Annotated in this window: 191 protein-coding genes (2 of these 191 cut by a window edge); 94 read left to right on the top strand and 97 right to left on the bottom strand. The window is 29.9% G+C overall.

Annotated elements, in window-relative coordinates; genetic code table 11:
• Both Q0731_RS03805 and Q0731_RS13195 read left to right on the top strand, forming a co-directional pair.
• Positions 1-19: the 3' end of a DNA-processing protein DprA gene (locus Q0731_RS03805; protein WP_299060094.1), read on the top strand. Its footprint begins 920 nt before the window's first position; 19 of the gene's 939 nt are visible here — the last part of the coding sequence; the start codon falls outside the window, past its left edge; its stop codon occupies positions 17-19.
• 10 nt (positions 20-29) lie between these two features.
• Entirely contained in the window at positions 30-305 is a 276-nt protein-coding gene (locus tag Q0731_RS13195; protein WP_366915396.1) for an AAA family ATPase, read from the top strand.
• Positions 306-325: 20 nt separating this feature from the next.
• Here Q0731_RS13195 and Q0731_RS03800 read toward each other — a convergent pair whose 3' ends face one another.
• From Q0731_RS03800 to Q0731_RS03765, 8 genes are all read right to left on the bottom strand, one after another.
• Positions 326-1,543 (bottom strand): site-specific integrase, encoded by a 1,218-nt coding sequence (locus tag Q0731_RS03800; RefSeq protein ID WP_299060092.1) that lies wholly within the window; start codon positions 1,541-1,543, stop codon positions 326-328.
• Positions 1,544-1,803: 260 nt separating this feature from the next.
• Complete coding sequence (rodA, locus tag Q0731_RS03795) at positions 1,804-3,084, bottom strand: rod shape-determining protein RodA (RefSeq protein WP_299060089.1); 1,281 nt, start codon at positions 3,082-3,084, stop codon at positions 1,804-1,806.
• Positions 3,065-4,951, bottom strand: a complete 1,887-nt coding sequence (gene mrdA / locus Q0731_RS03790) for a penicillin-binding protein 2 (protein WP_299060087.1) — start codon at positions 4,949-4,951, stop codon at positions 3,065-3,067. The genes rodA and mrdA overlap by 20 nt, the downstream gene beginning before the upstream one ends.
• On the bottom strand, positions 4,951-5,454 hold the full coding sequence (gene mreD / locus Q0731_RS03785; RefSeq protein WP_299060085.1) for a rod shape-determining protein MreD: 504 nt from the start codon (positions 5,452-5,454) through the stop codon (positions 4,951-4,953). The genes mrdA and mreD overlap by 1 nt, the downstream gene beginning before the upstream one ends.
• The gene (mreC, locus tag Q0731_RS03780) at positions 5,447-6,274 is read right to left on the bottom strand and encodes a rod shape-determining protein MreC (protein ID WP_299060083.1); all 828 of its coding nucleotides are present in this window, start codon (positions 6,272-6,274) and stop codon (positions 5,447-5,449) included. Before mreC ends, mreD begins: the two co-directional genes overlap by 8 nt.
• A 19-nt stretch (positions 6,275-6,293) precedes the next feature.
• Entirely contained in the window at positions 6,294-7,322 is a 1,029-nt protein-coding gene (locus tag Q0731_RS03775; RefSeq protein WP_299060081.1) for a rod shape-determining protein, read from the bottom strand.
• Between the two features lie 78 nt (positions 7,323-7,400).
• A complete protein-coding gene (purH, locus tag Q0731_RS03770) occupies positions 7,401-8,933 on the bottom strand; it encodes a bifunctional phosphoribosylaminoimidazolecarboxamide formyltransferase/IMP cyclohydrolase (RefSeq protein ID WP_299060079.1) in 1,533 nt (510 codons plus the stop codon).
• A gap of 98 nt (positions 8,934-9,031) precedes the next feature.
• Positions 9,032-9,484 carry a GAF domain-containing protein gene (locus Q0731_RS03765; protein WP_299060076.1) on the bottom strand — a complete coding sequence of 151 codons (453 nt, stop codon included), beginning with the start codon at positions 9,482-9,484 and terminating at the stop codon, positions 9,032-9,034.
• A gap of 61 nt (positions 9,485-9,545) precedes the next feature.
• Between Q0731_RS03765 and xrtF the strand changes: the two genes are divergently transcribed.
• From xrtF to Q0731_RS03700, 13 genes are all read left to right on the top strand, one after another.
• Positions 9,546-10,082 (top strand): exosortase family protein XrtF, encoded by a 537-nt coding sequence (gene xrtF, locus Q0731_RS03760; protein WP_299060071.1) that lies wholly within the window; start codon positions 9,546-9,548, stop codon positions 10,080-10,082.
• Positions 10,079-10,510: an exosortase F system-associated protein gene (locus Q0731_RS03755; protein ID WP_299060068.1), complete on the top strand. Its 432-nt coding sequence runs from the start codon at positions 10,079-10,081 to the stop codon at positions 10,508-10,510. The genes xrtF and Q0731_RS03755 overlap by 4 nt, the downstream gene beginning before the upstream one ends.
• A gap of 44 nt (positions 10,511-10,554) precedes the next feature.
• Positions 10,555-10,956: a hypothetical protein gene (locus tag Q0731_RS03750; RefSeq protein ID WP_299060067.1), complete on the top strand. Its 402-nt coding sequence runs from the start codon at positions 10,555-10,557 to the stop codon at positions 10,954-10,956.
• A 117-nt stretch (positions 10,957-11,073) separates the two neighbouring features.
• Positions 11,074-13,338: a TonB-dependent receptor gene (locus Q0731_RS03745; RefSeq protein WP_299060064.1), complete on the top strand. Its 2,265-nt coding sequence runs from the start codon at positions 11,074-11,076 to the stop codon at positions 13,336-13,338.
• Between the two features lie 54 nt (positions 13,339-13,392).
• On the top strand, positions 13,393-13,800 hold the full coding sequence (locus Q0731_RS03740) for a heavy-metal-associated domain-containing protein (RefSeq protein ID WP_299060061.1): 408 nt from the start codon (positions 13,393-13,395) through the stop codon (positions 13,798-13,800).
• 13 nt (positions 13,801-13,813) lie between these two features.
• Positions 13,814-14,155, top strand: coding sequence for a ribose-5-phosphate isomerase (locus tag Q0731_RS03735; RefSeq protein WP_299060058.1), 342 nt, complete (start codon positions 13,814-13,816; stop codon positions 14,153-14,155).
• Between the two features lie 529 nt (positions 14,156-14,684).
• Positions 14,685-17,831: a TonB-dependent receptor gene (locus Q0731_RS03730; protein WP_299060054.1), complete on the top strand. Its 3,147-nt coding sequence runs from the start codon at positions 14,685-14,687 to the stop codon at positions 17,829-17,831.
• Between the two features lie 4 nt (positions 17,832-17,835).
• The gene (locus Q0731_RS03725) at positions 17,836-19,794 is read left to right on the top strand and encodes a RagB/SusD family nutrient uptake outer membrane protein (protein ID WP_299060051.1); all 1,959 of its coding nucleotides are present in this window, start codon (positions 17,836-17,838) and stop codon (positions 19,792-19,794) included.
• 22 nt (positions 19,795-19,816) lie between these two features.
• Entirely contained in the window at positions 19,817-21,025 is a 1,209-nt protein-coding gene (locus Q0731_RS03720; protein WP_299060048.1) for a DUF5000 domain-containing lipoprotein, read from the top strand.
• A 28-nt stretch (positions 21,026-21,053) separates the two neighbouring features.
• Positions 21,054-22,298, top strand: coding sequence for a DUF4998 domain-containing protein (locus Q0731_RS03715; protein WP_299060045.1), 1,245 nt, complete (start codon positions 21,054-21,056; stop codon positions 22,296-22,298).
• A 352-nt stretch (positions 22,299-22,650) separates the two neighbouring features.
• Entirely contained in the window at positions 22,651-24,789 is a 2,139-nt protein-coding gene (locus Q0731_RS03710; protein WP_299060041.1) for a T9SS type A sorting domain-containing protein, read from the top strand.
• A 28-nt stretch (positions 24,790-24,817) separates the two neighbouring features.
• Positions 24,818-24,985, top strand: a complete 168-nt coding sequence (locus Q0731_RS03705) for a hypothetical protein (protein WP_299060039.1) — start codon at positions 24,818-24,820, stop codon at positions 24,983-24,985.
• Positions 24,986-25,189: 204 nt separating this feature from the next.
• On the top strand, positions 25,190-26,059 hold the full coding sequence (locus Q0731_RS03700; RefSeq protein ID WP_299060037.1) for a T9SS type A sorting domain-containing protein: 870 nt from the start codon (positions 25,190-25,192) through the stop codon (positions 26,057-26,059).
• A gap of 153 nt (positions 26,060-26,212) precedes the next feature.
• Here Q0731_RS03700 and Q0731_RS03695 read toward each other — a convergent pair whose 3' ends face one another.
• Positions 26,213-27,064, bottom strand: a complete 852-nt coding sequence (locus tag Q0731_RS03695; RefSeq protein ID WP_299060034.1) for an AraC family transcriptional regulator — start codon at positions 27,062-27,064, stop codon at positions 26,213-26,215.
• A gap of 150 nt (positions 27,065-27,214) precedes the next feature.
• Between Q0731_RS03695 and Q0731_RS03690 the strand changes: the two genes are divergently transcribed.
• The 5 genes from Q0731_RS03690 (at position 27,215) to Q0731_RS03670 (ending at position 33,668) form a co-directional block, all read left to right on the top strand.
• On the top strand, positions 27,215-28,171 hold the full coding sequence (locus Q0731_RS03690; protein WP_299060031.1) for a dihydrodipicolinate synthase family protein: 957 nt from the start codon (positions 27,215-27,217) through the stop codon (positions 28,169-28,171).
• A gap of 51 nt (positions 28,172-28,222) precedes the next feature.
• On the top strand, positions 28,223-29,806 hold the full coding sequence (locus tag Q0731_RS03685) for an aldehyde dehydrogenase (NADP(+)) (protein WP_299060029.1): 1,584 nt from the start codon (positions 28,223-28,225) through the stop codon (positions 29,804-29,806).
• Positions 29,807-30,817, top strand: a complete 1,011-nt coding sequence (locus tag Q0731_RS03680; RefSeq protein ID WP_299060026.1) for a 4-hydroxyproline epimerase — start codon at positions 29,807-29,809, stop codon at positions 30,815-30,817.
• Between the two features lie 383 nt (positions 30,818-31,200).
• Positions 31,201-32,448, top strand: coding sequence for an FAD-dependent oxidoreductase (locus Q0731_RS03675; protein ID WP_299060023.1), 1,248 nt, complete (start codon positions 31,201-31,203; stop codon positions 32,446-32,448).
• 2 nt (positions 32,449-32,450) lie between these two features.
• Positions 32,451-33,668 (top strand): Xaa-Pro peptidase family protein, encoded by a 1,218-nt coding sequence (locus tag Q0731_RS03670; RefSeq protein WP_299060020.1) that lies wholly within the window; start codon positions 32,451-32,453, stop codon positions 33,666-33,668.
• Between the two features lie 16 nt (positions 33,669-33,684).
• On the opposite strand, the gene Q0731_RS03665 is transcribed toward Q0731_RS03670, so the two are convergent.
• The gene (locus Q0731_RS03665; RefSeq protein WP_299060017.1) at positions 33,685-34,431 is read right to left on the bottom strand and encodes a T9SS type A sorting domain-containing protein; all 747 of its coding nucleotides are present in this window, start codon (positions 34,429-34,431) and stop codon (positions 33,685-33,687) included.
• 55 nt (positions 34,432-34,486) lie between these two features.
• Complete coding sequence (locus Q0731_RS03660) at positions 34,487-35,797, bottom strand: GDSL-type esterase/lipase family protein (protein WP_299060014.1); 1,311 nt, start codon at positions 35,795-35,797, stop codon at positions 34,487-34,489.
• Positions 35,798-36,069: 272 nt separating this feature from the next.
• On the opposite strand from Q0731_RS03660, the gene Q0731_RS03655 reads away from it, so the two are divergent.
• The 10 genes from Q0731_RS03655 to Q0731_RS03610 all read left to right on the top strand — a co-directional run bounded on the left by Q0731_RS03655 (position 36,070) and on the right by Q0731_RS03610 (position 47,618).
• Positions 36,070-38,445 carry a heavy metal translocating P-type ATPase metal-binding domain-containing protein gene (locus tag Q0731_RS03655; protein WP_299060012.1) on the top strand — a complete coding sequence of 792 codons (2,376 nt, stop codon included), beginning with the start codon at positions 36,070-36,072 and terminating at the stop codon, positions 38,443-38,445.
• A 32-nt stretch (positions 38,446-38,477) separates the two neighbouring features.
• The gene (gene hemN, locus Q0731_RS03650; protein WP_299060009.1) at positions 38,478-39,848 is read left to right on the top strand and encodes an oxygen-independent coproporphyrinogen III oxidase; all 1,371 of its coding nucleotides are present in this window, start codon (positions 38,478-38,480) and stop codon (positions 39,846-39,848) included.
• 358 nt (positions 39,849-40,206) lie between these two features.
• Positions 40,207-40,383, top strand: coding sequence for a cbb3-type cytochrome oxidase assembly protein CcoS (gene ccoS, locus Q0731_RS03645; protein WP_299060006.1), 177 nt, complete (start codon positions 40,207-40,209; stop codon positions 40,381-40,383).
• Positions 40,384-40,396: 13 nt separating this feature from the next.
• On the top strand, positions 40,397-42,592 hold the full coding sequence (gene ccoN, locus Q0731_RS03640; RefSeq protein ID WP_299060003.1) for a cytochrome-c oxidase, cbb3-type subunit I: 2,196 nt from the start codon (positions 40,397-40,399) through the stop codon (positions 42,590-42,592).
• Positions 42,593-42,596: 4 nt separating this feature from the next.
• Complete coding sequence (locus Q0731_RS03635; RefSeq protein WP_299060000.1) at positions 42,597-42,764, top strand: CcoQ/FixQ family Cbb3-type cytochrome c oxidase assembly chaperone; 168 nt, start codon at positions 42,597-42,599, stop codon at positions 42,762-42,764.
• 11 nt (positions 42,765-42,775) lie between these two features.
• Entirely contained in the window at positions 42,776-43,684 is a 909-nt protein-coding gene (locus Q0731_RS03630; RefSeq protein WP_299059998.1) for a cbb3-type cytochrome c oxidase N-terminal domain-containing protein, read from the top strand.
• Between the two features lie 16 nt (positions 43,685-43,700).
• Positions 43,701-45,122, top strand: coding sequence for a cytochrome c oxidase accessory protein CcoG (ccoG, locus tag Q0731_RS03625; protein WP_299059996.1), 1,422 nt, complete (start codon positions 43,701-43,703; stop codon positions 45,120-45,122).
• A gap of 207 nt (positions 45,123-45,329) precedes the next feature.
• Entirely contained in the window at positions 45,330-45,776 is a 447-nt protein-coding gene (locus Q0731_RS03620) for a FixH family protein (protein ID WP_299059995.1), read from the top strand.
• Entirely contained in the window at positions 45,776-46,474 is a 699-nt protein-coding gene (locus Q0731_RS03615; RefSeq protein WP_299059993.1) for a sulfite exporter TauE/SafE family protein, read from the top strand. Before Q0731_RS03620 ends, Q0731_RS03615 begins: the two co-directional genes overlap by 1 nt.
• Before the next feature lie 160 nt (positions 46,475-46,634).
• A complete protein-coding gene (locus Q0731_RS03610) occupies positions 46,635-47,618 on the top strand; it encodes a type IX secretion system membrane protein PorP/SprF (RefSeq protein WP_299059991.1) in 984 nt (327 codons plus the stop codon).
• Here the strand turns inward: Q0731_RS03610 and murI are convergent.
• The 8 genes from murI to Q0731_RS03570 all read right to left on the bottom strand — a co-directional run bounded on the left by murI (position 47,615) and on the right by Q0731_RS03570 (position 56,011).
• Positions 47,615-48,412: a glutamate racemase gene (gene murI / locus Q0731_RS03605; protein ID WP_299059989.1), complete on the bottom strand. Its 798-nt coding sequence runs from the start codon at positions 48,410-48,412 to the stop codon at positions 47,615-47,617. The two genes, Q0731_RS03610 and murI, sit on opposite strands and share 4 nt — an antisense overlap.
• Before the next feature lie 64 nt (positions 48,413-48,476).
• The gene (locus Q0731_RS03600) at positions 48,477-48,983 is read right to left on the bottom strand and encodes an OmpH family outer membrane protein (protein WP_299059987.1); all 507 of its coding nucleotides are present in this window, start codon (positions 48,981-48,983) and stop codon (positions 48,477-48,479) included.
• Between the two features lie 53 nt (positions 48,984-49,036).
• Positions 49,037-50,263, bottom strand: coding sequence for an OmpH family outer membrane protein (locus tag Q0731_RS03595; RefSeq protein ID WP_299059984.1), 1,227 nt, complete (start codon positions 50,261-50,263; stop codon positions 49,037-49,039).
• Positions 50,264-50,321: 58 nt separating this feature from the next.
• Complete coding sequence (bamA, locus tag Q0731_RS03590; protein WP_299059982.1) at positions 50,322-52,880, bottom strand: outer membrane protein assembly factor BamA; 2,559 nt, start codon at positions 52,878-52,880, stop codon at positions 50,322-50,324.
• A 7-nt stretch (positions 52,881-52,887) separates the two neighbouring features.
• Entirely contained in the window at positions 52,888-53,631 is a 744-nt protein-coding gene (locus Q0731_RS03585; RefSeq protein WP_299059980.1) for an isoprenyl transferase, read from the bottom strand.
• A 5-nt stretch (positions 53,632-53,636) separates the two neighbouring features.
• The gene (locus Q0731_RS03580) at positions 53,637-54,320 is read right to left on the bottom strand and encodes a DUF6089 family protein (protein ID WP_299059978.1); all 684 of its coding nucleotides are present in this window, start codon (positions 54,318-54,320) and stop codon (positions 53,637-53,639) included.
• A gap of 104 nt (positions 54,321-54,424) precedes the next feature.
• Positions 54,425-55,324, bottom strand: coding sequence for an NAD kinase (locus Q0731_RS03575; RefSeq protein ID WP_299059976.1), 900 nt, complete (start codon positions 55,322-55,324; stop codon positions 54,425-54,427).
• Between the two features lie 33 nt (positions 55,325-55,357).
• A complete protein-coding gene (locus tag Q0731_RS03570) occupies positions 55,358-56,011 on the bottom strand; it encodes a CBS domain-containing protein (RefSeq protein WP_299059974.1) in 654 nt (217 codons plus the stop codon).
• A 247-nt stretch (positions 56,012-56,258) separates the two neighbouring features.
• Here Q0731_RS03570 and Q0731_RS03565 point away from each other — a divergent pair, with 247 nt between their 5' ends.
• From Q0731_RS03565 to Q0731_RS03550, 4 genes are all read left to right on the top strand, one after another.
• On the top strand, positions 56,259-56,972 hold the full coding sequence (locus tag Q0731_RS03565) for a pyridoxine 5'-phosphate synthase (RefSeq protein WP_299059972.1): 714 nt from the start codon (positions 56,259-56,261) through the stop codon (positions 56,970-56,972).
• Between the two features lie 141 nt (positions 56,973-57,113).
• A complete protein-coding gene (locus Q0731_RS03560) occupies positions 57,114-57,887 on the top strand; it encodes an alpha/beta fold hydrolase (protein WP_299059970.1) in 774 nt (257 codons plus the stop codon).
• Positions 57,888-57,993: 106 nt separating this feature from the next.
• Positions 57,994-58,320 carry a nucleotide pyrophosphohydrolase gene (locus tag Q0731_RS03555; protein ID WP_299059967.1) on the top strand — a complete coding sequence of 109 codons (327 nt, stop codon included), beginning with the start codon at positions 57,994-57,996 and terminating at the stop codon, positions 58,318-58,320.
• Positions 58,321-58,569, top strand: a complete 249-nt coding sequence (locus Q0731_RS03550) for a hypothetical protein (protein WP_299059965.1) — start codon at positions 58,321-58,323, stop codon at positions 58,567-58,569. It abuts the gene before it with no gap.
• A gap of 240 nt (positions 58,570-58,809) precedes the next feature.
• Here Q0731_RS03550 and Q0731_RS03545 read toward each other — a convergent pair whose 3' ends face one another.
• The 5 genes from Q0731_RS03545 to Q0731_RS03525 form a co-directional block, all read right to left on the bottom strand.
• Positions 58,810-59,427, bottom strand: coding sequence for a DUF1684 domain-containing protein (locus Q0731_RS03545; protein ID WP_299059963.1), 618 nt, complete (start codon positions 59,425-59,427; stop codon positions 58,810-58,812).
• A 63-nt stretch (positions 59,428-59,490) separates the two neighbouring features.
• On the bottom strand, positions 59,491-59,952 hold the full coding sequence (locus Q0731_RS03540) for a DUF4375 domain-containing protein (protein WP_299059961.1): 462 nt from the start codon (positions 59,950-59,952) through the stop codon (positions 59,491-59,493).
• Positions 59,949-60,371: a DUF4174 domain-containing protein gene (locus tag Q0731_RS03535; RefSeq protein ID WP_299059959.1), complete on the bottom strand. Its 423-nt coding sequence runs from the start codon at positions 60,369-60,371 to the stop codon at positions 59,949-59,951. Before Q0731_RS03535 ends, Q0731_RS03540 begins: the two co-directional genes overlap by 4 nt.
• A gap of 39 nt (positions 60,372-60,410) precedes the next feature.
• Positions 60,411-62,315, bottom strand: a complete 1,905-nt coding sequence (locus tag Q0731_RS03530) for a CocE/NonD family hydrolase (RefSeq protein ID WP_299059957.1) — start codon at positions 62,313-62,315, stop codon at positions 60,411-60,413.
• Between the two features lie 344 nt (positions 62,316-62,659).
• Positions 62,660-64,237, bottom strand: coding sequence for a hypothetical protein (locus tag Q0731_RS03525; RefSeq protein ID WP_299059954.1), 1,578 nt, complete (start codon positions 64,235-64,237; stop codon positions 62,660-62,662).
• 118 nt (positions 64,238-64,355) lie between these two features.
• On the opposite strand from Q0731_RS03525, the gene Q0731_RS03520 reads away from it, so the two are divergent.
• Positions 64,356-66,326, top strand: coding sequence for a YgiQ family radical SAM protein (locus Q0731_RS03520; protein WP_299059952.1), 1,971 nt, complete (start codon positions 64,356-64,358; stop codon positions 66,324-66,326).
• Between the two features lie 14 nt (positions 66,327-66,340).
• On the opposite strand, the gene Q0731_RS03515 is transcribed toward Q0731_RS03520, so the two are convergent.
• The 6 genes from Q0731_RS03515 to Q0731_RS03490 all read right to left on the bottom strand — a co-directional run bounded on the left by Q0731_RS03515 (position 66,341) and on the right by Q0731_RS03490 (position 71,719).
• Complete coding sequence (locus tag Q0731_RS03515; RefSeq protein WP_299059950.1) at positions 66,341-67,765, bottom strand: NAD(P)/FAD-dependent oxidoreductase; 1,425 nt, start codon at positions 67,763-67,765, stop codon at positions 66,341-66,343.
• A 42-nt stretch (positions 67,766-67,807) separates the two neighbouring features.
• Positions 67,808-68,629, bottom strand: a complete 822-nt coding sequence (locus Q0731_RS03510) for a class I SAM-dependent methyltransferase (RefSeq protein WP_299059948.1) — start codon at positions 68,627-68,629, stop codon at positions 67,808-67,810.
• Positions 68,626-69,771 carry a lycopene cyclase family protein gene (locus Q0731_RS03505; RefSeq protein ID WP_299059945.1) on the bottom strand — a complete coding sequence of 382 codons (1,146 nt, stop codon included), beginning with the start codon at positions 69,769-69,771 and terminating at the stop codon, positions 68,626-68,628. The genes Q0731_RS03510 and Q0731_RS03505 overlap by 4 nt, the downstream gene beginning before the upstream one ends.
• A 191-nt stretch (positions 69,772-69,962) precedes the next feature.
• On the bottom strand, positions 69,963-70,490 hold the full coding sequence (locus tag Q0731_RS03500) for a hypothetical protein (protein WP_299059941.1): 528 nt from the start codon (positions 70,488-70,490) through the stop codon (positions 69,963-69,965).
• Positions 70,491-70,637: 147 nt separating this feature from the next.
• The gene (locus tag Q0731_RS03495; RefSeq protein ID WP_299059938.1) at positions 70,638-71,420 is read right to left on the bottom strand and encodes a M15 family metallopeptidase; all 783 of its coding nucleotides are present in this window, start codon (positions 71,418-71,420) and stop codon (positions 70,638-70,640) included.
• Entirely contained in the window at positions 71,396-71,719 is a 324-nt protein-coding gene (locus Q0731_RS03490) for a hypothetical protein (RefSeq protein WP_299059936.1), read from the bottom strand. The genes Q0731_RS03495 and Q0731_RS03490 overlap by 25 nt, the downstream gene beginning before the upstream one ends.
• 117 nt (positions 71,720-71,836) lie before the next feature.
• Between Q0731_RS03490 and Q0731_RS03485 the strand changes: the two genes are divergently transcribed.
• From Q0731_RS03485 to Q0731_RS03475, 3 genes are all read left to right on the top strand, one after another.
• Positions 71,837-72,370, top strand: a complete 534-nt coding sequence (locus Q0731_RS03485; RefSeq protein WP_299059933.1) for a DUF4136 domain-containing protein — start codon at positions 71,837-71,839, stop codon at positions 72,368-72,370.
• A 61-nt stretch (positions 72,371-72,431) separates the two neighbouring features.
• Entirely contained in the window at positions 72,432-72,596 is a 165-nt protein-coding gene (locus tag Q0731_RS03480) for a DUF5522 domain-containing protein (RefSeq protein ID WP_299059930.1), read from the top strand.
• A gap of 53 nt (positions 72,597-72,649) precedes the next feature.
• Positions 72,650-73,363 carry a DUF4197 domain-containing protein gene (locus Q0731_RS03475; protein WP_299059927.1) on the top strand — a complete coding sequence of 238 codons (714 nt, stop codon included), beginning with the start codon at positions 72,650-72,652 and terminating at the stop codon, positions 73,361-73,363.
• A 554-nt stretch (positions 73,364-73,917) separates the two neighbouring features.
• Here Q0731_RS03475 and groL read toward each other — a convergent pair.
• The 7 genes from groL to miaB form a co-directional block, all read right to left on the bottom strand.
• Positions 73,918-75,546 (bottom strand): chaperonin GroEL, encoded by a 1,629-nt coding sequence (groL, locus tag Q0731_RS03470; RefSeq protein WP_299059924.1) that lies wholly within the window; start codon positions 75,544-75,546, stop codon positions 73,918-73,920.
• Between the two features lie 110 nt (positions 75,547-75,656).
• A complete protein-coding gene (locus Q0731_RS03465) occupies positions 75,657-75,932 on the bottom strand; it encodes a co-chaperone GroES (RefSeq protein ID WP_299059921.1) in 276 nt (91 codons plus the stop codon).
• A 175-nt stretch (positions 75,933-76,107) separates the two neighbouring features.
• Complete coding sequence (gene secG, locus Q0731_RS03460) at positions 76,108-76,440, bottom strand: preprotein translocase subunit SecG (protein ID WP_299059918.1); 333 nt, start codon at positions 76,438-76,440, stop codon at positions 76,108-76,110.
• Positions 76,437-77,201 carry a hypothetical protein gene (locus Q0731_RS03455; protein ID WP_299059915.1) on the bottom strand — a complete coding sequence of 255 codons (765 nt, stop codon included), beginning with the start codon at positions 77,199-77,201 and terminating at the stop codon, positions 76,437-76,439. Before Q0731_RS03455 ends, secG begins: the two co-directional genes overlap by 4 nt.
• Positions 77,195-77,701: an LptE family protein gene (locus Q0731_RS03450; RefSeq protein WP_299059911.1), complete on the bottom strand. Its 507-nt coding sequence runs from the start codon at positions 77,699-77,701 to the stop codon at positions 77,195-77,197. The genes Q0731_RS03455 and Q0731_RS03450 overlap by 7 nt, the downstream gene beginning before the upstream one ends.
• A 148-nt stretch (positions 77,702-77,849) precedes the next feature.
• Entirely contained in the window at positions 77,850-79,073 is a 1,224-nt protein-coding gene (locus Q0731_RS03445; protein WP_299059909.1) for a sigma-54 dependent transcriptional regulator, read from the bottom strand.
• A gap of 92 nt (positions 79,074-79,165) precedes the next feature.
• Positions 79,166-80,623 (bottom strand): tRNA (N6-isopentenyl adenosine(37)-C2)-methylthiotransferase MiaB, encoded by a 1,458-nt coding sequence (miaB, locus tag Q0731_RS03440; protein WP_299059907.1) that lies wholly within the window; start codon positions 80,621-80,623, stop codon positions 79,166-79,168.
• A gap of 200 nt (positions 80,624-80,823) precedes the next feature.
• Here miaB and topA point away from each other — a divergent pair, with 200 nt between their 5' ends.
• The 7 genes from topA to Q0731_RS03405 all read left to right on the top strand — a co-directional run bounded on the left by topA (position 80,824) and on the right by Q0731_RS03405 (position 90,386).
• Positions 80,824-83,322: a type I DNA topoisomerase gene (gene topA / locus Q0731_RS03435; protein ID WP_299059904.1), complete on the top strand. Its 2,499-nt coding sequence runs from the start codon at positions 80,824-80,826 to the stop codon at positions 83,320-83,322.
• A 38-nt stretch (positions 83,323-83,360) separates the two neighbouring features.
• Positions 83,361-84,524 (top strand): formimidoylglutamase, encoded by a 1,164-nt coding sequence (locus Q0731_RS03430; RefSeq protein WP_299059901.1) that lies wholly within the window; start codon positions 83,361-83,363, stop codon positions 84,522-84,524.
• A 100-nt stretch (positions 84,525-84,624) separates the two neighbouring features.
• Entirely contained in the window at positions 84,625-85,986 is a 1,362-nt protein-coding gene (gene gldK / locus Q0731_RS03425) for a gliding motility lipoprotein GldK (protein WP_299059898.1), read from the top strand.
• A gap of 36 nt (positions 85,987-86,022) precedes the next feature.
• Positions 86,023-86,670, top strand: coding sequence for a gliding motility protein GldL (gene gldL / locus Q0731_RS03420; RefSeq protein ID WP_299059895.1), 648 nt, complete (start codon positions 86,023-86,025; stop codon positions 86,668-86,670).
• Between the two features lie 47 nt (positions 86,671-86,717).
• A complete protein-coding gene (gene gldM / locus Q0731_RS03415; protein WP_299059892.1) occupies positions 86,718-88,247 on the top strand; it encodes a gliding motility protein GldM in 1,530 nt (509 codons plus the stop codon).
• Positions 88,248-88,264: 17 nt separating this feature from the next.
• A complete protein-coding gene (gldN, locus tag Q0731_RS03410; protein ID WP_299059889.1) occupies positions 88,265-89,119 on the top strand; it encodes a gliding motility protein GldN in 855 nt (284 codons plus the stop codon).
• A gap of 196 nt (positions 89,120-89,315) precedes the next feature.
• A complete protein-coding gene (locus Q0731_RS03405; protein WP_299059886.1) occupies positions 89,316-90,386 on the top strand; it encodes an FAD-binding oxidoreductase in 1,071 nt (356 codons plus the stop codon).
• A gap of 157 nt (positions 90,387-90,543) precedes the next feature.
• Here the strand turns inward: Q0731_RS03405 and Q0731_RS03400 are convergent, their stop codons facing one another.
• A complete protein-coding gene (locus tag Q0731_RS03400; protein WP_299059883.1) occupies positions 90,544-90,933 on the bottom strand; it encodes a DUF983 domain-containing protein in 390 nt (129 codons plus the stop codon).
• A 76-nt stretch (positions 90,934-91,009) separates the two neighbouring features.
• Between Q0731_RS03400 and Q0731_RS03395 the strand changes: the two genes are divergently transcribed.
• From Q0731_RS03395 to Q0731_RS03385, 3 genes are all read left to right on the top strand, one after another.
• Entirely contained in the window at positions 91,010-92,926 is a 1,917-nt protein-coding gene (locus Q0731_RS03395; protein WP_299059880.1) for an ABC-F family ATP-binding cassette domain-containing protein, read from the top strand.
• A gap of 260 nt (positions 92,927-93,186) precedes the next feature.
• The gene (locus tag Q0731_RS03390; RefSeq protein ID WP_299059878.1) at positions 93,187-94,146 is read left to right on the top strand and encodes a pyridoxal-phosphate dependent enzyme; all 960 of its coding nucleotides are present in this window, start codon (positions 93,187-93,189) and stop codon (positions 94,144-94,146) included.
• Complete coding sequence (locus tag Q0731_RS03385) at positions 94,143-95,012, top strand: glucosaminidase domain-containing protein (RefSeq protein WP_299059875.1); 870 nt, start codon at positions 94,143-94,145, stop codon at positions 95,010-95,012. Before Q0731_RS03390 ends, Q0731_RS03385 begins: the two co-directional genes overlap by 4 nt.
• Before the next feature lie 5 nt (positions 95,013-95,017).
• On the opposite strand, the gene Q0731_RS03380 is transcribed toward Q0731_RS03385, so the two are convergent.
• From Q0731_RS03380 to Q0731_RS03345, 8 genes are all read right to left on the bottom strand, one after another.
• Positions 95,018-95,833, bottom strand: a complete 816-nt coding sequence (locus tag Q0731_RS03380) for an HAD family hydrolase (RefSeq protein ID WP_299059872.1) — start codon at positions 95,831-95,833, stop codon at positions 95,018-95,020.
• A 21-nt stretch (positions 95,834-95,854) separates the two neighbouring features.
• Complete coding sequence (locus Q0731_RS03375; protein WP_299060365.1) at positions 95,855-96,883, bottom strand: LacI family DNA-binding transcriptional regulator; 1,029 nt, start codon at positions 96,881-96,883, stop codon at positions 95,855-95,857.
• A 57-nt stretch (positions 96,884-96,940) separates the two neighbouring features.
• On the bottom strand, positions 96,941-98,317 hold the full coding sequence (locus tag Q0731_RS03370) for a mannosyltransferase (protein ID WP_299059869.1): 1,377 nt from the start codon (positions 98,315-98,317) through the stop codon (positions 96,941-96,943).
• Positions 98,317-99,807, bottom strand: a complete 1,491-nt coding sequence (locus tag Q0731_RS03365) for a cellulose synthase family protein (protein ID WP_299059866.1) — start codon at positions 99,805-99,807, stop codon at positions 98,317-98,319. Before Q0731_RS03365 ends, Q0731_RS03370 begins: the two co-directional genes overlap by 1 nt.
• Entirely contained in the window at positions 99,807-100,502 is a 696-nt protein-coding gene (locus tag Q0731_RS03360; protein WP_299059863.1) for a glycosyltransferase family 2 protein, read from the bottom strand. The genes Q0731_RS03365 and Q0731_RS03360 overlap by 1 nt, the downstream gene beginning before the upstream one ends.
• Entirely contained in the window at positions 100,499-101,341 is an 843-nt protein-coding gene (locus Q0731_RS03355; protein ID WP_299059860.1) for a hypothetical protein, read from the bottom strand. Before Q0731_RS03355 ends, Q0731_RS03360 begins: the two co-directional genes overlap by 4 nt.
• A gap of 236 nt (positions 101,342-101,577) precedes the next feature.
• Positions 101,578-103,197 (bottom strand): 4Fe-4S dicluster domain-containing protein, encoded by a 1,620-nt coding sequence (locus Q0731_RS03350; protein WP_299059857.1) that lies wholly within the window; start codon positions 103,195-103,197, stop codon positions 101,578-101,580.
• Positions 103,198-103,252: 55 nt separating this feature from the next.
• Positions 103,253-104,599, bottom strand: coding sequence for an FAD/NAD(P)-binding oxidoreductase (locus tag Q0731_RS03345; RefSeq protein ID WP_299059854.1), 1,347 nt, complete (start codon positions 104,597-104,599; stop codon positions 103,253-103,255).
• 175 nt (positions 104,600-104,774) lie between these two features.
• Here Q0731_RS03345 and Q0731_RS03340 point away from each other — a divergent pair, with 175 nt between their 5' ends.
• The 6 genes from Q0731_RS03340 to Q0731_RS03315 all read left to right on the top strand — a co-directional run bounded on the left by Q0731_RS03340 (position 104,775) and on the right by Q0731_RS03315 (position 111,139).
• Entirely contained in the window at positions 104,775-105,716 is a 942-nt protein-coding gene (locus Q0731_RS03340; RefSeq protein ID WP_299059851.1) for a hypothetical protein, read from the top strand.
• Between the two features lie 25 nt (positions 105,717-105,741).
• The gene (locus Q0731_RS03335; RefSeq protein WP_299059848.1) at positions 105,742-106,749 is read left to right on the top strand and encodes a glycoside hydrolase; all 1,008 of its coding nucleotides are present in this window, start codon (positions 105,742-105,744) and stop codon (positions 106,747-106,749) included.
• 72 nt (positions 106,750-106,821) lie between these two features.
• Positions 106,822-107,655 (top strand): universal stress protein, encoded by an 834-nt coding sequence (locus Q0731_RS03330; protein ID WP_299059845.1) that lies wholly within the window; start codon positions 106,822-106,824, stop codon positions 107,653-107,655.
• A gap of 3 nt (positions 107,656-107,658) precedes the next feature.
• Entirely contained in the window at positions 107,659-109,074 is a 1,416-nt protein-coding gene (locus Q0731_RS03325; protein ID WP_299059842.1) for a hypothetical protein, read from the top strand.
• Entirely contained in the window at positions 109,074-110,351 is a 1,278-nt protein-coding gene (locus Q0731_RS03320) for an outer membrane protein assembly factor (protein ID WP_299059839.1), read from the top strand. Before Q0731_RS03325 ends, Q0731_RS03320 begins: the two co-directional genes overlap by 1 nt.
• Before the next feature lie 56 nt (positions 110,352-110,407).
• Positions 110,408-111,139 carry a metallophosphoesterase family protein gene (locus tag Q0731_RS03315; RefSeq protein WP_299059836.1) on the top strand — a complete coding sequence of 244 codons (732 nt, stop codon included), beginning with the start codon at positions 110,408-110,410 and terminating at the stop codon, positions 111,137-111,139.
• A gap of 206 nt (positions 111,140-111,345) precedes the next feature.
• Here the strand turns inward: Q0731_RS03315 and Q0731_RS03310 are convergent, their stop codons facing one another.
• The 13 genes from Q0731_RS03310 to Q0731_RS03250 all read right to left on the bottom strand — a co-directional run bounded on the left by Q0731_RS03310 (position 111,346) and on the right by Q0731_RS03250 (position 125,041).
• Positions 111,346-112,230, bottom strand: coding sequence for a sterol desaturase family protein (locus tag Q0731_RS03310; protein WP_299059833.1), 885 nt, complete (start codon positions 112,228-112,230; stop codon positions 111,346-111,348).
• A 56-nt stretch (positions 112,231-112,286) separates the two neighbouring features.
• Positions 112,287-113,102 carry a purine-nucleoside phosphorylase gene (locus Q0731_RS03305; protein WP_299059830.1) on the bottom strand — a complete coding sequence of 272 codons (816 nt, stop codon included), beginning with the start codon at positions 113,100-113,102 and terminating at the stop codon, positions 112,287-112,289.
• Entirely contained in the window at positions 113,103-113,804 is a 702-nt protein-coding gene (locus tag Q0731_RS03300; protein ID WP_299059828.1) for a DM13 domain-containing protein, read from the bottom strand.
• Positions 113,805-113,810: 6 nt separating this feature from the next.
• Positions 113,811-114,437, bottom strand: a complete 627-nt coding sequence (locus tag Q0731_RS03295; protein ID WP_299059827.1) for a TIGR04282 family arsenosugar biosynthesis glycosyltransferase — start codon at positions 114,435-114,437, stop codon at positions 113,811-113,813.
• A 122-nt stretch (positions 114,438-114,559) separates the two neighbouring features.
• Positions 114,560-115,051: a rhodanese-like domain-containing protein gene (locus tag Q0731_RS03290; protein WP_299059824.1), complete on the bottom strand. Its 492-nt coding sequence runs from the start codon at positions 115,049-115,051 to the stop codon at positions 114,560-114,562.
• Positions 115,052-115,061: 10 nt separating this feature from the next.
• Entirely contained in the window at positions 115,062-115,889 is an 828-nt protein-coding gene (locus Q0731_RS03285) for a metallophosphoesterase family protein (RefSeq protein WP_299059821.1), read from the bottom strand.
• The gene (locus tag Q0731_RS03280) at positions 115,874-117,208 is read right to left on the bottom strand and encodes a sodium:solute symporter (RefSeq protein ID WP_299059818.1); all 1,335 of its coding nucleotides are present in this window, start codon (positions 117,206-117,208) and stop codon (positions 115,874-115,876) included. Before Q0731_RS03280 ends, Q0731_RS03285 begins: the two co-directional genes overlap by 16 nt.
• A 49-nt stretch (positions 117,209-117,257) precedes the next feature.
• Positions 117,258-118,697: a SusD/RagB family nutrient-binding outer membrane lipoprotein gene (locus tag Q0731_RS03275; protein WP_299059815.1), complete on the bottom strand. Its 1,440-nt coding sequence runs from the start codon at positions 118,695-118,697 to the stop codon at positions 117,258-117,260.
• Positions 118,698-118,707: 10 nt separating this feature from the next.
• On the bottom strand, positions 118,708-121,902 hold the full coding sequence (locus Q0731_RS03270; protein ID WP_299059812.1) for a SusC/RagA family TonB-linked outer membrane protein: 3,195 nt from the start codon (positions 121,900-121,902) through the stop codon (positions 118,708-118,710).
• 79 nt (positions 121,903-121,981) lie between these two features.
• Positions 121,982-122,659: a DUF2064 domain-containing protein gene (locus Q0731_RS03265; RefSeq protein ID WP_299059809.1), complete on the bottom strand. Its 678-nt coding sequence runs from the start codon at positions 122,657-122,659 to the stop codon at positions 121,982-121,984.
• Positions 122,660-122,716: 57 nt separating this feature from the next.
• On the bottom strand, positions 122,717-123,772 hold the full coding sequence (gene arsS, locus Q0731_RS03260) for an arsenosugar biosynthesis radical SAM (seleno)protein ArsS (RefSeq protein ID WP_299059806.1): 1,056 nt from the start codon (positions 123,770-123,772) through the stop codon (positions 122,717-122,719).
• Between the two features lie 183 nt (positions 123,773-123,955).
• Entirely contained in the window at positions 123,956-124,291 is a 336-nt protein-coding gene (locus Q0731_RS03255) for an arsenosugar biosynthesis-associated peroxidase-like protein (protein WP_299059803.1), read from the bottom strand.
• A gap of 39 nt (positions 124,292-124,330) precedes the next feature.
• Positions 124,331-125,041 (bottom strand): DUF547 domain-containing protein, encoded by a 711-nt coding sequence (locus Q0731_RS03250; protein WP_299059800.1) that lies wholly within the window; start codon positions 125,039-125,041, stop codon positions 124,331-124,333.
• 327 nt (positions 125,042-125,368) lie between these two features.
• Between Q0731_RS03250 and fabD the strand changes: the two genes are divergently transcribed.
• A complete protein-coding gene (gene fabD / locus Q0731_RS03245; protein WP_299059797.1) occupies positions 125,369-126,256 on the top strand; it encodes an ACP S-malonyltransferase in 888 nt (295 codons plus the stop codon).
• 218 nt (positions 126,257-126,474) lie between these two features.
• Here the strand turns inward: fabD and Q0731_RS03240 are convergent, their stop codons facing one another.
• From Q0731_RS03240 to Q0731_RS03220, 5 genes are all read right to left on the bottom strand, one after another.
• Positions 126,475-126,759, bottom strand: a complete 285-nt coding sequence (locus tag Q0731_RS03240; RefSeq protein WP_299059794.1) for a hypothetical protein — start codon at positions 126,757-126,759, stop codon at positions 126,475-126,477.
• On the bottom strand, positions 126,756-127,133 hold the full coding sequence (locus Q0731_RS03235) for a hypothetical protein (RefSeq protein WP_299059791.1): 378 nt from the start codon (positions 127,131-127,133) through the stop codon (positions 126,756-126,758). Before Q0731_RS03235 ends, Q0731_RS03240 begins: the two co-directional genes overlap by 4 nt.
• Before the next feature lie 171 nt (positions 127,134-127,304).
• A complete protein-coding gene (locus tag Q0731_RS03230) occupies positions 127,305-127,706 on the bottom strand; it encodes an MFS transporter (protein WP_299059789.1) in 402 nt (133 codons plus the stop codon).
• 7 nt (positions 127,707-127,713) lie between these two features.
• A complete protein-coding gene (galE, locus tag Q0731_RS03225) occupies positions 127,714-128,721 on the bottom strand; it encodes a UDP-glucose 4-epimerase GalE (RefSeq protein ID WP_299059786.1) in 1,008 nt (335 codons plus the stop codon).
• A 92-nt stretch (positions 128,722-128,813) separates the two neighbouring features.
• On the bottom strand, positions 128,814-129,977 hold the full coding sequence (locus Q0731_RS03220; RefSeq protein ID WP_299059783.1) for a DegT/DnrJ/EryC1/StrS family aminotransferase: 1,164 nt from the start codon (positions 129,975-129,977) through the stop codon (positions 128,814-128,816).
• A 98-nt stretch (positions 129,978-130,075) separates the two neighbouring features.
• Here Q0731_RS03220 and Q0731_RS03215 point away from each other — a divergent pair, with 98 nt between their 5' ends.
• Positions 130,076-132,460, top strand: coding sequence for a penicillin acylase family protein (locus Q0731_RS03215; RefSeq protein WP_299059779.1), 2,385 nt, complete (start codon positions 130,076-130,078; stop codon positions 132,458-132,460).
• A gap of 5 nt (positions 132,461-132,465) precedes the next feature.
• Here the strand turns inward: Q0731_RS03215 and Q0731_RS03210 are convergent, their stop codons facing one another.
• Genes Q0731_RS03210 through Q0731_RS03200 form a run of 3 tightly spaced genes read right to left on the bottom strand, consistent with a single transcriptional unit; the run spans position 132,466 to position 134,596 of the window.
• Complete coding sequence (locus tag Q0731_RS03210) at positions 132,466-133,152, bottom strand: RluA family pseudouridine synthase (RefSeq protein ID WP_299059776.1); 687 nt, start codon at positions 133,150-133,152, stop codon at positions 132,466-132,468.
• 29 nt (positions 133,153-133,181) lie between these two features.
• Positions 133,182-133,793 (bottom strand): ribosome biogenesis GTP-binding protein YihA/YsxC, encoded by a 612-nt coding sequence (yihA, locus tag Q0731_RS03205; RefSeq protein ID WP_299059773.1) that lies wholly within the window; start codon positions 133,791-133,793, stop codon positions 133,182-133,184.
• A 38-nt stretch (positions 133,794-133,831) separates the two neighbouring features.
• Entirely contained in the window at positions 133,832-134,596 is a 765-nt protein-coding gene (locus tag Q0731_RS03200) for an alpha/beta hydrolase (RefSeq protein WP_299059770.1), read from the bottom strand.
• Positions 134,597-134,798: 202 nt separating this feature from the next.
• On the opposite strand from Q0731_RS03200, the gene mraZ reads away from it, so the two are divergent.
• From mraZ to Q0731_RS03130, 14 genes are all read left to right on the top strand, one after another.
• On the top strand, positions 134,799-135,266 hold the full coding sequence (mraZ, locus tag Q0731_RS03195) for a division/cell wall cluster transcriptional repressor MraZ (RefSeq protein ID WP_299059767.1): 468 nt from the start codon (positions 134,799-134,801) through the stop codon (positions 135,264-135,266).
• Positions 135,253-136,158, top strand: coding sequence for a 16S rRNA (cytosine(1402)-N(4))-methyltransferase RsmH (rsmH, locus tag Q0731_RS03190; RefSeq protein WP_299059764.1), 906 nt, complete (start codon positions 135,253-135,255; stop codon positions 136,156-136,158). Before mraZ ends, rsmH begins: the two co-directional genes overlap by 14 nt.
• Before the next feature lie 43 nt (positions 136,159-136,201).
• Positions 136,202-136,528, top strand: coding sequence for an FtsL-like putative cell division protein (locus Q0731_RS03185; RefSeq protein ID WP_299059761.1), 327 nt, complete (start codon positions 136,202-136,204; stop codon positions 136,526-136,528).
• Positions 136,529-136,587: 59 nt separating this feature from the next.
• On the top strand, positions 136,588-138,555 hold the full coding sequence (locus tag Q0731_RS03180) for a penicillin-binding protein (protein WP_299060362.1): 1,968 nt from the start codon (positions 136,588-136,590) through the stop codon (positions 138,553-138,555).
• A 1-nt stretch (position 138,556) separates the two neighbouring features.
• Complete coding sequence (locus Q0731_RS03175) at positions 138,557-140,026, top strand: UDP-N-acetylmuramoyl-L-alanyl-D-glutamate--2,6-diaminopimelate ligase (RefSeq protein WP_299060359.1); 1,470 nt, start codon at positions 138,557-138,559, stop codon at positions 140,024-140,026.
• Positions 140,026-141,252, top strand: coding sequence for a phospho-N-acetylmuramoyl-pentapeptide-transferase (mraY, locus tag Q0731_RS03170; RefSeq protein WP_299059758.1), 1,227 nt, complete (start codon positions 140,026-140,028; stop codon positions 141,250-141,252). Before Q0731_RS03175 ends, mraY begins: the two co-directional genes overlap by 1 nt.
• A gap of 65 nt (positions 141,253-141,317) precedes the next feature.
• On the top strand, positions 141,318-142,703 hold the full coding sequence (gene murD / locus Q0731_RS03165) for a UDP-N-acetylmuramoyl-L-alanine--D-glutamate ligase (protein WP_299059754.1): 1,386 nt from the start codon (positions 141,318-141,320) through the stop codon (positions 142,701-142,703).
• 88 nt (positions 142,704-142,791) lie between these two features.
• Complete coding sequence (locus tag Q0731_RS03160) at positions 142,792-143,976, top strand: FtsW/RodA/SpoVE family cell cycle protein (protein WP_299059750.1); 1,185 nt, start codon at positions 142,792-142,794, stop codon at positions 143,974-143,976.
• Positions 143,960-145,057 (top strand): undecaprenyldiphospho-muramoylpentapeptide beta-N-acetylglucosaminyltransferase, encoded by a 1,098-nt coding sequence (gene murG, locus Q0731_RS03155; protein WP_299059747.1) that lies wholly within the window; start codon positions 143,960-143,962, stop codon positions 145,055-145,057. Before Q0731_RS03160 ends, murG begins: the two co-directional genes overlap by 17 nt.
• Before the next feature lie 93 nt (positions 145,058-145,150).
• Positions 145,151-146,536, top strand: a complete 1,386-nt coding sequence (gene murC, locus Q0731_RS03150) for a UDP-N-acetylmuramate--L-alanine ligase (protein WP_299060357.1) — start codon at positions 145,151-145,153, stop codon at positions 146,534-146,536.
• Entirely contained in the window at positions 146,526-147,251 is a 726-nt protein-coding gene (locus Q0731_RS03145; RefSeq protein WP_299059744.1) for a cell division protein FtsQ/DivIB, read from the top strand. Before murC ends, Q0731_RS03145 begins: the two co-directional genes overlap by 11 nt.
• A 6-nt stretch (positions 147,252-147,257) precedes the next feature.
• Positions 147,258-148,586: a cell division protein FtsA gene (ftsA, locus tag Q0731_RS03140; protein WP_299059741.1), complete on the top strand. Its 1,329-nt coding sequence runs from the start codon at positions 147,258-147,260 to the stop codon at positions 148,584-148,586.
• 51 nt (positions 148,587-148,637) lie between these two features.
• Positions 148,638-150,524, top strand: a complete 1,887-nt coding sequence (gene ftsZ, locus Q0731_RS03135; protein WP_299059738.1) for a cell division protein FtsZ — start codon at positions 148,638-148,640, stop codon at positions 150,522-150,524.
• 181 nt (positions 150,525-150,705) lie between these two features.
• Positions 150,706-153,348: a T9SS type A sorting domain-containing protein gene (locus Q0731_RS03130; RefSeq protein WP_299059736.1), complete on the top strand. Its 2,643-nt coding sequence runs from the start codon at positions 150,706-150,708 to the stop codon at positions 153,346-153,348.
• A gap of 306 nt (positions 153,349-153,654) precedes the next feature.
• On the opposite strand, the gene Q0731_RS03125 is transcribed toward Q0731_RS03130, so the two are convergent.
• Together Q0731_RS03125 and Q0731_RS03120 are read right to left on the bottom strand one after the other, a co-directional pair.
• The gene (locus Q0731_RS03125) at positions 153,655-154,842 is read right to left on the bottom strand and encodes a pyridoxal phosphate-dependent aminotransferase (protein ID WP_299059735.1); all 1,188 of its coding nucleotides are present in this window, start codon (positions 154,840-154,842) and stop codon (positions 153,655-153,657) included.
• A 29-nt stretch (positions 154,843-154,871) separates the two neighbouring features.
• Positions 154,872-155,963, bottom strand: coding sequence for an acyl-CoA desaturase (locus Q0731_RS03120; protein WP_299059732.1), 1,092 nt, complete (start codon positions 155,961-155,963; stop codon positions 154,872-154,874).
• A gap of 122 nt (positions 155,964-156,085) precedes the next feature.
• On the opposite strand from Q0731_RS03120, the gene rsmG reads away from it, so the two are divergent.
• On the top strand, positions 156,086-156,715 hold the full coding sequence (rsmG, locus tag Q0731_RS03115) for a 16S rRNA (guanine(527)-N(7))-methyltransferase RsmG (protein WP_299059729.1): 630 nt from the start codon (positions 156,086-156,088) through the stop codon (positions 156,713-156,715).
• An 8-nt stretch (positions 156,716-156,723) separates the two neighbouring features.
• On the opposite strand, the gene Q0731_RS03110 is transcribed toward rsmG, so the two are convergent.
• On the bottom strand, positions 156,724-157,419 hold the full coding sequence (locus Q0731_RS03110; protein ID WP_299059726.1) for a hypothetical protein: 696 nt from the start codon (positions 157,417-157,419) through the stop codon (positions 156,724-156,726).
• 231 nt (positions 157,420-157,650) lie between these two features.
• On the opposite strand from Q0731_RS03110, the gene katG reads away from it, so the two are divergent.
• Positions 157,651-159,831: a catalase/peroxidase HPI gene (katG, locus tag Q0731_RS03105; RefSeq protein ID WP_299059724.1), complete on the top strand. Its 2,181-nt coding sequence runs from the start codon at positions 157,651-157,653 to the stop codon at positions 159,829-159,831.
• A 137-nt stretch (positions 159,832-159,968) separates the two neighbouring features.
• On the opposite strand, the gene pulA is transcribed toward katG, so the two are convergent.
• From pulA to Q0731_RS03075, 6 genes are all read right to left on the bottom strand, one after another.
• Entirely contained in the window at positions 159,969-161,903 is a 1,935-nt protein-coding gene (pulA, locus tag Q0731_RS03100; RefSeq protein WP_299059722.1) for a type I pullulanase, read from the bottom strand.
• Positions 161,904-161,952: 49 nt separating this feature from the next.
• On the bottom strand, positions 161,953-162,870 hold the full coding sequence (locus Q0731_RS03095; protein ID WP_299059720.1) for a glutaminase: 918 nt from the start codon (positions 162,868-162,870) through the stop codon (positions 161,953-161,955).
• Positions 162,871-162,883: 13 nt separating this feature from the next.
• Entirely contained in the window at positions 162,884-163,345 is a 462-nt protein-coding gene (locus Q0731_RS03090) for an RES family NAD+ phosphorylase (protein ID WP_299059718.1), read from the bottom strand.
• Entirely contained in the window at positions 163,345-163,836 is a 492-nt protein-coding gene (locus Q0731_RS03085; protein ID WP_299059715.1) for an antitoxin Xre/MbcA/ParS toxin-binding domain-containing protein, read from the bottom strand. The genes Q0731_RS03090 and Q0731_RS03085 overlap by 1 nt, the downstream gene beginning before the upstream one ends.
• A 166-nt stretch (positions 163,837-164,002) precedes the next feature.
• A complete protein-coding gene (gene lysS, locus Q0731_RS03080; RefSeq protein WP_299059711.1) occupies positions 164,003-165,697 on the bottom strand; it encodes a lysine--tRNA ligase in 1,695 nt (564 codons plus the stop codon).
• 454 nt (positions 165,698-166,151) lie between these two features.
• Positions 166,152-166,655: a DUF456 domain-containing protein gene (locus tag Q0731_RS03075; RefSeq protein WP_299059708.1), complete on the bottom strand. Its 504-nt coding sequence runs from the start codon at positions 166,653-166,655 to the stop codon at positions 166,152-166,154.
• Positions 166,656-166,792: 137 nt separating this feature from the next.
• Here Q0731_RS03075 and Q0731_RS03070 point away from each other — a divergent pair, with 137 nt between their 5' ends.
• Both Q0731_RS03070 and Q0731_RS03065 read left to right on the top strand, forming a co-directional pair.
• Positions 166,793-167,269, top strand: coding sequence for a hypothetical protein (locus Q0731_RS03070; protein WP_299059706.1), 477 nt, complete (start codon positions 166,793-166,795; stop codon positions 167,267-167,269).
• A 37-nt stretch (positions 167,270-167,306) separates the two neighbouring features.
• The gene (locus tag Q0731_RS03065) at positions 167,307-167,780 is read left to right on the top strand and encodes a hypothetical protein (RefSeq protein ID WP_299059704.1); all 474 of its coding nucleotides are present in this window, start codon (positions 167,307-167,309) and stop codon (positions 167,778-167,780) included.
• A gap of 225 nt (positions 167,781-168,005) precedes the next feature.
• On the opposite strand, the gene obgE is transcribed toward Q0731_RS03065, so the two are convergent.
• The 11 genes from obgE to Q0731_RS03015 form a co-directional block, all read right to left on the bottom strand.
• Positions 168,006-168,995: a GTPase ObgE gene (gene obgE / locus Q0731_RS03060; protein WP_299059700.1), complete on the bottom strand. Its 990-nt coding sequence runs from the start codon at positions 168,993-168,995 to the stop codon at positions 168,006-168,008.
• 149 nt (positions 168,996-169,144) lie between these two features.
• Positions 169,145-170,263: an adenylate kinase gene (locus Q0731_RS03055; RefSeq protein WP_299059697.1), complete on the bottom strand. Its 1,119-nt coding sequence runs from the start codon at positions 170,261-170,263 to the stop codon at positions 169,145-169,147.
• Positions 170,264-170,372: 109 nt separating this feature from the next.
• Positions 170,373-173,348, bottom strand: a complete 2,976-nt coding sequence (secDF, locus tag Q0731_RS03050; RefSeq protein WP_299059695.1) for a protein translocase subunit SecDF — start codon at positions 173,346-173,348, stop codon at positions 170,373-170,375.
• Positions 173,349-173,501: 153 nt separating this feature from the next.
• Positions 173,502-174,104, bottom strand: coding sequence for a hypothetical protein (locus Q0731_RS03045; RefSeq protein WP_299059693.1), 603 nt, complete (start codon positions 174,102-174,104; stop codon positions 173,502-173,504).
• A gap of 93 nt (positions 174,105-174,197) precedes the next feature.
• On the bottom strand, positions 174,198-176,309 hold the full coding sequence (gene recQ, locus Q0731_RS03040) for a DNA helicase RecQ (RefSeq protein ID WP_299059690.1): 2,112 nt from the start codon (positions 176,307-176,309) through the stop codon (positions 174,198-174,200).
• A 148-nt stretch (positions 176,310-176,457) separates the two neighbouring features.
• Positions 176,458-177,384 carry a malate dehydrogenase gene (gene mdh / locus Q0731_RS03035; RefSeq protein ID WP_299059687.1) on the bottom strand — a complete coding sequence of 309 codons (927 nt, stop codon included), beginning with the start codon at positions 177,382-177,384 and terminating at the stop codon, positions 176,458-176,460.
• A 391-nt stretch (positions 177,385-177,775) separates the two neighbouring features.
• Positions 177,776-177,967, bottom strand: a complete 192-nt coding sequence (locus tag Q0731_RS13190) for a hypothetical protein (RefSeq protein ID WP_366915395.1) — start codon at positions 177,965-177,967, stop codon at positions 177,776-177,778.
• A 186-nt stretch (positions 177,968-178,153) separates the two neighbouring features.
• Positions 178,154-178,972, bottom strand: coding sequence for a 2OG-Fe(II) oxygenase (locus Q0731_RS03030; RefSeq protein WP_299059684.1), 819 nt, complete (start codon positions 178,970-178,972; stop codon positions 178,154-178,156).
• Entirely contained in the window at positions 178,965-179,687 is a 723-nt protein-coding gene (locus Q0731_RS03025; protein ID WP_299060355.1) for a glycosyltransferase, read from the bottom strand. Before Q0731_RS03025 ends, Q0731_RS03030 begins: the two co-directional genes overlap by 8 nt.
• A gap of 30 nt (positions 179,688-179,717) precedes the next feature.
• Entirely contained in the window at positions 179,718-180,818 is a 1,101-nt protein-coding gene (locus tag Q0731_RS03020; protein ID WP_299059681.1) for a glycosyltransferase, read from the bottom strand.
• Positions 180,819-180,838: 20 nt separating this feature from the next.
• Positions 180,839-181,525 (bottom strand): ATP-binding cassette domain-containing protein, encoded by a 687-nt coding sequence (locus Q0731_RS03015; protein ID WP_299059677.1) that lies wholly within the window; start codon positions 181,523-181,525, stop codon positions 180,839-180,841.
• A 161-nt stretch (positions 181,526-181,686) separates the two neighbouring features.
• Between Q0731_RS03015 and Q0731_RS03010 the strand changes: the two genes are divergently transcribed.
• Together Q0731_RS03010 and Q0731_RS03005 are read left to right on the top strand one after the other, a co-directional pair.
• The gene (locus tag Q0731_RS03010; RefSeq protein ID WP_299059675.1) at positions 181,687-184,731 is read left to right on the top strand and encodes a tetratricopeptide repeat protein; all 3,045 of its coding nucleotides are present in this window, start codon (positions 181,687-181,689) and stop codon (positions 184,729-184,731) included.
• A gap of 38 nt (positions 184,732-184,769) precedes the next feature.
• Complete coding sequence (locus Q0731_RS03005) at positions 184,770-186,533, top strand: hypothetical protein (protein WP_299059672.1); 1,764 nt, start codon at positions 184,770-184,772, stop codon at positions 186,531-186,533.
• Between the two features lie 43 nt (positions 186,534-186,576).
• Here Q0731_RS03005 and Q0731_RS03000 read toward each other — a convergent pair whose 3' ends face one another.
• Positions 186,577-186,810: a CDGSH iron-sulfur domain-containing protein gene (locus Q0731_RS03000; protein WP_299059669.1), complete on the bottom strand. Its 234-nt coding sequence runs from the start codon at positions 186,808-186,810 to the stop codon at positions 186,577-186,579.
• Positions 186,811-186,924: 114 nt separating this feature from the next.
• On the opposite strand from Q0731_RS03000, the gene Q0731_RS13185 reads away from it, so the two are divergent.
• On the top strand, positions 186,925-187,767 hold the full coding sequence (locus Q0731_RS13185; protein ID WP_366915394.1) for an FKBP-type peptidyl-prolyl cis-trans isomerase: 843 nt from the start codon (positions 186,925-186,927) through the stop codon (positions 187,765-187,767).
• 57 nt (positions 187,768-187,824) lie between these two features.
• On the opposite strand, the gene trpA is transcribed toward Q0731_RS13185, so the two are convergent.
• The 8 genes from trpA to Q0731_RS02950 all read right to left on the bottom strand — a co-directional run bounded on the left by trpA (position 187,825) and on the right by Q0731_RS02950 (position 195,017).
• Entirely contained in the window at positions 187,825-188,592 is a 768-nt protein-coding gene (trpA, locus tag Q0731_RS02985; protein WP_299059666.1) for a tryptophan synthase subunit alpha, read from the bottom strand.
• 53 nt (positions 188,593-188,645) lie between these two features.
• On the bottom strand, positions 188,646-189,830 hold the full coding sequence (gene trpB / locus Q0731_RS02980; RefSeq protein ID WP_299059663.1) for a tryptophan synthase subunit beta: 1,185 nt from the start codon (positions 189,828-189,830) through the stop codon (positions 188,646-188,648).
• 83 nt (positions 189,831-189,913) lie between these two features.
• Complete coding sequence (locus Q0731_RS02975) at positions 189,914-190,588, bottom strand: phosphoribosylanthranilate isomerase (protein WP_299059660.1); 675 nt, start codon at positions 190,586-190,588, stop codon at positions 189,914-189,916.
• A gap of 120 nt (positions 190,589-190,708) precedes the next feature.
• Positions 190,709-191,497 (bottom strand): indole-3-glycerol phosphate synthase TrpC, encoded by a 789-nt coding sequence (trpC, locus tag Q0731_RS02970; protein WP_299059658.1) that lies wholly within the window; start codon positions 191,495-191,497, stop codon positions 190,709-190,711.
• A 29-nt stretch (positions 191,498-191,526) separates the two neighbouring features.
• A complete protein-coding gene (locus tag Q0731_RS02965; RefSeq protein ID WP_299059655.1) occupies positions 191,527-191,886 on the bottom strand; it encodes a four helix bundle protein in 360 nt (119 codons plus the stop codon).
• 19 nt (positions 191,887-191,905) lie between these two features.
• The gene (gene trpD / locus Q0731_RS02960) at positions 191,906-192,895 is read right to left on the bottom strand and encodes an anthranilate phosphoribosyltransferase (RefSeq protein ID WP_299059652.1); all 990 of its coding nucleotides are present in this window, start codon (positions 192,893-192,895) and stop codon (positions 191,906-191,908) included.
• An 80-nt stretch (positions 192,896-192,975) separates the two neighbouring features.
• Positions 192,976-193,554, bottom strand: coding sequence for an aminodeoxychorismate/anthranilate synthase component II (locus Q0731_RS02955; protein ID WP_299059649.1), 579 nt, complete (start codon positions 193,552-193,554; stop codon positions 192,976-192,978).
• Positions 193,555-193,625: 71 nt separating this feature from the next.
• Positions 193,626-195,017 carry a chorismate-binding protein gene (locus Q0731_RS02950; RefSeq protein WP_299059646.1) on the bottom strand — a complete coding sequence of 464 codons (1,392 nt, stop codon included), beginning with the start codon at positions 195,015-195,017 and terminating at the stop codon, positions 193,626-193,628.
• 483 nt (positions 195,018-195,500) lie between these two features.
• Between Q0731_RS02950 and Q0731_RS02945 the strand changes: the two genes are divergently transcribed.
• Both Q0731_RS02945 and Q0731_RS02940 read left to right on the top strand, forming a co-directional pair.
• Positions 195,501-196,004, top strand: a complete 504-nt coding sequence (locus Q0731_RS02945) for a hypothetical protein (protein WP_299059643.1) — start codon at positions 195,501-195,503, stop codon at positions 196,002-196,004.
• Between the two features lie 36 nt (positions 196,005-196,040).
• The gene (locus tag Q0731_RS02940) at positions 196,041-197,045 is read left to right on the top strand and encodes a DUF6588 family protein (protein WP_299059640.1); all 1,005 of its coding nucleotides are present in this window, start codon (positions 196,041-196,043) and stop codon (positions 197,043-197,045) included.
• 87 nt (positions 197,046-197,132) lie between these two features.
• On the opposite strand, the gene gyrB is transcribed toward Q0731_RS02940, so the two are convergent.
• Positions 197,133-199,070 carry a DNA topoisomerase (ATP-hydrolyzing) subunit B gene (gene gyrB / locus Q0731_RS02935; RefSeq protein ID WP_299059637.1) on the bottom strand — a complete coding sequence of 646 codons (1,938 nt, stop codon included), beginning with the start codon at positions 199,068-199,070 and terminating at the stop codon, positions 197,133-197,135.
• Between the two features lie 407 nt (positions 199,071-199,477).
• Here gyrB and Q0731_RS02930 point away from each other — a divergent pair, with 407 nt between their 5' ends.
• From Q0731_RS02930 to Q0731_RS02860, 15 genes are all read left to right on the top strand, one after another.
• Positions 199,478-200,710, top strand: a complete 1,233-nt coding sequence (locus Q0731_RS02930; protein ID WP_299059635.1) for a porin — start codon at positions 199,478-199,480, stop codon at positions 200,708-200,710.
• A gap of 284 nt (positions 200,711-200,994) precedes the next feature.
• Positions 200,995-201,252 carry a hypothetical protein gene (locus tag Q0731_RS02925; protein WP_299059632.1) on the top strand — a complete coding sequence of 86 codons (258 nt, stop codon included), beginning with the start codon at positions 200,995-200,997 and terminating at the stop codon, positions 201,250-201,252.
• A gap of 70 nt (positions 201,253-201,322) precedes the next feature.
• On the top strand, positions 201,323-202,720 hold the full coding sequence (locus Q0731_RS02920; RefSeq protein ID WP_299059629.1) for an amidase family protein: 1,398 nt from the start codon (positions 201,323-201,325) through the stop codon (positions 202,718-202,720).
• Positions 202,720-206,055: a bifunctional amidotransferase subunit GatB/aspartate--tRNA ligase AspS gene (gatB/aspS, locus tag Q0731_RS02915; protein WP_299059626.1), complete on the top strand. Its 3,336-nt coding sequence runs from the start codon at positions 202,720-202,722 to the stop codon at positions 206,053-206,055. The genes Q0731_RS02920 and gatB/aspS overlap by 1 nt, the downstream gene beginning before the upstream one ends.
• 41 nt (positions 206,056-206,096) lie before the next feature.
• Entirely contained in the window at positions 206,097-208,583 is a 2,487-nt protein-coding gene (locus Q0731_RS02910; RefSeq protein WP_299059625.1) for a glycoside hydrolase family 9 protein, read from the top strand.
• A 766-nt stretch (positions 208,584-209,349) separates the two neighbouring features.
• Positions 209,350-212,511 (top strand): TonB-dependent receptor, encoded by a 3,162-nt coding sequence (locus Q0731_RS02905; protein ID WP_299059622.1) that lies wholly within the window; start codon positions 209,350-209,352, stop codon positions 212,509-212,511.
• Positions 212,512-212,521: 10 nt separating this feature from the next.
• On the top strand, positions 212,522-214,426 hold the full coding sequence (locus Q0731_RS02900) for a RagB/SusD family nutrient uptake outer membrane protein (protein ID WP_299059619.1): 1,905 nt from the start codon (positions 212,522-212,524) through the stop codon (positions 214,424-214,426).
• A 90-nt stretch (positions 214,427-214,516) separates the two neighbouring features.
• A complete protein-coding gene (locus tag Q0731_RS02895; RefSeq protein WP_299059616.1) occupies positions 214,517-217,579 on the top strand; it encodes a SusC/RagA family TonB-linked outer membrane protein in 3,063 nt (1,020 codons plus the stop codon).
• A 28-nt stretch (positions 217,580-217,607) separates the two neighbouring features.
• Complete coding sequence (locus Q0731_RS02890; RefSeq protein ID WP_299059613.1) at positions 217,608-219,314, top strand: RagB/SusD family nutrient uptake outer membrane protein; 1,707 nt, start codon at positions 217,608-217,610, stop codon at positions 219,312-219,314.
• A gap of 35 nt (positions 219,315-219,349) precedes the next feature.
• Entirely contained in the window at positions 219,350-220,498 is a 1,149-nt protein-coding gene (locus Q0731_RS02885) for a DUF5627 domain-containing protein (protein ID WP_299059610.1), read from the top strand.
• A gap of 426 nt (positions 220,499-220,924) precedes the next feature.
• Positions 220,925-224,458, top strand: a complete 3,534-nt coding sequence (locus Q0731_RS02880; RefSeq protein ID WP_299059606.1) for a sulfatase-like hydrolase/transferase — start codon at positions 220,925-220,927, stop codon at positions 224,456-224,458.
• 92 nt (positions 224,459-224,550) lie between these two features.
• Positions 224,551-226,659 (top strand): BNR-4 repeat-containing protein, encoded by a 2,109-nt coding sequence (locus Q0731_RS02875; RefSeq protein ID WP_299059603.1) that lies wholly within the window; start codon positions 224,551-224,553, stop codon positions 226,657-226,659.
• A 454-nt stretch (positions 226,660-227,113) separates the two neighbouring features.
• Positions 227,114-229,546 (top strand): immunoglobulin-like domain-containing protein, encoded by a 2,433-nt coding sequence (locus tag Q0731_RS02870; RefSeq protein ID WP_299059600.1) that lies wholly within the window; start codon positions 227,114-227,116, stop codon positions 229,544-229,546.
• A 25-nt stretch (positions 229,547-229,571) separates the two neighbouring features.
• On the top strand, positions 229,572-229,739 hold the full coding sequence (locus tag Q0731_RS02865) for a hypothetical protein (RefSeq protein WP_299059597.1): 168 nt from the start codon (positions 229,572-229,574) through the stop codon (positions 229,737-229,739).
• 168 nt (positions 229,740-229,907) lie between these two features.
• Positions 229,908-230,686, top strand: the 5' end (the start) of a protein-coding gene (locus tag Q0731_RS02860; RefSeq protein WP_299059594.1) for a T9SS type A sorting domain-containing protein. Its footprint extends 1,825 nt past the window's final position; only the first 779 of its 2,604 coding nucleotides appear in the window; its start codon is at positions 229,908-229,910; the stop codon falls past the right edge of the window.

Here is a 230,686-nt window from a genome sequence, read left to right as displayed (position 1 = left end):
AAAAGCATTACTAAAATAAGACTTAATGAATATTAAAAAACTTCCGAGTTTTTAAGGATAAAACAACTTTTCAGTTAAGACCTTTTACCATTTTAACAAGACCTAATAATTCAGGTAAGAGTTCTTTTATTAAGTATCTATTGTTGCTTAAGGAAGGTGTTTCTTTATTAAATTTCACAAAAGGAGAGCATAATTTAGAAAATTATGATAATGTTTTGAATTGGGAAAGTGATTCAAAAGAAATAGAATTTGAAACTGAAATCGAAAATGAGTCAAATGTAAATTATACATATCGCCTTATTTAAAACCTTGCGAAAAACGATGTTTAATTAAGTAATAAATCACAAGCATCATCTAATTCACTAGTACCTAATTCTTTTAAATACGCCTTAGTGGTACTTAATTCTTGATGCCCTAAACTCTCACTAATCACTTCGGTAGAACTCCCATTAGTTCTCATACAATTAGCGAAACTATGTCTAGCCACATAGCTGGTAACGTTTTCTTTTATGCCACAAAGTCTAGCTATTTCTTTTAAGTCTTTATTAAAAGTAGTCAATACTTTATCCTTTCTATTTTCAATTTGTTTAGATGTAAGATTGTCTTTAAGCAGTATTGGAAAAATATATTTTGTATTAGTAAGCTTATTTGTTTTGTAATAATCTAAAATTTGTTGAATAGGCTCTAGTTTCTTTATAGAAAAATTAACACCTGTTTTAGATCTTTTATACTTCACTCTATCTTTTGAAATATTAGTATCCGAAAGTAGGAGCATGTCTATAAAATTCATTCCTCTTGTAAAGAAGCTAAATATAAAATAATTCCTTGAGTTTATTAATTCTGGGTATTCAGACAAATCTAGGTCTTTAATTTTATTTATATCCTCAAGATCTAATGCGCTTTTTATACCCGTACCTTTAAGTTTAGAAACTTTGTACACTTTAAAAGGGTAATTACTCTCCTTAGTAAGGTTTCTTTTAATAGCTTGATTATAAACCGCTCTAATAGCTCTCATTTTAACACCAATGCCACCACCTGTGCCACCTCTTTTTCTTAAGAAAACTTCATATCTATAAAGAAAATCTACATTTAAATCTTCAAAATTTAATTCAACCGAATTTTTATTAAATAACTTCAATGATCTATAAGTATCATTATTAACCCTTGCGCTGCCAGTTCTGTCGCTATCCAGCATTTCACTAGTTATAATACTAAAAAAGCTAAAAAAATTATTATGTAAAGGGTTCGTGATAATTAGAAGCTCTTTTTCAAAGGCACTAAAACTAAAATCCTTCTCTTCTAATTCAAAATTGTTTATAATTTTTAAAACCCGAGATTTATATTTAGTCAGTACTCTGTTGTTTTGAATTGTATTGTCGTTTTTTGAATTAAACTCTCCAGTTTTTCCATTCCATTCTTTTAAGGATGAATTAAAATGTGTTCTAAAAAATTTAGATTTCCTGAAGTGTGTAACCCTTAAATAAATAGGGTATTCTTTATTGGTTAACTTTGTTTTTCGTAATACAATTTTTATAGTAGGCATAATTCTTAAAGTAACAGTACAACATTAGTACAACAATTGATGGGGTAAAAGTAAATTAAATATAACTAAAAGAAAAGTTATATTATTTAAAACATTGAAAATCAATTGAAAAGAAAATTAATGAAGCTATATGAATACTAAAAATAGCTGACTCATAATCAGAGGGTCCTTGGTTCGAGCCCAAGTGGGACCACAAGTAATTGCAAGCCTTTACAGAAATGTAAAGGCTTTTTTTATGTGTTTTTTAGAAGAATTTAATTTTACCAATCGTAATTTTTATGGGCATCTAATCTTATAAAAATAAATAGTAAAATGGTAAAACCCCATAAAGAAGAGCCTCCATAACTAAAAAAGGGGAGTGGTATACCAACAGTAGGTAGTAAGCCTATAACCATCCCTATATTTACAATAACATGAAAAAAGAGTATCGAAGCTACACCATAGCCATAAATTCGCCCAAACTTGTTTGAGTGTGATTCAGCGAGGTAAATAATGCGATATAACATCAACATAAATGTTATAATTACTAAACTGCTTCCTAAAAACCCCCATTCTTCACCTACAGTACTAAAAATATAATCTGTATGTTGTTCAGGCACAAAATCTCCTTTGGTAATATTCCCTTTTAAATATCCTTTTCCCTTAAATCCGCCAGAACTTATTGTTAGTTCTGATTGATAAGAATTATAGCCAATATTTTTTTTATCTGTTTTTAAGCCTAAAAGAATTTCAAAACGATCTCTATGATGCTGTTTAAAAACGTTGTTATAAGTATAGTTAGAGCCAAATATAAATAAAGTACTTACAATGTATATTGCTAAAATTTTATGCCAATTAAAACGAAGCAGTCTTTTTCCATCTTTATAAACAGTATAAAAGATAACGATACTGATTAAGATGAGTAAGACAAGTAATACAGATATATAATTAAATAATATGGTTAAAATAAATAAGATAATAAATATTGATCCAAAAATAATATAGTTTAACGTAAGTCCTTCTCTATTTAAAACAAAAAAGAAAGCAACGTAAATTAGAGCAGAACCAGCATCTGGCTGAAGTGTAATTAAAAAAGCAGGTGTAAAAACAATGATAAATGCTTTAATTTGGTTTTTAACTAACCCTAAATTATATTGCCTATCACTTAATAATTTTGCAACTGCTAATGCCGTAAAAGCTTTTACAAATTCAGAAGGTTGTAAGCTCATTGGGCCAAAACTAAACCAAGATTTAGCACCGTTTATTTCTTTACCAAGAGGAAAGAGTAGAATTAGTGCAAATATTGATATCATATAAAAAACACTCGAAAATTGTTCGTAAAATTTAGAGTTAAAAAATAGAATAATAATAATGATAGGAATGCTTAAAATAATCCAAAGAATTTGTTTTCCGTATTTTGTAGAAAAGTCTAATATTTGATGATTTTCTTCAGTTTTAGAGGCTGCATAGATATTCATCCATCCAAAGCCTACTAAGGCAAAGAATAAAAAAACTAAAATCCAATCGATATTTTCAAAAATATTATTTCGTTCTTGACGCAATTTCTTTGGGTTTTTGATATAACTTGTCGTAAATACTTTCTAAACTTAAGTCTAACATTTTCTGTTCTCTATATTTATTTGCTTTCGATATTTTTCCTGTCAAATATTTTTCAATGATTAAACTTGTAATTGGTGCAGCAATTGTTGATCCATAGCCACCATTTTCTACAAAAATAGCTAATGCAATTTTAGGGTTTTCTTTAGGTGCAAATGCAACTAAAATAGAGTGATCTGGCAGTTGTATTTTTTTACCATCAATTCTTACAAAGTTTTCTGAAGTACCTGTTTTTCCACAGATTTCAATCCCTTTTACTTGACTCCATCTTCCTGTTCCTGTTTTAAAAACTTCATGCATTGCTTCAATAACAGGCAGAAAATGTTTTTCATCAATCGTTGTTTTTTTTGCAATGGTGTATTTAGGGTTCTCAATTGGTTTTTTATCAACTTCTTTTAAAACATGTGGTGTAAAAAAATAACCTTTGTTTGCTATTGCAGCAGTAAAGTTTGCTAATTGAATAGGTGTTGTTAAAACTTCTCCTTGTCCAATTGCATTTGATATATTGGTAGAGCCATTCCAAGAATATCTATATCTACTATCATAATATTTTCCATTAGGGATTAAGCCTTTTTGCCCTGCTGGTAAATCATACCCTAAATAATTACCTAATCCAAAACTAAAAACATGTTTTTGCCAATTATCTAACCCTTCTGATGGATTGTTGTTTTTTTCTACAATTCTCTTATAAGTATTAGAAAAATAACTATTGCAAGATCTTGCAATTGCTGTTTTTAATTTAATAGGTCTTCCTACAATTCCACAGTGACATCCCATAAATTCGTTTTTTCTTTTACCATATTTAAAGCCATGGTAACATTTAAAGGACGTTTGTTCGTTAATAACATTCTCTTGAAGTCCAATTAGGGCATTCATCATTTTAAAAGGAGATCCTGGAGGATATACAGCTAACAAACCTCTATCATAAGATGGTTTGCTTATTTTATCATTAAAAAGTAGGGTAGAGTTTTTAGATCGTTTTCTACCAACTAACATATTTGGATCATAAGTTGGTGCAGTTACCAATGCAAGTATTTCACCTGTTAAGGGTTCAATAGCTACAATACCACCTCTTTTTCCAGACATTAGTTTCTGTGCATAGCGTTGTAGTTCTATATCTAAAGTTAATGTTAAGTCCATACCATTTTTTGGTAAAGTATCTAGCTTACCATTTAAATAAGACCCTGTAACTTTATTAAGATTGTTTCTTTGTAGATATTTTTTACCCTTTTTACCTCTAAGATATTCTTCATACTGTCTTTCAATACCATCTTTACCAATTAATTCTCCAGGTTGGTAGTAGTTGTTTTTTTTGGCTAAAGCATCATTAACCTCACCAATATAGCCCAAAACATTGGCAGCTGCATTAATTGGATATTCTCTAATAATTCTTTTTTGAATAAAAAAACCATTGTATTTGTGCAGTTTTTCTTGAAGAAAAGCATAATCTCCTTTTGCTAATTGCTTTAAAAAAACAGAGGGTAGGTAAGAAGCATAATTTTCAGCCTTTTTATATCTTCTTAAAAAGTCTTTCTTGTTAATTTTTAAAAGACTGCAAAACTCTAAAGTATCTAAAGGTTTTACTTGGTTTGGTTGCACCATAACATCATAAGAAAGCTGGTTGGCAACCAAAAGTTTTCCATTTCTGTCATAAACATAACCTCTTTCTGGGTAATCATATTTAATTTTTACAGCAGAGTTGTGTATAGGATCGTAACTATCACTTCTTAATATCTGAAGTTGAAAAAGTCTTCCTATAAATACAAGACCAACTAATGTAATTAATAAATAAAGTAAAAAACCTTTTTGCATTATTCGCTTTTAGTGAAAACAGAGGTTGCTAAAAAATATAAGATTAATGTAAAAACACTTGTATTTAATGTGTTAATCAAAACCATTGATATATTATGAAAACTAAAATTAGCAAAAGAAAAGTAAATAAGATGATGAATTACTGTTAAAGTTGATACATATATAAATACTTTACCAAAAGATTCTTGGTGTAAGTTAAAAAAAGGATAATCTGCAGGGTTTTTTCTAAAATAAATTCTTACAAACGAAAGCCTAAAATAAGCTATAAATAAGGTTGAAAAAGCATGGATGCCTCCAGAATCTGAGAAAAAATCAATAAAAAGACCAAGAAGGAAACTTATAAATAGAAATGTAAATCTATTTTCATTCAATGGAAATAAGAAGATAAAAGCAATGTATAAATAGGGGTTTATATTTCCTAGAAAATTAATATTGTTTAGTAATAGTACTTGTAATAAAAACAAGAAAAAAAATAATAAAATTTGATTTATTCTTTTATTCATTAGTACCGTTTTCTAAAGATTTTATTTCTATTTTATCTAAATTTTTAACAACATAAACATACCTTAAATTACTCATGTCGTTAAAAAGTTGAATGTCTACTTTGTTTTCAGCAGTGTTACCTTGGTTAATCTTTAAAATTGAACCTATAGGAATTCCTTCAGGAAAAATGGTAGATTTTCCTCCTGTTTCAATAGTGTCTCCAATTTTTAAAGGAGCTTGTCTAGGAATGTCATGTAATTGAACAATGTTATAATCTTTGCTATCCCATTTTAGAGTTCCGTAATAAGAAGTTTTTCCTTTCAGTCTTGCGTTAATTTCACTGTTTAAATTTAAGATAGATTGTACTCTTGTGTAATTATTTGAGGTGCTTTCTGTAATACCAATAATTCCTTTATGATTAACAATGGCCATTTCCTTGTCAACTCCTTGGTTTTTACCTTTATTAATTGTTAAAAAATTAAAAGGTTTAGAATAATTGTTATTGATAATTTTAGCTTGACTATAAACACTTTTTTGAAAAAAAAGGGTAGAATCTATTGCAATAGAATCTTTAGAACTAACAATTTTGTGTTGTTCTAATAAATTTTTCAGGTGTTTATTTTCTTCGGATAAATGTTGGTTGTCTTCTTTTAGATGAAGATATTCTGAAGTGTTTGCAAGTTTTGTATAAAACCCACCTGTAATTGCATTTGCAGAATTAATAAATTTACTTTTATGAAAATTAAGGTTGTTAAAGATTAGTGTTAGTGCAATAAACTCTAAAAATAAAAAAAACAGAAAATATTTAAACTTCTGAAAAAAATAGATAATCTGCTGCATTGTTAGAGTTTAAAGGCTGCTAATTCATTAATACATTTTTGTATTTTTTTAATTCTTTTAAAGCAATACCAGTTCCACGAACTACAGCTCTTAAAGGGTCTTCTGCAACATAAACTGGCAAATCTGTTTTTCTAGATAAACGTTTGTCTAATCCTCTTAACATAGAGCCTCCTCCTGCCAAGTAAATACCTGTATTGTAAATGTCTGCTGCTAGTTCTGGTGGTGTTTTAGAAAGAGTTTCCATTACTGCATCTTCAATTCTTAAAATAGATTTGTCTAATGCTTTTGCAATTTCTCTGTAAGAAACTTGCACTTGTTTTGGTTTTCCACTTAACAAATCTCTACCTTGAACTAACATATCTTCTGGTGGAGTTTCTAGATCTTCTGTTGCTGCACCAATTTTGATTTTAATTTTTTCTGCAGTTGTTTCACCAACATGTAAATTATGTTGAGTACGCATATAATACATAATATCATTTGTAAACAAATCTCCTGCAACTTTTACAGATTGATCACAAACAATACCACTTAAAGCAATTACAGCAATTTCTGTGGTACCACCTCCAATATCAATAATCATGTTTCCTTTTGGTTCCATAATGTCGATACCAACACCAATTGCAGCTGCCATTGGCTCATAAATTAAGTAAATTTCTTTGGCATTCATGTGTTTTGCAGAATCACGAACAGCTCGTTTTTCTACTTCTGTAATTCCTGAAGGAATACAAATAACCATTCTTAATGCTGGTGGAAATACTCTTTTTTTGATGGATGGGATTTGCTTTACAAACTCTTTAATCATCTGCTCTGATGCTTCAAAATCTGCAATAACTCCGTCTTTTAAAGGACGTATTGTTTTGATGTTTTCATGGGTTTTTCCTTGCATAAGGTTGGCTTCTTTACCAATTGCAATGATTTTTCCAGAAATTCTATTTCTAGCAACGATAGAAGGACTATCAATAACCACTTTTCCGTTGTGAATTATCAATGTATTTGCGGTTCCTAAATCAATCGCAATATCTTCAGTCATAAAATCGAAAAAACCCATAAAATATCTTTATTGTATTATTTTTGATGTATTGTTACAAACTTACTAAAATTCTGATTGTAAATTACATATTAATTATTAATGTTTAAAATGTCTTGTACCTGTCATTACCATAGAAATATTGTTTGCATTACAATAATCAATACTTAGTTGATCTTTGATAGAGCCTCCAGGTTGAATGACACTTTTAACTCCTGCTTTATCTGCAATTTCTACACAATCAGGAAAAGGGAAAAAAGCATCACTTGCCATAACACATCCATTTAAATCAAATTTAAAAGAAGTTGCTTTTTCTATAGCTTGGTTTAAAGCATCAACTCTACTTGTTTGCCCTGTTCCACCAGCTAATAATTGTTTGTTTTTTACCAGAATAATTGTGTTAGATTTTGTGTTTTTACACAATTTAGAAGCAAACAATAAATCATCTATTTCAGCTTGTGTAGGTTTTGTATCTGTAACGTACTTTAAATCTGCTAATTGATCTGTAATACTATCTTTATCTTGTACTAAAGTGCCATTTAAACATGTTCTTACAGAAGTTTTTGGCAATGCAACTTCATTTTGAATTAAGATAATTCTGTTTTTCTTTCCTTTTAAGATTGCTAAAGCATCTTCTGCAAAAGAAGGAGCAATCACTACTTCACAAAACAAGGTGTGTATTTTTTCTGCAGTTTCTTTGTCAATTTCTGTATTGGCAATTAAAACACCCCCAAAAGCAGAAACAGGGTCTCCTGCTAATGCATCAGTATAAGCCTCACTTATGGTGTTTCTTTGTGCAAAACCACAAGCATTATTATGTTTTAAAATTGCAAAAGTTGGTGCTTCTCCTTTAAATTCTTCAATTAAATTAACTGCTGCATCAACATCTAATAGGTTGTTGTAACTTAATTCTTTACCATGTAACTTATCAAACATAGCTTCTAAATCACCAAAAAAGTATCCTTTTTGATGTGGGTTTTCTCCATATCTTAAAACGGTACCATTGGTTTCACTAATTTTTAAAGCAGCTTCAGAATTATCAGCATTAAAATAATTAAAAATTGCTGTATCATAATGAGAGGAAACATTAAAAGATTTTGCAGCAAACTTTTTTCTTTGCTCTATAGAGGTAGTTCCTTTATTTTCTGATAAAATTGATAAAAATTCGTCATACTGTTCCATTGAAGAAACCGTAAAAGTGTCTTTAAAGTTTTTTGCGGATGCTCTAATTAAAGAAATACCACCAATGTCAATTTTTTCTACAATGTCTTGTTCTGGAGCACCAGAAGCAACTGTTTTTTCAAACGGATATAAATCGACAATTACCAAATCTATTTGTGGAATATCATATTCCGCCAATTCAGCAACATCACTCTCGTTGTCTTGTCTGTTTAAAATACCTCCAAAAACTTTTGGGTGTAAAGTTTTAACTCTTCCTCCTAAAATAGAAGGGTAAGAAGTAACTTCATCAACAGGAACCACATCGATTCCTAGTTCTTTAATAAATTTTTCTGTGCCTCCTGTAGAGTAAATTGTTACATTTAATTCGTTTAATTTTTTTACAATTGGTGCTAAACCATCTTTATGAAAAACGGAAATTAAAGCAGATTTAATAGTTTTTGAAGTGCTCATTTTTTATTGTGTTGTTAAAAACGCAAAACTACACAAACAATGAATGATTACCAATAAAAAGATAGTAACAAAAAATAGAAGTAGTTAACAAAAATAAATTACAAAATGGTGGCTACTTTTTTACAAACATATTCTAAAAGTTGTTCGTCTTTTTGGGTAAATACATTTGCTGTATGTGAATCAATATCAATTTGGCCAATATTTTTACCATCCACAAAAATAGGTATTACAATTTCCGATTTTACTTTCCATCCACAAGAAATATAGTTGCGCTCTTTTGTAACATCTTGCACAATAAAATTTTGTTTGCTAATTGCTACTTGCCCACAAATACCTTTACCAAAAGGAATAATAGTGTGCTCTGTTGCCTCGCCTTTATATTGTGCTAGCTTTAATTCGTTTTTATTACCGTTGTTAAAATAAAATCCAACCCAATCATAATAGCTTATTTGTTGTTCTAAATAATTACAAATTGCCTGTAGTTTTTTTTCTTTTGTATTGCTAGAAATAATAATAGTATTTATTTTTTGTTTTAAAATATCTATATTCATTTTGTATATTCATTTTGTATATTCGTTTATTAATAAGTGGCTAAATTAATCAATATTATCAGTGAATAAACATCGAAACATTATCCTTTTTTTAGTTAAATTTTTTGTAAGTTATTTTGTGTTGGTGGCTTTGTATAATGGGTATTTACAAAAATCTCAACAAAAAACAATTACTTATAAAACATCTACTATTACAACTGCTGTAGCTGAGCAAACAGTTAAAGTTCTTTCAATGTTTGGGTATGATGTTTCTGCTGTTCAGCATGATAAAGAAATGTCTGTGAAATTAATTATTGAAGGTAATTATACTGCTAGAGTTATAGAAGGTTGTAACTCTGTAAGTTTAATAATTTTATTTGTTTCTTTTATTATTGCTTTTTCAGCATCCTTTAAAACAACTTTTATGTTTGCTTTTTTGGGGAGTATTTTTATTTATGTTGTAAATGTGTTAAGAATAGCCTTTTTAACAGTAATGATTTATAAATTTCCAGATCAATTAGGTTTTTTGCATGATTTTATATTTCCTGCAATTATTTATGGTGCTATTTTTTTATTGTGGGTTATTTGGGTGCATCAATTTTCTAAATTCAAAAAATGAATACATATTTGAAAATTACAGTTGCTTCTTTACTTTTTCTAATGTTTTTTGCAGTCAGAGCATTTGCATCTGAGTTATTTTATGATCCATTAGTAGTTTATTTTAAAAATGACTATTTGTATAAAAACATAGAAAATATTGATATTTGGCGTTTATTAGTACATATGTTTTATAGATATTTTTTAAACTCAATACTATCTTTAGCTATTATTTGGGTTTTGTTCCAAAGAAAAGAATACCTAAAATTTGCCACTTTTTTCTTTTTAATTGCATTTGTATTTTTGATAATTGTTTTTGTCTTTTTGATTAAAAATAATTTTGAAACTGGCTATTTATTGCCTTTTTACATTCGTAGATTTATCATACACCCACTACTTTTATTGTTGCTTTTACCTGCTTTTTATTATCAAAAATTAAGTAAAGAATAATTTAACAATTTTTTAGCGATGGTTATTGTAAATTTGTAATCGAAATGAAAAATTTATTATTTAAAATAACCTCATTTATACTAGCCCTTTTAGTGCTGTTTTCTACGTTTTCTTTTACAGTAGAAAAACATTATTGTGGTGATTTTTTAGTGGATGTTTCTTTTACAGGCAATTCTAAAGGATGTGGTATGGAATTGAAAAACATACCTGTTAAGAAAAAAAAATGCTGTAAAGATGAAGTACATCATATCAAGGGACAAAATGAATTGCAGCAAGTTTCTATTGCTAATTTTAATATTGAAGAACAACAAGTTTTAGTCGCTTTTTATATTTCTTACAATGATTTATTTGTTGAAAATCAATCAAATAAATCCACTTATAAAGATTTTTCTCCACCAGATATTCCATTAGATTATCAGGTTTTATACCAAACTTTTTTAATTTGATTTTTATTAAAATGAACTTATAGTGTTTCTTTTACCACTATAATTCTCTTGAAATTGTTATTCCGTGAAAACAGGAATCTAAAACGCAATATTCAATATTTAATAAAATCAAAAACAATGAAAAAATTTATAATAAGCAGTTTTTTATTGCTAATTCCGTACATAATTTTCTCTCAAACAACATTTAAAGGGATGATTATGGATAAAAATAATCCAAAAGACAACCTTGGTGTTGTTGATGTTACTGTACATTGGCTCAACACAAACGTAAGTGCAATAACAAATAAAAAAGGCTGGTTTACAATTGATTATAAACCTGAATATAAAAAATTAGTCGTTAATTCTTTAGGCTATAAAACCGATACAATTACAATAACAAGTTTAAAACCACTACATCATTTTTTAACTCAAGAAAATGACTTAGCAGAAATAATTGTGAAAACAGAAAAGAAATCTACCTATAAATCATTCTTTTCTACAGAAAACGAATTTACAGTAAATTCAGAAGAATTATTAAAAGCAGCTTGTTGTAATTTGGCAGAAAGTTTTGAAACAAACCCATCAATAGATGTTAGTTTTTCTGATGCTTTAACAGGTACTAGGCAAATACAAATGCTGGGTTTAACAAGTCCGTATTTGTTAATTACGCAAGAAAATATCCCTTCTGTAAGAGGAGCAAGTCAAGTTTTTGGACTCACATTTACTCCAGGTACTTGGGTAGAAAGTATTCAGATTACAAAAGGTGCAGGTTCTGTTGTAAATGGTTTTGAGAGTGTTTCTGGACAAATAAATACAGAGTTGGTAAAGCCTTTTACAGACAACACTTTCTTTTTAAATGCCTACTCTTCCTTAAATGGTAGGTTAGAATTAAATACGCATTTTAACGAAAGAGTTTCAGAAAAATGGCAAACAGGTTTTTATATTCATGGAAATTATAGGGGAGAAAAATTTGATAATAATAACGATAATTTTTTAGATGCTCCTTTAGCAAATCAAATCAATGTAATGAGTCGCTGGCAGTTTACAGATGCAGAAAAAGGTTGGGTGAGTTTTATAAATTTACGTTTTTTAAATGATGAAAAACAAACAGGAGAAATCGATTATAACCCTTCAACGGATAGAGTTTATCAAAACACAAAATTAAGCTCTGACCAAGTGTGGGGAAGTGAAATTGATACCAAACGTTTTGACGCCTCTGCCAAATTAGGGTATGTTTTTCCAGAAACTCCTTATCAAAGTTTTGGTTTTCAGGCTGCATTTAGCCAGCATCAACAAGATTCTTATTTTGGTTTAAATGTATATGATATTAAGCATCAAAGTGTGTATTCTAATCTAATGTTTAACTCTATTATTGGTGATACAAGAAGTAAATTTAAAACAGGACTTAGTTTTACTTATGATGATTATAAAGAATTGGTAAACCTTAATAATTTTAAAAGAAATGAAAATTCTTTAGGTGCTTTTTTTGAATATGCTTTTAATAATTTAGATAATTTTAGCTTAACAGCAGGATTAAGAGTAGATACACATAATTTATTAGGTACTTTTATTACACCTCGTTTACATTTAAGATACGTTCCTTGGGAAGATAGTGTTTTAAGAGCATCTATAGGAAGAGGAAAAAGAAGTGCAAATATTTTTGCAGAAAATCAACAATTATTTGCCAGTTCTAGACAAATAAATATTGATAATGTTGGGGGTAGTATTTATGGGCTCAATCCTGAAATTGCATGGAATTACGGAGTTTCCTATATGCAAAAATTCAATATGTTCAATAAAAAGGGAGAAATTACCTTCGATTTCTATCAAACAGATTTTGCAAATCAAGTGGTGGTTGATTGGGAAAATCCACAAGAAATTTCTTTTTATGATTTAAATGGTAAAAGCATAGCAAATAGTTTTCAAGTTGAAGTGAATTACAATGTAGCAGCTCATTTTAATTTAAGAACAGCATACAAATACTTTGATGTTGCAACAGATTATAAGAGTGGTAATCTTCAAAAACCAATTCAACCTAAAAATAGGTTTTTTGCAAACCTTTCCTATGAAACAAATTTAGAAGAAAATGGTTCTCAATGGAAATTTGATGCTACTTTTAATGCAATTGGTAAGCAACGATTGCCAAATACAAGTTCTAACCCTATACAGTACCAATTATCTAAATTTTCTAACCCTTTTCAAACATTAAATTCTCAAATAACAAAAGTATTTTCAAACAAGTTTGAAGTTTATGTTGGAGCAGAAAATTTAACAAATGTTCAACAAAAAAATCCTATTTTAGCTAGTGATAATCCTTTTGGGTCAAATTTTGATAGCACTATTGTGTATGCACCAATTTTTGGACGTGCATTTTATACAGGTTTACGATTTAAAATAATTTAGCAATAATCAGCCCTTATGGTCTTTAAAACCTTAAAGGTCTTAACTCTTTTAAGTATGAAAAAAATAGTATTTATATTAAGTCTTTTTATGATTAGCTTTACTATGCAATCACAAGAAATACAAAAGCAAAAAAGTGCAAAAGTATCTTTTAAGGTAGATGGAATTTGTGGCATGTGTAAAAAACGAATTGAAACAGCTGCTTTAAAATCAAAAGGTGTAAAGTTTGCAATGTGGAATGTAAAAACGCATCAATTAAATGTAATTATGGATGAACGTAAAACAGATGTTGAAACAATACAACAAAGTATTTTAGCAGTTGGTCATGATGTTTTTGATGTAAATGATAAAAAACTTTTAGCAACTAAAAATGCCTACAGTTCTGTTCATCCATGTTGTAAATACAGAGACCAAGAAATTATATTAAATCATCAAGGTAATTTACAGAAGCAAAAGAAGCATTAATAAGAGTTTTTAAATGTTGTACAGAATTTATGTTGTAGAATTATCTAAACGAGTTTTTAATGAAAACGTAAAGTTTAGAAATGCAAACCCTCAGTTTAATGGGGTATTGCAGTGTTTGTATGTAGGCATGACAAGTAAAACGCCTAAAGAGCGTTTTGTGCAACACAAAACTGGATATCGAAATAAGAAAGGGTGTAAATTATCTTCTAATATTGTAGAAAAATATGGACTGTATTTAAGACCAAGTCTTTATAATGGTATTGACCCAATAACCACCAAAGCAGAAGCTCTAAAAGTAGAAAAGGGTTTAGCTTTAGAATTGCGTAGACAAAAGTATGCAGTTTGGTTTAATTGATTTTATAAAAAAAAACTATAATGTCTATTTTAAAAAAAAAAAGACATTGCTACCTTAAGTTTGCAAGTTTCAAAAACTCAGGATTGATTAAATTCTGAGTTTTTTATTTTATATACTTTTACGTTATTAGAAGTTGTAAAATAATTAGGATGTGTTTATGTTTTTTTTAAGATAATGTATTGTTTTATAAAGTAGTATAGCTAGAATAAATTGTTTTAGAAGATTCATGTAATTTTCTTTAACTTAGAATTTATTTGTTTTATAGCTGTTTTTTTAAATTCCTAATTCTGTTTTTTTATCATTTATATTTATTAAATAAAACTAAAAATAATCTTGATTTAGTGTAAAAGTGTTTTTGTTGATGTTTTTAGTTGTTTTATCCATTTTTTGAAATTAACAAAATCCTAAATTGCAATTTATAAATGTTAATATATTGTTAATCCAAAATTAATATTAAAATAAAGGTAAAAGTAAAATTGTAATTTACATTTTTTTAAACCTAAAATCAATCTAAAACAAATATTTAAGTATGAAGAATACAAAACATCTAATAGTCTTATTTGTCTTACTTACTCAAACTGTGTTTTCACAAATCACAATTAAAGGTACTGTAAAAGATCCAGAAGGAAACCTTCTTCCTGGGACAAGTGTATTAGAAAAAGGAACAGCAAATGGTTTTTCAACAAATTTTGATGGTCAATTCGTTATAACAGTTAAAAACTCAGATGCAGTTTTAGTTTTTGCTTATTTAGGCTACAAAAAGAAAGAAATAGCGGTTAAAAGTCAAAAAGAAATAAATGTAATACTAGAAGAAGATGATAATCAACTAGAAGAAATTGTTTTGGTTGGTTTTGGTACTCAGAAAAAAGAGAGTTTAGTAAGTTCTATTACTACTATTAATCCTGGTGAATTACAAGCACCAACAAGTAACCTTACTTCTATGTTAGCAGGTAGAGTTGCAGGTATGATTGCTTTTCAAAGAAGTGGAGAGCCTGGTTCAGACAATTCAGATTTTTTTATTAGAGGTTTAGGGTCTTTTGGTCCTGGAGGTAGGCAAGGTCCATTAATACTTATTGATGGTATTGAATCTACAAATAGAGATATGGCAAGATTATTACCAGATGATATTGAGTCTTTTTCTGTGCTAAAAGATGCTGCTGCCTCTTCTATATATGGAGCTCGTGGTGCAAATGGAGTTGTTTTAATTGCGACAAAAGCTGGTAAAGTAGGTAATGCCAAATTTGATGTTAGAATAGAAAATAGATTTTCTTCTAACACAGATAATTTTAAATTAGCAGATAATATTACGTATATGAGATTGGCTAATGAAGCAAACTTAACAAGAGATCCTTTGTCAATACTTCCTTATTCTCAGAATAAAATAGAAAGAACTGCTGCTGGTGACAATCCTTTGTTATATCCAAATAACAACTGGATTGATCGTTTAATTAAAGATTTTACATGGAATCAAGCAGTGAATCTAAGTGCAAGTGGAGGTAGTGAAAAAGCTCGTTATTTTGTGTCTGGGTCATTAAATGTAGATAATGGATTAATAGAACAAACAAGCTTAAATGGTATAGACACAAATGTAAAGCTTATTAATTATTCTTTTAGATCAAATGTAAATTTACAATTAACAAAACGTACAGAAGCAATTATTAGAATGTATGCTCAAATTGACGATTACAGTGGGCCTATTGGAAGAGGTGCAGGCGTTTTTAGTTCTGCTCTATATTCTAACCCTGTTTTGTTTCCTGCAATTTATCCTGCAGAGCTTTCGCCCTTTACAAACCATCCCTTGTTTGGTGGTGCAGAAACAAGGCCAGGTAGTGGTGTGTTAGCTCAGAATCCTTTTGCAAACGCAGTAAGTGGTTTTCAAGAAGATAAAAGTTCTACTTTTCAAGTTCAAGTAGAGTTAAAGCAAGACCTAGACTTTATAACAGAAGGGTTAAGTGCAAGAGCAATGGGGTATATTAGAAGATTTCAGTTTTTTAGTACAAACAGACGTTTTAATCCATTTTATTACTCAGGACGAAGAAATCCGCAGAATGGTGAGGTAATTTTAAATGTAATTAATGATGGTAGCCAAGGTGCTATTGGTGGTATTCCAGGTGCAGGTACAGAATTTTTAGACTTCAATGCAGGGGGTACATCTTTAGATTCTAGAATACATTTAGAAACAGCATTAAATTATAATAGAACCTTTAATAAGGTACACAATGTTTCTGGTATGTTGATTAATCTTTTACAAAGTTTTCAAAGACCAGGTAATACACTAGATACAAGTTTGCCAAGTAGAAATAATAGTTTTTCTGGAAGATTAACTTATGATTATGATAAAAGATATTTATTTGAGTTTAATTTTGGTTACAATGGTTCTGAACGTTTTGATGATGGAAATAGATTTGGTTTTTTCCCTTCTATGGGATTAGCCTATAGAATTAATAATGAAAAATATTTTGAGCCTTTAAAAGATGTGGTTACAGATTTAAAATTAAGAGCCACTTATGGTTCAGTTGGTAATGATAATATTGGTACAGGTGCAGGTGTAAGTCGTTTTGTATATGTTGCAGGTGTAAATTTAAATAACAACACATTTGGTTCTACTTTTGGTGAGGATTTTGGTTTTAGAAGACCTGGTGTATCAATTGGTAGTTATGCAAATTCAAATATTAGTTGGGAAAACTCTGAACAGCTAAACTTAGGATTGGATATTCAATTATATAATTCTCTAACTTTAAATTTAGATTATTTTGAACAGACAAGAACTAATATTCTTCAAGGAAGACAAGATATTGGAGCGACACAAGGTTTGCAAGTAACTCCAAGTACCAACTTTGGTAAAGCGAAAAGCGAAGGTTTTGAAATAGCTATGAATTATGACAAGCAATTTGGTAGAGATTGGTGGACAAGTTTTCGTGGAAACTTTACCTATTCTAAAAGTGAGATAATTCAATTTGCAGAATTAGATTATCCAGATGAATTGTCTTATTTAAGACAAAAAGGAAACTCTGTAGCACAAACGTATGGATTAATTGCAGAGCGTTTGTTTGTAGATGATGAGGAGGTTGCAAATTCTCCAACACAATTTGGTGATGTTCGTGGTGGAGATATTAAATATAGAGATGTAAATGGAGATGGGGCAATTACAAATACGGATCGTGTACCAATTGGTTTACCTACAGTACCAGAAGTTATATTTGGTTTTGGGGGTACAGTAGGGTATAAAAATTTCGATTTTAGTTTTTTCTTCCAAGGTTCTGGTAGATCTAGTTTCTTTATCAATCCAGCATTAATACAACCATTTTTTATCAACGGAAGTTCAGAAAGTGGCTTGTTAAAAGCAATAGCAGATAGCCACTGGTCTGAAGATAATAGAGATGTGTATGCATTTTGGCCTAGATTAAGTGTCAACCAAGAAGTTAATAATAATCAAGTGTCAACTTGGTGGATGCGTAACGGAGCTTTTTTAAGACTAAAAAATATTGAATTTGGGTATAACGCACCAGAAAATTTATACCAAAAATTAGGGCTTAAAAATTTAAGAGTATATGCAAGTGCTATCAATGTAGCTGTTTGGAGCGCATTTGATTTATGGGATCCTGAGCAAGGATCTAATGGACTTGGCTACCCAATACAGGGGGTTTTTAATTTAGGACTAACTGCTAGATTTTAAAAATATGATTAAAATTAAAAAAAATAAAATGGGTTTAAATTTTAAAAAAAATAAAGTATTTGTTTCTCTAATAGCATTAGTTATTGGTTTACAATCGTGTAATAACTTCTTAGATATTGTGCCTGAGAATGTTGCAACTATAGACAATGCTTTTACATTAAGAAACGAAGCAGAAAAATATTTATTTACATGTTATTCTTACATACCACAAAATGGTAACGTTTCTTTTAATATTGGTATGCTGGCAGGTGATGAAATCTGGAAAAATAATATTATTTTACCAAATACTCCAAGTTATCAAATTGCAATAGGTACACAAACATCTGGTACTGTTTATCAAAATGTTTGGGAAGGAAATAGAAATGGAGCGGGTCCAGGAAATAATTATCCTATTTATGAAGGTATCAGACATTGTAATGTTTTTATTGAAAGAGTAAGCAATACTAACAATGTAATAGATTTAGATAGTTCAGAAAGAGAAAGATGGATTGCTGAAGCACAGTTTTTAAAAGCATACTATCATTATTATTTACTAAGAATGTATGGACCAATTCCAATTATTGATGTAAATATTCCAATTGAGGCATCTACTCAAGAAATTAATATTTTTAGAGAGCCTTTTGATGATTGTGTTACTTATATATCTAATTTATTAGACACAGCAGCAGAAAAATTACCAGAAGATATTCAAGACGCTACAAATGAATTAGGTAGAATCACAAAGCCAATTGCTTTAAGTATAAAAGCTAAATTGTTAACCATGGCTGCAAGTCCATTATTTAATGGAAACCCAGATTATGCAGGATTTATTGATAGTAAAGGAAGACAATTAATAAGTACAACAATTGACCCAACTAAATGGGAGAAAGCTGCAGCAGCTACTTTGGCAGCAATTCAATCTGCAGAATCAGTGGGTAGTACGTTGTTTTATTTTCCTCAAAATCAATTCAATCTATCAGATACTACATTAACTAAAATGAGTGTGAGGCAAGCACTTTCTGAAAGATGGAATCCAGAAATAATATGGTCTAACCCTAACAGTCAGACTACAAATTTGCAACAATTAAGTATGGTTCCTTTAGATCCAGATTATACACATACTTTAGCTCAAAAAATATTGTCGCCTCCTTTAAAAATTGCCAAAATGTTTTACACTAGAAACGGTGTGCCAATGAATGAGGATAAAACGATAAATTTTGGAAGTGATACAGATTTAAGGGTTGGAGATGAAGCACATCGATACAATATTTTAGAAGGCTATAGAGCTGCAAGATTACATTTTGATAGAGAACCACGTTTTTATGCCAATCTAGGATTTGATGGTAGTACGTTTTATAAGGATGATAGTCCATCTAGATCAGATGAAGATACTTGGGTAATCCGTTCTAAATTTAATGATTATGCAGGGAGTAATGCAGGGGTTCTTTTTAATGTTACTGGATATTACATTAAAAAATTAATAGATAGAAGAATGTCTAACTCTTCTCAAAACGCATATAGACCTTACGCTTGGCCAGAAATTAGATTGGCAGACTTATACTTAATGTATGCAGAAGCTTTAAACGAAGTAGAAGGTCCTACAGCAGAAGTTTTAAGATATACAGACTTAGTAAGAGAAAGAGCAGGATTAAACGGAGTTGCTGAATCTTGGACAAATTTTTCTTTAAACTCTGCAAAATTTACTTCTAAAGAAGGAATGAGAGATATTATACATCATGAAAGATTGATAGAATTATCTTTTGAAGGGCATCGTTTTTGGGACTTAAGAAGATGGAAAAAAGCAGCAGATGAATTAAATAAACCTATTCGTGGTTGGAACTTTTTTGGAATCACAGAATTAGAATACTATCAAATTAGAAATATAGAACAACAAACGTTTGTAGCTCCAAGAGATTATCTTTGGCCAATATCTGAAAATTCATTATTGCGTAACCCTAACCTAGTTCAAAATCCAGGTTGGTAAACCTTAATAAAACAGAATAATTATGAAAAAATTTATATTAAAATATAGCTTAATTATGCTTTGTATAGCTTCAGTGTTAGTAGCCTGTGATCAAAGTGATAATGTAAATGCTCCATTGAGCAATGATACAAGTAAGCCAGGACAAGTAAGTGAAGTTTCGGTAACTAATTTTTCTGGTAAATCTGAAATCACTTATACTTTACCTGAAAATGATAATTTGTTGTATGTGAAAGCAGTATATACTATTGATACTGGAGCAGAAAGAGAAATAAAATCTTCTTTTTATAAAAACGGATTAACAGTTGATGGTTTTTCATTAGCTGGGGCTCGTGATATTAAGTTGATATCGGTAAGTAGAAATGAAGTAGAATCAGATCCTGTAACAGTAACTGTAAACCCTACAAATTCGCCAATATTTGAAATTTTTGATTCTTTAAATGTTGGGCCTGATTTTGGTGGTTTATTTGTGGAAGCTAAAAATCCAGAAAGAACAGATGTTGCTATATTAGTAATGGAAAAAGATGATAACAATGACTGGGTAAATACAGGAAATAGTATTTATACATCTACCGATGATATTTTTAGAACAGTTAGAGGTTTAGATACACTTGATTTTGATTTCGCAATTACTGTAAGAGACAGGTATTTAAATACATCAGATACATTGTTTAAAACAATAAAACCTATTTTTGAAGTAGAAATGCCTAGAACTCAATATGCTGGTTTTCCTTTACCTAATGATGCACCAACAGAAGACTTTGGTTTTGGTTTAGATAGATTGTTTGACAATAATTTTAGAAGTTGGCCAAGAATTTTTATTACAGATGCATCTGCACCAGCACCGCATTCTTTTACAATAGATATAGGTCAAGAATTAAAAATAAGCCGTGTTCGTATTTGGGATTACCCACAGCAAACAGGAGCAGGCTTCTTTTATTATTGGCAATTTAATATGCGTAAATTTGAAATTTGGGGTTCTAATAACCCAAGTTCAGATGGTAGTTGGGATAGTTGGGATTTGTTAGGAACTTATGAAGTAATTAAACCTTCTGGTTTACCATTAACACAACAAAGTGCAGAAGATTTAGAGTTTGCACAAGATGGTTTTAACTGGCCTATTCCAATCACATCACCTAAGTATAGATACTTAAGAATCAATAACCTTGAAAATTTTGCAGGTGGTGGTCGTTTAGCTATTGCAGAATTAAGAGTATATGGTGACCCTAGATAATTATAACAAATAAATTAATTAACAAATTATGATTAATAAAATAAAAAAAATAATTAGCCACATATTTCTTTTCAGTATACTACTAATTGGTATTAATGCTTGTGACGCTTTAGATGAAGATGCTTATAAAGTTTATACAGATGGAGGTGAAATTCAGTATAGAGGTAAATTTGATTCTGTGCAAATATTTCCAGGTAGAAATAGAGTACAATTAAGTGCAATTGTTAACTCAGACCCACGTGTAACCTCTTATAGAGTGTATTGGGGCAATAGAAGTGATAGTGCAGTTTTTCCTATACAAAAATCTCAAATTGCAACTAAAATCTCTCAAATAATTGAGAATTTAGATGAAAACACATATAATTTCGAAGTTCTTACTTTTGATGATCAGGGTAATAGTTCTATTCCTGTATTTTCAATCGGTAAAGTTTTTGGTAGTAATTATGAAGCTATTTTATTAAATAGATCCTTAGTAAAACAAGCTTATCAACCAGCAGACAACTCTGCAGTTGTTCAGTTTGCACCTATAGACACAACTTCTGGTATCATTGATTCTGAACTAGAATATACCGATAATCAAAATGTTACAAAAACGTTTAAAATATCTGCGGATAGTTTAGATGATTTAATTTTAGAAAATTTTGATTTAGGTAATACTTTTAAGTATAGATCTTCTTATGTGCCAGATCCAACAAGTATAGATACATTTTATACAGCATACAATGTAATAAAACCAGATGAACCAATTACTATAGCACCTTATTTTGTTAACGCTTCTGCACCTTTTACAATTTTAGAAAGAGAAAACAGCAATCGTTATGCTACACCTTCTGATTGGATTCTCAATGATGGTGCTTTAAATCATAATGGATTTGGAGTTGTAGATACTCAACGAAGTGATGAATTTAATTTGGTAAGTGGTTTTGGCGGAGAACCAGATATTGTGAATGGTAAAATACATCAAAGAATGCGTTTAGAACCAGGTACATATACATATACTGTTTCAGCTAGAGCTAACAATTTTGTTAGTGAAAATGATAAAGTGTATTTTTTAGCTGCACTAGGTAGTGAATTGCCAGATGTAGATAATGTAGAAGCTTCTACAAACACACTAGCCTTTAAACGTGTAACAACTTCTGCTGCGCAAACTTATGAGACGGAGTTTACATTAACAGAAGATTTTACGAATATTTCAATTGGTATAGCAGTTGCTAATGATCCAGGTCAAAATAGATTTATGCAAATAACTTCTTTTGCATTAAAAAAGAAATAGATTACTAATATCTATTTAGCTTCTAAATGGTTTTTATTACACTTATCTCTACAATTAGTAGGGTTGTAGATGTAATAAAAACCTTTTTTTTATGAAAACGATAAAGTAAAGTAAGTGTATAAGTAATTGAATTCTAAATATTACAAAAAAGATAACATGTTTTATTAGGTTTTTACAGATTTATATTTTTAGGCTGATTAATATCTATTTTAGTAAAATATTGAGGAAATATTTGTTGTAATAATAAAAAAATTACGGAATTCTATATAATAGTCCATATAATATCTATTTATGTCTATTAATTGAATACAACTTTAAACTAATTTTAACAAAATATTTAAACTTTAATATTATGATAAAAAAAATTACATTAATGTTGCTGTTTTGTGCATCAACATTTATTTATGGACAAACCATATCTAACTTTGAGCCAGGAGATCCAGGAGTAGATGCTACTGGAGGAGGGATTGTAGCTTCTGTAGAAACAAACCCAGTAATGTCTGGATTAAACACATCTGCCAATAGCTTAAGAGTTAGTAGGTCATCAGCAGCAAATTGGTGGGCTTTAGTAAATGTAGATGTTACGCCAGATATTGCAATAGCTGCAGCACCAACAGACACAAAATACATTAGTATGTTGTTAAACTATCCTGCACAACCTGATATAGCTATTCGTGTTTCTGCTGCAGCGGGTAATAATGGGAGTAATGCTATGATTACTAGGGCTTTAAATTCCTATGATGCTTCGGCGGCAAATACATGGCAACAAATAGTTTTTGAAGTAAAAACAGATGGTGATGGTGTGCATAGTTTTACAACTGGTACATTATTTAAAGTTGTAATTCATCCAGATATGGGATTCAATAATATTCCTGCCGGGCAAGTATTAGATGCTACAACATTTGGTTACATAGATAATATTCAAGTTTTAGATACCAATCCTTTAGCTAATGATTGGTTAGGAGTTACTTCAGTAGATTGGAATACTGCAAGCAATTGGTCTAAAAATGCTGTGCCTAGTGTTACAGATTTAGTGACAATACCAACAGGTACAACATTTGCACCTTCAATAAATGCAACTACAGGAGTCAAAGTTCAAAATTTAACCATTAATGCAGGAGCTACAGTTACTGTAGAAGATGGTGGTTCTTTAATTATTACGGGTGTTTCTAGTGGTGCTACAGGTTCTATTAAATATACGAGAACACTAACAGCTGATGCAGACCCTGCAAAGGCTTGGCATTTGGCAACTTCTCCAGTAGCTGGTGTAACTATTGTAGATTTTATTGCAAATAACACACTAGCTAATGGTACTACAAACCCTACCTTTAGAGGTATTGCAAATTATACGAACGATGGAAACGGTTTTAATTACTATGATGTTAGTTATGCTGGCACAGATGCATTTAATGTAGCTAAAGGTTTTGCAATAAAAAATGCAGCAGCTGGTACTGTAGAGTTTTCAGGATTTTTTAGAAAAGCTGATAGAGAGATTACTATTTCTCAAGGTACAGACAATTTTAATTTAGTAGGTAATGCATTTTTAGCCTACATGAATTTGGGTACTTTTTTTACAGATAACAATGCCGTTGATAGATTGTCTGAGGCTACAATTTGGTTATGGGATCCAAGTGCAAATGCTGGAAATGGTGGTTATATTACAAAGATGTCTGGTACAGATGCAGCTTTTGAAATTGCTCCTGGTCAATCCTTTTTTGTAAGTGCTGGTCCTGCTGCTTCAAATGTTGTATCCTTTTCAGAAGCCAATCAAAGTCATCAAACAGATACTTTCTTAAAAAGCACTTCTAATAGAACAGAAATACAATTAAATGTACAACAAGGTGACTTAATTAATAATACAAGTTTATATTACATTGAGGGTACCACTACAGGTTTCGATAATGGTTTTGATGGTTCTTTATTTACAGGTATTGAAAGTGATCTTTCTATTTATACAGAATTAGTTGCAGATGTTAATGGCAGTAAAATAGCTGTACAATCGTTACCAAATTCAGATTACGATAATATGATTGTTCCTATTGGTTTAAAAGCTGAAGCTGGAAAAGAAATTATCATTTCTGCTGAGTTATTAAATTTACCTGAAGGAATCAATGTTTTTTTAGAAGATAGACTAAATAACACAATGACAAACTTAAACGATGGAGACTTTACTATTAATTTAAATGAAAATGTAAACGGATCAGGAAGATTCTTTTTAAGAACATCTGCAAATGTACTTTCTACTAAAAACATCGAATTAACTGATGTAAGTATTTTTAAATTGGGTAATGGTACTTTAAGAGTTACAGGTTTAGAAAATGCAAATGGTGTTATTTCTGTTTTTAATATAACAGGAAAACAAATGATGGCTCAAAAATTTGAAGCTAATAGCACTTTAAATATTAAATTACCAAATTTAGCTACTGGAGTGTACATTGTAAGATTAAACACAAATAACGGAACAGTAAACAAAAAAATAATTTTAGAATAATTTACGAGAAACTTTAAAGAAGAATATTATGAAAAAAACCACAGAAACAAACATAGAAATTACTCGTAAAGAAGCTATTAATAAAATAGGTAATTATGGTAAATATGCAGCTTTAACGGCATTAGGTACTTATCTAATTCTAAGTCCACAAAAAGCACAAGCTGCGAGCCCTGAAGCCCCAGGTACTGGTTTTTAATTTTTTTTATTTATTTTTATGAAGTAAATAAAATACTAATAACAAAAGCTCTAACTAATAAGTTGGAGCTTTTATTATTAAAAAATGACAACCTTTGTTTTTAGTATTTAAAACAATATAAGCCATTTAATCAATATTATTATCTATCTTAATAAAACTTAAACTATGTATTTTTATCTTCTAAACTTTTTAAATACATATATGATGAAAAAAATTACTTTATTTACCCTACTTACATTTATAACGACTGTTAGTTTTGGTCAACTTGAATTACAGAGTTTTGAAGTTGCTGCTGATGCTGAAAGCTTTGCTCAAGCATCTTCTATTGGTTTTGAGTATGTAGAAAATCCTTTTAAAGACGATAATAATGATTCAGATAACTGTTTGAAAATATCTAGTACTGATGGTGCTCATGCTTGGTGGGGGCTTATTCGTATTCCTGTAGATCCTGTTGTTACAATATCTGCAGCAGAGTCTAAATTTTTAAGTATTATGGTTAATTACCCTGCACAACCAGATTTAGCTGTTCGTCTTTTGGGGTCAGGTGTAGCACAAATAAATGGTACTAATCCACAAGTTTTAAGGGCTTTAAATCAATACGACTCATCAGAAGGAAAAGTAAATACTTGGCAAGAAATCGTATTTGAAATTAAGGATGGTCCAGACGCTTTTGCATATACTCATGGAGATTTAGATAGAATTGTATTTCACCCTGATGTTGCTGATAGAAACGAACCAAGTGGAAGAGTGATAAGTGATGTTGTATTTGGTTATATTGATAATATTCGTATTTTAGATGAAAATCCTTTAACAGCACTTAGTGTTGAAAATATTTCTTTAGAAGATGCTATATCTATCTACCCAACTTCAGTAGCTTCTACTTTTAAAGTAAAAACTACGCAAACAATTAACAATGTATCTCTTTTTAATATTTTAGGTAAAGAAGTTTCTAAAAACATGGTAAATCTAAATAATGAAGCTTATGATATTAGTTCTTTAGTCACAGGAGTTTATATTGTAAAAGTTACTGTTGATAATGGTAGTTTTATGACAAAAAAAATAATAAAAAAATAAATATTTTGTTATAAATTATTTAATTTTTAAACTAAAAAAAATCTCGACTTTTAAAGTTGGGATTTTTTTATGGGTTTACATTATACAATAAAAGTTTTTTTTTAGAATAGCGACCTTTAACAAAAGTTAAAATAATTTTGTAATAAAATTACTTTAATTTTTATGAAATGATTTCTTAAACTCAGTTGGAGATTGCTGTTTGTAAAATAGAAATTGTCTATTAAAGTTAGAAATGTTATGATATCCAGATTGTTCTGCAATATCTATAATAGTTGCTTCTTTTTCTTTTATTAAGAGTTTACATGCATTTTCTATTCTTAGCTCCATTAAAAACTGAAAATAGGTTTTATTGGTTCTTTTTTTAAAATATTTGCAGAAAGCATTTTTAGTCATATTTGCAATTTTACTAATCTCTTCTAGCGTTATTTTTTTTGCAAAATTATTCATGGTATATTCAAAAATAGTACGCATTCTGTTTCCTTCATTCACAGAATATTTTTTATCGTAAATAAAAGAAGACAAACTTTTAAATTTTGTGTTAGAAGTATTGTTAATCAATTGTAGTAAAATTATAAAACGCTCTAATTTAGAACTCAATTTTAACTTTAAAAACTGTTTTTTTATCTTTTTAGTGTTCGTTTTAACTTTAAAACCATGTTTAGATTTAACAAAGAAACGCTCTAAATCTCTCATTTCTTCCAAATCAAAAAAGGAGTCCCCAAAAGATTTTCTGGTAAAAAATAAGCTTATCATGTGCACTTTTTCGTCTTTTTTAATATCGCTTTTAAAAACATGAGGTACACAGCTACCAATTACAAAAATATCATTTCTTTTAAATTCGTTAATAGTATCGCCTACAATTAAAGTGCCTTCTCCTTTTTTTATAAAGCAAATTTGAATTTCTTCATGTTGATGTAATTTGTCATAAAAAGCCTTACCAATATCTTGCTGAAAGATAAGTGCATCATTTTTTTGTTTCGGTATTTGAAATGGTAAAACTTTCATTTTTGTAAAAATAAGTATAAAATATGCTTAAATTGTTAATTTAATTATAAATATGGATAATAAAGTATCTATAATGGATAACTAAAGATTAATTTAAAACAGCTTTTTCTATTTATTTTTGATAAAAAATAAAACAAAAACACTACAATTATGAGTTTACAATGGAATGGCGTAATGCCTGCAGTGTTTACATGGCTGAAAGAGTCAAAATCTGGTACTCTTGAAATTGACTATGATGTAACACAAAAACAGGCCGCTGGTATTTTACAAGCTCAAGGAAGGGCAGGAAGTAAAATGAGCGGACTTGTTGGTTCTGGTACTTTAGGTGAGAATAGTTACTTGAGCAACAAACAACGACTCTCTTTACTTAAATCCCTTTCTGAGGTTGCTAAAGATTACAATGTTCCTTTGATTAGCGGAGCTGCCGCTGAAACTAAAGAAGAACTTGCCAAAATTGTTGAAGGACTTGCAAAAGTTGGAGTTGATACAGTTATGGTTATGCCACCTAAAACTAAGGCAGTACCTTCTGAAAAAGAAATGTATGAGTATTATGCACTTTCTGAAGCAACTGCAAAAGATGTAGGTGTAACAATTATGCCTTATAATAATCCTGATGCAGCTGGTTATCATGCAATTTCAACGAACCTTCTCACAAGACTTTCTGTTCTTTCTAAAGTAACTGCTCTTAAAATATCTACTATAGATGTTTCAATTATTGAAACTTTGATGTTAGAAAATAAAGATTTAAAAATTTTGGCAGGTGTAGACACAGTTACTGTGTATGCAGGTCTCGCAGGTGCAAGTGGTGGAATTACAGGAGTAGGCACTATCTTCCCAAAAGCAAGTGTTACTATGCAGGAGTATGTTTTAAAAGGAGAATGGAATGAGGCAAACAAAATTTCTCGGGCTTTAAATTCTTTATCTTATTTAGATGCTCAGCCATTACTTATGGAATATCTTAAACTAGCCATGGGAATTCATCATAATGATGTTGCTGGAGGACTGCGAACCTTTGGTAAGAAATTAACTCAACAACAAATTAATGATGTTAGTGCAAGATATATTCTTGCGAAAGAAAGACTTGAAGTTCTAGACTTATTAAGTTGATCCTTTCATATATTCAAAAAATTTGAAAAAAACATTTAAAAATAAGTAAAGATGATTACAGGGAAAAATTATATTGGTAATATATTATCAGCAGAAGGAACAACAAAATTCACTACTTTTAATCCGCTAGAAAATAAAGAGAACGAGTGGACTTTTACAGAAGCTTCTACAGAAGAAATAAACGAAGCATGTGAATTGGCAGCCAAAGCGTTTAAAAAGTACTCAAGAGCTTCAGGAACAAAAAAAGCAGAGTTTCTTAGAGCAATTGCAGATGAAATAGAATCTTTAGGAGACCATTTATTAGAAGTTTATTCTTTAGAAAGTGGTTTGCCAAATGGAAGAGCTGCAGGAGAAAGAGGAAGAACTTTAGGTCAATTGAGATCCTTTGCAAATCATTTAGAAGAGGGTACTTGGGTAGAAGCATCAATAGATACTGCAAAACCAGATAGACAACCAATGCCAAAAGTAGATTTAAGAAAAATGAATGTAGCTTTAGGACCAGTAGTGGTTTTTGGAGCATCTAATTTTCCATTAGCATTTTCTACAGCTGGAGGTGATGCTGCTGCAGCTTTAGCAGCAGGTTGCCCAATTATTGTAAAGTCACACCCAATGCATGCAGGCACTGGTGAGTTAGTTGCATCAGCAATTTTAGAAGCAGCGACAAAAACAGGCATGCCAAATGGGGTATTCTCTAACTTAAATTCTAACGGAATAGAAGTTGGGCAACAATTGGTGAAAAACTCATTTATTAAAGCAGTAGCTTTTACCGGAAGTTTAAAAGGAGGAAGGGCATTATATGATTTGGCTGCAACAAGAGAAGAGCCAATCCCTGTTTTTGCAGAAATGGGCAGTATAAATCCAGTAATAATTTTACCAAAAGCACTAGAAAATAGAGCAAAAGTAATTGGTGAAACGTATGCAGGTTCTATTACTTTAGGAACTGGACAATTTTGTACCAATCCAGGTTTAATTTTAGCTATAAAATCTGATGGATTAACCGAATTTGTAACCAGTTTATCCTCGCAAATTTTAAAAATAGACGCTTCTTGTATGTTACACCCAAATATTGCAGATGCGTATGAAAAAAATAAAAAGAAAGCATTATATCAAAATAGAGTGCAAGTTTTAGCTGAGAATTCTAATAATGTAAAACCAAATTTTGCTAAACAAGTTGTAGCAACAGTAAGAGGGGATACTTTTTTAGAAAACCCAACATTGCATCATGAGATTTTTGGACCTTATTCTTTAGTTGTTCAATGTAAAAGTATAAATCAGTTAGAAAAAATTGTCTCAAAATTAGAAGGGCAACTAACAGGAACTGTAATTTCTGATGAAAATGAAGTGGATAATTATATAACTTTAATTCATGAATTAGAAAATAGAGTAGGGCGTATTATTTTTAACGGAGTGCCAACAGGTGTAGAAGTTTGTGCATCTATGTTGCATGGTGGTCCTTATCCTGCATCTACAGATAGTAGGTTTACAGCAGTAGGTGTAGATTCTATAAAACGTTTTGTAAGGCCTTTTAGTTATCAAGACTGGCCAAATAATTTGTTGCCAGCAGAGCTTCAAAATAAAAATCCGTTAGGAATTTTAAGAAATGTAGATGGAGAAAAAACTACTAAAGCTATATAAATGAGCAAAAGTACATTTCATTGTATAGATGCACATACGTGTGGCAACCCAGTAAGGGTTGTAAAAAGTGGTGGTCCAAAACTTGTAGGTAATAATATGAGCGAGAAACGACAACACTTTTTAAAAGAATACGATTGGATTAGAAAAGGTTTAATGTTTGAACCAAGAGGTCATGATATGATGAGTGGAAGTATATTATATCCACCTCATAATCCAGAAAACGATTTTGCTATTTTATTTATAGAAACTTCTGGTTGTTTGCCAATGTGTGGTCATGGTACTATTGGTAGCATTACCATTGCTATTGAAGAGGGGTTGGTTGTACCAAAAATACAAGGAAAAATTAGAATGGAAGCTCCTGCAGGTTTGGTAGAAATAGCATATCAACAAAGAGACAAAAAAGTAGATTGGGTAAAGTTAATCAACGTAAAAAGTTATTTAGCGGCAGAAAATTTAACTATAGATTGCCCAGAATTAGGAACACTTACTTTTGATGTTTCTTACGGAGGAAATTATTACGCAATTATAGATCCGCAAAAAAACTTTACAGGAGTGCACGATTTTACTGCGAGTAAAATTGTACAATATTCACAAGTTGTTAGAGAAAGAATCAACTTAAAATACCCAAATTTATTTGTGCATCCAGAAAATGAAACAATTAAAGATGTTACACATTTATTATGGACAGGGAAACCTTTAGACCCAACTTCTTCTGGTAGAAATGCTGTTTTTTATGGAGATAAAGCCATTGATAGAAGTCCTTGTGGAACAGGTACTTCTGCAAGATTGGCACAATTATACGCCAAAGGAAAATTAAAAGTTGGCGAAGAATTTATTCATGAAAGTTTTATAGGATCTAAATTTACAGGAAAAGTGGAGCAAGTAACAACTTTAAACGGCAAATTAGCAATTATACCAAGTATAAAAGGTTGGGCAAAAGTATTTGGTTACAATACTATTAGCATAGATGCTAAAGATGACCCTTATGCACATGGTTTTCAAGTGATTTAATTTGAGGTTTATAATATAATTGAAGTATTTTTTAAGAGTTTTTAGAACCAGAATTATTACTTAAAATTTAATCAAAATAGAATTTAATTACACAGCAATGTTTAAAAAATACATCAATTTAATTTTTGGAATTTTAACATTTATCTATTTTATAAGTCTGTTTTTTGATGAAACACCAAAGAAAATAGGAAGTCTTTCTTTAAATATTTGGTTGGTAAGATTTGTTTGGTTGTCAATATTAATATCTAATTTCTCTAGATTTATAATATTAAGAAAGTAAAGTACCAATTTAAGTATAAAGAAAAATTGCATAAAAAGCGAACACTTAAACTATTGATTTATTTACAATCTTTAGTTAATTAGTTTTTAATTTAAAAGTATAGATGAGTAAAAATATTGTAATTATTGGTGGTGGAATTATTGGCTTGTCAACTGCTTATTATCTTCAAAAACAAGGGTATAAAGTTACCATTATTGATAAAACAAATATGGATACTGGAGCATCGCATGTAAATGCGGGTTATATAACACCAAGTCATTTTATTTCTTTGGCAGCACCAGGAATCATTACAAAAGGCATTAAATGGATGTTTGATTCTTCGAGTCCTTTTTACGTAAAACCAAGAATAGATCTCGATTTTATAAAATGGAGTTTGGCTTTTAAAAAATCGGCTACTAAAGAAAAAGTTGCTAAATCAATGAAACCAATTTTAGATATTAATTTATTTGGAAGAGATTTATATGAAGATTTAAAAAAGACAAACGACTTTAATTTTCATTATGAAAAAAAAGGATTGTTGATGTTGTATAAATCTGATAAAATTGGCGAAGAAGAATGGGAAGTTGGAAAAAAGGGTATTGGGCAAGGTTTACAAGTTGAAAATTTATCTGCAAAAGAAGTTCAGAAATTAGAGCCTAATGCTAATTTAAACATTAAAGGAGGTGTTTACTACCATTCTGATGCACATATGACTCCTAATGTATTTATGAAAGAAATGATTTCTTATCTAGAAAAAAATGGTGTTACTTTTTACAAAAATGAAGAAGTTAAAGATTTAGAGGTTTCAGTAGGAAAAATTTCATCAATCAAAACTAATAAAAGAGAATTAAAAGCGGATGAAGTTGTTGTAGCTGCAGGGAGTTGGAGTCCATTACTCACAAAAAAGTTGGATTTAAAAATCCCGATTCAAGCAGGGAAAGGGTATAGTATAAACGTAAAAAGCGATACTAAAATTACCATTCCAGCAATTTTATGTGAAGCAAAAGTAGCAGTAACACCAATGAATGGGTTTACACGATTTGCAGGCACTATGGAAATTGCTGGGATTAATCATGATATTAATCTAAAAAGAGTAGAGGCAATTGCAAATGCAGGGAAAAGTTATTATCCAGATTTAGCAATTACATCCGAAGAAAAAGAAACTACAAATTGTGGTTTAAGACCATGTTCTCCTGATGGATTGCCCTATATTGGCAAGTCTAGAAAATGTAAAAATTTAACTGTTGCAACAGGTCATGCAATGATGGGTTGGAGTTTAGGACCTGCAACAGGAAAATTAGTTTCAGAAATTATTTCAGGAGTAAAAACCTCTGTAGATATTGCTTCATTTCATCCAGATAGAAAATTTTAAATATGAATAAATTCGGAATTGGAGGTTCTACTTCAGCAATAGAATTAGCAAAAATAAAACCTTTACAAAATAGTGTAAAACCAATACAAAAAGCGGAGTATAAACAGCGAATTTACAAGATTTGTGGTTTAATGAAAGCTAATAACGTAAAAGCAATTTATGTAAATGCAGGTGCAAATTTACTCTATTTTACAGGCACACACTGGAATGCAAGTGAAAGAATGGTAGGTGCAATTTTACTCCCAAATGAACAGGTACATTATATTGCTCCGAATTTTGAAAAAGGAACGATTCAAGATTTTTTAGAAGTAGAGGGAGAAATTCATTGCTGGGAAGAAGACGAAAATCCGCAACAATTATTTTTTGATATTTTAAAAGATAATCATATTTGTGATGGAGAAATTCAGATTGATGAAACTACGCCTTTTTCTATCATTAATGGGTTTTCAGAACAAAAAGAAACCTTTAAAATAACCATAGCAACTGCTTTAATTTCGGAATGTAGAATGATAAAATCGGCAGCAGAAATTGCTATTATGCAGCATGTAATGGATATTACTATGGAAGTGCAAAAAGCTGCCGCAAGAATTTTGAGAGTTGGTATTTCTGCAAAAGAAGTAGAAAATTTTATTCATGAAGCCCATAAAAAACATGGTGTTTCTTCGGGTTCTTATTTTTGTATTGTTTTATTTGGTGTAGATTCATCTTTTCCTCATGGAGTTAAAAATCCGAAGAATTTAGAACTTAACGATATCGTTTTGGTAGATACAGGATGCCAACTCTATGATTATATTTCAGATATTACAAGAACGTATGTTTTTGGCGAGGCTAATGAATTACAACGTAAAATTTGGAACATCGAAAAAGAAACACAACAAGCTGCTTTTGAAGCTGCTATTTTGGGTGATTCTTGCAGTTCTATTGATGAGGCATCAAGAAAAACTTTAGAAAAACATACTTTAGGACCAGATTATAAATTGCCAGGTTTACCTCATAGAACTGGTCATGGAATTGGGTTGCAAATTCATGAATATCCTTACATAGTAAGAGGAAATAATACCAATTTAAAAGTAGGCATGACGTTTAGTAACGAACCAATGATTTGTGTATCTAATGAATTTGGAATTCGTTTAGAAGATCATATTTATATGACCCAAAATGGTGCAAAATGGTTTACAGAACCAGCATATTCTATAGAGAATCCTTTTGGAGTTTTATAGTTTTCTGTAAATAAAATTATTGTTTTATTATTTTTAGTGTTTCAATAATGTTATTTTCATCAATACATTTTATCAAATATAAACCAGTAGATAAACTACTTAAATCATATTCTTTTATAGTAATTCTATTTATGTTTTTAGTTATTTGGTTTCCTAAAAAGTTATAAAAGTAAACTTCTTTTAATGTTTTTTCTGTAGAAATTTTTAACATATTTTCTACTGGATTTGGTTGTATAGAAATTACATTGTTCTTAAAATTTTCGGCAGATGAAGAGAGGGTTACGCCTTCTAAAAGAACTATTTCATCAATATAGCCAACCTCTCCAAAGTCATTTAAAATGAAACCTGTAGGTTCGTTTTCAAAACCTAAATCAGGAAAAATAAGAATATTATTTACTTCAATTTCATTTTCTTGAGCAATAATAGGAAATACAATTGTTTGCCAAGTATTAAAATTTGTATATTTTTCTAACGGTCTAATAAGTGTTGAAATAATAGTTTCTGAATTCTCTTTTTCGTTAGCAACTTGTAAAGCAATATCTGGTTGTGCTTTGTAATTTACCATCATTTGAATATATCTTGTGGTATTTGGAGCAATGGTAAATTTATCAACTGAAAAACTAATTAATGCATCAGCATTGTTGGATGTTCTCCATACTTTAACGGAATTTTCTGAATTGTTTATAACGCTGTTATTTTGTCCGTAAATAAATACAGAACAACAAAAAAGTGAAATAATTATAAATAATATTTTTTTGGTCATTATAAATATTTAGGTGTTTTTAGTTTTGTACTTTAAAATAAGATTCATCAATTGGTTAAAAAAACTTCATAATTTCATCAGAAATTAAGTGATGGCCAGCAGTATTTGGGTGGTTAAATGAAGATAAATAACTGTTTACATTATTACCTGCAATCACAGCCTCTTTAAATTGCTCATAACTATCAACTATTGCAACACCGTTTTCTTGTGCTAATCTTTTAACCTGTTCTGTATGCAGGTACAAATCTGTAGTTGTAGACAACATATCTACATCTCTAAAAGGTGATGGTGTTAATAAAATAACTTTAATTCCTTTAGCAATTGCTTTTTTAATCATTTCATCCCAAGCAGCATAAGGTGCTTCTAAACCTTTAGAACGATCATTTAAACTATAATCTATAAACAAAACATCTGGTTTATGCACCAAAACATCAGCGTCGAATCTTGTAGCCCCTTGTATAGAATTTTCTCCACCAATAGATGTTTTTATAGTGTTAATTACTGCTGTAGGGTACTTGGTAGATAATTTTTCTAATATTTGATGAGGATAAGAATTTAATGTTTCTACAGTTGGTGTTTGATAATAACCAGAAGGAACTGAATGTCCGTGAAAAACTAAATTTATTGTTCGGTTAGAAGGCCAGTTTTTGGTTAATTCTGTTTTTATATTGGTTAAATATTTTTCATTACTAGTATCAAAACCATCTGTTTTATTAACAGTAATTTTATCTATATAACCAAAAGAATCTGTGTTATTTAACACAAAACCCTTAGGTGTATTACTAAAACCAGCATCTGGAAAAATAATAATAGCTTTTATAGTAATACCATTTATACCACCTTCTATAGGGAATACTAAATTTTGCCAATTTCCATAATCTGTATATTTATTTGTAGCTCTAATAGCAGTTTCTGGGTTTCCATTAGAATTCTCATCTTCTCCATCTATTCTAATAACTACATCTGTTTCTGCAGGGAAGTTTACAGCGATATTTAAAAATTTAATTGTATTTGCAGGTATTTCTACAGCAGTTACAGGGAAAGCAATCAACTCAAACCAGTTTGTACCAGTTCTGCTAAACTTAAGACTATTTGCAGAATTATTAATGGTATTAGAATTAGGGTTAGGAACAATTGAAAAAGAGCCTCCATGTCTTGATACTACATTTTGATGACCAGGCTCAAAATCTTGAAGCAGTTCGCTTTGATTGATACTTGAGTTATTTACTATAGAAAATTGTGCACCGTTTCTAGAAACAACATTGGGCGAATTTGCTTCAAAATTATTTAAAGTGGTATTTTGACAAAAAGTGATTTCTAAACAACAAATTGATAACAGAACTAAAAAAATTATTTTATTTTTCATTTTAGATAAAATTAATTAGAAAGTAAAGATAGTTTGATTTACTATTTACATAATAGACCATTATACCTAAAGTATAGATGATATTTTAAATTAAGAAAAACTTTTAAAGGCCTCTATATTTAAAGAATTAAGATGATGAATAAGGTTTAGACTCTATTAATTAGATTGTAAAACCACCTTAAAATTAGGGAAACCTAATTTCTAACAGATGATAAATATCATATTCTAAAATTATTTTTTTTCTGAATTTTGCAACAGGCAAAAGAGTAAATATGAATTCTACACAATGTTTTCACTGTGGCGATTCTTGTGATGATGATGTAATTAAATTCGAAGAAAAAAGTTTCTGTTGCAACGGTTGTAAAACGGTGTATGAAATTTTTTCTGAGAACGACTTAACTTGTTATTACGATTTTCAAGACAATCCAGGGGCGATTCCAACAGAAATTCAAGGAAAATACGATTTCTTGGATAACAACGATATTACCGAAAAATTATTAGATTTTTCTGATAGTAACACACAGATAGTAACCTTGTATATACCTCATATTCATTGTAGTTCTTGTATTTGGGTGTTAGAAAACTTACATAAATTAAACCCAAAAGTAGCTGCTTCTCAAGTAGATTTTCCTAAGAAAAAAGTAAGAATAACCTATCATTCAGATACAATTACTTTAAAAGAAATTGTGCTGTTATTAAGCTCCATTGGTTATGAGCCTTACATTAGTTTAGAAGATTATGAAGCAGGTAAAAAAAATATTGATAGAAGCTTAATTTATAAATTAGGTATTGCAGGTTTTGCGTTCGGAAACGTCATGTTTTTATCATTTCCAGAATATTTTGAAGTATCAGAATTTTGGTTAGAGGAATATAAAAATGTTTTTAGAGGGTTAATGCTCTTCTTTTCTTTACCCGTTGTTTTTTATGCGGCCAATGATTATTTTATTTCAGCCTATAAAGGATTGCGTTCTAAAATATTAAATATTGATATACCTATTGCATTAGGAGTTTTAGTATTATTTATAAGAAGTGCAGTAGAAGTACTTTTTAATTTAGGAACTGGTTTTTTTGATAGTTTAACAGGTTTGGTTTTCTTTTTACTATTAGGAAAATTTTTTCAACAGAAAACCTACAATTTTTTGTCTTTTGAAAGAGATTATAAATCCTATTTTCCAATTGCAGTTACACGTATTTCATCAAATCAAAAAGAAGAAAATGTGCCTATTTATGATGTTGAAAAAGGAGATCGTTTGTTGATTAGAAATCAAGAATTAATTCCTGTTGATGGTATTTTAATCAACGGAAACGCACAAATAGATTATAGTTTTGTTACAGGAGAAGCAGATGCTGTTGTAAAAAAATCTGGAGATAAATTATTTGCAGGAGGAAAACAACTTTCTGGAGTATTAGAAATGGAAGTTTTGGCTTCTGTTTCTCAAAGTTATTTAACACAATTATGGAGCAATGATGTTTTTAACAAAGACCATAAAACGTATTTTAAAACCATTACAGATACCATTAGCAAAAACTTTACAATTGCTGTTTTATTAATTGCGTTTTTAGCAACTTTATTTTGGTTGTTTTTTGATGCCAGTAAAGCATTAAACGTTTTTACAGCTGTTTTAATAATTGCTTGTCCTTGTGCAATTGCATTGGCTGCACCTTTTACTTTAGGTAATATGTTACGCATTTTTGGAAAACAAAAATTCTATCTAAAAAATGCAACAGTTATAGAGCAATTAGCCCAAATAGATACTTTAATTTTTGATAAAACAGGTACTTTAACTACTAATAAAGAAAGTACTATTACTTATGATGGAGTTGTGTTAAACGAACAAGAAAAGTCCATTTTAAAAAGTGCGTTAAGAGCTTCAAATCATCCTTTAAGTAGAACTTTATATGATACTTTTAAGGAAGTTGAAGTAGTTAAAATTACTAATTTTGACGAAATTGTAGGAAAAGGAATTCAGGTTTCTTACAAGGATAATCATTTAAAATTAGGAGCATCAACCTTTGTTAAAAATGAGATTGATAACAATACTTTAGATACTGCTGTTCATATCAGCTTTAATAATATTTATAAAGGAAAATTCACTTTTAAAAATTCGTATAGAAAAGGTGTAAAACCCTTATTTAATTCTTTACAAAACAACTATAATTTAGCTGTTGTTTCTGGAGATAATGAAGGGGAAAGAAACTATTTAGAAGAAAATTTACCTAAAGAAACACATTTATTATTCAACCAAAAACCAGAAGATAAATTAAATGTAGTTGCTAATCTTCAAAAAGAAAATAAAAAAGTAGCTATGATTGGTGATGGTTTAAATGATGCTGGAGCTTTGGCTCAGAGTAATGTTGGTATTTCTTTATCAGAAAACATCAATGTATTTTCTCCTGCTTGTGATGCTATTTTAGATGCCTCAAAATTTAATAAAATTGGTCAGTTTGTAAAAGCATCAAAAAAAGCAATTAAAATTATTAAGTATTGCTTTATACTCTCTTTATGTTACAACGTAGTAGGTTTGTATTTTGCAGTTACAGGACAATTAATGCCAGTTATTGCAGCAATTTTAATGCCTTTAAGCTCTATAAGTATCGTTGTTTTTACAACAATTTCCACTAATTTATTAGGAAGAAAAATAAACTAACGCTTTTGTGGCTTTGTTAAAAAATTATAAAAATGAAACAATCATTAGTACAAAAATATAACATTCCAGGACCAAGATACACCAGTTATCCAACAGTGCCTTATTGGAACAAAGCAGGAATTGAAAAACAAGATTGGTTCACATCTTTTAAAACATCATTTAAAGAAAGTAACGCTTCAGAAGGCATTAGTTTGTACATTCATTTGCCATTTTGTGAGAGTTTGTGTACGTTTTGTGCATGTCATAAACATATCACAAAACGTCATGAAGTAGAGGAGGAGTATATAGAAACTGTTTTAAAAGAATGGAAATTATATGTTGCTTTGGTTGATGAAATTCCGGTAGTGAAAGAACTACATTTAGGTGGTGGAACACCTACTTTTTTCTCAAAAGAAAACCTAAAATTTTTAATGGATGGAATTTTTGAGATTGCAAAAAAACACTTAGATGCAGAGTTTAGTTTTGAGGGCCATCCAAATAATACTACCAAAGAGCAATTACAAACTTTATACAATTGTGGCTTTACAAGAGTAAGTTATGGTGTGCAAGATTATAATGAAAAAGTACAAGAAGCTATTCACAGAATTCAACCTTTTGAAGCTGTAAAGCAAGTTACCAAATGGGCAAGAGAAATTGGCTATACCTCTGTAAGTCACGATTTAATTTTTGGCTTACCACATCAAACCAAAGAAAACGTTATTTATACTATCAACAAAACAAAAGAATTACAACCAGATAGAATTTCGTTTTACAGTTATGCACACGTGCCTTGGGTAAAAGGCGTTGGGCAAAGAGGCTTTAATGAAGATGATTTGCCAAAAAATGATGAAAAAAGAGAGTTGTATGAAATTGGTAAAGAATTATTTGCAGAACTTGGGTATGAAGAAATAGGCATGGATCATTTTGCACTAAAAACCGATACTTTGTACAAGGCAATTACCAACAAAACTTTGCATAGAAATTTTATGGGCTACACAGCTAATAAAACCCAATTAATGATTGGTTTGGGCATGTCTGCAATATCAGATTCTTGGTATGCATTTGCACAAAATGTAAAAACGGTAAAAGAATATCAGCAATTGGTCAATGCAGGAGAAATTCCAATTTTTAGAGGACATTTATTATCAAAAGAAGATAGAATTATTAGAAAACATATTTTAAATATGATGTGTCATTTTTCCACTTCGTGGGATGAAAAATCGTTGCAAATTAAAGATATTGAAAAACATTTCTACTTATTATTAGAAATGCAAAAAGATGGTTTGGTTTTTATTGATGAAAAAGAAAAAACACTAACCATACCAGAAAAAGCAAGACCCTTTGTAAGAAATATTTGTATGGCTTTTGATGTGCATTTACTAGAAAATAAGCCAAAAACACAGTTGTTTTCGATGACGATTTAGTTCTAAAGTTTTTATTTACCTCTCATTTCAACGATAGGAGAAATCTCACTCGATTCCATAATTATATGCTCTTTTCTTATAAGATTTCTCCTAAAAGTCTGAAATAACAAGATTCAAATTATTGTTTTAACCACTTTAATTAACGCTGTTTTTGCAAAGTTTTGTTAAGCTGTAAGAAATGCATAAGCCAATAAAGGTAACAAAAGAACAACAAACTGTCTAAGAGTTGAGAGAAACCAAACCAAAACACAACTATTTACTATGACTATTTTAAGATAGTTTTAAGAAACATGACAATCGTCATATTTTAATAAAACCATCAATAGTATTTTTGATATATCAAACTATCAGGCAAGATATGAGCGTAATATATTTACTACTTATCATAAGTATAATAGTAGCAATCTTATTTTTTATCGCATTTATTTACTCAGTAAAAACTGGGCAATTCGATGATTCTTACACACCATCTGTTCGTATGTTGTTTGATGATGAATTAGTAAAAGAAACAACAAAAAAATCAACTTTAGACTAAATTAAATATTATTATGGAGATGCAACAGTTTTATTACGATAATAAAATCGTTAAAAAGTTTATCTACGCAACCTTACTATGGGGAATAGTTGGGTTTTCTGTAGGATTGCTTTTAGCTTTTATGTTTTTATTCCCAAATGTTACAGAGGGAATTTCTTGGTTAAGTTTTGGTCGTTTAAGACCCTTACATACCAATGCAGTTATTTTTGCCTTTGTAGGAAATGCAATTTTTGCAGGAGTGTATTACTCGCTACAAAGATTGTTAAAAGCAAGAATGGCAAGTAACTTTTTAAGCAACTTTAATTTTTGGGGTTGGCAATTAATTATTGTTGCAGCTGCAATAACTTTACCTTTAGGATATACAAGTTCTAAAGAATATGCCGAGTTAGAATGGCCAATAGATATTGCCATTGCTTTGGTTTGGGTTGCATTTGGTGTAAACATGATTTGGACAATTTTACAGAGAAGACAACGTCATTTATACGTGGCAATTTGGTTTTATTTAGCAACCTTTGTAACAGTAGCTGTTTTACATATATTTAATAGTTTAGCATTACCAGTAGGTTTCTTAAAATCTTATTCTGTGTATGCAGGTGTACAAGATGCATTAGTGCAATGGTGGTATGGACATAATGCTGTAGCGTTTTTCTTAACAACTCCGTTTTTAGGTTTAATGTATTATTTTGTGCCTAAAGCAGCAAACAGACCTGTGTATTCTTATAGACTATCTATTGTGCATTTTTGGTCTTTAATTTTCTTATACATTTGGGCAGGACCTCACCATTTACTATACACAGCTTTACCAGATTGGGCTCAGAATTTAGGTGTTGCTTTTTCTGTGATGTTAATTGCTCCTTCTTGGGGTGGTATGATTAATGGTTTATTAACATTAAGAGGTGCTTGGGATAAAGTACGTACAGATCCTGTTTTAAAATTTATGGTAGTAGCCCTTACAGGTTATGGTATGGCAACTTTTGAAGGGCCAATGTTATCCCTAAAAAATGTAAATGCAATTGCTCATTTTAGTGATTGGATTATTGCTCACGTACACGTTGGTGCATTGGCATGGAATGGGTTCTTTACATTTGGTATGTTGTATTGGTTAATACCAAGAATGTTTAAAACAAAATTATATTCTACGGCATTAGCAAACGTACATTTCTGGATTGGTACTTTAGGTATTATCTTATATACATTACCAATGTATGTTGCAGGTTTTGTACAAGCTTCTATGTGGAAACAATTTAACCCAGATGGTTCTTTAACCTATGGTAACTTTTTAGAAACCGTAAATGAAATTATACCAATGTATTGGATGCGTGCCATTGGAGGTACAATGTTTATTATTGGTGCAATTGTAATGCTTTATAACGTAGTTAGAACTGTAAAATCTGGAAGTGGTGTTACAGATGAACTAGCAAAAGCAGCAGCTTTAACTAAAGTGTCTAAACACAGAACTAAAGGAGAAACATGGCACACTTGGATTGAGAGAAAGCCAATTAAATTAACACTTTATGCAACTGTAGCAATTTTAATTGGTGGTGCTGTGCAGATTATTCCAACCTTATTAGTAAAATCTAACATACCTACAATTAGTAGCGTAAAACCTTATACACCTTTAGAGCTAGAAGGACGTGATATTTATATTAGAGAAGGTTGTGTAGGTTGTCACTCTCAAATGGTAAGACCTTTTAGAAGTGAGGTAGAACGTTATGGAGAATACTCTAAAGCAGGTGAGTTTGTATATGATCATCCATTTTTATGGGGATCTAAACGTACAGGACCAGATTTACATAGAGTTGGCCAGAAGTATAATGATAGCTGGCACTTAAACCATATGTATGATCCTCAAAGTACTTCTCCTGGTTCTATAATGCCATCTTATAAATGGTTAATTACAGATGAATTAGACAAGTCTAATACAGAAGCAAAAATGGAAGTAATGGTTACTTTGGGTGTTCCTTATTCTGATGAAGAAATAGCAAATGCTCAACAACACATGTTAGCACAAGGAGCTAAAATTGAAGAAAACTTATACACTGATCCAGATTTTGCAAAAAATTACGAAGCAGATAAAAAGTATGCTAAAGAAAATGGTGAAGCTTTTGTAGAAATGAGAAACAGAGAGATTGTTGCAGTGATTGCATATATCCAACGTTTAGGAACAGATATTAAGGTAAAAGACGAACAACAAATCTCAAAAAAATAAGACAATGTTTAAATTTATAAAAGGTCATATGGAAACAATCACTGGTATAGAAATATATCCATTGATATCATTAGTCATCTTCTTTACTTTTTTTGTCGCCTTATTTTTGTGGGTTGTTACAGCTAAAAAAGAATATATAAATAAGGTAAGTAGCTTACCATTAGATAATTAAAAAGAAATAAAATGAAAAAATATTTTAAATCTACGGTATATGTAATTTTTGTAATTGTTACGTTTTTAGCACTTGCAAAGTCGTTTATGGTGTATCAAAATCCGTTTGATGTTTATGAAAATCCATTAGTTTGGTTAGCTTTAATCGGTTTTATTTTGGTAGTTGTATTAAAAGAAACAGTCAATGTAATGGCTATTAACAAAGCAACAGAACTACAAAATGAAAAGTTAGGTATTGTACCAGAAGAAGAGAATGCTTGGCTTAAAAAGTTATTGCAATCTTGGACGAGTTCTAAAGACATAGACAGTGAAGAAGAAATTATTTTAGACCATAATTATGATGGTATTAAAGAATTAGATAATAATTTACCACCTTGGTGGGTGTATATGTTTTATGCAACGATTGTTTTTGCTGTGGTGTATTTGGTTAGGTTTCATGTTTTAGATGGCGATAATCAAATAGTAGAGTATGATAAAGCAGTTGCACAAGCAAAAGCAGCCTTAAAAGAATACAAATCTAGTGCACCAGCTACAGATTTTATTACAGCAGAAAATGTAACATTACTTACAGATGCTAGTGATTTAAGTAGAGGTAAAGCAGTTTACAATTTAAATTGTGCTTCTTGTCATTTAGCTGATGGAGGAGGACAAATAGGCCCTAATTTAACAGATGAATATTGGATTTTAGGAGGAGGAATTAAAAACGTATTTACTACTTTATTAAATGGAGGTAGAGATGGAAAAGGAATGATTTCTTGGAAAAAAACCTTAAAACCAGCTGATATGCAAAAAGTAGCTAGCTATGTAATTTCAATGCAAGGTACAACGCCTGCTAAAGCAAAAGCTCCACAAGGAGAAATATGGGTAAATCCTGAGGCTAAAGTTGAATCAGAAAGTATTGCAACAGAAGTTGTAGAATAAGCAAATTAGTGTTATTATGGAAACTCCACAAAACGAACAATTTAGAGATAGTATTGGTACTATTGATGCATCTGGGAAGCGTTCTTGGGTGTTTCCTAAAAAGCCTAGTGGACTATTTTACAAATACAGAACGTATGTAAGTTATTTTTTACTTGCTTTTTTATTAACAGCTCCCTTTGTAAAAATTAACGGGAATCAATTTTTACTCTTTAATGTTTTAGAACGTAAGTTTAATATTTTTGGTTTTCCATTTTGGCCACAAGATTTTTACCTTTTGGTGGTTTCAATGATTATTGGTGTTGTTTTTGTTATTTTATTTACCGTAATTTTTGGTCGTATTTTCTGTGGATGGATTTGTCCACAAACCATTTTTTTAGAAATGGTTTTTAGAAAAATAGAATACTTAATTGATGGAGATAGAGGAAAACAAATTCGTTTAGATAAACAACCTTGGAATGCAGAAAAGATTAGAAAAAGACTTTTAAAATGGTTTATTTTCTTTGTCATTTCTTTTATCATTGCCAATGTGTTTTTAGCCTATTTAATTGGTGGCGATGTACTGATAAGCTACATTACAGGTAATCCTTTAGACAATATTAATACGCTTATTTCATTAATAATTTTCACCTGTATTTTCTATTTTATTTTTGCATGGTTTAGAGAGCAAGTCTGCATTATAGCTTGTCCTTATGGTAGGTTGCAAGGAGTTTTGCTAGATAATAAAACCATAAATGTTGCGTACGATCACAAACGAGGAGAAAGAGAAGAAGGACGCTCTAAATTCAAGAAAAATGAAGACAGAGCTGCTTTAGGAAAAGGAGATTGCATCGATTGTAAACAATGTGTTGTAGTTTGCCCTACAGGAATCGATATTAGAAATGGTACACAATTAGAGTGTATCAATTGTACAGCTTGTATTGATGAATGTGATCATATCATGGAAAGTGTTGGTTTGCCAAAAGGATTAATTAGATATGCAAGTGAAGATAACATCACTAAGAAAAAACCGTTTAAATTAACTGCAAGAATAAAAGGATACTCTGCTGTTTTATTAATTTTAATAGGTTTTTTAATAGGAATGCTATTTTTAAGAAATGATGTTGAGGCAAGTATTTTAAGGCTACCAGGGCAATTATATCAGCATAAAGAAAACAATATTATTAGTAATGTGTACACATTTAAAGTGATAAATAAAACAACGAAAGATATTGGTGATGTTAGTTATAAGTTACTTTCTCATAAAGGAACTATAAAGTTGGTGTCTAATCAAGATTTTATAATACCAAAACAAGGTTTAGCAGAAGGAACTCTATTTATAGAACTTAATGCATCAGCTTTAAAAAGTGAAAAAGATAAAGTAGAAATTGGTGTTTTTAGTGGAGATAAACAAATAGAAACAACAATTACTAATTTTCTAGGACCAAGAAGTTATAAGTAAATTTAGTTTTAGTAGTTAGTGAAATTAAAATTAAAACATAAAGTTGTCATTTCAACGTTAGGAGAAATCTTACATAAAGAGTTTTTATACTTTTATGAATTGTTACATTTAGTCTGTGTTGAATAAATCAGAAATAAAGGCTTTGTTATCATTTTAAAAGTTAAAAAAAGTAGTACTAGTTTTTTTATCAGCAAAAAATAAGAAATTATGAAAATTAATTGGGGAACAGGAATCGTTATTGCAATCGTCTTTTTTATAAGTTTTATTCTATATTTTGTGATTACAATGAGTACAGATACTTCTTATAAACATGATCTTGTTACAGAAAAATACTATCAAAAAGAGCTACAATTTCAAGATGAAATTAATGCAGAAAAAAATGCATTCGCACTAAAAGAAAAAGTAACAATTCAAAGAGTAGAAGAGGGGTTGAAAATCACATTTCCTACTGAGTTTTCTCCTAAAGAAATTAAAGGAAAAGTGTTCCTGTACAGACCATCTAATAAGCAATTAGATTTCGAAATACCTATTTCGATAACTAATACATATTTGCTCGTGCCTGAGAAACGTTTGTTAGATGGTCGTTGGAACATTAATGTTGCCTTCAAATATAATGATAAAGAATACTTAGTTAAAACAGAAATTCAATATTAATGTTTTTATCAGCAATATTATTTGGTTTAATAGGGAGTTTTCACTGCGTTGGTATGTGTGGACCTATTGCTTTTATGTTGCCTATTGATAGACAAAATAGAACTAAAGGTTTTTTTGAAATTTTAAGTTATCATTTAGGTAGGTTACTCACTTATAGCTTAATAGGTTTGCTGTTTGGTTTTTTAGGCAAAGGTTTTTATTTCTTCGGATTTCAACAGCAATTGTCTATCATTGTTGGTATTAGTATGATAATAGCGATTGTTTTTCCAAAGTTTTTCTCAAAAGTAAATTTTTCTAAAAGTATTAGTAATGTTATTTATAAAGTAAAAAATGCTTTAGGTAAAGAGTTAAAAAAGAAAGGAAATGATACTTTTTTTACCATTGGTTTTTTAAACGGATTTTTACCTTGTGGGTTAGTTTATATGGCTATATTTGGTGCTATAGCTACTACAAACCCTTTTTCTGGAAGCTTTTATATGTTTTTATTTGGTTTAGGCACAATTCCTTTAATGACAACAGTTGTGTATTTGGGTAATTTTACAAAAGGAACTTTTAGAAAAAGAATACAAAAAGCAATACCAATTGTGGTTGTTTTTATTGGTGCTTTATTTGTTTTAAGAGGTTTAGGTCTTGGTATTCCTTATATTTCTCCTGCTCCCGTTTTAGACATTGTTTCTTCTAATAACGCTTGTCATTAGTTTTTTTCTTATTTTATTTAATTTTTTAGCGATTTATAATCCATAATCTAACACCATTAATATAAAAATAGTTAAATTACATTATCAAATATTTAATTTGAGAAACTATTTGTTCTCAGAAAAACTATATATTTGGTAACTATAAAAATAATACCATTAAATGAAATTTATTTACGTAAAATACTGTTTTCTATCCGTTTTGTTTTTTACGTTTAAAAGTTACTCGCAAGAAACATTACCTATATACCAAGATTATTTGTCAGACAATGTGTTTTTGGTACATCCTTCTGCAGCAGGTATTGGTAACTCAAGTAAATTACGTTTAACAGCAAGACAACAATGGGCTGGTATAACCGATGCTCCTGCTTTACAAACATTAAGTTTTCATACCAGATTTGGCGAGTATTCTAAAGCTGGTTATGGTGTAGTACTTTTTAATGATAAAAATGGTTTTCATTCTCAAAAAGGAATACAAGGTACTTATACGTATCATTTACCATTAAGTAGTGGTAATATATTTGAGCAACTCTCTTTTGGTTTAGGTTTTTCTTTTGTTCAAAATCAAGCAGATCAAAGAAGTTTTTTAGGAGATCCCAATGTGGCTTCTATAGTACAAAGTACAAGTTATTATAATGCAGATTTTAGTGTTGCCTATCATAAAGGAGGTTTTTCTTCTTATTTTACAGTTAAAAATTTGTTGCTAACTGCAGAAAATAATTTAAATATTCAAGAACCTTTAGATTTAAGAAACTATATTTTTACTGCTGGTTACTTTTTTGGTAAAGAGAATTCAATTCAATTAGAACCCTCTGTAATGGTTCAATTCAGACAAAGTACTGGGCAAAGAATAGCAGATTTTAATTTAAAAGCTTATAAAAACTTATCTAAAAGTCAGCTTTGGGCAGCAGTGTCATACAGAAGTAGTTTTGATGTAAATGCTATTGATAACTCTCAATTTGTAACACCTATTATTGGTTTAAATTTTGATAAATTAATGTTTTCTTACACGTATACAAAGCAAGTAAATGATATCGTTTTAATTAATTCTGGTTTTCATCAAGTTACTGTTGGGTTTAATTTATGGACTAGGAAACAAAGGGGTGCAGCATGTCCTAATATAAACTCTTCTGCAGGTAGGTTTTAAAAGTCCATTTCATAAATAGTTAGTTTTTTATGGTTATTAGAAATTAACATCTCTAATACTTTTTTGTCTTTATTGATGTAAAACTGATGTTCACTATTTTTATTTTTATCATTGATTAATTGATACTTTTCTAAAACTGCTTTTGTTTGTTTAGCAACGGCTTCTCCAGAATCTATAATCTGCATTTTATCGCCAACAATTTTTCTAATTTGAGAAATTAGATAGGGGTAATGTGTACAACCTAAAACTAAACTATCAACATTTTGTTTTACCAAAGGAATGATATATGAAGATAATAAAGCTGTCATTTCTTTAGAATCTAGTTTTCCGTTCTCAATTAGCTCAACCAATCCTTTTCCTACAATTTCTTTGATTGTAATTTTTTGGTTGATGGTTTTTGATGTTTTTTCAAACAAGCTACTATTTAAAGTTCCTTTCGTTGCAAGAATACCTATTGTATTGCTTTTAGTGTTTAATGCAGCAGGTTTTATTGCAGGTTCTATACCAATAAAAGGAATATTATATTTTTCTCTTAAAACATCTATTGCGTTTGTTGTTGCAGTATTACAAGCAACTACAATAATTTTGCAATTTAACTTCAATAAAAATTCAGTATTTTTAATAGATAAATTTATGATGTCTTGCTTGCTCTTTTCGCCATAAGGAGCATTTTTACTGTCTGCTAAGTAAATAGTATTCTCATTTGGTAAAAGAGCGTTAATTTCTCTCCAAATAGAAGTTCCTCCAACACCAGAATCGAAAATGCCAATTGAAAATTTATTTTGTTTTACCATCTCTTGTAAAAATAAAAAAACCTACTGAATTTCAGTAGGTTTATATTTTATAATTAAGGTTTTATTAAAATCCTAATTTAGCTTTTACAGCAGCATATAAATCTTCACCTTTTTTTACTAATAAACCTTTACCAATTGATGCATCTAATACATAAAGTACACCTTTAGCAGCAGCAACCTCTTCAATAGCTTTTTGAGCTTTCTCAATAATAGGTTTTAAACCTTCATTTTGTTGTTTTTGCATATCTTGATAAGCAAACTTTCTTGCTTGTTCAATTTTAGCAGCCTCACCTTGAAGTTCTTGAGCTCTTTTATCATTTGTCTCATTTGTTTGGCTTTCAGATTCAGCTACATATTTTTTTTGTGTAGCTTCAATTTTCTTTCCCATTGCTGTAATTTCATCTTGGTAGCTTTTACCAAGTTTTTCCATATCTAACTTTAATGTTTTAGTCTGTGGCATTTCTGCTACTAATTTTTCAAAGTCTATATGACCTACTTTTTGTGCATTTGCAAATCCAACTACTCCTAAAGTAAATACAGCAATTAATAGTAACGATTTTAAATTTTTCATTCTTGTTTTGATTTAATTATTATTCTTAGTATTTATTCTTAATTTGTTTTTTCTTATTCAGGTTCCTGATTTCTTTTCTTTAGCTCTTCTTCTTTCTTTTTTCTTAAAGCTTCTTTTTTAGCAAGTAATAATTTTCTTTTTTCAGCTCTTTGTTTTAAAAGTATTTCTCTTTTTTCTGCAATTTCTTTCTTCTTAGCTTCAGCTTCAGCAATTTTCTTTGCCCTAGCATCTTCTTTTATACTATTAACATCCTCTTGTATTGTTGTTGGCTCAGCACTTGGAAGCGGTACTTTCTCTTTTTTTCTTAATGCATTTTTTTCTTCAAGAAGTGCTTGTTTTTTTTGTTCACGTTGTTTTAATAGTTCTTCTTTCTTTTCTTCTATTTCTTTCTTTTTGATTTGAATTTCATTAATTTCAGCTTCCTTTTCATTTTTATCTTCAGAAGTAACAGACTTTACTTTGGTTGCTGTTTCTTCTTGAGTAATTGTTGTTTCTTCTTTAGCAAGAGGTGTTTTTGTTTTGTTTCTTAACGCAGCTTTTTTATTAAGCATCTCTTGTCTTTTTTCTTCTCTTTGCTTTAAAATTAATGCTCTTTTTTCAGCTATTTGTTTCTTCCTTGCTTCAACATCTCTAATCTTTTTCGCCTTAGCTTCTTCTTTTTTTCTGTTAATTTCTTTTTGATTAGCAGTTAAGTCTTTTTTTGGACTACTTTTCTTACTATTATTTCTTTCCTCTCTTTGTTTTTCTTTTAAAGCTATTGAACGTGATCTGTCTATATCTGCTAAAACAAGTTCGCTAATATCGTATTTTTTATTTGAATACAACATCACCAAATCACTAGATTTATCAAAAACAAAATCATACTTTTTTCTTTTACTAATTGTCTGAATAGCAGTATAAACTTTATCTTGAATCGGTTTTACCAATCGCTTTCTTATAGAAAACATATCGCCATTAGGACCAAAATATAAAGATTCTAATCTTCTTAATTCTTCTTGTTTTAATGTAATTTCTTCTTCCTTTTCTTCAATTAAATCTTTTGTAAGAATTGCTTTTTCGTTTGCTAGGTCTGTTTTAAGCACTTCTATATGTCTAGCTTGTACGTCTAACTTTTTTCTCCATTTTAAAATTTTAGCTTCCAAAGTGTTTTGTGCTTCAAGATATTCAGGTACGTTTTCTAGAATATACTCCATATCTATGTAAGCAATTGTTTGACTTCTTTGTGACCAAGAAAAACTAATAGTAAATAAAAGAGCGACTAATAAAAATATTTTTTTCATTTGTATAATGTATTTAGAAAAAACCGTGCCAAAAAAAATAATAACAAAATTAAGTTTTTTAGAATTGTCTTCCAATAATAAAATGTGTTTGCCAGCCAGATTTCTCTATCTGTCCTGGTAAAGGATCAAAACCATGTGCAAAGTCTATACCTAATAATCCAAAGGCAGGCATAAATATTCTAACACCAACACCAGCTGAACGTTTTAATTCAAACGGATTAAATACTTCAAAATTGTCATAAGAGTTACCCGCTTCTAAAAAAGCTAACGTATAAATAGATGCAGATGGGGCGTCTGTAATTGAATAACGCATTTCTAATTGAAATTTGGTGTAAATAGAGCCTCCTTCAATAGAAGATAATCGATTGTTTTCATAACCCCTTAAACCTACTACTTCTCTTCCGTCTAATTGAAATTGTGCAATTCCATCACCACCAACAAAGAATCTTTCAAAAGGAGATAAGCCTACTTGAGCGTTGTAAAACCCTAAATAACCCACTTGTGAGTTTGTCATTAACACTAATTTATCAGTAAAAGAAGTGTACCATTTTCCTTTAATAGAAAATTTGTAATACTCTAACCATTTATATTTGTCTGCAAAAAAGTCATTTGCTTCAGCGGTTGTTTGTGGCTCAGTTGGATCACTATAATCTTTTCCGTTTACTAAAGAATATGGGAAAGTTGCTTTAATACCTATTGAAAATTCTGACCCATAAGTAGGGAAAATTAAACTTGGTCCTGCAGAATTTCTAGATAGTACTGCGTTGTAAGATAAATTGTTTAGATTTCCGTTACTTAAAATAGCATCTCCAACTCTAAATTGATAGTTGTTTAAGTTGAAACTTTGATAGGCAATTGTTTGTGATAATTGAAAATAATCATCAGGCCATTTTAAACGTTGCCCTAAACCAATAGAAGCTCCAATAATTCCTAAACTTTGGCTTCTATCTACATCAAAAGTTTGTCTGTCTAATTGGTATTGATTTGACGAATATATAGAAAAAGATAATGATTTTGGTTTTTTACCCCCTAACCATGGCTCTGTAAAAGAAAAACTGTAGGTACTAAAAGTTCTACTAGTTTGTAGTCTTAGGGCTAATGTTTGGCCATCACCCATTGGTAAAGGTTTGTATGCTTCTTTGTTAAAAATGTCTTTAATTGAAAAATTGTTAAAAGATAACCCCAAAGTACCTATAAAAGAACCTCCTCCATAACCACCTTGTAATTCTATTTGACTACCTCCTTTTTCAACAACTGTAAAATCAATGTCTGCTGTTTTATTATTATAATCTGGCACAACATCTGGCGATACATTAGCGTCAAAGAAACCTAATTGACCAATTTCTCTAATGGATCTTATAATGGCACTTCTACTAAATAAATCTCCTGGTTTTACTCTTAGTTCTCTAAATAAAACATGATCGTTTGTTTTTTCATTACCAGAAACAGTAACTTTTCTAATACGTGCTTTTTCATCTTCTCTAATTCTAATTTCTACTGTGATAGAATCATTTTTTACTCTGGTTTCTATGGCATCTACAGATGAAAATAAAAATCCATTATCTTGGTATAGTGTTGATATGTCTTGAGAAGTAGGGGTTCCATCTCCTTTAATACGTTCTTCTAAAACTGCTGCATTATATACATCTCCCTTTTCAATTTTTAAATATAGCTGTAGTTGTTCGTCTGTATATTCTTTGTTACCTACAAAAACTATGTCAGAAAATCGATATTGTTTTCCTTCTTCTAATTCTAAATTAATATTGATTGTATTATCATCATTCCAAGAAATGTTATCACTAAGAATACGAGCATCTCTATACCCTAATCTACTATATTTATCTAGAATACTTTCTAAATCTTCTTGAAAATCTTCTTCAATATATTTAGATCCTTTCCAAAAACGACCAAGAAGTTTTTCTTTGGTGTTTTTCATCGCTTTTTTTAAGCCTTTCGCAGAAATAGCTTTATTACCTTTAAAAACGATGTCTTTAATTTTTATTTTTTCACCTTTATCAATAAAAATTGACATGTTAACAATATTTATATCTGTGGTGTCTTTTTTAACGTCTAAATTAACTTTGGTTTTTAAGAATCCTTTATCGGTATATTTTTTTGTAAAATAATTTTTACTGGTAACAACAAGATTGTCTGTAACCATTGCACCCGTTTTTAATTCGGCATCTTTTAAAAGTTCTTTTGCTTTTCCTTTTTTTATACCTGTAATTCTAACTTTGTTTAGTTGGGGTAATTCTAAGACATCAAATTGCAGATACACAGTATTTCCATCTAACTTAGAAAGATATACATCTACATTACTAAATTGTTTACTTTCATATAGTTTTTTGATAGCACTGGTAAGTTTATCTCCAGGAAGTTTAATTACTTGTCCGTTTCTTAAACCGGTAAAAACTCTAACCGTTTCTTCGCTAAATTTTTTAAGACCTGTAACACTAATACTTCCTAAAATATATTCTTTTCCTTTTTCAAAGGATGTGTTTTTAACTGAAGTAGTATCTTTTTTTGCAATAGATAAACTGTCGTTCTTTGTTTGTGCGTTTACACTAAAAGTAAAAAATAATGCGATTAGCATTATTGTAGCAGAAAATAATTTCATAGAAAATTTATTCTGTAATTTGTTCGCTTGTCTTTCCAAATCTTCGTTCTCTATTCTGATATTCTATAACTGCATCGTAAAAATGCTCTTTTCTAAAATCTGGCCAAAGTACATCTGTAAAATATAATTCAGCATACGCCATTTGCCAAAGTAAGAAATTACTAATGCGTTGTTCACCACTAGTTCTTATCATTAAATCAACATCGGGCAAATTAAACGTATATAAATGGTTATTTATAGTATTTTCATCAATTTCTTCAATATTTAGCTCTTTATTAACAACTTTTTTAGATATGTTTTTAATTGTATTAACAATTTCTTCTCTAGAACCATAGCTTAATGCGAAAGTTAGAACAATATCTGTATTGTTTTTGGTTTCAGAAATTACATCATTTAAAACTTTTTGAGCTTTTTTTGGTAAAGTATCAATAGCACCAATTGAGTTTACTTTTACTCCGTTTTCTATAAATCCTGCAAGTTCTTTTTTTAATGAATTGATTAATAAACTCATTAAAGCATCTACTTCTAGTTTTGGTCGGTTCCAGTTTTCTGTAGAAAAAGCATATAAAGTGATTGCTGCTACATTAATTTCAGAAGCTGCTTTTACAGATTCTCTAACGGCATTTAATGCATTTCTGTGGCCAAAAATTCTATTCATTCCTTTACCTTTTGCCCAACGACCATTGCCATCCATTATAATGGCAACATGTTTTGGGGTTCTTTGTAAATCGATTTGTAGTTTTTTATCCATATCTATTATAAACCTTTTGTGTAACAGGCTGGTCTTCCAAACGTATAAATTAAAGAAATACCAGTATACATATACCAATCATTTCCTGTGCCTTCTAAAAATAAATTAGGTGTTTTGTTAGAAACAAAATCTAAGTCATCTTCAAAAGTATATCTAAACTTCCCTTCAATAGCAAATGCTAAATTACTACTTAATTTAGACTTATACCCCATCCCAAATGGAATAGCGAAAGATGTTTTTTTACCATAATTAATTTCTGTAGTTGTATAAGACTCTACGTTGGTATAATTAAAAGCAACCAGCTCTAATAATAGGTAAGGAGTCCAACTTTTATGAAAACGAGATAAATCATATTCGTAAAAATTAAATTCCATTCCAACAGCAAATTCATTTACAACATTTGTAAAATTAAGAGGTCCTGTTAATCTATTTTTTCTATAGTCTGTACTAGCATTTGCATCATCTCCAGAAATAGGTAAGTAGCTAAAGGTTGCTCTTAAAGCAATTCTAGGGTTCCAATTGTATTTGTAAAAGATAGCTCCTGCAGGTTTATTTGGGTATAGATAGTATTCTCTACCAATATCGCCAACATAATTTGTTGCTCCTACAGAGAATCCAATTTCATGAAGTTGCCCTAATATTATAGAGGTGAAACTTACAAACGCAAAAAACAATATTTTTTTTTTCATCCTAAAATAGCGAGCAAATATAGAAATTTCAAATTGCTTAGTAAAGTTAATATTCAGTCTTTTTTGAATAACAACTTTTTTAGAGAAATATTGCAGAGAATGCGTTAAAGGTTGTTTTTGTTTCTAATGTCTTCTCCCCATAAAAGTTTACTTCTTAAAGTCTTTAAAAAAGACTGATTTTTTGGTAAAATACTTTTGATGGTAAAATCGTTTTTTTTGATAAAAATCTTAGTGTTTTTTGGAACTGTATTTACTCTAGAATCTAAAGATATCAAGTAACTTTTTTCTCTAGAATCTACTTCTAACTCTATTTTTGTTTCATCAGAAATAACCATTGGTCTTGCGTTTAAGTTGTGAGGCGCAATTGGTGTAATTACTAGGTTTTTAGAATCTGGTAAAATAACAGGGCCATTACAACTTAAAGAATATCCGGTAGAACCTGTTGGAGTAGAAATAATTAATCCATCTGCCCAATAATTGGTAAGATATTCTCCATTTAAATAGGTTTTTACACCAATCATAGAAGTGGTGTTCTTTTTGGCTACAGTAACTTCATTTAAAGCAAAATTTAATTCAGACAAGTCTGATGTTTTTGGTTCAGTTCTTATGGACAATAACGTTCTTTCTTGAATTGTATATTTTCCATTAATCACTAACTCGATACTTTCTTCTATTACATCTTTTGCAACAATTGCTAAAAAACCTAATCGACCAGTATTAATACCTAAAATAGGAATGTTTAAATCTCTAATATGTGTTGCAGAGCGCAAAAATGTACCATCTCCACCAATCGTAATCATAATATCAAAAGAACTGTCTAAATCATTAAAACTAACAAATGATTTGTAAGTGTCTGTTAAAACGTTACCATCTACTAGTAAGTTGTAAAATTGACTTTCTAGATAAAAATCAATGTTATTTTTTTTTAAAACTTGTAATAAGGTTTTAATTTCTTTTTCTGATGAAATTGCGTAAGATTGACCGTAAATTGCTGCTTTTTTCAATATATAATGTTTTACTTTATTCCTTACAAAGGACTACATTTCTAGGTATTTTTGTAAATAATCAGATCTGCTTTTTAAATCTTCTAAATACAGATCATTTTCATGCATGGATATAATTTTATAATCATACCTTCTAAAAGTTTGCATTATCTCATTAATTTCATCAGTAACTACTTTTATAGTTACTTGAATAGTATCTGCTTTTTTTTCTGAAATATATAAACCCAATAATTCTCCACCATTTGCTTCAATAATTTGAGTAACCTGACTCATAGAATAATCATTCTTTAATTTTTCGATAATTAAAGTTTCACTTTCTTCAATCATAAAGGGGCTTGTAGAAAAAACATCTAAAACATCACGTAAATCAAAATAACCAATATATTCTTTATGGTCATTTAAAATTGGGATAATGTTGGTGTCATTGTCCGCAAAAATTTTCAATAATTCTAATACTGTTGCTTTTTTATCAGCAAAAAAAGAATTTAATAAATGTGCATACTCAACTAATTTAACTTTCTTGTTATCAATAGTCTGTAGGTCTTCATCTGCAAAAGAGCCAATTAATTTATTGTTTTCTATTACAGGAAAATGGGTTATAGGGTAGTTTTTAAACACTTTAAGAGCACTTTTTACAGTGTCTTTTAAGCGAAGTGGTTTAATTTCTTCTAAGATGTAATCGTTCATATTCATGCAGTACGAATATAGGATAAAATGATTTAATAAATTATATTTGCAGTCTAATTTTAGATGAAATGCTTAAAAAAATAAAAGGACATTAATTTTACAAATTCCATAATTTTTTTGTTCGTGAAATTATCATTTATCTACACGAATTTCAATTGAATAAAACTCAATTATTAGTGATTTTTTTGGAATTTGTGTCTATATAAAATGTAATTTTTAAAGTGTTCGTCTAATTTAATTTTTAAAAATGACAAAGTTAAGTGTAAATATTAATAAAATAGCAACTTTAAGAAATTCTCGTGGTGGAAATGTGCCAAATTTATTAAAAGTAGCAACAGATATAGAGGATTTTGGTGCACAAGGAATTACCATTCATCCAAGACCAGATGAAAGACACATTCGTTACCAAGATGCTAGAGATTTAAAAAATACGGTAAGAACAGAATATAATATTGAAGGAAACCCCATAAAATCTTTTATGGATTTGGTTTTAGAAGTAAAACCAACTCAAGTAACTTTAGTACCAGATGCGTTAGATGCTATAACCTCTAATGCTGGTTGGGATACCATAAAACATCAATCTTTTTTACAAGAAGTAATAAAAGAATTTCAGCAAAACGGAATTAGAACTTCTATTTTTATTGATACGGATGCTAAATTAATTGAAGCTGCTGCAAAAACAGGTGCAGATAGAATTGAATTATATACAGAAGATTTTGCAACACAATTTGGTTTGAGTAATAAAAATGCTGTTAAACCCTATACAAAAGCTGCAATTTTAGCTCATCAATTAGGTTTAGGTATTAATGCAGGGCATGATTTAAGTATAGATAATATTGAGTTTTTTAAACAAAACATTCCTAATTTGGCTGAAGTTTCAATTGGTCATGCACTTATTGCAGAAAGTTTGTATTTAGGTTTAGAAAATGTTGTGAAAATGTATTTGCATCGCCTTAAATAAGTTTGCAGTCTCAGTTTTAAGTCTCAGTCTAATTCTCAGTCTCATTATTTCATATGCAGTTTTCAGTTATACTGGATGAAAAACTTTGTGAATCTCTGAGATTTCTCTGCGAATCTCTGTGTAACAACAAAAAAACATAGTATGTCAAAAAATCCAATATTACATTCAACTATAAAAGGAATAGGAAAACCATTATTAATTTTACATGGTTATTTTGGCATGTCTGACAATTGGAAAACGTTAGGGAATCAGTTTTCTGAAGAATTTCAGGTTCATTTAATAGATCAAAGAAATCATGGACGTAGTTTTCATGAAGATGAGTTTAATTATGATGTTTTAGTGGAAGATTTGTATAACTATTTGCAACATTATCAATTAGAAAAAGTACATATTATAGGGCATTCAATGGGAGGTAAAACTGCCATGTTGTTTGCTGTAACGCATCCAGAATTGGTAGATAAATTGATTGTTGTAGATATTTCTCCAAGAAAATATGCACCACATCATAATGCTATTTTAGCGGGTTTAAATGCTGTTGATTTTTCTGTTCAAAATACTAGGACTTTGGTTGATAAAAAACTGGCTGAATTAATACCAGAATTTGGCGTTCGTCAGTTTTTGCTAAAGAATGTGTATTGGAAAGAAAAAGGACAATTGGCTTACAGATTCAATTTAGCATCGTTGACAGAAAATAACCCAGAAATTGGAGAAGGATTGCCTTCTTTTACCATTTTTGAAAAAGAAACTTTGTTTTTAAAAGGTGCTAAATCTGATTATATTACCCAAAACGAAACACCTATCATTGAAGCTCATTTTCCGAATTCTAAAATTGTAGAAATTAAAAATGCAGGGCATTGGTTGCATGCAGAAAATCCCAAAGATTTTTATAGTGAGGTTTTGGAGTTTTTAGGGTAGTTTTTTTTGAGGTTTGTTAGCGTTTTTTAACTTTAGAAACAAACCAAATAATTTATAAAATGTACCTTTGATACTTTAATTTTTTCAATCTTTTTAATAATCAAAAATGAACATAGAAAACGCCCAAAAACAAGTAGACGATTGGATTAAAACACACGGAGTTCGTTATTTTAACGAGCTAACAAACATGGCACAATTAACAGAAGAAGTAGGGGAGGTTGCACGTATTATTGCAAGACGTTATGGTGAGCAAAGTGAAAAAGAGTCCGATAAAAATAAGGATTTAGGAGAAGAGTTGGCAGATGTTTTATTTGTAGTTTTGTGTTTGGCAAATCAAACAGGTATTGATTTACAAGATGCTTTTGAGAAAAAATTAGATATTAAAACAAAACGCGATCACGATCGCCATCACAAAAATAAAAAATTAAAATAAATGACTTTTTTAGAAAAAATAAAACAGCCTATATTTTGGTCTAACTTTGCAAAAGTTGCCATCCCTTTTTTTATAATTGTTACTTTGGTATCTTTATTAATGAATAGTTCTAGTGCTATTTTTAGTGGAGATTTTAATAAGGTTTCTGAAGCCAATTTTACGAATGGTAAATGGAAGAATTTCTTTGGATTTAAAATTGTTTTTAGCACATTTTATGGTTTGTATATTACCAATAAAAAAATGAAGTAAGTGAGTTGTTGTGTTTATAAGATGTCTCTTAACGCTAAAATCCCAGAATAATTGTCACTTCGATTTTAAGAGAAGTCGCATAACAAAGAAAACACAAAGTTGAGTATCGTTATATGATTTCTCCCAAAATGTCGAAAAGACAAAACTGGGTGGTATGTATTTTCATGTATTCAACAATTGTTTCTTAAAGTGATTTTGCTTTTTTTTTGCAAAATTGTATCGAGAAGTTTTACAGGTGTTTTAATGCTTTCCAAAAGCCTTAACTCCAGCTCTAATTTCTATATCTAAATGATTTTTTCTAGGTGTCAAAGGGCAAGAATACCTGTCATTATAAGCACAATAAGGATTGTAGGTGTTATTAAAATTTAAGATTAAGGTGTTTTGTTCAGTTATATCTGTTGTTAAAACATCCATATAACGACCTCCTCCATAAGATTCATTTCCAGAAGTATCATCTGTAAAAGGTAAAAACAGGTTGTTTTTATATTTTTCGTCATCTAAATTATCCTGACTTTGGTAAACTGTTAATTGGCAGTTTTTTTCTTTTAAATTAAAGCTTAAAATACCATATTCTTTATATAAGGGTTTTCTATCTGTGGTAGTTGCCATTTTAAAAGTAGGTGCGTTTGTAGTTTTTATAAATGTAGCTTCTACAATAAAGCTAGAATCTACTTTAAAAAAGTTTAAACCTTTAAAATTTTTTAAATCTTTCTTTTTTAAAGGCGATTTTGAAGCGTCTTTATAAGTAGCATTTAATTTTTTTTGATAGTCAGTGTTACCCATTAAAGGGCGTTTTCCTTGAGAATTACAAGATAAAAATATAAGGAAAGTTAGCGTTACAAATACTGTTTTTTTCATTTTTAATTAGAATAAATGCTTAATTTAATTGTGGCTTTTTATGTTCTATTATTACATGTAAAATTAATCAAAATGAATGATATTTTCGGCTACATAATTTAACGTTAATTGTATAATATCATCTTCATATTTTTCAAACTCTGTATCTAAAGTGTCCCATAAATCAATATTAGCCTCTTTTTGCATAAGAATTTTTCTACGAATATTTAGGTTTTTAGGTACAGGTATTTCTGGAAATAAAAAGATAGCTTTTGTTAAAATGTCTATTGTTTTTTCTGCTTTAATTGCTAAATAGGCTTGAAAAATCTCGTGTGTAAACTGCCCAGAAGTATTAAAAAAGAACTGAATAAAACCACCTTCTGTAACATTTTGTTCTAAAATATCTATGTAAATAAAGTTTTTTTCAAAAGTATTTAAGTTTGTAAAGTTATCTTTTTCTGGTATTTTTTTACCGATAATTTCTCCGATTCTTGTAATTTTTTCAGCGTCGTTATTTAATAACAAAGCAATTTCTGTAGAGGTCATTTTTTGTTTTTTCTAAGTTCTCTTTTTCTCATTGGCATTCCATCAATAATTGCAAATAGTTTTTCTGTTGATAAAAGTGAGTCTTGTTCTAGTTTAATACCTCCATCTAAACCAATTAAGATTGCTAAAAAAGGAGTGTTTTCTTTGTTAAATTGATGAAATAGTTTGGAGGATTGTATCGATTTTTCTTCAAAATTAAGATTGTATTCATTCTTAGAGACTTCATAAATTACTAGTTTTCTATCTAATAATTCTGTTTTATCTTTCTTTAAAACTTTTAATTGATTTCTATATTTTAGATCATTTTTATCATCAGAAATAATTAATAGCACCCTGTTTTTCCATTGATGTTTTTTAATATTTTGCCCAAAAGCAATCATACTAAAGAGCATAAAAAAGGAAAGGATTTTTAATTTCATTTTTATAAGTTAACAGATTATTAATTGTTTACAAAAGTTCTATTTTAATACAGAAAATTCAATACTAGAATCTGTAAAAATGGTATGTGTTTGAGTTTTAAAGTCTTTTTTATCAGCTTTATAAATGTTTTCTACAAAGGTTTGTGGATTCAAATCGATTAAAGGAAACCAAGTACTTTGTACTTGAATTTGTAATTTATGACCTTTTTTAAATGTATGAAAAACATCTTGTAACTTTATGTTTACGTCTGTTTTTTTATTAGGGATGAAAGGTTCTGGAAATTCAAAACTATTTCTAAATCTGCCTCTCATTACTTCACTTCTAACCATTAAATGATAATTACTCATTTTTAAATGATTTTGTAATTTTTCATTGTTTTCTTCTATATCAGCAGGATGAACATCAATTATTTTCACAATCCAATCTGCTGCAGAACCTGTGGTTGCTACTTTTAATTTTGCTAAAATATCTCCTGCTAACGTATAATCGTATTTTAAAATATCGGTTTCAAAAACTAAAACATCTGGCCTTCTTGCAGCAAAACGCTGATCGTCTGTCATATATTTTCTAGGTGTGAAAACGGTTTTTATATCCTCTGAGTAAGGTACAGGTTTTTTAATATCACTAATAAAACTAATTTTTTCTGTCGATTTTGTATCTAAAGTTAACTTTTGATTATTAGATAGAAACCAATTTTCTTTTGCAACATCTTTTGGTGGCCAAGAATCGTAACTTTTCCATTCTTTTTTGCCAGTATCAAAAACATAGGCTTCTGGCAAACTAGAATTTTTATCACCTTTTCCTTTTAAAAAGTGGTTAAAAAATTTGGTTTCTATTTCTGATTGAAACTTTAACGAAATGGAATCTCCAAAATAATAATTGCCAACATAATTTCTACTGCTAGCACTTGCCCATTTTCCATGATCCCAAGGGCCAAAAACCAATGTGTTATAATTTTCTTTTCCGTGTTTTTCTATTCTTTTATAGGTTTCTAAAGGGCCATATAAATCTTCTGCATCAAACCAACCTCCAACAATCATAGTAGCAACAGAGCTTGGTACTTTATTTAAATACTGAATAATGCCTTTCTTTTTCCAGTTTTTATCATAATTGGGGTGATCTATAATTTCACTCCAAAAAAAATCATCCGTTAAACCTTTACTTTTTGTGGAATCAATTTCTGTTGTATTGTATTGAAAATATGTATTTAAGTTTTTTAAAGGACCTATGTCCAAGAAAAATTGATATTGATCTTGTGTGTTCATTTCAGGAAAAGTATACCAAGCAGTATCTGTGGGTTTGTCTTTGTATCTTCCAAATAAAGAAATCGCTTTAAAATAACTTAATAAAAATGCTCCATTATGATGAAAATCATCAAAGAAAAAATCGCCAATACACGCTTGTGGAGATACTGCTTTTAAAGCAGGATGAGCATCGATTGCAGAAACTGTAGCATAATATCCAGGATATGAAATTCCCCAAGTACCTACTTTTTCATTGTTATTTTTTACATTTTTAACGAGCCAATCAATGGTGTCATAAGTATCAGAGACTTCATCAGATTGGTTTGCTTTTTTAGTAGGAATATATGCACGCATATTATCATAAACACCTTCACTCATCCAACGACCTCTAACATCTTGATATACAAAAATGTTTCCTTGTTTCATTAAATGGATATTAGGACCAATTTTAGTTTTCATTTTGCTTTTTCCATAAGGCTTACAACTGTATGGTGTTCTTTGTAGTAAAATAGGATATTTTTTACTTGTATCTTTGGGAGAATAAATAGTTGTATGGAGTTTTATGCCATCTCTCATTATAATATTTACTTCTTTTTTTGTGTAATTATTCATCACAAAAGTGTCTTCTTTTTCTGTGGATGTTTTACAAGCTATAAACAGAAAGATGCTAAAAGATAGTAATGGTAAAAAATGTTTCATAGTTAATTTAACTAGTTTTTTATAAATTTACGAAACAAAAAAGAGTTGTTAAAATTAAGTTGATTGTTTAAGTTAGCTTTTACTGAGTTTTGTCCTTTCGACTTTAGGAGAAATCACATAAAGTAGATGGTTTTTATAGTGTATTTTTTATGTGATTTGTGCTAATAAGTTGTGGTTAAATGGAGTATTTATAAATTAATAAAGAATTTAGCCTCTATATTTCAATTAACTGGCAAACAATTTTAGCCCAGATTGAACGGTTTGTTTGAGCTCTTTTTTATGCTTTTTCTGCATAAAAAAAAGCGAGTAGTGAAAGCTGGAAATAGCTTCAAATAAAAAGAATACTAGATTTTTATCTTTATAATTCTAGAAGATTTTTTCTTTTTACCAAGTAAAATAACTTCATTTCCTGAGGGTGTAATAACGCCTTCATTTACTTTGTAAAAAACTTTAGATTCTTTATCGTCAATCAGTTTTTTGTACTCAAAATCACCATTTGTATCTAGTGTAATAGCATATAAATTAGATTTTTTTGAAGATGATTGTCTAAAATGAATTCTGTTATTACTTAATTGTTTAATATTATCAGAACAGTTGATAAAATAATGCATTTTATTGTTTACAGAAATGGGTGTAAATGAACTATTATTATAACCAGTTTGTGCTTTGTTAATGTTTCTAGACCACAATAAATCTCCTTGGCTACTTAGTTTTAAAGAGATAATATCATCATAATGTTGAATGGTATAGGTAGTCATTATACCATTTTGCCCTATTGTTGTATGAACAGTTATGTAATCTTCTTCTGCACTTATAACGATGCCTCCATCATCTTGTACTTCTACACTTCTAAATTCCATACCAGTAAAACCTTTTTTTGCCTTTCTTTTCTTTTTTCCTGCTCTATCTCCATATTTATCAGTTAAAAAAGTAGCTGAAAAAGGGTTGAATTTTTTAGCTTCAATTGCTAATGTTTCTGCATTTATATTGATTAAGCAAGCACCATTAAGTCTGCCTTCATCTTTATTTCCGTAAAAACCAACACAAGATAAATTTCCTTTATTCTGTACTAAACTTAAAGAGCTAATAAACTTATCTGGGTTTTTAAAACTCACTGTTTTTTCTCCGTTTTTATCTATTTTACTCAGTTCAAAATGATAGTTTGTTTTACCTTTTTTCTTTTTTCTTGTCGAGTTATTTTCATAAGATTTTCCTAGAAAATATAGAGTTCCATCTTTATCATCAACTTCTATAGTATTGTATTTAAACAAACGATCTTCTATGTCTTTAATAATTAATTTTTCATAGACTAATTCAAAATTATCGTTGTAAACAAATACTTTGTGCGTTTCTTTATCAGCGTTTTTAATATCAAAATTAATAGCAAAAAATTGGTTGTTTTTAGACATGGTAATTTTTCCTAAATGATCTGAATCTCTTTGACTAAAACCATTGTTTATAAAAAATGGAAATACCATCATTCCAAAATATTTTTTAGAATTTGCCTCTGAGATAGAAAGGAGTTCTTTTGTAATAAAATTAAAATTATTTAAATTAGAGGTTAACACATTGTAAATAAGTGTTTTTTTGATTCTAGAGGAGTCAAATTCTAGTAAGTGAAGTTGACCATCTTTTACAAAAGCATTTTCTATTCTATTATTTTTAACTTCTAAAGTGTGTTCTTTTTTTAGATTTAGTTGAGCATCAAAATGCTGAATGTAATATCCTTTTAGCGTTTTTATAATTAATCCGCCATAAAATTCTCTTATGGTTACCAAACCTCCATTGCCATCATTTAAAGAAAAAGATAACGCACTATTTTTTTTCTTGTCTTTAAAAATTTCTCCTTTTGTAATTTTAAAATTTTGAGAAAATGTAATGCTACTTACTAATAATAGGATAAATAATATTTTATTTTTCATTTTTTTAAATGCGAATATAAAATTAAAATCAAGGAAAAGAATGCTGATTTAAATTAGATTTTTTTAAATATTATTTGAAGAAGCCTTTTTTAAAAGATTTCTCCTTAATTTTGCAAATATGGAAGGTACAAAAAAATTACAATTAACAGATTGGTTACCAACTACAAACAAAGAAGTTAAAATACGTGGTTGGGATTATTTAGATGTTATTTTATTTAGCGGTGACGCTTATGTAGATCATCCGTCTTTTGGGCCAGCAGTTATTGGCCGAATTTTAGAAAGTTATGGTTTGCGTGTTGCTATTGTGCCTCAGCCAAGTGTAAATGATAACTTACAAGATTTTGAAAAATTAGGGAAACCAAGGTTATTTTTTGGTTGTACTGGTGGTTGTATGGATCCTATGGTATCTAACTACACAGCAAGTAAAAAAAGACGAGATAAAGATGCTTATACGCCAAATGGAGATAAAGGTTTTAGACCCGATTATGCAACTTCTGTGTATAGTAAAATATTAAAAGAAAAATTTCCTGATGTGCCAGTTTTAATTGGTGGTATTGAAGCTTCTTTAAGACGTGTAACGCATTATGATTACTGGTCTGATAAGTTGTTGCCTACTATTTTAGAAACTTCTAAAGCAGATATGTTAGTGTATGGAATGGGAGAGCAGCCATTACGTGAAATTGTATCATTACTTCAAAAAGGAGTGCCTTTTTCTAGCTTAAAAAACATCAAACAAACGGCTGTTTTAATTGATGAAAAAAATGATAAAATACCTGTTGTAAAAGATTGGGAAGATGTTACTATAAATTCTCATACAGCATGTTTAAAAGATAAAAAAACCTTTGCTTCTAACTTTAAAACAATAGAACAAGAATCTAATAAGTTACAAGCTCGTAGAATTTTACAGGATGTTGAAGGGAAAACGTTGGTAATAAATCCACCTTTTCCTACCATGACAGAAAAGGAAATTGATGGTTCTTTTGATTTGCCTTTTACACGTTTGCCTCACCCAAAATATGACAAACGTGGGCCAATACCTGCATTTGAAATGATAAAATTCTCTATAAATATTCATAGAGGTTGTTTTGGTGGATGCAGTTTTTGTACTATTTCTGCACATCAAGGAAAATTTATTGCGAGTAGAAGTCAAGAATCGGTTTTAAAAGAAATTGATAAAGTAGCAAATATGCCAGATTTTAAGGGCTATTTGTCTGATATTGGTGGGCCTTCTGCCAATATGTATCAAATGAAAGGGAAAGTACAATCTATTTGCGATAAATGTGTAGCACCTAGTTGTATATCGCCAGTAATTTGTTCTAATTTAGATACTTCTCATAAACCTTTAACAGAGTTGTATCAAGCAGTTGATAAACATCCAAAGATTAAAAAATCTTTTATTGGAAGTGGAATTCGACATGATATGTTGGTGCCAGAGTTTAATAAAAATGCAGATCCAAAAGAATTGGATGCTTATACAGAAGAGGTGATGACAAAACACGTTTCTGGTCGATTAAAAGTAGCACCAGAACACACTTCTGATCCTGTTTTAAAGTTGATGCGTAAACCTTCTTTTACGTATTTTCATAAGTTTAAAGAGCGTTTTGATAAAATCAACATTAAGAATAAATTGAACTTGCAATTAATACCTTATTTTATATCAAGTCATCCTGCAAGTGAAGTAGAAGACATGGCAAATTTGGCTGCTGAAACAAAAGATATGGGGTTTCAGTTAGAGCAAGTACAAGGTTTTACACCAACACCAATGACAGTTGCTACCGTTATTTATTATTCTGGTTATCATCCATATACTTTAAAACCTACTAAAACTCCCAAGACAAAAAAGGAGCGAGAAGACCAACATAAATTTTTCTTTTGGTATAAGAAAGAGAATAAAGATTGGATTAAAAACACCTTGAATAAAGTTGGAAGACCTGATTTATTAAAGAAATTGTTACCAGAAAATAATTCTTGGAAAAAAAATAAAACTTCTCATAAAAAAGCACAACATACCTTTGATGATGCCATCCCTTTTAATAGAAGAAAAAAGAAAGTTAGAGGAGCTACTTCTTCTAAGAAAAGAAGGAGGTAGGTTCGTTTATAGTATTAGTTTTGATGTTTTCCTCTTGGAGCATTGCCTTCTTTGAGGATTATTTTAGAATGTAACAACTTAGCAGCTTCAGCTGAACCTTTTACTTTAGAGCTACTTCTATTAATCATTTCAGATTCAAAATCTGTGAGTATGTTTTTCTTAACTCCAATATCTTTAAATTGAGAAGCTGCGTTGTAGTTTTTTGACACTGTTTTAACCAAACTTAAAGCATCTAACAAAGCTTGGTTTGCACCTTGTCCTTTAAACGGACTCATTGGATGAGCAGCATCACCAATTAAAGTGATATTAGCTACTTTATTTAAGAATTCTGGTTTTAATAATTCTCTGTCATAAACAGGATATCCAGAAATTTGATTTTTTAGAGTAGCTGCAATAATTTCTGGAATAGGAGTGTGCCAATGTGTTCTTTTAATCGCGACTTCTTTAAGTGCTTTTGATCCTAACTTATTCAATTCAATAGCGATTTTTTCTGATGTAGGAAAACTCAATTGCCACATTATTGAACTTGAATTATAAGGCATCATATAAATACGTTCGTTTCCATTAGCTGTTTGAAAAACAGTTTCTGAATCTAATAAATCAGATTTTAAATCTTTTACATTCTCTAGAGGACAAATCCCTAAAATAACCATACAATCTAAATATTGTAAGGGTGTTTTTTTACCTCCAATGATAATTTTTCTAACGGTACTTCTAATTCCATCAGCTCCAACTACTAAATTTGCTTTTGTTGTTTTTACTTGATTATTTACTTTAAATTTTAACTCAATATTTTCGTTGCTAGATCCTTTTATTTCTAATAATTGATGTCCCCATTTTACAGAATCATGTCCATTAAGTTGATCTAATAATGCCAAACGTAAAGATTGTCTTGCAATGTGAATGTTTTTACGTTTTGGAGCTTTTTTAGCGTTAGCTCTTCCCCATTTTCTAATTCCCCATTCACCAATAATTTTTCCTTTTGATGTAAAAACAATGTGTTTTGTAGAGGTAATGCCTTCTTCTAATTTTGTAATTCCTAAAGCTGTCATTGCTTTACTAGCTTGTTGAAGCGTAAGTCCATAACCTTGAGAACGCTGGCTAAAACTAGTGTCTTTTTCAAAAAGTGTAAACGGAATTCCACGATGTAAACAAGCAACTGCTAAAGCAACACCACCAATTCCTGCACCAATAATAGCAATATGAGGATATTTTTGGTGGTCTTCTGTTGTTTGTTTACCAGAAAGAATTAAACCAGAGCCTTTGCATTTTAAGCAACTTTGTAATTGATTTTTTTGACGAGTTTGAGACTTTTCATCGCAATTAATTTTCTTGTTTTTTTGACGTGCTTTTTTTGTAGGGCGCTGTTTTTTTTTACCTAAACCTTTACAGTTTTTGCAAGCAACCCAATACAATTTTTTATCAATTTTTTTTAGCACTATTTATTTTTAAATCGTTTTTGAGTTGAAAGAAAAGCTTTATTATTTTTGTACAGCAATCATCATATGAGGACTAAAAGGCAACAAATACTCATCATTTTGAGTTAGATTTTGCAATGCTTTTAAAGTTTTTGATTTCTTTTTATCTAGCATATTTGCAAAATATTCTTGGTCTAACCAAATCATTCCTTCTACTGCAAAAAGGTTTATAAAGTTGAGGTTTTGTTCTAAAAACTCTACTTTTAAATCTTGTGGTTTGTGATAAAAAGCATCTGCTAATAAAAAAGGAAAATCTTTAGGAGCATTGTGTATGCCAGTTGTTAATTCTTCTTTACACATTTCAAAAAAGGAGTTGGCATGTAGCATGCCATTCATTAACCCCACAACTGTAGAGGCAGTTGCATTAATTGCAAAACCTAAAATGATTCCATCTTTTTTAACCACTCTTTTGGCTTCTAAAATAGCAGCAATTCTATCTTCTCTTTTTTGCAAATGATATAAAGGGCCATGTAAAATAACCAAATCTGCAGTATTGTCTTTAAAAGGCAATTTTTTAGCTTCTCCAACAGCAACAGAAAAAGGGTTTTTTAGTTTTTTAGCCCTTTTTTCTGCTAATTTAATATGTTTTAAAACAGGTTCTATTAAATGGACTTGATGGTTGTTTTTTGACAGCCATTCAGCATATTTACCTGTTCCTCCTCCAACATCAATAATCCTAGAATTCTGTTTGGTAATATGTATTTGTATCAGCTCTTTAATACGTTCAAACTCAAAAATTCCCATCCCTTTTTCTAGTCTGGTTTCTTCTGAAGCTTTGTTGTAAAAATCGTTTAACTCTTTGCTAATTAGCGTTTTGTTTTTCACTTTAATTGTTTTAAGCCCGATGTTAAAAATGCTTTTATGGGTACAGCATTCATAATTCTTAATTCTTCTAAAAAGGTGCTTTCATTGCCTAGAAATGCTAAAATAACTTCTGGGGGTAGCTTTTTAAACATGATTGAAAAAACTTCTTTTCCTTGTAGTTTATGAGAGAGCAAAACATCTAACAAGGTTTTATCATACCAATGATACATTTTTTCTCTAAAACTTATTTTTTTTAAGGGTATTTTATCTTCTCTTAAATTTTTAATGATTGCTTTGGTGTTTTTCTGAATAAACTGAAAAGTATAACCACTGCTTGCTTTTGTAAAACCTCCTGCAGTGCCAATATTTACAATATTTTTTGATGCTTTTGGTTGTCTTGTAAATTTAGATAAAGACATTGGTATCACTCCAAACTCTTGATGAAGAATCTCATATTCATCTATTTTTAGAGTATTTTTAATGTAATTTTTAAGTTCAGTAACATAAGCAGCTTCTTTTAAAACTGCTTTGCTAAATAAAGTATACTCAATTAATGCTTCTGTTGATGAAGTAGGCAAAACATACATAAAGGTAGCACCTTGATTTTGATGCACTCTAAAATCCATCAATGTACCAACTTCTTTATTAAAAACGGGTGTTTTAGTTTTAATAACCCAACCTTTAAAATGTTGTAATAATGAGTTTTTTGTAGTTATTTTTGGATTGAATAATGCTGTAGAGTTAAAAACATATTTTGAAGTATATACTTTTTTTGAAGTTTTAACTTTTGCAGATTTTTCATCAGCATTTATTGCCGAGATATCTTCATTTAAAAAAGTAACATTCGTAAATTTAGAAGCCAATTTTAAAACATGATTATAGAAATCTAATCCTCTAATCATTTTGTACTTGTATTGTTTTAAATCGAATTTTGTTTCAAAATCAGTTGTTAAAAACTCTAATTTTTTCCATTGATAATGTACAATAGATTCAAAAATACCTGCTTCTTTTTCCCAAAAACACCAAGTTCTATCGTTCGATTTTTTAGTGTCTTTATCAATCAGTAATATTTTTTTATGTTGTAATTGCTCATCAGAAAGTAACCCATATAATAGACTTAAACCTGCACATCCTGCACCAGCAATTATATAATCGTACTTCATAAATCAACAATTATTTTACTTTTTTTATAGATAGCGAAGTTAATTGAAATTAAGTTGATACTAAAATGTGAAATAGGCCTTAAGAATTGTCACTTCGACGAAAGGAGAAGTAAAATAAAAGTAAATGCACAAAGATGTGCAAACTTTATATGATTTCTTCTTTTGTCGAAATGACAGAGTTATTATTTAATTTACTTCGATTTAACTCCAGTAAAATGATCAGATTTAACTTTAAATAATACATTAAATGTAGTTAAACTGCCATAAATCCTAGTAATATATTGTTGCAAATCTATTTTGTCTTGGTCTTCTAGTGTTTTACTAGAATTTATTTTTTGCTCCATTACTCTAATTCGATCTCTTACCATTACAATTTTATGGAAAAAGGTATCAATAGGAATTTCTTTGTTAGCAACATTTGTGTCTTTAGGTTGTAAAACAAGCGTTCCATTTCTCCATTTATCTGCAATGGGAGCAATTTCTGTTGTATCAGACCATTTTCTTAAAATCTTTTTTAAGCTACTCTCTACCTCGCTAAAACTTACAGTATCTACTTCATCTTCTACAGCTTCAATAACCTCAAAAGTGTCATTTATATTGATGGTTTCTAATCCGTTTTCAATAAAAGTTACCCAATATTGTTTATTATCTACGTTTGTAACCACGCCTAATCCAAAACCAGCATGTTTAATTCTTGAGCCTATACCTAATATATTCATGTATTTTTTAATTTTTAGTGAAGATAATAAATCTATTGAAAAATATACATTATTTAAAATACCAAAGTTTTTAGATTTTAGTAACAAACTATTTAATCACTTTAATATCTAAATAGAAAATCATGTATTTAAAAGTTATAAATAGCTCTATTTTAGTAATTCTGGTGTAATGCCATTCACATAAACATCAATAATATTTAACTCCTTAGCAAATTCAGAACCATTAAAATCAGTAATATCATCGACTGTAATTTGTTCATTATAAAAATTTAAATAAATAGAAGAAAGTGGAAGATATGTCCAATGCCATTTTTCTTCTTCATAACCCTTTCTGCCATTTTCTTTGGATGTATATACTTGATAAAAGCCAAATTTAGCGGCATTTTTTAATAGCCAATTGTATTCTTTTAACCCTTTACCTTTTGTAAAATAAGCGTTATTTAAATTATTAAGATCAATATCTGTACCCCAATGATGTCTGGAAGTTGATGGCATTGAGCTAAATTCTAAAATTTTTTTAACTCTTTTAATTGTAGGAATGTTTTTATATTTATCATTCCATTTGTAATTCCAGATACGTTTTTGATGGTCAAAATTTCGGGTTCCAGAAATAATTTTAAATGAAATATGTTCTTTATTTGCAGCTTTTTCCATTTTTAAAAATGCAGATAAAACCTCTTTTCTTACATATATTTTTTTGGATGATTTTTCTTTTGGAACAATCCTAAAATCGGCATTTTTTGTATAGTCAAACTTTCCTAAAACATAATCATTGTTTAAATACTTTGAATATGCTATTGCTGAAATTTTCTCTTTAGAATTTTTAACAACATTAGTGCTATTCTTTTTTTGATTGGGTTTACAATTGATAAAAGACAAAAACAGAAAATGATACAAATTCAGTTTTATATATAATTTAAAAATGCCCAAAGCTTTCTATTTTTAATATAATTTTTATTGTTTTCATTTTGATAGGCTTCCCGTTCAAAGCTAATGTTTAAGTATGCTGAATTAAAGTTTTTGTAAACGATAAGCTTAAAAAGCCACTCTAAAATATACATCAGATAGAAAAATATAATTAATAATTCTAGCTGTTGTTTTAAATGAATTTTTTCATGATTGATTAAAATGGAATCTTCTTTTAATTTTTTCGTTCTTAGAAAAATAAATGGAAATAGTGTAATACCATCATAACCAGTAGGAACAATATGTTTAAAAATAAAAATCATAATTTGTTATAGACAAATATAATACCAATTTATGAAAGGATTTGGCATGTTTTTTGGTGTTTTAATATATATAAAGCATCAGTTTTAATGCTTTTATCACATTTAAAAATAAATATTATGAAAAAATATATTCTTTTAATTTTAAGCATAATTGTATTGTATTCTTGTAATACAGTTAAAGTTTTAACAGATTACGATTCTAAAACAGATTTTAATAAATACAAAACCTTTGCTTTTTACAAACCAGAAATAGACAAAGCAAAAATTTCTGATTTAGATAAAAAAAGAATTTTAAGAGCCATAGAAACAGAATTATTAGCAAAAGGGTTTATGAAATCAGAAAATCCTGATATTTTGGTTGGTATTTTTACTAAATCTAGAGAAAAAGTAAATGTCAATCAAAATAATAATTTTGGTTGGGGTTGGGGCTGGAATCCTTGGATGTGGAATGGTATGAACAATAATATTAACGTAAATCAATACACAGAAGGTACTTTGTTTATAGATTTTATTGATGCTCAAAAGAAAGAGTTGGTTTGGCAAGGAATTGGTACTGGAGCTTTAAAACTTAACAATAGAGAAAAAAAAGAAGCAAGAATAAAAGAGTTTGTAAAGGAAATTATTTCAAGATTTCCTCCAGGACAAGAATAGTAACTTTAAAAAGCGTTCATTAGAACGCTTTTTTTATGAATAAAAATGATATTTTTGTACTGTGGATAATAATAAGATAGCATTAGAAGAAGGAGATTTTTATGTAAATGAGCAAGGGTACAGAGTTTTTACAGAACAGTATCATTTAAAAAGAGGATATTGCTGTAAAAACGGTTGTAAACATTGTGCTTATGGTTATGATAAAAAAACAGATACTTTTAAGTAAAAGTAACTTTTAAAGGAAAATAGTTTCCAAATAGTAAATAAACGATAATAAAAATGATGAAAAGAGTTTTAATATTAGTAGTAGCATTGCAATTTGTTGGTTGTGCAGAGTTGCAAAAAGTAGCAACCCAAGTAATACAACAAAGTGCAGGTTTAAGTCAAGATCAAATTGGTAATGGTTTACGTCAGGCATTAGATCATGGTATAGAAAACCAAGTATCTAAATTAACAGCAACAAATGGGTTTTATAATAATGATCTAGTAAAAATATTATTACCACAAGAATTACAAGCTGTAGATAAAGGTTTACGTCAATTAGGTTTGGGTAATTTGGCAGATCAAGGTATTAAAGCCTTAAACAATGCTGCTAGTGATGCTGTAAAAACGGCAACACCTATTTTTATAGATGCAGTTAAAGACATGACCTTTGCAGATGCTAAAAATATTCTTTTAGGAAATAAAAATGCAGCGACTTCTTATTTACAACAAAAAACAACCAATAGTTTAACAGCAAGTTTTAGTCCGGTTATTAAAAATTCTTTTTCTAAAGTTGGTGCAGATAAAATTTGGAGTAATTTAATTAATAAGTACAATTCTATTCCTTTTGTTACTAAGGTAAACCCAGATTTAACTCAATATGTAACAACACAAGCTTTAAAAGGTGTTTTTACTATGATTGAAGTAGAAGAAAAAGGAATTAGAGAAAAAGTAGGTTTAAGAGATACAGCTTTGTTACAGCAAGTTTTTGCTTTGCAAGACAATAAATAATTAAGATAAATAAATGTTAATTAGAGGCTATATTGTTAAATATAGCCTCTTTTTTTATGTGTATTCTATAAGTAGATATTTTGCCTATTACTTTTGATGTTGTAATCTTTGAGTAAGGTATGTTATTTTAAAGTGCTTTATTTATTACGATTTTTATCAATTGCTAGATTCATTTTTGTCTCAAACTTTAAAAGATGATTTTGATAGAAAGGGTACAATCATAATTTTCCTGCGTATATATATATATATATATATATGAGATTAATTTGAGGAAGTTTTCACTTTTAGCAATAAATATTTTTTAAAACTGTAAGTCATTAAAAAATAATTTAGATTGTTCTAGGGGTTAGAACTTATATCATAGAAGTGTTTTTCATCAATTTTTAACGTTGTTTTAAATCAAAGTTAAAAGATACTATTTAGATCTTTAATTTTGTACACAACTAGTTTTTAGGATAATTTTAAAAGTCCCTTAGAAAAAAAATCTAAGGGACTTTGTTTATGTTAAAATTTCACATTGTTGTGAGATATAACTTATGTAAGAAAATTTGTTATTACATCATTCCTGGCATACCTCCACCCATTGGAGGCATTGCAGGAGTATCTTCTTTAATATCAATCAAAGCACATTCAGTAGTTAAAATCATACCAGCAACTGAAGCAGCATTTTCTAAAGCAACACGTGTTACTTTTTTAGGATCAATAATACCAGCATCTAGCATGTTTACATATTGATCAGATTTAGCATCATAACCAAAATCTTTTTTACCTTCTAATACTTTATTGATAACAACAGAACCTTCACCACCAGCATTTTCTACAATCGTTCTTAAGGGAGCTTCAATTGCTTTGTTTACAATTTGCACACCAGTAGTTTCGTCTAAGTTTTCTGTAGTAATTTTTTCTAATACTTTTTTAGCACGCACTAAAGCAACACCACCTCCAGCAACAATACCTTCTTCTACAGCAGCTCTTGTAGCATGTAAAGCATCATCAACTCTATCTTTCTTTTCTTTCATTTCTACTTCAGAAGCAGCACCAACATATAAAACAGCAACACCACCAGCTAATTTAGCCAAACGTTCTTGTAGTTTTTCTTTATCGTAATCAGAAGTTGTTGTTTCAATTTGAGATTTAATCTGACCAACTCTTGCTTTAATAGCAGCTGCATTTCCAGCTCCATTTACAATCGTTGTATTGTCTTTATCAATTGTAATGCTTTCTGCTGTTCCTAATAAATCTAAAGTAGCGTTTTCTAAAGAGAATCCTCTTTCTTCAGAAATTACAGTTCCACCAGTTAAAATGGCAATGTCTTCTAACATTGCTTTTCTTCTGTCTCCAAAACCTGGTGCTTTTACAGCAGCAATTTTTAATCCACCTCTTAATTTATTTACTACTAAAGTAGCTAGGGCTTGGCCATCTACATCTTCAGCAATAATTAATAAAGGACGTCCAGATTGAGAAACAGGCTCTAATATTGGTAAAATTTCTTGTAAGTTAGAAATCTTTTTGTCGAATAATAAAACATACGGATTTTCTAAATCTGCAATCATTTTATCTGCATCTGTTACAAAATAAGGAGATAAATAACCTCTATCAAATTGCATACCTTCTACAACATCCACATACGTTTCCATTCCTTTTGCTTCTTCAACAGTAATTACACCTTCTTTACCAACTTTGGTAAAAGCAGTAGCAATTAAATCTCCAATAACATCATCGTTATTTGCAGAAATTGCAGCAACTTGTTTTATTTTATCAGAAGAATTACCCACTTTTTGAGTTTGCTTTTCTAAATCTGCAATAATTGCAGTAACTGCTTTGTCAATTCCACGTTTTAAATCCATTGGGTTTGCACCTGCAGCAACGTTTTTTAAACCTTCTTTTACAATTGCTTGTGCAAGTACAGTTGCAGTAGTTGTGCCATCACCAGCTAAATCGTTGGTTTTAGACGCAACTTCTTTTACCATTTGAGCTCCCATATTTTCAAGCTCATTTTCTAACTCAATTTCTTTTGCTACAGAAACCCCATCTTTAGTAACTGTTGGTGCACCAAAAGATTTAGAAATAATTACGTTTCTTCCTTTTGGTCCTAAGGTTACTTTTACTGCGTTTGCCAATGCATCAACTCCACGTTTTAGTCCGTCTCTTGCTTCAATATCAAATTTTATATCTTTTGCCATTGTTTTATTTTTGCTTTTAGCTACTTAGCTCTTGGCTTTTAGCTAAAAAAGTTATTATAATTTTTAGTGTTCATATTGCTAAAGGCAAGTAGCCAAAAGCAAATAGCTGTTTAAATAATTGCTAAAATATCAGCTTCACGCATCATTAAGTAATCTTTACCTTCTAACTTTAAATCTGTTCCACCATATTTGCTGTATAAAACAGTATCTCCAATTTTTACAGTTAAAGGTTCGTCAACTTTACCATTTCCAATGGCAACAACAGTTCCTTGTTGTGGTTTTTCTTTTGCATTGTCTGGTATAATTAATCCAGATGCTGTTTTAGTTTCTGCTGGAGCAGGTTCTACAAGAACTCTGTCTGCTAAAGGTTTAATGTTTAATCCCATTTTTATGTTTTTTGATAATTAAATTATTATTTACAAACTCATTTTAGTCAGAAATTATGCCACTACAATAAAACTGACATTTTTTCAACGATTGATTTTGTTGATGAGTTTAATCCATAAAAAAAATGCCAACGTGTCATTTACATTGGCATTTTTTAAACTATTTAATAGCTACTTATTGTAAACTATCGTTTGTGTTAGTTTTAGGCTGTTCAATTGGTGTAGTTGTTTCAACACCATCCAAAGTATTATCTAATTGAAAGTTTGTATCTGTACCTCTATCAATAATAAAGTTTGATAATAAGATCAATGCAAACATTGCAATTGCCAATGTCCAGGTTGTTCTGTCTAAAAAATTATTTGTGTTTTGTACGCCACCTAAAGACTGTGCACCACTACCTCCAAAAGAAGAAGATAACCCTCCACCTTTAGGATTTTGAACCATCACTATTAATATTAATGCAATGGCTACTATCAAAATTAAGATTAAAAATGCCGTGTAACTCATATTTTATTTTTTTGTAAAATTTGTATTCTTTTAATTTGGTCTGCAAAGAAACCACTTTTTTCTGGATATTTCAAACTTAAAATTCGATAAGCTTGTATAGCGTTTTCATACTTTTTTTGTTCTAAATATACTTTTGCTAATGTTTCTGTCATTAATGACGAATCTTGCTTATTTTTTTTAACAGGAACATTTATTTTTTTTTCTTTAACTACCTTTTTTATTTTTGGATTGTTTTTTATAAACTTATTAATTAAATCTTCTTTTTTTATTGGTTCTTCAGCTTTTTTTACATCACTTCTTGCAATTGGTTTTTTGGTAGAAAGTTGCAGCCACTGATTAAAAGAGTGGTTTTCTGTTGCAGGAAAAGAAATTGGTTTACCGATGGTTAATTCTTCTTTAACTTCAACAACTTTTTTTGCTTTCTTTTCTGTAGATTTTTTAAAGATATTAAAAGTGGTATCTGTTGTTTTTTCTGTTGATTTTTTTTCAGAAACTTGCTCTTCAATATTTTTTTTCTGATTGATAAAACTTTTTGAAGTAATATAATTGAATAAGATAGTTCTATCTAACGTGTTAGAAGCTGTTACTTTTAGTTCGTTATTATATTTAAAGCTGTCTTGGTTTTTTAAACCTTTTAAATACAAAGCTCTAGCTGCTTGAAAATAGGGGTGTTTTTCAACAATAACTTTTAGTTCTGCAGTTTCTAATTGCAGAATATCTTGCTTTTTTTCTAGTATGTTTATAAATTTAGAAACTACCATTTTGCAACTGAAGCGTTAAAAACATCTTGTGTTATTCTTTCTAATATTTCGTCTAATGCAGCCTCTAAGATACTGCCAGTAAGTTGAGCACTTCCATCAAAATCTGAATAAAAAGAAAACTGTTTTTCGAAATTATCTTTTTCTATTAATTTATTTTCAAAACGTACATTTACTGTAATTGTAAGTCTATTTTGTGCTGCAGTTTGTTGTGCTGTAGCACTCATTGGGTTAATTCTATATCCTGTAATTTCTCCACTAAAATACAAATCTCCATTAGAACTTACTGTAGTTAGGTTGGTTTGTCTTGTAAATAAGTCTAGCATGTCTTGTGTAAAACGCTGACTTAAGGTTGGTTCAATTAAAGCTGCTTCATTTGGAAAAAAATCTACTTGTAACGTTTTAGCATTACCAGTACTACCTCCTGTAAAAGAATAGGCACCACAAGCAATAAATAATAAAGCGGTTATTGAGATTAGTGTTGTGAATATTATTTTTTTCATTTTTTTATGTTGTCACTTTGAGTGATTTTTAATTGGAAACGAAAGCGAAATATTTGTATCGAGAATAAAAAGTTCTAGATACAATTTCTAACAAAAAATCGAAATAACTTGAACTGATATTAGTTTACTTTTAAACAGTTACACAGTTTTAAAGATCGTATTGTTTAATTTTTCTATATAAAGTTCTTTCAGAAATACCTAGTTCTTTGGCTGCTAATTTACGTTTATTGCTGTTTTTTTCTAAAGATTTTTTTATCATTTCAATTTCTTTGTCTTGTAAAGATAAAGATTCATCTTCTTCTATGGTCTCAATAAAATCATAATCTTTTTCTGTGGATGACTTTTGAGGAATATTTAAGACTTCAACATTGTTATCTAAAGCTTCTTTATTTTGGTACATTTTTTCAATTAATTGATGATGTTCTTCTTGTACTTCTTCCACATTTCCACTTTTCATCAAGTCTAAAGTCAGCTTTTTTAAGTCGTTGATGTCATTACGCATATCAAATAAAATTTTATACATAATATCACGTTCTGTAGAAAAATCATTTTCTTTTTTACTGCCAATTACTGCAGGTAAATTTCCTTTGTTGTTTGGTAGATATTGTTGTAATTTGGTTGCAGTAACCACTCTTTCTTCTTCAATAACAGAGATTTGTTCTGCTAAATTTTTAAGTTGACGAATGTTTCCTGGAAAACGATAGTTTAATAAAACAGAGACTGCATTTTCATCTAAACGAATAGATGGCATTCTGTATTTCTGAGCAAAATCTGCAGCAAACTTTCTAAAGAGTAAATGAATATCTTCATTACGTTCTCTTAAAGCAGGTAAATTAATTTCTACGGTACTTAATCTGTAATATAAATCTTCTCTAAATTTTTCATTCTGAATAGCAGAATGCATATTAACATTGGTTGCAGCTACAATTCTAACATTTGTTTTTATTACTTTAGATGATCCTACTTTTATAAACTCCCCATTTTCTAAAACACGTAATAAACGTACTTGAGTTGTTAAGGGTAATTCGCCAACTTCGTCTAAAAAAATAGTTCCTCCATCTGCAACTTCAAAATAGCCTTTTCTGTCTTGTGTTGCTCCTGTAAATGAACCTTTTTCATGACCAAATAATTCACTATCAATCGTTCCTTCAGGAATTGCACCACAGTTTACAGCAATATATTTTGCGTGTTTTCTATGTGATAATTGATGCACAATTTTAGGAATACTTTCTTTACCAACTCCACTTTCACCAGTTACCAGAACAGAAATATCTGTAGGTGCAACTCTCACTGCTTTTTCTAAGGCTCGGTTTAAGTGAATATCGTTACCAATAATGCTAAAACGCTGTTTTAATGCTTGTAAGTTTTCCATTTCAATAGTTTTTAAAGTTGAAAGTTTATAAAGTTTTAAAGTAAGATTGGTAACTTTTAAAACTTTTTACTTTGTAACTTTTTTACTAAATATTAATTATTATCAGAATAACCAATAACAGTTCCTTTTAAGGTTGCAGAAGTACAATCTTCTACTTTTACCATTACAAAATCCCCTAATTTATAGTCTCCTTTGGCAAAAACAGCTACTGTATTTTGTGTATTTCTACCTTTCCATTCATTTGGGTTTTTCTTAGAAGTGCCTTCAATTAAAAATTCTTCTGTTTTGCCTAAATGTTGCTGTGTTCTGTATAAAGCGTGTTCTTGTTGTAAATCTATAATTTCTTGTAATCTGCGTTTTTTTACTTCAAAAGGCACATCATCTTCCATTTTATTACCTGCTAAAGTTCCGGGTCTTTCAGAATACGAAAACATAAAACCAAAGTCGTATTTTACATATTCCATTAATTCTAAAGTATCTTTATGGTCTTGTTCTGTTTCGCCACAAAAACCAACAATCATATCTTGAGATAAAGACATTTCTGGTACTATTTTAAAAATATTATCTACCAATTCCATATATTCTTCACGAGTATGCTGTCTGTTCATGGCTTTTAACATTGCGTTACTTCCACTTTGTACAGGTAGGTGTAAATACTTGCATATATTTTTATGTTTTGCCATAACGTGAATGACGTCTAAATGCATGTCTTGTGGGTTAGACGTAGAAAAACGAAAACGGGTTTTAGGAAAATTTTCAGCACACATATTTAGCAATTCTGCAAAACCAATTGCTGTTGCTTTTTGCATTTCAGTAGCTTTTTTAAAATCTTTTTTTAAACCACCACCAAACCATAAATAGCTATCAACATTTTGCCCTAAAAGCGTAATTTCTTTATAGTTTTTATCGACCATAGATTGTATTTCTTCTAAAATACTTTTAGGATCTCTACTTCTTTCTCTACCTCTTGTAAAGGGGACCACACAAAAAGTACACATATTGTCACAACCTCTTGTAATAGAAACAAATGCTGTAACTCCATTGGTATTTAAACGTACAGGAGAAATATCTCCATACGTTTCATCTTTCGATAAAATTACATTTACGGCATCTCTACCTTCATGCACTTCTTCTAATAAATTGGGTAAATCTTTGTATGCATCTGGCCCTACAACTAAATCCACTATTTTTTCTTCTTCTAAAAATTTCTCTTTTAAACGTTCTGCCATACAGCCCAATACACCAACTTTCATGTTTTTGTTAGACTCCTGTTTTACGCGGTTGTATTTCTGTAAACGTTTACGAACTGTTGTTTCTGCTTTTTCTCTAATAGAACAAGTGTTTACCAATACCAAATCTGCTTCTTCTAAAATTTGGGTGGTGTTGTAACCTTCTTTGTCTAAGATTGCAGCAACAATTTCGCTATCATTCATATTCATTTGGCAGCCATAGCTTTCTATGAATAATTTTTTAGTATTGTCTTTTTTATTCTCTGTAACAAGGGCTTTTCCTTGTATTTTATCGTCTATGATTTTTTCTAAGTGTTCCATCTCTCAATTTATCAACTAAAGCAGCACAAAGATACAACCAAATTTGAATTTCTGTGACAAATTGGCAGAAAAATACAATTCAATTTTGTTAATTATTTACTGAAATTTGATTAAATAATTTTTTTTCACAAAAAACTGACTACTTTTGCATTTCTAAACACGAACCTTGTTTTGTGTTAATTACGACAAAAGAAAGAAATATGGCAAAGAACTTAGTAATTGTAGAGTCACCAGCAAAAGCAAAAACCATAGAGAAATTTCTTGGAAAAGATTTTCAAGTAGAGTCTAGTTATGGTCACATTGCAGATTTGCCATCCAAAGAGTTAGGAATAGATGTTGATGGAGATTTCTCTCCAAAATATATTATTTCAGATGATAAAAAACCAGTTGTAAAAAAGTTAAAAGCATTAGCAAAAAAAGCAGATACTGTTTGGTTAGCAAGTGATGAGGATCGAGAAGGAGAGGCAATTGCTTGGCACTTAAAAGAGCAATTAGGTTTAATAGATGATAATACAAAACGTATTGTTTTTCATGAAATTACAAAAAATGCCATTTTAAAAGCAGTCGAAAATCCTAGAGACATAGACTATAATATGGTAAATGCACAACAAGCACGTAGAGTTTTAGATAGGCTTGTTGGATATGAATTATCGCCAGTTTTATGGCGTAAAGTTAAAGGAGGCTTGTCTGCTGGGAGAGTGCAGTCTGTTGCAGTACGTTTAATTGTTGAAAAAGAAAGAAGTATACAAGAGTTTAAAACAGAAACTCATTATAAGGTTATTGCAGAGTTTTCTAATAATGAAGGTAAAAAGTTTAAAGCAACAATTCCAAAGAATTTCGATTCTAAAAAAACTGCAGAAACATTTTTAAAGTCATGTGCAAATGCAGATTTTTCTATAGCTGAATTAACTAAAAAACCAGCAAAAAAATCTCCTGCAGCACCATTTACAACATCAACTTTACAACAAGAAGCGTCTAGGAAGTTAGGTTTTCCTGTGGCAAAAACAATGCAAGTAGCACAGCGTTTGTATGAAGCAGGTTTAATTACGTATATGAGAACAGATAGTGTAAATTTATCTGTAGATGCAAGAAACGCAGCTGAAGAAGAAATAATAAATTATTACGGAAAAGAATACAGTAAGCAACGTGTATTTAAATCGAAAGCAAAAGGAGCTCAAGAAGCTCATGAGGCAATTAGACCTACAAATATGAAAATGCATGCTGTAGATACAGAATATGATCAGACTAGATTGTATGATTTAATTTGGAAAAGAACATTGGCTTCTCAAATGAGTGATGCTCAATTAGAGAGGACTAATTTTAAGATAGAAAATTCTGAAAACTCTAAAATCTTTACAGCTAATGGAGAGATGATAAAGTTTGATGGTTTTTTAAAAGTATATTTAGAAGGAAAAGATGATGATGAAGAGGAGCAAGCAGGTATGTTGCCGAATTTAAAAGTTGGCGAGGCTTTAGAGTACAAATTTATCAATGCAACACAGCGTTTTACAAGTCCTCCTTACCGTTTTACAGAAGCATCTTTAGTAAAACAATTAGAAGAATTAGGTATTGGGCGTCCATCTACTTATGCACCAACAATTTCTACAGTACAAAGAAGAGGATATGTAGAAAAAGGAGATGATGAAGGCTTAGAAAGAGAGTATGAGCAAATGATTTTGGCAGCAGGAGTAGTTAAAAGCCAAATGCTAACAGAAAAAACAGGTTCAAATAAAAATAAATTAATCCCTACTGATATAGGGAATATTGTAAACGATTTTCTAGTAGCCAATTTTTCTAATGTTTTAGATTTTGGTTTTACAGCAAAAGTAGAAAGTTCTTTTGATGATATTTCTGAAGGAGATGAGGATTGGATAGAAATGATTAAAGGATTTTATTCAAAATTTCATGAAACTGTAGAAGATGTTAAAGAAAATGCAGAAAGAGAAAGTGGAGAACGTATTTTAGGGAAACATCCTGAAACAGGGAAAACAGTTTTAGTGCGTTTGGGTAAATTTGGGCCAATTGCACAAATAGGAGCACCAGAAGATGAAGAAAAAGTATTTGCAAGCCTAAATAAAGATCAAAATTTAGGGACTATTACAATTGAAGAAGCTTTAGACTTGTTCTTGCTTCCAAAAACTTTGGGTGGCTATGAAGATGAAGAGGTGATTGTTTCAAACGGTCGTTATGGCCCTTATATTCGTTTTGGAACTATGTTTGTTTCTTTGGATAAAGGAGAAAACCCGATGGAAGTAGATTTGCCAAGAGCAATAGAGTTAATTGTTGCAAAACAAAAAGCAGATGCCCCAATTTATTATTACGAAGATTTACCTGTGCAAAAAGGTGTGGGGCGTTTTGGGCCTTTTATAAAATGGAATTCTATTTTTATTAATGTAAATAAAAAATATGATTTTGATAATCTTTCTGATGACGATATTATTGAGTTAATAGAAATAAAAAAACAGAAAGAAATTGATAAAGTTATTCATAACTGGGAAGATGTTGGTATTCGTGTAGAAAAAGCAAGATGGGGACGTTTTAATGTTTTAAAAGGTAAAATTAAGGTAGAATTGCCAAAAACTACTGAGATTGAAAAAATGACTAAAAACGAGGCTATCAAGTTGATTGAGGCTAAAACCCCAAAGAAAAAAACTACAAAAAAGAAAACTACTGCCAAAAAAACTACAAAAAAGAAGTAAGGATTTATTATATTGCATCCTTTATCACAATAAAATTAATGAACCAAGATTTTTTAACCCCTATAAAAAATTCAGTTGTAACTCATTTAGAGTTGCAGTCTGACTTGTGCTTGGGTAAAAAAATCACTATTCATACAGAGCATGAAGGTTTTCCTGACTTAGAAAATGTTCAAATCGCAATTTTAGGAGTTCAAGAAGATAGAAATTCAGCCAATAACTATGGTTGTGGTGAGGGTTTACATTTTGTTAGAGAAAAATTATATGAGTTGTTTCCTGGAGATTGGAATACAAATATTGCCGATTTAGGAAATGTGTTAAAAGGAAACTCAGTTACAGATACCTATTTTGCTGTTTCAGAAATTATAACTGATTTATTAAAGAAAAATATCATTCCTATTATTATTGGTGGAGGGCAAGATCTTACTTATGTTAATTATAGGGCTTATGATGCTTTAGAGCAGACTGTAAATATTGCTGCTGTAGATAGTCGTTTTGATTTGGGTAATTTAGATGATGAGTTAACCTCAGAGTCATATTTAAGTAAAATAATTATGCAGCAACCCAACAATTTATTTAATTACAGCAATGTTGGTTATCAAACTTATTTTAATTCACAAGAAGAAATTCAATTACTAGATAATTTGTTTTTTGATGCTTACAGGCTAGGTAAAGCAAAGCAATTAGAAGAAATTGAACCCGTTTTTAGAAATGCAGATATTGTATCTATAGATATAGGTGCTATTAGGCAAAGTGAAGCACCAGCCAACAATAATGCCTCTCCAAATGGTTTTTATGGTGAAGAAATTTGTGCAATTTCTAGGTATGCAGGTATTAGTGATAAAGTATCTTCTTTTGGTGTATATGAGTACAATGCTAGGTTAGATACAAACAATAAAACAGCACATTTAATAGCTCAAATGATTTGGTATTTTATTGAGGGTGTTAACTTTAGAGTAAAAGACTATCCGTTTTCAGGAAAGGAAAATTATCAGAAATTTACGGTTTTGTTAGATGATGATGATCCTCTGATATTTTATAAAAGCAATAAATCTGGAAGATGGTGGATAGGAATAAAAATTTTATCAGATAATAAATATAAAAGACATGCGTTAATACCATGTACTTATAGTGATTATATGGATGCAACAAAGCAAATTATTCCCGAAAAATGGTTTAAAGCGATGAGTAAATTAGTACAATAAAAATTTTAGAACAAAATAACGTTAAAAATACAATCTTAAAATTGTATTTTAGCAAAAAAAATAATAGGTTTACGAACTATTTAGTAAAGACTTTTTAAATATGAAGAAAGCAGCAATATTTGCACTTTTAATGGTAGTTTTTTACAGTTGTGGCTCTAACGAGCGAGGCGAGTTGGTTGGTGTTCAGTCAAATAAAAGATGGTTTTCAGAAACTCCTTTTGGTATGGTTTTAATACCAGGAGGTTCTTTTACTATGGGTAAGCAAGATCAAGATGTAATTGGTACTATGAATGCTCCAACCAAAACTGTTACAGTAAGGCCATATTATATGGATGAAACAGAAATAACAAACAATGAATATAAAAAGTTTGTTTATTGGGTAAGAGATTCAATTGTTAGAACAAGATTAGCTTACCAAGCAGAATTTGCAAGTTTTGGAGCAACCCCTGATCCAAAAGGAAGAGCATCAAAACAAGGGATTCAAAAATATAAATTTAAAGATACAATTGATAAAGCAACCCCTTATCAAAAGTATATGTATGAAAATTATTACAGCTTTGATACTATACAGCCATTAAATTGGGAGGAAGAACTTGTTTGGGATACAAATGATTTTCCTGATATGGATTATGTAGAAGTTATGGATTCTGTATTTATTAGCAAAAGAGACGCAGCTGATGGAGTTAGAAGATTTAATACCAAAAAATTAAAATATAAGTACATTTGGTTTGATAGAGATAATGCTGCTAGAAAAGGAGGAGATAGGAAAAAATTTGTAACAACAGAAGTTTTAAACATATATCCAGATACAACTGTTTGGGTAAAAGATTTTAATTATGCATACAATGACCCAATGCATCAAGATTACTTTTTTCATCAATCTTATGGAGATTATCCTGTTGTAGGGGTTTCTTGGGGACAAGCAACTGCTTTCTGTGATTGGAGAACAAAAATTAAAAATGACTACTTAAATAACAGACCTAATAATATTACAGTACCAGATTTTAGATTGCCTATAGAAGCTGAATGGGAATATGCAGCAAGAGGTGGTTTAGAATTTGCAACATATCCTTGGGGTACAGGAGGTACTACAAGTGATAGAGGTTGTTTCTTAGCAAACTTTAAACCAGTAAGGGGTAATTATGCTGTAGATGGTTCATTATATACAGTAGAGGCAAAGTCTTACAATGCAAACGATTATGGTTTGTATAACATGGCAGGTAACGTTTCTGAATGGACAAATACAGCTTACAATTTATCTTCTTATTATATGGCTTCTACAATGAATCCCAATGTTGAGGATCGAAAAAATAAAAGAAAAATTGTACGTGGTGGATCTTGGAAAGATGTAGCGTATTTTTTAGAAGTTCACTCTAGAGATTATGAATATGCAGATACTGCAAGAAGTTACATCGGTTTTAGAACAGTACAAGATTATATTGGTACAGACAACATTAAATAATTTAGTTTAAAATAAAATAATAGAGAAGTATATATTATGGCACAGTCAAGAGCGTATAAAAGAGGAATGAATTTTGTTTATGGAATGGGAGCAGCAGTAGTTATTATTGGTGCATTATTTAAGATTCAGCATATATCTTATGGTCCTTTAACAGGTGGTTTAATGTTAACAATAGGATTAGTTGTAGAAGCATTGGTTTTTGCAATATCTGCTTTTGACACTCCAGAAGATGATTTAGATTGGTCTAAAGTATATCCTGAGTTAGGTATAGATGGTGTTGCAGCTGATTCAGAAATAGAAGTAGCAGAAGTGGGAGATCAAGGTTTATTATCACAAAAACTAGATAATTTATTAAAAGAAGCCAAAATAGATTCTAACTTAATGGCAAGTTTAGGTGCAAGTATGAAAAATTTTCAAGGAGCTGCAGAAGGATTATCTGCTGCATCAGAGACAGTTTCACATACAAATAAATATAATGAGCAAGTAGCTATGGCAGCAACGCAAATGGAAACATTAAATGATTTGTATAAAGTACAATTAGAAAGTGCAAGCGTACAATCTGAATTAAATGGAGCTGTGGTAGAAAATACAGAAAAATTAAAAGAACAAATGGAGTCTTTAGCACAAAATTTATCTTCTTTAAATAGCGTTTATGGAGGTATGCTTTCTGCAATGTCTAAATAATCAATAGTTAAATAAATAGAATATTAACTTAAAAGAAATTAATTAGAATGGCAGGAGGTAAAATGTCCGCAAGACAGAAAATGATAAATCTTATGTATCTTGTATTTATTGCAATGTTAGCAATGAATATGAGTAAAGAAGTTTTATCTTCTTTTGGTTTTATGAATGAGAAATTGACTGAGAATAATATTTCAACAACGGCCAAAAACAATGAAGCTTATGCTAATTTAGCAACAAAAGCTTCTGAACAAGCAGCAAAATTTGGACCATTAAAACTAAAAGCTGATAAAATAAAACAATATTCGGCAGATTTTTATCAGTATTTAGAAGAATTAAAATCTAAAATGACAGCTGATATTGTAGATAAAAAAGATTATGAGTCAATGGATAAAACTGCTTTTTTAGATGAATATTTCTTTAAAGGTGATAAATTTACTAAAGAAGGTAATGAGTTCTTAGCTAAAATTAATGGATACAGAACAGATGTTAATGCAGTTTTAGGAAATGGAAATAAGTTTTCTTCTGTATTAGATAAAAGATTCTCTACAAAAGCACAAACAAACAGAGATGATAAAAAAATCCCTTGGTTAGAATATCGATATAAAGGTTTTCCTTTGGTGGCTTCTTTAGCTAATATAACCCAAATGCAAGCTGATATTAAAAACACAGAAAGTGATATAATATCTAACCTGTTGGGTGGTAAATTAGAGGAGGCGTTGTCTCTAAATAATTATAAAGGAATTGTTAGTTTAGATAAGTCTGCTTATTTTGCAGGAGAAAAAGTTAAAGGTCAAGTAGTTTTAGGACGTTATGACGCAACTTTAGTGCCCAATAAAGTGATTTTAAATGGTAGAGATGCTACAAGTTTAGTTAAAGACGGACAAGTAGTTTTAAATATGCCTGCAGGTAACGTAGGAGAAAAAACAATTAAAGGAACTATATTTTTCAAGGAAAATGGAGAAGACGTTCCTGTTGAGTTTAATAGTAAATATTCTGTTATAGCTGAACCTAGTGCAGCTGTTGTTTCTGCTGATAAAATGAATGTAGTATATAGAGGTTTAAGTAACCCTATTTCTGTTTCTTTACCTGGAGTAAGTGATAATAATATTAGAGTTTCTGCAACAGGTGGTAGTTTATCTGGTAGTGGAGGTAAATATACAATTAGACCTTCCTCTGGTAATACTGTAAATATTAATGTAAGTGCTACTTTAAGTAGTGGTAATACAGTAAACTCTAGTAGTACTTTTAGAATTAAAGACATTCCTGCAGCAATGGGTTCTGTTAGAGGTAAATATGGTACTGTTAGAATGCCAAGATCAGGATTACTTAATTCACCTATTAGTGCAGGTTTACCTGATTTTGAATTTGATTTACAAATTAATGTACAGAGTTTTAAAATTAAAGTGCCTGGCCAATTAACTATAATTGTTAATGGAACTCGTTTAAGTGATGCTGCTAAAAGAGTTTTAGGTAAAGCTAGAAGAGGAGACCAAATTAATATTTACGATATTAAAGCATCAGCTAATGGTTTTAACCTTAAAAAAGTTTTACCAGTTAATATTGAATTAACAAACTAGAATTAAAAGAATAAAATATGTTTAAAAATTGTTTATTACTATTTTTCGTTTTGATGATAAGTGGTTCAATAAATGCGCAAGCAAATCTATTGAACGCAAAAAAGATTGCTCAAATAGGAGTGAAAAATAAGGAAACATTAATTACTGATAATGATGGCCCTTTACCTTATGGATATATTGATGATAGAGATATATTGTGGTCTAAAGTAGTTTGGGAGTTTGTAGATTTGAATCAAAAAATAAATTTACCTTATTATTATCCAATTGATACTACAAATATATCTACATACAGAAGATCTTTGTTTGATACCCTTGTAAAAGGAATTAGACAAGGTAAAATTACTGAAGCATACACAGATTCCTTTTTTAATACAAAAATTACAAAAGAAGAAATTAATGATCGTTTGGTAAATGTAAGAACAGAAGATGGGTATTCTGATACTTATACCTTACAGTCTGCTGATATTGGTGGTTATATGATAAAAGGTGTTTGGTATTTTGATAAAAGACAAGCTGAATTAAAATACAGATTGTTGGCTTTAGCACCCATGGGAAAAGATGTACAAACTCTTGGACTTGAAGACATTGAAGATCAAAATTTATACGAATTATTTTGGGTGTTTTTTCCTTCTGCAAGAGAAGTATTGCATGATGTTAAAATATTTAACCCAAAAAACGCTTCTCATCCAATTTCTTTTGACCACTTATTAAATGCAAGAAGATTTAGTGGTACAATTGTAAAAGAAGAAAATATGTATGGTAACAGAGGTATTAAAGATTATGTGAGAGGTAGTGCTTTATTCCAACTACTAGAAGCTGATAAGATTAAAGAAGACATAAGAAATAGAGAAATGGATATGTGGAATTATTAATTATTCGCATTTTATAATATTTAAAACGTTCCAAACTTTTGGAACGTTTTTTTTTGATGCTATTTTGATACAAGAACCTTTTTGTATTATCAATTTCAATTTTTTGAGTAGCTATTACTAAGAATAAATTTAGTAAATTTTTTAAGTATCAATTTTAGTTTAAAAAAGAAATAACAAAAACGCGTATTTTTATACCATGAAAGTAGATTATATTATAGTTGGTTTAGGTTTAGCTGGTTTGGCTTTTGCTGAGGAGTTAATAGCTGCAAACAAAACATTTTTAGTGTTTGAGGATGCTTCCCAAACATCATCATTAGTTGCAGGAGGTGTATATAACCCAGTTATCTTAAAGCGATTTACACCAGTTTGGAATGCTAAAGAACAATTAGAAATTGCAATTCCTTTTTACAATAAAATTGAAGAGAAGTTAAATATAATTGTTGATGAAAAATTTATTATTAAAAAAGCTTTTAAATCAATAGAAGATCAGAATAATTGGTTCAGTGCTCTAGATAAACCAAGGTTAGTTGATTATTTAGATCCTAAATTAGATGAGAATTCTTATAATGGAGTTGTTGCAGACTTTAGTTTTGGAAATGTAAATGAAGCTGGTAGAGTTGACACTGCAAAACTAATAAAAGAGTATATAGCTTATTTAAACGCAAAAAAAATAATACGTTTTGAGAAGTTTAATTATGATGTACTTAAAATTGAAGAAGAAATATTGACTTATAAAGACATTAATGCTTCTAAAATTGTTTTTTGTGAAGGTTTTGGTGTTAAACAAAATCCATATTTTAATTATTTGCCTTTAAATGAAGCAAAAGGAGAGTTGATAACAATTCATGCACCTGAATTGAATATCGATTTTTTATTAAAATCGACTCTTTTTGTCTTACCTATTGGAGATAACAACTATAAAGTGGGGGCTACTTTTAATTGGACTGATAAAACCTCTAAACCTTCTGAAGAAGGAAAACAAGAATTGGTAGATAAACTAAAAAAGGTGATTGATGTGCCTTATACTATTGTAGATCAAACAGCTGGTATAAGACCTACTGTTTCTGGCAGAAGACCTTTGGTTGGTATACATCCATTATATGATAATTTAATTGTTTTGAATGGTTTAGGAACTCGTGGAGTTATGATTGCACCAACTGTTGCTAAGAATTTGTTTAATTATTTGTACAATGAAGCACCTTTAGATGAAGAAATAGATATTATTCGTTTTAAACATCTTTATGAGAAAAGTATAAAGAAGGAATAGCTTTAAGAAATTTTCTAAATTACAAGAACTGTATTTTGGAGTTTTCAATATGCGTTAAGGATTGAACGGTCTGTTTGAGCTCTTTTCTTCGTGCTGATTTTTATCAGCACGAAGAAAAAGCGAGTAGTGAAAGCCTGTTTAAACGCCCAAATACCTATTATTTTACTTTTTTTACAGCATCTTTGTCATAACTCACAAACATATTTATCCAAATTATTCTTGCCAAACGTAAGTTAAAGGGAACTAATACTACCAAGGCAATTATAATTGCTGCAAAAGACTGTAAAAGTGATGCATTAAAAATAAGTGTAGCAATTAAAAATGTAACAATTGAAATTGCTACTGTTAAACCATAATTAACATACATAGCACCATAAAAGAAAGAAGGTTCCATCATGTATTTTAAATTACAACATTCGCAATTATCATGTATTTTAGTTACTTTATTAGGATTATATGTAAATTTACTGACATAGAATTCCCCTTGATGGCATCTAGGACACTTAGCTCTTAAAATACTATACAATTTGCTTCCTTTTTTAAACATAATAGACTATAAATTTGTATACTTTTGCAAATATAGAGTTTTAAACTTTTTTCTTAAGTAACAATTATTACAATACATGTTAAACGTACATAATTTAACAGTTTCTTTTATGGGAACTGATTTATTTTCAGGAATTACATTCAAACTAAACAAAGGAGATAGAATTGGTTTGATTGGTAAAAATGGGGCAGGAAAATCTACGCTTTTAAAAGTGCTTTCTAAAGATATTGAAACGAGTGGAGGAACAATGGCTTTTGATAAAGATATTAGAATGGGGTTTTTAAGACAAGATATTGATTTTGTTGAAGGAAGAACCATTTTAGAAGAAGCTTACCAAGCCTTTGAAGAAATTAAAGAAATTGAGTTAAAACTTGATGAAATTAATGAACAATTAGCAACTAGAACAGATTATGAAAGTGATGGTTACAGTGATTTAATTGTTGATTTAACAGAGAATACTGAACGTTATGAACTGTTGGGTGGTTACAATTATCAAGGAGATACAGAGAAAATATTACAAGGTTTAGGTTTTCAAAGAGAAGATTTTGATAAATTGACAAATACTTTTTCTGGAGGTTGGAGAATGCGTATAGAATTGGCAAAATTACTTTTACAGAATAATGATATTTTGTTATTAGATGAGCCAACAAATCATTTAGATATAGAATCTATTATTTGGTTAGAAAACTTTTTAAAAGGATATTCTGGTGCTATTGTTTTGGTGTCTCATGATAAAATGTTTTTAGATAATGTAACCAATAGAACTATTGAAATTTCTTTAGGTCAGATTTACGATTACAAAAAACCATATTCTCAGTTTTTATTATTAAGAGGAGAAATTAAAGAAAAGCAACTACAGGCTCAGAAAAATCAAGAGAAAGAAATTAAACAAAAACAACATTTAATAAACAAGTTTAAAGCCAAAGCAAGTAAGGCTTCTATGGCACAATCTTTAATGAAACAACTAGATAAAGTTGAATTAATAGAGGTTGACCAAGATGATAACCAAGCCATGAATGTTCGTTTTGCTATTTCTAAAGAACCTGGTAAAATTATTGTAGAAGCAGAAAATCTTTGCAAAAGTTATGGAGATAAGCATGTTTTAGAAAATGTAGATTTATTAATTGAAAGAAATAGTAAAATTGCTTTTGTAGGTCAAAACGGACAAGGGAAATCTACATTAGCAAAAATGATGGTAGGTGAAATTCCTTTTAAGGGAAACTTAAAGTTGGGGCATAATGTAGAAGTTGGTTATTTTGCTCAAAACCAATCTGAAGAATTACCCCCAGAAAAAACAGTGTTAGAAATTATGGAAGATGCTGCAACAGATACTAACAGAATGCGTGTTAGAGATATGTTAGGTTCTTTCTTGTTTGGTGGCGATGCTGTAGATAAAAAAGCCAAAGTGCTTTCTGGAGGAGAAAGAAATAGACTTGCTTTGTGTAAATTATTATTACAACCTTTTAATGTATTAATAATGGATGAGCCAACCAATCACTTAGATATAGCCTCTAAAACGGTTTTAAAAGAAGCTCTAAACAATTTTAATGGAACTTTAATTGTAGTTTCTCACGATAGAGACTTTTTACAAGGATTAACCAATACTGTTTATGGTTTTAAAGATAAAGTTATTAAAGAATATTTAGGTGATATTGACTATTTTTTAGAGCAACATCAGCTTGAAAACCTGAGAGAAGCAGAAAAAAGAACAGTGGTTAAGGTTGATAAACCTACAGATAAAAAAGAGGCACAACAATTATCTAGAGAGCAAGAAAAACAATTAAAGAAATTAAAAAACAAACTTTCTAACATTGAAACTGAAATTGCAGATTTAGAAACTGAAATTGCTAAAATAGATTTAGAATTAGCAAATAACTATGATGAAGTTTCTACTAGACCTAATTTCTTTGAAAAATACAAAGCTAAAAAAGCTAAAGTAGATACTTTAATGGAACGTTGGGAAACTGTAGAAGCAGAAGTTGCTAGTTTTTAGTTTAGCAGAAGTTTTGGTTTGTTTAAACTGTTTTATGTACTGGGATAAAAGTATAATCTAACTTTATTTTTTTCTTATTTGAAAATTAATTAATAATATAGTTAAATATCTGTCATTTTACCTTCTTAAAGATTCTCTTTTATTAATACATTTAAAAACAGTATAATCAATAAATACTATTGTATTTTTTTATTTTATAAGCAGCTTTTGTTCTTTATCAAATTATTATCTACTATTTTTGCAACATTAAATTTTTAAGATTGACTGATACAACTAATTCTTTTTTTGACAGTGAGGTAATCACTGAAAATCAACAAATTTTTCTACCTATATTAGAGGAAAAAAAAGTAGCTCTTTTTATAAAAAGAGAAGATTTAATCCACTCATTTGTTTCTGGTAATAAATTCAGAAAATTAAAATACAATTTACAAGAAGCTAAAAAATTGAAAAAGAATGCAGTACTTACTTTTGGAGGTGCACATTCTAATCATATTGTAGCAACAGCTGTAGCTGGAAAAATGGTAGGACTAAAAACTTTTGGAATTATTAGAGGCGATGAATTAGGCAAAAACATTACACAAACTTTAGAAGAAAACGCAACTTTAAGAGAGGCTCATGAAAACGGAATGAAGTTTCATTTTGTTTCAAGAGAATTATACCGTCAAAAAACTTCATTTGGTTTTATTGAAAAAATGAAAAATAAATGGGGTGATTTCTATTTAATTCCTGAAGGAGGAACCAACGGTTTGGCTGTAGAAGGTTGTGAAGAAATTTTAACAAAAGAAGACAAACAATTCGATTATATTTGTTCATCAGTAGGAACAGGGGGAACAATTGCAGGAATTATAAAAGCTAAGAAAAAGAAACAAAATGTGCTTGGTTTCCCTGCTTTAAAAGGAAATTTTTTATCCGAAGAAATAAAAAAATATGTTATCAAAGATAAAACTTGGAAACTTCAAAAAGGGTATGATTTTGGTGGTTATGCAAAGTATGATGAAGCTTTAATTGGTTTTATTAATGATTTTAATGCTAAAACAGGTGTTTTACTAGACCCCATTTATACAGGAAAAATGTTATTTGGAATTATAGATTTAATTAAAAAGGATACTTTTGAGCAAGGGACTAAAATTTTAGCGATTCATACAGGAGGTATTCAAGGAATACAAGGAATAAATAAGAAATTAGTACAAAAAAATAAAGAAATAATTAATTGTTTATGAAGTTGAGAATTGTATTTTATGTCTGTTTGTGTTTCTTAGCAAGTTGTAATTCGCCTAAGAAAGCTGTTTTTAATAAGAAAAAACCGGTTAAAGCTTCAACAGAAAAAGTAGTTCAAAAAGTAACTCAGAAACAACCAAAAAAACAACCCAAACAAGTAGTTAAACAAGTTAATAAAAAGGTTTCTTCAGAAAAAAAAGTTACTAAAATCACTAAAAAGATAGCTAACAAAAATCCTAATTTAAACGGAGTTACACTAGCGTATATTAAAAATTATGCATCAATTGCTGTAAGTGAAATGCATAAAAGTAGAATTCCTGCAAGTATAACTTTAGCCCAAGGTATTTTAGAATCTGGAAATGGAAGAAGTGAATTAGCCTCAAAATCAAATAATCATTTTGGAATAAAATGTCATTCTCAATGGCAAGGAGATCGTGTTTATCATGATGATGATACAGCAGGAGAATGTTTTAGAAAATATAAGTATGTAAAGAGTTCTTATAGAGATCATTCTGCATTTTTAACTGATAGAAGTAGATATGCTTTTTTATTCAACTACAAAATAACAGATTATAAAAGTTGGGCTAGAGGTTTAAAAAAAGCAGGTTATGCTTCAGATAAAAATTACCCAAATAAACTGATAAATCTAATTGAAAAGTACAGTTTATATGAATTTGATAAAGGAGCAGGTACTTCTAAAACATTACCATCAAAAACTGTGGTAGCTAATTATTATAAGGTAAAGCAAGGAGATACACTTTATTCTATTGCAAGACTTTTTGGTACTTCAGTTGCAAGAATTAAAGCATTAAATAATTTAGGCAATAGTCAAATTTCTATTGGTCAAGATTTATTAGTAGAGGAGTAGTATGATTAGAAGTTAGTCTTATTTTCTACTAAATGTGCTAGTATTTTTTCTACTCCATAGTTGTCATTACTTTCTGTAGCATAGTTAGCAATTTCTTTAATATCTTTATGAGCATTTTTCATAGCAAAGCTATATTTTGCTTCTTTTAACATCTCTATATCGTTATGATAATCGCCAAAAACCAGAGTTTCTTCTTTTGTGATATTTAATATTTTTTGGACTTTTCTTAACGCATTTCCTTTATTTGCTTGATCTTCTGAAATGTCTAGCCAGTTTTTACCAGAAACTTTGATAAGCATTTCGTTTTCAAAAACCTTAATTTTTGGGTAAATAAACTCTTCAGATGAAATAGAATGGTGGATTGCAATTTTTAGAAATTGTTCAGTATCTATAATTTCAGAAAGGTTTTCAACAATTTTATAGCTGTTATAATATTCTTGAAACATATTGACGAAATCGTGATTTTTAGATTCTATAAAAGCGTCGTTTTTACCACACAACACTATGTTTGTGTTTTTAATAGATTTTAAAACAGGGAATATTTTCTTTATTTTTTCTGCGGATATTGGGCTAGAAACTAAAAGTTCATCCTTCTTTTTTGCAATCCCTCCATTTTCAGCAATTACAAAAATATCATCTTTTATTGGGGCTAATTTCTGTACAATACTGTTGTATTGTCTTCCACTTGCTGCACAAAAAATAATGTTTTGTTTTTGTAGTTTTTCAAATAATGTAAAGAATAAATTACTTACTTCTCCTTTAGAGTTTAGTAATGTACCATCCATATCAGAAACTACTAATTTAACTTTAGATAAATTCATAAGGTGTAAAAAAATAAAGAATTATAGGATTCGTTTGGTAGAATTTCTTTCTACTAAATCTGTTTTAACAACAATGGTTTCAGGTTCTTTTTTAATATCAGATTTATCTTCAAGTCTATTAATTAGTCTTTCTGCAGCTGTAGCTCCCATAATTTCTCCATGTTGGCTAACAGTTGTCATTCTTGGACTAGAATGTCTGGCTAAAATTCCGTTAGAAAATGAAATTACAGAAAAGTTTTGTGGTATTTTATAACCAAGTTTTATTGCAATTTTCATAGCTGCAATTGCAGAAGATTCATCAGTAGCAATTACACTATCAATTGTGTTATTTTTAAAAATTGGTTCTAATATTTTTTCATAATTTTTATAATCATCATCAATATTGATAATTAGGTTTTTTTGTTCTTCAATTTGATGATCTTTTAAGCCTTTTAAATACCCTAATTGTCTTCTTCTTCCAATTTCTAAATTATTTATAGTCGATACAAAAGCAATATTTTTATGTCCTGATTTTACTAAATAAGCAACAGTACTTCTAGCACTGTCAAAATTATCAGTCACAACTTTATCGCATTTTAAACTGTCTGCAACTCTATCAAACATAACAATAGGGGTTCCATTATCTAATACTTGTTGAAAATGCGTAAAATTATTTTTTGAAATAGTTTCTTCTGAGAGGGATAGAATAAACCCATCTATACTTCCGTTAGAAAGCATTTCTATGGTTTCAACTTCTTTTTTAAAAGACTCATTAGAAATACATGAAATTATTTTATAACCTCGATCATTTGCTACTTTTTCTACGCCGTTAAAAACTTGTGCAAAAAAATAATTTAGCATGTTAGGAATAATAATTCCAATTGTTTTTGTTTGCCTGTTTTTTAAACTTAAAGCATTAAAATTAGGCTTGTAATTTTTTTCTTTCGCGTATTTTTGAATTTTAGCTTTGGTACTTACACTAATTTCGTAACTGTCATTAAGAGCCTTAGAAACAGTAGAAATAGACACACCAAATTCCTTTGCAATGTCTTTTATGGTAAGTCTTTTCATCATTCATTCGAAAATTAAAATCTAAAATACAAAAATCCTATAAGATAGCATTGTAAATTAACTATTTTCGATATTAAAATTCTTAGGTTTCTTTAGAAGTTCAAAAATTATAAAACCATAAAGTATTGTATATTCTAAAGCTACAAAATATAGGTTTTCTGTCCAAGGTATGTTTGAATATGCTTGATAACTGAAAATGATTACAATGGTCCAAATTATAGGAAAACGATATTTTGTAAATACACATAAAATTAACGGGGTTGCCAAGTACCAAGGATGCACAGTTGTAGCTGTAAAATAATAGAAACATAAACCAAATAAAAGTGCTGTTATCAACTCAATCATTGATTTATTTTTTCTGTAAAAAGTAATAATAATTAAAAATACAATTGTTAAAAATGGCATTATTTTACCAATAATTGCAATTTCATTATAACCTCTAAACAAATAGCCAATTTCTCTAAAAATATAATAGAAACTGGCATTAAATTCAAAATTTCTAAACCATAAACCTACAGAATTGGTGTAGTTGTCTATAAATTCAGAGGAATAAAAAGGAAGAAATAAGAGGATGGTTGTTGCTATAATAATGCTATAAAAACCCATTAATTTTGTCATTTCTACAGAGGCAGGAATCCATTTTGTTACTGATTTATTTTTTACAAACCATTGAAAAAACAAAGGCAAAAATAACAACGGAATTAATTTTACAGATATAGAACATGCTAATAAAATTGCTGCCCAAATCCATTTTTGTTGCTGTAATTTGTACAAACTAAAGACTAAGAAAAATAACATCACAGGTTCAAAATGTAAATTGCCTGTCATTTCTATAATTATAAAGGGGTTTAGAGCGTACAAAAAAATGTTTTTTACAGGCAAGTTTATGCGTTCTAATATTTTTTTACCAAAATAAAGAATTCCAATATCAGCAAGAATAATAATCAACCTTAAAACAATGATAGATCCTAAAAGACTTTTACTTGCAAATAAAGCAGCAATTAAAAAACAAAGTTGGTTTATTGGTGGGTAATTGGTATAATGGCTCCCATTCATTTCCCCCATTCCTGCATACAAATTGTAAGCATCAAAAATAGGTTGTTTACCTTGTTCTATAAAGGTTTTTGGTAATGATAAATAAGGATTGAATCCTTCTAAAAGCATGCGTCCATCCCAAATAAATCTATAAAAATCTTGTGATAAATTGGGGATTGCAAAAAGGAATATTAACCTAAAAAGTACCACTAAACCAATTAAAGTTGAAATTTGTAGGGTTTTACTTTTGATTAAAAAATAGAAACAGCAAAAAAGAGAAAACCATAAAAACAGAAGTTTGTTAAAATCAGTTCTTTCTAAAAAATAGGCGAAAATAAAATAAAGAATACTGCTAATTAATAGGAGCAATACATTTTTATATTTTGAAAAAAAAGACACTAGGCTTTAGAAAATATAGATTTAAAAAACACGTAACTAAAACCAATAAATAGCATTAAATGAAATGGAAATAAACCAAAATCACCTCCTTGGTTTCCAACAATAAAAGCACTGTACATTCCAAAAACAAAATAAATAGCCAATATACCCTCTAAAACTACATGAATAGATGGCTTTTTTTTAATGTATTTATTGGTTTTCCAGCCATCTTTTAAAGTACCGATATTAAATTTTGGAGTTCTAATAAACTCACTTTTTTTACCAAAATGACCTTCTAACACTGCAATTGTATTGTGTAAAGAAAATCCCATGGCAATAGAAAAGAATGTGAAAAATGAGCCAATATATTTAATAAATTTTACAAAACCACCACCATAAATACTTTTAAACATGTGCCAATAACAAACAAAAAATATCAATGAACTAATTACAAAAAAGCTCATTACATAAAAATAATATTTTAAATGGGTATACTCGTTTTTAATATATAACATTGGTATGCTTAAAACTGCAACCAAGAAAATACAGGTAAACATAGAGCTGTTTAATAAATGTAATAAACTATGAACTTTTGTTTTAAAGGAAACGTTTTTGCTAGTAATAACCCGTTTCATCATTTTCTGAAAATTTTCTGCACCACCTTTATTCCATCGAAATTGTTGTGATCTTGCTGCACTAATTATTACAGGTAATTCTGCTGGAGTTTCAACATCTACTAAATATTTAAATTTCCAATTTTTTAATTGAGCTCTATAGCTTAAGTCTAAATCTTCTGTTAATGTATCTCCTTCCCAATTTCCTGCATCATAAATACATTCTTTTCTCCATAAACCTGCAGTACCATTAAAGTTTATAAAATGACCTTTACTATTTCTGCCTACTTGTTCTAGCGTAAAATGGGCATCTAAAGCAAAAGCTTGTATTTTGGTAAGTGTAGAGTAATTTCTATTGATATGTCCCCATCTTGTTTGTACAACCCCAATTTTAGGATCCTTAAAATAAGGAACTGTTTTATACAACCAATCTGATTTTGGTAAAAAATCGGCATCAAAAATGGCAATAAATTCTCCTTTTGCAATTTTTAATCCTTCTTTTAAAGCACCTGCTTTAAAACCTTGCCTATTAGTTCTTCTAATATGTTGAATATCTATTCCTTGATTTTTAATTTCTTGAATTAGTTGAGCAGTCATTTCAACAGATTCATCAGTAGAATCATCTAAAACCTGAATTTCTAATTTTTCCCTTGGATATTCTAGTTTTGCAATGTTTTTTAACAGACGTTCCATAACATACAATTCATTATAAACAGGGAGTTGTATGGTTACAAAAGGAATTTCTATTGAATTAGAAAAATCAAATTTTTCTGAATTATTTACTTTTTTATTAGCTTTTATGTAGTTAAAAAGTAAGTTTAATTGTGCCAATGCATACATAAAAATAAGCAATAGCGAAATTGAATAAATAAAAATGACAATGTACTCTAAAACCATTATTTGAAACTGTATTTAAAAATCCAACCTAATATTTTAACACCAGCAAAGATACTACCTTTTACTGTACCAGAAACTTTTGATACACCTATTCTATTTCTATATTTCATAGGTATTTCTGTATAACTTAATTTTTGTTTTAACGCTTTTAGCTGCATTTCAACAGTCCAACCATAGGTTTTGTCTTCCATATTTAAAGCTAATAACTTATTGTATTTTATTGCTCTAAAAGGTCCTAAATCCGTAAATTTTGCTCCAAAAAACAGTTTCATTAAAAAAGTTGCCAGCCAATTACCAAAAATTTGTTGTGGTGTCATCGCACCATTTTCTCTTAATTCTTTAACACGAGCACCAATGACAAAATCTATATTATTGTTTATAATTGGGTCAATAATTTCTGTAAGTTGTTCTGGGTAATCAGAATAATCGCCATCTAAAAAAACAATAATATCTGGTTTTATTTTTTGCTTACTGATGTAATCCATGCCTTTTAAACATGCGTAACCATAACCTTTTCTGTTTTCTGATAAAACAGAAGCTCCTGCATTTTTTGCATTGATTACTGTATTATCTGAAGAATTGTTACTGATTACAATAATTTCAGTAACAATTTTAGGAATGTCATTAATAACATTTGCTATGGAATCTTGCTCATTATAAGCAGGGATAATAACTTTAATAATTGGTTGTATCATCTTAAATCATTGAGACTGTTTTCATCTTTAAAAGTAGAAAAGTCTGTCCATTCTTTTAATTTCTTACCTTCTTTGTATTTGGATGCTTTTATCAATTGTTGTTCTTGGTAGATTAAGCAGTACCCATTTTTTTGATTATCTTTAAGTTGGCATTTGTGTTTTACAAAACCTTTATCATTATAAAAAGACCACCAATCATTTTTTAATCCTTTTTTAAAATGTCCTTCTTTTTCTTTGGATGAATTTTGGGCGTAAAAATACCAATATTTGGTTTCTAAATTATCTTTAAAAGTTCCTTCTTTTTTTAGAGCACCATTTTTGTAGTAAAATTTCCAATAATTAACCTTTAAACCTTCATTATAATTTCCTTCACTTTCTTTTTTTCCGTTATTATAAAAAGTAGTCCAAAACCCAACAGGTTTGTTGTTTTTAAAGTTTTCTTTAAATTTTAGCTGTTTATTTTTATGGAAAGCATGCCAAATTTTAGTTTTTAAACCATTTTTAAACCATCCTTTTTCGGCAACATTTTTATTAGAGTGGTAAAAATACCAAAAACCATTTTTTAAATTGTTTACATAATTTCCTTCCGAAACTTTTAAACCATCTTCATTATAATTTTCCCAAAAAAGAATTTTAGCCCCATTAAAAAAAGTTCCTTTATTTTTTATGCTGCCATTTTCGTTATAAAAATACCAAAAACCATCTTTGAATCCTTTTTTATAATTTCCTTTAGAAGCAATTTTGTTATTTGGATGATATGTTAGCCAATAATTACTTTTTTTATGATTTAATAACCAACCTTCTTCTCTTATTGAACCATTCTCAAAGTATTTTTTCACATATTTTTTTTGTGAAAAAAGAGGGGGAATCATCAACAGTAAAAAGAAAATTAATATAAAATGTTTCATTACTATGTTTTATCTTTCAATACATTAATTACACAGCTGTCTATGTTTAGACTGTTTGTTTATAAAGTTTAAAAATGATTTTTATGTGTGTAATTTGTTTTGGAATCCTACAAAATTAATGACTATTTTTAGAGTTGCTTATTAAAATTAAATACAATCTTTACTCACTACTTGTTTACCAATTCCATTAAATCTACATCGTTTCCTAATAAAATTTCTGTAGGGTTAATTCTACCTTTTTCTGGACCGTTTTCTAATTTTAACACACCTCTTGGGCAAACTGCAGAACAAACTCCACAACCAACACAGCTAGAACGTACAATGTTCTCACCTTTTTGTGCATAAGCTCTCACATCAATTCCTTGCTCACAATAGGTAGAGCAATTTCCGCAAGAAATACATTGGCCTCCATTTGTAGAAATTCTAAATCTAGATTTAAAGCGTTGTACAAAACCTAAATATGCAGCTAAAGGACAGCCAAATCTACACCAAACTCTATTACCAAAAATAGGGTAGAACCCAGTACCAATTACACCAGCAAAAATAGATCCTATTAAAAAGCCATAAATATCTTTTATAGTTTGTGTTTGTATTCCTAAAACAACTCCTTTTTGTGTAAAGAAAGTATATAGGGCAAAGCCAGTCATTACTAAAACAAAAATAAGTACAGAATGAATTATAATACGTTCTACTCTCCAAGAAAGTAAGGTTTTACTAGAAAGTTGTCTGTAAGGATCGCCTAATGTTTCTGCCAAACCACCACAACCACAAACCCAAGAACAATACCATCTTTTACCAAAAAAATAGACCATTACTGGCACAATAACAATTGTTAAAACAATACCCCAAACTAAAATAAATAAACCAAAACCACCACTTGCTAAAAGTTCTTTTAAATTCCATTGAAAGAAAAAATCATAATCTAATGGAAACGCATTTTTAAAATCGTACCAAGGCTTATTAAATCTTACTAAAATTTCTGGAATTAAGAATGCAAAAACAATTTGAAAAAATAAAACAGACGTAGTTCTTAAAATTTGATATTTGTTATGGCGATATTTTATATACATTCTAATAGCCATAACCGTCATAACAACACAGTATAAAAACCCATATAAAAACCATTGACCTGCAGGATTACCGCTTATTGATATACTGATAGGATCTACTAAATACACCCAGTTTACTATATAATCTGGATAAAAATATAAAAGAATATAAAAGGTTACTAAAAATATAAAAGCAAACCAACCAATCCAACCACGATTTGTTGCTGCATTTAAAAAGATACCATCATTTTTTATACCTGGTTTTCCTAATAAAATAACATCTGGTATAATAAACATTAATGCTCCAATGATGCCTAGGCCAAAAGTTAAAAACCAAGCCAATGCTGTATTTTCTGCCGCAAAACCTTTACCGGCTTTTTTTGCAAGTGTAAAACTTAAACTATGGGGTTTATCAGATATTTTATATTGATATTGCTCCCCTTTTTTAGCCCAGTTTTTTTCTGAATTGTATTTAGAAATTAACTTATTGTAATGGTTGTTAGAGGTTTCTAAAGCTGTAGTTACTCCACTTGAAAATTCGAAAATATTTAAATCTTTATTTTCTACAATAGTATTTTTTAGTTGCGTTTTTATTACCTCACTTTTAAATCCTTTTTCTTTGATAAAAGTATCTAATTCAGATTGTGTTAGGCTAAAAGTACCTGTAAATATAATTCCTATAAAAGTGGCTAACCCTATTAAAAAGATGATTAAACCTGATTGTTTTATGATTTTCAAAATTGTGTTATATTTTGGAGTTTTAATTAAAATTGTGATGACTATAAATAATCGTTTAGCGAGCAAAAATACGTTTCCAACTTTTCTTTTTTAGTAGAATATTGGTGTTGTTTTCTTTGTTAAATTTTGCTAAAATTTCAGCTTCATGTAATTTGTAAAACTCAGGGTCAAAATTAGCATCTGATAAATACTCTAAAACATGTTCAATGGGTTGGTTTTCAGTTAACCATTTGTCAAAAATTTCATGACGCATTCTAATTCCAAATGTATTGATTCCTAAAAATTGATGTGTATTTTTATCAAAAGAAATGGTAATACATTTTAGATCTACTGGATGTTGCCATTGAAAATAAGCTTCATTTTCTTTTTTTCCTTTTTCACTAAAAACCCAACCATAAGTTTGGTATTCTAGATCTAAAAATTTGGCAGAATTAAACCAATGTCCTGGCTTGTATGCTGTTTTTTTATGGCAAATAGTTTGTGCAACAGTTTCTCCCATCATTCTACCAGTATACCAAACTGCTTCTATATTTCTACGTTGTCCAATGGCTTCATGTTGCTCTGCACAATCACCTATTGCATAGATATCTTTTATATTTGTTTCTAAAAAACGATTCACTTTTACACCACGTCCTAATTCAATACCAGAATCTTTTAGAAAATCTATATTTGGTGTTACACCAGCAGTTAAACCAACTACATCACAAAGAATTTCTTCGCCTGTTTCTTCAATTATTATTGATTTTACGCGTCCGTTTTCATCTGCTTTAATTTCTTTTAAATTGGTGTTTAAACGAAGATCTATATGATGCTCTTTAATATGATTGTTTATCATTTTAGATTCTTGTGCAGGTAAAACACCATTCCAAAAACTAGTTTCACGTACTAAAAACGTAACAGGTATCTTTCTACTTCTTAGCATTTCTGCTAATTCAATACCAATCAATCCTCCACCAACAATTACTGCTCTTTTACAGGTTTTATTATCTGGAGCATATTTTTCTAATTTTTCTAAATCTTGTTTATGATACATGCCCATTACACCTTCTAAATCTTGTCCAGGCCAGCCAAATTTATTTGGTTTAGAGCCTGTTGCAATAATTAAAGTATCATAAGTGAGTGTTTCACTATTTGTAAAGTTTAATATTTTTTTGGATGTATCAATATTGCCAACAAAAGCTTCTTTTAATTCGATATTATTTTTATCCCAAAACCAATTTTCATAAGGTTGTGTATGCTCAAACTTCATGTGTCCCATGTATACATACATAAGTGCTGTTCTAGAAAAAAAGTATTTGGTTTCTGCAGAAACGATTGTTATTTTAGAATCAGAATTTTTTCTAATATGTCTTGCAGCAGTAACTCCAGAAATACCGTTACCAATAATTACAATGTGTTTCATAGTTAAATAGTTGTTGCTTTTATGTCGTTTCGAAAGTTAAGAACTTAAAATTTAAATTTGTTTTTATTTGAATTTAGAATCATTATAAATAAAAAACATTTAAAATATTTGTAAGTATATTTATTTCTTCTAGACTTATCTAAAAATTTAATCATAACAATTAATCAATTACATAATGAAAAATAACATTTCTAAAATAGTTTTAATAGCACTATTGTTTTTAAGCTATAACTTTGTTGCACAAGATGATGAAAATGCAAAAAGTAACATACAAACTTATACACCTTCTAAATTATTAAGTAAAGGACAATGGGATATTAAGTTTTTTAATAATTTATACACTGAAACAGAAGATTTATTTGGGCCAAATGAAACTAAAAGAACAAAACCTAGAGAAACTTTTTTTACATCTACTTTAGAAATTTTTACGGGTGTTTCTGATAATGAGAGGCTAAATGTTGGTGTGTTATTAGAATACAGATCAAATGCAATAAATGGTAAAAATGCTACTTCTGTTTTTGGTTTTAGTAACGATGCTAGTTCAGTAAATGGCTTAACATCTATAGCACCTGCATTAAAATGGCAACCTATAGAAGGTGTGGGTAATTTTTCTATTCAAAGTGCATTTCATATTCCTGTAATAGATCAAGAAACAGAAAAAGGATTAAAAGATGTTGAAGGGAATATCATTAATAATGCTGTGTTTTTAGATCAAAATGGATTTACATTTCAAAACAGATTCTTTTTTGATTATACGTTGCCAAGTGGAGATTGGCAGTTATTTACAGAGTTAAATACAGAATATCATTTTGGAGATGATTCTTTAGAAGATAGCAATGGAAATAGAGTTGAAGGTAGTTTTGCTAACGATACTTTTGTTTTAGCTCCAGGTGTTTTTATGAGTTATTTTCCAAGTGATAAATCTACAATTTTAGCTTTTGCACAACATTTTCAACGTTTTGGAGATTTTGAACAAGACTTTACTTCTTTGGGTTTTGGTGGTAAATACCAATTAACAGAAGTTTTAAACTTAGAGGTTTTATATAGCAAATTTGTAAGAGGAAATGCAACAGGTTTAGGGCAAAGTTTTAACATTGGTTTAAGAGCCTTGTTTTAAACAATAATTTAAATTAGGAGCAAATATGAAAATAAATAAACTCCTTTTTTTATTGCTGATAGTATGCCAAATATCCTGCAATAGTCAACAGAAAAAAATAAACGGAATTAGTTTTGTAGCTTCTAGAGATTCTATAAGTAACAAACATATAACACCAATATTAAAGGCACAAGGCAATTATGTTGCATTGATGCCTTTTGGTTTTATTAGTGATGTATCTTCTGCAAAAATTACTTTTAATTCTAAAAGACAATGGTTTGGAGAAACTAAAAAAGGGTTGCTACAATATGCTAAAAAATTTCAAAAGGAGGGTGTAGAAATTATGGTAAAACCTCAAATATGGATTCATAAAGGATTGTATACAGGGCTTATTGAAATGGATTCTGAAGAAGATTGGACTATTTTAGAACAAACATATACCAAATTTATTTTAACCTATGCAAAAGCAGCACAAGCTTTAAAAGCAAATATATTTTGTATTGGTACAGAATTAGAAAATTTTGTAACAAAAAGACCTAAATATTGGCAAAACCTAATCGTAAAAATCAAACAAATTTATAAAGGGAAATTAACTTACGCTGCAAATTGGGACGAATATAAACGCATACCTTTTTGGGCTGATTTAGATTATATTGGTATTGATGCTTATTTTCCTTTAAGTGATAAAAAAACACCAACCATTAAAGAATTTGAATTGGGTTGGCAGCCACATAAAAAAGAAATACTACAAATTCAGAAGCAATTAAACAAGCCTGTTTTATTTACAGAATTTGGGTATAGAAGTATCGATTTTACAGGAAAAGAACCTTGGAAATCTGATAGAGTAGCAGGCAATGTTAATTTAGAGGCACAAGTAAATGGACTCAAAGCAATTCACAATCAATTCTGGAAAGAAGATTGGTTTGCAGGTGGTTTTATTTGGAAATGGTTTCATAATTATGAAAATGTAGGGGGAGAAAGCAATAACAGATTTACACCACAAAACAAGCCAGCAGAATTTGTGTTGAGAGAATTATACAAGCAGAAACAGTAAAATTAAAACATGATAAATGTCTTAATTTATATCATCTATAACAGTTAAATTTGTTTGTATAATATCACAATTATGAAAAAAATTATTGTTCCCATAGATTTTTCTGCACATTCTGAGTTTGCTCTTAAAACTGCAGCATCTTTAGCTAAAAAATATAATGCAACTATTTATGCATTACACATGTTAGATATTCAAGAAATATCTTTATCTGAAAGTGAAGTGTATCAGCAAGAAAAAGCGATTTATTTTTTAAAAATTGCAGAAAAAAAAATTAAAAAATTTTTAGAAAAAGACTATTTAAAAGAATTGAACGTTATACCTATTATCAAACATTTTAAAGTTTTTAGTGAGGTAACTAAAATAGCAGAAGAGGTAAAAGCAGATTTTATAATAATGGGTTCTCATGGAGCAACTGGTTTAAAAGAATTTTTTATAGGTTCTAATACAGAAAAGGTAGTAAGGCACTCTAATTTACCCGTTTTAGTTATTAAAAATGAAATGGTAAATGCAGATTTTTCTGATATTGTACTGGCAACAGACTTTTCAGATGAGAGTATTCCTGCTTTTAAAAGACTCTTAAAATCTTTAGATTTTTTAAACGCTCAAAAGCATATTTTATATGTTAATTTACCTAAAGAAAATTTTAAAACAACTTCTGAAATGGAAAAAATGGCAAATAATTTTTTGATGAAAGCCGAAGGAAATTCAGATAGAATGATTAACGTAAACTATATTTGTGAACATACTATTGAAAAAGGAATTCTTAGCTTTGCTAATATTGTTGGTGCAGATTTAATTTCTGTAATTACACATGGTAGAAAAGGATTATCTCATATTTTTGCAGGAAGTATTGCAGAAGATATCGCAAATCATTCTACCTTGCCAATTATGACTATTAAAATTTAATACATGTCTTTTAAAAAATTATTGTTACCCCTTTTTGTTGTTGTTTTTATCTTTTCATGTACTGAAGATACTGATATTTCAGTTCCTAGAAATTTAGAAGAATATATAACATCTTCATTTAACAACAATTTTGGTGAAGTTATTGCCTGTGCAGCTTCTGCTCCTGAAAGTAAAAGTTTGTCTTATATTTTTTATTATCCAGAAGTTGGTGCTAGAGATATTAGATATTATGAAGCAGATAGTTTAAATGTAGATGAAAATGATTTTTCTAAATACAGAAGAAAAAATTTAGAGATTACAGATGTTTTTGGAGGAAAATTACAACGATTTTCTAGAACAGATGAATCTGAAAATTGGTGTTTAGTAACCTATGTTTTAAATGGTAAATTACATAAATCGAACCCAATTCGTTTAAAAAACAACTCAAAATCTACAACTTGGACGAATGAAGTTACTATTGATTTTCCTGAAACTCTAGAGCCAAAATTTACTTGGACGGATATAAAAGATGTGGATGATGCTATTTATTTTCAAGTAATATCTGAAAAACAAACAGATACATTTGTTTCTGGAACTTACACAAATGATACTTTTTTTAATTATTTTGATGCTACTAATATTGTTTTAAATATAAATGTACCAGAAACACCAGATAGTTTAGAGGAAGATATTGAATATCTTTTTACACTAATGGGGGTTAGTGAAGATAATTGGGTAAATACAGTAGTAGAACAAACGTTTATACCAAGAAATTTAGAAGAATATTTAGCTTTAAATTCAACAAAAACAATCGAAAAAATAACTGCTTTTGCTGCAAGTGCCAATAATTCTGATGAGCTAACTTATGTATATTATCAATCTTTAATAGGTGCAACAGATTTTAGGTATTATGAAACAGATAATACAGCTGCAATTGCAACTGATTTTAGTGCGTACAGAAGAGTAAATTTATCAGACAATGCAGAGTTTGGTGGAAAGTTTAGAAGGTATTCTAGAACAAATACTGAAGAAAGTTGGAGTGTTGTAACTTATGTTATTGGAGATAAGCTATACAAATCAGCTCCTGTTAAAATAAAAATGAATGATAAACCTACTGAATATATAACCATAACAGATCAAGATGATAAAATAGATTTTACAGCTAGATTAGAACCAAAATTTATTTGGGAAGATGAAAAGTATGGAGATAGTGTTACTTATTTTCAAGTAATTACCAATAGTAGCAACGACTTTTTATCAGGTACATTTACAACAGAAAAAACATTTCAGTATAATAATTTTACCAATATAACATCAAATATAAATACAGAAACCCCTGCAGAATTAATTTTTGATGACGAATATAGGTTTACTTTAATGGGCATAGATTCAGAAAACTGGGTAAATTTTATATATCAGCAATCATTTATAGCAAGATAATGAAGTTTAAAAATATTTTTATTTATCTTTTTTTATCATTTTCAGCACTTGTGTTTTCTCAAGAAAAAATAATTGCAGAAATTAAAATTAATGGTACAAAAAGGTTGAAAGAATCTTTTATTCACAAACTTTTAATTAGTGAAAAGGGAGCTGTTTTAGATTCTATTTCTTTAGAAAAAGATATCACTCTTTTAAATCGATTACCAGCTGTTAGTCATGCTTATTATCAAGTGTTTTATTCACATGATAATTTTTACAATGTGTTTATATACGTTGAAGAAAATTTTACAATTCTACCAGGAATCAATATCTGGACCACCACCAATAAACAGTTTTCATATAAATTAGATTTGTATGATTATAACTTTTTAGGAAGAAATATTACTTTTGGGGGCTTTTATCAACGCAATCGTTTTGATTCTTATGGCATCAATTTTAAAGCACCCAATTTGTTCTCTAAAAAATGGGGTTTGGCAATAAATCATCAAGATTGGAAAAGTGAAGAACCACTCTATTTTAATGATAAAACAGCTAATTTTTCTTACAATAATATTTCTTTCGAAGTTTTAGGTTTGTATCAAATTAATATTAAAAATGAAATTAATTTTGGTGTAAACCTTTTTAATGAAAAATATCAATTTTTATCAGGAGATACAGATCCATCAATCCCCACAATTCCTATAGATTTAGATAAAGTACTTTTTAAATTGGTTTATAATTATGATACTTTAGACTATTATTATCAATATGTTAATGGTTTTAAAAGTACATTGTTTGCACAGTATGTTTCTACAAAAAATAGTTATCAGAATAGTTTTTTTATTGCTTGGAATGATTTTTTCTACTACAAAAGAATTGGCGATAAAGGCAATTGGGCAAACAGAGTTCGTTTTGGCTTGTCATCAAATGAAAACACACCCTTTGCACCTTTTGCTTTAGATAACAATGTAAACTTAAGAGGGGTTGGTATTTTAATAGATAGGGGTACAGGTAGCTTTGTGTGGAATACTGAATACAGACATACAGTTTATGAAAAAGATTGGATGGCAATACAAACCAACGTTTTTTCTGATATTGGTTCTTGGAGAAATCCAGGAGGAACATTAGATGATTTTTTTGAAAAAGATAATGTTAGAATTTATTCTGGTTTTGGACTTCGATTTATTAGTAAAAAAATATACAATGCCACTTTTAGAATCGATTATGGCTTTAGTTTGCTAAATCAAAATGGAAACTCTAAAGGAGGTTTGGTTTTTGGAATTGGTCAATATTTTTAAATAACATTTCTTCACTTTTCATAAGAAACCCTTAGTTTTGCAAAAAATTAAATTAGATGAGAACTTTTGCAATTGGTGATATTCATGGAGGTTTAAAAGCCTTAGTTCAGGTTTTAAATAAATTAGGACTTAAAGAAGGTGATGCCCTAATTTTTATGGGAGATTATGTAGATGGTTGGAGTGAATCTGCACAAGTGGTTCAGTTTTTAATAGATTTGGCTCAGAAGTTTGACTGTATTTTTATCAAAGGAAATCATGATGTTTGGTGCCAAAATTGGTTAAAAGACAATAATGATGTAAATCCTTCTTGGTTTATGCATGGAGGTAAAGAAACCATGGAAAGTTATGATGGATTTTCTATCGAAGAAAAAAAGGAACATTTACAGTTTTTCGAAAACATGAAAATGTACTATTTAGATACTAAAAATAGATTGTTTTTACACGCAGGTTTTACAGCGATGAATGGTGTAGAAAATGAAACGTATACACACAAATTTTGTACAGACAGAACTTTATGGGAGTTGGCTTTAGCTATGGATAAAAACATTGGTTTAACTCACAAAACCTATCCTAAAAGATTACAACACTATACAGAAATTTATATAGGTCATACACCTACTACAAATTATAACGAATTTGAACCAATGAATGCAATAAATGTTTGGAATATCGATACAGGGGCTGCATTTAAAGGAAAGGTTACTGCTATAAATATAGATACAAAAGCCTATTTTCAAAGTGATAATTTGCCAAGTTTATACCCAAATGAAAAAGGTAGAAATAAATAGTTTTTCACCTTTTTTGTAATTTAAAACACAGAGAGAAATCTTATTAAGCTACTTTTTTTTTGAAGCTATTTCCAGCTTTCATTACTCGCTTTTTTTACCTGAAAAAGGTAAAAAAGAGCTCAAACAGTTAGCCTGTCTTGAGCGAAGTCGAAAGATTCAATCTGGGCTAAACTTGTTTGCCAACTTTTATAAAATAATTAGCGTAATTATTTTTTAGAAAACGGATACAATTCTTGATGCACAAAATCTTTAGGGAAATCTTCATCACCATTAAATCCTATTTCAATATCTCTACCAGAATGTGGTATGTAATTGGTCTTAAAAAGATAATCCCAAACACTTAAGGTTAATCCAAAATTAACCCCAAACTTTCGTTCTTTAGGTAACTTTTTAGAGTGATGCCAAATATGCATTTTTGGGTTGTTTAAAATATACTTTAACCAACCATAATCCCAATTAATATTTGCATGATTTAAGTGCCCTATTGTAATGTTAAAAAAATGGACAAACGCTACATCTTGGGCTGTAAACCCACCAATAATTGCTAAAGGAATATAACGTAAAGAGTTGTAAACAACAGGTTCCATCCAATGGTAACGTAAATGAGCAGCAAACCCCATTTGTTTTACAGAGTGGTGTACTTTATGAAAATTCCAAAGAAATTCTACTCTATGCAGTAATCTATGTGTCCACCATTGTGTAAAATCAACCACAATAAAAAAGATAAAAATTCTCCCCAAAAATGGCAATTTATTAATTTCTAAGAGTTGAAAGTTAGCAATCGTTAAACCAACAATACCTAAAATATCATTAAATAATTGAGCGGCAGAATTAGACAAAGCAATCAACACAATTAAATTCAATAAAAAGAAATTGAAAAACATGTAAAAAGTATCCAACCAAAAGTCTTTTCTAAATAAAGATTGATTTTTTCGCCAAGGAAAAATAGCTTCTAACCACCAAACAACCAAAGAAATGATGATTAATCCGTAGAAATAATTCTCCCAATTCAACTCCATTAAAACAGATTGTTTAATGTAATTCCAATAATTGGAGTAGGATGTTTGTATGATGTCTAGGTATTTGTTCATTGTATTTTATAGTTGTAAAGATCCTTTAGGGGTTTAAAATAAAGGGATTCAATTACCTATATAACCTTTAAAGTTTCTTTAAATAAAGTAATCATTTTAGGTTCTGCTTCTCCTGCAATTGCAATAATTTCTGCAATATTTACAGGTTGTAAATTTTTAGGATCACATTCATCTGTTAGCACAGAAATAGCTGCACAAGGCAAGTTGAGTTGTTTTGCTACAATAACTTCTGGCACAGTACTCATACCCACAGCATCTGTTTCTAAAATTTGTAACATTCTATATTCTGCCCTGGTTTCTAATTGTGGGCCTAAAACACTTGCATAAACTCCTTTGTGTAATAAAATGTTTTGTTGAGAAGCTATTTCAATAATTTTTGCATTTAATTCACTAGAGTAAGGAGCTAGCATATCTGCAAAAATATTACCAAAATTGTTAGCACCTTTAAAAGCCAAAGGAGAAGAACCTTGTAAATTTATGTGATCTTCAAGCAACATTAAATCTCCTTTTTTATAGTTGAGGTTTATAGCTCCTGCAGCATTAGAAATTAATAAGTTTTTAATGCCTAAACCATGCATAGTTCTAATCCCATAGGTTACTTCCCAAGCATTGTAACCTTCATATAAATGAAATCTGCCCGACATAACCAATACCTTTTTTCCAGATAATTGTCCGTAAATTAATTTACCAGAATGAAATTCTACGGTTGCTTGTGGAAAGTGTGGTATCTCTAAATAAGGTATTTCTTTATCAATAGAAATTTCGTCAATCAACTTACCTAAACCTGTTCCTAAAACAATGCCGATTTCTGGATTTTCAATTCCTTTACCTTTTAAAAAATCGATTGTTTCTTTTAATTGTTGCTGTTTCATTTACTGAATTACTAATTTTTGACTCTTCGTTTTTCCATCAATATTAATTTTAACAAGGTAAATGCCTTCATTTAAAGAAGAAATATCAATCGAATTTTGTTTGATGTTAGGTTGATGTAAAACCTGTTTGCCTAAAAGATTAAAAATACGAATTTCTACAGAAACTTTATCAAGTTGGGTAATATGAATTTTGTTTTTTGCAGGGTTTGGATATATAGAAATATTATTAACTGCAAAATTATCAATATTTAAAACATTACAACTACTACTTTTAAAAGAAGTAAAGGTGCCTACATCCCAAAACTGATTAAATCGTAAGCAGTAAAAAAACACCCTATCAAATTTAGTAATATCTGTATTTTGAGGGATGCTAGCAGTGTAACTTTGTGCACCAGAAAAGCCAATTAAACCAAACGAAATATTTTCTAAGTTTTCTGGATTTAAACTTTTTAACTGTGAAATAGATTTCCCTTCAGATTTTATAAGATACAATCTAACATCGGGTCCAGAAGCGGTTTCAAAGTTGCTAGCAAAGTTAATAGTAGCAGTATTATTAGTGTTTAAAGTTACAGAAACATCACCAGAAATATTATAAGATGGTACAGTAGTATTGTTTCCAAAACTAGAGGCATTTTCTATGCATTGTCCCTGAAGCTGTAAAAAAGAAAAGCTTAAAAAAGTAATCAGTAAAAGTGTTTTCATTTGGTGTTATTTAGAATTTATAAACGTTTGCATAATTTCAGGAATATTAATAATATCCTCATATACATCTATGTCGTTTTTAATCTCTAATAATTTCACTTTTTGATCAGTTAAATCATTTAATGTGTCTTTTCTAACAGTTTCTGTACCCCAATCTTTATTTTTAAAGACTTTTTCATGTAAAGAATTCATCCCAAGTAAATAATAACCTCCATCTTTTGCAGGTCCAATTACTACATCATTTGTTTCTAATTCTAAAAATGCTTTTTCTATGTTTTTTGATGATAAATCGTTCAAATCACTTCCAATAATCATTACTTTTTTATAACCAGCATTAAAACCGTTTTTAAAAGCATTTAACATTCTAATTCCTAAATCGTCTCCAACTTGTTGGTGTTTTTGATAAATTTCAGGATCCCAAATGTCATTTTCTCTAACTTTTACAGAATAATACACTGCTTTATCAGCAGCTACTTTTGTAGAAATATCTCTGGTTTTTTGTAATAAAAATTTATAAATATCTAAAGCAGTTTTATCTCCAACAGTTTTTGCTAAACGTGTTTTTGCTTTGCCTAATTCAGGATTTCTTGTAAAAATTAAAAGAAGGTTTTTACTGGTTGATTTTTTTATCATTGAACTTATTACTTAAAATATTTTCACCACATAGAAAACTTAGTCTATGTTTCTATGTGGTGAAATTTTTGTTTTCAGCAGTGATAACTGAAAAACTGAGATTGAATACTATGAACTAAATTTTAATAAACTTTTTCTCCTTTTGTAAGCCATTTACTCCAGTTTTTATTAAAAGTGTGCACTTTTTCTGTTGTATTACCTAAAGTATCAATTACTTGAAAATCTGCATTTTTCCATTCAAAAATACCACCATATAAATTGTAAACATTTGTATAGCCTTCTTTAATTAGTTTGTTTGCAATATTTTCTGATCTAATGCCTAAAGAGCAATAGACTACAATTTTTGCATTTTTATCTTCGGGTAATTTAGGAATTGTTTCTTTTAATTTAAACTTATCATAGCCCACAAAAATAGCATCTTTTATATGGCTAGTTTTAAATTCTTCTTCTTCTCTTGCATCTAATAAAATAGCTTCTGTTTTAGGCATTGCTAAAGTTTCAACAGAAATATAAGGCACACTGTTGTGATTCCATTTATTTAAAAGTTTGTCTAATTTTTTTTGTGCTGTAACTGATGATGTAATCAGTAGAAATAAAATAAAAATTTTCTTCATAATAATTAGGTTATAATTGTATTCCAAATCCTTGCAAACCACTTTCTATTGATGGTAAAATCTCTGTATTATCCCAAATTCCAGTAACAATAGTTCTAGAGTATTCTTCTGGAAGCAGTCCATTTTGCATTAATTTGCTTGTTAATTTATAATTGTAATTTAAGGTTTTATGTGTAAAGTTAAAACTATTATTTGAATCGTCTAAAATTGCATACCAAACATCTGGATTCCCATCATTTGCTGGCATTCCTATAACTCCTGGATTCAACCATAACTTTTCTTTTTCTTGATGATGAAAGGGCAATCCACAATGTCCTGCAATAATTACATCACTTTTAGTGGCTTCAAAATTTTGCTTTTTAATTTCCCAATCTGTAGATTTAAAAATAAATTCAGAAACATTAAAATAAGAACCGTGAACAACAGTTACTTTTTTATCAGCATAATTAAAACTAATATTATTTGGCAATGTTTTTAAAAAATCTAACGAATTTTTAGACAATTTACTCTGTGCAAAAGGATACCAAAGTTGCGAAAATCCATCACATCTAGAACCTTCTCTAAAATCGCAACCACAATCGTCTGCGTTTTCACTTAACTGAATTTCTACATTGCCAGCTATACTTTTTGCTCCCCACAATTTTAATAATTGCACAGTTTCTTCTGGTTGAGCACAATAGCCAACAACATCGCCAGTGCAAAAACAATTTTCTGGAGCAATATTTTCTTTTTCGGCAATTTGTTTTAAAGCCTCTAAAGCCTGTAAATTGCTATAAACACCACCAAAAAGCACTATTTTTCCTGATATTTTGCCTAAATCTACTATTTTTTGATCCATTTTGGAATAAAATATAAAATGATACAACTTAAAATTCCCCAAAGATTTACCCAAAGTAAACTTGCGTATTTCCCTTTTGTAAAAATTAATGCTTGAGGAAAAGCATCAAACACCAATAAGATACCAAAAATTAAACCACAAAAAATACTCAAATAAAAACTGATTTTTGGTACTTTAACACTCCAGAAAATAAAAATAGGAGTCAAACCAATTACCATTGTTCCAGAAATGGTGGTTGCAGATAAAATTTCTGCTCCGAAAAAAACGGGTAATGTTCCTAAAATAGCCACTATTATCATGGTTAATCTCCCAAAGGAAACTGTTTTTTTGATGTTTAAATCAATGGCAATCAATTTAGAAAATGATGAAAAAGTAGAATCTAATGTAGAAGCTGCAGAGGTTATCATAATAAAATTAATCACTAATAAAATAACAACTCCAAAAGCTTTTCCAACTTCAACAGCAGCTTGACCTTGCATTCCTTTTGTTTGTGCATACACCCCAATCAAACTAAATAAAACAATACAAATTGCACCTAAAATACTTGCCCATAAAAAACTTTTACGAGTTACTTTTGGCAAGGATATAAAACCTCTATCTGTTAAAACAGGATCGTGAAAAGGATAACTAAAAGATTGTAAAAGTGCTGCAAAAAAGAGGTTTAACCCGAGTTCAAAACTCCAAGTTCCTGAAGTAACTATTTGTTCTGTAGAAAAATCATCTGTAGTAAAAATGGTTCCTAAAATAATCATCAACAAAACAGAAAATAACACCATTTGAATAACATCTGTAAAAATGGAACTACTTAAACCACCTTTAATAGCGTAACTTAAAGTCAAAAGAGTAAATAGAATAATTGCCCAATAATAAGAGGAAGTACCCATTTCTCCAAAATAACTCCCAATAACCATTGTATTACTCCAAACTTCATTAAAAAGTCTGAAAGCAATCAAAATAGAAAAAATTGCCATCGCATTTTTTCCGAATTTAGAAATCAGAAATTCGTGAATACTTTTAAAGTTTCCTTTGGTTCTTAATTGATAAATAATGATTCCAGCAACTGCAAAAGACAAATAATAACCTGCATAAGCAACGCCACCAACTAGGCCAAAATCTAGTCCTAAATTTGCGGCGTTTGTAATGCTTTTAGCAAAAATCCAAGAAATAATTAAGCTCCCTGTTAATACCAAAGAATTGGGCGCTTTTTTCTTATTCACAGCTTTAAAAAACTGATCTGTGGTTTTTGCTAAAGGAGACAAGAAAAATAATATCAAACTTGATATTAAAATTAATCCCCATTGATAATTAATTACTTCCATATTTTTACAGAAGACTTCACAGGTTTTTAAGACCTGTGAGGTCTAATTTTTATTCATTCCACCAAACAGGAATATCCAAACTATTCCCATTGGTTGCACTTTCTGCAACTTTATAATTCTCTTGATTTAAAGTTTCTGCTTCAGCAGGATAAGGCATTCTAACAGGAATTAATCCGTTATTTAAGCTTGCTGAAATATTTTTTAAACTTGGAAAACCTGTTCTTCTAAATTCAACCCAACCTTCATAACCATTTATAACGGATGCAATCCATTTTTGAGTGATAATTTGCTCTAAAGATGTTTTTCCTACAGCATTAAAGTTTGCATTTCCTGCTAAATATGTGGCTGGTAAATTTGTGTTCCAATATTCAAAAGCTTGTGCAACTCCAATATTGTATAAAGTTTCTGAATTTGAACTTATAAAACCTTTTTCAGCAGCTTCTGCTAGAAGAAAACTGGTTTCCCAAGCTGTCATAAAATTAGCGTCTAAAGTAGAAGTATCTTCTCTAAAAGCACTTCCTGAAAGTGAAAAATCCGCCAAAGCAATAGATGTTGTTGATGAATTAATTCCGTTTAATAATCCATTAAATTCATCTGAATTTGAATTAGCAAAAGGTCTGAAAAATTTACCAATTCTATCATCATTCAAATCGATTAAAATTTCTTCCATAGTTTCTGATAGTACAAAATTGTTAAAATCTCCAATTCTTAATTGTGCTAATCTAAAACTGTTTGGTTCTGAATTTGTAAAATCGAAAACTGCATTTTCGTTATTGTTTTTGATGTAATTTCCTTCATTAAAAATAGTTTGTAATTGGCTTGAAACATCAACTTTACCAGAAATTCTGATTAAATATTTAATTTTTAAAGAATTTGCAAATTGAATCCAAGATTGTAAATTTCCATCATATAAAATATCTCCTTTTAAAGGAATTGAACCAGAATAGGCATTTATTGCTGCAATTCCTTTGTCTAAATTATCTAAAATTCCGTTTTCATTTTGATAAATATCCTCTTGCAAATCGTAAGCTGGAGTAACAGTTCCTTCAATTCCGTTAAAAGCCTCAAAATAAGGAACATCTCCAAATAAATCTGTTAAACCTGCAGTCATATATGCTTTTAAAATTAAAGCAGGACCTTCATACACTGCAAAAGCAGGTGTTTGTCTACTTTGTTTTAAAACAATTTCATTATCACGTAAATTGGTGTAAAAAATCCCCCAAGGATTTCCACCTAATTGTGGACTTTTCAAATCGTGTCTATCAAATAAATTAAAGTCTAAAGCAGTTCTGTGTTGTGCTAATAAATCTCCAGCAACAAAACCTTCGTAACTCATGTTTTCACCAAAATCATAAATTACTTGTCTTAAAAGTAAACTTGGTTGTACAACAACTGGTGCATTTTGATTAGTGTTGATTTCTTCAAAATCTTTGGTACAACTTGCAAATAATAGTGCAAAAATTGCGATTGTATATATAATTTTTTTCATTGTAAATTTCTTAAAAATCAAATCCTACTTTAAAACCTAAACTTCTGCTAGTTGCATAACTCATATCTTCAACGCCGCTCACAAAACCATTTCCTTGTACAGCTAATTGTTCTGGATCAAAATGTGGATTTTCTGTAATTACAAATAAGTTGTTTCCTATAAAAGAAAAGTTCATGCTAGAACTATCTTTTAACCCTAAAAATCCTTCATTTAAATTCAACGTATATCCAATAGAAAACTGACGTAATTTTAAAAAAGAAGCATCATACACATTGTTTTCCTCGTGATTTCTGTCGTAAAACTGTCTGTAATAACTCTCAGGAGAAACAGCAACAGTATTAGGTTGCCCAGTATTTACGTTAACACCCTGTGCAATAATTCCTGCATCTGGTCTAAAAGCAGTTTCAGCTAATTGGCCACCAACATTTCCTAAAGCACTTGTTCTAGAAACAATTTCTCCTCCTTGTCTCCAATCGAATAAAAAGCTTGTAGTAAAATCTTTATATTTAAAAGAATTGTTCCAACCTAGAGTAAAATCTGGATTGTAATTTCCCAATTTAATCAACTCATTATTGGCAATATATCTTCCATTATCATCCAACAAAAATTGGCCTTCTGTATTTTTAGAATATCCTGTTCCATATAAATCGCCAATTTCTCCACCTTCTTCTACTTGAAACCAAACTGTTTGGTTTGCACTATCGTAAATTCTACTGTAAGCCAATGTTAATCTGCCTTCTTCTTGAGGTAAATTTTTAATAACAGATTTATTTGCAGCAAAATTAAAAGTAGTATTCCAAGTAAAGTTTTCTGTTCTAATTGGTGTTCCTCCTAAAATAATTTCGACACCTGTTGTATTTATTTTTCCTCCATTAACAACCTGTTGATTGTAGCCAGATGAAATTGCAATTGGCAAAGAAATAATTTGATCTTTTGTAGTATTGTTATAATATGTAAAATCGATATTTAAACGATCTTTAAAGAATCGTACATCTGCACCAAACTCATAAGAAGTAGTAATTTCTGGCTTTAAATTTGCGTTCGGAATAAAAGCTTGATCACTAAAAGTAGGTTGCCCATTAAAAGGTGTTTGAGATACAAAAGCACCAGAAGTTTGAAACGGATTTGTGTCATTACCAACTTGTGCAATACTTGCTCTCAATTTTGCAAAAGAAATGTTTTCTGGCAATTCTGTTGCATTTGATAAAATAAAACTTGTTGAAACTGAAGGATAGAAAAATGAAGTTCCATCTAAAGAAAAAGGCGTAGCTAAAGCACTAGACCAATCGTTTCTTCCTGTAACATCAACAAAAAGATAATCTTTGTAACCAAATTTTGCAATTCCGTATAAAGAATTAATTCTCTTTTTAGAATCAAATTGAAAAGCTTCAATTGGTGAAGCTGCATTATTCAAACTGAAAATTCCTGGTTGAGCTAAATTGGTGGTTTGTAATTGTTTTGTGGAAGCAGTTTGGTCTAAACGATTTCCTCCAAAAGAAGCATCAAAAGAAAAATCACCAAAATTATCTGTGTAGTTTACCAAGAAGTCTGTATTTATTTCTCTGTAAAAAACATCATGTTCTGCATAAGCGCCATTTTTAAATCGATTGGAACTAAAATTTCGTTTAAATTCTCTTTTTTCTGATGAATAATCCATTCCAGAACGTAAAGAAAGACTCAATTTATCTGTAAATTTATGATTGATGGCAATATTCCCAAAAACACGATCTCTGTTAAAAGAATTGGTGTTTTCATGTAGAATAAAAAAAGGATTGTCAAAAAAAGTATAGTTAAAAGAATATTGTTGCACACCTTCTAAACCTGGTTGCCAATAATCACGTAAACTATCAATATTTAAAGACCTTGGTCCCCAAGCAACCAAAGAATAATTGGCATTTTCACTACCATAACCATTTGCAGGTCTGTTATCGCTTCTAGAATTTACGTAGTTTACAGAACTCGTAATTTTTGTTTTTTCTGTTGGATTAAAATTCAGTTTTAAAGCGGCTGTTTTTCTATCTAAATTAACACCAGGAATAATAGATTCGCTATCTAAATCTGTGATTGATAACCTGTAAGAACCTCTATCAAAACTATCATTTATAGAAATATTATTGATGGTTGTAATACCTGTTTGATAAAAATCTTTTAAATTATTTGGATTCGAATTGAAAGCTGTTGGTGTAATTGGCAAACCTGAATATAAAGAAGTATCTCCACCTCTCACAACAGTTCCATCTTCTAAAATTACAGGAGAATCAAATTGCGAAATTAAATTACCAACATTTAATCTGGGTCCCCAAGAATAGGTAATATTGTCGTTTATTCCTCCACCTAAACCATCTACATATTCAAAATCCCCAGAATTTCCTTGTCCAAATTTATTTTGAAATTCTGGCAATCGAAAAGCCGAATCTAAAGTAATGGCTGAATTGATGCTAATTCCCAAACCTTTTTTCTTACTTCCATCTTTTGTGTTAATTACAATAACGCCATTAGATGCACGAGTTCCATACAAAGCAGCAGCACTTGATCCTTTTAGGACAGTTACAGATTCAATATCATCAGGATTTACTTCCATTGCTCCATTTCCAAAATCAATTTCTTGAAAACCAGCAGCAGCTTCATTGGTGAAATTAAAAACGGTGTTGTTGTTAATTGGCGTTCCATCTACCACAAAAAGCGGATTGTTATTCGAAAAAGATGCTTCTCCACGAATGGTAATTTTAGAGGATGAACCAACGCCAGTTGCTCCTTGAGAAATAGTTACACCAGCTAATTTACCAGATAAATTATCTAAAAAATTGGCAGTTTTAACTTCAGTTAAATCTTTTGCTTTTAGTTCTTGAACTACATAACCTAATTCTTTGGTTTTTCTGTTCAGTCCTAAGGCAGTTACTACAATTTCCTCTAAATTTGTTTCAATTTCTTCTAATTGAATATTGATAATTGTTTGATTATTAACCTTTATTCTTCGAGTTTTATAACCTAAATAAGAGAACTTTAAAACTTGGTTTTTATCTTTAACTGTAATAGAATACGTTCCATCAATAGAAGAAGTTGTTCCGTTTTCTTTGGATGTTGAAATGGCAACAGAAGGAATTTCATCTCCTGTAATTTTATCGGTAATAGTTCCCGAAATTTTAATTTGTGAAAAACTGATGCTTGTTACAAACAGTAAAGTCCACATAAAAATGTGTTTCATTTAATAATGATTTTTGTGTAAATATTTTATTTTGATAAATAGTTGAATACTTTTTATCAATAGAAAAAAAGTGAATTAATTACGCAAAAATGAAAGGAGAACCTTTATTGGAGTTTGGAGTAGAAATAGTTTTTTGTAGGTTGATGATAACATCAATGAAAAACTCTTTTTGAGTAAATATAAGTAGTGTTAAGACTTTTAAAATCGATTTAGGAATCCTTTTAAAACTATGAAATATTTTTTTAATATCCTCTAAAACATCTAAATCATTTAGAATTTCTAAAAATTTAATATTTAGAACTTTAGATGATAAAATAGAAGTAATACACTTTTGTAATTTAGAAGTTTGCCAAGGTAATTTTAAGAAGGTTTCTTTATTAAAATGTTCTTTTTTGATGCCCATTAAATAAAAACCACCATCTTTTGAAGGTCCTAAAACCAAATCATTATTTTCTAATTGAAACAAAGTATCAACTAAATGACTTGTTTTTAAATGTGGAGTATCATTACCAACTGTAATAACGTTTTCAAATCCTTTTTTAAAAATCGCTTCAATTGCATTTGAAAAACGCTCACCAAAAGAAGACCCAACTTGGTTTTTTTCAGAGAAATGAAAATATTCTATTCCAGATTTTTCTACCGTTTTTAAAGTTTGATGATTCAGTGCAGAAAAAACATCCGAATAAAGAAACGATTTTCTTTCTGCTTCTTTTTCAGCAGAATTTGCAAAAATTAATATGGCAGTGTTTTTTTTCATTTTTTACTTTAGCAAGGGGTTTAAACCCCTTGTTAAATCCCTTGTAATCTTGTTTTGTTAAGCTACAACACCTTGACAGCTACTTCCTGCACCAGCAGTACAACCATAACAATGTTGGTTGATAATTATATTTCTGTCTTGTAATAACTCCTCCCTATAATCTGAAACATGTTTAACTTTACTGGCAACTTTAAGATTTAACATTTGATTAAAATCACAATCGAACAACCAACCTTCCCAACTTATTGAAATTGTGTTTGTACACATTACATTTTTTACAGCTTCAGGGTTGTAAGCATCTAACAAAGAATGCATATAATCTTCATAATTTTCTGACGCAATTAAATAATCTAAAAATCGGCTAATTGGTAAATTTGTAATGGCAAAAAGACTGTGAAAATCGATATCGAAATCTTCTTTTAATGCTTTTTTGAAATCATTTTCTAAAGCCATTTGATCTCCAGGTAAAAATGCACCTGAAGGATTATAGACCAAATCTAATTTTAAATTAGAACCTGGCATTCCATAACCAACAGCATTTAATTCTTGTAATGCTTTAATGGATTTATCAAAAACGCCTTCTCCACGTTGTTTGTCAGTTTTTCCACGAGTCCAATGTGGCATTGAAGAAACTACATGTACATTGTGTTTTTTAAAGAATTCTGGTAAATCGTAATATTTTTTATTAGCTCTAATAATTGTTAAGTTAGAACGGACAATAAAATCTTTAATTCCTGCTTTTGATGCTTCTTCTACAAACCATCTAAAATTTGGGTTCATTTCTGGTGCACCACCAGTTAAATCTAAAGTATGTGCTTCTGTTTTTTTAATGACTTCCAAACATTGTTGCATGGTTTCCACAGTCATTATTTCTTTTCTATCTGGACCAGCATCAACATGACAATGTTCACAAACTTGGTTACACATATAACCTAAGTTTATTTGTAGAATTTCTAATTTTTTAGGACGCAAGGGAAAATGACCTGTTTCTTTAATTTTTGCAGCAAATGTTGGTAATTCTCCGTTTGCGAAAATTCCGCTAGAAAGAATTTCCATTTGGCGAGATGTATTTGCAATATCGTTATTTCTTGCTTTTAATGATTTTGTAGCCATATTTATGCTGAACTTTTTTCAGTAAATTGTAGTTAAAATTCTAAATTGATACAGAATTCTTAATGTTTAATTTATTTACGTATAAAATTGTGGTTTGGTTTTATAGATTGAATAAAAAGATTCCGCTAAAAAGCGGAATAAACGACCTCTAAAATTTTGACAAAAGGCAAAATTAGAGTCTGCTTACATTTCCAACTTATTAACCTTATTCATCATTTGAACCCCATGTACTAAAGTTGCACCACTTTTAATGGCTGCACCAACGTGAATTGCTTCCATCATTTGTTCTTTGGTAATTCCTCTTTGCAAAGTATCTTTTGTGTATGCATCTATACAATAAGGGCATTGTTCTGTATGGGCAACTGCTAATGCAATCAGAGATTTTTCGCGAGCTGTTAAAGCTCCTTCTTCAAAAACTTTTCCATAATAATCGAAGAACTTGTTGCCAAGTTCTTCGTCCCATTCTGTTATTTTACCGAATTTTCTTAAATCTGATGAATCGTAGTATGTTTTAGACATGTTTTATTTTTTCAAAAATTGAAAAACAAAATTACTATTTTATTTTCCGTTTAAAGTCCAATCGTATTTTAAATAGCTTGTTTTAGCTTTTTTACTAATTTCTGTGTTCGCATATTTGTTTAAATAATCTATAACTGTCCCTTCTTTTGTAAAATCTACTTTAAACCAATCGAAAATTGATGAGATCTGAATTTTCTTATTCGTAATTTTATTTCTTGTTGAATCGTTTACAAATTCTTTCATTAATTTCTCTAAAGTTGCCTCTATATTTTCTTCTGTAAAAGCAGTATTACCTAATTTTGGGCAAGAACCTGATGCACAATTTACACCTACATGAATTCTAGCATCAAATAAATTTTTACGTAAAATATCGTGTTCTATATAATCTAAAGTGTAGGTTTTACCACCAACTTTAGCAAAAGGAATTTTCCAAGCGGTTTTACCACCTTCTTTAATATCCATAATAGAATTTAAAGGGTAGTTTTTTAGAATTAATTTAATAGTATAAGCATTATAAGCGTTTATCCAAAAAGCTTTTTGTTTCTTGGTAGACCAAGAATTATCTGGGTTGGTTTTTTCTAAATAAGAAATATAAGTATCTAATTTTGCCTCATCTGCTTTTAAAGATTTGTAATCTACAATTCCTTTTTCTGTTACATTATTTTGTAATAAGGTGTTAAAAATTTCTGTTTGGGCTTTTACTTGTGAAAATGTAATAATTGCTAAAAAGACTAAAAGTATGTTTTTCATGGTGTGATTTTTGTTTTTATTAATTAAGTAGACGAATTGCTTTTTATTTAATTACAAAAACGAATCGAAAAAAATATTTTTTAGCAATATTTAACAAAGTTAGTAAATATGAATAGGAGTTTTTAAATTTTCTAAAAGTTAGCAAGTAGTTTTAGCCCAGATTGAATCTTTCGACTTCGCTCAAGACAGGCTAACTGTCTGAGCTCTTTTTTTGCCTTTTTTGGCAAAAAAAAGCGAGTAGTGAAAGCTGGAAATAGCTTCTAATAAAATTGTTTATTTTTGCAGCCAATTATACAATTAAACTAATCAACAATTAAATAATTTAAAATGAAAGCATATATTTTTCCGGGTCAAGGAGCGCAATTTACAGGAATGGGATTGGATTTATACGAAAAATCCTCTTTAGCTCAAGAATACTTTGAAAAAGCAAATGATATTTTAGGGTTCTCTATTACAGATATTATGTTTGAAGGAACAGCAAAACAGTTAAAAGAAACGAAAGTTACACAACCTGCCATTTTTTTACATTCTGTAATTTTAGCAAAGGTTTTAGGCGATTCTTTTCAGCCAGAAATGGTGGCAGGGCACTCTTTAGGAGAATTGTCTGCATTGGTTGCAAATGGTGTTTTAACTTTTGAAGACGGATTAAAATTGGTTTCTAAGCGTGCTTTGGCAATGCAAAAAGCCTGTGAAATAGCACCAAGTACAATGGCTGCCGTTTTAGGTTTGGCAGATAATATTGTTGAAGAAACTTGTGCTGAAATTGATGGAGTAGTAGTGGCTGCAAATTATAATTGCCCTGGGCAATTGGTAATTTCTGGTGAAATAGCTGCTGTAGAGAAAGCTTGTGAAGTTTTAACTGACAAAGGAGCAAGAAGGGCTTTGTTATTGCCTGTTGGAGGAGCTTTTCATTCACCAATGATGGAGCCTGCAAGAGCAGAATTAGCTGCAGCAATAAAAGAAACTACTTTTAGTGAACCTACTTGTGCAGTGTACCAAAATGTGGTAGCAAAAGCGGTTACAAATCCAAATGAAATTAAAGAAAATTTAATAGCGCAATTAACAGCACCTGTAAAATGGACACAATGTGTACAGGCTATGATTGCTGATGGAGGAACCGAATTTATTGAAGTTGGCCCTGGTAAAGTTTTACAAGGTTTAATGCGTAAAATTGATAGAGGCGTTGCTGCAAGTGGAGCTGCTTTGGCAGAATAATTTTTAAATAATATATTGATGTATTAAAAAAAACGAACTTGGGAGAGTTCGTTTTTTTTGTTTTTTGAATATGGTTTCGTTAACGTGTTTATATATGGTTTGTTGCGTGTTTTAAGCAACCAATTTAATAAATAATTACTGACAAAGAAAATCCGCGAGGATTTTCGTAAGTAGGCAAAAAGCCAGCAATAAATTATATATGTTGTTGTAACCAGTTTTTATCCCCATTTTTCATTAATATATTTGTCAATCCAACTTATAATTTTTTCTTTAAGATTATCTTCACTTTGGGGGTATTCAACAAACTCATAACTTTTCATGGTAGAAGAATCAGAATTTTTTAAAATAATTTCAATTCTAAACTCGTTTAGTTTTCCATTCCAAGTTATTGGGTATTGATTTCTATTTCCAAAATAAATATCTTTATCAGGGTTTACGAAAAAGTATCCAATATCATTTTGTTGTGTTAAATCCGTAAATTCTTTTTTTAATTCATATTTCATTTTATTATTTTAAATTTAAAACTTCCAAAAAAGGCAAATAGACAAGAATAAATAATAGTTACAATAATTAAATGATTTAAATTTCCAAAAAGAGAAGGGATGTAAAATATCTTTAATTTCTTTAAATAAGTTTCCTTTCTTTTTTTACCAATTCCAAACTCATTTTCATAGTCTGTGTATATCTTTCCGTTTATTGGATTTCTAAAATTATTATGAGTTACAATCCAAGAGTTTTGATCATAGCTTAGACCTTCGTATCCTCCTCCGATTTTTCCAAAATGCTGAACTACAAATAAAGTTATTATTGATAAAATAATAGGTTTCAGAATTAAATTCAAAACATTCTTATGTACTTTTATTTCTTTGTTTTCCATTTTTAATTGGTTACAACTTACTCGAATATAAAATCGTTTCAATGTTTTATATTCAGAGTTAACGAAGTTAACGTTTTTAAAGTTTAGAAGCAAGCCAAATTACCTTACCAGATATAGTCATTTCTATGAGTTAAATAATATAAAAGCCAAACGAATCCGTTTGGCTTTTTCTTATAAACGAACATCAAGTTCGTTTTCTATTTTTTCTTTTGTAGGTCTTACTAATAAAAGATACACCAACAATAAAAGTCCAAATAGAACTAATTCTGGTTTAAGAATCAAAATTAAAAAAGCTCCAGCTTCTAAAATCGCCCATCTTTTTATGGAGGCAGATTGATATTTCACCATTTTATCATCATTAGTGGTTTTTTTGTCTATTTTAGAAATACTTTTCTTGTAAACAAAATTACTTACCAAAACTGCAATCGCAGGAATAAAAATATAGTACAAATTTTCGTCTTCTAATTTTGGGCTTTTTAAATTAATTAAGTCACCAATTATAAAATAGGCAAGTGTTAAACCAGCTAATAGTGCAAAATGTATAATTTTTAAAACTTTAATTTTAGCATCCATTCTTGTTCTAATTTTGCTGCTGCCATTTCCAAGCAGATTCTAAAGCTTCATCTAGCGTTTTTTCTGTTTTCCAGTTTAGTTCTGTGTTTGCAATTGTTGTATCTGCATAAGCAGCTGTAATATCTCCTTCACGTCTGCCAACAATTTTATAATTTAGGGATTTTCCAGACGCTTTTTCAAAGGCTTTTATCACTTCTAGAACAGAGCTTCCTGTTCCAGTACCTACATTAAAAAACTCAAAATTTTGTTTGTTGTTTTTGTTAATTAAACGCTGTAAAGCAGCAATATGTGCTTTTGCTAAATCTACCACATGAATGTAGTCTCTTACAGCTGTTCCATCTTCTGTTGGGTAGTCGTTTCCAAAAACAGACAATTCTGTTCTAATTCCTGCTGCAGTTTGTGTAACAAAAGGAATTAAATTTTGAGGAACTCCTAAAGGTAACTCTCCAATTTTAACACTTTCATGAGCACCAATAGGGTTAAAATAACGCAATGCAATAGCATTTAAAAGGTGAGCTTTACAGGTTTCTTTAATAATTTCTTCTCCAATTTGTTTGGTATTACCATAGGTAGATTCTGCTGTTTTAACGGGTGCGTTTTCTGTAATTGGCAACTCATCTGCTTGACCATAAACCGTACAAGAAGAAGAAAAAATGAAGTTATCTAATTTACGATCTCTCATTTCTTGTAATATATAAACTAAAGATCCAATGTTATTTTCATAATAATCTAAAGGCTTGTGCATACTTTCTCCAACTGCTTTAAAAGCTGCAAAATGTATAATTCCATCTATTTTATTATTGTCAAAAAAGTTTTTTACATCATTTTTAACTCTTAAGTCAATATTGTGGTAATCTGGTTTTTTACCTGTAATTTCTGTAATTTTATCTAAAACAGATATTCTTGTTTTTGATAAATCATCAATAATTACAACATCAAAACCACTGTTTTGTAATTCTACAACTGTGTGTGAGCCAATAAAACCTAAACCTCCTGTAACTAATATTTTTTTCATGATTTTTGTATTCGTCATTGCTAGGAACGAAGCAATCTCTTCACTCTATTATAAGACTGCTTCGTCGTATCTCCTCACAATAACATTATTATTTAATTTACAAAATCTGAAATCGTTTTTGTAATAAATGTTAGTTGCTCTTTATCTAATTCTGTATGCATTGGTAAAGAAATTACTGTTTTAATCAGTTCATTTGTTACAGGAAAATCACTTTCTTTATAACGAGTATCTTGATACGCTTTTTGAGAGTGCAATGCAACTGGGTAATAAATTGCATTAGGAATTCCTTTTTCTAGTAAATGTTTGTGTAAATCGTCTCTTTTTCCGTTGGTTATTTGTAATGTATATTGATGAAAAACATGACAGTCACAAGTTTCACAAATTGCTCCACACATTTTTGTAGCATTTGATTTTGTAGTTGGCGTAATAATATTTGGATTGCTAGAAAAAGCATTGTTGTAAAAACGAGCAGCGTTTCTGCGAGCATTACAATAACTATCTAATAATGGTAGCTTGGCTTTTAAAACACCTGCTTGTATAGAATCTAGTCTAGAATTTACCCCAACAACATCATGATAATAACGTGTGTACATTCCATGGTTTACAATTCCTCTTAACGTATGAGCTAATGCATCATCATTTGTAAAAATAGCTCCTCCATCTCCATAGCAACCTAAGTTTTTAGACGGAAAAAAAGAGGTTGTACCTACGTTTCCAATAGTACCTGCTTTCTTTTTTGTGCCATCTTTAAAAGTGTAATTTGCACCTATTGCTTGTGCATTGTCTTCAATTACAAAAAGATCATGTTCTTTGGCAATTTCCATAACGGCATCCATATTGGCAACTTGACCAAATAAATGAACAGGTACAATGGCTTTTGTTTTTGGAGTAATCGCTTTTTTTAAGGCATCAATATCAATGTTATACGTTTTTGCATCAACATCTACTAAAACAGGCGTTAATTTTAATAACGCAATAACTTCTACAGTTGCAGCAAAAGTAAAATCGGCAGTAATAACTTCATCACCTTGCTCCAAGCCAAGTCCCATCATTGCAATTTGCAAGGCATCTGTACCATTTGCACACGGAATTACGTGTTTTACATCTAAATATTTTTCTAAATCTGCTTGAAATTCATGAACAAGAGGTCCATTTATATAGGCAGAAGTGTTTAAAACTTGCTCAATAGAGGTGTTTACTGTTTCTTTTATTTGTTGATATTGACCTTGTAGGTCTACCATTTGAATTTTCTTCATATAATATAATTTGCCTTTCAAAAATACAAATTTGCTTTCATTATACTTATAGTTTTTAGTAAATTATATTTCTATTATCTTTGATAAAATCAATTTTAATGAAATTTTTAAAACGTTTTTTAACCGTCTCTTTAGTTGTAGTGGTTTTAGTGTTGGTTTGTTTTTGGTTGTATTCTAGATACAATAAGCCAAATTATTCTGGAGAATTAGATCTAAAAAATATTTCTGAAAAAGTAACTGTTTATTTTGATGATATTGGTGTACCTCATATCAATGCAGAAAATCAAAAAGATGCTTATGTTGCTTTAGGCTATGTTCATGCACAAGATAGATTGTGGCAAATGGAATTAATGCGAAGAATCGCTGCAGGAAGGTTGTCTGAAATTTTTGGTAAAGACTTGCTAGAAGTAGATTTGTTTTTTGGTGGTTTAGGTATTGAAGAAGCTGCAATCAAAACAATGGCTAATTTAGATACAACGTCTAAAGCTTATCTATTAACGCAAGCTTATTTAGACGGAGTCAATCAGTATATAGATGAAGGAAAAACACCTTTAGAATTTACTTTAGTTGGTGTAAAAAAAGAAGCATATACTTTAAAAGACATCTATAATGTTTTTGGTTATATGTCTTTTAGTTTTGCAGTTGCACATAAAACAGATCCTTTATTAACAGAAATTAAAGAGAAATTAGGGGTGTCTTATTTGAACGAATTATTAGGTTCTTACAATAAAAATTTAACCATTAATAGAACAAATATTCCTGACAAAATTGAGGCAACCATTTCTAAAACTGTTGCAGGGATTATGGATGATTTACCAATTTCGCCATTTATAGGAAGTAATTCTTGGGTAATTGCATCAGAAAAAACAAAGAACGGAAAAGTGATTTTTGCAAACGATCCTCATATAGGATTTTCTCAACCTTCTGTTTGGTATCAAAATCATATCAAAACTCCCAATTTTGAAATGTATGGTTTCAATATTGCCTTAATGCCTTTTCCTTTATTAGGTCATAATAAAGAATATGCTTATGGATTAACCATGTTGGCAAATGACGATTTAAATTTTTATATTGAAGAAAATAATCCAGAAAATTCTTTAGAATATAAAACAATCAATGGCTTTAAAAAGTATGAATTAAGAGAGAAAATAATCTGCATTAAAGATGCTGTAGATACTACTTTTCAAGTAAAAGTAAGTACACATGGTCCTGTAATGAATGGTTTAATTAAACATGTTATTGATAAAAGACCTGTTGCAATGAATTGGATTTATACCCAATTACCAAACGAAATGTTAGAGGTGTCTTATGGTATTTCTCATTCAAATTTTATAAATGAATTTAGAGATCATCTTGCTAAAATTCATGCACCTGGTTTAAATGTAATGTATGGTGATGCAAAAAACAATATTGCTTGGTTTTCATCAGCAAAATTGTACCAACTTAGAGATGGTTTGTCTTCTAAAACTTATTTAAATGGAGTTTCTGGTAAAGATGAAATTGTAGCATTTCTTCCTTTTGATGAAAATCCACAAGCAATAAATCCAAGCAATAATTATGTATATTCTGCCAATAATCAAATAGATTCTGTAAGGGGTAAATTGTATTCTGGGTATTATCAACCACAAGACAGAGCTAAAAGAATTGTAGAGTTTTTAGATGAAAAGGACGATTTTACAAAACAAGATGTTGCAGAAATGATGTATGATGTAAAATCATCTACAGTAAATAAAATTAGCAACAATTTATTAAAAAATGTCAATAAAGGTGAATTAACTGCATCAGAAAGAAGGGCTTTTTCAATTTTAAAAAATTGGGATGGAGCGTATTTAAAAACATCAATTGGTCCCACAATATATAATCGTTTTTTGTATGAGTTTTTAAAAGAGACTTATAAAGATGAGTTGGGTGATAGTTTTAATCTTTTTATCAATTCGCAATTGCAAGACCAAGTGTTGCCTAGTCAAATAAATAGTGAAAATTCTGTTTGGTGGGATGATGTTTCTACCAAAGATAAAATAGAAACAAGAAAAGAAGTTATTCATGATTCTTTTAAGAAGTCCATTTTGTTTTTGCAAAATCAGTTAGGAAAAAATGTAGATAATTGGACTTGGAATAGGGTAATTTCTGTAGAATATGAACATGCCATAGGAAAAGCAGGAGGTTTATTAAGAAAGTTTTTTAATATAGGTCCTTTTGAAACTATTGGAGGAAATGAAGTAATTAACAACCAGATTTTTAAATTAGATAGCACAGGGTATTACAAAATAAATGCTGGTCCTTCTACAAGGAGAATTATAGATTTTTCTGATGTAGAAAATAGTGTATCAATTCTACCAACAGGGCAATCTGGCAATGTGTTTAGTAAATATTATAAAGACCAAACTCAAAAGTTTTTAGAAGGTAAGTTTGTGAAGATGAAATTAAATAAAAAGGAAATTGAACAAAGTGAAAATGTGTTGATTTTAAAGCCTAAGAAATAGTTGGTTTAATTGCAAGCATTCCAAATAACCTCTTTTGGTGTTGGGGCAATTATGTTTATGTTTTCTTTACTTACAGGATGTATAAAGTTAATTTTACGAGCATGTAAATGAATGCTTCCATCTTTGTTGCTTCTGTCAAAACCGTATTTTAAATCGCCTTTTATAGGGCTTCCAATAGTAGATAATTGAGTTCTAATTTGGTGGTGTCTACCTGTTTCTAAGTCAATTTCAATCAAACAGTAATTGTCTAACTTTTTAATTACTTTGTAGTGAAGAATTGCTTTTTTACTACCTTCAATTTCTTTTGAATATGCTGTAGATTTATTGTTTTTAGGATTTTTTTTCAAGAAATTAATTAGTGTATCCTTTTCTTTCTTCGGATGATTTTTTACAACAGCCCAATAAGTTTTGTTGATGGTTTTATCACGTAACATTTTATTTAAACGCTCTAAAGATTTAGAGGTTTTTGCAAAAATGATGATACCAGAAGTAGGTCTGTCTAAACGATGAACAACACCTAAATATACGTTACCAGGTTTGTTGTATTTGTCTTTAATATAATCTTTAACAACATCACTGAGTGGTTTATCTCCAGTTTTATCTCCTTGTGTAATGTCTCCTGCACGTTTGTTTACAATGATAATATGATTATCTTCAAATAAAATTTGTAAATTTTTTTTGGTAGAATGCATTAAAGAGTTTTTTTGAGCTTTTGGATATTTTATTTAAAATCTTTGGCTACATCTTCATTAACACCATCAATAAATTTTAAGAATTCTTCTCTACCAAGTCCAGAAGAAGAAGAGGTAATAAATGATGTAGGTAGTGTTTCCCAGGTGTTTAATAATTTCTTTTTATAAGAAGTAATTTGTTTGTTAATTTTAGAACTACCTAACTTGTCTGCTTTTGTAAAAACAATACAAAAAGGAATTTGGTTTTCGCCTAAAAATTGCATGAATTCTAAATCAATTTTTTGAGGATCGTGTCTAGAATCTATCAAAACAAAAGTACAAACCAATTGCTCTCTTTCTTTAAAATAATTTTCTATGAAAAACTGAAAAATAGTTCTCTTCTTTTTGGATACTTTAGCGTAACCATAACCAGGTAAATCAACTAAAAACCAATCTCCATTAATTTTAAAATGATTAATTAGTTGTGTTTTTCCGGGTTTTCCAGAAATTTTAGCCAAATCTTTACGCTCCATTAACATGTTGATTAATGAAGATTTACCAACATTAGAACGTCCAATAAAAGCATATTCTGGCATTCTTTCTTTAGGAGCTTTGGTAACATTACTGTTGCTCATTATAAACTCTGCAGATCTAATTTTCATTTTTTAGTAAGTTTTTTAGAAATTTCTTTCTGCGGAAATTATAATTTTCTAGAAGTTAGCCAAGTATGTAGAATTGAATTAAATTCTTCTGGTTTTTCCATCATTGCTGCGTGTCCACATTTATCAATCCAAAATAAATCAGAATTAGGTAAAAGTTTGTGAAAATCATTTGCAGCTTCTGGAGGTGTTACTTTATCGTGTTTACCCCATATAAGGCAAACTGGGAGTTTCATTTCTGGTAAATCATTTGCCATATTATGTCTAATCGCACTTTTTGCAATCGCTAAAGTTCTAATAAGAGAATTTCTGTCGTTTATTACAACATATACATCATCAATTAATTCTTCAGTTGCAATTGCAGGATCGTAAAAAACATCTTGTGCTTTTTGGGTAACATAGTTTCTGTCTCCTCTTTTTGGGTAACTATCTCCCATAGAGTTTTCGTACAAACCAGAACTGCCAGTAAGTACAAGAGCATTCACTTTTTCTTTATAATGTTTTGTGAAATATAAAGCGATATGGCCACCTAAAGAGTTTCCAAGTAATACTGCATTGTCTAAATCTTTAAATTCCATGAACTCTTTTAAGAACTTAGCTAAATTTTTAACGTTGGTTTTTAAAAGCGGAAGTGAATAAAGTGGTAATTCTGGTATTAAGACTTTATATCCATTTTTAGAAAAATGTTCATAGGTAGAGCTAAAATTACTTAAAGCTCCCATCAATCCATGTAAAACAATAATAGTAGGTCCTTCTCCTGCTTCTGCATATGAGAACTTTCCTTCTTTTTTTAACTTATCAGTCATTAATTTATCAATTCGCTTAAGAGCAAATGTAATTCTTTTTTATGAAATAGATAATTTTTTCGTCTCTCTCATTATATTTTGATAAAGTGAATCTAAGTACAAATTATTGTTAACAAGTGGGTTATTTATTAACAATGTGGTATAAAGTGGTGAAAAGTGGTAGATTTTATCTATTTTTGATATCATAAACCAAATAATAAGAGTGGTAAACCTAATTGGAACATACGAATGTAAGTCAGATGCTAAAGGAAGATTGATGTTTTCATCAGCTTTTAAGAAGCAATTGTCTGCTGTGTTGCAAGATGGTTTCGTTATTAAAAGAGCTGTTTTTCAGCCTTGTTTAGAGTTGTATCCAATGAAAGAGTGGAACTTGATGATGGAAAAAATAAATAAGCTAAACAGGTTTAATAAAAAAAACAACGATTTTATTAGAAGGTTTACAGCAGGGGTAAAGGTGGTTGAGTTAGATTCTGCTGGAAGGATTTTGGTTCCGAAAGATTTATTTGAATTTGCAGGAATGAAGAAGCAAGTGGTAATGTCTTCTTCTGTGAATATTATTGAGATTTGGGATAAAGAACGATATGAAAAAGCTATAGATGATGCAGCTGATGATTTTGCAGATTTGGCTGAAGAGGTAATGGGAAATACAGAATTAGATGAATTATCATAATCCAGTTTTATTAGATCAAAGTATAGATGCTCTTTCTATAAAGGAAGATGGTGTTTATGTAGATGTAACATTTGGTGGTGGGGGGCATTCAAAAGAAATTTTGAATAGGCTTGGAGAAAATGGAAAATTGTTTGGTTTTGATCAAGATCCAGATGCACAAGGTAATATTATTGATGATGCTCGTTTTGTTTTGATTCCTGAGAATTTTAGATATATCTCTAGGTTTTTAAGGTTTCATGGTGTTCGTAAAGTAGATGGTGTTTTGGCAGATTTAGGTGTTTCTTCTCATCAATTTGATGAAGCTGAGAGAGGTTTTTCTACACGTTTTGATGGGGATTTAGATATGAGAATGAATCAAAAATCTAAAATATCTGCAAAGGAAGTTGTAAATACTTATTCAGAAGAAAAATTAGCAGACATATTGTTTATGTATGGTGAGTTGCGAAATTCTAGAAATATTGCAAAAACAATTGTAGAAAAAAGAGCGGAAGAAAAAATAAATACCAGTCTTCAATTAAGGAAAGTGTTGCAAAAATATTTGCCAAAAGCAAAAGAGCACAAAATAATTGCGCAAATATTTCAGGCAATTAGAATTGAAGTGAATGAGGAGTTAGATGTTTTAAAAGAGTTTTTAGAGCAAATACCAAATTTACTAAAAGAAGAAGGTAGGTTGAGTGTAATTTCATATCATTCTCTAGAAGATCGATTAGTAAAAAGATTTATTCATACAGGTTTGTTTAAGGGTGAGCCAGAAAAAGATGCTTTTGGAAGGTCTAATGAGCCGTTAAAGCGTGTTGGTAAGTTAATTGTGCCAACCCCAGAAGAGGTAAAGATTAATAATAGAGCACGTAGTGCAAAGTTGAGAATAGCAACATTAAAGACGAATAAGTAGTTGTTGGCTGTCTAAGGTATTGTTTAAGAGTGTGTTGTGAAATATGTCTAAAGTTAAAAAAAATATTTATGATTTTCTGCGAGGAAGTTTTCTTACAGATGAATCTGCTTTTAAAAACTGGCGAATTATCATTTTTGTGGTTCTTTTATTATTGGTAATGATTACAAGTGCACATAAAGCAGATAAAAAGGTTATTAGAATATCAGAGTTAAATAAACAGAAAAGAGAGTTAAGAGCTGAGTATGTTGATACTGGTACTATTTTAATGAGAATGAAAATGGAGTCTAGTATTAAGGAAAAAGCAAAAAAAAGAGGGTTGGTTTCTTTAGAATCTCCTCCAAATAAAATAAAAGTAACGATTAAAAATTAACAAAGTTGGCAACTCATAAGAAAAACATACTGACAAAATTCTACTTAGTAGCTGTTTTTATGACCATTTTTTTAATGGCTGTCATTTTTCGTGTTTTTGTGATTCAGTTAAAAGAAGGTACTAAATACAGGGCTTTGTCTAAAGAATTAACAGTTAGGCAAGATACTATTTATGCAAATAAGGGAAATGTATATGCAGCTGATGGTAATTTGTTAGCGACTTCAATGTCTCGTTTTACTATTAGAATGGATGTTGTTTCTGCTGTAAGAAGTGGTGTTTTTGAAAAAAACATAGCAGGTTTGTCTAAAGAGCTTTCAAATATGTTTGGAAAACCTCAGTCTTATTATCAAAATAAATTAAGAACTGCTAAGAATAGAAAAAGCAGGTATTTATTGATTGCAAGAAATATTGGTTATACAGATTATTTAAAGATAAAGCAATTTCCAATTTTTAATAAAGGTGTTTATAAAGGTGGTTTTATTGCAGAGCATAAAACAGTTAGGGCACATCCAATTGGTAAAATTGCAGCAAGAACAATTGGTTATGATGATTATAGAGGTGGTGCAGGTATAGAAGGTGCTTTTGCTAATTTTATGGAAGGAAAAAATGGTTTAAGGTGGAAACAAAAGATTGCTAAAAATCAATGGAAGCCAATTAACGATGTAAATGAAAAAGAGCCAGTTGATGGGCATGATGTTATTACAACGATTGACGTAAATATTCAAGATATTACACACCATGCTTTGTTAGATAAGTTAGAATATTTTGAAGCAGATCATGGTTGTGCAGTTGTTATGGAGACTGCAACTGGAGAGGTTAAGGCGATTTCTAATTTAGGAAGAACATCAGCAGGAAAATACTATGAGAAAAGAAATTATGCTGTTTGGGAAAGTCATGAACCTGGTTCTACATTTAAATTAGCGAGTTTGTTAATTGCTTTGAATGATAAAGTGATTGATACCTCAACGATTGTTGATACTGAGAAAGGAAGGATTTTTATTCATAATAGAAAAGTAGAGGATTCTCAATTTGGTGGTTATGGTAAGATTTCTGCAGCAAGAGCTTTTGAAGTTTCATCAAATGTGGGGATTGTAAAATTGATTAAAAAACATTACGATAAAAAGCCTCAAAAATTTTACGACAAAATTGAGAAATTTGGATTTACAGAACCAATAGGTTTTCATATAAAGGGAGAAGGAATACCATATATACCAAATCCAAAAGATAAAGATAGGTGGAATAAGATTTCATTAGAATGGATGTCTTGGGGTTATGGGGTTTCTGTTACGCCAATGCAAACGTTGATGTTTTACAATGCAGTTGCTAACAATGGCATTATGGTAAAGCCTCAGTTTATAAAAGAGTTAAGAAAACAAGATAAGACTGAAAGGGTTTTTGAAGCCATTGTTTTAGATAAAAAAATAGCATCTGATGAAGCTTTAAAAAAGGTTCGAAAAGTGATGGAGAATGTTGTAGTAAAAGGCACTGCAGATAATATCTATTCTTCTAATTTTTCTATGGCAGGGAAAACAGGTACTGCAAAAAAATACATGCCAAGATTTAAAGATAAGAAAGGTAATTGGCAAGGAGGTTATTATTCAAAAAAACATTATGTAGCGTCTTTTGCAGGTTTTTTTCCTGCGGATAAACCAAAGTATTCTTGTATTGTTGTTATTCATGATCCAAATAAGGAAAAAGGATATTATGGGGCTACTGTAGCTGCACCAGTTTTTAAAGAAATTGCTCAGAAAATTTACACAACAACACCTATAGATAGGCAGTCTGTAGATGATCAGGTTGCTTTTACTGCGATTGATGATAAGTTTGAAAAATATAATTATAAGCTAAATAAAGAATATTCAAAAATTCCTGATGTTAAAGGGATGTCTGGTATGGACGCTTTGTCTTTGTTAGAGAATATTGGTTTAAAAGTAAAGCTTACTGGAGTTGGTAATGTGAGTTCTCAGTCACTTAAAAAAGGAGAGCAATTAATAAAAGGTAAAACCATAATTTTAAAACTTTCATAAACTGAAAAATTTAAAAGACATATTATATCAGGTTTCAATTAATCAAGTATTTGGTGTTACCAATATTGAGGTTAACAATGTTGTTTTCGATTCGCGAAAAGTGAAAGCAAATGACGTGTTTGTTGCTCAGAAAGGTGTTACAGTTGATGGTCATTTATATATAGAAAAGGCTATTGGTTTAGGTGCAGTTGCTATTATTTGTGAAGATTTTCCTGAGGATAAAAAAGAAGGAGTTACTTATGTTGATGTTGCTGATGCAAATGTGGCTTTGGCAATTATGGCTTCTAATTTTTATGGTAATCCTTCTTCTAAACTTCCTTTGATAGGAATTACAGGGACTAATGGAAAAACAACAATTGCCACTTTGTTATATCAATTATTTAAAAAAGCAGGTTATAAAGTTGGTTTGTTATCTACTGTAAAAGTTTTGGTTGATGAAACTGAGTTTAAAGCAACACATACAACTCCAGATTCTGTAGCTATCAATTCTTATTTAGATAAAATGATTGAAGCTGGAGTTGATTATTGTTTTATGGAAGTGAGTTCTCATGGAATTCATCAAAAAAGAACAGAAGGATTGACTTTTGCAGGAGGGATTTTCACGAATCTTTCTCATGATCATTTAGATTATCATGAAACTTTTGCAGAATATAGAGATGTAAAAAAATCGTTTTTTGATTCCTTGTCAAAATCAGCATTTGTGCTGACAAATATTGATGATAAAAATGGCGAATTCATGTTGCAAAACACAAAAGCAAAAAAATACAGTTACGCTGTAAAAACCCTTGCAGACTATAAAGCCAAGGTTTTAGAAAAACAATTTTCTGGAACGTTATTAAAAATTAACGATACAGAAGTTTGGACCAAACTAATAGGGCAATTTAATGCAGCTAATTTATTAGCAATATATGCAGCAGCAGAATTGTTGGGTTTAGAAAAGTTAGAAATTCTAACAATTATAAGTCAGTTAGAAAATGTGAGTGGACGTTTTGAGTATGTTATTTCTGATGAAAATGTAACAGCAATTGTAGATTATGCACATACGCCAGATGCTTTAAAAAATGTTTTAGAAACCATTAATGATATTAGAACTGGCAATGAAAAATTATATACAGTTGTTGGTTGTGGTGGAAATAGAGATAAAACAAAAAGACCAAAAATGGCACATATTGCTTCGCAATTAAGTGATCAGGCAATTTTTACGTCAGACAATCCTAGAGCAGAAAATCCTCAAACTATTTTAGAAGAAATGGAAGTAGGTGTTGCTGCTGAAAATTATAGAAAAACATTATCAATTTTAGATAGAAAACAGGCAATTAAAACGGCTTGTAAGTTTTCTGTAAGTGGAGATATTATATTGATTGCAGGAAAAGGACATGAAGATTATCAAGAAGTTAATGGAGTTAGAACTCATTTTAATGATTTGGAAGAAGTAACCAATTGTTTTAGTCAATTAAAAAATAACTTATAATGCTGTATTATTTATTTCAATATTTAGAAAGTCAATTTAGTTTCCCTGGAGCTAGTGTGTTTCAATTTATCACATTTAGGGCTGCTACTGCTTTTATATTGTCATTATTGATTTCAGCAATTTATGGTAAAAAAATAATTAATTTTTTACAGAAACAACAAGTTGGTGAGTCTATTAGAGATTTAGGTTTAGAGGGGCAAGTTCAAAAAAGTGGAACTCCAACAATGGGAGGGGTCATTATTATTTTGGCAACTTTAATTCCTGCTTTGTTGTTGGCTAAGTTAGATAATGTTTATATAATTCTTTTAGTAATTACAACTCTTTGGATGGGTTTGATAGGTTTTTTAGATGATTATATAAAAGTATTTAAAAAAGACAAAGGAGGTTTAAAAGGGAAATTTAAGGTTTTAGGTCAGGTTGGTTTAGGAGTCATTGTAGGTTCTATGCTTTATTTTAATGAAGGTGTTACTATAAAAGAGCAATTACCATTAGAACAACAGATTGTTCAAGAAAATGGAAGAAAAAAAGTTTTTGGAGAAGCACATAAATCTACAAAAACAACAGTTCCATTCTTTAAAAATAATGAATTAGAATATGCAAAAGCTTTTAATTTTTTAGGCGATGGTTATGAAAAATATGGTTGGGTTGTGTTTATTTTTATTACTGTTTTTATTGTAACAGGTATTTCTAATGGAGCAAATTTAACAGACGGAATTGATGGGTTGGCAACAGGTTCTTCTGCAATTATTGTTTTAACACTCGCTGTTTTTGCTTGGGTTTCTGGAAACATCATTTTTGCAGATTATTTAGACATTATGTTTATACCAAACTCAGGTGAAATGACGGTTTTTATACTTGCTTTTGCGGGTGCTTTAATTGGTTTTCTTTGGTATAATACGTTTCCTGCTCAGGTTTTTATGGGTGATACTGGGAGTTTAACAATTGGGGGTATTATAGCAGTAATAGCCATAGCAATTAGAAAAGAATTGTTACTGCCAATTTTAGCAGGAGTATTTGTAGTTGAAAATTTGTCTGTAATACTTCAGGTTTCTTGGTTTAAGTATACAAGAAAAAAATATGGAACAGGAAGAAGAATTTTTAAGATGGCGCCATTGCATCATCATTATCAGAAATTAAAATATCACGAAAGTAAAATTGTAGTCCGTTTTTGGATTATAGGAATTTTACTAGCAGTATTTACAATTGTTACGCTTAAGTTAAGATAAAAAGTAAGCAAATTATAGAAGTAAATATTTTTTAAGAAATAAAAAAATAAAAGGAAATAGTAAAAATGAAAAACCAAGATAAACATATAATTCCAGTTTTTTCCCAAATGGGTGAAAAGGGACTTTTAGTTGTTTTGGGTGGAGGAGAAAGTGGTGTTGGTGCAGCTGTTTTGGGAATGCAAAAAGGCTATGAAGTTTTTTTATCAGATAAAGGAGCAATCTCAGAAAAGTACAAACAAGTTCTCATCGAAAATAAAATCAATTTTGAAGAAAAAAAGCATACAGAAAGTAAAATTTTAAATGCAGATATAGTTGTTAAAAGTCCGGGAATTCCAGATTCAGTTCCTTTAGTTTTAAAATTAAGAGAAAAAGGAATTAAGGTAATGTCAGAAATAGAGTTTGCATCGCAATTTACAGAAGCAAATATTATTGGTATTACAGGTTCAAATGGTAAAACAACAACAACATTATTAATACATCATATTTTAAAAAATGCGGAATTAGATGTAGGTATAGCAGGAAATATTGGGGATAGCTTTGCATTGCAAGTTGCAGAACAAACCTATAAAAACTATGTGTTAGAATTAAGTAGTTTTCAGTTAGATGGAATAGAAAATTTTAACAGTCATATTGCAGTTTTAACCAATATTACACCAGATCATTTAGATCGATATGATTATGATTTTAATAAATACATCGAATCAAAATTTAGAATCACAAAAAACCAAACTGCAGCAGATTATTTAATATACGATGCAGATGATGAAGCAATCATCAATTGGTTAAAAGTAAAAAAGACAAAAGCAAGATTAGTGCCGTTTTCACTAGAAAAAGAATTAGAATTCGGAGCTTATTTAAAAGGAACTAAAATAATATCAACCATAACTAAAGAAAAATTTATTATGCCTCTAAAAACAATATCAACCAAAGGAAAACACAACACTAAAAACGCTATGGCAGCAATTATGTCTGCTCAATTATTAAAAGTCAGAAAACAATCTATCATAGAAAGTTTAGAAGATTTTGAAGGTGTAGAACACCGCTTAGAAAATGTAGCAAAGATTAGAGGTGTGCAATATATTAACGATTCTAAAGCAACCAATGTAAATGCTGTTTTTTATGCTTTAGAGTGCATGGATAAAGCAACTGTATGGATTGTTGGTGGTGTTGATAAAGGTAATGATTATAGTGATTTGTTGCCATTGGTAAGAGAAAAGGTAAAGGCAATCGTTTGTTTAGGAGTTGATAATGAAAAAATTAAAAAAACATTTGGAAATGTAGTTGACGTTATTGTTGAAACATCTGGTGCTGAAGAAGCTGTAAAAGTCTGTTATAAAATAGCAGAAAAAGGAGAGGCTGTATTGCTTTCTCCTGCTTGTGCAAGTTTCGATTTGTTTGAAAGTTATGAAGATAGAGGTCGTCAATTTAAAGACGCAGTTAGGAATCTATAAAATGTTTAATCGTGTAATTTTTTGCGGTTCATTATAATAAAATAAGAAGTTCGTTTGTCTACTATTTTAGATATTCAAGTATTAAAAAATGAGAACTATTTTTCAACATATAAAAGGAGATAAAACCATTTGGGCAATTGTTGCTGTTTTGGCAATATTCTCATTTATGCCTGTATATAGTGCAAGTACAAATTTGGTGTATGTTGTTGGTTATGGTTCAACTTTAGGGCATTTGGTAAAACATGTTGTTTTGCTAATTATGGGCTTTGCAATTATTTATGGTGTGCATAAAATTCCTTACAGGTACTTTTCTGGAGGTTCTGTTTTAATGTTACCTGTAGTGCTAATTTTGTTGGCTTATACATTGTCTCAAGGAACAACTATTGGAGGAGCAAATGCAAGTAGATGGATTAGAATAGGAGGTATTGGTTTTCAAACATCAACCTTGGCAGGTTTGGTTTTAATGGTATATGTTGCAAGGTATTTATCAAAAAATAAAGAAAAGAAAATAATTTTTAAAGAAAGTTTGTGGCAGCTTTGGTTGCCAGTTGCTGCTGTGTTGATACTAATTTTGCCAGCAAATTTTTCAACAACTGCGATTCTCTTTTTTATGATTTTAACAGTAGTTTTTGTTGGAGGATATCCGTTAAAATACATTGGTTTTATATTGATTTCTGGCGTTGTGGTATTGTCAATTTTTATTTTAATAGCAAAAGCTTTTCCAGATGCAATGCCCAATAGAATACAAACTTGGCAAAATAGAATAGAGAATTTTTCTGATGAAGAAAATAAGGAGTCGTATCAAGTAGAAAAAGCTAAAATAGCCATAGCAACAGGAGGAACATTTGGCGTTGGTCCTGGTAAAAGTGTACAGAAAAACTTTTTACCTCAATCTACTTCAGATTTCATTTACGCGATAATTGTAGAAGAATATGGTTTAGTTGGTGGTATAGTTATTATTTCAATTTATTTTTTATTGTTGTTTAGAATCTTTGTAGTGATTAAAACAACAACAACCATTTTTGGGATTTTATTAGTCATTGGAGTGGGAATACCTATTGTTTTTCAAGCATCAATTAATATGGCTGTAGCAACGAACTTGTTCCCTGTAACAGGGCAAACACTGCCTCTAATAAGTAGTGGAGGTACATCTATTTGGATGACCTGTTTTGCGTTAGGAATGATTCTTAGCGTTAGTGCTTCTAAAGAAGAAACTGAAGAAGATATTTTAGATGATAACCCTTTAAACATACTTCATGAAACAATCGATTAATATTTTAATTTCTGGTGGTGGAACAGGAGGTCATATTTATCCTGCAATTGCAATTGCTAACGAAATAAAGTTGCGCTACCCAGATGCAAAATTTCTGTTTGTAGGGGCAAAAGATAAAATGGAAATGGAAAAAGTTCCACAAGCTGGTTATCAAATTAAGGGATTGTGGATTTCTGGTATTCAAAGAAAAATAACTGTAGATAATTTGTTGTTTCCTTTTAAGATGATAAGTAGTTTATGGAGTTCTTATAAAATTATTAAAAAATTTAAACCTAGTGTAGCTATTGGTACTGGTGGTTTTGCAAGTGGACCTGCGTTAATGATGGCGAATTTTTTAGGAATACCTACCTTAATTCAAGAACAGAATTCTTATCCAGGTATAACCAATAAGTTATTAAGTAAGAAAGCAAATAAAATTTGTGTGGCTTATGACAATTTAGAGCGTTTTTTTCCTGCGGATAAAATTATAAAAACAGGAAACCCTGTTCGTCAAGATTTATTGTCGATTTACGCAAAAAAAGAGGAAGGAACAGCGTTTTTTGAACTAGATAAAAAGAAAAAAACAATTTTAGTTTTAGGAGGTAGTTTGGGGGCAAGAAAAATAAATGAGCTTGTTGAAAATAATATAGAATTCTTTAAAAAACAAGAAGTTCAAGTTATTTGGCAATGTGGTAAATTTTATTACGAAGAATATAAAAAATATGGTGCTTTAGATATTATAAAAGTACATCAGTTTGTAAATAGGATGGATTTAGCTTATGCAGCAGCAGATATTATTGTGTCAAGAGCTGGTGCAAGTTCCGTTTCAGAACTTTGTATTGTTAGAAAGCCTGTAATTTTTATTCCATCACCAAATGTGGCAGAAGATCATCAAACAAAAAACGCCAAATCTGTAGCAGATAATCATGGAGCTATTTTGTTAAATGAGAGTGAATTAGAAACGTTTCCAATTGTTTTTGAAACCTTAATGAAAGATAGAGGTAAGCAAGAATATTTATCGGAAAACATCAATGAATTAGCGCTTCCAGGAGCAACTACAGATATTGTGAATGAAGTAGAAAAGTTATTTGCTCTTTATTAAAATACAATTAAAGAGAAATAGGTTTTAAAATATAAAATAAGGATTAAAAATAAAAATAAGAGTTTAATTAAAGTGATAAAAAATAGTCATCATATTGTTAAAGCTGATAATGTTCTTCCAGTTGTAAATGGTTTAGAATGGGCTTCTTCTATCTATTTTATAGGTATTGGAGGGATTGGTATGAGTGCTATTGCTCGTTATTTTGTTGCTAATGGTAAACAAGTAGCAGGTTATGATAAAGCTGCATCAGAAATTACATTAGACTTAGAAAATTTAGGGGTTAAAGTTCATTTTGAAGATGCTGTTGGTAACATTCCTATTTCATTTTTAGATAAAGAAAAAACATTAATAATATACACACCAGCAATTCCTGAAGATCATGCTGAATTAAATTATTTATTGAATAATAATTTTAAGGTTTTAAAAAGATCAGAAATTTTAGGAAAAATTACAGAAGCTACTTTCTGTCTAGCGGTTGCTGGTACGCATGGAAAAACAACAACTTCATCTATTTTGGGTCATATTATGGTACAAGTAAATGCAACATCTTTTTTAGGAGGAATTGCAGAGAATTATAATTCAAATTTAATTTTAGGAGAAGATAAAATTAGTGTTGTAGAAGCAGATGAGTTTGATAGGTCTTTCTTAAAGTTAAGTCCTAATATTGCTTGTGTAACTTCTATGGATGCAGATCATTTAGATATTTATGGAGACTCTGACACGTTGGTAGAATCATTTATAGAATTCACCAACAAAGTGTCAGGAACATTAATCGTAGCCAAAGGTTTGCCTTTAAAAGGGTTAACCTTTGCGATTAATGAAATTGCAGATTATAAGGCTTTCAATTTAAAAATAGAAAGCGGAAAATATATTTTTGATGTAAAAACACCTTCTTCAGAAATTACCAATATTCAGTTTCATTTGCCAGGAAAACACAATGTTATGAATGCTTTAGCAGCTTTGGCAATGGCAGATGTTTATGGGGTTTCATTAGATGTTATTAAACAACGTTTATCAACCTTTAAAGGTGTAAAACGCAGATTTTCGTATAAAATTAAAACAGAAAACTTAGTTTTAATTGATGATTATGCACATCATCCAACAGAAATAAATGCTGTTGAAAACTCTGTGAGAGAAATGTATCCAAAGGAAAAAGTGTTGGTTGTTTTTCAGCCACATTTATTTTCTAGAACAAAAGACTTTATTGAAGATTTTGCATCAGTTTTGTCAAAGTTTGATGAAGTGTTGCTGTTAAATATTTATCCTGCAAGAGAAAAACCTATTGAAGGTGTAGATTCTCAATGGTTATTGGATAAAATTAATTGCGAGCATAAAAAATTAACTAAAAAAGAGGATTTAATAAAAGATATTAAGAATTCATCAGCAAAAGTGGTTACAATGTTGGGTGCTGGTGATATTGGTTTGATGGTTAATGAGGTAGTAAATGAACTTTTAAAAATCAAATTTCATGACGTTTAAAAAAACTTTAAAATACATCCTATTCCTTTTGTTAATAGGTAGTTTAGGATTTTTGTATAGTTTTTCTTCTATTAGAAATTCTAGCAAAATTGTAAAAGAAATTGTTGTAGAGTTTGAGCGGGGAGAAAATAGTTTTTTAACACATTCAATGGTTAATAAAATGTTAATACAAAATAACATTAGTGTGAAAAACCAAGCCAAAAGTGTAATAGATTTATACAGATTAGAAAAAACAGTGTCAATAAACCCTTATGTAGAAAGTACGTCTGTATTTTTAACCATTACTGGTACGCTTAAAACTGTTATAAAACAACGCACACCTATAATGAGAATTGTTAAAAACAATGGTTCTTATTATATTGATAAACAAGGGTTTGTAGTTCCTTTGTCAGATAATTATTCAGCAAGAGTTATGCTTGTTTCTGGCATTAAAAACCAAGTACAAGTTAAAGAGATATTGCCTTTCATAAATTTTATTTTAGAAGATGATTTTCTACATAAAGAAGTGGTTGGTATAGAAAAATTAGACAATAATGATTATCAAATTTCTGTAAGAAGTGGAAATTATAAAATAGATTTTGGCGAATTAACCAAGATTGATGAAAAATTTAAAAAATTAAAAGCGTTTTACAACAAAGCATTTAAAGATAAAACGATTCAAGATTATAAAACGATTAATTTAAAATATCACAACCAAGTTGTGTGTGCAAAATAAATCAACATGGAAAACAATAAAATAGCAATTGGTTTAGATATTGGTACTACCAAAATCGCAGCAATGATTGGTCGTAAAAATGAATATAGCAAAATAGAAGTTATAGGTATTGGTAAGGCTAAAAGTTTAGGTGTAAAAAGAGGTGTTGTAAGCAATATAACCCAAACTATACAATCTATTCAGCAAGCTGTTGAAGAAGCCGAAAGTGTTTCAGGTGTTAAAATTAATGAGGTAGTTGTTGGTATTGCTGGTCAGCATATTCGCAGTTTACATCATAGTGATTATATCACAAGAGATAATGCAGATGAGGTTATTGATGAAAATGATATTGAAAACTTAGTAAATCAAGTTCATAAGTTAGTCATGTTACCTGGTGAGGAAATTATCCATGTTTTACCCCAAGAATTTAAGGTAGATTCTCAAGCAGATATTAAAGAGCCAATAGGAATGCATGGTGGACGTTTAGAGGCTAATTTTCATGTGGTTGTAGGTCAGGTGTCTTCTATTAGAAATATCGGTAGATGTGTAAAAAGTGCTGGTTTAGATTTAAGTGAAATAACACTAGAACCTTTAGCATCTGCATCTGCAGTTTTAAGTCAAGAAGAAAAAGAAGCAGGAGTTGCTTTAATTGATATTGGAGGAGGAACAACCGATCTAGCAATTTTTAAAGATGGAATTATTAGGCATACTGCTGTAATTCCTTTTGGAGGTAATGTTATTACAGATGATATTAAAGAAGGTTGTTCTATTATAGAAAAGCAAGCAGAATTATTGAAAATAAAATTTGGTTCTGCATGGCCAGGAGAAAATAAAGAAACAGAAATTGTTTCTATTCCAGGTCTTAGAGGTAGAGAACCCAAAGAAATTACATTAAAAAACCTATCTAAAATTATACATGCCAGAGTACAAGAAATTATTGAGCATGTGTATTTAGAAATCAAAAATTATGGACACGAAACTGCAAAAGGAAAATTAATTGCAGGAATCGTTTTAACAGGTGGAGGATCTCAATTAAAACATTTACGCCAATTAGTAGAATATATTACTGGAATGGATGCTAGAATTGGTTTTCCTAATGAACATTTAGCAGGCGATTCAGAAGAAGTTTTATCTAGCCCTTTATACGCAACAGCAGTTGGTTTGTTAATGAAAGGACTAGAAAAAGGGGCAAAAGAATTTGAACAAGTTGAGGAAGAAACAATTATTGACGAAAACTCTGAAAATTATGAAGAAGAAATAAAACCTATTATTGAAGAAGAACCAAAACCTAAAAAGAAATCCTTTTTTGAAAAGTTTACTTCAAGTCTAAAAGATTTTTTAGACAATGCAGAGTAAAAAATAGAATAAAGAAAAGAATAAAAATAGTTTAACTATAGATACGTTATTATGAGCAAAGAATTCGATAACATTTCATTTGACATGCCTAAAACACAATCTAACACAATTAAGGTTATTGGAGTTGGAGGTGGAGGAAGCAACGCAGTAAACCACATGTTTACACAACATATTAAAGGAGTAGATTTTGTAATTTGTAATACAGATGCACAAGCTTTAGAAAACAGCCCAGTTGCTAATAAAATTCAATTAGGAGCAAATTTAACAGAAGGGCTAGGTGCAGGAGCAAATCCAGAAGTAGGGGCACAAGCAGCTAAAGAAAGCATGCAAGAAATTCAGCAAATGCTAAATACTCAAACAAAAATGATATTTATAACTGCTGGAATGGGTGGAGGAACTGGTACAGGAGCTGCACCAATTATTGCCAAAATTGCAAAAGATATGGATATCTTAACAGTGGGTATTGTAACAATGCCTTTTGCTTTTGAGGGAAGAAGACGTACAAAACAAGCTCAATTAGGGATCGATCAATTACGCCAAAATGTAGATTCTTTAATTGTTATTAATAATAATAAACTTCGTGAAGTTTATGGAAATTTAGGTTTTAAAGCAGGTTTTTCTAAAGCAGATGAGGTGTTATCTACTGCTTCTCGTGGAATTGCAGAAGTTATTACACATCACTACAAACAAAATATTGACTTGCATGATGCTAAAACGGTACTTTCTAATAGTGGAACTGCCATTATGGGTTCTGCAAAAGAAGAAGGGGCTACAAGAGCAAAAACTGCCATTATAAAAGCATTAGATTCTCCGTTACTTAATGATAATAAAATTACGGGAGCAAAAAATGTTTTGCTGTTAATTGTATCTGGTAGTAATGAAGTTACTTTAGATGAGATAGGTGAAATTAATGATTTTATACAAGATGAAGCAGGTTATGATGCCAATATTATTATGGGTGTTGGAGAAGATGAAAAGTTAGGAGATGCTATTGCTGTAACTATTGTTGCTACAGGTTTTGCAGCAGACCAACAGAGTGAAATTACCAATACAGAAGTAAAGAAAATTGTTCATACCTTAGAAGAAAATCAAAAAGCCACTTATGATTTTGGTGAGAAGAAAATTACAAAATCACCAACTTTAAATGAGCCTTTAACAAAAGAAGTAACACAGAAAATTGTTCATACTTTAGAGGATGATGTTGAAGAAACACCACAAAAAGCTAATTTGGTAAAAACCACCAACAAAATAGCTAATATACCTGTTGTTTTTGAAGAAGTTGAAACTATTACAGAAGAAGATTTTGTAATTACAGATATTACAGCTACTGAAGAAGAAAAAATAGTAGAACCTAAAGCAGAAGTTCAAGAAAATTTATTGTTTGATTTGCCTTTAACTACAAAGGAAGAAGTAAAAGATAATAAAGAAATTCATTTTGATTTAGAAAAGGAATCTAAAGTAAATGAAATTGAGGTTTTTGAAGCAGAAGAGGTTGTTTTTAAAAAGAAGGAAGTTGAAAAACGTTATGTTTTAGAAGAGTTTGATGCAAAACCTACAATTGGTAAAAGTTCTTCTAGTGTTCATAAAAGTGTGGTTGAAGAAGAAATTAATTTTGAATTAAAAACAGCAAATACTCAAGTAGATGTTGATAAAATAGAAACAATAAGTGAAGAAATATCTCCTTTAGACTTAACCATTAGCGAACTTCAAAAAAGAGCAGAAGAGAGACGTAGAAAGATGAAGGGTTTTAACTATAGGTTTAACGATCAAATGAGTCAAAATATAGATGAAATTGAACGTCAACCAGCATACAAAAGGTTGGGTGTAAATATAGATACAAATGCTCCAATTAGTAACGCTAAAACATCTATTAAAAAAGATGCTGAAGAAATCAACCTAAAATCTAATAATTCTTTTTTACATGATAATGTAGATTAGTTACTACATAAATAATTTTTAAAAGTTAAAACCACATCAAGTATTTGATGTGGTTTTTTTTTATTTTTTTTGATTAAACATTTTAAAGCTTACAATTGGTCTATACTTTTTGGTTGATGAACTGTTATTGCAGTTTTTTACATTAAAACAAGTATACTTTTGTAAAAAAAAAGTAGAAACAATGACAGTACATTTACAATTTTTAAAAACAAGAGTTTTATTTATTTTCAGTATATTTTTTGTGGTTTTATCATCTGCACAAAACGAACCATTTAATTGTGACTATAATGCATATTTATTTCAAAGAAATGATATTTATGCATTAGACCTAGCATCAGGAAGTTCTTATTTGGTAAAAGAAGATGTAACATCAGGTAGCGTTAATGCTGTAGGTTATAATCCTGCAGATGGATATATTTGGGGCTCTGTAACTAGCCCCGCTAAAACTATTGTTAGAATAGGTAAAAATTTTAATGTAAAAAGTTTTTATATTGATGAGTTGCCAAGTTCTAATAGATATGTAGGTGATGTTAGTAACAATGGAATTTATTATTTAAAAGGAGGAGGAACAGATTATTATAAAATAGATTTAAATCCGGAATCTGAAAATTACGCAAAGTTTATAAATAAAGAGGTGCTTTCAAAAAGTATTTCTATTCATGATTGGGCATTCAATGCAGTAGATGGTCATTTATATGCAGTAGAAAAAAATACAAATCATTTATATAGAATTAATGCAACAACAAGTAAGGTAATTGATTTAGGTGAAGTGCCAATCTTATCAGGTTTAAATTATACTTATGGAGCAGTTTATTTTGATGTTTCTGGTCGTTTTTATGTCTCTGCAAACCAAACAGGAACAGTATATGTTATTCAAAATGTACAAGATTTAGAATTGGGTAATCAAATGAACTCAAACCTTTTTGCTTATGGTCCATCTAGTAGTTCTAATGATGGAGCTAGATGTCCTACAGCTCCAGTACCTCAAGAAGATTGTGCTAATGGCATTGATGATGATGGAGATGGATTGGTAGATTGTGATGACCCAGCTTGTTCTGGTATATCAGCTTGCCCTGTTATTTCACCTGAAGTATCAAGTGGAAACGATGGGGGTTTAGAGAGTAATGATCGTCTTTCTCAGCAAATCAATAAAAGAAATTACTTAAGAAAAAAAAGAAACTATAAGTTTAATAAATTAAAAGCTAAAAGTGTCAAAAAAACAAAAACTTACAGAAGGTCTAATACTTCATCATCTACATTTGGATTAAAAGATTTAATTCCTTTAGATGTAATTCCAGGTACTACAACAGTAGAATCTTCTCCATCAGATTTAATAGCTATAACAAATGCTACTGATCTTTACTCTGTAGATTATATTAAAGATGGGGAAACAGTTGCAGTAGTTTTGGCAACAAAAACAGAAAACGGAGTTTATGAGCATACTAAATTTATCTGTGATCGATTATTAGGTGCAGAATTATTATCTGTATCTACTATAGAATTGTTTCAAGAGGATGTTGAAGAAGGAGAAGAAAGTGAAGAAGGTGTAAAATTTATTAAGTCAATCATAAAAAACAGTAATGGTTCTAAAGAATTTGTTTTAAGTTTTTCTGGAAGATTGATAAATGATGGTGTAAATTTTGAAATAGACAGTCATTGGAATATTGATAAATATGAGGCAGGTGCAACTTATTACAACTTTCAAATATGGGCAAACACTGTAGATGATCTATTAAAACTAGGGCAAGAAGCGTTAACTTTATTTGAAATTCAAAGACCTATAGCAGATTATGCTACTTCTACACCACCACCTGTATTTGTTAAAAAAGGGAAATATGTTAATGGAGCCTTAGAGTTAGAGTTAGTTAATGTAAGAAGAAGTAATAGTGTTGTAATTGATGCTGGATTTAAAAGAACAGAGAGTTCTAATACAGAGTATTTTAATGAAACAATTGCATTAAAAGGGACTTACCTTGAGACTTTAGTAATAGAAACGGGTAATATTTTTGATATTGGTTTTAGAATTGAAAACGAATACAATTTAACACCAGATGATTTATTTATGTCTGATGGAGTTTGGGGTCATGATGATTCTGCTACTGGAACCACCGTTACTGAGTTTGAAATATCTCAGAATAATAACATATATACAGGAAGTGGCTATAGAGTAGAAAGAAATATTTATTTAAAATCTACTACAAGTGAGTATGTATCTGCTTTTAGATCATTTACACCAAGGTTTACATCTGTAGATTTATCTGAATTTGGTGCTTTTGAACTTGATGCAAATGGAACAGGAGATCTTGAAATAACAATTGTAAAAGAAGGTATTGAAAATTGGAGCAACCAATTTAGAACCACTATAAAGTTAAATGAAACAAAAAGTCATTATGCAATTCCCTTATCTCATTTTGTTTCTAAAACTGGTAATGAAATAGATTTGAGCGATGCTGTAAATATTGTTTTTACAATGGCTTCTGATGGAACTACTGTTGTTGAAAAAGAAATGAATCTAAAAAATATTGTGTTTACTCAACAAGTTTTAGGTGTTGAAACGGAGATTGTTGCAGAAAATGAGGTTTTATTAATGCCAAATCCTTTGGTTGATAACTCTGAGTTAAGTTTTTATGCAGAAACAAATACAAGTACCAAAATAGAAGTATACAACTTAACAGGTTCTTTGGTAAGAAAAACAGTAGAAAATACGGTGATAGGAAATAACAGAATTTCTATTCAAAGAGAAGGTTTAAAATCAGGTATTTATTTTGTAAAAATTAGAAATGATTTTAGAAATTATAAAACCCTAAAAATGATTGTTAATTAATTTAGTTTTTTATTTTTATCATAATACCTCATAAAAATACATTTATGGGGTATTATTTTTTATAGAGCTATAGGTTATAAAGTTAGTTTGCGTGAGCGATAGAAACGGCATCCTTTTTTTAGGTTTTAAAGTTTTAGTTGCTTTGTTAAATATTAAATAATTTAAAATATAAGTATGTAAGAGTAACTAAATTAAGACTAAAAAAGATATAGTTGAAAGCGCGGTTTTTGTTTTTTCAAAAACACGCCCAAACAAAAAAAATCCATCTAAAAAAGATGGATTTTAAAAATATATACTTTTTAAAGTTTAGCTTAAAGCTTCTTTAATTCTTTTGATTGCTTCTCTAATTTGTAATTCAGAGGCTGCATAAGAAATTCTAATACAATCTGGGGCTCCAAAAGCATCTCCAGTAACAGTAGCTACATTTGCTTTTTCTAAAATAAATAAAGCAAAATCACTTGCGTTTTCTATTTTAATACCATGTATGGTTTTACCAAAAAATGCAGAAACATCAGGAAAAACATAAAAAGCACCTTCAGGTACATTTACATTAAAGCCATCTATTTCTCTTAAAAGATCTATAATAATTCCTCTACGAGTTTTAAACTCGTCTACCATATATTGTATTTTGGTAACAGGTGCTAAAACTGCAGTAATTGCTGCTCTTTGTGCAATACAGTTTGTACCAGAAGTAATTTGACCTTGTAGTTTTGTACATGCTTTTGCAATCCATTCTGCTGCTCCAATATATCCAATTCTCCAACCAGTCATAGCAAAAGCTTTTGCCAAACCATTTACAGTTATAGTTCTATCATACATACTTTCAATAGCAGCAAAACTAAATGGTTTTGCATCGTAATTGATGTGTTCATAGATTTCATCAGACATAATAAAAATGTTTGGATGTTTTTCTAAAACAGCTGCCAAAGCTCTATATTCTTGCTCACTATACATAACACCACTTGGGTTATTTGGTGAGTTGAATAAAATTAATTTAGTTTTTGGTGTAATCGCTGCTTCTAATTGAGCAGGTGTAATTTTAAAATTAGCTTCTATTGAAGATCTAATTTCTACAGATTTTGCTTCACATAAAGTTGCAATTGCAGAATAACTAACCCAATAAGGACAAGGCAATAATACTTCATCTCCAGGATTTAGTAGTACTTGCATTATATTGGCAATAGATTGTTTTGCACCTGTAGAAACTACAACCTGGTTTGGTGTATAGGTTATGTTATTGTCTCTTTTAAATTTGGTGCAAATAGCCTCTTTTAATTCTAAATAACCATCTACTGGTGTATATGCATTGTAATCTTGGTTAACAGCATCTATAGCAGCTTGTTTAATAAAATCTGGAGTATTAAAGTCTGGTTCTCCTAAACTTAAACCAATAATATCTTTACCTGCTAATTTTAGTTCTCTTGCTTTTGCAGCCATTGCTAATGTTGCAGAAGCTGGTAAACTTGTAATTCTGTCCGATAATGGATTTTTCATTTTAATATTAATTATTGTTGTGTATTTATTTATGCTATTTCTGGGTTTTTACCTAAAACACCTAAATGTCTAAAATGTTCTACAATTGCAGTACGCATTGTTTCGTATTCATTATAAGGCAAGTTAAATTCTTTGGCAGTTGCTTTTACAATTTTAGCTAATTTATTATAATGAACATGAGAAATATGTGGAAAAATATGATGTTCTACTTGATGGTTTAAACCACCTGTATAAAAATTTACCAACCAGTTAGTAGGTGCAAAATTAGAAGTTGTATATAATTGGTGTACTGCCCAAGTATGCTCTAAATTACCATCTTTATCTGGTAGTGGCATTTTTGTGTTTGGTACAATATGTGCTAATTGAAAAACCAAACTTAAAATCATACCAGCAGTATAATGCATTACAAAAAAACCAAGAATTACCTTCCACCAAGCAACGTCTAAAACTAATAAAGGCAAGGCAATCCAAAGGGCATAATAAGCAATTTTAGAAATGACTAACTTGGTCCATTCTGTTGTTGGGTTTGGAAAATCACCATAAGATAATTTGCGTTTTAAATAACGATGCATTTGTTTAACATCTGTAGTAATTGCCCAGTTAATCGTTAATAATCCATATAAAAAGATAGAATAATATTTTTGGATTTTGTGAATTGGTAGCCAGTTAGAATGTTGTGAGAAACGAATAATTCTTCCTGCATCAATATCTTCATCATGTCCTTCCACATTGGTAAATGTATGGTGTAAAACATTGTGCTGTACTTTCCAGTTATATACATTACCTGCTAAAATATAAATACTGCTTCCCATGAGTTTGTTTACCCATTTTCTTTTAGAAAAAGAATCGTGGTTTGCATCATGCATTACATTCATGCCAACTCCTGCCATTCCTATTCCTGTAACAACCATTAACAAAATCATTACCCATTGAGGCATTGTTACAGTCAATATTAAAATAAACGGAATTAAAAATAAAGAAAACATAATAATTGCTTTGGTATACAATTTCCAGTTTCCTGTTCTTTTTATGTTATTTTCTTTAAAATAGGTGTTTACTCTTTTATTTAAAGTTCTAAAAAATTTTGCTTTATCTATTCTAGAAAAGTTGATCGTTTTCATTCAGTCTGTTTCTTTTATTTTACAAAAATAATCTATTTGAGTTTGCTTTTTATAGATAAACGTAACTTTTTGTTGCTAATTGTTAATTAACAATAACTATTTTTGCAAAATATATTTTATCTATGGACATTATACACAAGTATTTTAAAGATTTATCAGTAACACAAATAGCACAATTTTCTAAATTACAAGAACTTTATGAGGATTGGAATTTAAAAATTAACGTTGTTTCTAGAAAAGACATAGATGAATTGTACTTACGTCATGTTTTACATTCTTTAGCAATTGCAAAAGTAATACAATTTAAGTCAGGGTCTAAAGTAATGGATGTTGGTACAGGAGGAGGTTTTCCAGGAATTCCTCTAGCAATTTTATTTCCAGAAACACAATTTCATTTAGTAGACTCAATAGGAAAAAAGATAAAGGTTGTTAATGAAGTTGTACAAGGTTTAGGCTTAGAAAACGTAAAAACAACCAATGGTAGAGTAGAAGAGGTAAAAGACACTTATGATTTTATTGTAAGTAGAGCTGTTGCACAAATGGAAACTTTTGTAGGCTGGACTAAAGGTAGGATTGCAAAAAAACAAAACCATGATTTAAAAAACGGAATTCTTTATCTTAAAGGTGGTGATTTAAAAGAAGAGTTAAAATTATATACTTCTGCTACTATTTATGATTTGCCAGATTATTTTGAAGAAGATTTTTACGAAACTAAGAAAGTAGTTCATTTAGGGATGAAGTTTAAAGGATAGTTATTAAGTTAACAGATCAATAATAATCTGTATTCGCCCTTCTTTTCTTTTGGTGCTCTATGCAAACAAGGTAAAACTTTACTTTCAGGATGATCAACAGCTAATTTCCATAAGTTGCCAATACCCAAGCTAATGGGTTTAGCTTGTGGTTTTGGTTGATAATGTAAATCAAAAAAATAGTCACTTAAAAACTCTTCAAAACCTTCTTTAGGACCATATAGTTTTTTTAGTTCTGCTCTTATTTCAGGTATTAATATTTTTTGTGTGGCTTGGTCGTTTGGCAAAATATCACTCGATGCTCCATAATACGTGCATAAAAAAGTAGCAGTTGGTATTGGAGATCTATCTACATGAAATGAATAAACATCTGTGGGTAAAAACGGAAATACATCATCTTTTTCATAACATTTAATAATATTTAATGTTGGCAATGCTCCATGTTTTTTTAAAACTTTTAAATCATTTAAAAGAATTTTACGGGCTAATATACCCTCTTTACTTAGTTGAAGTTTAAGAAGTTCTTCTGGAAGTACTACTTTTATATTTTCATCAACAACTATTTTTTTTATAATTTCAGAAAAATCACCAATTAATTTGCGTTGAAAACACATTGCATTAACATCTCCTCTAAAAGGTGTGGAAATTAGTTCTTCAAAATTTTTGAAACTTTGTACTTGAGGGTGACTCTTTATAAAATCATTCATTAAATAAATGTTTTAAACTAACCATTAAAATATCGTTGTTAGTTTTTTCAAAAATAATATAAATTACTCTTTATATTCATAAATAACAGTCTTTATTATTTGAAATAACTATACTTATTTCTTTAAAATAGTTTTTATCTATATTTAATTAGAGACTACCAATTATAAAATAATTAGTTATTAAAATAATTGTTTAACTTTGGGAAATAACCTAAAACAATATTCATAAATATGTCAGATATAAATAAATGCCCTTTTATGGGAGGAACTCAAAAACAGACTGCTGGTAGAGGAACAAGTAATAGAGATTGGTGGCCAAATGAACTAAAGTTAAATGTTTTAAGACAAAATGGTATAAAATCTAATCCTTTGGGAAAAGATTTTAACTATGCAGAAGCTTTTAGCTCCTTAAATTATAAAGAGTTGAAAGAAGATGTTATTAATTTAATGACAGACTCTCAAGACTGGTGGCCTGCAGATTATGGGCATTATGGCCCTTTTATGATTCGTATGGCTTGGCATAGTGCTGGTACTTATAGAGTTGGTGATGGTCGTGGAGGTTCTGCAAGTGGTTCACAACGTTTTGCACCTTTAAATAGTTGGCCAGATAATGGCAATTTAGACAAAGCTCGTTTGTTACTTTGGCCAGTGAAAAAGAAATATGGAAATAAAATTTCTTGGGCAGATTTAATGATTTTAGCAGGTAATTGTGCTCTTGAGTCTATGGGTTTTAAAACTTTTGGCTTTGCAGCAGGAAGAGAAGATATCTGGGAACCAGAACAAGATATTTACTGGGGTAGTGAAACAGGTTGGTTAGATAACGAAAAGAGATATGAAACTGATAATGGTGATTTAGAAGGACACTTAGGTGCTGTTCACATGGGACTAATTTATGTAAACCCAGAAGGTCCAAATGGAGAGCCTGATCCCCTTAAATCTGCTCACGATATTAGAATTACATTTGGTAGAATGGCAATGAACGATGAAGAAACGGTTGCTTTAGTTGCTGGAGGACATACTTTTGGAAAAGCTCACGGTGCAGCAGATCCAGATAAGTATGTAGGCAAAGAACCTCATGGTGCTCCTATTGAAGAAATGAGTACTGGTTGGAAAAATTCTTTTAAAACTGGGGTTTTAGATGATACAATTACGAGTGGTTTAGAAGGTGCTTGGACACCAAGCCCAACTAAATGGGATGATGAGTATTTTGATGTATTATTAAATTACGATTGGGAGTTAACAAAAAGTCCTGCAGGTGCACACCAATGGAAACCAACTGAAGCTTCTAATGCTAGAAAAGCTCCAAAAGCTGGTGATGCAAATGGTACTCAAGACATTATGATGTCTACTGCAGATATGGCCTTAAAAGTAGATCCTGTTTATTTAGAAATTTCAAAACGTTTTCATAAAGATCAAAAGGCTTTTGAAGATGCTTTTGCTAAAGCATGGTTCAAATTAACTCATAGAGATATGGGACCTGTTAATAGATATTTAGGGCCAGAAGTACCTAAAGAACAATTACTTTGGCAAGATCCAATTCCTGCTGTAAATTATTCTTTAAATGATGCTGAGATTTCTACATTAAAAAATAAAATCTTAAATTCTGGGTTATCAATTTCTCAATTAGTTACCACTGCTTGGGCATCTGCATCTACTTATAGAGGGTCAGACAAAAGAGGGGGCGCAAATGGAGGTAGAATTCGTTTAGAACCTCAGAAAAGTTGGGCAGTAAATAACCCTTATGAGTTAAATAAAGTATTAGCAAAATACGAAGAAATTAAAGCTTCTTTTAGTGGAGATGTTTCTATTGCAGATTTAATTGTTTTAGGTGGTTCTGCTGCTGTTGAGCAAGCTGCTAAAAACGCTGGTTATACCATTTCTGTTCCTTTTTCTCAAGGAAGAGGAGATGCTTTGCAGGAAAATACAGATTTAGAATCTTTTGGCTATTTAGAGCCAATTTCAGATGGATTTAGAAATTTTATAAAGTCTGATTTAAAACTTTCAGCGGAAGATTTATTAATTGATAAAGCAAATTTACTAACACTTTCTATTCCAGAAATGACTGCTTTAATTGGTGGAATGAGAGTTCTTGGTGCTAATTATGATCAATCTAAACATGGTGTTTTTACAAATAATGTTGGGCATTTAACAAATGATTTCTTTACCAATATTTTAGACTTTACGTATACTTGGAAAGCCACATCTTCTGAAGATAAAATTTTTGAAGGAAAAAACAGAAAAACAGGTAAAATAGAGTTTGTAGGTTCTAGAGCAGATTTAATATTTGCTTCTAATACAGAATTGAGAGCTGTTAGTGAAGTTTACGCTGCAAATGATGGTGAGCAAACTTTTGTAAACGATTTTGTAAAAGCTTGGACTAAAGTAATGAATTTAGATCGTTTTGATTTATAAACAACATATTTTTAATTATGATAAGAGGCTTTTTTAAAAGCCTCTTTTTTTATAATACCATAATTTTTAGTTGATTGTAATGTTCAAAAAAATAGCAGTGAACTTTTAGAAAATTTTCAGTTTAATGTTTCTCTAAATTATACTTCAAATAAAATTACCATCGAAACTGAAGGTATATTTATAGCATTAGAAATACTTATTTTTCCATCAAAATCAAAAATAGTATTAAAAACTGCAATTTGCCATGTTCTATCTAATTTGTAATTTACAGTTTTATTTTTTGCATTATAAACCACTAAAACATTTTTCCAGGAATCATTATTTGCATTATTTTTAAGTTGATAAGAAATGAATTCATTTTCTGTTTTTTCAAAGACTAAGTTTTTCTGAACATCTATTGCAGTTTGCATTCTAAATGCGGGATGCTTTTTTCTTAGTTTTATTAAATTCTGATAGTATCTAAAAATATCAGCATTTTCAACTTTTAACTTCCAATCTATTTGATTGATTTTATCTGAAGATTTGTAAGAATTATCGTCTCCTCTTTTGGTTCGCATTATTTCTGAGCCAGCATGTAAAAAAGGGGTTCCTTGTGAAGTTAAAACAATAGCAGTTGCCAATTTGTGCATTGCTTTGATTTCATTAAAAGAAGCATCGGGTGTTGATATTTTTAGTTTATCAAATAACGTATGATTATCATGACAAGAAACATAATTAATTGCTTGCCAAGGTTTTTTTGCCCAGGGTTTTTTAGAGTAATTTACTTTTTGATAATCAATTTGAGGATGATTGATAGCACCTACAATTCCAAATTTTACAGATTCCTCACTATTTTTTGCTCCATTTACAAAACCAGTATTTTTAGCATCAAAAACACTCCCTTTAATTCCGTCTCTTAATTCATCACAAAATACACCAATTTGTGGCATTTTGGTGGTGTATTTTTTTAATGCACGTTTTTTTTCTGGAAATACAGATTTATTTGCTGTCCAACCTTCGCCATAAATGAGTGTGTTTTTATTTATTTTTTTGACTTCAGAAGCAATTAAATTCATGGTTTCTATATCATGAATCCCCATTAAATCGAAACGAAAACCATCTATATGATATTCTTGAGTCCAATATTTTACAGACTCAACGATAAATTTACGTGTCATTTTTCTTTCTGATGCTATTTCGTTGCCACAATCAGAAGCATCAGAAAAATTACCTTTATCATCAAAACGATAATAATAATTAGGGTTTTCTAAATTAAAATTTGAGCTTTCAGTTTTACCAGTGTGATTGTAAGCTACATCTAAAACAATACCAATATTTGCATCGTGAAATGCTTTAATCATCATTTTAAACTCTTTAATTCTTATTGCAGCATCAAATGGATTTGTAGCATAAGAACCTTCTGGCACATTGTAGTTTTGTGGGTCATATCCCCAATTATATTGTGGTTTTTCTAAATTGCTTTCATCAATAGAATAATAATCAAAACAGGGTAATAAATGTACGTGTGTAATATCTAATTCTTTGATGTGATTTATTGCAGTATTAATATTTAGATTGCTTTTTGTATCTTTTTCAACCAAACCCAGATATTTGCCAGCAAATTTAGAATTTGCTTCTTTTTGAAAAGTAAAATCACGAATGTGCAATTCGTAAATTATAGCATCATTTGGCGATTTTAAAGTTATAAAATTATCATTACTCCAATTTTCAGGATTGGTTTCATCAAAATTTAAAACCATTGCTCTGTTGCCATTTACACCAACTGCTTTTGCATAAACCCCAGGAGTTTCTGCTAACCAATAATTATCAATAGATATTTGATAGGTATAATAAATTCCTTTTAAATCTCCTTTAATAGTTTTAGTCCATAATCCGTTTTTTTGATGATTTAGAGTCGTTTTCTTGTAAATATCAGTATTATTTCCTGTTTTGTAAAAGTTTAGTTTTACAGCATTTGCTCTAGGAGACCAAATTTTAAAAGTAGTTTCTTTTTTAGAATAGGATAACCACAAATTTTCATCTGTTGTAGGGTATTCATCAAATGAAAAAGAATCTACACTATTTTGTTTCATTATTATTGAATGAATAAAATGCTAAATTGTTTTTAAAATTTAAACAATTTTAGAAAATTGAAGAGGTTGTTTTAGATGTAAATCTCTCTAAAAATAACATCCCTTTGTATGAATTTCCTTTTTTATTTAATTTAGGACTCCAAACTGCGATACAATATTTATTAGGATGAATTGCTATAATCCCTCCTCCAACACCACTTTTGCCAGGTAAACCAACTCGAAAAGCAAACTCCCCAGATTCATCATAAAAACCACAAGTAAGCATAATTGCATTGATTCTTTTAGTTTGGCTTTCTGTTATAACAGTATTGCCTTTTTTAGTTATAAAATGATCTTCTGTTAGGTATAAAAATATTTCAGAAAGTTCTTTACAAGTCATTTCTAAAGAACAGATATGAAAGTAGAAATCCAATACTTCACCAACACTATTTTTAATGTTTCCAAAAGATTTTATAAAGTTACACAATGCTATATTTCTAAAACCAGCACTTTTTTCTGAATCAGCGATTTTCTTATTATAGTTTAAAGTATCGTTATTAGAAATTTCTTTACAAAAGTTTAAAAAATCTTTTTTTGGATTTTTAAGGTGGCTAAATAAAACATCACAAACTACGATTGCGCCAGCATTTATAAAAGGATTTCTAGGTTTACCAAAATCTGCTTCTAGTTGTAATAATGAATTAAACGGTTTTCCAGAAGGTTCAACATCAACTCTTTCCCAAAGTTTTTCTCCTTCTAGTTTGTAAGCTAAAGTTAATGAAAGGATTTTTGTAACACTTTGTATAGAGAATTTTTTACTAAAATCTCCCACACCAAAATTTTCATTGTTAATTGTTGTAATACTTGCTCCAAAGTTGTTTGGGTCTACTAATGCCAATTCAGGAATGTAATTCGCTACTTTACCAATATCATCTACTTTTTTTAGATCTAAGTAAATGTCTTCAATTAATTCTTGATAATTTTTCATTGCTAATTTATTGTTACTGAAATATCATTCTTTTATCAAAAGGAAAATGAGTTATTTCAATAATTTTAATTTTTTTAAAGTCTTTATGATAAGGATTTATAAGGTAATTAAAGTCTCCTTGTACAACTGCAGAAGGTACTTTTAAAATACAAGATTCCATAGCATTTATAAAGTTGTCTCCAATTTTTTTTGTTTCAGAAACAGAAGGATTGTTGCTCCAGTTTTTAGATAGTTTTTTTACCTTTAATTTTTGGATAGAAACACTGCTTGGTACATCAATAGTAATCATTACGTAATCTTTTGGTAAGGTAGCAATAGTTAAATGTACTGCAACTTCTGCCATTGCCAAAGCTCTACTTTCTGCTGTGTAAATAACTTCTGTTCCTTTAGAGTTCCATCTATTATTAGATTTTGCAGCACCTTTTCCGTTAAATGAGTTGGCGTATTTTTGTTTAGAAAGTCTATAGATTTTCATTAGGCAAAAACACCATGTTCTATTCTGTTAAGCTCTTCTAAAACGAGCTCTTTACCATAAGAATCTTTTAAAAGTTCTGCGGGTTTTAAGTTGTTTAATGCATAAGAAGGTGTTTTTAACCATAAATAAAATTGCTCTTTGGTATCAAAAACTTGTTTTCCTAAATTATTAACTTCTGCAATTTCAATTATTTTTTCTGTGTGAATTGGCTTAAAAATAAAGTTTTTATCGTTGCTATATCTTTGTAAAGATTTTGTAGAAATATTTAAATAGTTTGCCCAATCTTCTTCTGTAAAAGGAATCATATTTTTAATAATATTAAACAATTTATAAGGCAAACCTCTTTTAATAACTTGAATAATTAGCATTTTGTTTTCAAAAAAACTTGAGAAACTTATTTTTTCTGAATTTAAATTAAAGGGAGCATTAGTTATGTAACCACTAAATGCTTCATTTACAAAATTATCTGTGTTGTTTTCTTTATAAGTCATGGATAAGTACATTTGACTTCAAATATACGACTTTTGTCTTTGTTGTTAACTTTTTTTTTATATTTTTTTAAAGTTTAAACTAATTGGAACAAAAAAAAGGAATTACAGCGATGTAATTCCTTTTAATATGATAAGATCTTGAATTAAATTCAGAATCAGCTATTTTTTACAAAGTCTCTACAAACAATCCTTCCTCTGTTTTAGAAACTTTGGCAACTTCTTTTTTTGTTAATCCTTTAATGGTTTTGTCCCATTTTTTGTTAGACAAACCAGATTGTGTTTTTAAATCGTTCAAATCTATTTTTTCTGCTTTGGTAATTATTGCCAAAACAGCTTTTTCTTCATCATTTAATTCAATAGAAGGTGCTTTTTTCTCTGGTCTCATTTGAGGGAAAAATAAAACTTCTTGTATGGATTGATTGTTGGTTAAAAACATAATCAATCTATCCATTCCAATTCCCATTCCAGAGGTTGGAGGCATCCCATACTCTAAAGCACGTAAAAAATCTTCATCAATAAATTCAGTCGCTTCATCATCTCCTTTTTGAGCTAATTTTAGTTGATGTTCAAAACGTTCACGTTGGTCAATTGGGTCATTTAACTCAGAATATGCATTGGCAATTTCTTTACCACAAACCATTAATTCAAATCGTTCTGTTAACTCTGGGTTGTCTCTATGTTCTTTACAAAGCGGACTCATTTCTTTAGGATAATCTGTAATAAAAGTTGGCTGAATATAATTTCCTTCACATTTTTCGCCAAAAATTTCATCAATTAACTTTCCTTTTCCCATGGTTTCATCCACAGAAATATCCATAGATTTTGCAGCCTCTCTAATTTCATCTTCCGTTTTACCAGTAATATCAAAACCAGTAAAATGTTTAATAGAATCTGCCATTGTAACTCTTGCATAAGGAGCTTTAAAATCTATTTTATGTTCGCCAAAAACAGCTTCAGATGTTCCATTTACAGCAATGGCACAATGTTCTAAAAGTTGCTCTGCAAAATCCATCATCCAATTGTAATCTTTGTAAGAAACATAAATTTCCATGGCTGTAAATTCAGGATTATGCGTTCTATCCATTCCTTCATTTCTAAAGTTTTTAGAAAACTCATACACACCATCAAAACCACCAACAATTAGCCTTTTTAAGTATAATTCATTGGCAATTCTCATATATAATGGAATGTCTAAAGAATTGTGATGTGTTATAAAAGGTCTTGCTGCTGCACCTCCAGGAATTGGTTGTAAAACCGGAGTTTCAACCTCAAAATAACCAGATTCGTTGAAAAAAGAACGCATTGCATTAAACAATTTGGTTCTTTTTACAAACACTTCTTTTACATGTGGGTTTACTACTAAATCTGCATAACGTTGTCTGTAACGTAATTCTGGGTCTGTAAAAGCATCATAAGTAACCCCATCTTTTACTTTAGGAATTGGTAAAGGTTTTAAAGATTTAGAAAGCATCTTAAAATCTTTTACCATCACTGTTTTTTCACCAACTTTAGTTGTAAAAAGTGTACCAGTAATCCCTATAAAATCACCTAAATCTAATAATTTTTTAAATACGTTATTGTATAAAGATTTGTCTTCTCCTAAGCAAATTTCATCTCTGTTAAAATACAACTGAATTCTGCCTTCACCATCTTGTAATTGACCAAAAGAAGCTTTTCCTTGAATATTAATAACCATTAAACGACCTGCAATCACAACCTCTTTACCTTCTTCAAAATCCTCTTTAATTTCTTTAGAATTAGAATCTACAGGAAATAAATCTGCTGGATAAGGATTGATCCCTAAAGCACGTAATTTTACAAGCTTTTCTCTACGTACAACTTCTTGTTCTGATAATTGCATTTTTTATCTATGTTTTCTGGTAAATATTAAAGGCTGCAAAGATACAATGCTTAGAATTAATAGACAATTAGGAATAAAATTAAAATAACAACTTCACTTGCCGATTTTTAAAAACATCGTATATTTGAATGCTACTTTTTGTTAGAGTAGCATCGTTGTGTTGTTTTGGCGTTTTCGAAAAAGCGTCATGGTTTTGTTAGCCAATGGAAAGCTTCCCTTAAATGGGACGCTTTTTTTATACTCTAAATTTTATAAAAAGTTTTTTTTGAAGCTATTTCCAGCTTTCACTACTCGCTTTTTTTATGCAGAAAAAGCATAAAAAAGAGCTCAAACAGACCGTTCAATCTGGGCTAAACTTGTTTGTAGGTTTATTGAAAACTAAAATCAGTCTAGATTTTTGGAGAAGCCTGTTCTGAACTTGATTCAGTATTCATCAATGGAAAAGAAAAGGCAATTATAATAAAAACACATCTTTAAACTCCCAAAACTGAATAACAAACAACACAAAATAAACAGTAGCAATAGAAAACTTAATGGTTGCAGAAGCTAAAAAACCAAGAAATGCTCCAAAAGAAGCTTTTAAAGCTCGGTTTGTATCTTTTCCATCGTAGATTAACTCTCCAATAAATGCTCCAAAGAAAGCACCAAGCAACATACCAAAGGGAATAGGAGAGAGCAAACCAACAATTAGACCAATGGTAGTGCCATAAACGCCATATTTTGTACCACCAAAACGTTTTGTCCCCATTGCAGGAATAAGATAATCGAGTATCATAATAAGAATAGCTACACCCAAAGTAATTCCAAGAAAAGTCCAATCCATCGGAACAATTTTAGTAGTATGTAATAAAAGTAAACCAATCCAACTAGTTAAAGGTCCTGGTAAAACAGGTAAAAAAGAGCCAATAATTCCTAAGCAAACAAAAACGAAGCCTAATAGTAATAAAAATATATCCATAGTAATTTTATAATTATAATATCTATATTTCAATAATCGAGCCAGTTTTTAACTTAAACAAGCCCAAATATTTAAATGTTTGTTGCAAAGCGTAAAAAAAATAAATAAAGGACGTATTTTTGAAAAAAAAGATTTTTATGAAATATGTCTATTCATTTATTATTATTGTTTTCTTAACCAGTTCTGCATTTTCACAAGATATAAAAAATGAAAAAGAGGTTTCTTTTATAGTTATTGAAAAAGCACCTGTTTTTCCTGGTTGTAAGGGTAGTAATAAAAAGTTAAAACAATGTTTTAATGAAAGTATTCAAAAATTGTTTTCAGAAAATTTTAATATTGATTTGGCTAATCAACTTGGACTTGCTGGTGGAGAATATAGAGTCTTTATTGGTTTTAAAATTACGCACAAAGGGACTGTTAAGAATATACTGGTTAGAGCACCACATAAAAAAATAAAAGAAGAGGTAAAAAGAGTAATGCATTTAATTCCACAAATGATACCTGGTGAAGTGAAAGGAGAAAAAGTAGGGGTAAAGTATTCTATTCCTTTTACAATGTTTGTTGAGGAAACAAAAGCTCAGAAAAAAGCTAGGAGAAAAAATAAAAAGAATTAATCTTATAATTTAGTAATTTTACGATATAAATAAAAGTATGTTTTTGCGTCTTTTTTCTTTTTTAACAGTATTCCTTTTTTTCACTTCGTGTGATAAATTTTCTAATACAAAAAACGCATCAACAAATAAAGCATTAGATACCCTTGTAGATTTTTCTTCTGTAGATACTTTTCCGTCATTTGATACTTGTGATTCAATAATTGATAATGAAGAGAAATCAGCTTGTTTTAGAAAAACAATTCATCAAAAAATAGGAGAGGAGCTACAAAATTACACGTTAACTATTAAAGATTCTATTAACGAGATTGTTTATGTAGATGTCATTATAAATGCTAAAGGAGTATTTAGTTTGGCAGCGATTCAATCATCAGAAAAAATAAAAAACGAATTACCAGAATTAGAAAGTTTGTTAAAAGCTAGTGTAGATAATTTGCCCAATATAACTCCAGCTAACAAAAGAGGCATTCCTGTTACTACAAAATATAGATTGCCAATTTTAATTCAGTTATAATCATAAAACTCCTAAACAGAATATGTTTGAGAGTTTTTAAGTAAGAATAGATATGTATTGTATCATTTCTAAGTGAGTAGAAACCTCATAATTTTGAAACCAAAAGAATAAACTTTATGTGATTTCTCCCTTTGGTCGAAATGACAAAAGGGATGGTTTATTAGTATTTCAGCTTGTTTTTGTTATATTTTACAAAGAGAAATCTAAATTAAGCAACTGAGTTGCTTAATTTAACATTGCCCAAAGTTTATCTTTTAATTCTTGTAAGCCTTTTTGAGCAACAGAAGATATAAATATTGCATCTATACCTTTAGGTAATTCTGCTTTAATTTCAGCTTGTAACTCATCATCTAACATATCTGTTTTAGAAATAGCCAATAATCGATCTTTATCTAACAATTCTGGGTTGTGTTTCTTCAATTCATTTAATAAAATTTCATATTCTTTGTTAATATCATCAGAGTCTGCAGGAACTAAGAATAATAAAGCAGAATTACGTTCAATATGACGTAAAAAGCGATGTCCTAAACCTTTCCCTTCAGCAGCACCTTCTATTATTCCAGGAATATCTGCAATTACAAATGTTTGATGATTTCTGTGCTCAACAATCCCTAAATTTGGTTTTAAGGTTGTAAAAGCATAATCTGCAATTTTAGGTTTTGCAGCTGTTAAAACTGATAATAAAGTAGATTTTCCTGCATTAGGGAAACCAACCAAGCCAACATCTGCTAATAATTTTAGTTCCATTCTAAACCAACCATCAGCACCATCCATTCCTGGTTGTGCATATCTTGGAGTTTGGTTTGTAGACGATTTAAAATTCCAGTTTCCAAGTCCACCTTTTCCACCTCTCAATAAAATTACTTCTTTTTGGTGTTCTGTAATTTCTACAATTACTTCATCAGTATCTGCATCTTTAATAATAGTTCCAAGAGGTACATCAATATAAATATCTTGAGCATCAGCACCAGAAGATCTACTTGCACTTCCTCCACCACCACTTTCTGCTCTAAAATGACGTTTAAATTTTAAGTGAAAAAGGGTCCACATATTTTTATCACCACGTAAAATAATATGTCCTCCACGACCTCCATCACCTCCATCAGGTCCACCTTTGGTAATAAATTTCTCTCTATGCAAATGCATGGAACCTTGTCCTCCTTTACCAGAAGATGCGTATATTTTTATGTAGTCTACGAAGTTACCCTCAGTCATTGTTTTTTTAATTTAGAGATTTGCTTTAAAATACCTAATAGCCAATGGCTGTTCTCCTTTTAATTTCAAACCTTCAGTCATTTTTGTTGCGTAATTGTGTAATTGTTGGAATGTGTAACAGCTCGTGTTTGTTTAAACAATTACAAATTTTAAAGTGTATTAAATACTTTGGCAATTCTTTGTGTAATATCTTTAATAGAACCTACACCATTAACACCACTATATTTGTTTTGCTTTTCATAAAAAACTTTTACAGGTGCAGTTTCTAGATTATAAGTGTTAATTCTATTTTGAATAATTGCAGGGTCTGCATCATCTGGTCTACCGCTTGTTTTTGCTCTTTCAGCTAAACGAATTTTTAATTCATCTTCAGCAACTTCTAAAGCGATCATTCCATTAATTTGTTCTCCTTTTTCAGCTAAAAAAGCATCTAAAGCTTCAGCTTGAGATTTAGTTCTTGGAAAACCATCAAAAATAAATCCATTGGCATCTGCATTTTTTTCAACTTCTGCTTTTAGCATATTAATAGTAACTTGATCAGGAACTAGATTTCCTTCATCCATATACTTTTTAGCTAATAAACCAAGTTCTGTTTGGTTTTTAATATTGAAGCGAAATACATCTCCAGTAGAAATATGTACTAAATTGTACATGTCTTTTAAAAATTCTGCTTGTGTTCCTTTTCCTGCTCCTGGAGGGCCAAATAATACAATGTTTTTCATGTTTGGTTTTGTTGATAATTGATATATTGCTGGGTAATTTCTACCTAAACCATTATAATCCAGTCCATAACCAACAATAAATTTATCTTCAATACTTTTGCCGATATAATTGATTGGTAGTTCTTTTCTAAATACGTCTGGTTTAAAAAATAACGTTGCAACTTTTAATTGTTTTAAATTTTTGTGTCTAAAGATATTGTAAATTTCTTGAAGTGTGTTTCCTGTATCAATAATATCTTCTAATATAATTATAGTTCTATTTGTTAAATCTTCATTAATACCTACTAACTGTTTTACGTTTTCTATGGATGATGTGCCATTATAAGAAGCTAGTTTTACAAAGGAAACCTCACAATTCCCATTAAATTCTCTTATAAAATCTGCAGCGAATAAAAAACATCCATTTAAAATACCCACAAAAATAGGTATTTCATCTTTAGGAAGTTCAGCTTTTACTTGTATTGCTAAATGTTTTACGATTAAAGCAATTTCCTCTTTATTGATGTAAGGTTTAAAATAGAGGTCTTGAAGTTTTATAATACTCATTTAAATGCAAATATAATAGCTATTTGTTTAATGAAAAAACCGTTTTCTTGTGCTGTACTTATTTCAGTATCACATAAGAAAACGGATTTTTATATATGTTTAAAGAAACTTATTTGTTCTTTTCTTCTTTTTTAGAAGTATCAAACATTACAGGTGTTGCCACAAATAATGATGAATATGTACCTACTGCTACACCAATAATTAATGCAAACATAAATCCTTTAATTGAATCTCCTCCAAATAAGAAAATAATTACCATAACTAATAAGGTAGTTAAAGAGGTATTAATAGTTCTACCTAAAGTTGAGCTTAATGCCTTGTCTACAACTTCGCTATATTTCCAATTTGGGTGTGAACCAGCAAACTCTCTAATTCTATCAAAAATTACTACGGTATCATTTAATGAGTAACCAACTACAGTTAGAATTGCTGCTATAAAAGATTGACCTATTTCCATATCAAAAGGCATTATGTTTTGTAATATAGAGAAAATACCTAATACAATTAATACGTCATGGAAAACTGCAACTACAGCACCAATAGAGAAAGAAACTTTTCTAAAACGTAATAATATGTATAAGAAAACAATTAATAAAGATCCAAAAACGGCATACAATGCTGATGTTTTAATATCATCTGCAATTGTAGGTTCTACTTTCATATAACTCATTACTCCTGCACCTGCTTTTTCAAAACCTGGTTTAAAGTTTTCGTAAGAAGTTGTACCTAAATAAGATTTTAACCCTTTAAATAAGGTACTTTGTACTTGTTCATCTACTTCTTGTCCTTCTTCATCAATTTTATAAACCGTTGTAATTTTTAATTGATTATTAGAACCATAGGTTTTTACTTCTGGAGCTGAACCAAAAGCATCTTTTAAAGTACTTGCAACATCTGTAGCACTCATTGCTTGGTCAAAACGAACTACATAAGAACGACCTCCTTTAAAATCTACACCTTGTTTTAATCCGATAGAGAAAATTGAAATAATACCTGCAATAATAATTGCACCAGAAATTACGTAAGCAATTTTACGTTTCTTTAAGAAGGCTATATTGATATTTTGAAACCATCCTTTAGAAATAGAAGTATTAAATGTTAAGTTAGAACCTTTGTTTACTGAGCTGTCTATTAATAAACGCGTAATAAATACTGCTGTAAATAATGAAGTAGCAATACCAATCATTAATGTTAATGCAAAACCTTTAATTGGTCCTGTTCCAAAAACATATAAAATAATACCTGTTAAAAGTGTTGTAATATTTGCATCAATAATTGCAGATAATGCTCCTTTTACAGAGAATCCTTCTTCAACAGATTGCTTTAATCCTTTCTTTAAACCTAAACCTTCTTTAATTCTTTCGAAGATAATTACGTTTGCATCAACAGACATACCAATAGTTAAAATAATACCTGCAATACCAGGCAATGTTAACACAGCGTTAAAAGAGGCTAGAATTCCGAATATAAATAAGATGTTTACCACTAAGGCAACATCTGCATAAATACCAGCTTTACCATAATATAAAATCATCCAAAGTAAAACTAATAGAATTGCCAATCCAAAAGAAAGGAAACTTGCGTCAATTGCTTCTTGTCCTAAAGATGGTCCAACAACTTCTGCCTGAATTATTCTTGCAGCTGCAGGTAATTTACCCGCTTTTAATACTGTTGCAATATCTTCTGCTTCAGAAATAGTCATGGTTCCACCAGAGATAGAAGTTCTACCACCTGTTATTGGTGTATTTACAGAAGGAGCAGTATATACATAATTATCTAAAACTACAGCAACAAACTTTCCTTGATTATCGGTAGTCATTTTAGCCCATTGTTTTGTACCAGAGCTATTCATTGTCATGCTAACTTCTGGTTTATTCATTTGGCTAAACACTTGAGCAGCGTCTAAAATAACATCTCCTTCAATAGTAGCTTTTCCACTTCTACTACCTTTAATAGCATATAAACCAATTAGTTCTGTACCATCAGTTCCTTCGTTTGCTTTATAATCCCATAAAAACTTTACATATTTAAGTTCGTTAGGTAATAATGCTTTTACTTCTTTTCTGTTTAATAAATCGTTTACAGTAGCTGTATCTAAAACTCTAGCTTGTCCTACTAAAGAACTTGTTTGTTGTTGATTTTGAGCAACATTTGGAAATAAATAAGAAAATAGATTTTTTTGTGCTACACTTGTAGAATCTACTGTTTCTCCTAATAAATCATCAATATCATCTTTTTTAGTAGAATCTATAGCTTTTTCTATTACAGAAGTATCTTTCAATAATTCTGCAACTTTAGCATTTGCAGAGAAAAAGTAGTTTTGTACTTCTGCATTTGTATGTACTTCCCAAAATTGTAATTCTGCTTTACTAGTAATTAACCTAGTAACACGCTCAATATCTTTAGCTCCTGGTAATTCAATTTGAATTCTACCAGAGTTTCCAATTCTTTGAATGTTAGGTTGTGTAACACCAAATTTATCAATTCTACTTCTTAATACTTCAAAAGCAGTACCGATAGAACTGTTAATTTCTTCTTGTAAAGTTTCTTTAACACTTGAATTTGCCTCGTTAAAAGTAATTTTTTCACTTAAAGCTTTTGTACCAAATATAGAAGGGTCGCTTAATTTTGTGTCTCCAGCAATTTTTTCAAATTCTTCAAAGAATAAGTCTAAGTAATTTGCATTGTCACTTTTTTGAGCTTCATCTGCAGCAGCTAATGCTTGGTTAAATACTTCGTTTTTAGAATCGTTTGATAAACTTTTTAATACTTCTTTTACAGAAACTTGTAAAATAGCATTAATACCACCTTTTAAATCAAGACCAAGATTCATTTCTTTGTCTTTAACATCATTATAGCTGTATTCTGTTACTCCTAAATCGATGATGTTTTTGTTAGCAACACTGTCTAAATACTTTCTTTCAAAATTAGCTCTTTGTCTTGCATCTGAATCAACACCTTTAATTGCTGCATAATTTACAGCATCATCTTCAACTTTAGTTGCTAAAAATGTAAATGATAATTGATATAAACTCACTAATCCAAAAAGGATAGCGAATACTTTAATAAGTCCTTTGTTTTGCATCTTATATTTTTTTTGTCATTTTTTTTAAAACGAGCAAATATATTGTTTCTCGTAAAATCTGACAATTATTTTTTATTGATTGTTTTTTTTGTTCTGATGAGTTTTAAACTCTTGAAATTAAATTGATTATAGAAAAATAGATGTCTATATATTTTAACTATAATAATTTTGAGGTCCTGCTCTAACTTCAGGTTCTTTGTAGGAAGTTCTATCCTTTGTAAAAGGACTGTTTTTGTGTATTTTAAAAGAAGTTTTAAAAAGTTGGTTTGCTTTGTTAAAATCTAATTTTTTAAGAAATGCAGAGTAATTATTTGTTGTAAACCTGTCTGAATTATATTTAATTTCAAACACATATTTGTAGTCTGAGTTTGAAATATCAATTTTGTTTGTTAATTCGTGAATGTCAAAATTGTAATTAGAACTAAGCTTGTTTTTTTCTTTTTTACTAGAATTTTTATTTAAGGCTAATTTACTTTTTTGTGTAAGTAGTTCTTTAATATTTTCAACATCAAAAGTACTGTAATAGGCAATTTTTAAAGTACTGTTTTGAGTTTTTTTGATTTGAATATTAGAAACACCAGCGTTTAGTAATTTTTCTTTTACATCTGCAATGGTGTTTTCAATGTCTTTTTTATTAATTTTAGCATCAACAAAATTTAGAATAATTTCTTGATTAGGTGCTACAACCTGATCTTGAAATGCTCCAAACAGAATACCTATTAAAAATAAAGTACTGATGTACCATTTTAACTTCATTTGCCAAATATATAAAAAGAATGCGTAAAAATTATTAAATATTTAATTCGATTTTTTTGATGTTAAAATTTAGTGATTACATTTCATATAATTTTATTCATTTTTTAAAATCAATGTAATACTGAGTCTAATTTCCCCGTAAGAAACTTGTTCGTTTAATTTTTCATAAATTGGTTTCAATTCAATTTTTCTATCAAATTCATTAAAAACAACTCTAACTTTATCAACCACTTCTTTGGCTACTAATTTTTCTAAATCGACTTTTTTACCTTCCATATATAATTGAGACAAGTGAGAAAAAATGGTGGTTATAGAAAGGCCTCTATTTTCAGAGATTTCCTTCGGATTTAATCCTTCTTTGTATAAGTTATACGTTTTTATTGTAGTGGGTGTTTTTCTGGGTTTTGCAACATTTTTAAACGGACGAATTACGCTCATAAATTCTTCGCCATATTTTTCCATTTTGTTCATTCCAACTCCAGAAATAGCTAAAAATTCGTTTTCTGTTGTTGGCAATTCACTTGCCATCAATTTTAAAGACTTATCACTAAAAACAATGTATGCAGGCATGTTTTCTTCTTTAGCAATTGCCAATCTTATTTTTTTAAGTTCTGTAAATAAATCTTTATTTACTTCACCTTCTGTGGCTATTTTTAAGGTTTTTTGAGCTTTCTTTTTATCAGCAGCAGCAATAGGAGTTGTTAAGCGTATCGTTTTTTCGCCTTTTAAAACTTGCCAACCAATGGGCGTTATTTTTAAAGCAGAGCTTTCTGCATACATAATTTCAATCAAACCTTGGTTTGCCATTTGTATTACATAATCTCGCCAATCAAAAAATGATACGTCTTTTCCTATTCCATAAGTTTTTAGAGTAAAGTATTGTTTGGAGTGAATGTCTGCATTATTACTGCCTCTTAAAACGTTAATCAGCATTGTAATTCCGTCTTTTTCTTTCATTCTAGCAATTCCAGAAAGTGCTTTTTGAGATAAAATGGTGCCATCAAAATCTTTAGGCGGGTTTTCACAAACATCACAATTACCACAGTTTTCTGTAAGATGCTCGCCAAAGTAAGATAATAATATTTTTCTTCTGCAAGATTTTGCCTCTGCAAACTGTAACATTCTGTTCAGTTTTTCTTTTTGCATTGCTGTATTTGCACCATCATCTGCAAATTGGCTATACAAAACAAAATCTCTCATATTATAATAGAGTACTGTTTCTGAAGGCAAACCATCTCTTCCTGCACGTCCTATTTCTTGGTAATACCCCTCTAAGTTTTTTGGTAAATTATAATGAATTACAAAACGCACATTCGATTTGTCAATGCCCATTCCAAATGCAATCGTAGCTACTACAATTTTTAGATCATCATTTATAAAATCGGTTTGTGTTTGTTCTCTTTCATCAAAAGTCATTCCTGCATGATAAAAAGCAACAGAATGTCCATCAGCTTTTAAAAAGCTAGCAACTTCTTCTGTATTTTTTCTGCTTAAACAATAAATAATGCCACTTTCGTTTTTTCTTCGTTTTATAAAACTGACAATTTCTTGTAGTTTTTTCTTTTTAGCAACTTGGCCTCTAACTTCTATGCTTAAGTTTTTTCTATCAAAAGAAGAAATAAATAATTTTGAATTAGATAAACCTAATTGTGTCTCAATATCTTTTCTGGCAGATTTATCTGCTGTGGCAGTTAATGCCATAAATGGCACATTTGGTAAAGAATTTCTAAATGTTTTTAGTTGTGTGTATTCTGGTCTAAAATCATGACCCCACATACTTACACAATGAGCTTCATCAATAGCAACTAATTTTATATTGAGTTGTTTTAACCAAGTATTGCTTACTGATATTAATTTTTCTGGTGATAAATAAAGCAGTTGTAAATCGCCATTTATTGCTTTGGTAATTACTTCGTTTTCTTCTTTTGTAGAAATAGAACTGTTAAAAAAATCTGCTTTTATTCCGTTAGATTTTAAAGCCTGTACTTGATCTTTCATTAACGAAATTAAAGGGGAAACTACTATTGTAATTCCATCAAAAATAAGAGCAGGAATTTGAAAACACATAGATTTACCTCCACCAGTTGGCATTAATACAAAACTATCTTTGCCTTCTATAGTTCTGTTGATAATTTGCTCTTGTAAAGGACGAAAATTATCATAACCAAAAATATTTTTTAAGATGATATGAGGTTGTTTTTTCATTTTTTAGCAATTGAATTACAAACATACATTTTTTATGTTTTACAAGAAGTCTGCAAATTAAGCTTGATCTATTATAAAAGAAAAAATCCAACTCAGAAGAGTTGGATTTTTTAATTTTGTCTAAAGTCTAAAGTCTAAAGTCTAAAGTCTAAAGTTCTAACAAACCGTTAGTTGCTTTAACACCCTCTGCAGAGGTTGCTAAATGAGCTTTTTCAGCGTCATTTAAATTGATTTCTACAATGCTTTCAATTCCGTTTTTACCTAAAACAACAGGAACTCCAATACATAAATCACTCAAGCCAAATTCTCCTTCTAATAAAGTAGAGCAAGGGAATATTTTTTTAGTATCACAAGCAATTGCTTGCACCATTCCACTTACAGCAGCTCCAGGAGCGTACCAAGCAGAAGTACCTAATAAACCAGTTAAGGTTGCACCACCAACTTTAGTTTCTGCAGCAACCTTTTCTAATCTTTCTGCTGAAATAAATTCAGAAACTGGTACTGAATTTCTAGTAGCTAATCTTGTTAAAGGAACCATTCCTTTATCAGAATGTCCTCCAATTACCATTCCATCAACATCAGAAATAGGTGCACCCAAAGCTTCAGCTAAACGATATTTAAAACGTGCAGAATCTAAAGCTCCACCCATTCCAATAATTTTGTTTTTAGCCAATCCAGTTGTTTTATGAACTAAATAAGTCATAGTATCCATTGGGTTAGAAACTACGATGATAATTGTGTTTGGAGATTGCTCTATTAAATTAGCTGAAACTGTTTTTACAATTCCTGCATTTATACCAATTAACTCTTCACGAGTCATACCTGGTTTTCTTGGTATACCAGATGTAATTACACAAACATCAGAATTTGCTGTTTTAGCATAATCATTTGTACTACCTGTAATTTTGGTATCAAAACTATTTAAAGAAGCAGTTTGCATTAAATCCATTGCTTTACCTTCTGCAAAACCCTCTTTAATGTCTAAAATAACTACTTCAGAAGCAAAATCTTTAATGGCAATATATTCTGCACAACTTGCACCTACTGCACCAGCTCCAACTACTGTAACTTTCATATTTTTATTTTTAAGATTATATTCGAAATATTAAGTCAGCAAAAGTACAAAAATATCATCAGAATTGCCTTTAATTGTCTAAAAATATATTAGATAGTTAGTGCTTTTTTCTCACTTATTTTCTTCTATATAAAAAAGTTTGAGAGTTGATTTTATTAGTTGTTTAACAACAGGGATTATATAACAATTAACTTTTAATGGTAGTTTTTTTGGAGAAGAAATTAATTATAATAACATTGTTTAAAAAAATAAAGAGTATAGGTTTTGTTCTTTATAAATTTTTTAAAAAAAACTATTTCTACAAATACCAAAACGAATTTTAGTATTTGTAGAAAATGAATTATTTTAATAGAAAGAGATTGCTAGTATTGTTATTGTTTAAAAAGATGTTTTACTCGGTACTACAAAACTCTTGTATATGACCACTCTTTAGCTTTATTGATGTAAAAAGATAAGGAATGTTTATAAATTTAGTTTTACACTTATGGCATTTGTATAATTTTGCTTTAGGTATTAATTTTAAGAAGAATGTTCTAACTAATCTTCTGCTTAGACCTGATGAGCATGAAGGACATTTACACATTTTATTTGAATTAGTTTGGTTTGGTTAATTATTGAATATCTGTAAATATACATAAATATATGACTGATAGAGAATTTTTTATTAATAAAATAAGATTTGTAAAAAAAAAGGTGTTTTAATTGTGAAATTAAGAATAGCAAATTTTTATAAAATTAAATATTTTAGAGTAAATAATGATGTCTAAATTTATTTTTGATATTTGTGAGGATTTTCTCTAATTCCTTGTTTAAAAACTTTACGAACACTAGAACGTAGAGAATTGTCAAATTTTAACAATAAATCTTTAAGTCCTCCAGATTTGCGTCCTCTAAAAGTGGTCACATGAAAACGATCTTCTTCTAATAAAGGTGTTTCAGAAAAATAGTAATTAGAAACACAACATCTAATTTTATCAGTAGTTACCTTATTTACAGAATGCCAAGAATTTTGGTGAGTAGCCATTACAGCCAGTCTATTAAATTTACTAATAATTGTCTTTGGATCATTTTTTAAACCTTTGTTCCACAGTTCTAAATTACCACCGTTTTCTAAAGTCCAGTCTGGAGCAACATAATAAAGCAGATTTAAAATACGCCATAAATTTCTGTCTTTGTCATGTGAGTTATCTAAATGTGTGCTTAAATAATTATCCTTACTCATTAATGAGAGGCCACCAGCATAAAGGTTTTTGTCTGGTAGTGCTTGGTTAATATCACATATTTCTGATACCAATTTAACTACATTGTCTTCTTGAAATGCATAAATAACCTCTTCTAAAAGAGCATGATATTTATTCATTTGATAAGCAATATATTTATATTCTCTAAAATCTTTTCTTAATTCAGCTTCAGATAATTTCGGAAAATTCTCGTAAATTTTAAGACAAAGTTCTTCAGGTAATAAATTATCAATATAAAAATAACCAATCTCATTTTTACTCTCAGAAAATTGTTTTTTTAAATCTTCTTTTTGAGATAATAACTTTTCAGCTATTAATAATGATATTTCATGCCTTGTTTTAACCATTTATAATTTGTCTAGAAAAATATTTAATGAATGCTAAGATAAAAAATAAAGGGAATAAAAGGAAAGATGTAAGAGCTGTTTTGATTTTAATTTCTTCTTTGTAACAACTCCAATTGCCAATTTTAGAAACCCCTTCTGAGTTGCATTTAGCAATTAAAATATTTTTTATGATGCATTTTCTATTCTTTTTGTAAAGTAATATATTAAACCAATAATCTGAAAATACAGGATATTTAAGACTATAGTTGGTTTGTGCAAATAAATCTCTTTTGTAAAACGTACCTTGGTGATGTAAGCCATTTCTAATCCACATAAACAAATTCCAAGAAGGTTTTTTTATTTTTTTAATTTTACTGTAGATAAAAGGCACTGTTTCTCCTTGATAAATAATGCTTCCAGAAATTAGTGAGATATCGTTTGCATAAGATTTTGAAAAGACATCTTCTAAAACTGTTTTGTTTTCTAAAACATCTCCACTTCCTATAAAATACAACCAATTTCCTTTAGATTTTAAAATGCCTTTATTCATGGCATCATAAATACCTTTGTCTTTTTCTGAATTATAGAAAAAAGGGGTAGAGAGTGTTTCTAAATATTTTTGCGTTTCAATTTTAGAAGCTCCATCAATTATCCAAACTTCAAAATCTTTTAGAGTTTGGTTTTGAATGCTCTGTATTGTTTTTTTTAATCCATCAAGATTATTTAAAACAGGAATTATTATGGATATTTTAGGGTTGATAAGTTTTTATTTAAAGTAGTTGTCTAATTTTTTTGATTCAGTTTCCCAGCACAAAATTTCTTTTGTTGTTTTTTGATTTTCTCTTATACTTTTTAAAAGCATTTCATCTTCTAAAGTTTTATTAATTTTCTCTGCAATTTTTTCTGGAGAATAATCATCAACCATAACACCAACTTTGTAATTGTTGATAATTCTTGAAATTTCTGGCATATTACCTGCAATTATTGGTATTTCTGCATGAATATAATCGAATAATTTATTAGGTAAAGAATAAGTGAAACTTAAACCCAAGGGTTCTTCTAAAACCATACCTAAAGTAGCTAGTTTAGTGTAATTAATCAATTGATGTCTGTCAATTCTTCCTAAAAAATGAACTCTTGTTTCCATTTTTTCTTTCGCTACAAAATCTCTTAATTCTTGTTCTACCTTGCCATAACCAATAATAATTAAATCTAAATTTTCTATAAATTTTAAAGCTTTAACCATAGGTTTAATTCCTCTTCCAGGGTTTAAAATACCTTGATATAATATGGTTCTTTTTTCTGTTGGAAATGATACCTTTTCAGATAAAAAATGATCGTTTTTTAAGGGTACATTTCTAATAACCCCCATTTTATTATTATATTTTTCATCGTAAAATTCAGCGATAGATTGACTAACAGTGTATGCTTTTTTTATTTTAGGGAGAAAATAGTCTTCTAGTTTTCGCCAAAAATTTTGTACAAACTTTCTACCTTGTAATTCAGGACCTTCAGAAAAAAGTTCATGGCTGTCATACACCAAATCTGTGTTTTTTAGTTTACTAGCAAAAAAACAAGCAGGTAATGTGTCTAAATCATTAGAAATGATGTGATTGAAGTTTTTAGTCAACAAAAATAAAAACAATCGAATGTTATATTCAGCGTAAAAAAGAAAATTATTATTAAAAAAATGCTTTTTCCTAACAATTTTATAAGCTCTTTTAACAGGAATTGTGTTTGGCAAAACTCTACCATAAACAAGTACTTCAAAACCTTTATTTACAAGGTAATTACAGATTTTATGCACTCTGTAATCTGTTGAGACATCATTTGTTACAGCTACAAAAATTTTATTTTTTTTTTTCAATGGCTTAAATTTATTACGAATTAAGCTGTTGTTTTTTGCATCACTTCAAACAATTCTCCACCTTCACATTTTAAAGTTTTTTGTTTAAATTTTACAATTAACTGATAATCATGTGTTGCCATTAAAATTGTTTTGCCACTTTTATGAATCTTATTTAAAAGTTCCATCACTTCTAATGATGTTTTTGGATCTAAATTTCCTGTAGGTTCATCTGCTAAAATTAATTCAGGGTCGTTTAACAAAGCTCTTGCAATGGCAACCCTCTGTTGTTCTCCTCCAGAAAGTTCAAATGTTTTTTTATAGTATTTGGTTTTCATACCCACTTTATCTAAAACTTCGTCAATTTTTTCTTTAATTTTCTTTTTATCTTTCCAACCTGTTGCTTTTAGTACAAATTCTAAATTACCAAAAACAGTTCTGTCATTTAATAATTTAAAATCTTGAAAAACAATGCCTATTTTTCTTCTTAAAAAAGGAATTTCTTTTTCTTTAATCTTTTTTAAATCAAAATCTACAATAGTTCCAATACCTCTTTGTAACTTTAAATCGCCATATAAAGTTTTCATTAAGCTACTTTTTCCACTTCCTGTTTTACCAATTAAATAGTAAAAATTACCCTTTTGAATGGTTAAATTAACTTTAGATAACACCAAATTATCTCTTTGATAGATATCCGCATTTTCTAAATGTAAAACTGGTTTTTCCATAAAATAATTTGTTTCTACAAACTTAAAAGTTTCTAACGATTATTTACTATGAATTATAAACTATTCTTACATTTGATGTAAAATGTTTGTAGATTTCTTTTGAATCATCAAACAAAAAATAAAAAAGTTCGTTATTCATTTAAGATGTCAAATATAAATATATGAGGTTTGTTTTTTTTAAAAAACGGTTTTTAATTGGTTTTGTTTTTTTAATTTCAGTAACTTGTTACAGTCAGCAAACCATAGCAGAAGTTAGTGTGGCTTCATTATACAATAAGGCCGTAAAACTATATAATAGCAAGGCGTATGCTGCAGCACAAGAGGTGTTACATTCTATAGATGTTAAAACTTTTTTAAATACTAATTTGCATACAAACATTGCCTATTACAATGCAATGTGTGGGGTAAAATTAAACCAATTAAATGCAGATGAAAAAGTGTTGGCTTTTATTGAAGAAAACCCTGCTAGCACCAAAAAAAGTTCAGCAATTTTTAATGTAGCCAATTATTATTATGCAAATAGGCAAGTGGCAGAATCTCTTAAATGGTATCAGAAAATTGATGTTTCTCAATTGTCAAACCAAGATAAAAAGGAATTGCAATTTAAAATGGGTTATGCCTATGTAGTAAGTAAAAAATTAACTGCTGCAAAAAAACTATTTCTGCTATTACTAAATGACCCTAAATATGGTAATGATGCAAAATATTATTATGGTTATATCGCTTATAAATTAGAAGATTTTGAAACTGCGGAAGCTACTTTGTTAAAAATTTCTAACAATTCTAAATATCGAGCAAAAACAGCCTATTATTTATTAGATATTAATTTTCAAGCACGTAAGTTTCAATATTGTATTGTTGAAGGAAAAAAACTCATAAAAAAATTAAATAGACGAGAGCGAACAGAAAAATCTGAGATTTCTAAAATCATAGGAGAGAGCTATTTTAACTTAAAAAAATACGAAGAAGCAATTGCTTATTTAAAAAATTATAGAGGTAAAAAAGGAAAATGGAACAACGTTGATTATTATCAATTAGGTTTTGCTTATTATACTCAAAACGACTTTGAAAAAGCTATTAGTAATTTTAATAAAATTATTGGAGAAAAAAATGCTGTTGCACAGAATGCTTATTATCATCTAGGGGAATGTTATCTTAAATTAGATAAAAAATTAGAAGCTTTAAATGCTTTTAAAACAGCTTCTCAAATGAGTTTTAGTAAAAAAATTAAAGAGGATGCAGCTTTAAATTATGCAAAATTAAGTTACGAAGCAGGGAACCCTTTTAAAAGTGTAGCAGAGGTTTTACAAGATTATTTAAAAGAGTATCCTAATTCTACCTCTTTTGAACAGATTAACGATTTGGTGGTCTCATCTTACCTTCATCAACAAGATTATGATGGAGCTCTAGCTTTTTTAAGTCAGCGTAGCAATAGCAAAAATACCGCTCTAATATCTGAAATTTCTTTATATAGAGGTTTGCAATTGTTTAATGATGAAAAAATTGCAGCCTCTTTACCTTACTTTGTAGAAGCAAAAAGAGCTCAAGAAACCTCAATTAAAGATAAAGCAAGATATTGGGAGGCAGAATCTTTGTATCGATTAGGGAAATATCAACAAGCTTTCGATAAATTTATAAGATTAAAAAGAGAAGTAACTACTAATAGTAATGAGTTTGCTTTGATTGATTATAATATTGGTTATGCAAGTTTTAAATTGAAAGATTATAAAAACGCTGCTTTTGCTTTTAGAAATTTTTTAAATAATAATAATGCCATAGAAAAAAACTTAAAAGAAGATGCTTTAATTCGTTTAGGAGATGGTTATTATGCACAAAGAAATTTTAGAAATGCTATAAAATCATATTCAGAAGTTTTACAGAACAAAGGTGCTGAGGCAGATTATGCCCAATACCAAATAGGCATGAGTTATGGTTTTGTTGATGATAATGCAACTAAAATTAACGCACTTACAAATGTTGTAAATAACTACAGCACTTCTACTTTAAAAGATGATGCTTTGTTTCAGTTAGCAAATACCTATACATTAATAAAAGAAAACGGAAAAGCACACGAAGCTTATAATCGATTAATTGATAAGCATTCTAATAGTGTGTTTTTGCCAAAAGCTTTAGTTAGGCAAGGTTTGTTGTATTATAATGGTAATAATGGCAGTAAAGCTTTAGAAAAGTTTAAAAAAGTAGCAAGTCAGTTTCCTAATTCTCCAGATGCTTTAGAGGCAGTTGCCAATGCAAGAAATGTTTATATTGATGATGGTAATTTAGATGGTTATGTAAGTTGGGTAAAAACTTTAAAGTTTGTAAATGTTACAAATTCTGATCTTGATGATGCCGCTTTTGCTGTTGCAGAAAATAAATATTTTGAATCTAAAGAGGAAGAAGATATTAAAAATTCACTCAAAAAATATTTACAATCTTATGCTAAAGGAGTACATCGTTTAAAGGCAAATTACTATTTAGCAGATGTTTTATTTAATGCCAGAGAATTTGATAAATCAATTCCCTACTATCAAGTTGTTATAGCTCAAGAGCAAAATGAATTTAGTGAAGACTCTTTAAGTAAACTATCACAAATATATCTTGAAAAAGAGGTGTTTAATAAAGCGTTGCCTCTTTTAACTAGGCTTGAAAAAGAAGCTTACAATACAGAAAACATTTTGTACGCTCAAAGTAATTTGATGAAAGGTTATTACCAAACAAATATGCTGAGTTTAGCAAAAGAATACGCTCATAAAATACTATCAAAAGATAAATTAGATGATAAGTTAGTTTATGATGCAAAAATAATAATTGCACGTACTTCATTTAAAAACAAAGATTTTTTAAGTGCAGAAAGATATTATAAAGAAGTAGAAAATAATGCTTCTGGCGAGTTAAAAGCAGAGGCACTTTATTTTAATGCCTATTTTAAGAATCAGAAAAAAGAGTATGCATCTTCTAACATAGTAATACAGAATTTAATTGCGAATTACTCTTCTTATAAATATTGGGCCGTGAAAAGTTATGTTGTGATGGGGAAAAATTACTACGGTTTAAATGATGTATATCAAGCTACTTTTGTTTTAGAAAGCGTCATCAAAAATTTTCAACAATTTAAAGATATTGTTACAGAAGCTCAATTAGAATTAAAAAAGATTAAAGAAAACGAGGCTAAAACAAATACTTCTGTATCTCCTCTAGAAAAATAAATAACAAGTAAACAGTACTTTTAAAAAGAATACAATTAATGAAAAAAGCTTTCACATTATTTTTAATATATTTTGTTTTTTTAGGTTTAAATGCTCAAAAAAAAGATTCAATTAAAGAAAACGTAAAAACAGAAGTTGTAAATATTGTAACAACATACAACCCAGAAATTTCTGATGCTAACAAGATTAAAAAGAATCCTGAAATAGAACTGCTTAGAAAAAATCAAAAGAAAAAATTAAGGTATTCAATTTTTTCTGCACCTGTTGCTTCTACATTTGTTCCTAAAACAGGTGTTGTGAAAAGTATAAATTTAATTTCTAACGAGCGAATTTATGACAACTATGTTGCAGCTGGTTTTGGTAATTATGTAACTCCTTATTTTGAGACGTATTTGCATCATACAACTCATTATAAAAACGAGATAGGTTTCAATGCAAAATACCTTGCATCAGAAGAAAATATTAGAAATTCTGTTTTAAATAGTAATTTTTCTAATTTAAATGCAGGGGCTTTTTACAAACAAAATGAGCGAGACTATGATTGGAAAGTTCGTTTAAATGCTGCAAGAAATTTATATAATTGGTATGGTTTACCAGGTATTACTTTTACAGAGCCAATAACAAATGCTATAAATGAAGAACAGATTTATAGTAATCTTCAGTTAATTGGAGCTTATAATATTAAAGATGCTACAATTGAATCTGGTGAGTTAAAAGCGTCTTATTTTACAGATAGTTTTAAAAGCACTGAAGTTTTATTAAATTTAAATACAAATTTAAATTTCCCCTTATATGCTATCAGTTCAAATTTAAATGACCTTGATTTAAAAACAAGTATAGAATTTTTAAAAGGAGATTTTGAAAATGATTATTCAGCTCTAAATGCTATTCAATATGCTATAACTACAATAGGTTTAAATCCACAGTATAAAATTCAAAACAATAATTTTATTTTAAAATTGGGCTTTAAATTGTTAGCATCTATAGATTCTGAAAATGATGAAAACAATACATTTATTTTGCCAGATTTATTTATCCAAACATCTATAGTAGAAAATTATCTAAATATTTATGCTGGTTTTACTGGAGATTTACGCACAAATACGTATCAAAATTTTGCAGCAGAAAACCCGTTTATTTCTCCTACACAATTGATTCAACAAACGTTAGAAAAGTCTAATTTATTTGTTGGTTTTAACGGTAAAGTGAGTAGTAAGGTCAGTTTTAACTTCAAAGGAATTATGAAATCTGAAGATGATAGGCCTTTATTTTTAAGAAATGCCTCAAAATCTAACGGAACAAATAATACATTAGGAGGAAATCTTTTAAATGGATATGAATATGGAAATTCTTTTAGTGTGGTTTATGATGATGTTGAAACAACCAGTATTCTAGCTGAGTTAGCTTATGATTATTCTAAAAGTTTATCATTTAGAGTTCAAGGAATTTACAATGAGTTTACTTTAGAAAACGAATCAGAAAGTTGGAATTTACCAACTACAGAAGTTACTTTTTCTGCAAAATATTCTGATGATAAATGGTTTGCAGGGACAAATATTTTTCATGTTAGTGAAAGAAAAGATGCTTTATATAGTGGGCAATTTCCAACAGCAATTAGTGGCTCTGAAACCATAGATGCTTTTGTGGATGTGAATTTAAATGGAGGATATCATTTTAATGATAAATTTTCAACATTCATAAAACTAAACAATGTTTTAAATACAGAATATCAACGTTTTGCAAATTTTGATACCCAAGGATTTCAAATTTTAGCAGGTTTAAGTTATCAGTTTAATTTTTAAAAAAAAATTACCATTTCAAATTTACTAGAAATGGTAATTTAAATTATCTATGAGATCCATCACAAAAAGGTCCATTCTTAGTTGCTTTACATGCACATAAGTTTTTGGTTTCTGTTTTTTCTGCGGTAAAAACATTCGGACTCATCCCTGTTCCTCTGTGTTTTCCATCACATAATGGTTGGTTTTCAGACAAGCCACAAGTGCACCAAGCATAGTTTTTTCCTGCTTCTAATTCTACTGGGATAGATTTATCTCCAGCTCTTTTTGGTAATTCCATCTTTTTTATTTTTTAAGACCCTAATATAACTAATTTTATGAATACCTTCTATTATCAAACTTAAAATTGATTTATTTTTAATTTACATTTGTATAGAATTTAAAATATTTAAAAATGAAAGTATACATATCACTGTTTTTTTCAATACTACTTTTTACATCTTGTTTAAAAGATGATGAAAATTCATTTGTGCAAGAAACAGAAGAAGATATTCTAAAATATATAGCAGACAACAATTTAACTGCTTCAAAAACCGATTCAGGTTTGTATTATGTTATTAATAGTCAAGGTACAGGAGACCCAGTAAGTAGTACTTCTGTAGTAAATATAAATTATAAAGGTTATCTCTTAAATGGAAGTACTTTTGGCGAAACTTCAGATGCTGGAACTACTTTTGCAATGAATAGTAATTTAATATTAGGTTTAAGGGAAGGGCTTCAACTTTTTAATGAAGGAGGAGAGGGTAAGTTACTAATCCCTTCATCATTAGGATATGCACAATTTGGAAATGCTTCAGGTACAATTCCTGGTGGTGCTGTACTAATTTTTGATGTAAAATTGAATGCAGCCTACCCAAGTTTTGAAGCAGAAAATGAAGCTGCCATTTTAAAATATATTGAAGATAATAATTTAACAGCTACAAAAACAGCTTCTGGTTTGTATTATGTTGTTAATAATGAAGGAACAGGAAGTCAACCAACAGCAACATCTAATGTAACTGTTGATTATAAAGGATATTTTTTAAACGGAACTGTTTTTGATGAAAGTACTAGCTCAGCTTCATTTAATTTGAGTAGAGTAATACCTGGTTGGACAGAAGGTTTACAGTTTTTTAAAAAAGGTGGAGATGGTGTTTTGTTAATTCCTTATACTTTGGGTTATGGAACTTCAGGTACAGGTACAATTCCTGGATATTCTGTTTTAGTTTTTGATGTAAAACTAATTAGTGTAAATTAAATTATTTTAAACTCAAGAACAAAAAAGCGAAACTGATAAAGTTTCGCTTTTTTGTTTTTAAGAGATGATTGGTTTTATAAAATCATCTATTTTATCAATTCCGTTTTTACCCAAATACTTTATAAATGCTGATCCAATAATGGTTCCATTTGCATATTTACAAGCAGTATTAAAAGTTTGTTTATCAGAAATACCAAAACCAATAATTAGTTTACTTTTTAAATTCATTGCTTTTATTCTTTCAAAATAAGCAACTTGGTTGTTAGATATATCTCCTTTTGCACCAGTAATTGAGGCAGAAGCAACCACATAAATAAATGCTTTAGAATAAGAATCTATCTTTCTAATTCTTTCTTCGGATGTATGAGGAGTGATTAAAAATACATTTGTTAAACCATATTTATCAAACAATTTTTTATAATGATTTTCAAATTCTACCATTGGTAAATCTGGTAGAATTAAAGTGTCAATACCACATTCTACAACCTTTTGGCAGAATTTTTCCTCACCATATTTTAGCATTTGGTTTAAATAGCCCATTAAAACCAAAGGTGTTTTGTTGGTTTGTTTAATTGTCATTAATTGATCGAAAATAATGTCTAAGTTAATACCATTTTCTAATGCTTTCTGGCTACTATCTTGTATTGTTGGTCCATCTGCCAAAGGATCTGAATAGGGTAATCCCACCTCAATAAAATCGACATTACTTTTTTCTAATGCTGATATTACTTTTGAAGTATCCTCTAATTTTGGATATCCACAAGTAAAATAAATTGATAAAAGATTCTTATCTTTTTTTTGAAATAATTGCTGAATTGAATTCATTCTATATGTTTTAAGACCTCACAGGTTTTTAAAACCTGTGAGGTCTGTGTAATTTAATCTTCTAAATGTTGTATAAATGTTTCTAAGTCTTTATCTCCTCTACCAGATAAATTGATTACAACCACTTGGTCTTTTTTAAACTTAATTTTAGGCAAAACAGCCAAAGCATGTGCAGTTTCTAAAGCAGGAATAATTCCTTCTATTTTAGTTAATTCATAGGCAGCAGCTAATGCTTCTTTATCTGTTGCATTCATAAATTTTGCTCTTTTACTTTCATATAAAAAAGCGTGTAAAGGCCCAACACCAGGGTAATCTAAACCAGCAGAAATAGAATAAGGTTCAACAATTTGTCCATATTCATCTTGCATTAAAATGGTTTTAGAACCATGAATAATTCCTACTTCACCTAATTGAGAAGTAGCAGCACTTTCTCCAGAATTTACTCCTAAACCAGCGGCTTCTACAGCAATTAATTCTACATTGTCATCATCTAAATAATGATAAAATGCACCTGCAGCGTTACTTCCTCCACCAACACAAGCAATAATTGTATCTGGGTTTTCTTTGCCTGTTTTTTCTTTTAATTGCCATTTCATTTCTTCAGAAATAATGGCTTGTAAGCGTGCTACCATATCTGGATGTGGAGCTGGTCCTACAACAGAACCAATTAAATAAAAAGTTTCTGGATGCTGAATCCAGTATCTTATAGCTTCATTAGTTGCATCTTTTAATGTTTTAGAACCAGAAGTTGCAGCAACCACTTTTGCTCCTAACATTTTCATTCTGGCAACATTAGGTGCTTGTCTCACAATATCTTTTTCGCCCATAAAAACAGTACAATCTAAACCCATTAAAGCACAAACTGTTGCTGTTGCAACTCCATGTTGTCCTGCGCCAGTTTCTGCAAGAATTTTTGTTTTACCCAGTTTTTTAGCTATTAAAATCTGACCAATAGTATTGTTTACTTTATGTGCACCAGTATGATTTAAATCTTCTCGTTTTAAATATATTGTAGCACCATATTTTTCTGATAATCTTTTTGCTAAATACAAAGGTGTTGGACGACCAACATAGTCTTTTAAAAGCGATTTGTATTCAGTTTGAAACTCTTCAGATTCTATGATTTGAATATAATTATCCGCTAGTTCTTTTACATTAGGATGCAATAATTCAGGTATAAATGCCCCCCCAAATTGTCCAAAATATCCATTTTCGTCTGGTTGAAATTTTGATTTCATATTGTTTTTGTTGTGTAATTGTTCAATTGTTTAATCGTGTAATTGTTGGTTTGCGTATTTTACACAATTCAACAGTTACACAATTACACAAAAATTTCTTTTTTAAATTTTTCTAACTCGTCTATTTTCTTAACTCCTGGTTTGCTTTCAAATTTACTATTTACATCTAACGCATAAATTGGTAAATTAGAGTTTAACACTATTTTTAATTGTTCTAAATCATCCAGTCCAATTCCTCCACTTAAAAAGAATGGTTTTTTGTAAGGATATTTTTCTAAAACGGTCCAATCAAATTTTGTTCCATTTCCGCCTCTTTCTTTTCCTTTGGTATCAAATAAAAAGTAATCTACAACATCTACATAGGGTTTTAAAACATCAAAATTAAAGGTGTCTTTAATTCCAAAAACCTTTATAATTTCAACTTCGTTTTTAGAGATATAATGTTTATTTTTTTGCTTTTTAATCTGCTTGTTTTCTTTAATAAATAAAGCTCTATTTTCTAATAATTGCTTTTTTAACGCTATAATATATTCAACAGATTCATCTCCATGTAATTGTATGGCTTCTAATCTGTACTCTTCAACTAAAGAAACAACAATTTCTATAAGTTCATTTACAAAAACCCCCGTTTTTTTGATGGATTTAGGTAATTCTGGAATAATTCCTTCAAAATTTCTTTTCGATTTTTCATAGAAAATAAACCCTAAATAATCTGGACTTAAAGCTGCAACTTGCTGCATATTTTCTGTGAATTTCATTCCACAAACCTTTAATTTCATGATAAGTTTTGTTTAATCGTGTAATTGTTTATGCGTTTAACTGTTTTTCCAGAACTTTAAAAAAAACAGTCTTTTAAACAATTTAACAGTTACACTTTTTTAACGTATTTGACTTATAAATTCTTGACAAGCTTCTCCAGGATTGTCCGTTTTCATAAAATTTTCTCCTATTAAAAATCCTTGAAAACCAAATTCTTTTAACCCTGTAATAATTTTAGGGTCAGAAATACCGCTTTCTGAAACTTTTAAACAAGTATCAGGTATTTGACCTGCTAATTTTATAGAATGCTCTAAATCAACTTCAAAAGTTTTTAAATTACGGTTATTAATTCCGATAATTTTATTGTCTAAATCGTTTATTTTATCCAATTCTTCTTGCGTATGTACTTCATACAAAACTTCCATACCTAAATCAGTAGCCAAATTCCCGTAGTTTTTTAATTCTTTGGATGTAAGGCAAGAAGCAATTAATAAAATAGCATCTGCACCAATGGCTTTTGCTTCTACAATTTGAAATCCATCCACAACAAAATCTTTTCTTAAAATTGGTTTTTGTTGATTGATTACTCTTGCTTCCATTAAATCTGCCATAGTTCCTCCAAAAAAAGAAGTATCTGTTAAAATAGATTGAGCAGACACATTTGCTTCTAAATATCCATTAGTAACTTCTGCAATAGTAGCTTTGTCATTAATGATTCCTTTTGATGGAGATTGACGTTTAAATTCGGCAATAATTCCTGTAGAACCTACTTCTAATAAAGATTTTTTTAATGAAAAGGTTTCTCTGCCAAAACTCGGACTTTTTACTAAATTCTGTACAGGAACTTCTGCTTTTATCTTTGCAATTTCCTTCTTTTTAAATGCGATTATTTTATCTAAAATTGTCATATAAATAATTATGAATTCTAAATTAAGAATTACGAATTTGTGTTTCTAACTGTTTTTTGAATACTTCCGATAATTTTTAAAATTTCTTCAATATCTGTTAATAGTGATGTTGATTCTTTTTCAGATAAGAAATCAGTATCCTTTAATAAGCGAATCCAATAATGAGATTCTCTGGCTTCTTTATAAGCGATTGTTAATTTTGCAAAAAAGTCTTTTCTACTTTGACCTCCAATTGCTTCTTCAATATTTGCTCCAATTGATGTTCCTGAACGCAACAATTGTTTACTTAAAACAAACTCTTTCTTTTCTTGTGATAAATGTTTGTATAATTTTACTACACGAACTGCGAAATTATAACTTTTGATTTGAATTATATTATCCTTTTTCATGAGTAGTAATTCATAATTACTAATTCGTAATTAAAGAATGTAAACATTCTTTTGCTTTCAACCCAAAAAGAGAATCTTTAGCTTCACTAAATGCGTTTTCAAAAGACTTGTTTTCATCAACAATAGTTAGAGCAAAAGCAGCATTTGTTAATACTACATTATTTTGTGCTTCTGTTCCTTTTCCTTCTATAATAGATTTGAATATTTTTGCAGCATCTGCAACAGAAGTGCCTCCAAAAATTTCTGATTGTTGAATTCTTTTCTGTCCTAAATCTTCTGGATTTATAATTTGTTCTCCTTTTTTAGTGAAAAATTTAAATCCGCTTGTTAAAGAAATTTCATCATAACCATCTAAGGCATGTATAATTCCGTAATTAATATTTTCTTCTTGTAAAATGTAATTATACAAACGTGCAATTTCTAAATTAAAAGTACCTAATAAATGATTTTTTGGCGAACTTGGGTTTACCAAAGGGCCTAACATGTTAAAAAATGTTTTTAAAGCCAAAGCTTTTCTGGTGGGGCCAACAGCTTTCATTGCAGGATGAAATTTTGGAGCATGTAAAAAACAAATATTTGCTTTTTCTATGTGTTCTTTTAAAATAGTTTCATCATTGGTAAAATAATACCCAAAACTTTCTAACATGTCTGATGAACCAGATTGAGAAGAAACGGAATAATTACCATGTTTAGCTACTTTTTGTCCGGTTCCTGCAACGATAAAAGAGGTCAATGTAGAAATATTAAACGTATCTTTTCCATCTCCACCAGTTCCTACAATATCAATGGTATTATAATCTGATAAATCTACTTTTATAGATAATTCTTTTAAAGCAACTCTAAAACCAGCAAGTTCATCTGCAGTAATAGGACGCATCATAAAAACAGTCATAAAAGAAGCCAAATGTGCATCATTGTATTTTTCTGCGGCAATATCTTTTAAGATTTGTGTGGCTTCTGTTTTAGATAATCTTTCGTGATTGTATAGTTTGTTTAAAATTGCTTTCATCTAAATTAAGTTCTAAAAGGTTGAAGGTAATAAAGTTGAAAAGTTATTCTCACTCAAAACTTTATATACTTTAAACTTGATTACTTTTTAACACTATTTATAAAATTCCTTACCAACTGTTCTCCAACATCAGTCAAAATCGATTCTGGATGAAATTGAACTGCTGAAATTGGAAATACTTTATGCTGAATTGCCTGAATTAATCCATCTTCGTCTCTTGCTGTTACTTGTATTTCTTCTGGGAAATTTTCATCTGTTGCAGCCCAAGAATGATAACGAGCAGCTAAAAATGTTTCAGGAACGTCCTTAAAAATTATGGCTAAAGGGTCTGTGACCCTCATTTCTGTAGCAACTCCATGAAAAACATCGTCTAAATTGATAATGGTTCCACCAAAAACTTCTGTAATTGCTTGTAAGCCCAAACAAACTCCGAAAATTGGTTTTATACCTGCGTAGGTTTTAATTACGTCTTTTAAAATACCTGCTTCATCTGGTATTCCTGGACCTGGAGATAACATAATGATATCGTAGTTTCCTACATCTGCAATACTGATTTCATCGTTTCTAAAAACTGTAGGAAATTTTCCTGTAATTTTTTCTACCAAATGCACCAAATTGTAGGTAAAAGAATCGTAATTGTCTAAAATTAATATTTTCATTATATAAAGCTTTTGGCTTTTAGCTTTTGGCAATTAGCAAATAGCTAACCACTAACAGCAAAAAGCTATTTTTAAATATTCTCTGCTAAAATCAACGCTTTTTTTAACGCTGCTAATTTATTATTTACTTCTTGTAATTCCTTTTTTTCATCGGAATGAATTACGATTCCTGCACCTGCTTGTGAATACAAAACGTTGTTTTTACTTACAAAAGAGCGAATGGCAATTGCCAAATTTACAGAGCCATCAAAACCAATAATACCTACTGCACCACCATAAAAACCACGTGTTTGATTTTCATATTTGTCGATCAATTGCATTGCTTTGTATTTTGGTGCACCACTTAAAGTTCCGGCAGGAAAAGTATCACCCACAATTTCTATTGGGTTTCCTTTAATAGTTCCTCTAACTGTAGAAACCAAATGAATTACATGACTAAAATATTGTACTTCTTTAAAAACATCTACAGTAACATTATCTGCATGGATACTTAAATCGTTACGAGCCAAATCTACCAACATTACATGTTCTGCTGTTTCTTTTTTATCTGCGGATAACTTTTTACCTAATTTAATGTCTTCTGCCATATCACCAGTTCTTCTAAACGTACCAGCAATTGGGTTAATGGTTGCTTTTCCTTCGGATATTTTAATTTGTGCTTCTGGTGAAGAGCCCATTAATTTAAACGAACCATAATCAAAATAAAACAAATAAGGTGATGGGTTGATAGAACGTAATGCTCTGTATACATTAAACTCGTCTCCTTTAAATTTTTGTTGAAATTGGCGTGATAAAACCAACTGAAAAACATCGCCTCTTTTACAGTGTGATTTTGCTTTTTTTACATAGTCTATAAATTCATCTCCTTTTACGTTTGATGTTTCTTCGCCAACAATTTCGAACTTTTGCGTGTTAAAAGTTTGAGCATCAATAATTGTCTGAATTTCTTTAATGCGAGATGCTGATCCTTCTTCAATATTTTCTATCAACGTCATTTCATCATTAAAATGATTGATGGCAATGATAAAACGGTAAAAACTATATTGCATTTCTGGTATTGCAGAAGGTGCTTTTGGGTTTGAAAATTTGATGTTTTCGAAATATTGAACAGAATCAAAAGTAGTGTAACCATACAAACCATTAAAAGATTTTAACTCAGTAGGACAATCAAAATCTATAGAATTTGTAAATTGATCAAATAAATTATAGAAGTTTTTATTGATGGGGTGAGTCTCTATTTCTGCCCCTTTGTGAAAAATAGAAAACTGAGAATCATCAACTTTCATAGTAACTATTGGGTCAATTGCAATAAAAGAGAAACTTTCTTCCTTGCTATGATAATCTGAGCTTTCTAACAATAAAGTGTTCGCAAATTTATCTCTAAAACGTAAATACAAACCTACAGGTGTAATAGTGTCTGCTAATTTTGTTTTATGTATTGTTTTAAATTGTAATTTTTTCATAATTCTATTCTATGATTGCGAAGCAGAATTTTTCATTTGCTCTGGCAATCTATTTGTTGATAAAAACATTACTTCTTCATAACTTCCTCTTAATGAAGCTTAGTAAAAAGCGAAAAGGCTTATCGTGAGATAAGCCTTTTATTATGTTATATACATAAAGGTGTTTTCTCACTTATTAACTAAGAGAGTTCCACCACCATGTATTTTTTGTATTGTTTTTCATTTGTACTACAAAAGTAAGATAGATTTTTATATTAGGCAACCTTTAAAATGAATTATTTAGTTAACTTTTTTACTTTTTAAAATCTTATTTATATTAAAAATCACCAAAAAGTTTCTATAGCTTTTTAAACGATAGAAACATTTAATATAACTAATATCAAGTTATTAGTTTTTTTCCAAATAAATAATTGCTACATTTGTGTTTAACAAACTTAATATATTTAATAAAAAAACCTAGAAATTATGAAAAATTTTAGAATTATGAAGACTTTAGTATTACTAGTTGCAATACTAGCTTTTAGCAGTTGTGAAGAAAATGGACCAATACAACAGGTAGTAAAGACTGATACATCTACTTCTATTACAGTGACAGATTTAGATGGAAAATCATCTTACTCAATTACAGATACAGCAGATATATCTGAATTAGTAGATGGTGTTGATGTTTTTGTAGCAGCTGAGATAGAATCTGTAGGATTAAAACTAGAGAATTACAGTGGAGGAACAATAGAAGGTAATATAACTGTAAAAGTTGGAGGAATTACTTTATTTACTTCAGAGACTGTGAGTTTAAGTTCTGTAGAATCAGTTGTAACAGTACCTGCAGCAGCAAGAAACATACTTACGCTTATTCAGAGTTCATCAGCATCAGGACAATTTGGTATTACTTTAGAAGGAAATACTACCAATGGTCCTATTACAGATGATAATGATAGCTTTACACTTGTAGTTACACCTACAATTACAGGAACTGTAGAATTGTAAAAACGAATTTTAATTAACTAACCAAATTTAATTACTATGAAAAAAAGCATATCAATTATATTTTTTACGTTTTGCAGTTTTCTTTCATTTTCTCAAATAGATTTAGAATCTGTTTTAGAGGGTGGTACTGAAGATGCTCAGTTATTGATGAAAGGATATTTAAAGCCATTTGCAGCTGGTTTTGGGAATGGAATTAACGGTGGTTGGTACACAACAGCCAAAGCACACAAGCTTTTGGGAATAGATGTTGCTGTAATTGCAAATGCAGCTTTTGTACCTAAAACCGATGAAACATTTACGTTTACAAACTCAGATTACGCAAATATTAAATTAGATGCCAATCCAAATGATCCAACAGCTTCTGCTCAATTACCAAGTCTTTTTGGTTCTCAGAGTTTAGATGATAGACCTTTGTTAGAATTTTCTTCTACTGATGGTAAAATATCTACTTCTGCTTTACCAGGTTCTGGTTTAAAAGAGGCAATAGGTTATAATGTGGTGCCTTCTGCGATGGTGCAATTAGGTGTAGGTCTTTTTAAAAATACAGATGTAAAAGTTAGATTTGTACCACAACAATCTGAGCCAGAATTTGAGTTTTCTACTTTTGGAATTGGTGTAATGCACGATTTAAAGCAATGGGTACCTTTTATTAATAAATTACCTTTTGATGTGTCTGCTTTTGCAGGTTGGAATAACATAAAATCTAAAGCGTTTTTAGATGCTAACAATAACCCAACACAAGCAGTAGAATTTAATACTAAGACCACTATGTTTCAAATATTAGCTTCTAAGAAATTAGCTATTTTTACATTATTTGGTGGCGTGGGTACTACTTCTTATGAAACTGACGTAAATATGTTAGGTAATTATGAAACAGATTCACAAACATTTACAGACCCAGTAAGTTTAAATTATTCTGGAAGCTCTGTAAGAGCAAACCTAGGTTTGTCTATAAAACTGTTATTTCTTAATATAAGTGCAGATTATGCAATACAAGAGTACAATACACTTTCAGTAAGAGCTGGTTTTACTATTAGATAAAAACTTATTTTATAAACAATAAAAAGGTGTAAGAATTAATTTCTTACACCTTTTTTTAATAGTAAGGGGTTGTGTTTTTAATTTAGATTAAACATCTATATTGGCATATTTTGCATTACGTTCTATAAAATCTCTACGAGGTGGCACTTCATCACCCATTAGCATAGAAAAAACTCTATCTGCTTCTGTTGGGCTGTCAATTACTACTTTTCTTAGGGTTCTAAATTCAGGGTTCATTGTAGTGTCCCAAAGTTGTTCTGCGTTCATCTCTCCAAGACCTTTATATCTTTGGATAGATACACTTCCTCCTAATTTTTGAGCAATTAAATCACGTTGATTGTCGTCCCAAGCATATTCTTTTTTCTGACCTTTTTTTACTAAGTATAAAGGAGGAGTTGCAATATAAATATATCCTTGCTCCACCATTTCTCTCATGTATCTAAAAAAGAACGTTAATATTAAAGTAGCAATATGAGATCCATCAACATCAGCATCACACATAATTACTACTTTATGGTAACGTATTTTAGATAAGTTTAGAGCTCTTGGATCTTCTTCAGTACCAATAGAAACACCTAGTGCAGTAAACATGTTTTTGATTTCTTCATTTTCAAAAACTTTATGTTGCATTGCTTTTTCAACATTTAAAATCTTTCCACGAAGTGGTAAAATTGCTTGAAAATTTCTGTCTCTACCTTGTTTTGCTGTTCCACCTGCAGAATCTCCCTCAACTAAGAAAATTTCACACTGAGCAGGATCTGTTTCAGAGCAATCAGATAATTTACCAGGCAAGCCACCAATAGACATCACTGTTTTACGCTGCACCATTTCTCTGGCTTTACTTGCTGCGTGTCTTGCTGTAGCTGCTAATATTACTTTTTGTACAATGGTTTTTGCGTCATTTGGGTTTTCCTCTAAATAATCTGTCAGCATTTCTGAAACTGCTTGACTTACTGCTGCAGAAACCTCCCTGTTTCCTAACTTTGTTTTTGTTTGCCCTTCAAATTGTGGTTCTGCAACTTTTACAGAAACAATAGCAGTTAAACCTTCACGAAAATCATCCCCAGAAATTTCAAACTTTACATTCTTAAGCAATCCAGAACTGTCTGCATACTTTTTTAATGTTCCGGTTAAACCACGTCTAAATCCAGATAAATGTGTCCCACCTTCATGTGTGTTGATATTGTTTACATACGAATGTAAATTTTCTGCATAAGAAGTGTTGTAAACCATAGCAACTTCAACAGGAATGCCATTTTTTTCTCCTTCCATTGCAATAACGCTAGAGGTTAATTGCTCACGGGTAGAATCTAAATATTTAATAAATTCAGGCAAACCTTCATCAGAATGAAAAACTTCAGAAATAAAGTTTCCTTCATCATCTTTATTACGTCTATCTGTTAAAGTAATTGTAATTCCTTTATTTAAGTAAGATAACTCACGCATTCTTGTTGCTAAAGTATCGTAATTGTATTCTGTACTTTGCTTAAAAATTGTTTTATCTGGTGTAAAAGTAACAATGGTACCAGTAAAATCAGTTTCGCCAATTGTTTTTACAGGGTATAAAGCCTTTCCTTGAGAATATTCTTGTCTCCAAATTTTTCCTTCTTTGTGAACAGTTGCCACTAAAAGGTCAGAAAGTGCATTTACACAACTTACACCAACACCATGCAAACCACCAGAAACTTTGTAAGAATCTTTATCAAACTTACCTCCAGCACCAATTTTTGTCATTACTACTTGTAATGCAGAAACGCCTTCTTTTTTGTGTATTCCAACAGGAATTCCACGACCATTATCTTTTGTAGTAATCGAGTTGTCTTCATTAATTGTAACATCAATGGTATCACAATAACCTCCCATTGCTTCATCAATAGAGTTATCTACAACCTCATAAACTAAATGGTGTAAACCACGTATGCCAACATCACCAATATACATGGAAGGTCTCATTCTTACATGCTCCATTCCTTCTAATGCCTGAATACTGGAGGCATCGTAATTACCTTTGTTTTCTTCGCTCATTATATCTTTTTATTTTGTTTTTTTATTTTAATAACACTAAATACATCTTTTCAAATATAGCCATAAAATTAAGTTTTAAAAGAGCTTTGTTGATAAAAACTTAAAATGTTAATAAAGCTAAAAACGGCTTAAATCGATTAAAAAGGTGTTTATTTTTGAAATTTATTTTTTTTATGAAGTTTGTTTTTTTGGAAACTTGCAAAAGTTCTTAATTACGTTATTTTGATGTTTATTTTTTTTGATACGTATTATAAAAAGTCAATATAACATCTGTTTAGTAAATAAAAGTATTATTTTTAAAATATGATGTTTGTCACTTTTTGAGAAGTAATATACACTTAGTTTTGTGTAAAATAAAAGTGAATAGTTGTATGAATGTATTGAAAAGTGATTTAAAAGTTAGTTTGATGATAATATTGACCTTGTTTTCAATAATGACTTTTAGTCAAGAAAAGCAAACAGATAAACCAACGATTAAATGGAATGTAACTTCTCAAATTTGGATGCGTTATTCTGATTTAAATGAAGGGTCTTTAATAAACAATGAGCCTGTAGTTACTTTTTTTGACATTTCTGTAAGACGATTAAGAATACCTGTTTCGTCTCAAATAACCCCTAAAATATATGCTTATGCCATTTTTGGAGGGAATAATTATAATTTTAAAAACAAAACATTTGCTTTAGAGGCATTGGATTTATATTTAGAATATTCGTTTGCCAAATCATTAGAAGTAGGTGTTGGTAAATCTGGTTGGCAAGGTTTAAGTAGATGGAATATTCGTTCTAGTAAAACAATGATGGGCTTAGACACCCCTTTGTTTACTTTAAATTCTGTAGAAAAAAATGACGATTTAGGCCGTTTATTTGGGGTTTGGGTAAAAGGGCAAGTTGGTAAAATTGATTATCGTTTTACTTTTAACAGACCTTTTATAGGTGCAGCAATTCCTGATGGAGAAGTGAATTTTGCAAATAATATGCCTAGAATTAAAACTTCATCGTATATTAAATATCAGTTTTTTGAGCATGAATCTAACAAATCTGCTTACCAAACAGGAACTTACGGAAATGCAAAAAAAGTATTTAATGTTGGAGCGGGTTTTCAATATCAAGACAAAGCAATGAGTGATGGTGATGCATTATTGCCAACTACTAATTTTTATGACATGAAAAATTGGGCAGTAGATTCGTTTTTGAATTTACCTTTAAATAATAAGGATGCAATTACTGCTTATTTAGGCTATTATGAGTACGATTTTGGAAAAGATTATATTCGAAATGTTGGAGCAAATAACCCAACAAATGGAGGAGGTTCTGATTTTAATGGTCAAGGAGTTGCTTTCCCTATGATTGGAACAGGAGCAACTTGGTATCTGCAATTTGGGTATGCTTTTAAAGAAACAAAATTTTTAGATCATTTGTTTGTGATTCAGCCAAATATATCGATACAAAGTTCTGATTGGGATGCTTTAAACGACCAAATGACAGTGTATGATTTTGGGGTTAATTTTTTATTGAACGGCACACATAATAGTAAATTTACAATAGCTTACCAACACAGACCTATTTTTGATGCAACAACCATTCAGCAAAAAGGATATAAAGGAATGGCTGTTTTACAATATCAGGTTTCTTTGAAGTAACCTGAGTAGAGTTTTTAAAACATATTTTCTTTAAAAGAATCGTAATATCATCAATTTATTTAAAGAATACATCAAACGTTACACAAAATCTTAAAAAAGAATAAAATATAACATATATTCTGTATATATTTGCCATCAATTAAAATAAAAATGAAAAATAATAATAACAATCTTAATTTCAATAATCCTAACTTGTAGGAACGAAGGTTGTTGTTTAGAAATATATAAAGCCTTCCAATAATTTGGGAGGCTTTTTTTTTAAAATTGAAGAGATGAGTAAAATAATGACAGTCGACATTTTGTCGAGTATTAAAGGAGCAAAAGAATCTGAAGCTGTAAGTAAATTGTTTGATGCAATTAAAAATGCAAATACTTCAAACAGTAATGCTACAAATACAAATCATACCAATGCAGTCTCTTTAGATGATTTAAGGGAAGATGTTGTTATTGATAGTCCACAAGCTGAAAAACAAATTATCATCGAAAATTTTCCAAAAGAAAAGGATGGTTATTTAGTGGTATCTAAAGTCATAGAAGAATAGAAATAGTTTTTAGTTGTTGGTTTTTAGTTGTTAGTTCAAACTGACTGAAATAAAAAATAAAGCTTACATAATGAGCCAAATACATAAAATTCATCAGCAATTGGTGAGCAAAGAAATTTCTTGTACAAAATTAGTGCAAGAAAGGTTAGATTTATTAAAATCGAATACACACAATACTGTCAATTCACTTTTAGATAGTTTAGCATTAGATTTAGCTGCAAAAGTAGATGCTAAAATTGCAAAAGGCGAGGAAATTGGTTTGTTAGAGGGGATTCCTTTTGGAATAAAAGACGTGTACATGGTACAAGGAACTCTAACAACTGCAAGTTCAGATTTGATAAAGAACTATAAATCATCTTATACAGCAACTGCCATTCAGAAATTATTAGATGCAGGTGCAATTCCTTTGGTAAAAGAAAATTGCGATTCTTTTGGACATGGTTCATCATCTGAAAACACCATTTTTGGTGCTGTTAAAAATGCTATGAATACAGATTTAGTTGCAGGAGGTTCAAGTGGAGGTTCTGCAGTAAATGTTGCAAAAGATTATACTGTTTTTTCAATTGGTGGAGATACAGGAGGTTCTGTTAGACAGCCTGCAGGATATAATAAAATTTACGGATTGAAACCAACTTATGGTAGAATTTCTAGATACGGATTAATGGCTTATGCATCATCAACAGACTGCGTTGGACCAATTGCAAAATCGATTGAAGATATTAGAATTGTTTTAAATGTGATGAGTGGTAAGGATGTAAAAGACCAAACTACATATCCATCAGAAGAAATATCAAAAGAAAATATTTTAAAATCTGAAGAAATTAAAACCGTTGGATATTTTAAAAACTTTATAGAAAGTGATGCAATTGATGTACAAGTAAAAGCAGATTTTTTAGTATCGATTGAGAAAATAAAAGCCAAAGGAATTGAAGTAAAAGAATTAGATTTCTTTGAATCTGACACTTTAGTTTCTACTTACTATACTTTGGCAATGGCAGAAACAGCCTCTAATTTATCTAGATTAGATGGTACAAATTATGGAGCAAGAATTGAAGGCGATAATCTTAAAGATACCTATTCAATTACACGTTCAGAAAATTTTTCTGAAGAAACAAAACGTAGAATTGTTGGTGGAAACCAAGTGTTATCTCAAGGTTTTTCTGATGAAATTTATTTAAAAGGATTGAATTTAAGAGACCAGATTTCTGAAAATTTTGAAAAAGATTTTAAAGAAGTAGCTATCATTTTATCTCCTGTTACACCAAGTTCGCCTCCAAAAATTGGCGATAGTTTAAAAGATCCTTTAGCAATGTACTTGTCAGATGCTTATACCGTTGGTTTTAGTTTAGGACAATTACCAACCTTAACTGTCCCACAAGGAACAGCAACAGGATTACAAATTACCGCAGCAAAAAATAATGACGAACTTGTTTTGAAGTTTGCTAACTTCTTAAAAGATACACTATAATGGAATTAGAACAATTAAATAAGCTAATAGAAAAGCACGATTTAGAATTAGTAATTGGTCTTGAAACGCACGTTCGATTAAATACAAAAACAAAACTTTTCTGTTCTTGTGCAAATCAAGAGATAGAACAACCAAACCAAAATATCTGTTCTGTTTGTACAGGACAAATGGGGGTTTTGCCATCTATAAACAAAGAAGCAATTACAAAAGCTATCTATTTTGGAAAAGCAGTTGGTTCATCTTTTTCAAACGAGATTATCTCTTGGGATCGTAAACATTATGAATACCCAGATAATCCAAAAAATATTCAAATTACGCAGTTTCATAATCCTGTAATTCCTGATGGACAAGTTTCTTGCTTTAGAAACGATGGAAGTCAATTTACTGTTGAATTAACACAAGTTCATATTGAGGAAGATGCTGCAAAATTAATGCATGAGAAAAAGGTTTCTTTGGTAGATTTTAACAAAGCAGGTGTGCCATTAATTGAAATTGTTACAGAGCCTTGTGTTCGTAATATCGAAGATGCATCTACCTATGCACAATACATTCAACGTATTGTTCAAAATTTAAAAATATCAGAAGCAAACTTAGAAAAAGGAGAATTTAAGTCGGATGTTTCTGTATCCTTAAGAAAGAAAAATACCGATGTTTTAAACCCAAGAACAGAAATCAAAAACTTAAATTCTTTTAAGTTTATGGTGGATGCTTTACAAGAAGAAATAGAAAAGCAATTAAATTATTACATAGAAAATAAAAAGTTTAGACCAGATCAAACAACAGTTTTGTGGGATGCAGATTTAAAGCAAACCAAAACAATGCGTAAAAAGGAGTTTGAAGCAGATTATCGTTTTATTTCTGAGCCAGATTTGCCTTTTGTAAATATTAAAAATGTTGTAGAAAGTATCGATGTAGATGTAAGTTCATTGCCTTTTGCAGTAGAATCTATTTTGATAAAAGGAGGGGTTTTACCTCAAGATGCTAAGTTTTTTACAGCAGATTCTTTACGTTCAGAAACGTTTGTTGCTATCAATAACAAAGTGAAAGATGCTTCTTTTGTAGCAAAAACATTAACCAATAACATTAAGCCAGAAGATTATTCTAAAATTCAAAACAGTAAAGATTTAAGTGCTATTTTCTCTTTGTTAAAAGAGGATAAAGTTACGGTTGTATTAGCACAGAATGCCATAAAATCTTTATTAGATGATGCTAAATTTGATTATACAGCTTATTTTGAAGCAAACACAATATCAGCATCTCAAATTGAAGAAGCTATTTTAAAAGTAGTTTCTGATAACGAAGCAATTGCCAACGATATTAAAGCAGGAAACCAAGGGAAAGCTGGTATTTTGGTTGGTAAAGTTATCGGAATTATTGGTAAAGGAGCTTCTGGTAAAGTAATTCGTGAGGGGATTATAAAAGCTGTTAGCAATGAGCCTTCAGCTGTTAGAGAAACACCAAAAGCTAATAACCAACAACAGCAAACAGTCAATAGCGAAAAACCAAAAGCTGAAGAAGAATTACCAAAAGTACCTATCATCATAAAAGAAGAGTACAGAACGCATAAAATATCTCAGTTATCAGAAGATTCAATTAACCAAGTCGTTACTTTATCTGGTTGGGTGGCAAGTGTTAGAGATCATGGAGAGTTGATTTTTATTGATTTAAGAGATTCAAGTAATCAAGTATTTCAAGTGCGTTTAAGTAAAGAAACTTTTCCTAATATTGATGAATTAGTTAAGCTAAAATCAGAATCTGTTATCTCTGTAACAGGTAAAGTTGTACAGCGTAAAGAAGATGATTACAATGCAGGTTTAAGAACTGGTAAGTTAGAGTTAGAAACATCGGCTTTAGAAATTTTAAACTTATCTAAAACGCTACCTTTTGAAATAAAAAGAGCCATGAAAACGAACGAAACAACTCGTTTTCAATACAAGTTTTTAGATCATAGAAATGATGAGGTTCGTAAAGCAATTGTAAACCGTCATAAAGTAATTAAGCTACTTCGTGATATTTTAGATGAAGAAGAATTTTTAGAAATAGAAACACCTATTTTAACTGCTGGTACAGATGAAGGAGCAAGAGAGTTTATTGTGCCAACAAGAAAACAAGCAGGTTCTTTTTACACCTTACCTCAAGCACCACAACAATTTAAGCAAATGTTAATGGTTGGTGGTTTTGAAAAATATTTTCAAATTGCACGTTGTTTTAGAGATGAAGATTCTCGTGGAGACAGACAACCAGAGTTTACACAATTAGATATTGAAATGGCGTATGCAAGTATGCAACAGATTATCGATTTAAACACCAAAATGTTTAATGAAATTGTAAAGAAAATTTATGGTAAAAAGTGGATTTTACGTCCGTTTGAAGTTATTACTTACAAAGAAGCCATGGATAAATATGGTTGTGATAGACCAGATTTACGTTATGGATTGCAAATGCAAGACATTACTGAGATTGTAAAAGACACCACTTTTCAAGTTTTTAGTAAACCAATTGAAGAAGGAGGAATTGTAAAGTGTATTAAGGTTTCTGCTGAAGAACAAGGAGGTAAACGTATTTCTAAAGGACAAATAGAAAGTTTAACAACCATTGCACAACAAAATGGGTTAGGTGGTTTGGCATATATTATTGTAAATGAAAACGATTTACAATCGCCAATTATTAAGTTTTTAGGCGAAGAAATTGCTGCCAATATTATAAAAGTTACCAATGCACAAGTTGGTGATGTGGTATTTTTCTCAGCAGCAGATTATGCAACAGCAAACAAAGCATTGGATGCTGTTCGTCAAGAAATGGGACGTTTGTTTAAGTTAATTAATCCGAAAGAATTAAGACCTGCTTGGGTAATAGATTTCCCAATGTTTGAAAAAACAGACGAAGGAAGATGGACCTTTACACACAACCCATTCTCTATGCCAGCAATTTACGATTTAGAAAAACACATAAATGGAAAAGGAGAGGAGATAGGAACCATCATTGCTCAACAATACGATTTAATTTTAAATGGTTTTGAAATTGGTGGAGGTTCTGTACGTGCTCACAAAGCAGACATTTTAGAAGCTACCTATAAAAATATGGGCTATAATAAAGAAGAAATGATGAAAAGTGTTGGTACTATGTACAAAGCGTTTCAATATGGAGCTCCACCTCATGGAGGAATTGCTTGGGGTGTAGACAGATTAATGATGATTTTAGAGAAAAAAGCGTCTATTAGAGAGGTAATGGCGTTCCCTAAAACAGGCTCATCTGAAGATTTATTATTTAATGCACCTTCAATTTTATCTGATAAAAAAGTAGAAGAGATGAATGTGAAGATTATGAGAAAATAATTAATTTATAAAAAAAATATAAATCAATATCTATTAAAGTAATGCACAAACAATATCGCCTTTTTTTAGTGCTATTTCTTCTTCTAACAAATATATATGCTCAAACGCCAATTTATGTTGATGAATTTAATAGTGCTGTAAATAAGGTGGTAAGTGTTCCATCAGGTTTTTCTACTTCTTTGGTAAATGATAACCTTCAAATTAGCGGAAATGGAAATGGAGCAAAGTGGGCAGCGATATCTTATGATTTACATGTAAATGGTGTAGCTAATACAATCGATATTTCTAATAGTCCTAAGCTATTTGTAAGAGCAAAAGCATCGCCAAACTTAGAGTTTAGGGTCGATTTAAAAGATCAAAAAGGGTATTTTACAAATCAAAATCCAACCTCTGTAAATTTAGATAGTGACTATGCTATTTACGAATTCGATTTTACAAACAAACTATTTGATGGTGCTTTTGGTGGAACTTGTACTTCTGCACCTTGTGCATTAGATGCTACAAAAATTAAAAGTTTATCCTTTTTTGCAAAACCAAGTATTGGGGGTTATGTTGGTAAAATTGATATTGATTGGATTACATTAGGTTCTGTTTTACCCATAAGAAATGAAGGAGTTAGCAACATTAATATAAGATATAATCAAGTTGGTTATTTTGATGGAAGAGAAAAAACCATAAGTATAAATTCTTTAGAAAATTTTTCTTCATTAAATTATACAATAAAAAATGAGAATGGTGTAATTGTTAAAACAGGAATAACTTCTAAAGTTAATTTTTGGGAAGATGCACAAGAATATGTTTCCGTTATTGATTTCACTGAAATTGATACAGAAGGACAATATACAATTGATGTAGAAGGAGCGCAAGAAACATTTAAAATAGGAAATGATGTTTACAATGATTTGTCATTGGCTTCTTTAAAATATTTCTATTACAACAGGGCAAGTACTGCAATAACTTCTGCAAATGGAGGTATTTGGGCAAGAGCATCTGGTTTGTCAGATACACAAGTAAAAGTTCATTCTTCTGCAGCATCTTCTGCTAGACCTACAAACACAATTATTTCAGCTCCTAAAGGATGGTTTGATGCAGGAGATTATAATAAATACGTTGTAAATAGTGGTATTTCTACCTATACTTTATTAGCGGCTTTTGAACATTATAAATCTTATTATGAAACGAAAACCCTAAATATTCCAGAATCTGGAAATAATTTACCAGATATTTTAGATGAAATTATATGGAATTTAGATTGGATGTTAGCTATGCAAGATCCTAATGATGGAGGTGTGTATCATAAATTAACAGGTTTAAATTTTTCTGGAAGAATAATGCCAGATAAATATACAGCAAATCGTTATGTTGTTAAAAAAAGTACAGCTGCTGCTTTAAATTTTGCAGCTGTAACAGCACAAGCTTCTCGTGTTTTTAATGATTATAAAAATGAAAAACCAGGATATAGTAGTCTTTTATTAAATGCTTCTAAAGATGCTTATGCTTGGGCCAAAGCAAATCCTATACTCTATTTTACAAATCCTCAAGATGTAAAAACAGGAGAATATGGAGATAGAAATTTGACAGATGAATTTCAATGGGCAGCATCAGAATTATTTATTACTACAAAAGATAATCAATATAAAAATGATATTAATTTAAATGCAATTAATAATAGAGTACCAAGTTGGCAAAATGTTGCTAGTTTGGCATTGCTTTCTTTAAATCATCATTCCGTTTCTATTACAACAGATATTAATGTAGCAAGCTTAAAAGCAACATTATTAAATACAGCAAATGATATTAAATTTAGAGTAGATAATTCTGCTATGAATATAGGAATGGCAAATAATGATTATGTTTGGGGTAGCAATGGTGTTGCAGCGAATCAAATTATGTATTTAATTAGAGCTTATGAAATATCAAATGATAAAACATATTTAAAAGCAGCCTATAAAGCAATGGATTATCTTTTAGGAAGAAATGGTTTAGGTCTTACTTTCGTTTCTGGTTTTGGAGATAAAAGAATATTAAACCCACATCATAGAATTTCTGATGCAGATAGAGTTGCTGCACCAATACCAGGTATGTTAGCTGGAGGGCCACAACCAGGTCAGCAAGATAATTGTACTTCTTATCCAAGTAATGTTGCTGCAAGGTCGTTTTCAGATACTTGGTGTTCTTATGCTACAAATGAAGTTACAATTAACTGGAATGCACCTTTAGCCTACGTAACAAATGCTTTGAGGTTTTACCAAAATAATAATGTGGCTTTAAGTTTACAAAATAATCGTAATATAGAGAGTATTGTAGAAATATATCCAAATCCTGTAGAAAGTCAATTGTATTTTTACTTTTTAAATAATAATATAAAAGAGATAAGGATTTTTAGTGTTACTGGTAAACAAATTTTTAAAACAAATAAGTTTTTAAAAAATAGTAAATTAGATTTTACAAATTTAAAAAAGGGGGTGTATTTTATCAGAGTAATTTCGCAAAAAGGTAGTGTCACAAAAAAGATTATAAAAAAATAAAAGCAATTTAAAAATCCTTTATTTTTTGACCAAATATATAAAGTTCAGAAAATACAATTCTTTATAATTACAACTTTGCTAAATTCCTGAATTTTTATGTGTGTTCAGTTTATAAGAATCACATCAAAAAATTAGATATAAAATTAATAAAGCTGCCTTTTTCTATATAAACTAATGTCTTTACTTTAATTCATAAAAAGTTATCTATTAATTTATTGCTTGTATTAGCCTAAAACACTTTAATTTCCTTGTATACAGTTTAGTTTGTATAAGTACCTTTGTGTATATTGTCATTTAGCTAAGATGAGCCATGAGCCATGTAAAATCTAACAGTTACAAGATTCTTCTTCAAGTTTGCCCTGTAATGTTTAACTCTTTTTATAAGATTTTTATTTTTTTTATTGAATTATAGCTTTTAAACGATTTCAAATTTCACATTTTTTTTCAATACCTTTAATTTGATTTAAGTTTTATTAACAGTAGAGTAATAAAGTTTTTATCAATCATTTTTGCTATTTCATCTAAGAGTTTAACGAATAAAAAAAACTTAAATATCTAATAATTATGATTTTAGTGTTATTTTTTAAGATTTATAAAGATAATATTAAATATAATTAGGTTAAAAGACTTAATATATCAGTATAGTACAGGATACCTAAAGTGTTAAAGTTTTGTAAAATTGTAATCGGTTGAGTAAACATTTATAATTATGACTTACTTTAAATCGAATCAAAAAAATAACTATTTATTAAATTTAAAACTAAAAATGAAGCAAAAATTAAAAAACAAAAGGTCCTTTTCAGGATTTATGTTCTTACTAGTACTTGTTTTCTTCAGTTTTACAACTGTTAGCTCGCAAGCTCAAGAAGTGGTTTCGGGTGTTGTGAAAGATGAAGGTGGAATGCCTTTGCCTGGAGTAAGTATAGTGCAAAAAGGTACTTCCAGAGGAACTTCAACAGATTTCGATGGAAATTATTCTTTAAAGTTAACTTCTGGTGACAAAATTTTGGTGTTTTCTTCTTTAGGTTTTCAGAAAAAAGAAATTTCTGTAAATGGTAAGTCAACTATTAATGCTATTTTGAAAGAAGATGTTGCTAGTTTAGAGGAAATTGTTGTCGTTGGTTATGGTACTCAAAAGAAAGAATCTGTAGTTGCTTCAATTGTTCAAATCAAAGGAGAAGAATTGTTAGATAGGGCTGCTGGTATTACAAATGTTGAAGAGGCTTTACAAGGTAATTTACCTGGTGTTACAGCAATACAGGGAAGTGGTGCTCCTGGAGAGTCTAATATGAAGATTTTTATTCGTGGACAAAGTTCTTGGAATGGTTCAGGAGGTCCGTTAATTCTAGTAGATGGGGTAAAGAGATCAATGACAGATATTGATATGAATGATATTGAAAATTTATCTGTACTTAAGGATGCTTCTGCAACAGCTGTTTTTGGTGTTGAGGGAGCAAATGGAGTTATTTTAATAACTACAAAAAGAGGTCAGACAGGGAAAGCGCAATTGTCATTAAATGTGAATACAACTATAAAAATGATTTCGCAATTGCCGGAAAAATTAAATTCTTTTGATGCTTTAACACAAGCAAATAGTTCTATTCTTAGAGAACTTGCTGTTTTGCCTAGTTCTTGGGGTGATTATACACCTGGTAATATTTTAGATAGATATCGTAATCCTGCCTCTTTGCAAGAAAGTTATATTTATCCTAATGTAAACTGGGAGGATGAATTGTTAAAAGATTTTGCTCAAGATTATAGAATCAATTTATCTGTACGTGGAGGTAATAAGACAGCAAAATATTTTGGTAGTTTAGCATACCAAACTGTCGATGATATTTTTGATGGTGGTAAATATGACAATGGAAGAGGGTATTTAGGTCAATTTAATTATCAAAGATTTAATTATAGAACAAATATCGATTTTAATGTAACAAATACTACTGAGATTTCCGTAAATCTTTCAGGTTTTCTAGGGGTAAGAGAAAATCCAAGTTCTATTAGGAATGTAGCTAATGCAATTTATTTAGTTGCACCAAGTTTTTATGTTCCTGTATACGAAGATGGGTTTTATGGTGTTGATCCAGAAGCAAAAGATGTTTTTAAGAACTCTGTACAAAATCTATCTGCAAGTGGATACAATACTTTAACTAACTTTCAGATAAATACAGATTTTATAGTAAAGCAAAAATTAGATTTCCTAACAGAAGGTTTATCTATGCAGGGTAGATTTTCGTTAGATAACAATATGAGAAGTCAACAATCTTTAAATGATGGAGGTGTAAGACAGAGGTTTTATAGGGATGGAGTTGAAAACCTTCTAATACCTAATGGAGTTAATGATTTTGATTATGTGCAAGCACCTTGGACAATAGATGCTTCAGAAGTAGAGGATAATCGAAGAGCAAGAAGAATGGTTTATGATTTTTCTTTAAACTATACTAAGACTATTGCAGAAAAGCATAACTTTACAGGATTATTCTTAGTAAGAAGGCAACAACGTGCTACAGGTAGTGTTTTTCCTAGATTTAGAGAAGATTGGGTAGGAAGAGTTACTTATAATTATGATTCAAGGTACTTTTTAGATATTAATGGTGCTTATAATGGTTCTGAACAATTTGGTGAAGGATTTCGTTTTGATCTCTTTCCTTCTTTAGCTGTTGGATGGACGCCTTCTAATGAAGCTTTTATGGAAAATGTAGATTGGGTATCTAAGCTTAAAATAAGAGGTTCTTATGGTGTAGTTGGAGATGATAATTTTGTAACCAGTCTTGCTACCGAAAATAGGTTTAAGTATCAGTCTCAATGGGCTTTGGGTGGTTCTTCTTATTTAGTTCCTAGTTCATATGCTGCGAATTCACCATATGTTTTTTACAGAGAGTCAGTAGTTGGTAATCCAAATTTACAATGGGAAACATCCGAAAAATATAACATAGGTACTGAGTTTTCTTTTTTCAATGGTTTGCTATCAGGTGAGTTAGATTATTTTGCAGAAAACCGTGATAATATTGTTATTGTTGGTAGTCAAAGAAGTGTGCCAGATTGGTTTGGGCAAACACCACCAGACTTTAATGGAGGTAAGGTTGAGGTAAGAGGTTATGAAGTAGTTCTTGGAACCAATTATACTTTTGGGAATGGATTAAATCTTTATGGAGATGTTAATTTTACCCAAGCAAAAGATTTAGTAATTGAGAGAGATGATCCATTGTTTAGACCTGATCACTTGAGAAATGCTGGGTATAGAATAGGTCAATCAAGAACATTTATCCCAGCAGAAATATTAACCAGTTGGGATGATGTATACATGTCTACACCAAAAAGTGCTGGTCAAGCAGATACAAGAGTTGGTTATTATGATATTGTAGATTTTAATGGAGATGGTGTTTTTGATACTAATGCATCTGAAAGTGCCGATAGAGCTCCATTTGGATATGCAGAACAACCTCAAAGAAATTGGAGCGCTACTTTAGGAGCTCGTTATAAGGGGTGGAATGTTTCAGCACAATTATATGGAACACAAAATGCATCTAGACAATTCAGTAATAATGCTTTTGTTCAAGGAACACCATTACTTTTTACACAAGATTTAGACTATTGGACTGTAGATAACCCAAACAATACAGATACACAACCAACATGGTTAGCAAATGGAGGTACAAATCCTAGAGATAACTGGTTAGATGCATCTTTAACAAGATTAAAGGCAGTCTCAGTTTCTTATGAAGTTCCTAAAAAAACGTGTGAAAAACTAGGTCTTAAAAAATTGACTGTTTTTGCAAATGGTAATAATTTGTTCTTATGGTCTAATCTACCAGATGATAGAGAGTTTAATGCAGGTGATAATGATAGAGATATTGGTGATTCACGATCTAGAGGTAATTACCCTACCTTAAAAAGATTTAATTTTGGGTTTAATATGAATTTTTAAAAAAGACGTAATGAAAAACTATACAATAAAATTAATAATGATTTTAGGGCTCTTGTTCTCCTTTTCATGTGAGGATTTTTTAGATCAAGCTCCCGAAACAAGCTTAAGTGAAGAAGATGTTTTCTCAAGTTTTAATAATGCTCAAGGTTTTGTAGAAGAAATGTATTCCTTGGTTGTTTCTTATGAACAGCAAACTCATACTTTTCAAGATTATTTATTGGGAGATGATGGTCATGTTGATAGAGAGGCTAAGATAAGTGGTGATATTGATAATGGAGATTTATTTGCTGTTATATCAGATAATTTCTCTTACTTTTTTAATCATTATGGTGCAGAATATGGGTCTACAGGTGTAAATTCAGCAAATGTTACAAATAATAATGCTTTTAATAGACAAAGGCCTGGGTTATGGGATGCAAGTTTAAGAGGTATTCGTAAAGCTAATATAATTATAGAGAATATTGACTTGTTGATTAATGCTAGTCAAGCTGAAAGAGATGTAATTTTAGGTCAAGCGTATTTCTTTAGAGCATTTTTTCACAATGAAATAATGAAGTTTTGGGGACGTTTTCCATACATAACAGAAGTTTATGTTGGAGTGGTAAATACACAAAGACCAGAAACTTATAAAGAATCTGCTTTGGCGGCCAATGAAGATTATAAGAGAGCTATTGACCTATTACCTTTTGATTGGGATAATGAGGCATATGGAAGATTAACTGCAGGTGATAATAAAAATAGAATTAATAAAATGACAGCTTATGCTTTTCAAGGTAAAAATTTACTTTTAGCTGCAAGCCCATTAATGTTTAGTAATAATCAAGGTGGGTTAAATACTTATCAATATGATACTGAATTGTGTGATATGGCTGTAGATGCTTTTGCAGAGGTGCTTAAATCTGGGAAATACTCATTAGCAACTTGGGAAAATTACGACGAGGTTTTTTGGAAATCTCCTACACGTAATGCTTGGCCAGGTGGTACAGAATTTATCTTTGCTGCTACAGGTGGTAATACTGTGCAATCAGAAAGGTTTATGACATCAGGAGTAAGTAAAGACTTTCATAATACATCAGCAGGTTTTGAAACAATTAGTCCTACACATAATTATATTTATAATAATTTTGGGATGGCTAATGGACTTTCAATTGAAGATGATTTAAGTGGTCAATTTGGTGCTTCAGATTATAATCCTAACAAACCTTTTGATAATCGTGATCCACGTTTTGATAGATGGCATATTACTGATGGAGATTTAGTTGCTCCAAGAGCTACAGGTGTTGATGCTAAACATCAAAGAGCTCAATTATGGCGTGTTTCAGATACGGAAACAGGTATCCACAGAAGATCTGGTAATAGTAATATAAAGTCTACAACAGGTTATATGCGTACAAAATTTTACCCTATAGTTGATGGAGAGTATCATAGTAGATGGAATGATATTATAGATCAATATGTAGGTGTGCGCCTTCACATGAGATATACAGATGTTTATTTGATGTATGCAGAAGCATTACATGCTTCTAAAGGAGCAACCACAGCACCACTTTCTCATAGTTTAACTGCTGAGGCTGCAATTAATGAGTTACGTCAAAGAGCTGGTATGCCAGATATTCTAAAAGAATTTGTGGGTGATAACAACAAATTTATGGATGAATTGAGAAGAGAAAGAGCTGTTGAACTATGTTATGAAGCACATAGATGGCTTGATATTCGTCGTTGGGGTGTTGCTCATCTAGAAAAATACAAACAAAAAACAGCTTTAAATTTCCCTGAAAATCATGCTACTGTTGGAGGGTATGAACCAGAAGAACTTGTAATGAGAGTGTGTGAATACCCAAAACATTATTGGTTGCCATTTGAAGCGAAACAAACACAAATATACGAGGGCTTTCCTCAAAATCCAGGATGGTAAACCTCCACATAAAATTCGTTTTAATTAATATAAAGAAAAAAAATGAAGATAAATAATAAATTTTATAAACGATTTATCCTAGCATGCTTAATGTTTTTCAGCTTTTGTTCCATTACAATTGCACAAACAAAAGGTTTAAATGTAAAAGCAACTGTGGTAGATAAACAAGGTAATCCTATAAGTGGGGTTAGTGTTTTTGGTATCAATGGATATAAAACTTCTACTGGTGTTAATGGTAATTTTGAAATTAAATCAATAGACGATCAATCTATCGTTATTGAAAAAAAGGGTTACACGTCAAAAATCCTAAGTATTTCAGATTTATCAACTGATATTGTTTTAGAAAAATCATTATTTCTTACCTCTAAAGAGGATGAAATTAAGATGGGTGTAGCTTCAAAAAATCGTAGAGAGATGATTGGATCAGTTTCTACTATCAATACTAGAGATCGTATAACTTATGATAACACCCAGTTTCTTAGAAATTACATCAACGGATTGATGTTAGGTGTTAGGGGTAGTGATAACATTAGAGGTATCGGAAGCGCTATTTTTGTAATTGATGGTATTTTAGGTCGTGATCCTAATATTTTAAACATGGAGGAGGTTGAGCAAATAACTGTTCTTAAAGATGCTAATGCCGTTGCATTGTATGGTACTCAAGCCAGAGATGGAGTAATTGTTATTAATACAAAAAGAGGAAAAGTAAATAAAAAGGAAATTAACGTAAATGTTCGTTCAGGATTTAGCACTCCAATTTCCTTGCCAAATTATTTGAGTTCTGCTGCATACATGCAACTTTTTAATGAAGCTACAATAAATGACACACCAGCAGGACAAACACCTAATTTACCTTTTTCTAGCGAACTAATCAATAATACTAGAAGTGGTTTAAATCCAATAGAATTTCCTGATGTAGATTATTATTCAAGTCAGTTTGTAGAACCATTTATAATCAATACAAGTGTTATTACTGAATTTTCTGGAGGTAATAAAAACAATCAGTACTATGTAAATGTTGGTTGGAACCGAACTGGATCTTGGGTTGATATTAATGAAGATATTAACGCAGGAACAAACCGTTTCAATTTGAGAGGTAATATTGATTTTAAAATTAATGATTGGATAACTAGTAGCTTAGATGGTATTGCTATTGTAAGTACAAATAGAGCGTCTCGAGCTAATATATTAAGTTCAGCAACTACTTTAAGACCTAATGCATACTCACCTTTTTTGCCTTTAGATTTAATAGATACTAGTAATGAAACAGTTGCAGGACAAATATTATCAGCTCGTAAATTTAATGGAACGATATTAGGTACTTCTCAAGAATTAGGGAACAATGCACCCATTGCATTAGCAATTGCTGGAGGGTATAGAGACACAGTTTTTAGATCAACTCAGTTCAATAATTCTATTAATTTTGACTTAGACAAAATAGTTAAAGGTTTATCTGCTAAGACATATTTAAGTTTTGATTTTTATGATTCTTATAACTTGTCTATAGAAAATCAATTTAAAACTTATGCTCCTGAATGGGAAGGTAATTTAATAAATAATTTTGGTAAATCTGACCTAGATAATGATCCATTAACACCAGATGTAATTGATGATTCTCGTATTTTTGGTCAAGATAGAAAAGATATATCTGAAAACGTAAGTACTAATGGTTTCTTATCACGTTTTGGTTTTTATGGATTGTTAAATTATAATAAAACTATTAAAGATGATCATTCTTTTAATACAACCTTATTAGCTTACTATAACTCACAGAATAGCAATAATGTTATTCAAAGAGATGTAGATTCTCATATAGGTTTTCAAGTATCTTATGACTATAAGAAAAAATTATATTTTGATTTTAGTGGTACTTATGCTAATTCAATTAAACTTGCAGAGGGTAGCAGAGGTGGTTTTTCACCAACTTTTGGTTTGGCTTATGTATTAAGTGAAGAACAATTTTTGAAAGATGTTGACTTTGTCAATTACCTTAAAATCAAAGCTACAGGAGGTGTTATCAAATCAGATATAGGTATTAATGGCTATTACTTATATGATGAAAACTATTCTAACGGCAATAACTTTAATTGGGCAGATGGACAAAGTCTTAATAACAGACAAAACCTATCACAAGGAGCAAATCCAAACCTAACTTTTGAAGAACGTGTTGATTTAAATTTAGGTTTTGAAACCTATTTAATGAATTCTATATGGATAGAAGCTAATTATTTTAGAACAGAACTAGACAAGCAAATTGCATTCTTAGGAGCTGAATATCCTTCATTTTATGACAACTTTAGACCTTATAATAATTTTAATAATAATTTATATACTGGTTTTGAATTAGGATTTAATTATAATAAAACTATTAATAATGTTGAAGTAAGTTTAGGTGCTAATGTTTTATATAGTCAAACAGAAGCATTAAAAAGATCTGAAATAAACGAATTTGATTATCAGAACAGAGTTGGAAAAGAATTGTCTACAATTTTTGGTTTAGAGGATCAAGGGTTTTATACTGAAGCTGATTTTGATGTTGATGCCAATGGAGGTTATACTTTAAAAGCAGGAATGCCAGTTCCAAGTTTTGGAGATGTTCAACCAGGAGATATAAAGTACAAGAATCAAAATACTGACCAAGTTATTGATAACGATGATATTATTGGTATAGGTCAAGGTAGTAGTCCTTGGTCTTATGGAATTAATCTTAATGTTAAATATAAAAGGTTTAATTTATTTGTTCTTGGTACTGGTCAAACTGGTGCTGTGGGTACTAAGTTAGCTAGTAATTTTAATCAATATTATTCAGTTGATGGAAATGATAAGTATTCTGAGGTTGTTTTAGGTCGTTGGACTCCTGCAACAGCTAACACAGCAACATTTCCTAGATTGTCTAGCAGAACAAATTCAAATAATTTTAGATCATCAACATTTTGGTTATATGACAACAGTTTTTTTAATATCAATAGAGCTCAGTTAACTTATGAATTTACTGAAGGTTTAATTGATAAACTTGGTATAGAAGATTTAAGTATGAATATATCAGGAACAAACTTGTTTGAAATATCAAAAAATAGAGATATTCGTCAATTAAGAATTGGTTCAAACCCTTTAGCTAGAGCTTATACTTTAGGTTTAAGAGTGTCATTTTAATTCAATAATAAATAATTAGATAAATAAAATGAAAAATTTAATAAAATATATATTAATTGTGTTAGTTTTTGCTGGCATGATTGGCTGTGATACCTTAGAGCCAATTGATGAAAATAGGTTAACTTTAGATGATGTTAAAGAGTTTCCAGGAAGGTCAGAAGGAGTATTATTAAATGCATATACTGGTTTAGTAAGTCAATTAACATTTTCTGACGGTGCAACCGATGATGCCGTTAATAATCAATTAAATAATAGTTTCAAAAGAATTGCAAATGGAGAGTTAAATGCTCAGTTTAATCCAGCATCACGATGGAATAATTACGAAAGAGTATTTTGGGCAAATCGTTTTTTGGAAATTTTAGATTCAGGTGAAGTAACTTGGGCTCAAGATGAGGTAGCTAACAGTTTGTTTAATGATCGTTTAAAAGGAGAAGCTTTGGCTTTAAGAGGTTTGCATCATTTTTATGTACTACAAGCTCATGCTGGGAAAAATGATTCTGGTGAGTTATTAGGGGTTCCTTATTTTAAAGACTTTATTGAACCAAATGAAAACTTTAATGTGCCTCGTTTGTCATTCCAGGCTACTGTTGATGCCATTATGAAAGATTTTGATGATGCATTAGAATTATTACCTACAGATTATGGTGTTAAAGACTCAAAATATGATGAGATAGATGATGGTATTTATAACAGAGTAAATGGCTCTCAGTATAATTTACGTTTGTCAGGTAGAATTGTGAAAGCTTTAAAGGCACGTTTGGCTCTTTTTGCGGCTAGTCCATCTTTCTTAAATGGTCAAGGAAACTACTACACTATTGCAGCTGAAAATGCTGCTGAAATTATTGAACTTAACGGAGGTGTTTCTAGTTTAGCACCAAATGGTAATGAGTTTTATATAAATGACACCAATGTTGAAGACCCAAATGAGTCTTTATGGCGTGGTTCTCTAAGTGGTAATACTGCAACTTTAGAGTTAAGAATGTTTCCACCTTCAGTTAATGGTAGAGGTGAAATTAACCCAACCCAAAATCTTGTAGATGCATTTCCTATGAATGATGGAAGACCAATTACAGATTCTGATCAATATGATCCTCAGAGTCCATATGCAAATAGAGATCCAAGATTAGAAAAATATATTGTTGTTAACGGTGCTACCTTTGGAGGAGGTACAATTAATACAGGTTTTAAAGGAGGTATTGATAGAGTAGATTCTATTCAACAATCTTCAACAACAACTGGTTATTATCTTAAAAAGTTATTACGTCCAGATGTTACAATAACTAGCCAAGGATCATCAGGTAAAATTCATGCTAATGTATATTTTAGATATACAGAATTATTTTTAATCCTAGCAGAAGCAGCTAATGAAATAGGAGGTCCTGATTTTAAAGTTAAAGGTATTTCAGCACTTGATGTAATTTCTGAAATTCGAAAGAGAGCAGATATAACACCAGATAACTATATAGGTACTATCACTACTAAGGAAGCTATGAGGGAACTTATTAGAAATGAACGACGTTTAGAATTATGTTTCGAAGGTCACAGATTCTGGGATCTAAGAAGATGGGGAGTATCTTTAACAGAAACAGCTAGGGGTTACTTTTTTGACGGAAGCAATTATGTGGAGTTACCTTCTGTAGAAGAAAGAAATTTCCAATCTAATGCTATTTATTTGCCAATACCAAATAACGAGATTATAAAGTTTTCAGAACTTGAGCAAAATAATGGTTGGTAATTAAATGTATATTCAAATAAATAAAAACATTAAAAATGAAAAATAAATTATTAATAATATTCGCTTTTGCTTTAGTTTTTATGGCTTGCGAAAACCAAGAAAGTGATTTTCCTGACTTTGGCTCAACTTCAGTATATTTTCCATTTCAAACACCTGTAAGAACATTAATACAAGGTAAATACGATTTAGGATTTAATGATAATGACAACAATGGTCGTTTTGAGATAGGAGTAACAATGTCTGGAGTATACAATAACAATATAGATCGTAAAGTAAACTTTGAAGTAGATACAGATATAATTAATCCAACTATTTTAGGTGGAATTAGTACAAATGTAGTTGCATTACCTGAATCCTATTACACTATTGAACAAGAAAGTCCACTTACAATCCCTGCTGGTTCTATTAAAGGGCGTATTCCTGTTCAACTTACAGATGCTTTTTTTGATGATCCTCTTTCTTTTGTTGCTGTAAATGATTCCGTAAATTATGTTATTCCTTTAAAAATCACAAATTTTGTAGATTTAGATTCTCTTTTAATTGGAGTTCCAAATGAAGGTATAGCTGAACCTAAAAGGGTAATCGCTAACAATTGGTCAATTCTTCCTAAAGATTATACACTTTTTGGTATCAAGTTTATGAATAAGTATCAAGGTATTTATTTACGTAGAGGTGAGGATAAAGTTGTTGGATCTACTAAAGTAGTTAAAACAGGTTTTGTAAATTCTGAAGACGAAACAGTTGTTGATGGATCTACAGTTTATAGATCTGAATTTGTTGTACGTGATGAAATAACTTCAGTATCAACTGCAGGTAGAAATAAAGCTATTAGCATAAATAGTGTTAGAAGACCAGGTATTCCTAGTAATAGTAATGTTTCTTTATTATTAACATTTAATGATAGTGAAGATATTACAATTACCAGTGCAGATGAGAATAGTCCTTTTGTTGTTACAGGAACAGGAAAGTTTGTTGAAAATGGAGATGAATGGGGTGGAGAAAAACGTGATGTAATTTATTTAGAATATGAATACCAAGATAAAGTGGTAGAAAATACTAAAGAAAATTTTAATTTTACTGATGTTACATCAACAATAGATTTGTTTCATACAGTTAAAGATACTTTGGTTATAAGAGATAGAGATGTTAAATTTGAAGAATTTACTTTTTATTTAAATGAATAAATAATAATATCTTTATCTTATCAAGTTATATAAACCTTTCATTATTTTTTAATGAAAGGTTTTTTATTATAACAGATACAAATATTTTAATTATTCTCAATTTATAGCTTAAATAACCTGTTCATTTAATTATTTAGGTTTTATATATTTATATTATGTTTTGATTATTCAAAACAGCAAAATTAAATAAGCTTTCATTTTTTTTGTATCTATGTAGCTTTATATTCCACTGCAAATATTTTTAATTACAATAAGTTTTTGTAATCAATTTTTTATAGATTATATATTTTAATATTTTTAATTTAATTATTACTGAATTTTTCAGGATAGGACAGGATACAACTTGATAACTTAAGTTTTACATTTATAAACTTATAAATTATTATAAAATAAAATTAATACAATAATACTTTAACAGAACAAGATATGTTTAAAAATAGTTTTTTATTAGCAGTACTTTGTGTTTTAAATGCATTTAACACAATAAGCGCACAACAAAAAACAGCTTCAGAAAAACCAAATATCATCTTTATTTTAACTGATGATCAAAGATTTGATGCCATTGGTTATGCAGGTAATAAATATGTGCAAACGCCACAAATGGACGATTTAGCAGAAAAAGGAACTTATTTTAAATCTGCAATTGTTACCACACCAATTTGTGCAGCTAGTAGAACTAGTATTTTAACAGGTTTGTATGAAAGAGCACATAATTACAATTTCCAAACAGGTAATGTTAGAGATGAATATATGGATGATTCCTATCCAAGATTGTTAAAAGACAATGGTTATTATACAGGTTTCTTTGGTAAATATGGTACAAGATATAATCATTTAGACAAACAATTTAATGAGTATGATTCTTATGATAGAAACAACAGATTTAAAGATAAAAGAGGTTATTATTACAAAACAATAGATAAAGATACTGTCCATTTAACTAGATATACTGGGCAACAAGCCATCGATTTTATTGATAAAAATGCAACAGGAGACAAACCATTTTGTCTTTCTTTAAGTTTTAGTGCACCTCACGCACATGATAGAGCAGAAAAGCAATATTTTTGGCAAAGTACTATGGATGAGATGCTAGAAGGTACTACAATGCCTAAACCAGCTTTAAGTGACGATAAATATTTTAACGCGCAACCAGAAATTGTTAAAAAAGGTTTTAACAGATTACGTTGGACTTGGAGATATGACAATCCAGAAAAATACCAACACAGTATAAAAGGATATTATAGAATGATCTCTGGCGTAGATGCAGAAATCAAAAAAATCCGTGAAAAATTAAAAGAAAAAGGTCAAGATAAAAACACTGTTATTATTGTAATGGGTGATAATGGATATTTCTTGGGTGAACGCCAATTTGCAGGAAAGTGGTTAATGTATGACAATTCTATAAGAGTACCTTTAATTGTTTTTGATCCAAGAGTAAACCAGCATCAAGATATAGATGATATGGTTTTAAATATTGATGTAACACAAACTATTGCAGATTTAGCAGGTGTAAAAGCACCAAAATCTTGGCAAGGAAAAAGTTTGATGCCAATAGTTAATAAAGAAAAGAAATCTATTGAAAGAGATACTGTTTTAATAGAACACATTTGGGACTTTAAAAACATTGCACCAAGTGAAGGTGTTAGAACTAAAAAATGGAAATACTTTAGATATGTAAATGACAAAACTATTGAAGAGTTATACAATCTAGAAAAAGATCCTCAAGAAATTAAAAACCTTGTAGGTAAAAGAAAATATAGAAAAGTTTTAGCGGATTTACGTGCAAAGACAGAAGAGTTAATCAAAAAGAACAGCAATCATTATAGAGCCGCTCCAACAGATTTAACTGTAGAATTAATCAGAGAACCAAGTGCAGAGGTGAAAGTTTTTGACTTAAAACCAGAATTCGGTTGGACAGTACCTTTAGGTGCAAAATTTCAAGGAGCTTATCAAATTTTAGTAGCATCAAACAAAGCAATTATAGATGCTAATAATGGTAATGTTTGGGATAGTGGTAGAGTTGCTTCTTCTAAATCTACAGATGTAGAATTTACAGGAAATGCTTTAGATATAGGTAAAACGTATTTCTGGAAAGTTAGAATTTGGGATGAAGCAAATCGTTTAGTAGATTATTCTGAAGCACAAGAATTTACAACAGGTAAAAGTAAAGACTATATTATATCAACAGAAAATAAATATTTAGTAGATAAAGTAAAACCTGTTGTATTTGAAAATAGAGGCGATTTTTACTTTATGGATTTTGGTAAGGCAGCATTTGCAACCATAGACTTTAATTATATAGCTAAAGAACCAGATACACTAACATTTAGAATTGGAGAAATGTTAGATGATAAAGGCAACGTAAATAGAGTTGTACCAAAGAAAAGTAACATTCGTTATCAAGAAGTTAAGGTTTATGTAACACCAGGAAAAACAAAATACCAATTAGAAATTAACCCAGTTCCAGACAAACGTATGAAAGGACCAAGTAAGGCAATTCCTTTACCAAAAGGTTTCCCTGTGTTACAACCTTTTAGATATGCAGAAGTAGAAGGAGCGAAAACAGCTTTAAAAGCTGATGATTTTGAGCAATTAAGACACACAGGTTATTGGGAAGACGATGCTAGTGATTTTAACAGTAATAATGATATTTTAAACCAAGTTTGGGAATTCTGTAAATACTCAATTAAAGCAACAACATTTAACGGATTGTATGTAGATGGAGACAGAGAACGTATTCCTTATGAGGCAGATGCGTATTTAAATCAATTAAGTCATTATACAACAGATAGAGAATTTGCAATTGCAAGACGTACTATTGAGTATTTTATGGAGCATCCAACATGGCCAACAGAATGGCAACAACATGTAGCATTGTTAATCTATGCAGATTATATGTATACTGGAAATTCAGAATTGATTGAACGTTATTATGAAGCATTAAAACATAAAACTTTGTATGAATTATCTAATGATGATGGTTTAATTACATCAACAAAAGTTACAGAAGAGTTTATGTACAAATTAGGTTTTAAACCTGGTTATAAAAAGCCATTAACAGATATTGTAGATTGGCCTTCTAAGAATTTTGCAGGTAGTAAAACCAAAGGAGAAAGAGATGGTTTTGTATTTAAACCATACAGCACTGTAATTAATGCGTTCTTTTATGAGAACATGAAAATTATGGCAGAGTTTGCTAAATTATTAGGAAAAACACAAGAAGCTTTAGATTTTGAATACAGAGCTGCAAAAGCTAAAAAAGCAGTTAACGAACAAATGTTCGATAAAAAACGTGGCGTTTATGTAGACGGAATTGGAACAGACCATGCATCTCTTCACGCAAATATGATGCCTTTAGCATTTGGTTTAGTGCCAGAAGAGCACTATCAATCTGTGGTAGATTTTGTGAAATCTAGAGGGATGGCTTGTAGTGTTTATGGAGCACAGTTTTTAATGGATGGTTTGTACAATGCTGGTGAAGAAGATTATGCATTAGAATTATTAGCAAGCAAAGCAAAAAGAAGTTGGTATAATATGATGAGAGAAGGTTCTACAATTTCTTTAGAAGCTTGGGGGTATGAGTATAAAATTAATTTAGATTGGAATCATGCTTGGGGTGCAGCTCCTGCCAATGTAATTCCTAGAGGATTATGGGGTATTAAACCTAAAACTCCAGGATTTGGTATTGCTACGATTAAACCTCAAATGAGTAAATTAAAACAGAGCTCAATTGAAGTGCCAACAGTAAGAGGTACTATAAAAGCAAGTTACAAACATAATGGTCCAAGGTTACAGACGTATGAGATTGAAATTCCTGGAAATATGGTAGCAGAATTTTCTTTAAATGGTTCAGAAGGAAAAGAGTTTATCCATAATGGAAAAAGTGTACCTTCTGCATTTAAAATTGTAAGATTAACTCCAGGGAAACACACCATTCAATTAAAAATAAATTCTTTTTAAATTTATAGTAATTTATTAAAAATTTAATCGACTTAACAAGAGGTAGTTTTTTACTACCTTTTGTCGTTTTTAATAATTAATCCACTTTAACTATGAGAAAAATAATCATATTCATTTTAACAATTGGCTTCTTCATTAGTGTTCATGGGCAAAAGAAATTATCAGCAATAATAAAAAGTAACACTAAAGTTACACAAGAAGGTGAAGGTGCTTTGTTTTTTGCAGGTACCAAGGATGTAAATTATAGGTTTGGTCAAAGAATTTCTCCTCATGGAGATTGTGTAGATGTAATAAATGGTTACGCATTTGTAACTTGGTACAAAGGAGGTATGGATCAACGTAATTTAATGTTGTCTAGAAAAAACTTAAATGTAGAAAACTCACCTTGGGTAACTATTCAATTCCCACATCAACATGTAGGTCAAGGAGGTGAATTACTAAAAGGAACAGGTATTAGAGGTGATTCTCACAATACAGCAGCTATTGGTATAAGCACTATAGACAACACAATTCATATTATTTATGATATGCATGCCTATAATAAAACAAGTTTACCCAACGATTTTTTCAACTATTCTGTTTCAAAAAAAGAGATGGCTTTTGTGCCAGATAATGAATTTACATTAGACATTTTTGAGCCTAAGAAAAACTTTTTAAAGTCTGGACAAAATTATGAACGTATGACCTATCCTATGATTCATAGAGCAGATGATGGAACTTTAGTTGCAAGGTATAGAAGAGGAGGCTCAGGAAATGGAGATATAGAGTTGGCACATTATAATGGAACTTCATGGACAAATAATTGGTTATTTCATGAAGGAACTTTAGCCTTGCCAAATAGAAATAATATGTATGGTGGTGAACGTTTTTTAAATGGTAAATTTTACTCAGGATTTTCTATTCGTTATTCTACAAACAATAGTACAAGTACAAGTAATGGATATTCATTAAACAGTGGTTTGTATTTTGCTTACACCAATGATATTCCTAAAAATCAATCTAGTCAATGGTTTGATGTAAATGATACACCTATTTCGTTACCAATTAAAAACAATATAAATCCTGCACAAGATCCTGTTCAAATTGCACAACCAGGAGACGATTTTGGCACAGCTACAAACCCAAGATCTTCATCAGATCCAGCTTGGACAGTCACTGAAAACGGAGCGATTCACTTTGTACAACGTGTTGATAATATCAATGTTCATTATTATAAAAGAGCAGCTGATGCTAATTTTTCTAAAAATGCAGGAGGTTTAATCCCTAATCCTGAGACTAGAGGAGAACTATTTAGCTACAAAAACCATGTGTTTATGGTAGAATTAATTGGTGGTAAAGTAAACATCAAAACTACTTTAGAAGGCGAAAATAATTGGAAAGTAATCTACACAGGACAAGAAATCATTTCTTTTGATCATTTTGATGCCTTTGTTGAAGATGATAAACTTTATGTGTATTTGATGGAAGATACTGGGAATAATACAGTTGGTCAAGGTGATAAACGTCCTTTGTATTTTCAAGAATTTAGTTTGGCTGAAGAAATAGTTCAAGAAGAGGATAAACCACTAGTAATTTTAGAAGCAGAAGATTATACAACAGCTTCAAACGATATTACTATTGGTACAAGTCCTTCTGCTTCTGGAGGGAAATATATAGATGCTTTTAGAAGCAATCAATTCTTAGAATATAAATTTAATATTGCTGAAGCTGGAGATTACAATGTTGTGTTGTCTGTTGCTGTTAGAAACAGAGATGATTCTACTATGGATGTAGAAATAAATGAACAATCATATAATAACTTCTTAGTTTCAAAAACTGGAGATTGGAATATTTATGAAGAAAACAGCATCGAAAATGTAAGTTTAAATCAAGGAGAAAATACGATTAGACTAACACAGAAACGTTCTTTATCTAGTGAACCAGACAAAATAGAATTTTTTTCAAAATTGCCTTTGAGTACTAAAAGTTTTGATGTTAGTGCTATTGGTGTTTATCCAAACCCAAGTAGAGGTGTATTTAAGTTGAATACATCTATCAAAAACATGGATTATCAATTAATAAACATACAAGGTAGAGTTTTACAAAAAGGAGTTGTAAACAAAAATCTATTTAATTTTTCTAACTTCACAAAGGGTTTGTATTTATTAAGGTTAAATTCAGAAGATAATACTACTTTTTTGAAACGAATAATTATAGAATAGCAGTTCAATAATTAAATTTTAGGACCATAGATAAAATATTAAATTACTATTTAATTATTTTGTCTATGGTTTTTTTACGTCTGAATCTAGCAAAAGAACCGAAAATTGAAAATCAATTAAAAAATATTTTATAAAAAAGATATTAGTAAATGGTTTTGTGTTTGTTAGTAATCTATCATTAGAGATGGATACAGATTGGTTTGTTCTTGTAAAATTAAATAAATACTTAGTACATTTTTTAGTGAATGTATTCAATGAAAGGCGCTATCTAACAACCTTTAAATGTGTGCTATTCTACCTAATAAATATGCTATTTTACCAAAAAACAGTATAGTGCAGGATACTGAAGCCTAGTTAAAGCTTTATTATTGTATATTAATAATATTTTTTTTATGAAATTACAATAGGTAATTCATTGATAGAAATTTAAATAATCAATCAAAATTTAACAATTATGAAAAAAAATTTACTCAAATTATTATTTGTAGCATTGCTTTTAGGTGGTTCCGCAATTTATAGTCAAACAGCTTTGCCTGGTACTATTGAAGTTGAAACTGGTGATATTTCGAATAATCAAACTGGTGGTACTCCTCCAAAAAATGTCTTAGGGTCTGGAAACGGAGGTTCGAATAATATCATAGACGAATTTAGAAAAAACAGTGGTGTAAATGGTACAATAATTAACCATGTAAGCATCGCAGCAGGAACTTATGATTTTACATTTACGTATTATAAAAGTTCAACTAGTAATACATTTCAAGTTCATTCTACAGATATGAGTGGGGGAAGTTCTACTTTATTACATTCATTTACACTTGTTAAGAATTCTGATACAGGTGCTACAACAAGTAGTTATGGTACTCAAACAGAAAGTATTACAATACCATCTGGTGTTACTTACATAACAATAACAAATAATCAGCCAGCCGCTGTAGATTTGGATAACGTTATAGTAGCTTCTGCAGCTGCTGCTCCAACAATTACTTTATTGGGTAGTACTCCTGTTATTGTTACTCAAGGTAGTACTTATACAGATGCAAGTGCAACTGCACTTGCTAGTGATGGGACTACTGATATTACAGGAGATATTGTTACAGTTAATCCAGTAGATGTAAATACAATTGGTACATATACAGTTACTTACAATGTGAGTGATGCAGGAACTCCTGCAACTGAAGTAACTAGAACTGTTAATGTAGTTGCAGCTGCAACTACAGCTACTCAAACAGGAAATTGGAACGATACTGCAACATGGGGTGGAAACCCTGTACCAACATCTTCTGATGATGTTTTTGTGCCAGATGGTGTTGTTGTTACTGTTACAGATGCACAAGCAGCAAATATTTTAAAAGTTACAGATGCTGCAAACGTAGTAGTAACCACAGGAGGTGCGTTAAGTATTACTGGAGATGTTTTCTTAGGTAGATTTGACTTTGGATTAGAAGTACAATCTTTAACAAGTGCAGCAGCAATGGGTACGTTAACTGTTGGTGGTTCAGTTCATACATTAAATTCTGATGATGCTACAACATCAACATCAGATAAAAGACTTTTTGTTAGAAAAACTTTAGCTAATAGTAGTGGTACAGATAATTGGTACTTATTATCATCTATGTCTTCTAAACAACCAAGAGTAAACAGAATGACAGATAGTGATTTTAGAACAAATGCAACACCTGCATACTCAATAGGTGTATATAATAATGGTAATGCTGATTTACTTAAATATGATTATTTTTCAACAACTTTAACAAATACAGAAGAGGTAGCTTTAGGTGCTGGTATGTCAGTGAGCGTTAGTGGAACTGGTAATATGAATAGCACAGGAGAGTTTGGTTACAAAGCATTTTATACGCATGGACAAACTGTGAATGTTCCAATAGATACAGATGGAGGTACAAGTGATAATTTTAATTTAGTAGGTAATCCTTTTTTAACCAATCTTCATGGAAATATCAACCAAAATGCAACAAATGTTTTAACTGCTAATACAGGTGTTTTAGAAGAAGCTACTTTATGGTTTTGGAATGCTGGTACTGGTGCTTGGGTTACAAAAAATCAATCAGATGATGCTTTTACAATTCCACCTGTAACAGGTTTCTTTGTAAAGTCTGATGCACTTGGAGGTGATTTTACGTTTACAAAATCAATGGAAACACATACTGCTGCAGGGAGTACCTCAGCTAAAAGTGTTAGCAGAAGATTTGAAATTAATTTATCAATAGAAAGTGGAGAATTAAAAAGAACATCATCTATTAGATATATAGATAATACATCAACATCTTTTGATAATGGTTATGATAGCTCTATGTTTGGTGGTTATGCTTCTGAATTAGAAGTATATACTGGTATTGTAGAAGGTGATTCTGCTAAAAAATTAGCAATTCAATCTTTACCAAACGAAAACTTAGAAAGTATGATTGTTCCTGTAGGTGTAACTGTTGCTGCAAACTCAGAAATTACATTTACAGCAGAAGCTTTAAATGTACCTGATGGATATGAAGTACTTTTAGAAGATAGATCAACGAACACTTTTACTAGATTAGATGAAGCTGATGCTGAATATAAAGTAACAATTACAGATGCAAACACAGAGGGGCGTTTTTTCTTACACACTTCAACTAGGTCAGCTTTAAGTATTGACGATGCATTTTTAAGTAGTATTAGTATTTATAAAGTAAATAATGTTTTAAGAATAGCTGGTTTAAAAGATGGTAAAGCATCTGTTAAACTATACAACGTTCTTGGAAAACAAGTAATGAGTTCAAACTTTATTGCAAATGGGGTTAAAGATCTTTCTTTACCAAGATTAGCAAAAGGTGTTTACGTTGTTCAGTTAGAAACAGCAGCTGGTAGTTTAAATAAGAAAATCATTTTGAATAATTAACGAGAATTTAAATAAAGATAATATTATGAAAAAACAAATAGAAAATACACAAGATATTTCTCGTAAAGAAGCAATTAAAAAAATTGGAAATTACGGTAAATACGCAGCATTAACTGCATTAGGTACATATATGATATTAAGTCCACAAAAAGCACAAGCTGCAAGTCCTGAAGCTCCAGGAACTGGATTCTAATTAGAAACAACTTTATTAATTTACCCAAACCAACTTATTTTTTAAATAAGTTGGTTTTTTTAATAGGTACAGAGTTTTACATTAAATTTAAAGTAGTTTAATTTTTAGAGTTTAATAAAACTTTATCAAATTAATAATAGACACTATAGAATTCAATTTGTAATAATTATGAAAAAAAATATTTTAAAAAACGTTTTATTTTTGAGCTTTATGCTCTATTCGTTTTTTGTAACTGCACAAGCAGTAACACCTGCACCAGATGAAGATACAAGTTCAGATCTTACTTGCCCATCTTCAGGTGTATTTGAAGATAATACTACAAGAGATGTAGATTTACCAGGATCTGTTAACGTAGGAACAGCAGATGATAGAAGTTGTTATTCTGATTATTCAGAAAGCAGTGTTTATGGAAAAACTTGGGGGGTTTATAATATTACAGATGGCTCTAATCATTGGGATCCAGTTAACACTTTACAACCAAGAATAGAAAGATCTTTATCTAGATCTCAAGAATTTGGAGTAGGAAGTTTTGCAAAATTTACTGGAATTGTTAGAATACTAGAAGTAGGTGATGCTACAGGTACTAATAATGATGGTACTTATATTATGCAAGCCAAAGGAAAACATACTGGAGGAGGTGGTTCTTCAGATCCTGCTATCTGTTTGTATTTAGCAAAACCTGTTTATGGCACTGGTGTCAATAGTAATGTACAGGTATCATTTGATATTTATAGAGAACAAATTAATGTAAGAGGAGGCGAAGGTGCTACTGGTAGAGATTTTGTTTTTCTAAAAAATGTATTAAAAGATGCAGAAACAGCTATAGAATTAGAAGTAGGTTTTAGAGTAGACCCTAATGATGCATCAAAAAGAATTCACTATGCAGATGCTGTAATTGGAGGTGATTCTTTTGATTTTAATATTCCAGAACCAGAAAGAGGTACACA

Source organism: uncultured Polaribacter sp., from assembly GCF_947497695.1.
GTDB lineage: Bacteria > Bacteroidota > Bacteroidia > Flavobacteriales > Flavobacteriaceae > Polaribacter.
This window is presented reverse-complemented; position numbering and strand designations above follow the sequence as displayed.

Bases quoted from the DNA above. Each gene is read 5' to 3' on its own strand.
- Q0731_RS03800 (WP_299060092.1), bottom strand. From the start codon at position 1,543: ATGCCTACTATAAAAATTGTATTACGAAAAACAAAGTTAACCAATAAA.
- mrdA (WP_299060087.1), bottom strand. From the start codon at position 4,951: ATGCAAAAAGGTTTTTTACTTTATTTATTAATTACATTAGTTGGTCTT.
- mreD (WP_299060085.1), bottom strand. From the start codon at position 5,454: ATGAATAAAAGAATAAATCAAATTTTATTATTTTTTTTCTTGTTTTTA.
- mreC (WP_299060083.1), bottom strand. From the start codon at position 6,274: ATGCAGCAGATTATCTATTTTTTTCAGAAGTTTAAATATTTTCTGTTT.
- Q0731_RS03775 (WP_299060081.1), bottom strand. From the start codon at position 7,322: ATGGGTTTTTTCGATTTTATGACTGAAGATATTGCGATTGATTTAGGA.
- purH (WP_299060079.1), bottom strand. From the start codon at position 8,933: ATGAGCACTTCAAAAACTATTAAATCTGCTTTAATTTCCGTTTTTCAT.
- Q0731_RS03765 (WP_299060076.1), bottom strand. From the start codon at position 9,484: ATGAATATAGATATTTTAAAACAAAAAATAAATACTATTATTATTTCT.
- Q0731_RS03755 (WP_299060068.1), top strand. From the start codon at position 10,079: ATGAATACATATTTGAAAATTACAGTTGCTTCTTTACTTTTTCTAATG.
- Q0731_RS03750 (WP_299060067.1), top strand. From the start codon at position 10,555: ATGAAAAATTTATTATTTAAAATAACCTCATTTATACTAGCCCTTTTA.
- Q0731_RS03745 (WP_299060064.1), top strand. From the start codon at position 11,074: ATGAAAAAATTTATAATAAGCAGTTTTTTATTGCTAATTCCGTACATA.
- Q0731_RS03740 (WP_299060061.1), top strand. From the start codon at position 13,393: ATGAAAAAAATAGTATTTATATTAAGTCTTTTTATGATTAGCTTTACT.
- Q0731_RS03735 (WP_299060058.1), top strand. From the start codon at position 13,814: ATGTTGTACAGAATTTATGTTGTAGAATTATCTAAACGAGTTTTTAAT.
- Q0731_RS03730 (WP_299060054.1), top strand. From the start codon at position 14,685: ATGAAGAATACAAAACATCTAATAGTCTTATTTGTCTTACTTACTCAA.
- Q0731_RS03725 (WP_299060051.1), top strand. From the start codon at position 17,836: ATGATTAAAATTAAAAAAAATAAAATGGGTTTAAATTTTAAAAAAAAT.
- Q0731_RS03720 (WP_299060048.1), top strand. From the start codon at position 19,817: ATGAAAAAATTTATATTAAAATATAGCTTAATTATGCTTTGTATAGCT.
- Q0731_RS03715 (WP_299060045.1), top strand. From the start codon at position 21,054: ATGATTAATAAAATAAAAAAAATAATTAGCCACATATTTCTTTTCAGT.
- Q0731_RS03710 (WP_299060041.1), top strand. From the start codon at position 22,651: ATGATAAAAAAAATTACATTAATGTTGCTGTTTTGTGCATCAACATTT.
- Q0731_RS03705 (WP_299060039.1), top strand. From the start codon at position 24,818: ATGAAAAAAACCACAGAAACAAACATAGAAATTACTCGTAAAGAAGCT.
- Q0731_RS03700 (WP_299060037.1), top strand. From the start codon at position 25,190: ATGAAAAAAATTACTTTATTTACCCTACTTACATTTATAACGACTGTT.
- Q0731_RS03695 (WP_299060034.1), bottom strand. From the start codon at position 27,064: ATGAAAGTTTTACCATTTCAAATACCGAAACAAAAAAATGATGCACTT.
- Q0731_RS03690 (WP_299060031.1), top strand. From the start codon at position 27,215: ATGAGTTTACAATGGAATGGCGTAATGCCTGCAGTGTTTACATGGCTG.
- Q0731_RS03685 (WP_299060029.1), top strand. From the start codon at position 28,223: ATGATTACAGGGAAAAATTATATTGGTAATATATTATCAGCAGAAGGA.
- Q0731_RS03680 (WP_299060026.1), top strand. From the start codon at position 29,807: ATGAGCAAAAGTACATTTCATTGTATAGATGCACATACGTGTGGCAAC.
- Q0731_RS03675 (WP_299060023.1), top strand. From the start codon at position 31,201: ATGAGTAAAAATATTGTAATTATTGGTGGTGGAATTATTGGCTTGTCA.
- Q0731_RS03670 (WP_299060020.1), top strand. From the start codon at position 32,451: ATGAATAAATTCGGAATTGGAGGTTCTACTTCAGCAATAGAATTAGCA.
- Q0731_RS03665 (WP_299060017.1), bottom strand. From the start codon at position 34,431: ATGACCAAAAAAATATTATTTATAATTATTTCACTTTTTTGTTGTTCT.
- Q0731_RS03660 (WP_299060014.1), bottom strand. From the start codon at position 35,797: ATGAAAAATAAAATAATTTTTTTAGTTCTGTTATCAATTTGTTGTTTA.
- Q0731_RS03655 (WP_299060012.1), top strand. From the start codon at position 36,070: ATGAATTCTACACAATGTTTTCACTGTGGCGATTCTTGTGATGATGAT.
- hemN (WP_299060009.1), top strand. From the start codon at position 38,478: ATGAAACAATCATTAGTACAAAAATATAACATTCCAGGACCAAGATAC.
- ccoS (WP_299060006.1), top strand. From the start codon at position 40,207: ATGAGCGTAATATATTTACTACTTATCATAAGTATAATAGTAGCAATC.
- ccoN (WP_299060003.1), top strand. From the start codon at position 40,397: ATGGAGATGCAACAGTTTTATTACGATAATAAAATCGTTAAAAAGTTT.
- Q0731_RS03635 (WP_299060000.1), top strand. From the start codon at position 42,597: ATGTTTAAATTTATAAAAGGTCATATGGAAACAATCACTGGTATAGAA.
- Q0731_RS03630 (WP_299059998.1), top strand. From the start codon at position 42,776: ATGAAAAAATATTTTAAATCTACGGTATATGTAATTTTTGTAATTGTT.
- ccoG (WP_299059996.1), top strand. From the start codon at position 43,701: ATGGAAACTCCACAAAACGAACAATTTAGAGATAGTATTGGTACTATT.
- Q0731_RS03620 (WP_299059995.1), top strand. From the start codon at position 45,330: ATGAAAATTAATTGGGGAACAGGAATCGTTATTGCAATCGTCTTTTTT.
- Q0731_RS03615 (WP_299059993.1), top strand. From the start codon at position 45,776: ATGTTTTTATCAGCAATATTATTTGGTTTAATAGGGAGTTTTCACTGC.
- Q0731_RS03610 (WP_299059991.1), top strand. From the start codon at position 46,635: ATGAAATTTATTTACGTAAAATACTGTTTTCTATCCGTTTTGTTTTTT.
- murI (WP_299059989.1), bottom strand. From the start codon at position 48,412: ATGGTAAAACAAAATAAATTTTCAATTGGCATTTTCGATTCTGGTGTT.
- Q0731_RS03600 (WP_299059987.1), bottom strand. From the start codon at position 48,983: ATGAAAAATTTAAAATCGTTACTATTAATTGCTGTATTTACTTTAGGA.
- Q0731_RS03595 (WP_299059984.1), bottom strand. From the start codon at position 50,263: ATGAAAAAAATATTTTTATTAGTCGCTCTTTTATTTACTATTAGTTTT.
- bamA (WP_299059982.1), bottom strand. From the start codon at position 52,880: ATGAAATTATTTTCTGCTACAATAATGCTAATCGCATTATTTTTTACT.
- Q0731_RS03585 (WP_299059980.1), bottom strand. From the start codon at position 53,631: ATGGATAAAAAACTACAAATCGATTTACAAAGAACCCCAAAACATGTT.
- Q0731_RS03580 (WP_299059978.1), bottom strand. From the start codon at position 54,320: ATGAAAAAAAAAATATTGTTTTTTGCGTTTGTAAGTTTCACCTCTATA.
- Q0731_RS03570 (WP_299059974.1), bottom strand. From the start codon at position 56,011: ATGAACGATTACATCTTAGAAGAAATTAAACCACTTCGCTTAAAAGAC.
- Q0731_RS03565 (WP_299059972.1), top strand. From the start codon at position 56,259: ATGACAAAGTTAAGTGTAAATATTAATAAAATAGCAACTTTAAGAAAT.
- Q0731_RS03560 (WP_299059970.1), top strand. From the start codon at position 57,114: ATGTCAAAAAATCCAATATTACATTCAACTATAAAAGGAATAGGAAAA.
- Q0731_RS03555 (WP_299059967.1), top strand. From the start codon at position 57,994: ATGAACATAGAAAACGCCCAAAAACAAGTAGACGATTGGATTAAAACA.
- Q0731_RS03550 (WP_299059965.1), top strand. From the start codon at position 58,321: ATGACTTTTTTAGAAAAAATAAAACAGCCTATATTTTGGTCTAACTTT.
- Q0731_RS03545 (WP_299059963.1), bottom strand. From the start codon at position 59,427: ATGAAAAAAACAGTATTTGTAACGCTAACTTTCCTTATATTTTTATCT.
- Q0731_RS03540 (WP_299059961.1), bottom strand. From the start codon at position 59,952: ATGACCTCTACAGAAATTGCTTTGTTATTAAATAACGACGCTGAAAAA.
- Q0731_RS03535 (WP_299059959.1), bottom strand. From the start codon at position 60,371: ATGAAATTAAAAATCCTTTCCTTTTTTATGCTCTTTAGTATGATTGCT.
- Q0731_RS03530 (WP_299059957.1), bottom strand. From the start codon at position 62,315: ATGAAACATTTTTTACCATTACTATCTTTTAGCATCTTTCTGTTTATA.
- Q0731_RS03525 (WP_299059954.1), bottom strand. From the start codon at position 64,237: ATGAAAAATAAAATATTATTTATCCTATTATTAGTAAGTAGCATTACA.
- Q0731_RS03520 (WP_299059952.1), top strand. From the start codon at position 64,356: ATGGAAGGTACAAAAAAATTACAATTAACAGATTGGTTACCAACTACA.
- Q0731_RS03505 (WP_299059945.1), bottom strand. From the start codon at position 69,771: ATGAAGTACGATTATATAATTGCTGGTGCAGGATGTGCAGGTTTAAGT.
- Q0731_RS03500 (WP_299059941.1), bottom strand. From the start codon at position 70,490: ATGAATATATTAGGTATAGGCTCAAGAATTAAACATGCTGGTTTTGGA.
- Q0731_RS03490 (WP_299059936.1), bottom strand. From the start codon at position 71,719: ATGATTTTTATTTTTAAACATATTGTTCCTACTGGTTATGATGGTATT.
- Q0731_RS03485 (WP_299059933.1), top strand. From the start codon at position 71,837: ATGAAAAAATATATTCTTTTAATTTTAAGCATAATTGTATTGTATTCT.
- Q0731_RS03475 (WP_299059927.1), top strand. From the start codon at position 72,650: ATGATGAAAAGAGTTTTAATATTAGTAGTAGCATTGCAATTTGTTGGT.
- groL (WP_299059924.1), bottom strand. From the start codon at position 75,546: ATGGCAAAAGATATAAAATTTGATATTGAAGCAAGAGACGGACTAAAA.
- Q0731_RS03465 (WP_299059921.1), bottom strand. From the start codon at position 75,932: ATGGGATTAAACATTAAACCTTTAGCAGACAGAGTTCTTGTAGAACCT.
- secG (WP_299059918.1), bottom strand. From the start codon at position 76,440: ATGAGTTACACGGCATTTTTAATCTTAATTTTGATAGTAGCCATTGCA.
- Q0731_RS03455 (WP_299059915.1), bottom strand. From the start codon at position 77,201: ATGGTAGTTTCTAAATTTATAAACATACTAGAAAAAAAGCAAGATATT.
- Q0731_RS03450 (WP_299059911.1), bottom strand. From the start codon at position 77,701: ATGAAAAAAATAATATTCACAACACTAATCTCAATAACCGCTTTATTA.
- Q0731_RS03445 (WP_299059909.1), bottom strand. From the start codon at position 79,073: ATGGAAAACTTACAAGCATTAAAACAGCGTTTTAGCATTATTGGTAAC.
- miaB (WP_299059907.1), bottom strand. From the start codon at position 80,623: ATGGAACACTTAGAAAAAATCATAGACGATAAAATACAAGGAAAAGCC.
- topA (WP_299059904.1), top strand. From the start codon at position 80,824: ATGGCAAAGAACTTAGTAATTGTAGAGTCACCAGCAAAAGCAAAAACC.
- Q0731_RS03430 (WP_299059901.1), top strand. From the start codon at position 83,361: ATGAACCAAGATTTTTTAACCCCTATAAAAAATTCAGTTGTAACTCAT.
- gldK (WP_299059898.1), top strand. From the start codon at position 84,625: ATGAAGAAAGCAGCAATATTTGCACTTTTAATGGTAGTTTTTTACAGT.
- gldL (WP_299059895.1), top strand. From the start codon at position 86,023: ATGGCACAGTCAAGAGCGTATAAAAGAGGAATGAATTTTGTTTATGGA.
- gldM (WP_299059892.1), top strand. From the start codon at position 86,718: ATGGCAGGAGGTAAAATGTCCGCAAGACAGAAAATGATAAATCTTATG.
- gldN (WP_299059889.1), top strand. From the start codon at position 88,265: ATGTTTAAAAATTGTTTATTACTATTTTTCGTTTTGATGATAAGTGGT.
- Q0731_RS03405 (WP_299059886.1), top strand. From the start codon at position 89,316: ATGAAAGTAGATTATATTATAGTTGGTTTAGGTTTAGCTGGTTTGGCT.
- Q0731_RS03400 (WP_299059883.1), bottom strand. From the start codon at position 90,933: ATGTTTAAAAAAGGAAGCAAATTGTATAGTATTTTAAGAGCTAAGTGT.
- Q0731_RS03395 (WP_299059880.1), top strand. From the start codon at position 91,010: ATGTTAAACGTACATAATTTAACAGTTTCTTTTATGGGAACTGATTTA.
- Q0731_RS03385 (WP_299059875.1), top strand. From the start codon at position 94,143: ATGAAGTTGAGAATTGTATTTTATGTCTGTTTGTGTTTCTTAGCAAGT.
- Q0731_RS03380 (WP_299059872.1), bottom strand. From the start codon at position 95,833: ATGAATTTATCTAAAGTTAAATTAGTAGTTTCTGATATGGATGGTACA.
- Q0731_RS03375 (WP_299060365.1), bottom strand. From the start codon at position 96,883: ATGAAAAGACTTACCATAAAAGACATTGCAAAGGAATTTGGTGTGTCT.
- Q0731_RS03365 (WP_299059866.1), bottom strand. From the start codon at position 99,807: ATGGTTTTAGAGTACATTGTCATTTTTATTTATTCAATTTCGCTATTG.
- Q0731_RS03360 (WP_299059863.1), bottom strand. From the start codon at position 100,502: ATGATACAACCAATTATTAAAGTTATTATCCCTGCTTATAATGAGCAA.
- Q0731_RS03345 (WP_299059854.1), bottom strand. From the start codon at position 104,599: ATGAAACACATTGTAATTATTGGTAACGGTATTTCTGGAGTTACTGCT.
- Q0731_RS03340 (WP_299059851.1), top strand. From the start codon at position 104,775: ATGAAAAATAACATTTCTAAAATAGTTTTAATAGCACTATTGTTTTTA.
- Q0731_RS03335 (WP_299059848.1), top strand. From the start codon at position 105,742: ATGAAAATAAATAAACTCCTTTTTTTATTGCTGATAGTATGCCAAATA.
- Q0731_RS03330 (WP_299059845.1), top strand. From the start codon at position 106,822: ATGAAAAAAATTATTGTTCCCATAGATTTTTCTGCACATTCTGAGTTT.
- Q0731_RS03325 (WP_299059842.1), top strand. From the start codon at position 107,659: ATGTCTTTTAAAAAATTATTGTTACCCCTTTTTGTTGTTGTTTTTATC.
- Q0731_RS03320 (WP_299059839.1), top strand. From the start codon at position 109,074: ATGAAGTTTAAAAATATTTTTATTTATCTTTTTTTATCATTTTCAGCA.
- Q0731_RS03315 (WP_299059836.1), top strand. From the start codon at position 110,408: ATGAGAACTTTTGCAATTGGTGATATTCATGGAGGTTTAAAAGCCTTA.
- Q0731_RS03310 (WP_299059833.1), bottom strand. From the start codon at position 112,230: ATGAACAAATACCTAGACATCATACAAACATCCTACTCCAATTATTGG.
- Q0731_RS03305 (WP_299059830.1), bottom strand. From the start codon at position 113,102: ATGAAACAGCAACAATTAAAAGAAACAATCGATTTTTTAAAAGGTAAA.
- Q0731_RS03300 (WP_299059828.1), bottom strand. From the start codon at position 113,804: ATGAAAACACTTTTACTGATTACTTTTTTAAGCTTTTCTTTTTTACAG.
- Q0731_RS03295 (WP_299059827.1), bottom strand. From the start codon at position 114,437: ATGATAAAAAAATCAACCAGTAAAAACCTTCTTTTAATTTTTACAAGA.
- Q0731_RS03290 (WP_299059824.1), bottom strand. From the start codon at position 115,051: ATGAAGAAAATTTTTATTTTATTTCTACTGATTACATCATCAGTTACA.
- Q0731_RS03285 (WP_299059821.1), bottom strand. From the start codon at position 115,889: ATGGATCAAAAAATAGTAGATTTAGGCAAAATATCAGGAAAAATAGTG.
- Q0731_RS03280 (WP_299059818.1), bottom strand. From the start codon at position 117,208: ATGGAAGTAATTAATTATCAATGGGGATTAATTTTAATATCAAGTTTG.
- Q0731_RS03275 (WP_299059815.1), bottom strand. From the start codon at position 118,697: ATGAAAAAAATTATATATACAATCGCAATTTTTGCACTATTATTTGCA.
- Q0731_RS03270 (WP_299059812.1), bottom strand. From the start codon at position 121,902: ATGAAACACATTTTTATGTGGACTTTACTGTTTGTAACAAGCATCAGT.
- Q0731_RS03265 (WP_299059809.1), bottom strand. From the start codon at position 122,659: ATGAAAAAAAACACTGCCATATTAATTTTTGCAAATTCTGCTGAAAAA.
- arsS (WP_299059806.1), bottom strand. From the start codon at position 123,772: ATGGCTACAAAATCATTAAAAGCAAGAAATAACGATATTGCAAATACA.
- Q0731_RS03255 (WP_299059803.1), bottom strand. From the start codon at position 124,291: ATGTCTAAAACATACTACGATTCATCAGATTTAAGAAAATTCGGTAAA.
- Q0731_RS03250 (WP_299059800.1), bottom strand. From the start codon at position 125,041: ATGAAAAACATACTTTTAGTCTTTTTAGCAATTATTACATTTTCACAA.
- fabD (WP_299059797.1), top strand. From the start codon at position 125,369: ATGAAAGCATATATTTTTCCGGGTCAAGGAGCGCAATTTACAGGAATG.
- Q0731_RS03240 (WP_299059794.1), bottom strand. From the start codon at position 126,759: ATGAAATATGAATTAAAAAAAGAATTTACGGATTTAACACAACAAAAT.
- Q0731_RS03235 (WP_299059791.1), bottom strand. From the start codon at position 127,133: ATGGAAAACAAAGAAATAAAAGTACATAAGAATGTTTTGAATTTAATT.
- Q0731_RS03230 (WP_299059789.1), bottom strand. From the start codon at position 127,706: ATGGATGCTAAAATTAAAGTTTTAAAAATTATACATTTTGCACTATTA.
- galE (WP_299059786.1), bottom strand. From the start codon at position 128,721: ATGAAAAAAATATTAGTTACAGGAGGTTTAGGTTTTATTGGCTCACAC.
- Q0731_RS03220 (WP_299059783.1), bottom strand. From the start codon at position 129,977: ATGAAGAAAATTCAAATGGTAGACCTACAAGGTCAATATCAACAAATA.
- Q0731_RS03215 (WP_299059779.1), top strand. From the start codon at position 130,076: ATGAAATTTTTAAAACGTTTTTTAACCGTCTCTTTAGTTGTAGTGGTT.
- Q0731_RS03210 (WP_299059776.1), bottom strand. From the start codon at position 133,152: ATGCATTCTACCAAAAAAAATTTACAAATTTTATTTGAAGATAATCAT.
- yihA (WP_299059773.1), bottom strand. From the start codon at position 133,793: ATGAAAATTAGATCTGCAGAGTTTATAATGAGCAACAGTAATGTTACC.
- Q0731_RS03200 (WP_299059770.1), bottom strand. From the start codon at position 134,596: ATGACTGATAAGTTAAAAAAAGAAGGAAAGTTCTCATATGCAGAAGCA.
- rsmH (WP_299059764.1), top strand. From the start codon at position 135,253: ATGAATTATCATAATCCAGTTTTATTAGATCAAAGTATAGATGCTCTT.
- Q0731_RS03185 (WP_299059761.1), top strand. From the start codon at position 136,202: ATGTCTAAAGTTAAAAAAAATATTTATGATTTTCTGCGAGGAAGTTTT.
- Q0731_RS03180 (WP_299060362.1), top strand. From the start codon at position 136,588: ATGACCATTTTTTTAATGGCTGTCATTTTTCGTGTTTTTGTGATTCAG.
- mraY (WP_299059758.1), top strand. From the start codon at position 140,026: ATGCTGTATTATTTATTTCAATATTTAGAAAGTCAATTTAGTTTCCCT.
- murD (WP_299059754.1), top strand. From the start codon at position 141,318: ATGAAAAACCAAGATAAACATATAATTCCAGTTTTTTCCCAAATGGGT.
- Q0731_RS03160 (WP_299059750.1), top strand. From the start codon at position 142,792: ATGAGAACTATTTTTCAACATATAAAAGGAGATAAAACCATTTGGGCA.
- murG (WP_299059747.1), top strand. From the start codon at position 143,960: ATGAAACAATCGATTAATATTTTAATTTCTGGTGGTGGAACAGGAGGT.
- Q0731_RS03145 (WP_299059744.1), top strand. From the start codon at position 146,526: ATGACGTTTAAAAAAACTTTAAAATACATCCTATTCCTTTTGTTAATA.
- ftsA (WP_299059741.1), top strand. From the start codon at position 147,258: ATGGAAAACAATAAAATAGCAATTGGTTTAGATATTGGTACTACCAAA.
- ftsZ (WP_299059738.1), top strand. From the start codon at position 148,638: ATGAGCAAAGAATTCGATAACATTTCATTTGACATGCCTAAAACACAA.
- Q0731_RS03130 (WP_299059736.1), top strand. From the start codon at position 150,706: ATGACAGTACATTTACAATTTTTAAAAACAAGAGTTTTATTTATTTTC.
- Q0731_RS03125 (WP_299059735.1), bottom strand. From the start codon at position 154,842: ATGAAAAATCCATTATCGGACAGAATTACAAGTTTACCAGCTTCTGCA.
- Q0731_RS03120 (WP_299059732.1), bottom strand. From the start codon at position 155,963: ATGAAAACGATCAACTTTTCTAGAATAGATAAAGCAAAATTTTTTAGA.
- rsmG (WP_299059729.1), top strand. From the start codon at position 156,086: ATGGACATTATACACAAGTATTTTAAAGATTTATCAGTAACACAAATA.
- Q0731_RS03110 (WP_299059726.1), bottom strand. From the start codon at position 157,419: ATGAATGATTTTATAAAGAGTCACCCTCAAGTACAAAGTTTCAAAAAT.
- katG (WP_299059724.1), top strand. From the start codon at position 157,651: ATGTCAGATATAAATAAATGCCCTTTTATGGGAGGAACTCAAAAACAG.
- pulA (WP_299059722.1), bottom strand. From the start codon at position 161,903: ATGAAACAAAATAGTGTAGATTCTTTTTCATTTGATGAATACCCTACA.
- Q0731_RS03095 (WP_299059720.1), bottom strand. From the start codon at position 162,870: ATGAAAAATTATCAAGAATTAATTGAAGACATTTACTTAGATCTAAAA.
- Q0731_RS03090 (WP_299059718.1), bottom strand. From the start codon at position 163,345: ATGAAAATCTATAGACTTTCTAAACAAAAATACGCCAACTCATTTAAC.
- Q0731_RS03085 (WP_299059715.1), bottom strand. From the start codon at position 163,836: ATGACTTATAAAGAAAACAACACAGATAATTTTGTAAATGAAGCATTT.
- lysS (WP_299059711.1), bottom strand. From the start codon at position 165,697: ATGCAATTATCAGAACAAGAAGTTGTACGTAGAGAAAAGCTTGTAAAA.
- Q0731_RS03075 (WP_299059708.1), bottom strand. From the start codon at position 166,655: ATGGATATATTTTTATTACTATTAGGCTTCGTTTTTGTTTGCTTAGGA.
- Q0731_RS03070 (WP_299059706.1), top strand. From the start codon at position 166,793: ATGAAATATGTCTATTCATTTATTATTATTGTTTTCTTAACCAGTTCT.
- Q0731_RS03065 (WP_299059704.1), top strand. From the start codon at position 167,307: ATGTTTTTGCGTCTTTTTTCTTTTTTAACAGTATTCCTTTTTTTCACT.
- obgE (WP_299059700.1), bottom strand. From the start codon at position 168,995: ATGACTGAGGGTAACTTCGTAGACTACATAAAAATATACGCATCTTCT.
- Q0731_RS03055 (WP_299059697.1), bottom strand. From the start codon at position 170,263: ATGAGTATTATAAAACTTCAAGACCTCTATTTTAAACCTTACATCAAT.
- secDF (WP_299059695.1), bottom strand. From the start codon at position 173,348: ATGCAAAACAAAGGACTTATTAAAGTATTCGCTATCCTTTTTGGATTA.
- Q0731_RS03045 (WP_299059693.1), bottom strand. From the start codon at position 174,104: ATGAAGTTAAAATGGTACATCAGTACTTTATTTTTAATAGGTATTCTG.
- recQ (WP_299059690.1), bottom strand. From the start codon at position 176,309: ATGAAAAAACAACCTCATATCATCTTAAAAAATATTTTTGGTTATGAT.
- mdh (WP_299059687.1), bottom strand. From the start codon at position 177,384: ATGAAAGTTACAGTAGTTGGAGCTGGTGCAGTAGGTGCAAGTTGTGCA.
- Q0731_RS13190 (WP_366915395.1), bottom strand. From the start codon at position 177,967: ATGTGTAAATGTCCTTCATGCTCATCAGGTCTAAGCAGAAGATTAGTT.
- Q0731_RS03030 (WP_299059684.1), bottom strand. From the start codon at position 178,972: ATGGTTAAAACAAGGCATGAAATATCATTATTAATAGCTGAAAAGTTA.
- Q0731_RS03015 (WP_299059677.1), bottom strand. From the start codon at position 181,525: ATGGAAAAACCAGTTTTACATTTAGAAAATGCGGATATCTATCAAAGA.
- Q0731_RS03010 (WP_299059675.1), top strand. From the start codon at position 181,687: ATGAGGTTTGTTTTTTTTAAAAAACGGTTTTTAATTGGTTTTGTTTTT.
- Q0731_RS03005 (WP_299059672.1), top strand. From the start codon at position 184,770: ATGAAAAAAGCTTTCACATTATTTTTAATATATTTTGTTTTTTTAGGT.
- Q0731_RS03000 (WP_299059669.1), bottom strand. From the start codon at position 186,810: ATGGAATTACCAAAAAGAGCTGGAGATAAATCTATCCCAGTAGAATTA.
- Q0731_RS13185 (WP_366915394.1), top strand. From the start codon at position 186,925: ATGAAAGTATACATATCACTGTTTTTTTCAATACTACTTTTTACATCT.
- trpA (WP_299059666.1), bottom strand. From the start codon at position 188,592: ATGAATTCAATTCAGCAATTATTTCAAAAAAAAGATAAGAATCTTTTA.
- trpB (WP_299059663.1), bottom strand. From the start codon at position 189,830: ATGAAATCAAAATTTCAACCAGACGAAAATGGATATTTTGGACAATTT.
- Q0731_RS02975 (WP_299059660.1), bottom strand. From the start codon at position 190,588: ATGAAATTCACAGAAAATATGCAGCAAGTTGCAGCTTTAAGTCCAGAT.
- trpC (WP_299059658.1), bottom strand. From the start codon at position 191,497: ATGACAATTTTAGATAAAATAATCGCATTTAAAAAGAAGGAAATTGCA.
- Q0731_RS02965 (WP_299059655.1), bottom strand. From the start codon at position 191,886: ATGAAAAAGGATAATATAATTCAAATCAAAAGTTATAATTTCGCAGTT.
- trpD (WP_299059652.1), bottom strand. From the start codon at position 192,895: ATGAAAGCAATTTTAAACAAACTATACAATCACGAAAGATTATCTAAA.
- Q0731_RS02955 (WP_299059649.1), bottom strand. From the start codon at position 193,554: ATGAAAATATTAATTTTAGACAATTACGATTCTTTTACCTACAATTTG.
- Q0731_RS02950 (WP_299059646.1), bottom strand. From the start codon at position 195,017: ATGAAAAAATTACAATTTAAAACAATACATAAAACAAAATTAGCAGAC.
- Q0731_RS02945 (WP_299059643.1), top strand. From the start codon at position 195,501: ATGAAGACTTTAGTATTACTAGTTGCAATACTAGCTTTTAGCAGTTGT.
- Q0731_RS02940 (WP_299059640.1), top strand. From the start codon at position 196,041: ATGAAAAAAAGCATATCAATTATATTTTTTACGTTTTGCAGTTTTCTT.
- gyrB (WP_299059637.1), bottom strand. From the start codon at position 199,070: ATGAGCGAAGAAAACAAAGGTAATTACGATGCCTCCAGTATTCAGGCA.
- Q0731_RS02930 (WP_299059635.1), top strand. From the start codon at position 199,478: ATGATAATATTGACCTTGTTTTCAATAATGACTTTTAGTCAAGAAAAG.
- Q0731_RS02925 (WP_299059632.1), top strand. From the start codon at position 200,995: ATGACAGTCGACATTTTGTCGAGTATTAAAGGAGCAAAAGAATCTGAA.
- Q0731_RS02920 (WP_299059629.1), top strand. From the start codon at position 201,323: ATGAGCCAAATACATAAAATTCATCAGCAATTGGTGAGCAAAGAAATT.
- gatB/aspS (WP_299059626.1), top strand. From the start codon at position 202,720: ATGGAATTAGAACAATTAAATAAGCTAATAGAAAAGCACGATTTAGAA.
- Q0731_RS02910 (WP_299059625.1), top strand. From the start codon at position 206,097: ATGCACAAACAATATCGCCTTTTTTTAGTGCTATTTCTTCTTCTAACA.
- Q0731_RS02905 (WP_299059622.1), top strand. From the start codon at position 209,350: ATGAAGCAAAAATTAAAAAACAAAAGGTCCTTTTCAGGATTTATGTTC.
- Q0731_RS02900 (WP_299059619.1), top strand. From the start codon at position 212,522: ATGAAAAACTATACAATAAAATTAATAATGATTTTAGGGCTCTTGTTC.
- Q0731_RS02895 (WP_299059616.1), top strand. From the start codon at position 214,517: ATGTTTTTCAGCTTTTGTTCCATTACAATTGCACAAACAAAAGGTTTA.
- Q0731_RS02890 (WP_299059613.1), top strand. From the start codon at position 217,608: ATGAAAAATTTAATAAAATATATATTAATTGTGTTAGTTTTTGCTGGC.
- Q0731_RS02885 (WP_299059610.1), top strand. From the start codon at position 219,350: ATGAAAAATAAATTATTAATAATATTCGCTTTTGCTTTAGTTTTTATG.
- Q0731_RS02880 (WP_299059606.1), top strand. From the start codon at position 220,925: ATGTTTAAAAATAGTTTTTTATTAGCAGTACTTTGTGTTTTAAATGCA.
- Q0731_RS02875 (WP_299059603.1), top strand. From the start codon at position 224,551: ATGAGAAAAATAATCATATTCATTTTAACAATTGGCTTCTTCATTAGT.
- Q0731_RS02870 (WP_299059600.1), top strand. From the start codon at position 227,114: ATGAAAAAAAATTTACTCAAATTATTATTTGTAGCATTGCTTTTAGGT.
- Q0731_RS02865 (WP_299059597.1), top strand. From the start codon at position 229,572: ATGAAAAAACAAATAGAAAATACACAAGATATTTCTCGTAAAGAAGCA.